Below are 227240 nucleotides of genomic sequence, written 5' to 3'. Positions count from 1 at the left end.
CGGCGGTGACCCCCGACAGCCGGACCGCCCTGATCGGGTTCGACATGAAGGGCGACGCCGCGACCGCGGCCGACCGGGTCAAGCCGGTGCTCGACGCGGTCGCCGGGGTGCAGTCGCGCCATCCCGATCTGCGGGTCGAGCAGGCCGGCAGCGCCAGCGCCGACAAGCTGATCGGCGAGGCGATCGACCAGGACTTCGTGAAGGCCGAGCAGCTCTCGCTGCCGATCACGCTGGGCATCCTGCTCGCGGCGTTCGGCGCGATCCTGGCCGCGATCATCCCGGTGGCGCTCGCGCTGACCGCGATCGCGGGTGCGACCGGCCTGCTCGCGCTGACCAGCCAGGCCCTCGCGGTCGACGCCGCCACCACCAACGTGATGCTGCTGATCGGCCTCGCGGTGGGCGTCGACTACTCGCTCTTCTACATCATGCGGGAGCGCGAGGAACGCGGTAAGGGCCGCAGCAAGCAGCGGGCGATCGAGATCGCCGCGGGCACCTCCGGCCGGGCGGTGCTGATCTCCGGCATCACCGTCATCGCGGCCATGGCGGGCATGTTCCTGACCGGCAACGGCATCTTCATGGGCTTCGCCGAGGGCACCATCCTGGTCGTGCTGACCGCCATGGTGGGCTCGCTGACCGCGCTCCCGGCCCTGCTGTCGCTGATCGGCGACAAGGTCGACGCCCGCGCGTTCCACGGCACGGTCCGGCTGCTCACCGGCGGCCGGGTGACCTGGCGCCGGATCCTGGGTGTACGGGGTGGCGAGAGCCGCGTCTGGGGAGCGATCCTGCGGCCGGTCCTCAAATATCCGATCGTCTCCGTGGCCGTCGCCGGCGGCCTCATGATCGCCCTGGCGATCCCCGGGCTCAGCCTCAAGCCGGGCCCGCAGACCATCGACGAACTCCAGGGCGACTACCAGATCGCCGAGACCTTCAAGGCGATCGACAAGGCCTTCCCCGGCGGCAACGAACCGGCCGTCGTGGTCGTGAAGAACCCCGGCCCGGCCGCGATCGAGCGCTTCAAAACCGAGGCCCTGGCGACCGGGCGGTTCAACGAGCCGTTCTCTGTCGACGTCAACCCGCGCGGCGACGTGGCCCGCATCAGCATCGCCCTCAAGGGCACCGGCACCGACGAGGTCTCCGAGCAGGCCATCGTCACCCTGCGCGAGAAGGTCATCCCGGCCACCCTCCCCGGCGCCCACGTGACCGGATCGACCGCAGGGTCGATGGACTTCAACGACCAGATGTCGCAGACCCGGCCGCTGGTCTTCGGGTTCGTGCTGCTGCTCGCGTTCCTGCTGCTGCTGGTCTCGTTCCGCTCACTGGTGGTCGCGGTCAAGGCGATCGTGCTCAACCTGCTGTCGGTCGCGGCCGCCTACGGCGTGCTCGTGCTGGTCTTCCAGTGGGGCTACGGCGAGAGCATCATCGGTTTCCAGTCGACCGGGACGATCACCGACTGGCTGCCGATGTTCCTGTTCGTCATCCTGTTCGGCCTGTCGATGGACTACCACGTGTTCATCCTGAGCCGGATCAGGGAGGCGTTCGACCGGGGCATGCGCACCGAGGACGCGATCGCCCACGGCATCCGCTCGACGGCCGGGGTGGTGACCAGCGCGGCCCTGATCATGGTGGCCGTGTTCGCGGTCTTCGCCACCCTGTCGCTGCTGACCTTCATGCAGATGGGCGTGGGTCTGGCGGCGGCGATCCTGATCGACGCGACGATCGTCCGGGCGGTGCTGCTCCCGGCCACGATGCAGCTGCTGGGTGACTGGAACTGGTACCTGCCGCGCTGGCTGAACTGGCTGCCGACGTTGTCCCACGGCGACGACGAAGACGAGCTTCCCGTCCCGCAGAAGGAGCCCGCGCTGGTCTAGGCGGACGCGGCAGGCCCGGCTTCTGGGGGGAGCCGGGCCTGCCGGCTGTCAAAGAACGCGCAGCAGCCCGGACGACCGGTACTTCGCCGGTTCGGCGAACTTCGCGGACACCTGCATCGCGGGCGTGAGCACCACGATCGTGTTGTGCTTCGCGCCCTTCACCCGCACCGCGAGCCGGCCGTCCTTCAGGTACATCGCGCCGATCAGGGTGCCCTTCACCGGCGGCGTCACGCGCTTGCCTGTGACGGTGTCGACGATGCGCGGGGTGTACCAGTAGGGCCAGGAGCCGTCGCCGCCCTCGGCGGTGGGCTTGAGCGCCTGGAAGACCACCTTGCGCCCGTCGGGCGACAGCGACTGCACGTGGTTGGACCCGCTGACGCCCTTGGCCTTACGGCTCTTGCCGGTGATCGTGTCGATCACGTGGATGCCGTCGGTGTTGCCGGTGTATCCGGCCAGCGAACGTCCCGACCAGGCCAGATGGCAGACGCCGTAGGTCTTGCCGAGCTTCTTGCGGCCGGTGCCGTCGGCGCCGACGATCGCGATCGGGGCCATGCTCTCGGCCGCCGTCATCGCGTAGGCGATCCTCTTCCCGTCGGGCGACCACGCGGGGGTCGCGCAGGGAGTGCCGGAGACCGCGCCCTTCGCGATCACCTTGTCGGAGGAACCGGCGCGCACGTGCACCCGGCCCGAATCGTCGATCCAGGCCACCTTGCGCCCGTCGGGCGAGACGGAGAACTGGCCCGCCCCGCCGACCACGGTCTTCCCGTAGGGCGAGTAGACGGCCGAGCCGTTCTCGTAGCGGTAGAACACGAGCCCCGGTGCCGCCGAGGCGGGCGCGGCGGGGATCAGCGCGACGAGGGCCACGGCGACGGCCAGCAGTCTTCTCATGGCAAGGGATCTTCGCACCAACCCGGCCTGCCCATCGGCCGAAAACGGTCCAAAGGTAAAATTCCCCCCATGCCGGGGACCCGCAAGGCCTACCTCTACTGGGGTGCCGGCGTCGTCGCCTACCTCGTCGCCGTCTTCCACCGCTCGGCCCTCGGCGTCACCGGCCTGGAGGCCGCCGCCCGCTTCGACCTCGGCGCCGCGGGACTGTCCGCGCTGGCGATGCTCCAACTACTGGTGTACGCCGCTCTCCAAGTCCCCGTCGGCATCCTCGTCGACCGCCTGGGCTCCAAGAAGATGCTGATCGCCGGGGCGGTCGTCCTGGCCGCCGGCAACGTGGTCTTCGCCCTCTCCGGCGGCGTGGCCGGGGCGATAGTGGCCCGGATCCTGATCGGCGCGGGTGACGCGGCCACCTTCATCAGTGTGATCCGCATCGTGAACCTGTGGTTCCCGCCTCACCGCAGCTCGATGATGGTGCAGACCACGGGGCTGCTGGGGTCGCTGGGGGGCGTGCTGGCGGCCGTACCGCTGATTTCGGCTCTGCACACCTTCGGCTGGCGCGACACCTTCCTCGGGGCGGCGGGCCTCAGCGTGGTGGCCTTCGCCGTGGTCGTCGTGGTGCTCAGGGAGGCGCGGCCCCTCCGGGCGTCGGACGCGCGGGGACTGCGCGCCGCCTGGTCCGAACCCGGCACCCGGCTCGGCCTCTGGACGCACGCCGCCACCCAGTCGTCGGTGGTGGCGTTCCTCATGCTCTGGGGCTACCCGTTCCTGCTCCAGGAGCAGAATCTGTCGCCGACCACGGCCGGGGCGCTGCTGACCACGATCACCGTGGCGTCGATGGTCTGCCAGCCGATCTTCGGCTGGTTCACCGGGCGCCGGCCGGACCGCCGGTGGTGGCTGGTCCTCGGCATCGTCGGCTCGACCGCCACGGCGTGGACGGCCGTGCTGCTCTGGCCCGGCCCCGCGCCGCTGTGGCTGCTGGTCGTGCTGATGGTGGTGCTGTCCACCAACGGACCCGGCTCGGTGATCGGTTTCGACTTCGCCCGCTCCTACAACCCGGACGAGCGCATCGGGGTGGCCACCGGCATCGTCAACGGCGGCGGATTCCTGGCCACCGTGGCGCTCCTTGGCCTGATCGGCGTCGGGCTCGACGTGCACGGCGACTTCCGGTGGGCGCTGGCCGTGCAGTATCCGATCTGGGCGATCGGCGCGTTCCAGGTGGTGCGCCTGCGTCAGCGGATCTTCGTGAACGGCTCGGCCAAATGGGAGGTCGCCAGGTAGGCGGCCCGGCCGAGCACGACCTGACGGCTCGTCAGCGCCCGCTCGGTGTCGTCGTCGTAGCGGTAGCCGATCGTCGGGTCGGCGAGCTGCTGCTGGTGGTGCAGCACGTCGCCGGAGACGATCAGGTCGCCGACCAGGACCACCTGGTGACCGGGGGTGTGACCGGGGGTGTGCGCCACACGGACGTTCTCGAAAAGGTCCTTGGACCCGTGCACGACCTGGAGCTGGTCTCCCAGCGGCTTCACGATGCGGTCGCGCATCAGCCCGCCGCCCGGCCAGTCGAGCTCGGCCTCCTGGATCACGTGGCGCGCGTTGGCGAACACGGGGGCGCCGTCGGTGACGCAGCCGCTCACGTGGTCGCTGTGCAGGTGGGTGAGGATCACGGTGTCCACATCCGAGGGGGCGACGCCCACCGCGTCGAGTTCCTGGAGCAACCGGCCCGGGATCGGCGCCCAGCCCGCCGCGGGACCGGTAAGGTCTCCGACGCCGGTGTCGACCAGGATCGTGTGGCGGCCGGTGCGCAGCAGGAAGCAGTGGAAGTGCAGGATCCACTCCTCGCCGTCGGCGAACGACCCACCGGGAAACAGTTCGGGCAGCGGCAGGGCGATGCTCGGCCCCATGGGCCCGACGGCATCACACAGCGGCGTTACCTCGACCCCGGCGAAGGTCATCGGTTCGTACGGCATTACCGCACTTTATTCTCCTACATGCGGTCATCGTGCATCATCGGTTGGAATAATCGAAGTTCACGTCGGCGGCGTAGACAGCGCGCTGGCACTTCGCGCAGCGGTAGACGATGGGGCCTTCGTCGAGAGTGGTCCGACAACTCGGGCAACTGCGTCTGTTCTTCGTCATACAGACAGTTCACCCCAGACCGGTTGCAGGAGACTTGACGGGATACTGGTCGGATGCTTGGAGACGTCATCGACCTGCTGGTCTGCCCGGTCTGCCGCCACGACCTCGGTCTGGACGCGGGCGCCGTCCGCTGCCCGCGCGGCCACTCGTTCGACGTCGCCCGGCAGGGCTACCTGAACCTGCTGAGCACTCCCGTGAAGGGTGACACGCCGGAGATGGTGGGGGCGCGTGAGACATTTCTCACCAAGGGATGGTTCGCTCCAATCGCCGACAAAGTGGCCTCTTTCGCCCACGGTGTGATCGGCGACGCCGGCGCCGGGACCGGCTACTACCTCGCCCACGCCGTCAAGGAGCGCGGGCTCGCTCTGGACGTCTCCAAGCACGCCCTCAAGAAGGCCGCCAGGGCCCACCCGAGGATCGGCGCGGTGGCCGCCGACGTCTGGAAACCCCTTCCGGTGCGCGACGCCGCCCTTGACACGCTTCTCAACGTGTTCGCCCCGAGGAACGCGAGTGAGTTTCGCCGCGTCCTGAAACCCACGGGAACCCTGATAACGGTCACACCGAACCCCGATCATCTGGAACCCGTAGTCGAACGATTCGGTCTTCTCACCGTCGGCGACGAAAAGGCTCGGCGACTGGCCGACACACTCGGCGACCACTTCGCACGCGACGTGACCGAGCCCGTCGCCGGCTGGCTCGACCTCACGGCCACCGAGGTCATGTCGGTGATCGCGATGGGCCCGAGCGCCTGGCACGCGCGCGCGGAAAGGGTCGGCGAGGGCGCGCGGGTGCGGATGTCGGTGCAGGTCACGGTGTGGCGTCCGAAAAGCTGAAAATGGTTCCCGCGCTACTAGTGACCAAAGGGGTTTTTCACCGTAAATTCCCACCTGAGATCCCCTGTTTGTCGGCCATTCCGGGGGCTGACGGGACATACTTGACCGCGACCGACGGCGGACCCGGGAGGAAAGCCGATGAAGGCCGAGGAACGCTGGCAGACCAGGTTCCGTTCCCCGCGCATGACGTTGCCCACCTGGGCTCGTCAGGCTCCGCACCACGCCGTCTACCGCAGCAACGCTTCTGGAACCTGGGAGATCTACGCCTGGGACCGCGCCACCGGCACCAGCCGGCAGGTCACCGACCGCCCGAACGGCACGGCGTACGGTGATCTCGACCCGACCGGTCAGTGGATCTGGTGGTTCGCCGACACCGACGGCGACGAATACGGCGTCTGGATCCGCCAGCACTTCCACGGCGGCCCGGCCAAGCCGCTGGAGATCTCCCCCGGCCACCCGGCCGGCCTCGCCCTGGCCGCCAACGGCACCGCCGCCATCGGGCGCTCCTGCCGCCTCGGCTTCCAGATCCTCCTGATGGCGGAGGGCAGCGAGCCGACCATCCTCTACCAGCACAAAGAGTCGGCCTCGGTGGCCGGCATCTCCCTCGACGGCGCTCTGATCGCCATCGACCACAGCGAACACGGCGACACCCGCCACCCGGCCCTGCGCGTGGTGAAGTCCGACGGCTCCGTCGTCGGCGACCTCCACGACGGCCCCGGCAAGGGGGTCCGCGGCATCCGCTTCTCCCCCGTCCTCGGCGACCGCCGCCTGCTGGTCCTGCACGAGCGCCGTGGCCGCCACGAGCCGCTGGTCTGGGATCCGCTGACCGGCGAGCAGCGCGAGATCTACCTGCGCGATCCCGGCGAGGTCACCGCCGACTGGTACGACGACGGCCGCGCCCTCCTGATCGTCAACCACCACCGAGGCCGCACCCAGCTCTTCAAGTACGACCTCGTCGGCGGCGCCATGATCCCGATCGAGACGCCCCACGGCGTGATCGAGGAGGCCGCCACCCGCCCCGACGGCACCGTGGAGTACTCCTGGTCGAGCGCCGCCCACGCGCCCGTGATCAGGTCGAGCCACGGCCACGTCGTGATGAGCCCCGGCCCGACCGCGCCCCCGTCGGTCCCGGTCGAAGACGTCGACGTCGAGGGCCCCGGCGGCTGGATCCACGCGATGATCTCCCGTCCGACCGGCCAGGCGGCGCCCTACCCGACCGTCTTCCTGCTGCACGGCGGCCCGTCGGCGCAGGACAACGACTCGTTCCTGCCCCACGTGGCGGCCTGGGTCGACAGCGGCTTCGCCGTCGTCCGGATCAACTACCGGGGCTCGATCGGCTACGGCTCGGCCTGGCGCGACGCCCTGCACGGCGACGTCGGCCACATCGAGCTGGCCGACGTGTCGGCGGTCCGCGACTGGGTGGTCAACCGGGGCATCGCCGACCCCGACCGGCTGGTGCTGGCGGGCGGCTCGTGGGGCGGCTACCTGACCCTGCTGGGCCTCGGCACCCAGCCCAAGATCTGGAGCGCCGGCATCGCGGCCGTCCCGATCGCCGACCACCGCGCGGCCTACGAAGACGAGTCGGAGGCCCTGCGCTCACTGCACCGCGCCCTGCTCGGCGGCTCGCCGGAGGAGGTCCCCGACCGCTACGCGGCGTCGTCGCCGATCACCTACGCCGACATGGTCGAGGCCCCGCTGCTGATCCTGGCCGGGGAGAACGACCCCCGCTGCCCCATCAGGCAGATCGAGCACTTCATCGAGTCGGTCTCGGTGCCCTGCCAGGTCTACCGCTACGACGCCGGCCACGCGTCGCTGGTCGTCGAGGAGCGCATCCGCCAGATGCGCACCCAGATCGAGTTCGCCACCCGCGCCATGGACGGCCGCAAACAACCGGCGACCCCAGGTCTCTGAAGTTCACCCGCCACGCCGACCGCCCGGTCGGGAGAGCTCACCCACCGCGTCGGCCGCCCGGTCGAGCAGTTCCAGCAGCCGGGCGAACTCCTCTTCCGTCATGGCCGCCCGCAGACGGGCCTCGACCGACAGGGCGAGCTCCCGGGCCGCCGCCTCCCTCTCCACGCCGGTCGGGGTCAGAAAGACCAGCATGACCCGCCCGTGGTCGGGTGAGGGACGCCGCTCGACCAGGCCCTTGACCTCCAGATTGTGGACGATGCCCGTCATCGTCTGAGAGGTCACCAGCGCTTCACGGGAGAGCTGCGTCACCGACTTGGCCGCCCCGCCGACGAGATACCCGAGCACCTCGCATTGCGACTCGGTGAGGTCGATCGCCCGCATTCGGATAGCTTTATGGGCGATTAGGGCCTGTTCGACCCGTTTGAGGTGGTGACCAAGCTGCGGCCGGTTCATGGCACAACGATACAGCTACGGAAATTATTGAAGGATCCTTCATCGTTGTAGGGGCCATGCATCTTTCTTCGAGCCACGACCGGCCTCCGGCGGTCCGCGTCTCGCTCGCTCTCCTCGCGCTGGCGATCAGCGCGTTCGGAATCGGCACCAGTGAATTCGTGATCATGGGTCTGCTGCCCGAGGTCGCCGCGGATCTGCGCACCTCGGTGCCCGCCGCGGGGAACCTCGTCGCCGCCTACGCGATCGGCGTCGTCGTGGGCGCCCCGCTGCTGGCGGTGGCGGGTGTCCGGATGTCCCGCAAACGGCTGCTGGTGGCCCTGATGGGCCTCTTCGTGGTGGGCAACCTGCTGTCGGCGCTCGCCCCGGACTACGGCTGGCTGATGTTCGGGCGGTTCGCGGCCGGGCTGCCGCACGGCGCGTTCTTCGGCGTCGGCTCGGTCGTGGCCGCGCGGATGGCGCGCGAGGGCAGGGAGGGGCGGGCGGTCGCGTCCATCCTGCTGGGGCTGACGCTGGCCAACATCGTCGGCGTCCCCGGCGCGACCCTGCTGGGCCAGAACGTGGGGTGGCAGGCCACTTTCCTGGTCGTCACCGTCATCGGGGTGCTCTCCGTGATCGCACTGAGCTTCCTGATTCCGTACACGCCCCCGGAACCGCAGGCGAGCCTGCGCCGCGAGCTCCGGGCCCTCAGGAACCGCAGGGTCCTGCTCTTCCTGGGTACCGCGATGATCGGATTCGGCGGCGTCTTCGCGGCCTACGCCTACCTGGCCTCCATCACCACCGAGGTCATGGGCCTGCCGGACAGCTCGGTCATGTGGGTGCTGGCGCTGGCGGGCGTCGGCATGACCATCGGCGTGGCCGCCGCCGGACCGCTGACCGACCTGGCCGCCCGCCCGACCGCCTACGCGGGCCTCGCCGGGCTGGCCGTGGTGCTGGTGATCTTCTACCTCTGGCCGTCGCCGGTGATGGTGGTGGTGATCCTCGCCGTCGGGTTCCTGATGACCGCGCCCCTGCAGACCATGGTCATCCGGTACGCCTCCGACGCCCCGACCCTGGCGGCGGCGTCCAACCACTCGGCCTTCAACCTCGCCAACGCGGGCGGCGTGTATCTGGGCGGACTGGCCATCAGCGCGGGCTGGGGCTGGATGTCCTCCGCCCTGGTCGGCGCGGCCCTCGCGGTGGCGGGCCTGGCCGTGATGCTGCTAGAGCGGCTCGATCGGCGCCCGGAGCACGAGGATGGCCAGGTCGTCGGCGCTGGGCTCGGGGGCGAAGTCCTGGACGGCCCGCCGGATCCGCTCGGCCACCGCGCGCGCTGACAGGTCGACGCACTCGGCGAGAAGCTTGGCCAGCCCGCTCTCGTCGTCGAGCAGCCGCGACCCCTGCCGCCGCTCGGTCACACCGTCGGTGACGCCCAGCAGCACGTCTCCCGGCTCCAGATGGATCGAATCGGCCTCGAACTCGACCTCGGGGAACACGCCCAGCAGCGACTGCGGCGAGCCCACGGCGTCGACGACCCCGCTCGGCCGCAGCCGCAGCGCCTCGGGATGCCCCGCCGACACCAGCCGCATGTCGAGCCCGTCGGCCGCGATGGTGATCTCGCCGTGCAGCAGCGTGAGGAACCGGGCCCGCTCCCCCTCTTCGAGGATCGCCTGGTTCAGCCGCTCGACCACCGCCGCGACGCCGTAACCCTCACGGGCCAGCAGCCGGATCGTGTGGCGGGCCAGCCCGGTCACGGCCGCGGCGACCGGCCCGGTGCCGCAGACGTCGCCGATGGCGAACCGCCAGATGCCGTCGCCGATCGGGAACAGGTCGTAGAAGTCGCCGCCGACCTCGTTGGTCTCCCCGGCCGGCTCGTAGATCACATAAGAGTCGAGCCCGGGGGTGCGCGGCTCCTCCGGCGGCAGCAGGCTCCGCTGGAGCGCCCGGTTGGCCGCCGCCTGCTGGGCGTAGAGGCGCGCGTTGTCGAGCGCCAGCGCGGCCCGCCTGGCCAGATCTTCGGCCAGCTGGAGGGTCTCATCGGGGAACCGGTCACGACGACCAAGGCACATCACGCCCAGCCGCCGCCCCCGCGCCGTCAGCGGGAACCCGAGCGCCTGGGTGCCGTCGACGCTGAGCACGGCGGGCCCGTCGGCCGACGGCAGCACCACATCGGCCAGCCGTTCGCGCAGCGCGTCGCTCTGCGCCTCGTCGGCGTGCCACAGATAGTCGAGCCGCAACGGCCCGGTGCCCTGGTCTGCCGTGTAGACGGCGCACCAGGAGGCCAGCCGGGGCACCACGATCTGCGCGATGATCGCCGGCACCATCCCCGGATCGAGCGTGCCGGCCAGCAGATCACTCGCGTCGGCCAGGAACCCCAGCCAGCCAGGACTGGGCGTGGGCTCCGTCCACGCCTCTTCCTCCGGTACGCCGCCACCGCCCGGCAGATCGAGCCGCGCCCACCGGACCCGGGAGTTCCCGGAGAAGGAGACCCCCCAGTCGGCCGCGTCGAGAGGCGGACCGTAGTCAACGCCCCGCTCGATCACCTCAAGCTGGATAGAGTCGCCTTGGTGGAGCCACCTCACCTCGAACGCCTCGCCGGAGACCCCTTCGACGAGCGCGCGGGTGAGCCGCTGCGCCTCGGCGCCGACGGGCATGGCGGCCCACGCGGTCATCACCTCTTGGGTGAACCGCTTCGCCGCTGGAACGGCCGTCTCGCCTGTCGTGAAAGACGCGGCGAGCACGGCGCGTGGAGAATTCGCCACTGCACACGTGCTTACCACAATTCGCTCTGACGCGTGGTCGATCAACGGCCCGTGGAGCTACCACGGAACGTGACAGACTGGGCGGATACGTTAGGAGGCCCCATGACGCGTGCGGACGTCGAGCCGGCCCGGACCGAACGCCGTTACACCGAGTCCGATCTGAAGCCGCTCCTGGACACGCTGACCGTATGGCGAGACGGCGACTTCCGGCGGAGGGTCCCGCACGCCCCGCCGGGCATCCTGAGCGAGATCCGCCTGCTCCTCAACGAGGTGGCCGACCGCCGGGAACACCTCGCCAACGAGCTCGCCCGCGTTCGCCGTGAGGTGATCAAAGAGGGCCGCTTCGGCGAACGCCTGACCCCCGGGCCCGGTGTGGGCTCCTGGGCCGAGAGCGTCGAGTCGGTCAACGGCCTGATCGACGCCCTGGTCACGCCCGTCACGGGCGCCGCCGACGTGATCGACGCCGTGGCCAAGGGCGACCTGTCGCAGCGCATCGACCTCGACAGGGCCGCGCGGGGCGAGGTGCGCCGTCTCGGCAAGGCCATCAACGGCATGGTCGACCAGCTCGCCCTGTTCACCGGTGAGGTGACCCGGGTGGCCCGCGAGGTCGGCACCGAGGGCAAGCTCGGCGGCCGGGCCAACCTGCGCGGCATGTCGGGCAGCTGGCGCGACCTGACCGAGGCCGTGAACACGATGTCCAGCCGCGTCTCCGCACAGGTGCGCGACATCGGCGAGGTCACCACGGCCGTGGCCAACGGCGACCTGTCACGCAAGGTGACGGTCGACGCCGTCGGCGAGATGTTCGAGCTCAAGATCACTGTCAACACGATGGTCGACCAGCTCTCGGCGTTCGCCGAAGAGGTGACCCGCGTCGCCCGCGAGGTCGGCACCGAGGGAAAGCTGGGGGGCCAGGCCCAGGTGCGGGGCGTGTCGGGGGTCTGGGGCGACCTCACCGACAACGTCAACTTCATGGCCAACAACCTGACCAGCCAGGTCCGCCAGATCGCCGCCGTCTCCACCGCGGTCGCCCAGGGCAACCTCACCAAGAAGATCACGGTCGACGCCCAGGGCGAGATCCTGGAGCTGAAGGAGACCCTCAACACGATGGTCGACCAGCTCTCGGGCTTCGCCGACGAGGTGACCCGGGTCGCCCGTGAGGTGGGCACCGAGGGCCGGTTGGGCGGTCGCGCCGAGGTGAAGGGCGTGTCGGGGGTCTGGAAGGACCTCACCGACAACGTCAACTCGATGGCCAAGAACCTGACCTACCAGGTCCGCAACATCGCCCAGGTCACCACGGCCGTCGCGGGCGGCGACCTGACCCGCAAGATCGACGTCGACGCCCAGGGCGAGATCCTCGAACTCAAGTCGACCATGAACACGATGGTCGACCAGCTCTCGTCGTTCGCGGCGGAAGTGACACGTGTGGCCCGGGAGGTCGGCACCGAAGGCCGATTGGGCGGTCAGGCGCAGGTGAGAGGCGTCTCCGGGGTCTGGAAGGACCTCACCGACAACGTCAACTTCATGGCCAACAACCTGACCAGCCAGGTCCGCCAGATCGCCGCCGTCTCCACGGCGGTGGCCCAGGGCAACCTCACCAAGAAGATCACCGTGGACGCCCAGGGCGAGATCCTGGAGCTCAAGGACACGATGAACACGATGGTCGACCAGCTCTCGTCGTTCGCCGACGAGGTCACCCGCGTCGGCCGCGAGGTGGGCACCGAGGGCAAGCTGGGCGGGCAGGCCCGGGTGCCCGGCGTGTCGGGGGTCTGGAAGGACCTCACCGACAACATCAACTCGATGGCGACGAACCTGACCTACCAGGTCCGCAACATCGGCGAGGTCACCACGGCGGTCGCCGGCGGCGACCTGACCCGCAAGATCGACGTCGACGCCCAGGGCGAGATGCTCGTCATGAAGACCACGATCAACACGATGGTCGACCAGCTCAGCTCGTTCGCCTCCGAGGTGACCCGAGTGGCCCGCGAGGTGGGCTCGGAGGGTCAGCTGGGCGGGCAGGCCCGGGTCGAGGGCGTCGAGGGCTCCTGGAAGCGCCTCACCGAGAACGTCAACGAGCTGGCCGGGAACCTGACCACGCAGGTGCGCGCCATCGCCGAGGTGACCAGCGCAGTCGCCCGGGGCGACCTGACCCGGTCGATCACCGTCGAGGCGCCGGGCGAGCTGGCCCAGCTGAAAGACAACATCAACACGATGGTGTCCAACCTGCGCGACACCACCAACGCCAACCAGCAGCAAGACTGGCTGAAGTCCAACCTGGCCAGGATCTCCCGGCTGATGCAGGGCCACCGCGACATGATCGAGGTCGCCCGTCTGATCATGAGCGAGCTCACGCCGCTCGTGTCGGCCAGCTACGGCGCCTGCTACCTGGTCGTCGACGGCGAGCTCACGCTGATCGCCGGTTACGGCATCCAGCCCGGCCGCAGTCCCCGGCGCCGGTTCGCGCTCGGCGAGGGCCTGGTCGGGCAGGCCGCGATGGAGGCCAAGCAGATCATCATCCACCAGGTGCCGGCCGACTCGTTCACGATCGACACGGCGCTGACCTCGTCGCGTCCGGCGCAGATCGTGGTCATGCCGATCCTGTTCGAGAGCCATGTGCTGGGCGTGCTGGAGATGGCCTCGTTCGGCCGGTTCTCCGAGGTGCACCTCGACCTGCTCACGCAGCTCGTCGAGTCGATCGGCATCACCATCAACACGATCATCGCGAACTCCCGTACAGAAGATCTTCTGAAGGAGAGCCAGCGGCTCGCGACCGAGCTCCAGGAGCGGTCCGACGAGCTGCAGCGGCAGCAGGAGGAGTTGCGGCGCTCCAACGCCGAACTGGAGGACAAGGCGGCGCTGCTGGCCAAGCAGAACCGTGCGATCGAGATCCAGAACTTCCAGATCGAGCAGGCCCGCCGCACCCTGGAGGAGCGCGCCGAGCAGCTGGCGGTCTCCAGCCGCTACAAGAGCGAGTTCCTCGCGAACATGTCCCACGAGCTGCGCACCCCGCTGAACAGCCTGCTCGTGCTGGCCAAGCTGCTGACCGAGAACTCCGAGGGCAACCTGACCGACCAGCAGGTCGAGTTCGCCAAGACCATCCACGGCGCCGGTTCAGCCCTGCTCCAGCTCATCAACGACATCCTCGACCTGTCCAAGGTCGAGGCCGGCCGCATGGACATCCACCCGGCCGAGCTGTCACTCCCGAAGCTCTACGACTACGTCGACGCCGCGTTCGCCCCGCTGGCCGCGGACAAGGGCCTGTCGTTCGCGATCGACGTCGACGAGGCGGTGCCGACGGAGATGCGCACCGACGAGCAGCGCCTCCAGCAGGTGCTGCGCAACCTGCTGTCGAACGCGGTCAAGTTCACCCCGCGCGGCGAGGTGCGCCTGCGGGTCGAACCGGCCGGAGACGTCGCTTTCGTGGACGAGACCCTGCAGACCAGCGACAACATGCTGGCCTTCTCGGTCGTCGACACGGGCATCGGCATCGCGCCCGACAAACTCGACGTGATCTTCGAGGCGTTCCGCCAGGCCGACGGCACCACCAGCCGCAAATACGGCGGCACCGGCCTCGGCCTGTCGATCTGCCGCGACATCGCCCGCCTGCTCGGCGGCGAGATCCACGTCGACAGCGAACCGGGCCACGGCAGCACGTTCACGCTCTACCTGCCCACCAACTACGCGGGCCCGCTCTCGGCGAGAGACGGCGGCGCCGCCACGACGCTGGCGGGCACCGAACGCCCCGAGATGATGCTCCAGGTGCCGAACGACGACGTGCTCCCGGAGCTCCCGCTCCCCGCCGCCCTGCCGCCGTCGCGCGCCATGGAGGAGATCATCGGCCGCGACTGGGCCGGCGACGACCCGCTGACCGGCGCCAAGATCCTCATCGTCGACGACGACATCCGCAACGTCTTCGCCCTGACCAGCGTCCTGGAACGCTACGGCACGACCGTCGTCTACGGCGAGAACGGCCGCGAGGGCATCGAGCAGCTCGAACGCAACGAAGACGTCGCCCTCGTGCTGATGGACATCATGATGCCGGAAATGGACGGCTGGGCCACGACGTCCGCGATCCGCCGGATGCCCCAGTTCGCCGACCTGCCGATCATCGCGCTGACCGCTAAGGTCATGCGGGGCGACCGCGAGAAGAGCATCGCGTCGGGCGCCTCCGACTACGTGCCCAAACCGGTCGATGTCGACCGACTTCTCGAACGCCTCCGCGGTTGGCTCATGCGCGGGCGAGTATCGGGTAGTCCTGGTCGAGCAGACTCGGATGCGACGGATTCCACTGAAGGTGCGTGATCGATGCCAGACCGGGCGAAGATCCTCATGGTCGACGACCGCGAGGAGAACCTCATCGCGCTTGAGGCCATCCTCAGTTCCCTCGACCTGACCCCCGTTCGCGTCCGTTCCGGCGAAGAAGCCCTGAAAGCCCTGCTCAGCACCGAGTTCGCGCTGATCCTCCTCGACGTGCGCATGCCGGGAATGGATGGCTTCGAGACCGCCGCCCACATCAAGCGGCGCGAACGCACCCGGAACATCCCGATCATCTTCCTGACGGTCGTCGACAGCGCCCCCGACTACGCCTTCCGTGGCTACCAGGCCGGCGCCGTCGACTACCTGACCAAGCCCTTCGACCCGTGGGTCCTGCGGGCCAAGGTCGCGGTCTTCGTCGAGCTCTACAACATGAACCGCCGCCTGGCCGAACAGGCCGCCCTGCTGCGCGAACGCCTCGCCACCGAGCTACCGGGCAACGGCGACCAGCCGGCCGTCCTGCCCGAGCTCTCCCGCCGTCTCACGGCGGTCGAGGAGGAACTCAATCGGGTACGCGACCTCGCCGAGAAGAACAACGACTCCCCCATGACCGGCCCCCTGGCCGACCTGGGCCAGCGCATCGCCAACCTGCGGGCCGGCTTCGACGCGCTGAGTTAGCGGCGGGCCCTCTCCAGGGCGTCCCAGAAGCCCCTTCTCAGGGCGTGGCGGACTTCGTCGTGGAGGAGGAAGTCGATCGGGAGTGAGGAGCCCTGGAGGAGTCTGGCCTCCAGGTCGGAGGGCATCCGGGGTTTTCTGGCGAGGACCGCTTCGAGCCAGAGTGCCGGGGCGTCGCGGGCTATCGAGTCGCCGAAGTCGTGGCCTTCTTTGTGGGCCGCCTTGACGGCGTCGGCCAGCGTCGTCGTTCCGCCGCCGTGGGCGGCGCCGACCGGGGCTGACTGCGGGCCCGAGTAGGGGGCCATCTGAGCTGCGGGGAAGCTGCCGGTGTTCGCGTCGCGGTAGCCGGATCCCCTGTCAGCTCCCCGGTCACCGCTGCTGCCGTGGGAGCCCTGGTATTGCGGCTGGGGCGGCGGAGGAGGCGGGGGCGCGGGCTGCTGGGGCGGTTCGAGGGGCGGGTTGTAGGTGTAGGTCGGCGTCGGGGGCCTCGATGACGGCGCCGCGTGGGAGCCCTTCGACTGGGCCACCGGGGGCGGCGGCGCCTGCGCGGGGGCAGGCGGCAGCAGGGCCGGTTGGGCGCCGTTGATGGCCGGGATGGCGCCGGTGTTCCTGGCGCCGTTCTGCTGGGTCACCATGCTGTCTGCGCCGGTCACCAGGGTGACGAACGGGCGGAGGTGGCCGCTGCTCATCTCGATCAGGTCGTCGCACTCCTGGCGCAGCGTGCGGGACACGGCCCAGCTGCCGTCGGAGGCGATGGAGATCACGGTGACCCGGATGCCGAGATCCTGGGCGTCGCTGACCACCTGGGCCAGGTCTTCGTCGCCGCTGACCACGACCGCGTCGGCCACGGCGTTATTGCGGGCCAGGGTCATCAGGTCGCGGTGGACCTGGGCGTCGACGCCCTCGCGGCGGCCCGGCCGGATGCGGCCCAGGCGGAGCTTCAGGCCGGGGATGTCGGCCAGCACGTCGTGTTCGGGGGTGCTGCGGCCCTCGACCGTGGCCTCGTACCAGTAGCAGCGCAGGAGGGGCAGCCCGGTGCGCTCGCGGGCGAGGTTGGTGAGGAGCTGGAGCAGGCCGGGATAGTCCCAGGTGACGGCCTCACGGTGGCGGGTACCGTGAACGGCCATCGCGCCATCGGCCAGCAGATAGCCGGCGTCGACGAAAAGCGCGCAGCGATCCACGCGACACCGCCTTCCTTAGCATGGCCATCTCAGGGTAATCGGGTGGCTGTGGCCGCGAGGATGAATCCCGCCGATTGTCTCCCCGGCGACCGTACCAGTTTGTCCCGTTCTTGCCTTCTCTTATGTGCGAAGGTACGCGTCTCTCAGACCCCTCCTGGCACGGTAGGCCAGCGCCGCCACACCGTTGGCCGTCAGCCCCAGGAGCGGGGCTATCTCCGCAGCTTGATGGTCTTCCACGGCGGTGTGCCACAGGACCATCCGCCAGCGTTCCGGGAGCGACCGGAAGGCCTTGGCGACCTCGGCCCGCTCGCAGCGCGCCAGCGCCGGATCGACGAAGGGCTCGCCGGGGGCGTAGCGCTCGATCTCGTGGGTGGGGACGTCGCGGCGGTCGGCGCGGTCGTAGGCCGCGCGGCGGACGGCGGCGAGCAGATAGGGGCGGAACTCCCCCCTCGGGCCGCCGCCCCGGCGGATCAGGTCGAGGATGCGGGTGAACGTCTCGGCGACGATGTCGTCGGCGTCGTCGATGGACCCGTAACGGAACAGGTGCCGCGCGAGGGCGCGGGCGGCGGGGCGGTGGCGTTCGTAGAGGGCGCCGTAGGCGGCGGAGTCGCCGGCCCGGAGGGCGTCGAGCAATTGCGGGTCGCTTTGCCCGATTTGCACACTCAATGTTACCTCACGATTACCCGGGGTTGACCGCCTGATGATTCCGCGCCTGAGGCCGTCTGTAACGTGACGATCATCAGTCAGGAAAACTGACTCACTCAGAGGGTCAATACGCTGGGGGTCATGACTGATCGAGAGCTTCTGCTGGACGAGATCAAGAGCAAGGCCGTCGTGCACGGCCGGGTGACCCTTTCCTCCGGGAAGGAGGCCGCCTATTACGTGGACCTGCGCCGCATCACCCTCGACGGGACGGCCGCCCCGCTGGTGGGCCGGGTGATGCTCGAACTGACCGAAGACCTCGGTTTCGAGGCCGTCGGCGGGCTGACCCTCGGCGCCGACCCGGTGGCCACCGCCATGCTGCACGCCGCCGCCGCCCAGGGCCGGCGGCTCGACGCCTTCGTGGTGCGCAAGGAAGGCAAGGCCCACGGGCTCCAGCGCCGCGTCGAGGGCCCCGACGTGGCCGGACGCAGGGTGCTGGCCGTGGAGGACACCACCACGACGGGTGGGTCGGTGCTGACCGCCGTACAGGCACTGAACGAGGCCGGGGCGGTCGTGGTCGGCATCGCGACGATCGTGCACCGGGGTGGCGACGCCAACCTGGCGACCGCCGGGGTGCCCTACCGGTCGGCGTTCAGCTTGGCTGACCTTGGCCTCGGGTGACGGTGAAGGAGGCGGGCTCCCCCGGCGGTGCCGGGGGGCGCGGCTTTCCGTTCTCCCAGATCTTCACGAGTGAGGCGTCGTCGAGGACGACGTCGAGCTTGCCGTCGAAGTAGGCGACCTGCTCACCCTTCGTGAGCTGCCCGTTCAGCAACACGTCGCCGCCGGGGATCCGGACGAACACGGGGCAGCTCTCGACCTGGCAGGCGATCTGAAGGGTCGCCGGGGCGGTCCGTGCGGCCTGGGCGGACGCCGCGGGGGGAACCGGGGTGTCGGGGGCCTGGATCGGGTCTGTCGCGGTGAGCAGCCCGACGACGCCCACCACGACGAGCGACAGCAGCGCGCCTACCGCGATCACGATGAGCACGATCCGGGCGATCCCCAACGGATCGGACCTATGTCGTCCCACTCTTCTGACGGTAACCGCTTGGGAAGACTGAGCTGTCCCAAAAAGTAAGATATTACGATCGGCTATCGGCGCGGGTCACGCCGTCTCACGCGGTCTCGCGGTGGTGCTTCCCCTTGGGTCCGGTGCCCGGAGCGAGCTTGGCCGCGTGCTTGGCGGCCTTCCGGTTCTTCATGACCTCACGGATGATCGGGATCACCGACAGCAGGATGATCACCGCGGCGCCGGGCAAAATGTAGCGGTCGACGTTGGGGATCCGGCTGCCGATGAAGTAGCCGAAGAGCAGCAGGCCGTCGGTCCACAGGACGCCGCCGACGATGTTCCAGATCAGGAATCGGCGGGGGTTCATGCCCAGCATGCCGGCGACCGGGTTCAGGAACGTCCGGACGATCGGGATGAACCGGGCCAGCACGACGGCCTTCTCCGGGCCGAACTTCTCGAAGTAGTGCTGCGCCTTGTCGACGTACTCCTGCTTGAACAGGCGCGACTCGGGCCGGGCGAACAGGCGGGGACCCGCCTTCGCGCCGATGTAGTGGCCGACTTGGGCGCCCGCGATGGCGCACACGGGGGCGCCTATCAGCAGGACCGTCAACGGGAACGGCGTGTCGAGCCCGACCGCCGAGGCCACCTGCGCCGACGCGCCCATTCCGGCTACTACCAGCAGCGAGTCGCCGGGCAGGAAGAAGCCGATCAGAAGCCCGGTCTCGGCGAAGATGATGACGAGAATGCCGATGAGCCCGAAGGTGACGATCCACCATTCGGCGCTGAGAAGATTCGTGAGGTCCATCGCGACAAGAGCGTACCCCGGCATGATGAGAACGGCGGCAACCCGGGGCGCTTCACACATCCGGGCATGCTTCGGAATACTGGTCTACACCAATCCACGTTCATTGGAGCACTTTCGATGCCTATCGCAACCCCAGAGGTCTACGCCGAGATGCTCGACCGGGCCAAGGCCGGCGGGTTCGCCTACCCGGCGATCAACGTGACGTCGTCGCAGACGCTGAACGCTGCGCTGCGCGGCTTCGCCGAGGCGGAGAGCGACGGCATCCTCCAGGTCTCCACCGGTGGGGCCGAGTTCGCGTCGGGCACCACCGTCAAGGACATGGTCACCGGTGCGACCGCCCTTGCCGAGTACGCCCGCGTGGTGGCCGCCAAGTACAACGTGACGGTCGCGCTGCACACCGACCACTGCCCGGCTGACAAGCTCGACGGGTTCCTGCGCCCGCTGCTCGAGATCTCCCGCGAGCGGGTCTCCCGCGGCCAGGAGCCGCTGTTCCAGTCGCACATGTTCGACGGCTCGGCCGTGCCGCTGGAGGAGAACCTCCGGATCTCCTCCGAGCTCATCGAGAAGACCGCCGAGGCGCGGGTCGTCCTGGAGATCGAGATCGGCGTCGTCGGCGGCGAGGAAGACGGCGTCTCCCACGAGATCAACGACAAGCTCTACACCACCCCCGAAGACGCCATCGCGACCGTCGAGTCCGTCGGCCTGGGTGAGAAGGGCCGCTACCTGCTCGCCGCCACCTTCGGCAACGTCCACGGTGTCTACAAGCCCGGCGCGGTCAAGCTGCGCCCGTCGGTGCTGAAGGACATCCAGGACGCCGTCGGCGCCAAGTACGGCAAGGACAAGCCGTTCGACCTGGTCTTCCACGGCGGCTCGGGCTCGCTGCTCGAGGAGATCCACGAGGCGATCTCCTACGGCGTCATCAAGATGAACATCGACACCGACACCCAGTACGCCTTCACCCGTCCGATCGTCGACCACGTCTTCAAGAACTACGACGGCGTGCTGAAGATCGACGGCGAGGTCGGCAACAAGAAGGCCTACGACCCCCGCGCCTACGGCAAGCTGGCCGAGGCCGGCATGGCCAAGCGCATCGTCGAGGCGTGCCAGCACCTCAAGTCGGCCGGCACGAAGCTCAGCTAGGTATCGTGCGTGAAGGGGCCCGGATCGGCGAAGATTCGGGCCTTTGGCATACACGGGAACAAATGATTACGGTTTGCCACTAACAGGTAAGACAGTGTTCAAAGACCGATCACGAGAACGGGAGCCGCTGTGGAAACGCACGAGAACCTGCTGGCCGGCCCGCCCCCCACGCAGCTTCCCGACAACGCCGAGGCTCGCAAGATGATGGAGGACGGGATCAAGGCGGCCGACGTGGCGGCCCGGTTCCCGACCTACTCCGCCGCCTGGGGCGCGCTGGCCGACGACTACTTCGCCGCCGGCCACGCGATCACGTCGTACGCCTTCGCCCGCACCGGTTACCACCGGGGCCTCGACCAGTTGCGCCGCGCCGGGTGGAAGGGCCACGGGCCGATCCCGTGGGAGCACGGGCCCAACCAGGGCTTCCTGCGCTGCCTGAACGCGCTGGCCCGTGCGGCCTACGCGATCGGGGAGAAGGACGAGGCGGAACGTTGCCAGCAGTTCCTGCGTGATTCGTCCCCTGAAGCGGCCGACGCGCTGTCGAACTGACCGGAGATCCCCTTTTTCCGACACCTCAGGTAGTCTCGGTTTGCAAGAGCCCCTGTCGCTTGCGCGCAGGGGCTTTGGTTTTTGTTCCGGGAGATTGACCATGCCGGCTGTCGTTCTCGTGGGCGCCCAGTGGGGCGATGAGGGCAAAGGGAAGGCCACCGACATCCTCGGTGGCGTCGTCGACTACGTCGTCCGCTATCAGGGCGGCAACAACGCGGGTCATACCGTCGTCATCGGCGACCAGAAATACGCCTTGCATCTGCTGCCCACGGGAGTGCTGTCCCCCAACGTGGTGCCTGTCATCGGCAACGGGGTCGTCATCGACCCCGGCGTGCTGCTCGGTGAGATCGACGGGCTCGCCGCCCGCGGCATCGACTGCTCGAAGCTGCTGATCTCGGCGAACGCGCATTTGATCATGCCCCACCACAAGGCCCTCGACAAGGTCACCGAGCGCTACCTCGGCAAGGCCAAGATCGGCACGACCGGGCGGGGCATCGGGCCGGCGTACGGCGACAAGATCTACCGCATGGGTGTGCGGGTGCAGGATCTGCTCGACCCGGGCATCCTCGCCAAGAAGATCGAGGTCGCCCTCAACGAGAAGAACCAGATACTCACCAAGATCTACAACCGGCGCGGGCTCGACCAGGACAAGGTCCTGGAGGAGTACCTCGGCTACGCCGAGCGGCTGCGCCCGCACATCGCCGACACCTCGCTCATCCTCAGTAAGGCGCTCGACGACGACAAGTTCGTGCTGCTCGAGGGCGGTCAGGGCACCCTGCTCGACATCGACCACGGCACCTACCCGTTCGTGACCTCGTCGTCGCCGACGAGCGGGGGCGCCTGCGCCGGTTCTGGCATCCCGCCGACGCGGCTCAACCGGGTGATCGGCATCGTGAAGGCGTACACGACCCGAGTCGGTTCCGGCCCCTTCCCGACCGAGCTGCTCGACGAGACCGGCGAGTGGCTGCGCAAGACCGGCCACGAATACGGCACCACCACCGGGCGCAACCGCCGTTGTGGCTGGTACGACGCCGTGATCGCCCGCTACGCCAGCCGCATCAACGGCGTGACCGACTTCTTCCTCACCAAGCTCGACGTGCTGTCGGGCCTGGAGAAGATCCCGGTCTGCGTCGCCTACGACGTCAACGGCGTGCGCCACGACGAGATCCCGATGACCCAGACCGACTTCCACCACGCGAAGCCGATCTACGAGGAGTTCCCCGGCTGGCAGGAGGACATCACCTCCGCCAAGACCTTCGAGGACCTGCCGCCCAACGCGCAGGCCTACGTCAACGCGCTGGAAGAGATGTCCGGAGCGCCCATGTCCGCCATCGGCGTCGGTCCCGGCCGCACCCAGACGGTGCAGATCAGGTCGCTCGTCTGACCCTGCTGTGATGTGAGGCACGCCGATGGGAGCCCCAATACAGGGGACCGACCGGCGTGCCTTGTAGGGTTCGCGGTTGTGCATCGACCTGTTGAGTTGCACGGGCACCGGGGTGCCCGCGGCCTGCGGCCCGAGAACACCCTGCCCGGTCTCGCCTACGCGCTGGAGATCGGCGTCGACGCCCTCGAGTTCGACGTCGTGCTGACCGCCGACCGCCAGTTGGTCCTGAGTCACGACCTGACCGTCTCTCCGATCACCAGCCGCGACACCGGCAGCGAACAGCTGGTGGGCCGGCCGATCAACCAACTCACCCTGTCGCAGCTGCGCACCCTCGACGTGGGGGTGCGCCGACCCGTTCGCGAGAACGACCCGTTCATGCGCACCCAGGTCGGCCGGCCCGACACCCGCATGCCCACATTGGGCGCGGTGCTCGGGCTCGTCAGCGCCTACGGCGCCGACCACGTGCGGCTCAACATCGAGCTCAAGTCAGACCCCACCCGGCCCGATCTCTCGGCCGACCCGAAGATCTTCACGGGTCTGGTCCTGGACGAACTGGCGAGGCACCGGCGGATCGACAACTCGGCCATCCTGAGTTTCGACTGGCGCATCCTGGTGGCGGCGCGAGACGCCGTACCGCACCGATACGCGCTGGTCGAAGCGGCGACCATCGATCCCGTGTGGATGGCCGGCTTCGACATCCGCGACTTCGTGGTCGACATCGCGGGCGCGGCCGAAGCGGTCGGCGCGACCGCGCTGTCACCCGACCGGGTGCTCGTCGACCGTCAGCTCATGACGGGCGCGGCCCGGCGCGGGCTGCCCGTGGTGGTGTGGACGGTCAACGACCCCGCCGAGGCGGCCGAGTTGCTGGACCTGGGCGTGGCCGCCATCGTCACCGACTATCCCGACCGCATGCGGGAGCTGTGGACCGATCGCGGCATCCCGTTGCCGCGTTCCGTGAAGGCGGTCGCGGCGGTCTGAAAGCCGGCCGCCGCGTTCCAGGGCGCGGCGGAGCCCCCAAGCGCCGTGTTCTTACAGCCAGCCGTTGCGCCGGAACGCCCGGTGCAGCAGGGCGCAGGCGACGACCATCACGCCGACGACCACCGGATAGCCCCACACCGCGTCGAGCGCGGGCATGTGCTCGAAGTTCATGCCGTAAATGCCCGCGATCATGGTCGGGACGGCCAGGATCGCCACCCACGAGGAGATCTTGCGCATGTCCTCGTTGGCCAGTGCGTTGGTGCGGGCGAGCGCGGCCTGCAGGATCGAGTCGGACAGCTCGTTGCTCGACTGCACCTGCTCGCACACGCGCGACAGGTGGTCGGAGACGTCGCGGAAGTATTCGCGCATGTCCGAGGGGATGATCCGGCGCTGCGAGAGCTGCGAGAACGGTGTGGAGAGCGGCGCGACCGCGCGCTTGAGCTCCAGCATCTCCCGCTTGAGGTGGTAGATCCGGTTGATGTCGCGCGAGCTGACCTCGGCGAACACCGCCGCCTCGACCTCTTCGAGCTCGGCCTGCATCTGGTCGGCGACGTAGAGGTACTTGTCGACGACGTGGTCGGCGATGGCGTGGAGGACCCCGGACGGGCCCCGGTTGAGCAGCTTGGTCTTGTCTTCGAGCTTCTCGCGGACGTCGCTGAGCGGGCTGTGGGCGCCGTGTCGCACCGTCACCACGAAGTCGGGCCCGACGAACACCATGATCTCGCCGGTGGCGATGATCTCGGCCGACTCGGTCAGCACCTCGTGGTCGAGGAACGCGACCGTCTTCAGCACCACGAAAAGCGAGTCGCCGTAACGTTCCACCTTCGGCCGCTGGTGGGCCTTGACCGCGTCTTCGACGGCGAGGGGGTGGAGCCCGAACGTCTCGGCCAGCCACTCGACCTCGGGGGCCTCGGGCTCGTAGAGCCCGACCCAGACGTAGGCCTCGGGCTTGGGCGCGTCTTCGTTGTGCTGCCGGACGATCTGGACGGCCTGCGCGATCCCGTCACAGGCCACCTTCCGGCCGCCGATGTAGGCGCCGAAGGTGACGAGCGAGTCGCTCGACGGAACACAGGGGAACTTCTTCGTCTCACCCGACGTGGAGACCACGACGGGACGAGGGGTGCGGATCCGGGGGAAGAGGGTGGCGGAGCGCATGTGGGTCCCTTCAAAAGCCGGGCTCACATGCTCCGCGCGAACAGCGGAGTCACCCCTTACACGGGCGCGGGCATGCGGGCGGCGGTCATATGGAAATGGAGAGGGATGTCGCGCACGTCAGACGTGCGCGTGCACGTACTGACGGGATCGCCAGAGGACACCCGTACCACCTCCAATCGCCAATTGACACCGCAAAGCGAACCCAAAATATCACATGCTCCCAGGATAACTGCGGTTCCAGGGCCTGCGAGAATACGTGGGTGCGAGTTCTGGTGATCGGTTCAGGAGGCCGCGAGCACGCGATCTGCCGTGCTCTCCGACCCGCCGAGGTGCATTGCGCCCCCGGCAACGCGGGCATCGCCGAGGTGGCCCACGTCCATGACGTGTCGCCCCTCGACGGCGCCGCCGTCGCGGCTCTGGCCCGCGATCTGGCCGTGGATCTGGTCGTGATCGGCCCCGAGGCGCCCCTGGTCGCCGGAGTCGCCGACGACGTCCGCGCCGCCGGCATCCCGTGCTTCGGCCCGTCGCGCGAACCCGCCGCCATCGAGGGTTCCAAGAGCTTCGCCAAGTCGGTGATGGAGGCGGCCGGCGTCCCGACCGCCCGCGCCTTCACCTGCACGACTCCCGACGAGGCCGCCGACGCCCTCGACGCCTTCGGCGCGCCCTACGTCGTCAAGGACGACGGCCTGGCCGCCGGCAAGGGCGTCGTCGTCACCACCGACCGCTCCGCCGCGCTGGCCCACGCTGCGGCGTGCGAGCGCGTCGTGATCGAGGAATACCTCGACGGCCCCGAGGTCTCCCTGTTCGCCCTGTGCGACGGCAAGACCGCCGTCGCCCTCCCCCCAGCGCAGGACTTCAAGCGCGCCTACGACGGCGACGAGGGGCCGAACACGGGCGGCATGGGCGCCTACACGCCACTGACCTGGGCCCCCGACGGCCTGGTCGACGACCTCATGACGACCGTGGTGACCCCGACCGTCAACGAACTGGCCCGGCGGGGCATGCCCTACACAGGCGTCCTCTACGCCGGTCTCGCCCTGACCTCCAAGGGCCCCAAGGTCATCGAGTTCAACGCGCGCTTCGGCGACCCCGAGACCCAGGTCGTCCTCGACCGCCTGGAAACGCCGCTTGCCGACCTCCTCATGGCCGCCGCGACCGGCGAACTCGCCTCCCAGCCCGCCGTGGTGTCTCGTCCGGGCGCGGCGGTCACGATCGTGGTCGCCGCCGAGAACTATCCCGACGCCCCGGTGAAGGGCGACGTCATCGACGGCCTTTCCGCGGAGGTCGAGGGGGCCTACGTCCTCCACGCCGGCACCGCGCTCAAGGACGGCCGGGTCGTCTCCAACGGCGGCCGCGTGCTGAGCGTCGTCGGCACCGGCGACACGGTGGCCGAGGCGCGGGCGCGGGCGTACGAACTGGTGGGGCACATCGAGATGCGGGGCTCCTTCCACCGCAGGGACATCGCCGCCGGGCGTTAGTCACATCCGCACCATTGAGTGAATCGCGGCACACCGGCCGCTGTTTTCGCTGATCCGGGCGTATGGCCCTGACCAAATAGGACAAGTGAAACAGCGGTATTCCGGTAAGGCGCGCTGTCGGTACGTGGCGGATGGCGCCACTCGGTCTGTGGTGGATTTCGGTCAGTGGCTTCGTACACGAGACCGAAAATCCTTCTCAGGGAACTGGACGAACATGCCTTCTCGTCAGGGGCTATGCCGGTTTTGGGCCTGATTTCGAAGCGTTTCGGTCGCTCGGTCAGTCGTTCGTGTTCGATGCGCTGACCTCGGGATGATTGGCCTGGAACTTCGCTTTTCGGGGCAGAACTCCGGCCCACTATGCGACGGCCTTTAACGGCCTTACGGGCCGTACTTTCCGGGGGTGGTTCCGCCGCGAATGACCCCGGTTAGCGGCTACTGTGGCCCGATACCCGGCTACCGCACCTGCCGCACCTTCCTCTCCACCCCCAACCGAGGAGACTCATTCATGGTTCGTTACCGCGTGCGCGGTGGCAATGCGCTGCGTGGAACCGCGTTTGTTCAGGGCGCGAAGAACGCCGTGCTGCCCATGATCGGGGCGGCCCTGCTTGCGGCAGAAGGCCGGACGGTCCTCCGTAACGTCCCTCTCATCGAGGACGTCCGGAGGGCGATCGAGCTCGCCGAGGCCGTCGGCGCCCGGGTGTGGTTCCACGAGGAGGAGCGCACGCTCGTCATCGACGCCTCAGAAGTGAACACCCCGGTGCTCCCCGAGGAGATCGCGTCGCGCTTCCGCGGCGTGATCCTGTTCGTGCCGGCCCTCCTCCACCGGGTCGGCGAAGCGGTCGTCGAAGGCGTCGGCGGGTGCAATCTGGGCGCCCGGAACCTCGACTTCCACTACAACGGCTACAAACGGCTCGGCGCGCTGGTCGACGAGCAGGAGAGCGCGATCCACATCAAGGCCGCCGGGCTGACCGGCGCCACGCTCTACCTCGACCGGCCCTCCCACACGGGCACCGAGAACCTCCTCATGGCCGCCGCGCTGGCGCAGGGCACGACCGTCATCGAGAACGCCGCGCTGGAGCCGGAGGTCCTCGACGTCATCGAGATGCTCCGCAAGATGGGCGCGAACATCAGTGGCGAGGGCACCGGGTTCATCACGGTCGAGGGCGTCCGCGAGCTCAAGGCGGTCGAGCACACCGTCATGGCCGACCGGCTCGACGCCGGGGCGTTCATGATGGCCGCCGCGATCACCGGCGGCGAGGTCACCCTGCTGGGCACCTCGCTCGAACACCTCGGTGTCGTGCGGTGGAAGCTGGAGCAGATGGGCGTGGAGTTCTCCCAGGAGGGCGCGGTCGTCCAGGCCCGCCGTGACGGGCCGCTGCGGCCGATCAACGTGATCACCGACACCTACCCGGGCTTCGCGACCGACCTCCAGCCGCAGCTCATGGCGATGGCCACGCTGGCCACCGGCCCGAGCCACATCCACGAGCGCATCTTCGACGGCCGGTTCGCGCTGGCCCGGGAGCTCAACAAGATGGGCGCCGAGGTCGAGGTGAACGGCAACCGGGCGGTCGTCCACGGGCCCACTCCGCTGCGGGGCGCCCACGTCGAGGCGCACGACCTCCGGTCGGGCATCGCGCTCGTGCTGGCGGGCCTGGCGGCCGAGGGCGAGACGGTGATCGAGTCGGGCTACCGCGTCGACCGGGGGCACGCCGACATCGCCCAGCGCCTCAGAGCCCTCGGAGCCGATGTGGAACGCGAGATTTCCCCTTTTGCCTAGTTCGACGTCCATAATGGCATTGACCAGCCACAACATAATGGGAAAGGACCGTGCCGCCCTTCTCGGAACGGTATTCCGGAAAATCCGGGCGTGACATTACGGCCTCCGGGAGCGATCGTTCCAAAGAGAAGTCAATCGAGAAGGCGCGCGGGATGGGACGAACATTGGTCGAGCGTTCTGAGGACTCGCCACGCGGACGCGTGGGGGGCGGGATGGGCGCTGGGACGCCGGATCTCACCATCGGTGTGGTGGGCCCCCATGACCTCGTCGAGCGAGTCATGCTCATGGGACACGCCGCCGCCCCGGTGCCGTGCCGCCTCGTGGCGGCCGCATACCGGGACGAGCAAGAGGCATCCGACAAGGTGACCCGGTTGGGCGGCGTCGACGCCTGCCTATTCGCCAGCCCGATTCCCTACGAGCTGGCCCGGCGAGCCGGAGTTCTGACGATGCCGGCGACACACGTCCAGCTCGGCGGTGCGGCCCTCACGGCCGCGATCGCACGGGCGGCCCTCGACGACCGCATCGACCCTCGCAGGGTCAGCGTCGACGTGCTGGGCCGGGGCGAGGTCGACGAGGCATTCGCGGACCTGGGCATATCCACGGCAGAGGTCCACAGCCGCGACGAGCCGGGAGCGACCGGCACGATCGCGGCCTATCACGAGCGGCTGGTCCGCCAAGGCGCCACAACCGGCGCCTTGACCTGCATACCGGGCGTGGCAGACCGATTAACGGCCGCGGGCATCCCCACGGTCCGCATTCGGCCCACATCGGCGGCGGTCCGCACCGCTCTCCACACGGCGGCCCTGCTCGGGGCTCACCACCGGCTGGAGGAATCCCAGCTGACGGTGATCCTGGTGGAGGTGCCGACGCTGCGGGAACCCATAAGGCGGGCGGCTCCGCGTTACTGGCGTGACGAGCTCCGGCTCTCCCTGCACCGCTTGCTGGTGCAGGAGGCGAACCGGATCAACGCCAGCGTGTGGCCGATCGACGACCACAGCTACCTGGTGGTGGCGACGCGGGGATCGATCGCCGGGGCGACCGACGGCTTCCGGGTGCTGCCCTTCGCGGCGAGGATCCGCGATGAGCTGGGCCTGGCGGTCGAGGTCGGGGTGGGCATGGGCCGCACGACCCATGACGCCGAGACACACGCACGGGCCGCACTGGCCCGTACGCAGGCCGGGAAGCAGGCACAGGGCTTCGCGGTGGACCGGGAGGGTCGCACGCTGGTGCCGCCGCCCCGGATGCCTCCGCAGTCCGCCGGGCCCGCCAAGCCCAAGGGCGTCGAGGTGCTGGCGCGGCTGGCCGCGAAACTGGAAGGCGGCGACACCGTCGTCGACGCCGAGGGCGCGGGGAAGATGCTGGGGGTGACACCGAGGACGGCGCGAAGACTCCTGCGCACGCTGGTCGACGAGGGACTAGCGTGGCCGCTTCCGCCCAACCGGACACCACAGCCCGGACGGCCACGACAGCTCTACCGGCTGATCGTGGAGAAGCTGAACCGCTGAGAAGGCGAGTGCCCGGCATCCCTGAATGGGGGTGCCGGGCACTCGCTTTTCTTGTCCGAAAAGGTCCGGGTATATCCGGACACCATTTCACTTCACCGATTTCAAGGAGTGCGGTACGGGCGGGTCTGGAGTTCCAAATGGCACTATCAAAAACAAAGCCAGGAATGGCCGGCGACATGTGATCGATCGAACCCGTCCGGCGCCCCAGAGAGGTGCCTGATCTTGCACTTCTGACAGAAGCGGCACCCCGCGACGGCCGCGACCGCGGCCACGTCCCGGCACGGAGATCGGCCCGCATTGTCGGCGGCGTCCCCTAGGTCTGTTTTGATACAAAATGACGGATTCACCCGGTCCAACCGAGCCACCATTCCGATGCAAGTTCGCGCCCGCAGGATGAGCCCTGATCATCCAGAGAGGACGAGCAATGCGTTTATGGAGTGTCTTGGTGCCGCTGGTCGCGGTACTGGTGGCCGGTGCGCCCCCGGCCCAGGCGACCGCTCAGGCGGCGGTCCCAACGGTCTCGGTGGCGTCGGCAGGGGCTCAGCCGCCGTCGTACACCGGTCAGTGTCATCCAGGAAAGGCGTTCACCCTCAGCGCCGCGATCACGGCCGACGGCCCCGGCACCGTCGGGTACATCTGGTCCGGCACATATAACCACTATCGGCAGGTGACCTTCGCCGAGGCCGGAACGCAGACGGTGACCTTGACCAGGACGCACAGCCTCGGGCGCGACCAGCAGAGTGCGACCATCCGCGTGTTCGGCGCGAACACGACGGGGACGGCCGTCACTTACGGGCTGACCTGCACCGACCCCGTACCAGGCAGGCCACAGATCCAGCCCGCCGCAATTCACGTCGGCCGTTGCGGCTCCGACGTCGTCCACACGGTCAGTGCGCAGATCAGCTCGCCGATCGCGCAGACCGTCCGGTACCGCTGGGACAGCTTCTACGACCGGGAGTTGCCCGGTGCGGAGGGTGAGCGCGTGATCGTCTTCACCGAGCCGGGAGTTCAGACCGTCAGCTCGACCTTCCAGCGCGTTCCGATCCCCGGCACGAATTCGGGCGACAACGTCGGGGTGGAGATCCTCAGCCCCGGCGCCACAACGACGGAGGTCCTGCACTACCGAACGGTCTGTGTCAAGGCCGAGTTCACCTCGCTGACCCGTGTCTCCGGCAGTTGCAAGCCGGCGACGCCCTACAAGTTCAAGGTGGACGGCTACATCGAGAGCGACGCCATCGGGGACATGTCCTACGCCTGGGCGCGTCAGGACGAACTGGAGGGTGAGTGGACGCGCGACGCGTGGACGCCTATGTCCTTCTATGTCGACAACAGCCCCGGCCGACAGACCGTGAGCAAGACGTTCACCGTGCCCTCGGGCGGATCAGGATCGTTCCGCCTGGAGATCCTCGGCACCGACGGCAACGTGGTCTCGACCAGTAAAGCCTTCAAGACCTGCAACGTCTGACCTTCTCGCCCTGGTGACCGCCCGGCATCCGCGGAGAGTGCCGGGCGGTGTTTCACCGGTCGAGGGTGACGGTCACCGTGACGCGCCCCTTGGCGTCGCGGCGGGTGACGGCGTGACCTGTCCGGTCGGTGCCGTCGAGCTCCACCGAGACCGGGCCGCCCTCGCCGAGGAAGTTGCGCCACCACAGCTTGGCGTCGGGCATCTGCGACCCGATGACCACGATGTCTCCCGTCCGCCGGTAGCCGACGGGGATGCTGAAGGTACGGCCGGAGCGCCGCCCCGTGTAGGTGAGCACCGTGAGGTGCCTGCTGACCAGGCCTCCCCATCGGGGAGAGGTGCGCAGGTTCATCACGCAGGCGTTGAACCGGGCGACCGGCTTCCTCGGCAGTCTGCAGGGCATCGCCCCACGCTAGCCGGGCGTCCTGTCCGCACGAACGAAGTGAGAGACCAGGGCGGCAAGCCGTCTCAGAAGTCCCGCGAGCCGGTGGGAGCGATCGAGGCGTCTTCGGTGTCGCGCTCGGCCTGCCGGAGATGCCACAACGCCTGAATGAAGATCGTCCGCCACACGCCCTCCTTCTCGAAGGCCAGCCTGCGGATCGCCTCCACCAGTGCGAGGCCGCCGGCCCGGAAGGAAGCCGCCTGCTCCACCTTGCCCACAGCCCTCTGCCACCATTCCTTGGCGGCGCCGAGGTACTCCTCGCATTCCCGGCGAGTGAGCCCCTGGCGGTGCGCCTCGCACGCGAACAGGACGGCGGCCTGGTAGGCGGCCTCAGGGTCGCCTTCCTCCGCCCGTCGCACGATCGCATCGCCCACCCGGCCCCATGCCCGGGGCATGCGGGTGGCGACCCCACGCTTCTGCGGAAGCCGGATCTCCTGCGGAGTCTGCTCAAGGATGTCGCCCGGCACGAACGACATGGCCGGCTCGGCCCTGCCGGGCGAACCGTATTCCGCTGCGGCGGCGCCCCAGAGGTTTGCGAATTTCTCGGTGAAGGCGCTCACCTGCGCAAGCGTGGCGGGTCTCCGCAGACCGTTCTGGATTCCGATCTGCAGGAGCGCCATCGCGGTGGTGCGAACGAGCGGCCACTCGACCGGACGGGTGAACTTCCCCGTCATCAGGTTGGAGAGGGTCGAGCGGGACAGGTGGCGCCAGTTCTGGCCGTCTTCGCGGGCCTTGATGTCGGCGCCCGCCTTCACGATGTCGACCAGCGAAGGCCGGCCGACCGAGGCGTGGAGGTCGGTCAGTTCCCGCAGTAGAGCGTCACGGTGAACCCGGGATAAGTGCGCAGTACCCATGAGCCAGAACGTCTCCGAAACGGTGGGGGCCCTATCTCTGTAACGCCCGACCGAAAATAGGCCTAAAGGTCATAAATGCCGCAAGATTGGCGGCATGACGGTGAGGTTAGCGCTTCCACAGCATTCACACGCGCCGTTTTCTCTCCCTCCGCGAGGAGTCACGGTCCAGCCTTGTCCAGAGTCGTTCAGAGTCGTCCAGGACAGTCCGGAGCTGCGAAAACTCGTCCAGAGTGTGGCGATCTCGATAGAAGTGCTTACCTGGCTGGCAATCCTGGAGCACGTCACCACCGGCTCCGAGAAAGTTCCGACAATGACCCCCTTTCACTCCCTGACCACGGTCGGCCTGGTCTCGCTGGCCATTTCCTTGATCTCGTACATCCTGAGCATCAAGGTGGGCGCCGCCTCCGCCGTCGCGCTCATGGCATCGGGCGGCACATTCCTCACCGTCGCCACGCTGGGCATGCTCATTCTCGAATACCTCAGGAAATGAGCACCCTTCGTCTCCGCGAGGTCTATCCCCGCCTCGCCAGGACCATCGCGGACCTTCTGCTGGCCGACCCGCTGGCCGCCACAGTGGACGATCTCCCGTTCCTCGGCCCCTGCACCTGCTCGGCCGGCTGCGCGAACCTGCTCACCGCGCCCCCGGGTTCGGCGAGCCCGCTCCCTATGACGCTGCTCCGGGACGGCAAGGCGGTCCTCACGCTCAGCCTCGACCCGTCCGGGACCGCCATCAGGGACATCGAGGTGCTCGACGCGGCCGTCCTTGGGTGATCGTTGCCCGATTTCGGGACCCAGCCTGGAGCGCTTTACCCCGATTTGGCTATTGTCATGAGCCATGAAGCGGGACGGTCATGACATACGTGTGTGGGTCCTCCTGACGACCGTCTACGTCGTCTGGGGATCGACCTATCTGGGCATCGGCATCGTCATCGAGACCATGCCGCCCTTCGTGTCCGGTGGCATACGGTTCGTGGTCGCCGCAGCGATCCTCGGCACGTTCCTGCTGATCCGCAAAGGCCCGGAGGCCTTCCGGATGACGCGCCGCGAGTTCCTCGACGCCGCCGTGGTCGGGCTGCTGCTGCTGACCGGCGGGAACGGCATGGTCGCCGTGGCCGAGCAGCACATCTCCACCGGGCTCGCCGCGCTGCTGGTCGCCTCGACGCCGCTCTGGCTCGTCATCATGCGCACGATCTTCCGGGACCGCCCCCACGTCCTGACGCTGACCGGTGTCCTCATCGGGTTCCTCGGCGTCGCCGGGATCTCACTCACCGGCGGGACGTCGGGGGGAACCATCGGAGTGGTCGTCATTCTGATCGCGTCGTTCTCGTGGGCGGTCGGGTCGTTCATGTCGGGCCGCGCGCCCATGCCGAAGAACCCGTTCGCCGCGTCGACCGTGGAGATGGTCGTCGGCGGCGCCGGGTTGCTGGTGGGCAGTGTGCTGGCGGGGGAGCATTTCGTCCCGGCGGAGGTGTCCGCGCGGTCGTGGTGGGCGCTGGTCTACCTGATCGTCGTGGGGTCGCTGATCGGGTTCACGTCGTACGTGTGGCTGCTCGGGAACGCGCCGATCTCGCTCGTCTCGACCTACGCCTACGTCAACCCCGTCGTCGCGGTCGCTCTCGGGATGATCATTCTGGGCGAGACCGTGACGACCATGATGGTGGCCGCCGGTCTCGTCATCGTCGCCGGAGTGGCGCTGGTGGTCTCTACCGAGCGGAAGCGCGTGTCCTGAAGGCCTGTGCGGCGCTGAGGAAGACGTCGTTGGCCTCGCGGTCCCCAATCGACACACGGGCACCCTCCGACCCGAAGGGGCGCACAGCGACGCCCTCAACGGCGCACGCCGCCGCGAACGCGGCCGTGTCGTCGCCCATGCCGAGCCAGACGAAGTTGGCCTGCGACTCGGGGACCGTCCAGCCCTGGGTGATCAGCGCCTCGCGGACCCTGGTGCGTTCGGCGACGACCCTCTCGACGCGCTCCAGGAGTTCCCGCTCGGCGGCCAGGGACGCCACCGCGGCGGCCTGGGCCAGGTGGTTGACGGCGAAGGGGACCATCGTCTTGCGGACGGCGGCGGCGATCGGCTCGGGGCCGATCAGGTAGCCGACGCGCAGGCCGGCCAGGCCGTAGGCCTTGGAGAAGGTGCGCAGCACGGCGACGTTGGGGCGGTCGCGGTAGAGGGTCAGGCCGTCGGGCACGTCTTCGTCGCGCACGTATTCGCGGTAGGCCTCGTCGAGGACGACCAACACGTTTTCCGGCACTCGGGAGAGGAACTCGGCGATCTCCGCCGCGCGGTTGACCGTGCCGGTCGGGTTGTTGGGGTTGCAGACGAAGATCATGCGGGTGGCCGGCGTGATCGCGGCGGCCATCGCGTCGAGGTCGTGGGTCTCGGCGGCGAGCGGGATTCGTACGGAGACGACTCCTGACAGGTCCGCGAGCAGCGGATAGGCCTCGAACGAGCGCCAGGCGTAGATCACTTCCGCGCCCGGCTCGCCGACGGTCTCGAACAGCTGCTGGGCCACGGTCACCGAGCCCGCGCCGAGCGCGATGTGCTCCGGCGGGACGCCGTAGCGGGCCGCGAGCGCCTCGGTCAGGCGGGTCGCCGCCGGGTCGGGGTAGCGGTGGACGGTCGCGGCGGCCTCGGCGATGGCGGCGACGACGCTGGGGAGCGGCGGCTCGGGCGACTCGTTCGAAGACAGCTTGTACGAGCGGCCTTCGGCGGACACCACGGCCTTGCCCGGCGTGTACGCCGTCATGGTGTCGAGTATGGCCCTGAACTGCGGCATCGATTGCACCCCTCCGTTGCGGTGATGTGCCCCACAGACTACTTCTTCGGTGGTCTCAGGGTCGTCCCAGGGAGTTCGTCTAGGATTCGGCGCTATGCGCGTGATCGTCCGGGGGGCACTCGCCCTCGTCTTAACCACGTCCCTGCTCGCCCCGGCCGCATCGGCGAACGCGAAGGTCAAGCCCTACTGCGAGCGCTACAAGTGCATCGCCCTCACGTTCGACGACGGCCCCTGGCCCTACACGCCCGCCCTGCTCGACACCCTGAAGAAGCACAAGGCGAAGGCCACCTTCTTCGTGCTGGGCCGGAAGGTCGAGAGCCGCGCCGACATGATGAAGCGCATGGTCGACGAGGGTCACGAGATCGGTAACCACACCTGGGACCACCCCGACCTGACCAAGCTCTCCGACGAGGAGATCATGGCCGAGATCGCCGGCACCCAGCAGATCATCCAGGAGACCGCCGGCATCACGCCGACGTTCATGCGCCCGCCGAACGGCGCGACCAACTCCCGCGTCGGCTCCCTGATGAAGTCGCTCGGGCTGCCGCAGATCCTGTGGACGGGCTCGACCCTCGACTGGCAGGCCCGCGACACCAAGGTCATCAAGGAGCGCACGCTCAAGTTCGCCAAGCGCGACGCCGTCATCCTGCTGCACGACATCGTGCCGGAGACGGTGAAGGCCATGGAGACCGTCGTCGACACCCTGACGAAGAAGGGCTACAAGCTCGTCACCGTCTCGACGATCCTCGGCGACCGGGTGCTCAAGCCCGGCGAGGCCTGGCCGAAGCCGCCCAAGAAGAAGTAAGACACGGACGGCCGTGGCTCGCGCCACGAATCTGCCCCAAAGAGCAGGTCAGTCGGCGATCTTCAGCGAGCGCGACAGCGCCGCCTTCAACCGTGGCTGGGCGGGCACCTCGACGAACCGGTAGACCGCCCACGCCACGAGCAGCACGATCCCGATGACGACCGGCAGCGTGATCCGATGCCCGAGGATCGGGTTCAGCCACTGGATCATCAGGAATCCGACGTGGTGGTGGAACAGGTAGAGCGGGTAGGTCAGCGCGCCCAGCAACGTCAGCCCGCGCCAGTCGATGCCGTCGAGCCGCCCGAGCGCGACCAGGATCATCACCAGGAACATCAGCGAGATCACGCCGACGACGAGCGCGGTGCCGAGCGGCTCGCCGAACCGCTTGATGGCCGAAGGGCCCTCGCCGAGGAGCTGCACCAGGCCGAAGACGTAGGCGAGGCCGACGAACAGCCACGGGAGCAGCGAACCGCCGAACCGGTAGATCAGATAGAGGGCCATGCCCGCGATGAAGTAGGGCGCCCCGAACTGGGCCAGCGCGACCTTCAGCAGGGAGATGTCGAGCCGCTCGGCCAGCGCGAGCAGCACGATCCAGCCGCCCATGAAGCCGAGAACTCTTCTGTACGTGATCCCGACCACCGCGAAGCACGCGATCATGACGTAGAAGATGAGCTCGTGCCAGAGCGTCCAGTAGACGATCTCCAGGTCGCGGATCCGCAGGCCGTGCTGGAACATCGTCAGGTTGGCGAGCAGTTCGCTCAGGGTCGGGCGGTGGTCGGTGATGAAGCCCATCAACGCGAGCCCGCCCAGGATGATCACGCTGGCCCAGTAGGCCGGATATAAGCGTGCGATCCGGGAGCCCATGAACTCGCCGGGGGTCCGGCCCCAGGCGCTCATCAGGATCACGAAGCCGCTGATCATGAAGAACAGCCGCACTCCGTAGGCGCCGAACATCGTCACGCCGCTCAGGGCCGGGAACGCGTTGACCGTCCCCCACGCGCGGGTCTCCCCGAAGTGGAACAGCACCACCGCCATTGCCGCCACGAACCGCAGCAGGTCGAGCACCCGTAAGCGGGGCTGCGCGAAGGGGGGTTCAACGGCGGCCGCCGGCACAGTGCGGGGCTCCGATATCAGCACAGGGGGAGAATATCCCGATAACTAACAGAGGGATCTGCAATCACACCGCCAACATGTGACCATTCACGCCGGATCTGCGCATAAGTCACATTCCGCAGCGAGGTCAGACCCGCAGCATCGGTGGGTGCAGCGCCTCCGCCGGTCCCCTCCGGTAGAGCATCGCCGGGCGCCCTCCATCGCGCGTGGTCGTGCGCCCTGACGGCACCAGAAACCCCTCGGTCTTGGTCACCTTGCGGTGGAAGTTGCGCGGATCGAGGGGGCGGCCCCACACGATCTCGTACACCCTTCGCAGTTCGGCCACAGTGAACTCGGTCGGGCAGAAGGCGGCGCCCAGTGAGGTGTACTCCAGTTTCGACCGGGCCCGCTCCAGACCGTCCATCATGATGCGCCGGTGGTCGAAGGCCATGTCGGTCAGGTCGCTCAGCGGCTGCCAGCTCATGTGGGCCTCGGTGGAGGCGGGCAGGTCGGGGGCCAGGCCCAGGTAGGCGACCGACACCACGCGCTGGCGCGGGTCGCGGTCGGGGTAGCCGTAGGTGCGCAGTTGCTCCAGGTGGACCGGCGCGCCGGCCATGCCGGCCCGTTCGGCCAGCACCCGGGCGGCCGCGGCGGGCAGGTCTTCGTCGAGATGGATGAAGCCGCCCGACATGGCCCACAGATCCGGGTATGGCGGCCGATCCCGGCGCCACACCAGGGCGCACAGGGCGCTTGACCTCACCGTCAGCACGACGAGATCCACGCTGACGGGGATGCGCGGGACCATGTCAGGCACGTTACACGCTGTCGCGATCACTCGTTGTGGTAGTAAACCGGCTCGGCGGCCTTACGGCCGTCGGCGGCGGTCACCTCGACGCGGACCCACGTGTCGGGCGGCACGCTCTCCCAGTCGACCGGGATCCACACTTTTCCGACAGTGGGTGGTAAGTCGGCCATCGGCTGGCCGTCGAACCAGCCGACCGACTGCGAGTCGACCACGCGCGGGGTCTCCAGGGTCTCCCAGCTCAGCGTCACCTTCACGTTCTTCAGGTGGTAGCCGCGGAGCTGGATGCCGTCTTGGATGTCCCGCTTCTCGCGGATGGCCTGGATGGCGATCGGGCGTTCCCAGTCGGTCGCGAGGTCCTCCGCCAGCGAGGGGGTGCCGCAGGTGAAGAAGTCGCTCCACATGTACGAAATGATCTTCGACACATAGGGCCCGACCAGCGTGACCGCGGTGTCGAGACGGGGTTTGTCGGTCCGGCCCCGGGTCCCCTGCGCGCCGCACTTCTCGGTCGCCGACGGTTCGAACGCCTCGACGTTGGCCCACAGCCGCACGTCGATGTCTTCCTCGTCGCGCAGTTCCTTCTGCGACTCGAACATGGCTCGGTAGTAGTCACGGGTCGCGCCGTAGTAAGCGGTGTTGTACGTGCTCTCCCCCACCACCGGCTTCAGCCGCTCGTCGACCGGCTGGTTCTTCCAGTTCGGCCAGAACAGGCCGACCTTGCCGGTGCCGCGCGAGTCCTGCGGCGCGATGATGCCGACGCCCGTGCGGGCCAGCGCCTTGAAACCCTCGCCGACCTGCTTGGGCGTGGAGGTGAAGTCGACCCGGCGGCGGGCGTCGAGGTAGGGGCTGACCAGGATCGGCTTGCCGGGGAGGGTCTGTTCGACGATGCGGTGCTGTTCGGCGTACACCTGCAGCGTTGGCACGTTCTCAGGATCGGCCCAGTCTCTGATGACGAGCTCGAAGGGCTGGTAGACGCCGCCGAGCGACTCGCGGCCGGCGAACCGGGCGCCGTAGTCCTGCAGGATGCGCCGGGTCAGCGTGGTGAGGGTGCCGATGTGGCGCGGGTTGGCGCGGGTGACGCCGGTCGGGTCGCGCGGGGCCGAGGGCAGCGCCGGGAACACCTTGATGCCGAACTGGTCGCCCAGGTCGAGCAGTTCGGTGAGGCTGTCGGTCGCGCCGGCCGACACCAGGATTAAGTGGTAGCCCTTGCCCGTCGTGGCGAAGTCGCAGGTGGCGTCGTCAGAGCCGTCTTCGTCGGCGATCAGGCGGAAGAACACCCGGTCACCGACGACGATCTTCCGTTCCATCCCGGGGCAGCGGAACACGTCGTCGCCGTACGACTCGTCGGTGCGGAACACGAACGACCAGGAGACGCGGTTGCCGGGGTTGGCCGCCTTCAGGTCGCGTTCGGCCGCCTGGTAGCAGGTCAGGCCGTCTTCGACGCAGTAGCCGTAGCGTTCGTCGGGCTTGGGCTCGGTCTCCTCGGCGGTGGGCGCCTCCAGGATCCGGCCCTCGGAGTCGACCCCGCGCGGCGAGAGGCCGAAGCCGATGCGGACCACCGTGTCGCCGCCGACCTGGTGGATCTCCTCAAGCTGGCGGCGCCAGTTGCAGCGGTCGGCCGACGGCATGATCCAGTAGCCGGTGATCGCGTAGGGAGTGCGCATGTTCGTGTCGAACGTGCCGCACGGGTCGGTGAAACCGGTGTTCGAGGGGGTCGGGCTGGGCGTCGAGGGAGAGGTGCTGCCGATGCGCGCGGCGTGTGGGGTGTCCGTCTCCTGGAGTGCGATAACCACGGTGGCCACGCCCCCGAGGATCGCGATCCCAAGGAGCAGAGCAAGCCAGCGCAAACCGTCACCTCATCAGATTGACGTACAGGCAAGACTACGGCTTGACGCCGGTCCAGGATTCGAGCTGGGAGACGAATCGGCGCGCGGAGTTGGGCCAGTGGTGGTTGCCCCGGGCGGCGGCGTAACCGCGGGCGCCCGCGTTGTGGCGTTCCTGGGTGTTGTCGCGCAGCGCCAGCACGGCCTTCGCGACGGCCTCCGGGTCACTCCACGGGACCACGACGCCGCTGCGGTAACGCTCGATGAGCTCGACCGCGCGAGGTGATGGGGTGGTGATGACCGGAATGCCGTGGGCCATGTACTCCACGATCTTCGTGGGCATCGAGTGGCGGTAGTTGGGCTCGTCGTGCAGCAGCGACAGGCCGGCGAGGGCGCCGTCGAGCCGCTTGAGCGCCTCGTCGTTGGGCATGAAGTCGCGCCATTCGAGCGCGCCCTCTTCCACGGCCGCCGCCAGCATCCGGCGGGACTGCGGGTCGGCGTACCCGATGAGTTCGACGACCACCCGGTGCGGCCGCAGCAGGCGACCGACCTCGATGGCCTCGCGCACACCCCGGGCCTCGGACAGCCAGCCCAGGTAGACCACCCGGTCGTCGCCGGGCGGCGAGACCGTGTCGGGTACCCAGGTCTCGTTCGGTACGACCAGATGCGCCTCCCTGAACCGGCCCGCGTAGGCGGTCTCGGCGAGCAGGAGGTGGAAGTTGCGTTCGGCCCAGCTCTCCAGCATGCGGGCCATGAATCGGGTCGGCGGCCGCAGGAAGGAGGGCAGCCACGGCTTCAGCGACAGCGTGGCGGGGGTGTCCTCGTGGACGTCCCAGACCACCAGCGGCCGATGGCGCACCCCGGCGACCGCGAACAGCAGCTCGGGGTCGTGGATGAGCACCATGTCGACCTTGCCGCGCATGCTCTTGAACACCTTGCGCGCGGCCCGCACGGCGGTGATCCGCCGACGCTCGGCCGCCCGGGGCAGGTCGACGCCGTTCACCCAGGACCGGGGCACCACTCCGCGCGCCGAATAGGGCGCGGCGTACGTGACCTCATGACCGGCATCCACGAGCGCGCGGATCTGCCGGTGCAGGATCCGGGCGTCCTCGGGGTGATGCACCACCGTCATGACGAGCACGTGCACGCGCCTGGCCCCCTTACAGCCGCTCGACGCGTTCGCTGGTGGCAAGCACGCCCCGGGTGTCCAGCACCAGGCGGGCCTGCCGCTCGACCAGCTCCAGGTCGAACATCGAGTGCTGCTGGAGCAGCACCGTGACGTCTGCCTCCCGGATGGCGGTCGCGAGATCTTCCTCGCGAGGCACCGGGCCGCCCTCGACCGACCACTCCTTGACGTAGGGGTCGACGTAGCTCACGATCGCGCCGAGCTCCAGGAGCGCCTCGGCGACCGGTATCGCGGGCGTCTCCCGCTCGTCGGCGATGTCGGGTTTGTAGGTGACCCCGAGCAGTACCACCTTCGAGCCGTTGACGGCCTTCTTGTCGCGGTTCAGCAGCCGCTGCACGCGGTTGACCACGTAGGACGGCATCCGCTCGTTGATCTCCTGGGCCAGCTCCACGAACCGGAACGGGAAGCCCAGCTTGCGCACCGCGTAGGAGAGGTAGGACGGGTCGACGGGGATGCAGTGACCACCCACACCGGGACCCGGCAGGAACTTCTGGAAACCGAAGGGCTTCGTCGAGGCGGCCTCGATCGACTCCCAGAGGTCCACACCCAGTTCGTCACAGAAGATCGCCATCTCGTTGACGAGCGCGATGTTCACGTGGCGGTAGGTGTTCTCCAGCAGCTTGGCCATCTCGGCCTCGCGCGTTCCGCTGACGGGGACGACCCGCTCCACGAACCGCGCGTAGAACTCGGTCGCCCGCTCGCGGCAGGCGGTGGTGTAGCCGCCGACCACCTTCGGGGTGTTGCGCAGCCCGAACTTGGGGTTGCCGGGGTCGATCCGCTCCGGCGAGAACGCCAGGTGGAAGTCGGCGCCCGCGAGGAGCCCCGACTTCTCGAGGATCGGCCGGGCCACCTCGTCGGTGGTGCCGGGCCAGGTCGTCGACTCGAGCACCACGAGGGTGCCCTCGGTCAGGTTCTCGGCGACGGCGCGGGTGGCGCCTTCGACGGCCGACAGGTCGGGACGGTGGTCTTCGTCGAGCGGGGTGGGAACGCAGATGACGATGGCCGCGGAACGGGCCAGCACCGTCGCGTCGAGCGTCGCGGTGAAACCGTTCTCGATCATGCTGTCGAGGTCGGCGTCCGTGAGGTCGTCGATGTAGGAGCGTCCTTCGTTGAGCGCGTCAACCTTGCGCGCGTCAACGTCGAGCCCGACGACCTTCAGACCTGCCGCCACGGCCTCCTTGGCCAGCGGCATGCCGACGTAGCCCAGCCCGATGACCGTGAGATCGATCTCGCTCACGACGTGGCCTGGGGGTGAAGAGAACACTTCATGGTCGCAAAGGCTATCTCAAGTCGGCACCAATGATGCCTGATGCTGCACATCCGGCGTCCTTGGTGAATTTTGCTAGCGGGCGAGTGATTCGTAAATTTCGCGATACGTGTTGGCAAGGCTGCTCCACGTTCGCTTCGCGGCCACCTCTTCGCGGCCCGCCGCGCCCATCTTGCGGCGCCGTTCGGGGTCGTCACGGAGCTCCGCCACCGCGCTGGCCAGCGCTTCCGGGTTCCCGGCCTGGACGAGGATCCCGGGGTCGCCGGCGCCGATGAGCTCGGCGAGGGCGGGCAGGTCGCTGAGGATGACCGGTTTGCCCAGCGCCATCGCCTCGACCGGCTTCAGCGGCGTCACCAGACGGCATACGCGCAGGTCCTCGCGGGGGCAGATGAAGATGTCGATGGCCGCCTGGGCCTGCAGGGCCTCGTCGGGCCCGACGCGCCCGGGCAGGATCGCGATGTCACCTATACCGAGTTTGTTCACCTGGGCGAGAAGGTTCTCGCGCTCGGTGCCGTCGCCGACGAGCAGGACCTTCACGGGGGTGCCGGCGCTCTTGAGCAACGCGGCCGCCGACAGCATCGTCGCGAAGCCCTCGTAGGCCACGATCGACGACACCGAGCCGATGACGATCTCGTGCTCTCCGATGCCGTATTGGCGGCGCAGGGCCATGCCGTCGTACTCGGCGCTCAGCAGGGACGCGTCGACGGCGTTGGGGGCCAGGAAGATGCGCTCACGGGGGACGCCCCGCTCGACGATCTCGCCGACCATCGTCTCGGCCAGCGTCACCACGGCGTCGGCCGAGTTCATGATGGTGGCCTCGCGCTCCCGCATGAGGAGATGACGCTCGGTGCCGATCCGCGCGGGATCCCGGCTGGCCCAGGTCTCCTCGAGGAAGCCGCGGACCTCGTACACGAACGGGGTGTTGGTTCTCTCCCGTACGGCCATCGCGACCGACCCGTTGCGGTGGTCGGTGGCGGCGTGGAGGACCTGCGGCCGCAGCTGGCGGACCAGCTCGGTGATGTCCTCGGCGCCACGGGTGATGCGGCCCCGGGTCTCCATCGGGATCTCACCGCCGCCGCCCGGCAGCAGCCGGCGGTAGGGGATGCCGTCGATCTCCTCGAACGCCTCGGCGTCGGGGAAGCCCTGGAGCGCCGGCCATCCCCAGCTCGTCACCACATGGGGATCGAGCCCGGCGGCCTTCTGGGCGGTCACGATGCGGTGGGTGCGCACGGTGTAGCCCGCCTGGGTGAACGGCAGCGCGTTGGTCACGATGTGCAGCGCGCGCCCCGGGACCCGCTCGCCCATGATCACCTTGGGCTTCGGCGGGATCGGGTTGGGCAGCAGAGCGCCCCGCTCGCCCTCGTACAGGGCGAGCCGTCGCTTGATGAACACCCACCGCTCGTGCGGCTTGAGCATGTCGAGGGCCCTGGTCATGTGACCCGCGTCGAACACGGCCCGGGAGTCGTTCAGGGGCACTCTGGCCATCCGCCGCCACATCTTGCGGATCGTGACCTTGGCGACCCGCGCGACCGGCCAGGCCACCTTGCCCACGAGTGGGCGAAGCGGTTTCGGCACGCTCTCCGCGGCGGCGTGCGCCACCCGGAGTGGGTCCTGCACGACCTTCCCCACGAAGATCCGGGACGTCGTCACCGGGTTCTTGACGAACCCCTTCATGAACCTTCGGGCACTGGCCTTCGCGGCCTTTGCCGGAATGGGCTTGTTGGCCTCAGCTACCACGGCGTGACCGTACCATAGGCAACGTTTGCCCCCATCATGGATGAAAGGCAAGGTCAGTGAGGGATTCGCGTCTCCAGGACACCCTCGTCCTGCACGTCCTGGGTGCCCGGCCCAACTTCCCGAAGGCCGCTCCGGTGGTCAACGGACTCGCCGACCTGGGCATCCGTCAGGGCATCGTCCACACCGGCCAGCACTACGACGCCCTGATGTCGGACGTGTTCTTCGCCGACCTCGGGCTGCCCGAACCGATCGCGAATCTGGGCGTCGGCAGCGGCTCCCACGCGAAGCAGACCGCCGCCCTCCTCGTCGGTCTCGAAGAGGTCGTCGAGCGGGAGAAGCCGTCTCTGGTGGTCGTGTACGGGGACGTCAACTCGACCCTCGCCGCGATCCTGGTGTGCGCCAAGCTCGGTGTGCCCACGGCCCACGTCGAGGCGGGCCTGCGCTCGTTCGACCGCACGATGCCCGAAGAGGTGAACCGCATCGTCGTCGACAGCCTGTCGGACCTGCTGTTCGCCACGTCGCCGGAGGCGCTGTCCTACCTCGCCACTGAGGGCGTACCGGCCTCCAAAGTGCATCTGGTCGGCAACCCGATGATCGACAGCCTGTTCTCGGCGCTGCCCAAGCTCGACCCGGTCCCCGTGCAGGAGCGCCTGGGGATCAGCGGCGCCTACGCGGTCGCCACGCTGCACCGCCCGGCCAACGTCGACGACCCCGCCGCCGCCAAGGAACTGGTGGACGCGGTTCTCGGCGTCGCCGAGCAGGTGCCGGTGATCGTGCCGCTCCACCCGCGTGGCCGCACCCGCCTGGCGGAGGCCGGTCTGGTCGACGGCCCTCGGATGCGCATCATCGACCCGCTCGGTTATGTGGACTTCCTGTCGCTCGTACGCGGCGCGGCGCTGGTCGTGACCGACTCGGGCGGCGTGCAGGAGGAGACCACGATGCTGGAGGTGCCGTGCCTGACCGTGCGCCTCAACACCGAGCGCCCGATCACCGTGACCCACGGGACCAACCGCCTCGTGACCCCCGCTTCGCTGCCGGCCGCCGCGACCGTGGCTCTCGCGAACGGCGCGACGACCCCGTCGGGTGACCTGCCGATGCTGTGGGACGGCAAGGCCGGTCCGCGCATCGCCCGGGTGATCGCGTCCTGGCTGCAGGGTGAGAACCTGTCCCCCGCGTCGCGGAACGCCGTCGGGGACTAACTCCGACAAACACACCAAACGACCACGGCCTGCGCCGTACGATGTCGAACCTTGAGACGACGAGCAGGGACGAGCCATGGCTGAGACCGACGAGACCCCCGACGAGCCGAAGTTCCAGCGCCTCGGCCCGGTCAACTGGCTGCCCGAGGACCGCCGCACCGTCGAGTTCTACGAAGAGACGATCCGCGAGCTGGAGACCCGCCTGGCCTACCAGGAGGCCCGCGCGGAGTACGCCCTCTGGAAGGCGAAGGCCACCCAGACCGGGCGTCAGTACCGGGTCGGCGAGGCCATCACCAAGGCCGGCAACAACCCCAAGAAGATCGTCAAGCTGCCGAGCGACCTGCGCAGGGCGTGGCGCGGCCAGAAGGGTCCTCAGGCGCCTCCGTCGGCCTTTGACGTGCAGGCCGAGGCCGAGAAGCGCGGTCCGACGGTCAGGATCCCGAACCTGAAGTGGCCCGAGCCTGAGGGGATCCTGAACCGCCCCGACCTCAAGGTCGCGGTCATCCTCGACGACTTCTCCCGCCTGGCGTTCAAATACGAGTGGGACCAGATCGAGTTCGGGCTCCAGGACTGGCGCGAGATCTTCGCTTCTAAAAAACCGGATGTCTTGTTCTGCGAGTCGGCCTGGCACGGCAACCAGGGCCGCTGGCGCTACCAGATGACCGGCACCAACGCGCCCAAGCAGGAGCTGCGCGACCTGATCGCCTGGTGCAAGGCTGAGGGCATCCCGACGGTCTTCTGGAACAAGGAGGACCCGCCGAACTTCGACTTCTTCATCGACACGGCGAAGCTGTTCGACCAGGTGTACACGTGCGACGGCGACATGATCCCGAAATATCGGGAGATCCTCGGCCACGACCGGGTCGGCGTCCTCCAGTTCGCCGCGCAGCCGCGCATCCACAACCCGATCATGACCCGCTGGGGCCGCAAGTACGACGTCGTCTTCGGCGGCATGTACTTCCGCGACAAGCACCCTGAGCGCCGCGAGCAGATGGAGACCGTCATCGCTCCCACCCGGGAGCTCGGCCTGCACATCTTCGCCCGCAACGCCTCCGTCGCCGACAAGTACGCCTGGCCCGAGGAGTACCGCCCCCACATCGTCGGCGAACTGCCCTATGAGCAGATGCTGGCGGCGTACAAGATGTACAAGGTCTTCCTCAACGTGAACTCGGTGATCGACTCACCGACCATGTGCGCGCGCCGCGTCTTCGAACTCTCCGCCTGCGGCACCACGGTCCTCTCCGGCTGGTCGCGGGCCATCGAGGAGACGTTCGGGCCGCTGATCCCGATCGCGCACTCGCAGGAGGAGGCGTACAACCGGGCGCTGTACTACATCAACAGCCCCGAGCTGCGCGCCCGGCAGGGCATGCTCGCGCTGCGCGAGGTGTTCGACAAGCACCTGTTCACCCACCGCGTCGACCAGATCCTCGGCGACCTCGGCCACCCCGTCGCCGAGCGATCCCGCAGCGTCTCCGTCGTCCTGCCCACCAACCGCGCCGGCCAGCTCGAACACGCCATCGCGCAGGTCGCCCGCCAGAAGCACCGCAACCTGGAACTGATCCTCGTGCTGCACGGCCTGTCGGAAGACGCCGACGTGGTGCGGGACAAGGCCCTGGCGGCCGGCATCCCGTCGGTGAAGGTGCTGCACGCGCCCCCTCACTTCACGCTGGGCGAGGTCCTCAACCACGGCATCCTGCAGGCCGAGGGCGAGCTCATCTCCAAGATGGACGACGACAACCTCTACGGCCCCAACTACCTGTGGGACCTGGTGCGCGTCTTCGACTACGCCGACGCCGAGCTCACCGGCAAGGGCGCCCACTACACGTACTTCCCCGACTCCAACACGACCGTCTTCCGCCTGCCCGGCCTGGAGAACCGCTACACGCACCTCGTCCAGGGCGCGACCATCCTGGCCAAGGCAGACCTCCTGCGGACCTACGCCTTCGAGGCCGTGAACGCCGGCGAGGACACCCGTCTCGTGCGCAGGCTCAAGGAAGACGGCGTGCGCATCTACTCCTCCGACCGCTTCAACTTCGTCTACATGCGCGGCTCGGACGCCACCCAGCACACGTGGCAGGCCGCCGACTACAAGCTGACCCGCAACGCGGTCTTCTCCTTCGTCGGCCACCCCGACGAACACGTGATGATCTGAGTTCCCTGTACGAGTGAACGGCGCCTCCCTCACGACGAGGGGGCGCCGTTCCGTTTGCCGCGCACTCAGGGACGTTGGCCGGCTTCAGGGGGCGCCGGGGCGCTGGTTGGGCTCGGGGTGGCCGCGGGGCGTGGGCCTTCGGATTTGCCTTCGGATTTGAAGGCCCACTTCAGGTTGGGTTCCACGGCCCATTTGAAGAGTGTCCGGAACGGCGGAGTACACAGGACAGCCGTCAGGACGACACCGAACAGGATCACGCCGGCCACGCCGATCGGGTTGTTGAGCTGGTCGTGGAACCGGTCGAGGACCTTCGCGACGAAGCCGTGCAGCAGATAGGCGTAGATGGTCAGCCCGCCGAGCGCGGTGAACCACGTCTTCCTGGACGTGATGATCGACAGGAACGACGCCACCATGACCGCCCCGATGACCAGCATCAGCAGCCGGATGCCCGCCCCGGTGAAGTTGTCGACCCCGATCCGCGTGTACGCGTGCCGCCACCGGATCCACTCGGTCGACACGTCGTAGTGGATCAGAAAGGTGATCCCGAGCCCGGCGACCAGCAGGAGCGCCCCGGTGATCCTGACCCACCTGTTCTTCAGGTACTGGAAGTGCCGCGGGGTCAGCACCAGACCCAGGACGTAGAACGGCAGCAGGCCGAGGGTCCGGTTCATCGACAGTTCGTCCGGCAGCGCGGACGCGCCGCTGATCAGCGAGATGCCCACCGCGACCGCCAGCGGCCACTTGACCTGGAACCAGACCGGCGTCGAGAGCCGCCAGATGAACAGCGACAGCAGGAACCAGGTCAGGAAGTAGGGGTCGAGCAGGGTCAGCTGGAACTTGCCGTAGAGGATGAGCCTGGGGAGCGAGTAGGCGATCTCGAAGATGACGTAAGGGACCAGCAGGGTCGAGACAAGCTTCTGGGCCCTCAGCCGGGTGAAGTTGCGTGACAGGTAGCCGCTGATCGTGATGAACAGCGGCATGTGGAAGGTGTAGACGAAGAGGTAGAGCGCGTGCGCGTACGGTACGTCGCGCAGGTCCTCCACCAGATGCCCGCACACGACCAGGACGATCGCCCAGAACTTGGCGTTGTCGAGGAAGGGGTCGCGCTGCGAGACAACTGGGGGGCTGGAAAGAGTCACTGCCGCTGCCACCCCGGGACGCTATCGGGCGGGGAAGGAAACAGACCAGGTAGCTACCAAAAAACTCTGGGCGAACACTTCCTGGGAAACGTTTAAGAACCACTGTGCACGAGAATTCCTCCACGTTCCACCACATCTCGGGCACGGCGCTGTCTGGGCAGGTCACAGGCCGCCGCATCGTGACAAGCGACCACTTATCGGTGCCGATTCACACATCGCGCCATGCCGCGGGTACCTCCCCGTCAAGGCAGGCCGTGTTTCCGGCGATCCAGACGGTTCCGCGATCGGGAAAGCCGTAAATCGACATCTCGATGAGCCGCCCACGCACAATCACTTCCGGCAGATCGGGATGCCGCGACTGATCCACCTGGACAGTAAGCCCTTCGCGACGCCAGAGCTCCACCACCGCGACGACCGAGGCCCGGGGGTCCCGCGCGGGGGCAGTGAACTCAAGTTGGAAAGCCTCGCCTTCTCCAAGGCCGCATGGCCAATTGCCAGGAGTGCGCACAGGCTTGTCGGTAATCGAGCTCACTTGAACGGCCCGCGCGAGCGCCGCTTCGAGATCACTGAGTGCGGCGGATATCGGGGGCCGTGGTTCAGAAGCACACCCTGCGAGCAGCACTAGGAGTGCGACGACGATCCGATTCATAGCGATGCCTTCGCCTCCTCGTACGTCTCGTGGTCGACACCGGCGATCACCTTCGCCATGTTCATCGCAGCGCGACGTCCGGCCTCGCTACCACCGAAGTAGTCGGAGTGAGCATCTGAGTCGATGTCATAGAAGGGGACGGCTTCCGAACCTGAGGACAGACGTTCCACACCGGGCATGAAGACGGGGTCTGCTCCGTGGCCCGCAATCGTGTCCGGCACCGGTATGAAGAAGCCGATGGCTTGCTCGGCTGGAGGGGCGAGCTTGATGAGGTCACCTGTGTGCCGCATCGCGAACAATTTCGTCTCCGGAGCATTGAGCTCACTCGCGGACGTGACACCCCAACCCGGGCTCGCGACGGCAATCAAGTTGTCGGGGTGGAGACCCTCCTTGACCGCATGACCAGTGACCGTACTTCCATACGAGTGCCCGATGAGGGTGGTCCGGACCTCTGGCTGCAGGCGAAGGTCATCGAAGAAGCCGCGCAGCTTAGGGGCACTGCGATCAGCCCATAGATCGAACATCGCCCCTCCGAGACCCTGGGGCAACGGGGAGCCCATCCACAGGATCGTGGCGGTACCCGCAGAAAGACCGGCGGCGGCCTTGTGTATCGCTTCAAGGGTTTCGCCCGAACCACCCAGGTAGTTCGCCAGGTGGTTACCAGTACCCGGAACGAAGATGGAGACGTTCTTCGCGGTGGCGAGATTGCCCTTGACCTCGGCGATCTTGCCTAAGGCTCGCGGATCGAAGAGCAGAAGTTGCCGGTCCGGGTTGAGGAGCCTTGTGTACCTGTCGACCGCCCCCTTGTCTCCTACTCGGAGGGCTTCGGCGCGCGCCTGACGTACCAACTGACGGTTCGCCGCGTAGCGGAGCTCGAACGGGACCCCTGCTCTCGCACCGACGTGCTGCGCGCGGGCCAGCGCCACGGCCAGCGCCTGGCCAGGAGTGAGAGCAGCGAAGAACGCCGCCACATCACCGTCTTCGCCCAAAGCGTCGAACCCGGCCAGCTGGTCGTCGAAGCCGCCCGCCGCCGCCGTCATCAACGCATCGCGAGCGGTGTTGTCACCGGATGGGTCCCAGCCGATGAGATCAGCCTCAGCGGCGATGGCCGCTCTCTTACGGATCTCGGCCGCCGATGAGTGACACCACTCGACCAGATTGCGGAGTGGCGCCTCGTAATGGGCCAGCTCAGGCGGCGCGGTGATCGGCAGGCCGACGATCACCGAACCACCCTGCAACCGGGTGATCTCTTGGGCCGCTTCCTCCAGACGGGAGGCCAGCAGCCGCATCGATGTGGCGTCCGCAAGACAGAAAGTCACTAGCAGATAGTAAACGAATGGTCACCCAAAGCTATCCAACAATCGCATCCGGCATGGAGGGGCTGCAGTGATCTCACCGACTGCGGTGGCTATCCACACATCAGTTGGTTCTGCCGATCCAGACCGTTCGAGGGCTGTCCGCCACTCTCGGGACGTCGCGTCACAGCACGTCACGCCAGCTGTTCGGCACCTCTCCCGGAAGACAGACCGTGTTCCCGGAGATCCAGACCTCACCGCGGTCGGGGTAGCCGTGAACGGACAGCTCGATCAACGACCCTCCGACGATGGCCTCGGGGCGCTTCGCATCCGTCGACCGGTCGACTTCGACGCGGTAACCGAGGCTGCGCCAGAACTGCAGAACTGTTCTCACCGTGACGCCCGGAGCTTCTGCCTTCGCGTTGTAGTTGAGCATGAAGCCGTGGCGATCTTCAGAGTGGCAGGGCCATGGCTGGCTGGTTCTGGTGGGATCGCCCGCCAGCTTCGCGGTGCCGACAGATCGCATGAGCGCCAGTTCGAGATCGATGAGGCCTCGCGCGATCCCTGGCTCGTCTGAGCGACCCCGTTGACACCCGCCCAGCCCGATCAGCATGACTCCCGCCACGATCCATGCGAAGCGGCGGCTCACAGCGCCTTCCGAGCTTCGTCGAAGGTCACCGGATCCTCGCCGGTGACCACTCTGGCCAGGTTGTTGGTCGCTGTTCGCGCCCTGCCTTCGCCGCCGAAGTAGTCGGAGTGCGCCGCCAGGTCGAACCCCCCTTGGAGGAATGCGTCGTCGTAGCCCGACGCGAGCCTGGTCACATGGCGCATGAGGATGGGGTCGTTACCGTGGCCGATGGACGAAGGTGCAGGCAGGCCGGCACCACGGACGCCGTCTTCCAGCGATGGGATGACGCTGATGAAGTCGTGGGGATGGCGGACGGCGAAGAGCGACGTCGTGGGCGCCCGCAACTCCGTCACGTGATCGACCCCCCATCCCGGGCTGGCGACGGCGACGAGATTGTCCGGATGAAGCCCCGCTCTCACCGCGTGGCCGGTGAGGGTGCTTCCGTAGGAGTGACCGATGAGGGTGGTGCGCACCTCGCCGGGAAGTCCAAGTCCGGCGACGAAGTCGCGGAGTTTGGGGGCTCCTCGGTCGGCGTAGAGGTCGAGCGCCGCCGCTCCGACGTTGGGAGGCATCTCGGCTCCCAGCCACATGATTGTCGCCACGGTTCCGCGAGCGCGCTGGTCGGCGAAGGTATGGAGTGTTCGCATGTCCGAGACAGGCCCCGCGTCGAAGTTGGCCAGATTGCTGCCGGTGCCCGGAACCATGATGGCGACGGAGACCGCCGTGTTCAGATCCCCCTTGACCTCGGCGATTCGCCCAGCGCCCCGCACGTCGAACAGCAGAAGTCGTCTGTCAGGGGCCAGCAGTTTCGTGTATCGCTGTGCTGCCGCCTGGTCTCCTGTTCGGAGCGCCTCGGCGTGCGCAAGACATACAAGATGGCGGTTGGCCGCGAAGCGGAGTTCGAACGGGACCCCCGCCCGCGCACCGACCTGCGACGCGCGGGCCATGGCCACAGCAAGCCCCCGTCCGGGAGCGAGCCCGGCGAAGAACGCCGCCGCGTCGCCGTCGGGACTCAGAGCGTCGAAGGCGGCGAGTTCGGTGTCGACGCCACCCGCGGCCGCCGTCTTCAGCGCGTCATAGGTCGCCTTGCCGCCGAAGGGTTCGCGGTCGATCAGGTCGGCCTGGGCCGCGACGGCCGCTCGCCTGCGGAGGTCGGCGGCCGACGAGTGGCACCATTCGACCAGGTCGCGCAGTGGTCGTTCGTAGTGCGCGAGTTCGGCGGGGGCCGTGATCGGCAGGCCGACGGACACCGAGGCGCCCTGCAGTCGGGTGATCTCTCCGGCCGCCTCGTCCAGGCGGGTGGCCAGGAGACACATCGACTCGGCGTCCGCAAGACAGAACGTCACCAGCAGATGGTAAACGAGCGGTCACCGATAGTTAGGCGTTCGTCGGCAGTCCCACCGCTTCGGCGCTTACCGTCCACAGGCGTTCGGCCAGCTCCGGGTCACGCATCCGGGCCGGCACCTTACCCGGGCGGTTGTCCCGGAAATACGTCCCGGCCCGCTTCTCCCCGTCTTCCGATGTGGCGAGATATGCCAGTCGCGACGCCGCCTTCTCGACAGGTTCGTGCAGACCAGGCAGGGTGACGAGTTTCATGAACAAGGTGCCCCCGGCGAATGACGTCTTGATGACGCCGGGATGGAAACAGGTGGCTTTACACCCGCGGGTAGCAAGGCCCACGGTGAATAGAGCGTTCGCTTGTTTGGTTTCGCCATACTGCAGCCAGCCGTTCCACCTTCGCCGTTCACGCGAGAGGTCAGACAGGTCGAGCCGGGCCGTCGTCGCCGCGCGCGAAGAGGTGGTCACGACACGCCCGACGCGATCCAGAAGAATGTTCGTGAGAAGGAACGGCGAGAGGTGGTTGACCTGGATCATGAGTTCGTGACCGTCCGCAGTCATCCTGCGGTCGGAGACCATGACGCCGGCGTTGTTGGCCAGAACGTCGATGTGGGCGTGCTTCTCGCGGATTCGGCTGGCCAGATCCCGTACATCGGACAGGCGAGCGAAGTCGGCAATCTCTACGCTAACTTCACTATCGGTGACAGAGCGGACACTGGAGGCTGTTGACTCTAAGCGGTCGCGATCCCTCCCGACCAACACAAGTTGGTATCCCTTTCGGGCCAGGGCCAGGGCCGCAGCAGCACCAACGCCCGAACTGGCCCCGGTGATCACGCTAATCATCTATTCCTCCACTGCGCTCGAACTGTATCGGTGCTAGTCTCCTGTGCGATCTTCCGGAGGTGCATTTCCCCCCAAATGCGGCGCGAGCCTCCACGCACTGCAGGAGTGGCCATGGGTTCAAGAAACCGGTCGATTCGGTTCAAGATCTTTCTCTTGTTGCTCTTACCTCTCCTGACGTTGAGCGCGTTATGGGGATTCGTCCTCAACCTCACCGTCGGTGATGGTGTTGCGCTGTTGCGCACCGGCCAGCTGTACGACACCGTCGGCGTCAGCTCCACGGACCTCGGGCTCCGGCTCCAGTCGGAGCGCGCGATGGTGGCAGAGCTGCTGAGCGAGAACCGGACGTCCTCCCCCGAGCTGAACGCGCTACAGGCGCAGACCACGTCGACCGTGAACGCCTTCGTCAAGGTGGCCACGACCGACGACGCGCGGGCGCTCATGCCCGAAAACCTCCAGCGTTCGATGGAGAGCCTGCTCGGCTCGCTGGACGAACTGTCGAACATCCGCGACTCGATCTCGGTCGGCAGGTTCAACGTGCTGGAGGCCATTGTGGCCTATAACACGATCTTGGACGAGCTGTTCGACGTCTACGAGCAGATGGTGCAGCTCCCGGATGTGGCCATGTTCCAGCAGGCCAGCGCCCTGGTGACCATGGGCACGGCGCACGAGATGCTGGCCCGTGAAGACGCTCTGGTCAAGAGCTCCCTGGCGCAGAACCAGATGTCGGCCGAGGCGCACAAGGCGTTCGCCGAGTTCGTGGCGATGCGCAAGTTCTACTACGCGAAGAACCTCCCGACGCTGCCGTCCGATGTGCGCGCGCCGTACGAGCGGGTGCTCACCTCCGACCTGTACAAGCGGTTCTCCGAGATCGAGGACCTGATCCTGTCGCAGCAGCGGCTGGGCGGCGCGCTGCCGCCCGACGTGATGCGCTGGCAGCCCACCACCGACAGCCTGGTCGGCGAGCTCGACCGGGCCCGCGTGCCCGCCACTGAGGCGCTGAACGCCCACTCGGCCGAACTGGCCACCGGGATCCTCGGGCGGATCGCCATCGCGGGTGGTGTGGGTCTGATCGCCGTCGTGGCGACCATCATCTTCTCGCTGCGCTTCGGCCGCCGCCTCGTCGCCGACCTCGCCGGGCTGCGCAACGCCGCGCTCGAACTGGCCGACGAGCGGCTGCCCTACGTCGTCGACCGCCTCAAGAAGGGCGAGGACGTCGACGTCGAGCACGAGGCGCCGCCCCTCGACGCCGGCGGCTCGACCGAGGTCGAGGACGTCGGCCACGCGTTCAGCTCCGTCCAGCGGACCGCCATCGAGGCGGCCGTCGGACAGGCCGCCCTGCGGCGCGGCGTCGGCCACGTGTTCCTCAACCTGGCCCGCCGTAACCAGAGCCTGCTGCACCGCCAGCTCACGCTTCTCGACGCGATGCAGCGGCGTTCGAAGGATCCGGAGTCGCTGGAGGACCTGTTCCGCCTCGACCACCTGACGACCCGCATGCGCCGCCACGCCGAGGGCCTCATCATCCTCTCGGGCGCGGCGCCCGGCCGGTCGTGGCGCAAGCCCGTTCCGGTCGTGGACGTCATGCGCGCCGCCGTCGCTGAGGTCGAGGACTTCACCCGGGTGTCGGTGCTGCCGATGCCGGGCGCCTCGCTGGTCGGCGCGGCCGTGGCCGACGTCGTCCACCTGCTGGCGGAACTGATCGAGAACGCGACCATCTTCTCGCCGCCGCAGACCAAGGTGCAGGTGCGGGCCGAACTGGTCGCCAACGGCCTGGTGCTGGAGGTCGAGGACCGCGGTCTCGGGCTGACGCCCGAGGAGTACGCCGAGATCAACGCCAAGCTCGCCGCGCCGCCCGAGTTCGACCTGGCCGACTCCGACCGGCTCGGCCTGTTCGTCGTCGGTCAGCTCGCCGCCCGCTACGGCATCGGCGTGGTGCTCAGGTCCTCCCCGTACGGCGGCACGACCGCCATCCTGCTCATCCCGCGGGGCCTGGTGTCCGACGGGACGCAGGCCACCGCCACGCCGTCCCGCAACGGCGCCCGCGCCGTGCTGACCTCGGCGGACGAGGACGACGCCCAGGCCGACAGCGAGCTCGGGCACGAGCCCAGGCACAAGAAGCAGCTGGCCGAAGCCGAAGCCGAACTCGCCCTCGAGGCCGAAGCCGAGCCATCGGTCGACGAACCCGAGCCCTCGCCGTACTTCACCCCGGCCGAGCGGCGCGTGGAAGCGGTCCCGGCCGTCGGGCTGGTGCCCCCGGTGGAGCCCGAGGAGGAGCCGGTCCGCACCACGCGTGGCCTGCCCACCCGGACCCGCACCACCGGAATCACCGGCGCCGCCCGGCCGGGTCTGCCGAATAATCTGCCGACCTCGGTCGTCAGCGGCACACACAACGGTCTGCCCCGACGAGTCCGGCAAACCAACATGGCGCCGCAGCTCATCGAGGCTCCTCCGCTCCCCGCGCCCGTCTCCGAGGTGGCCGAGGAACGGTCGCCGGAAGAGGCCCGCGCGATGTTCTCCGCGTTCCAACAGGGCGCGCGCAGGGGACGTGAGGATGCAGACTACGCAGATAACGCGAACGGCGAGAAGGGTGAGGAATGACCGGGAAAGTCACGGCGTCCGGCGAACTGAACTGGTTGCTCGACGACCTCATCAGCCGGGTGGGGGCCGTCCGTCAGGCGGTGATCCTCTCCACCGACGGTCTGGTCGTGGGGGCTTCCCAGGGACTCTCACGTGAGGACTCCGAGCACCTGTCCGCGGTGGCCGCCGGGTTCCAGAGCCTGGCCAGAGGCGCCGGCCGCCACTTCGGTGGCGGCGAGGTCCGCCAGACCATCGTCGAGATGGAGGCCGCGTTCCTGTTCGTGACGGCCGCCGGCCAGGGCACCTGCCTGGCCGTGCTGGCCGCCTCGGACGCCGACGTCGGCCACATCGCGTACGAGATGGCGATGCTGGTCAAAAGAGTGGGGCAACACATCTCCACCAACCCCCGGAGGACTACTCCGTGACCCGCAAGGAGTGGCTGGACGACGACGCCGGGCCCGTCGTCCGTCCCTTCGCCCTCATCGGCGGCCGGGCCCGCTCCTCAGGCGACGACCTCGACCTGATCGCGCTGATCACCACGACCGGCGCGAACCCGAGGGACCGGGCCGACATCTCCCCGGAACAGGCCCACATCCTGGAGCTGGCGGCCGAGACGTCCTCGGTGGCCGACATCGCTTCCGATCTGAACCTCGCCCTCGGGGTGGTCCGGGTGCTCCTCGGTGATCTGCAAGACCAGGGGCTGGTGCGGGTGCGCCCACCAGCTCAGGTTGCGCCGCTGCCCAGCGCGCGCATTCTCAAGGAAGTGATCAATGGCCTTCGCGCCCTCTGACGAGCCGGTCGCTCTCAAGATCCTCGTCGCCGGCGGCTTCGGCGTCGGCAAGACCACGCTGGTCGGCGCGATCAGCGAGATCCGCCCCCTGCGAACGGAAGAAGTACTCTCCGACCGCGGTGTGGGCGTGGACGATCTCGACGGTGTCGAGACCAAGACGACCACCACGGTCGCGATGGACTTCGGCCGCATCACGATCCGCGAAGGACTCGTCGTCTACCTGTTCGGCACCCCCGGACAGGAACGTTTCTGGTTCATGTGGGACGAGCTGTCCTACGGCGCGCTGGGGGCGGTCGTGCTGGCCGACACCCGCAGGCTGACCGACTGCTTCCCGTCGATCGACTACTTCGAGCAGCGGGGCACGCCGTTCATCGTCGCGGTCAACTGCTTCGACGGCGCCGAGCGCTACGAGCCGGACGACGTCCGCATCGCCCTCGACCTGGACCCGGATCTCCCGGTCCTGCTCTGCGACGTGCGTCGCCGGGCCTCGGCCAAGGTCGTCCTGGTCACGCTCGTCGAGCACGCCCTGAAGACCCTGACCGCGACCCAGCGCTAAACCCCTACAGCACGCGCAGGCCGTTGATGACCTCGCGGAGAATGTTCTCCGCGGGGGGCTTGGCCTTGTTGGCCGGACGCACCAGGATCAGGCCGTGGTCGAGCAGGTCGCCCAGCAGGATCCTGACCACCCCGAGCGGCAGGTCGGCGTCGGAGGCGACATCGGCCACCTGGCGGGACCGGGGAATGAGCGACAGCAGCCGCTGGTGTTCGCGGCCGAGGTCGGCGCCCGGCTGGATCCTGGCGCCGGTGGCGGCCACCACCGACATGAGGTCCAGGGGCGCGTCGGTCGTCGCCCGCCCCCTCGTGAGCGTGTAGGACCGGACGACCGGCCCGTCGTCGACCCACTCCTCGGACGCGCTCATGCGCGCACCCCTTCCAGCACCTGTTCCGGCGCGAGGGTCGACGAGGGGATCAGGACGATGGCGGTGGTCCCGCCGAACGGCGACTGCCGCAGTTCCACGCGTACTCCCAGTCGGGTGGCCAGCCGTCCGACGACGACCAGGCCGAGCCGGTCGGTGTCGGCCAGGTCGAACTCAGGTGGGCTGGCCAGCCGTGAATTGATCTTATCGAGGTCAGCTGGGGAAAGCCCGAGCCCCCGGTCCTCGATCTCCACCGCGAAGCCCTTGGCGACCCCCTCGCCCCGGACCGACACCTCGGTCTGCGGCGGCGAGTAGGTCGTGGCGTTCTCGATGAGCTCGGCGAACAGGTGGATCAGGTCGGCGACGGCGGCGCCCTTGACCGCCGTCTCGGGCATCGGATAGACGCGCACTCTCGTGTAGTCCTCCACCTCGCCCACCGCGCCCTGGAGCATCTCGGCGACGGCCACGGCCTGCCGGTAGGTCCGGCCCGGCGTGCCGCCCGACAGCACGATCAGGCCCTCGGCGTGCCGGCGCATGCGGGTGGTGAGGTGGTCGAGCCGGAAGAGTTCTTCCAGAGAGCCCGGGTCCTCGGTACGTCGTTGCATCCCGTCGAGCAGTTTGAGCTGCCGCTGCAGCAGTCCCTGACTCCGCCGGGCGAGGTTGCGCAGCGCCTGGCCGACGCTCTCGCGCAGCCGGGCCTGGTCGACGGCCGCGTCGACGGCGGTGAGCTGCACGGCGCTGAACGCGTGCGCCACGTCGGCGACCTCTCCCGTGGTGCCCGGAGGCTCCAGCGCGGGCGCCTCGGCGGCCACGTCGACCTTCTCGCCGCGCCGCAGCCGCTCCACCACCCGGGGCAGCCGGACTTCGGCCAGTTGCCGTGCCGCGGTGCGCAGGGCGGCGAGTTCCCGGGTGAGGCCGCGCCCCAGACGTACAGAGACGAAAAGGGACAGGGCGACGGCGATCAGCCCGAGCACCCCGGCGACGCCGGTGCGGACGAACGTGCTCACCGCGACCGGTTCGGCCCGCACCGACAGACGCTGCTCGCTCGACAGGATCGCCTCGCGGAAGGTCTTCTCGGTGGCGTCGACGGCCTTGCGCCACGCCGCGTGGCTCACCGGCGCGGCGCTCACGATCCGCATCTCCAGCCGGATGTAGGACCGGTAGGCGTCGGAGACGAGCATGTCCTCGAACGGCTTGCGCAGTTCGGGGTCGAGCTCCTTCATGCCCTGGCCGAACAGGAAGTCGCGGGTGCCGGAGTAGCGGATGAACGCCCGGCTCTCCTCGACCGTGAACGGCCGCTCGTTGACGAGCACACCGGCGCCCAGGGCGCTCTCGCGGGCCAGGAAGTCCTTGGCGAACGACAGCAGGCCGAGGCTGCGCGACTGCTGGTAGAGCGGCACGTCGTTGTTGAGCGTGATGGTGTTGTCGAGCGCCTGCACCGCAGTCGGCAGCACGCCGAACCGCTCGCCGAGTCCGGTCAGCGCGACCGCCCGGGTGTCGATGTCGTTGCGCAGGTCGTCGAGTTCTTCGACGGCCGCCATGACATCGCTGTAGCGACCCTTCATGGCCGGGGTCAGCGCGTTCTGGACGTCGGGGACGCGGGACAGGGCGCGCAGGTCCTTGCGGGCGGTGTCGGTGGCGAGGCGCTGTTCCACGAGGCGGTCGAAGGCGTCCCGGGTGCCGGTGGCGACGTATTCGGCCGACAGCAGGTGTTCCCGCTGAAGGCCGAGTACGAGTGTGTCGCCGGGGCGGCCGATGCCGTCGTAGAGGCTTTCGACTTTGAGCAGGTCGAGCGAGTCACCGGTCGTGATGGCAGCCGCGAATCCCCACAGGCCCACTAACGAGACCAGCGGAATGATCAACAGCGTGGAAATCTTGAACCGGATGGATCTACTCGAAGCCATGGCACCTCATCGGCCGTATGTAGCCGATGAGGCTAGCAGTTTGTCCCTGTTTGTTTTATTCGTGAATTCGTAACGCCCGATCACGCCGCGTGAGCGTGTGGGCTCACCGCCTCGGACGTGGCGTTTTGCACCTTATTCACAACAGGCTGACGGGCCACTCCCGGAACTGTAGTGATCGCGGTCATGAGCCCGACTCGCACCAGCTGCCAGGCGACTGCCCCGACCAGTGCGAACTCCACGAGAAGCAGACCGCGCTCGGCCACGCCGATCAGCACGCCCCGGCCGGGCAACGCCGCGTAGGTGACGGCCGCCAGGCCGAGACCGGCCAGCAGAGTCAGCCACTCCAGCGTCCGGGCCACCGGCCGCCACTGTTCGTGGTCGGTGAACCGGCCCGCGAGCTGCGCGGTCGCGGCGGGCAGCGCGATGAACGCGACCACCAGGAGGTAGTCCTGCGCGCGCGTCCACGGGACCACCGCGACGACGAGCAGGGTGAGGGACCAGAGGAGGAGGAGCCGCTCCGGCCAGCCGTCGATCGGCGCCGACGCGGCCTTCAGGCCGGCGAGCAGGACCAGCGACGCCAGGCCCAGCATGGCGAGGGTGAATTCGGTCAGCATGCCGCGCTCTTGGGCGGCGTACTCGCTGATCGACAGCGTGACCGGGTCGAGGTGAGGGGTGGGATCAAGCTGACCGGCCACCACGGCGGCCATCGCGAGCACCAGACCGGTGACCGCGAGTGCGGGGAAGAGCCTCTTGACCATGTATCGAGAGTGCCTCTTCGAGCGCCGGATATGCATCCGGTTAAGACCCCATTCGCCCCTGATGGATACCCCCTAGGGGGGATCAGGGTTACCGCAGGGCCGGGGGTGGGGTTCTCCCCACCCCCGGCGGGGTCACTTCGCGGCTTCCTTGTAGCGTTCGCGCAGGCCCGGGATGGGCTCACCCTCGAAGACGGTGACCTCCCCGGTGGCCCACTCCGGCGGCTCCTCGCCACCGGAGAGCAGCCAGGCGGCCTGGCGGGCGGCGCCGTCGGCGACGTACTCCCCGGGCGGGGGCACGTGCACCGGCACGCCGAACACGCTCGGGGCGATGGTGCGCACGGCCTCCGAACGCGCGCCGCCGCCGATCAGGAGCACCCGGTTCGGTGCCAGGCCCAGCGCGTCGAGCGCGTCCGCCAGACCGCACAGCATGCCCTCGACGGCCGCGCGGGCGAAGTGCCCCGGCGTCGCGTTGGCCAGCCGCAGCCCGTGGAAGGAGCCCGTCGCGTCGGGACGGTTCGGGGTGCGCTCCCCTTCCAGGTACGGCACGAGCGTCAGTCCGCCGGCTCCGGGAGGCGCCCCCAGGGCCAGGTCGCTGAGCTCGGCCGGGCCCGCGCCGATCACCCTGCCGACCGCGTCGAGCGTGCGGGCGGCGTTCATCGTGGCGACCAGCGGCAGGAACCGCCCGGTGGCGTCGGCGAACCCGGCGACACCTCCGGACGCGTCCGCCGACGGGTGTTCGGCGACGGCGAAGGCCGTGCCGGACGTGCCGATGGAGACGATCACGTCGCCCGGGTGGGCGCCGACGCCGAGGGCGGCGGCCATGTTGTCACCGGTGCCGGGCGCCAGCAGCGCCTGGTTGTACGTCCCGGCCTGCTCGCGCGGGCCGAGGACCGTGGCGACCTGCGGAACGTGGCCGAGCGCCAGCTTCAGCAGGTCGAGGCGGTAGGCGCCGGTGGCCGGAGACCAGTAGCCGGTGCCGGAGGCCTCCCCGCGGTCGGTGGTGACGGTCGCGGGGGTGCCACCGAGCTTCCAGGTCAGCCAGTCGTGCGGGAGGCAGACCGACGCGGTGCGCGCGGCGTTCTCCGGCTCGTGCTGAGCCAGCCAGCGCAGCTTGGTGACCGTGAACGACGCGACGGGCACGCTGCCCACCGCCTCCGCCCACTTCTCCGGACCGCCCAGCTCCGCGATGAGGTCGCGGGCCGCCTGGGCGGAACGGGTGTCATTCCAGAGCAACGCGGGACGGACCACCTCGCCGTTCTCGTCGAGGCAGACCATGCCGTGCTGCTGACCGCCCACCGAGACCGCGGCGACGTCGTCGAGGCCGCCCGCCATGGCGATGGCCTCCTGGAGTGCCGTCCACCAGTGGCTCGGGTGGACCTCGGTGCCGTCGGGGTGCCTGGCCCGGCCTTCCCGGACCAGCGCGCCGGTCTCGGCGTCGCGCACCACGACTTTGCAACTCTGTGTCGACGAGTCGACCCCCGCGACGAGCGTCATTACCGCACGCCGAACAGGTGCTCGAGGGCGAGCTGCGACAGGTGGGTGAAGTGGAAGCCGCGGGCGGCCACGCCTTCGAGGTCGAACTCGTCGTTCAGCAGGTCCTGGAGGGTCTCGCCCTCGGCCAGGGTGCGGGCGCCGAGCTCGTCGACCTTGCTGGCGGCCAGCGCGGCCTGGACCTCGGGGTCGGCCCGGTAGGCCTTCGCCTTCTCCTTGAGGATCAGGTAGGTGCGCATGTTCGCCGCGAGCGACTCCCAGGCGTCTTCCTTGTCGTCGGTGCGGACCGGCTTGTAGTCGAAGTGGCGGGGGCCCTCGTAGCCGCCGTGCTCCAGCAGGTCGACCAGGAAGAACGAGTTCTGCACGTCGCCGTGGCCGAAGATGAGGTCCTGGTCGTACTTGATGCCGCGCTGGCCGTTGAGGTCGATGTGGAACAGCTTGCCGTGCCACATCGCCTGGGAGATGGCGTGGAAGAAGTTCAGGCCCGCCATCTGCTCGTGACCGGTCTCGGGGTTGAGGCCGACCATCTCGGGGCGCTCGAGCTCGTTGATGAACGCCAGGGCGTGGCCCACGGTCGGGAGCAGGATGTCGCCCCGGGGCTCGTTCGGCTTGGGCTCGATCGCGAAGCGGATGTCGTAGCCCTTGTCGACCACGTACTGGCCCAGGATGTCCATGGCCTCCTTGTAACGGGAGAGCGCGGCCCGGATGTCCTTGGCGGCGTCGGACTCGGCGCCCTCGCGGCCACCCCAGCAGACGTAGGTCTTGGCGCCCAGCTCGGCGGCCAGGTCCAGGTTGCGGATCACCTTGCGGATGGCGTAGCGACGAATCTCGCGGTTGTTGCTGGTGAAGCCGCCGTCCTTGAACACCGGGTGGGTGAACAGGTTGGTCGTCGCCATCGGCACCTTGAGGCCGGTGTCGGCCAGCGCCTTCTTGAAGTTCTCGATCGCCTTGTCGCGGTCGCCCTCCACGGCGAGCAGGTCGTCGTCGTGGAAGGTCACGCCATAGGCCCCAAGCTCGGCCAGCTTGTGCACGGTCTCCACCGGGTCGAGCGGAGCCCGGGTGGCGTCGCCGAACTGGTCGCGCGCCTGCCAGCCGACAGTCCACAGTCCGAATGTGAACTTGTCCTCGGGAGTGGGGGTGTACGACATGGGGCGCCTCCGAATTAGTCTATGTTGTGGACTAAATATGGAACGGGGGTTCGTCGCGGTCAAGTAGGCGTGTCTAGGATTTCGTCCAGATTTCTGGACCGGCAGTCAGGAAGGTGCGCATGGCACAGGCCGTACGCCACGACGAGATGCGGGCGCACAATCTCGCCCTCGTCCTGCGGGAGGTCAGGTCCCACGGATCCCTGACGCGAGCCACCCTGGCCGAGGTGACCGGACTTACCAAGACAACTGTATCCAAGCTGGTAGGTGACCTGCTCGAAGCCGGCTTGGTGGTGGAGGCGGGGGCCGTCAGGGCGCGCGAGCGGGGCCGTCCGGGAGTCGAGGTCCGGGTCAGCGGAGACCGCGTCGCGGCCATCGGCCTGGAGATCAACGTCGACTATCTGTCGGTACGTGTAGTCGACCTCTCACGCCGGGTCAGGCTGCGCCTCACCCAGGCGGTCGACAACCGCTTGTCAAAGCCGATGGACGTCATCGGCGACCTCCGGCGCCTGGCCCTCTCGGCCCTCGCGCAGGCCGAAGGGACCGGTCTGCGGGTCGTCGGCGCGGGTCTGGCCGTTCCCGGCCCGGTCGACATCGAGTCGGGCGAGATCCACAACGCACCCAACCTCGGCTGGCGGAACGTGCCCGTGGGCACCGCGCTCGACCTGGGGGTGCCGCTGCGGGTGGAGAACGAGGCGAACCTGGCCGCCCTCGGCGAGCTGTGGTTCGGCGCGGGTCGTGCCGACTTCCTCTATGTTTCGGGCGAGATCGGCATCGGCGCCGGCCTCGTCGTCAACGGCGCGCTGTTCCGCGGCGCCCGCGGCTTCGCGGGCGAACTCGGCCACGTGGTCGTCACGCCGGAAGGCCCCCAGTGCCGTTGCGGTGCCAGAGGCTGCCTGGAGCAATATGCCGGCCAGGACGCGTTCCTCGACGCGGTCGCCGACCGGAGCTCCTTCGCCCACGGCATCGACGCGATCGTCGCCCACCTGGAACACGGCGACCCCACCACCAAGGCGGCCTGCGAGAAGGCGGGCTGGGCACTCGGGGTGGCACTGTCGTCGGCGATCAACCTGGTCGACCCCCACACGATCGTGCTCGGCGGGATCTACGCGCCGCTGTTCCCGTGGATCGGCGGCGTTGTCGCCGAGACGATCGGCGGCCGCCTCGCCCAGATGCGCGCCACGGCCCCGCCGGTAGAGGTCTCCCGGCTGGGCTCGGAGGCGGCGGCGCTCGGCGCGGCCGGTCAGGTGCTGGAAACGGTCGTCGCCGACCCGGCCGCGCTGTCGGAACGCCTCACAGACCGGAGGGATCCCGGCCCACGCTGATCTGCTCGGCGATCCGGCGAACCTCATCGCCGGACAGCCTGGGCGCCGGTGGCAGCGCCTCCCGCAAGGCCGCGAACACGTCTTCGACCGCGCCCCCGGCGTGGTGCAGCGCGACCTCATGGACCGCCTGAAACAGCATGTGGTTCTCCGCGCGCTCCCGCGCCACGCGGTCGACGATCATCCTTCACGTCCCCCTTCGAGATGGCCGCCGACCACCCTAGGACCTGGGACCGACAGTTTCGCGGGAACAACCCGAGACCCCCGGTTGCTGCTGGAGTCATGCCGGTTCAGCGACTCAACCACGCCGTGCTGTACGTCCGCGACGTCGCACGGAGCGTCGACTTCTACGAGAAGGCCCTCGGCTTCCGAGTGGTCATGGGGTTCCCCGGAGCCGCGTTCCTGCAGGCCGAGGGCTCCTCCAACGACCACGACCTCGGCCTGTTCGAGGTCGGCGCCGACGCGGCCCCCTCCCCCGCCGGGCGCGGCGCGGTCGGGCTGTACCACCTGGCGTGGGAGGTCGACACGCTGGCCGAGCTCGAACGGATCCAGGTGCGCCTGAGCCAACTGGGCGCGCTCGCCGGGGCGTCCGACCACTCGACCACCAAGGCCCTCTACGCCAAGGACCCCGACGGGCTCGAGTTCGAGGTGTCGTGGCTGGTGCCGGCCGACCTGATCACCGCGGACATCGCGACGGGGAAGGCGTCGATCAAGCCGCTGGACCTGGCGAAGGAGATCGAACGCTTCGGCGCGACGACACCGGGCGGCATCGGAGTGTCCCGCTGACCGAACGTGAGCGCCCGGCCCTATCGGAGTGATTCTCCGGGCCGGGCGGCGGACCCGAGCCGATCTCGCTGAGCGCGGGTGAGTCGGAGCGCCCCGGCGGCGATGTTCTCCTCCAGGTGCGTGATCTTGGCCGTACCGGGGATCGGGAGCATGACCGGTGAGCGGGCCAGCAGCCAGGCGAGGCTCGTCTGGGCCGGGGTCGCGCCGATTTCCGTCGCGACTTCGCCCACCGCCGAATCGGTGACCCCCGGAAGCACCGGCCGCCACGGCAGGAAGGCGATTCCGGCCGCCTCGCAGGCGGCCAGCACCTGCTCGTGCTCACGGTCGAGCAGGTTGTACCGGTTCTGGACGCTCGCCACCTCGACGATCCCCCGCGCCTCGGCGAGCTGGTCAACGGTGACCTCGGAGAGCCCGATATGGCCGATCTTGCCCTGGTCTCTGAGGTCCTTGAGAGCGCCGACCTGATCGGCGAGCGGCACCTCGGGGTCGATCCGGTGGAGCTGGAGCAGGTCGAGGCGGCCCATCCGCAGACGCGTCAGGGCGGCGTGGACCTGGGCGCGCAGCACCTCCGGCCGTCCGTCGAGCCGGCCCGGCCGTGCGACGCCGACCTTGGTGGTCACCAGCACTTCTTTCCTGTACGGCCACAACGTGCGGGCCAGCAACTCCTCGTTGGCGCCCCAGCCGTAGAGATACGCGGTGTCGATCAACGTGACGCCCAGCTCGACCGCGCGCCTGACCACGTCGCCGTCAGTGGGAGACAGGTGCATCGCACCGAAGCCGAGACGGCGGACCCTCAACTCTCCGCCGATGCGGAACTCGTCGTCCAGGTCACGCCAGAACGTCGTCTCACCGGTCGAGGTCCCGCCGGTCTGAGTCTCGTTGGTCGGGATGAAGCCGTTCCGTCGCAGCACCCGTCGGGAGCCGATGTTCCCGATGTCGGCGCGGGCCTTGAGACCGTGCAGTCCGTAGCTCTTCGCGAGGTCGCAGAGCTCGCGGAGCGCCGCGGTGGCCACGCCCCGGCGGGTCGCCTTCTCGGCCATGCGGAAACCTACTTCGGCGGTGCCGCCGTCGACGTCGAACAGGTTGAACCGGCCCAGGATCTCGCCGTCGTCGCCGACGAGCACGTGGAAACGGATCGTGCCCGCCTCCTGTTCGGCCAGGAGATCCCGGTGGTTGGCGGCGAAGTTGGCGAAGTAGGCGTCACGCCGGTCGGGGATGGACCGGGCGAAGAAGGTCCGGTTGTCTGTCTCGAAGGTCAGGAGAGGGCCCGCGTGGTCGGCGCGCAGCGGCTGGAGTTCCGGCATGCCTAGGAGTCAAGCAGGTCCAGCATGTAGGTGATCTGGGCCGTCCTGGCGACGTCGATCTGCTTGGCCAGGTCGAGCGCTCCGGGGTTGGAGCCGCTGCCCTTCTCGTACCGGGCGAACTGGATCGCGTCGTCCTGGTGGGCGATGAGGGCGTTGAGGAGTTCGTGGGAGAAGTCGGCGTCTTTCGCCTTCTTGAGGCGGGCCAAGTCCTTCTTGGCGTCGATCGAGGTGCCGCCGTGGGCGTGGTGCGCGTCCTGGTCCATGGCCAGGGGCTGTTCCCACTCCAGGAGCCAGCGGGTCATCGTGCTCGTCTCGGTCTCCTGGGTGACCCGCATCGCGGACGCGAGTTGCCCGACCTTCTCGGGCAGGTCCCGGTTCTCGGCGAGCTTGGCCAGCGCGTGGCCCTGTTTGTTGTGCGCGACCATCATCTGCAGGAACATCACGTCGGCCGCGTTGACCGGGGCTTCTTCTTGTACGCCGGGGGGTGCGCAGGCCGTACAGACAAAGAAGAGAACAATGAGCAGCCGGCGCATGCCCGCCTCCTTCGACGGCGGGCCGCGCCCTTCCGGACGCGGCCCGCGTTCACTCACGAGATCAGACGCGCAGCCACAGGGCGGGCACGTTCGGGGGCTCCCAGCCGACGAGCGAGGTGTGCGGCTGGCGGCACTGGTAGGTGAGACCGCCGTAGGTCACCCGGGCGCCGGTCTGGTAGGAGACGCCCGCCGCCCAGGTTCCGCCGGGGTTCTGCGTCGGCGTCACGGTCGGGGTGGGCGTGGGGGTCGGCGTCCGCGTCGGCGTTGCCGTGGGCGTGGGGGTCGGCGTCGGGGTCGGGTTGGTGCCGCCGGAGAAGGCCACGTCGGAGCAGGTGTAGAACGCCTCGTTCGAGCCGACCACGCGCTGCCAGATCGAGAAGAGGATGTGGCGGCCGGTCCGCTGCGGGATGTTGATCGTCCAGTTGGTGAACGTCGTCGGGTTGAAGTTGTTGAACGTCTGGATGTGCACCAGGTCCGACCACCGCAGCGGCTGCGACGGGTTCCAGCCCTCACGGGTGATGTAGAACTCGAAGTTGCTGTTCGAGTGCGGCGCCGTAGCGTGGTAGGTGATGGTGCGCGGCCCCGCCGAGAACGACGTCGCGGGCCAGTCAGTGCGCTGGAGGTCGAGACCGCGATACTTGTCCCGGCCCGCGCTGCACAGCTTCCCGTCGGGGATGAGCTGGCGATGGCGGCCTCCCGCTTCCAGCAGGGAGACCTCGTTCCAGTCGTAGAAGGCCTGGGTGCCTCCCGCCGCCACGGCGGCGGCGCAGGCGGCCGAGTCGGGCGACTCGGGCCCCTCGTTCTTGCACTGGTAGACCCGGCTCGGGGGGTTCGACATGGTGCCGTGGGCGCTGGCGGGCGCGGACGGCAGGATCACGAGCAGCGAGCCGGCCATCAGACCGGCGGCGGCTGCGGCCACCTTGTTACGTAACACCTGGCTCTCCTCCGTGGAGCGGATACGCGAACTCCGGCCACCTCATGAGGAGAGCCGGAGCCCATGACGGAAGATCAGCTTTGGGAACGCGGGGTGACGGCCGCGGACTTAAGCTTTCTATAAAGAAACCTTCCTAAGAGAAGGATCACCCAGGTTCCTTGACAGCGCAAGTGCGAAATTCGGACTGGGTCAGCCCGCCAGGCCCGACGACGCGAACCCGACCCCGGCCGAGTCTCCGGCGATCCGGTAGAGCTCGGCAGATCGTCGGACCGTGATGCTGCGATAGCCGGTGGAGACGATGCCTCTCCTGCGCCAGCTCTGCAGCGTGCGCTCCACGGTCTCCCTTGAAGTCCCGATCCAGGAGGCCAGGTCGCCTTGGCTGAGCTCGATCATGATGGGGCCGGCACCGTCCCGCCTGATGGCCTCGTGGTCGAGGAGGGTGCACAGCGCCCGCGCAAGCCTCCGGTTGGCCGCATCGATCGCAAGACCGGCTATGCGGATTTCAGCCTCGCTCCGCTGGTTCGAAAGCTCACGCGAAAGGGCACCCCATCCGGGAAGATGAGCGTCCAAGAATGATCTGAAGACTCCCGCGTCGATATGCAGCCCGATGGTGCGCTCAGCCAACGCCTGCGCCGTATGCGGCCGGATGGTGGTTCCGCCACGCTGGAGAGTCTCGTTCTCACCGAGGACATTGCCGGGACAACGAATCGCCACCAACGCCTGTCGATCGCCGACTTGGGTGACGACCTTCGCGTAGCCGGCCTGAAGAACGACGACGTCACTGCCGGTCCCGCCCTGGTAATAGATGACCTCACCAGGAGCGTAAGCGCGCCAACGTCCACGTTCCATCAGCAGTGCCCGCCCTTGGGAATCGAGTTCTTTCCAGAAACTCCCGTGGCGGACACCACCCGCGCCGAGGGCGACTCCGCTCATCTCTGATGCGATCGCCGCTGAGGACTTGGGGTTTCGCTTCACGGCCGCCCCCGCAACGCCTTGATGATCGGTGGGATGGCCGCGAGAAGGGCTGCCACCCCGCCGAAGACACCGGCTATGACCACCGGTTCGGTAGTGGCGAGCTGGGTGACGACATAACCGGCCAACCCGACCACAGCCAATACGATCAGGGCACCGGCCCAAATCACATAGTGCTCACTTCGTCGCATGCTGCAGCCCTTTCGCCAGGCCCTCACGCCATTCCACCGGACTTTCGTTGCCCCTTGGTAGGGAGGGACATATTCATCGATAGAAAGGCAATGTCTTCGTCCACTAGCGTATCTGCACGTGACCACGAGCATCAGTTGGCTCCAGCGGCCGGAACGCGCGGAGAGGCGGCGAAAAAAATGGTAGGAGCACCCCGGGCTACCACCCCCGTAGCGCTCCTACCTGCGGCGAAATGTCGGGCCTGGCGAAGAGACTCGACTACGCTCATGACCAATGTACAGGTACTTAGCGCTCTCAAATTCCTGCAAACAAGGGAATGCAGCGGCGTGGGCCTTGCATAGGAACAGAGCGTTGGTACTCTGCGGGCGGTTCTCGGTGTCCGACTGGCCGCAGAATGCGACACAACACGACAGCCGCACCACGCTTTTCGCGATAGATCAATGCGGCTAGAAGTCGAAGTTCTCCAAATGGATCTGCTGCTTCGGCACGCCCGCACGCCGCAACGCGTTGAGCGCCTTCTGGGTCATGCCTCGCGGCCCACACACGAACACGTCGTAGTCCGGCAGATCCGGAATGGCGCGTGACAACGAGCGTCCCGTGAGGGGAACCGTCAGGTCCTCGTTCATCGTGTAGTGGACCCGCGCGCCCCTGGCCGCCGCGATGGCGTCGAGTTCACCGCGTAAAACCAGGTCTTCGACCGTGCGGGCCAGGTAGAGCAAGGTCACTCGGCCGGGCATCGACTCGAACAACGCCCGTAGCGGGCTGATGCCCACCCCTCCCGCGATCAGCAGGATCTTGTCCGAACGTCCCCGGGCGGCGGTAAGCGCGCCATACGGGCCCTCCGCCCAGACGCGGGTTCCGGGCGCCAGGGAAAGCAGGGCGCGACTGTGGGAGCCGGCCGCTTTGACCGTGATGCGCAGGTGGCGGCTGTTCGGGACCGCCGACAGCGAGTAGGGGTTCGCGGCCCACCACATGCCCTTGGCCATGAAGCGCCAGCGAAAGAATTGGCCCGGCTCGGCGCCCAACCGCTCAAGGTCGTCGCCGGCGATGTAGACGGAGACCACGTCCGCGGATTCACGCCGGATCCCAGCCACGCGAAGGCGATGGCGGCGCGAGCGGATCACCGGCACGGCGAAGCGGTTCCAGATGAGGAGCACGGCCACACCTATATAGAGGCCCCGCCACGCCCACGCGCCGACGCCCCCGAAGGACGGGCCGGTGAGCTGGTGGGCGAAGCCCAGGTAGATGGCCAGGTAGGTGAGGAAGTGGGCGTAGTGCCAGGCCTCGTACGACATCCTGATCCGGATCGCCCGTGCCGAGATCAGGCCCACACCCAGCAGCAACGCCAGCGAGATCGTCGCTTCGAGGATCCCGGGGCCGTACAGGACGAGACCGAACGTGCCCTCCCACAGGCCCGATCTCACCGCGTGGGCGGACATGGCGAAGACCATGTGCGCGACCGACAACGCCAAAGTTCCCCGGCCGCCCAGGGCGTGCCAGCGGGACAGGCGGTCGGAGCCGATGGTGCGGTCCAGGAAGGGGACGCGGGCCATCAGGGCCACCAGGATCGCCGCGCCGTAGCCGGCGAGCAGGCCGGTCAGGCGGCCGAGCCAGGCCAGGCCGTCGGTGGTGGAGGCCACGCCGGGCAGGTCGACCCAGCACTTGGCCGTCGCCAGAAGGGCCCCGGACCAGAGCAGCCCGGCCACGAAACCGCCCGTCCTGATCCGGGGCGCGAGCGGCGCCCGTGCCGGGCTGCCGGACGGCGGGCCGCCGATTCGGTGACGTGGGGCGGAGGGGACGGGGCGCGGGATATCCATCGGAGAACCGCCAGCCTGATGCGGCGAAATAGCCGCGACGGGGTGCATGGTGCCCGTTGAGGGGGCGTCGCCCTCCAGCAGGGACGCCCATTGAGCGTCCGCCGGGGGGCGGAGGAGGGACTCCCAGTGCGTCGTCATTTCAGGCCGGCCAGAGTCGCGCCGCGGGCCACCGACAGGTCTTTGGCGTACCGCTTCGTCGACTCGTTCGCGCCGGATGTCTGTTCGCCTTTCGCGACCAGCAGGGACTGGGTCAGGAAGTCCGTGAGGTGTTTCCGGAACAGTTTGTCGAACGGACCATCGTTGAGCTGTTGCGCGATCAACAGGTCGCTCGCGGTTACCATACCGGGCATGTCATGACCCTCGTGGACGTTTGTCGACGGAAGTCCCGCTTCGCTCAACAACCCCTTTAGTCCCGCAAGTTGCTGCCGCTGGTCCGCCGCGACCTTCGATGCCAGGGCCAGCACAGACGGGTTCCCCGTGCGCGTGGGAGCCAAATCCGTCAGGGCCAGGACCGACTCGGTCAGCGGAATCTCCAGCTGAATCCACGCCATATCGGTCGGATTGAACGTCGGATTGGACGCGGCCGAAGTGGGCTGCGCCGCCGCCACGGCAGGACTTTCTATACGCGGGGCGGCGCAGCCGGTCACCAGAAGGGCCGCGAGCGCGACAACCCAGGGTGCGCCAGATGTCAGTCGCACTTCAGCGTCCCTTCTCGTGAGTTCTAGGCGGTCCCGTCGGGGCCGCACTTGACCTTGGGGCGGATGCAGTCACGGACGCGGCGCTCCATCTCGGCCACGGGCCAGGCGTTGAAGAAGTCGCCGTGCATCGTGTAGCCGGGGCCCGACGAGAGCCGGAAGGCCGACGGGTCGCCGTTGACCGGGTAGCGCAGGACCATCCGGACCTTGGGGACGACCACCGGGTGGGTCGTGGGGCACGCGTTGCCCTGCGGGTAGGACAGGTGCGACTTGTGGTCGGCGCTGTCGAGGTTCCTGCCGTCCCAGCAGTGCGGGAAGTCCAGGTAGGTCTCCAGCTTGGTGCCGGCGGGGCAGTTCACGAAGTTCTTGGACGCCCCCACATGCCCCGCGTGCAGACACGACCAGCGGGCCGAGCTCGTGCCGTCGGCGGCGGTGGCCTTGGCGTTGCCGGCGACGACGCGCAGGCCCTGCGGGAACGCGCGGGTCTGGCGCTGGAGCGCCTCGCTGACGCCCTCGCCGAGGTAGTAGAAGGTCGCGCTGCTCGGTTCGACGGGGGTGTCGCCGTTGTAGAGGGTCGGCACCCAGTACGACGACAGGTCCACCTTCGGCTCGCAGGTGCTGGTGCCGGTCAGCAGGTCGCCGAGGTTGGTGTTCGCGTCGGTGATCTCGCTGCCCATGAAGCTGTGCATGTGGGAGCCGCCGGCCAGGCCGGGCATGACGATCGGGTCGTCCGGCAGGCGGTGGCTGAAGGGGCACTCGGCGACGAACTCGGCGACGCGCACCGCGCCCGCGGGAACCGGCCCGACCGGCAGGTCACCGCCGGGCTGGACCGTCGGCTGAGTCGTCGGGGTCTGCGAAGGCTTGGGAGTGGCAGACGGCGAGGCCACGGGACCCGATCCGGTCCCGTACACCTCGAACTCCCACAGGGAGACGCCGTACTGGGTGGCGCGCTTGGTCGCGTGGAGGCGGACGTAACGGGCGGTGGCCGTCACGTCCAGGGTCTGGAGGCCCCGCACACCGCGGGTGACAGGGGTGGCGTCGTCCCACAGGCCGCCGCCGTCGGAGGTCTGGATGGTGAAGGCCGACGCGAACGCCGCCTCCCAGTTCAGCACGACCTTGCTGATCTTGGTGGCCTTGCCCAGGTCGACCTGGAGCCACTGGGGGTCGGCGAACTTGCTCGACCAGCGTGTGGTGGTCTTCCCGTCCACGGCGGCGGTGGCCGCCAGGTCGGCCCGCTCGTAGGAGGAGGCGCTGATCGAACCCTTCATGGGCTCGGGCGCCGCGTTGGCCGCCGAGGTACCGGCGAGGCATCCGGCCAGCACGGCGACGAGGGCGCCGGAGGCCATGAGGCTTTTGCGGTGATTCATGCGGTTTTTGTGTCCTCTGTGCGGGATGGTTGGTCCGAGAGCTTTGCTCCTGTAACTGGAGACCCGCAGGTCACAGCAGAACAACAAAAATCACCCAAAAAGGTTCAGTAGATTTCGTTGTCCCAGGCTCCGGCGTGGGGTCTCCGAAGCACGACCCTCAGAAGGGGAAGCAGCATGCCAGCGAGGAGCGGGCCCGACACGTCGATGGTCGCGGCGGCACGCGACGGAGACCAGGCTGCCCTCGATCGCCTGGTAGCCGACTCCCTGCCGCTCGTCTACAACATCGTCGGCCGGGCCCTGAACGGTCACAACGACACCGACGACGTCGTCCAGGAGACTCTGATCCGGATGGTCCGCGGCCTGCCGGGGCTGCGGGACATCGACGCCTACCGGTCGTGGCTGGTGGCGATCGCGGTCCGGCAGGTACGCGACCACGAGGCCGAGAAGCGCACCGCGCAGCACCGCCGCACCGACCTCGACACGGCGACCGAGGTGGCCGACCCCGCCTCCGACTTCGCCGGGGTGACCATCCTCCAGCTCGGCCTGACCGACCAGCGGCGTGAGGTCGCCGAGGCGACGCGCTGGCTCGATCCCGACGACCGGGCGCTGCTGTCGCTGTGGTGGCTGGAGGAGACCGGAGAGCTGGGCCGGGCCGACCTGGCGTCGTCGCTGGGCATCTCGGCCAAGCACGCGGCCGTGCGGGTGCAGCGGATGAAGGAGCAGATCGAGGTCGCGCAGACCGTCGTCCGCTGCCTGAACGCGCCGGCGCAGTGCGGCGAGCTCAGGGGCATGTTCCTGGGCTGGGACGGCGTGCCGTCGCCCCTGTGGCGGAAACGATTCGCCCGGCACATCCGGGGGTGTACGAACTGCGGCCGCCGCACCCAGGGCATGGTTCCCCTGGAGCGGCTGCTGCTCGGGTTGCCGCTGGTGGCCGTACCGGCCGGGTTCGTGGTGTCCAAGCTCCTCGCGCCGGTGGCGATCAAGGCGACCGCCGTGGCGGCCAAGAGCGTCTGGGCGCCCCTCACGGCGGCGGCGGGCGTGGCGGCGGTGGCGACGGGAGCGTTCGTCCTGCAGCCCTGGACGACCACCGAACCGCCGAAACCCATCGCCGTTCCACCTCCGGCCGTGGTGGTCACCGAGACGCCGTCGGCGAAGTCCTCCCCGAAGCCGAAGCCGAGCCCGAGCCCTTCGAAGAAGCCCTCCCCGAAACCCTCTCCGAAACCGTCGAAAACGGTGCAACCGCCCCCGCCGCCACCCGCCCCGGCTTCGGCGAAGAAGGGGGTGGGCGTCTGGCCCATGAACGGGGTCAGCACCTCGCTCGCCAAGTCGGGCGCGCGTTGGTACTACACCTGGGCGAGTCACCAGAACGGCGTACAGACTCCCAGGAACGTGGAGTTCGTCCCGATGATCTGGGGCGCGGACAGTGTCACGCCCGAGCAGTTGAGCGCGGCCAAGAAGGCGGGCCCCTACCTGCTGAGTTTCAACGAGCCCGACCTGGCCGGGCAGGCGAACATGACCGTCGAGCGGGCCCTGGAACTCTGGCCGCAGCTCCAGAAGGCCGGCAAGGTTCTCGGCTCCCCCGGCGTCGCGTTCGGCGGGGACACCCCGGGCGGCTGGCTCGACCGCTTCATGAAAGGTGCCAAGGCCAACGGCTACCGGGTCGACTTCGTCACGCTGCACTGGTATGGCGGCGACTTCCGCGCCGCCGCCGCGACGCAGCAGCTCAAGAGCTATCTCCAGAACGTCTACCAGCGCTACAAGAAGCCGATCTGGCTGACCGAATACGCCCTGATCGACTTCTCGAACGGCTCGAAGTACGCCTCCGACGCCGAGCAGGCCGCGTTCCTCGCCGCCTCGTCGAAGATGCTCGCGTCCCTGCCCTACGTGCAGCGGTACGCGTGGTTCGGCCTCCCCGCCAAGGAGGCCGAACCCAACAGCGGTCTGTTCACCGAGGACGGCGCCGCGACCCGGGCCGGACGCGCCTTCCAGCGGGCCCGCTAGCGGATGAAGCCGTTCACGATGAGCGGCAGCGACGCGTCGAGGCCTGCCACGTTGAGCGCGTTCGGGTCGAGGTGGTCGGCGATCGAGTAACCGGCCGCCGTCATGGCCGCCACGACCACCCGGGTGTCCGGGTTGACCGTCTTGCGATAGCGCGCCAGCGTGTCGGCCGGGGTGCCCCGGCCCGCCCACGTCTCGTTGTCGGTGAAGACGACCACGCCGTCGACGCGCATGCGCTCGCCGAGCAGGTGGCGGAACGGCAGCGACAGGTCGGTGCCGCCGCCCGACGGACGCCACTTGGCGATCTCGCGGAGGTTGGTCCGCGCGGTCACCTTCGAGGCGTGCACCTGGGTGTCGACCTCGATGGCGTGCACACCGCCCTTCTCGATGCGCGCCAGCATGACCGCCATGGCCGAGCCGACCTCGTAGGGCGTACCGACGGGCGAGCCGCCGACCACGCACTGCTGGTAGGTCATCGAACCGGACGAGTCGACCGCCACCAGCAACTTCTTGCCGGTCGGCTTCACGAAACCGAAGGACTTCTCGTACGCCTCCTCCAGCGCGTCCATGATCGCCGGTACCGGGGTCCACGACGCGCCGTTACGGCCCTGGCCGGAACCGTAGACGCGCATCGCCAGCCAGACGTCCAGCGGGTGGATCCGCGCCTTGCGGAGCTGGTGGAACGCGGTGAGCCGGGCGGCCGTACGCCGGGTGGCGTCACCGAGCGGCACGAGCGTGCCGATGCGGGTCATCCGGGCGAGGTTGCGGAGCAGGGCGGTCAGGCCGAGGGTGTCGACGAGGTGGTCCCAGACCTTCGGCTCGGTGAGCATCGCGTCGGGCAGGAACTCCCACGGCACGTCGAGGCGGACCGCCTCGTCGACCGTGGTCACCGCCTTCGCGGTGAGGAACCGGTCGACCGAGGGCAGCGCCCGGCGGGCCACGTCGTCGCCGACGTTGCCGGCGATCCAGCCGAACAGCACCTTGCGCTGGTCGGTGTCGCCCGCCGGGTGGGCCATCCGCAGCACGTCACGGAGTGCGAACGACTCACCCGAGGGCGTCTTGCGCTGACCCGCCTTGCAGACCCGGAACGCCACGTCGTCGGCCTCGCCCTGGAGGAACCACGAGCCGAAGGCGGTCCGCAGGGAGCGGCCCATGACGGGGGCCGTGCCCCGCGCGGTCCGCTTGCCGCCGAGGTTCTTGTAGTAGCCGAAGAACGTCGCGAGGTGGTCGGTGGTCCGGGCGACCTTGGGCAGCGCCGACTTGGCGGCCCGGCGGGTCGCCTCGTCGCCGCGCGCGTAGGCGGCGGCGAGCACGAACAGGGCCGGGCCGTTCTTGGGCGCGCGGGGCGGCCGGGCGGTGGAGATCTCGGTGAGCATCTCGACCACGCGCGGGCCGTCGGCGTTCAGCGCCTTGTAGATGACGCCGACGTTGATGTCGGTCAGCTTGCCGGCGTCGACGTAGTAGGTGCCGCCGGTCGTACCGAGAATGAGGAAGTCCTCGACCCGCTGCCACAGGTCCTTCTCGAAAACGACGCCGCCGGCGGCGTTGCGCACCTTGCCGGGGCCATAGTCGGAAAGGGGGTCACGGATGTTCTTCACGGCGATTCCTCCGGAACGAAAAGGTGGACGGATATGGGGATGCGGACCGTGTTTCAGCTGCTCTGCCATTTGAGCTAGCCCTCAATTAGGCGAGGGCGCGAGGGCTCGAACCCGCAACCTGCTGTTTGGGATAACCGATCTGCTTCGACCCGTCCTGGCGCCGGCCGGGAATGGCGCGGATATGTTGTGTCAACCGGAATAAGTGCTCTGTCCGCTGAGCTACCAGGGCATGTGGCACCCCGGGCGGGATTCGAACCCGCGACCTCTCGATCCAGAATCGATAACCGATTGTCTTCGACCCGCGCCATCCACGAACCGACATTAAAGACGGTACAGATCACCGCACAATTCGCCCACCGATTTTCAGACGCTTTGCCTGGCGTGCGGTAGGGTGATGGCGTTTCGTAGGTCCCATGACGAGGAGGTGAGACCCATTCCCGCCCAGTTCCGCCAAGGAAGGCAGGTCTCGTGTTCCTCTCGTCCGTCGTCTCCGAGCTCCGCGCCGCGGGCTGCGTCTTCGCCGAAGACGAAGCGCGGCTGATCCTCGCCACCGCCGAATCCCCCGCCCAGCTGCGCCGCATGGTCGTCGACCGGGTGGCCGGGCTCCCCCTCGAACAGGTGCTGGGCTGGGCCCGATTCCGTGACCTGCGCGTTCTCATCGATCCCGGGGTGTTCGTGCCCCGCCGCCGGACCGAGTTCCTGGCCGGCGAGGCCGTCGCGCTGGCCCGCGCCGGATCGGTCGTCGTCGACCTCTGCTGCGGGAGCGGGGCCGTCGGCGCCGCCGTCGCCGCCGAGGTTCCCGACATCATGCTGTACGCCGCCGACATCGACCCCGCCGCCGTCGCGTGCGCCCGGCGGAACCTGCCGGGGGCGCTGGTCCACCAAGGCGACCTCTATCAGGCGCTCCCCCTCTGCCTACGGGGCCGCGTCGACGTACTTGTGGCGAACGCCCCCTATGTACCGACCGAAGAGGTCGATTTCCTGCCGCTGGAAGCGCGCCTGCACGAACCCCTCGTGGCGCTCGACGGAGGCGAAGACGGGCTGGAGTTGATCAGACGGGTGTTCCGGCAGGCGCCCGAGTGGCTGGCGCCGGGCGGATCCGTGCTCGTCGAGACCTCCGACGAGCAGGCGGCGAGCGCGTGCGCGGCGCTGCTGGATGCCGGGCTGGAGCCGCTGGTCACGTCTTCAGAGGAGCTTGACGCGACTGTCATCATCGGGCAAATGCCGATTCGGTAACGGGTGTTTCCGACCGTCCCCAACACCGTCAGATTGTCACCATGAACGACACCGCACCACCGCTCCGCGAGCGTGACCGTTCCTCCGTGATCATGGGCATAGTCCTCGCGACCCTCATCCTGGGCGGTGGCGGCAGCGTCCTCATCGGATCCGTCGACACCTACTACGCCAACCGCGCCGACGCCAGAGAACTCCTGGTCAAGAAGGGTGGAACCCTGCCCGACGTGACCGGCACGACCTGGGCGGAGGCCGTCGAACGCCTCCAGCGATCGGGCTACTGGCTGCTCGACCGCACCGACGTGACGATGGCCGACGAGTCGCGGTACGTCACCCGGCAAGACCCCCCGGCCGGAACCACGGTGCCCTTCTCGACCAGGATCACGCTGATCACCGACAATTAACCGATCAGCGCTTGGCCATCAGCCAGCCCTGCATGGTCGACTCCGTCCCGACCGGCTCTCTGATGGCTGAGGCGACCACCTCGAAGCCCGCCTCCTCGATCAGGGTGGCGACGCGGCCGGGGTCGAGGCGGTGGAAGTCGATGTCACGGATGCGCGCGATCTCGTCGCCGACCTGGAACCCGGTGAGGAGCAGGCCACCGGGCCGCAGCACCCGGTGGAACTCGGCGAAGACGCCGGGGTGGAGGTCGGCGGGGATGTGGATGAGCGAATACCAGGCGACCAGACCGGCCAGTGAGGCGTCGGCCCGGCCGAGGGAGCGCAGGTCTCCCTCGGCGAAGTCGATGTCAGGAAATGCCGCTCGGGCGACGGCCAGCATTCCGGGCGACAGTTCGACGCCCGAGATGTCCAGGCCCTTCGCGTGCAGCCACCCCGTCACCCGGCCGGTGCCGCTCCCGGCCTCCAGGACCGCGCCGGGCGGGACCGCCTCGGCGAAGCGGGCCAGGGCGACCGCCTCGGGCTCGGTGACGGTGGGGAAGAGTTCGACGTATTCGGCGACGAGGGCGTCGTATCCGGCGCGGGTCTCGGTGAGGAAGTCAGGCACCGGGACACGATAGGACTCCGGGCGAACCGGACGTGCCGGTCCGCCCGGAGTCGGTGATCAGTCGCAGACGGCCTGGAAGGCGTTCGCCCGCCATTCGCGCTGGCGGCGGGCCGTGTACCTCCCCGGCGCGAGTCCGGTCGCCCCGTGCTCCGGATGCATCAGATAGACGGGTGCCGTGGCCTCGAACACGGTCCAGTCCACGAAGATCAGGCTCACGGGGAAGCCCCTGAAACGGCAGGTGCCCGGTTCGGCGAACAGCATGTGCGGGTGGACCCCGTCGAGCAGCACGCTGCCCTCGGCGGGCACCCACTCCCACTTTTCGACGGGCTGCGGGACGCCGGGCAGCAGGTCCGCCGGGATGACGATGAGGTCGCCCTGGGCCTGGATCCCGCCGAGGACGGGGATGGTCAGGGTGCGGTCGAGATGGTCGTCGAAGGTGTGTCCGGTCCGGGTGGTCAGGGTGTTCAGCGTGATCATCATGTCCTCCTCACGAGTTGGGCGTACACGTCGGCGGTGAGGCCGTAGGTCCAGGCGGCGGCCTCGACGGGGTCGTTCATCCGGGGTGGCACGGGGAGGGCGTAGCGTCGCCGGGTGCCGTCGCGTTCGACCGTGCCGTTGACGGCAAGCAGAACCCGGAGACCTTCCGCCTGGTAGAGGCGCAGCTCGGCGTCGTTGCCAGGGTCGGGTGCGGCCGAGATCGCGGGGAGCCCTGCCCGGGCGATGTATTCGCCCCACCCCAGCCGTTCGATGGCGGCGCGGCGGAACCCCGGCGACGGTTCGAAGCGGATCCGCTCGACCGTGGGGCCTTCGATCACCCAGCTCGGCACCGGCTCGCCGTGCCAGGCGTAGCAGGGCCAGCCATCGCGATAGACGACCGCGGGCCCGTCGGCGTTGTGGACGACGACGGTGTCACCTCGGCCCGACTCGGTGTGCACGGCCTTCGGCCGGTCCGCCACGACGCACTGGCGGTCGTAGGGCAGCCACCAGCCGCCTGCCCGGACCACCCGGGCCCAGAGGTCCAGTCCTTCGGACCGGGGCACCCACGACATGGCCTCATAGGTGGACAGCCGAGCCATGGTGCCGAGGGGGTTCCAGCGGCGGTCGTGGTCATACACGACCAGCCTGAAGGGCAGGCGGCTGGCCGCCAGCGCGCTGCCCACCTGCAGAGTCCCCGCCCAGTCGGGCTCGCTGATCTCGCTCATCTCCGGGACCACTCCGGCCCGCGTCTCCTGAAAATGAGAGCGGAACCGGCGCGTGAGCACCTCGCGCGGATTCCGCACGCCCGGTGGCAGGAACTCGGCCGCGACGGCCGGTGAGGAGACCCAGTGGAATCTGGGCGGCGGGAGACCGTTCAGCCGGTAGAGGCCCGCGATGGCGGACTCGGCTTCCGGACGGTCGGCGGGCTCGGTCGACAGGGCGATCCTGAGCCATTCTTCGCGGATGGCGGCAGCGTCTCGCTGCGGCGTGACACTCACCAGATGTAGGTGGTGTCGTCCTTTCCAACGATCATGTCTTCGATCATAACCTGATCAAATGCGGTCGAACTTAACGATTTATCTCATCCTCGTGCTCGTCGTCATCTCCGGAGTCATCTCCTTCGGGACGCTGACGTCGCAGACGATGACGTCGTTCGGCGTCGGCTCAGGGGTGGTGACCTCGATGAGCGCCCTCATCTCCTCCCTCGCCGCCGGCATCTCGGCCATCGCGGCCTGGCGCACCAGCCTCCGCCCATCCGCCGAGGACGACGAGGCCGTCGTGCGCCTCCTCGACATCGCCGAACGTGCCGACGGCGACATCCGCGCACTCGCTTTCACCGAACTGAACCGGGCCGTGCCGCCATTGCTGCGCAAACGCCTCGCCGGACGCGACCGGGCGCCCGCCATCGCCATGCTCGACCGGCTCCTCACACAGGAAGACGTGCCACGGCTGCGGCTGTTCCTCTCGATCTACGGGATTTCCTGATGAGCCATTCGGCGACGATGAGGTTCGGCACCCAGCAGAGAAAGGCACCATCTTGTACGCCGCCTCGAACGACCCCAGCGCCGGCATGAGCACCAGCAGCCACAACCGCAGAGTGACCCCCGCATAGGTCAGCGCGAACGCGCGCGTGGCCCACTGGCGATGTCTTTCGACATCCCCGGCAGCAGCGCGGTCCCGCCGAAACGATGTGGGCGTAGAAAGCGGCCTGCACCAAAGCGCCTTGAGAGGCGTAATTGGCGGCGAGCGGGGCGTCCTCGGAAAGATTCTCCAGCGAATCGAGCAGATAGGGCAGCGGAAAGAACACGGCGGCGGGGTTCCTGTGGCGGACCAAGGCGCCGATGGCGCTGCTGGTGTTCGAAGGGGCGCTGCTCTCGGTCAACGCGGCGGCCGGGTACTCCGTCGTCATCGCCCGGAAAGGGGCCGGTGTCCGGATCGAGATGACCAACGAGGGGCGCTTCGCTGAGCCCGTGCCGGGGCGCGGGCCGGCGAACATGCGGGGCGCGGGCCGAGGCCGAGCGGGGGACCTTCCGGGCCGGGCCGACGCGAGCGGGGTTCGTCGTGCGGGCGGTTCTGCCGGCGTGATCAGGCTGGTCGTCGCCGACGACGATCCGCTGGTGCGCCAGGCGCTGACGGTGCTGCTCGGCGCCGAGCCCGACATGACCGACGACGGGCTGACCGCCGTCTACCAGGCCAGACTCCATTGTCCTGCGGTGATTCTGATGGACGTCCGGATGCCCGGTCACGACGGCGTCGAGGCCACCCGCGTGATCAGCAGCTGGCCGGAGCCCCGGCCGGGCACGGGCTGACCGACCGGGAGGCCGACGTGCTGCGCGCGCTCGCCGACGGCCGGTCCAACGCCGAGATCGCCGCCGCGGTGAACGTCTCGGTCGAGACCGTCAAGACCCATATCAAGGGAATCCTCGCCAAGCTCGGCGTCCGCGACCGGACCCAGGCGGTCGTGTGGGCGTATCGCAGCGGCTTCATCCGCAGGTGACTGGAACATTGACGGCCCCGTAGCACGTATGTAACATTCGACCAGCGCTACGCAAGAATCTTGCAAATAGACGTTTAATTTCTCTCTGTTTCTCGCAACTCTCCAGGGAATGCACTGCGTCCGTGCTTCCACCCCCCATCCGTGTCTCACCCGTCTCCCCATGTCGACCCTGACGAGAGATTGAAGAACGCGAATGAGAAAGCTGCACGGACCCTTCAGGCTGGTGGCGACCGTTGTCGCCGCCGGCCTAGTTGCGTCTGGACTCCTCGCCGCACCCGCGTCCGCCGCAGGCGGACCCAACCTGTCCTTAGGCAAAGCCGCTGCGGTATCCAGCTCCACCGCAGGTCAGTCTGCCTCCGCCCTGAACGACGGCAACCAGTCGACCTACTGGGAGAGCGTCAACAACAGCTTCCCGCAGTGGGCCCGCATCGACCTCGGCAGTGCCACCGCCGTGGACCAGATCGTGCTCAAGGTGCCCGCGCCGAGCGACTGGCAGACCCGCACGCAGACCCTGACCGTTCAGGGCAGCGCCGACGGCAACTCCTTCTCCAACGTCGTGGCCTCGGCGAACTACACGTTCAACCCGTCCACCGGCAACGCGGTCACGATCAACTTCGGATCGGCCACGCACCGCTACTGGCGGGTCAACGTCACCGCCAACACCGGCTGGCCGGCCGCCCAGATCTCAGAGTTTGAGATCTACGGCACCAGCGGCACCGGAACCGGTGGCAATCTTGCCTCGGGCCGTCCGATCAGCGGCAGCTCCGTGTCGCAGAATTACGTGGCTTCGAACGCGAACGACGGCAACCAGGGCACCTACTGGGAGAGCATCAACAACATCTTCCCCGAGTGGCTCCAGGTCGACCTCGGCGCGTCCACCTCGATCAACCGGGTGGTGCTGAAGCTGCCGGCCTCCGGCTGGGCCACGCGCACCCAGACGCTCGCGGTGCAGGGCAGCTCGAACGGGAGCTCCTTCTCCGACATCGTCGGGTCGACGGGTTACGTCTTCAACCCGTCCAGCGCGAACACGGTGACGATCAACTTCACCGCGACCTCCACCCGGTACGTCCGCCTGAACATCACCGGCAACACCGGCTGGGCGGCCGGGCAGATCTCCGAGTTCGAGGTGTACGGCCCCACGACGCCCGGTGACACCCAGGCGCCCACCACGCCGGGCACGCTGAGCTACACCGAGCCGGCCAACAACCAGATCCGGCTCGCCTGGGGCGCCTCGACCGACAACGTCGGGGTGACCGGCTACGAGGTCTTCCGCGACGGGACCTCCATCACCACTGTCGCGGGCAACGTGCTGACGTACACGGACACCCAGCCCTCGACCGCCACGGTGAGCTACACCGTGCGCGCCAGGGACGCCGCCGGGAACAACTCCGGCAACAGCAACACGGTGACCCGCACCGGTACGCCGGGTGGCGACACCCAGGCCCCGACCGTGCCCGGCAACCTCGTCTACACCGAGCCGGCCAGCGGCCAGATCAGGCTGGCCTGGAACGCCTCCACCGACAACGTGGCCGTCACCGGCTACGAGGTGTTCCGCAACGGCACCTCGGTCACCACCGTCACCGGGCTGACCTACACCGACAACCAGCCCGCCACGGCGACCGTCTCCTACCAGGTGCGGGCCCGCGACGCGGCCGGGAACTTCTCGGCGCTCGGCAACTCGGTGACCCGTCCGGGCTCCAACCCGCCGGGCAGCAACCTGGCCACCGGCAAGGAGATCACCGAGTCGGGCCACGTGCACTCGTTCGTGGCGGCCAACGCCAACGACAACAACCTGGACACCTACTGGGAGGGCGCGTCGGGCGTCTGGCCGAGCGTGCTCACGGTGAAGCTCGGCGCGAACGCCAGCGTCACGTCGGTGGTGCTGAAGCTCAACCCGTCGTCGGCGTGGGGCTCACGTACGCAGAACATCCAGGTCTTCGGCCGTGACCAGGCCTCGACCACCTACACCAGCCTGGTCGGCGCGACGAACTACACGTTCAACCCGGCCGCGCAGAACACGGTGACGATCCCGGTCACCGCGTCCACGGCCGACGTGCAGATCCGGATCACCAGCAACACCGGCGCCCCGGCGGGCCAGATCGCCGAGTTCCAGGTGTTCGGCACCCCGGCTCCCAACCCCGACCTCGAGGTCACCGCGCTGAGCTGGACGCCGACCGCGCCCAGCGAGGTCCAGGCGATCACCGTCTCCGGGACCGTCCGCAACAGTGGCACCGCGGCGTCGGCGGCCGACAGCGTGAACGTCATCGTCGGCGGCAGCCTCGTCGGCACGGCCGGCATCCCGGCCCTGGCGGCCGGCGCCCAGGCCACGTTCACCCAGAGCGTCGGCACCCGTCCGCAGGGCACCTACGCGGTCGCCGCCACGGTCGACCCCGACAACACGGTGTTCGAGCAGAACGAGACCAACAACACCTTCACCGCGCCGACCCAGCTCCAGGTCTCCCAGGCCCCCGGCCCCGACCTGCAGATCACCGGCGTGACCTCCGCCCCGGCCAACCCGGCCGTCGGCTCGGCGGTCAGCTTCACCGTCTCGGTCAACAACCGCGGCACGACCGCCAGCGGCGCGAGCACCACCCGCGTCCAGGTCGGCTCGACCACCCTGAACACCAGCACCGCGTCGATCGCCGCCGGGGCCACCGCCACCGTCGCGATCACCGGCACCTGGACGGCCACCTCCGGCGGCGCCACCATCACCGCCACGGCGGACGCCACCGGCACGGTCGCCGAGACCAACGAGTCGAACAACACGTTCACGCAGGCCATCGTGGTCGGACGCGGCGCCGCGGTGCCCTACACCGAATACGAGGCCGAGGCCGCGGTGCACAACGGGACGGTCCTGACCGCCGACGCGCTGCGCACCTTCGGGCACACCAACTTCGCCACGGAGTCGAGTGGCCGCAGTTCGGTCCGCCTGAACAGCACCGGCCAGTACGTCGAGTTCACCTCGACCGTGCCGTCGAACTCGATCGTCATCCGCAACTCCATCCCGGACGCCGCGAGCGGCGGCGGCCAGGACAAGACGATCAGCCTCTACATCAACGGCACGTTCAACCGGAAGATCACCCTGTCTTCCAAGCACTCCTGGCTGTACGGCACCACCGACGACCCCGAGGGCCTCAGCAACAGCCCCGGCACCGACGCGCGGCGCCTGTTCGACGAGTCGAACGCCCTGCTCTCGCAGAGCTACCCGGTCGGCACCAAGTTCCGCCTCCAGCGGGACGCCTCCGACGACGCGTCGTTCTACATCATCGACCTGATCGACCTGGAGCAGGTCGCGGCCCCGACCAGCCAGCCGGCGGGCTGCACCAGCATCACCACTTACGGCGCCGTCGCAAACGACGGCCTGGACGACACCCAGGCGATCCAGCGCGCGGTCACCGACGACCAGAACGGCGTCATCAGCTGCGTGTGGATCCCGGCGGGCCAGTGGCGTCAGGAGCAGAAGATCCTGACCGACGACCCGCTGAACCGCGGCACCCACAACCAGGTCGGCATCAGCAACGTGACGATCCGCGGCGCCGGCATGTGGCACTCGCAGCTCTACACGCTCACCGAGCCGCACCTCGTCGTGGGCGGCATCAACCACCCGCACGAGGGCAACTTCGGCTTCGACATCGACAGCAACACCCAGATCTCGGACATCGCGATCTTCGGCTCGGGCCGCATCCGCGGCGGACCCGGCGGTGCTGAGGGCGGCGTCGGCCTGAACGGCCGGTTCGGCGTCAACACCAAGATCACCAACGTCTGGATCGAGCACGCCAACGTGGGCGTCTGGGCCGGCCGCGACTACTCGAACATCCCTGAGCTCTGGGGCCCCGGCAACGGCGTCGAGTTCACCGGCATGCGCATCCGCAACACCTACGCCGACGGCATCAACTTCGCCAACGGCACCCGCAACTCCAAGGTGTTCAACAGCTCGTTCCGCACCAACGGCGACGACGCGCTGGCCGTGTGGGCGTCCAAGTACGTCAAGGACGTCTCGGTCGACATCGGCTCCAACAACAGCTTCACCAACAACACGATCCAGCTGCCCTGGCGCGCCAACGGCATCGCCGTCTACGGCGGCTTCGGCAACAAGATCGAGAACAACCTGATCTACGACACCGCGAACTACCCCGGCATCATGCTGGCGACCGACCACGACCCGATCCCCTTCAGCGGGCAGACGTTGATCGCCAACAACGGCCTCTACCGGACCGGCGGGGCGTTCTGGAACGAAGACCAGGAGTTCGGCGCGATCACCCTGTTCGCCCAGGCGACCGGCATCCCGGGCGTGACCATCCGGGACACCGACATCTTCGACTCGACCTACGACGGCATCCAGTTCAAGACGGGTGGCGGCGAGGTCACCGCCCAGATCACCAACGTGAAGATCGACAAGTCCAACAACGGCGCGGGCATCCTGGCGATGTCCGGCGCCCGCGGCACGGCGACCCTCACGAACGTGACCATCACCAACTCGGCCGACGGCGACATCGTCCGCCAGCCGGGGACGCAGTTCATCATCAACTAGCGACCACTTTCGCTGGATAGATCGGCCGTGAGCCCGGGGGGCTCACGGCCGGTTCTTCGTGTACGGGGGTGCGCGCGAATGCCTTGGCAGTGGAGGCCGGGTCATAGGTACGTTGATCCGATGGACCTGCGCTGCTCCTCCTGTGACCTGGTCGTCGATCCTCTGGCCTGGGCCTGCCCCTCGTGTGGGGGTGTGGTGGACGTGCCGCGCGTCCCACTCGACGGCTCCCCTTCGGGGGAGGGTGTGTGGCGTCACCTCGACTGGCTGCCGGTTTCCGAACCGGTCTCGCTAGGGGAACCGGTCACCCCGCTGGTGCGCCTGCCGTGGGACGGTGTCGACCTGACGCTGAAGCTGGAGGGCGCCCTGCCGACGGGCTCCTTCAAGGACCGGGGCACGGCCGTGCTCGTGTCCTGGCTCAAGGCCCATGGCGCGACGTCCGTCGTGATCGACTCCTCGGGGAACGCCGGGGCGTCGCTGGCGGCGTACAGCGCGCGAGCCGGATTGAAATGCCACGTCTTCGCGCCGGCCGCCGCGTCCCCGGGCAAACTGCGGCAGATCGCCGCCTACGGTGCCGAGTTACACGCCGTCCCCGGCACCCGCCAAGCGGTGGCCGACGCCGCCATCCAGCACGCCTCGACGACCGGCGACGTCTACGCCTCGCACGCCTGGCACCCACTCTTCATCAGCGGGACCAGGACCTTCGCGTTCGAGGCGTGGGAGCAGACGGGCGTGCCCGACGCGGTCGTGCTGCCGGTCGGGGCCGGCACCCTGATGCTCGGCATCGCCCACGGCTTCGCCGAACTCCGCGACGCGGGCCTGACCGACCGGGTGACCGAGATCTACGCGATCCAGTCGACGGCCTGCACTCCTCTGGTGACCGACGGGCCCGAACCGGTCGAGGTCGTCGTGGGCGACACGGCGGCCGAGGGCATCAAGATCGCCCACCCACCCAGGGGCCGGGCCATCCTCGCGCACGCGACCGACGTTCTGGCCGTGGACGACACCGCCCTGTGGAAATCCCACGAGCGGCTTCGGCTCTCGGGCGTCTACACCGAGCCGACGTCGGCGATCGCTCTGGCGGGCCTGTCCGCTCTGGCCGACCGGCTGACCGGGAAGAAGGTACTGGTCCCGATCACCGCCACGGGCCTCAAATCGTCCTGAACCCGCAGACGGAATGGTCATGAGCCTGCCGGGAACTCGGCCGCGTGTCTGGTCAGCGTGGACGTGCCGAAATGACGATCGAGACCGGTGATCGCCAGAAGCCGGACAACCGTTCGGCCTGCCCCTGTCAGTCGCAGTCGCCCACCCGTTCGCCGAATGCGCTGATCGGCGTGCAACAGCGCCCACAGACCCCTGGCGTCCATGAATGTCACGGCGGTCAGGTCGGCCACCACATCGTGGCCACCACCGGGCGGCCGTTCGTCTGCGGCCTTCAGCAAGCGGGCGAGCATGGCCGTCGCCGTGAGGAGGTCGATCTCCCCGGAGATCGTGACGATCTGGTCGCCGTTCGGCAGTCGGGTGCTGACGCGTCCATCGGTGAGCTGTGGGTCTTCGGCTGCCATCCGGCCTCTCCTGCCCGTGCGTGCAGGGGGCTGAGTCCCGGCACGTTCGGCGCGTTGGCGGTGAGACTGCCGGGGGCCGGGGCAGCGAAATGGCCGGGCAGCCCGTATCTGGGTGGGCTGTCATGACCAGACATGAGAACTGACAAGTCCGCTTCCGACAGTAGCTCTCCCTCGACCGCAACGGCGGGTTGGTGCCCAGGAGAGGTAACCGGTTGATCGCACGCCGTGAGCGGCAGTGCCGCAGGACTCGGTTCGCCGGCCCGACGACTCTGGTATTCGGGATGGTTCGCAGCGGCGCGGGAGCATACGCTCACACAGACGAAGCCCGTCGACATGATCCCCCAGACGTGGAGCTCCACCCCCGGGCCCTTCGTGCCGTCCAGACCCTGCGGCTTGATCATCAAGCGCGCGCGAAGGACGGGTCTTGGACGTCACGGCACTCCCCTCCAGGGCCTCAAGGATCACTGCCGAGTTTCCGGCCGCACCGGTGGCCGTCTTTCGCATGGCCTTCGCCCAGTCCCCGTCCGAGCAGATAACCGGCGGTCGCGGCCCACCGTGGGCGTCGGGGACGGCCGGCGAGCAGCGCCGGCGGTGACGGCCCGCGTAGTAGGCCTTGCGTCAGCAGACCGACAGGGGCCTGCCCATGTGTCAGGTGATCAATACTCGGCGCAAGGGCAGCACGGTCAACCCGCCAGGGTCTACTTCCGCGCCGTCCCGGCGCGGAATGCGCGCGCCCGGGCCATCAGGCCTTTCGCACCAGCAGAGGCAGCACGACCTCGTCGACCAGCCTCTCGGCCAAGCCCGGCGTGTCCCCCAGCCACAGCGCCTCGGCGACCAGCGGCCCGATGAGCAGCCGGTCGACCATGGTCAGGATCGGATTGTCCGGGTCGATCTCGCCCGCTTCGACGTGACGTCGTAGCGCCCGGCGCAGCACGTCGAGTTCGGGCTCGATCATCAGCTCGTGGAAGGCCGCTCGTAGATCGTCGTCGAGCATCACCGCCTGAGCCAGCCCCGTCAGGGGCCGGGGCACAGTGCCACGTCGAGTCGCGGCGAGCAGGTCCCCCCGCAGAGAGCCGGTGTCGATCTCCTCGGGCCCGGCGGGCTTGCTCACCTTCACCGCCGTGATCACCATTTTCGCCTTCCCGCCCCACCGCCGGTACAGCGTCGCCGTGCTCGCACGCGCGGCCTTGGCGATGTCGTCGATGGTCACCTCGTCGTAGCCCTTCTCGCGGACCAGAGCCAGGGCGATGCCGAGCAGTTCGCGTTCCCGTTCCTCGGTCAGGCGGCTGCGCATGAGGACCTCCTTAGCGAAAACGCGTTGTCGACTGTCCGTTTTCTATCGTATCGTCATGGACATGGAGACAGTTCTGGTTACCGGCGGGACGGGCTTCCTCGCCACCCGCGTCATCGCCGCCGCCCAAGAGGCGGGCTACCACGTGCGGACCACCGTCCGGAAGACACCCGTCGAGGGGGTGCCGTCGATCGTCGCCGATCTGACGTCGGATGAGGGGTGGGAGGAGGCCGTGGCGGGGTGCGACTACGTCCTGCACGTGGCCTCACCACTGCCGTCGGCCCAGCCCGCCGACGAGGATGAGCTGATCATTCCAGCCCGTGACGGCACTCTGCGCGTCCTGCGCGCGGCCCGTGACGCGGGCGTCCGCCGGACGGTCGTGACCTCGTCGTTCGCCGCCATCGGCTACGGCCATCCGCAGACCGACCGGGCCTTCACCGAAGACGACTGGTCCCGGGCCGACGGCGACATCGCGGCCTACCCGAAGTCGAAGCTGATCGCCGAACGCGCGGCCTGGGCGTTCGACCGGGGGGCCATGGAGCTGACGGTGGTCAACCCGACGGGCATCTTCGGGCCCGTGCTCGGGCCGCGTTATGCCAGCTCGATCGGCATCCTGGCCGGGCTGCTCAACGGGAGCACACCGGCCATTCCGAACATGTGGTTCGGCATGCTGGATGTACGGGACGCGGCCGACCTCCACCTCCGCGCGATGACCTCACCGAAGGCGGCCGGGGAGCGGTTCATCGGGGCGTCGGGTGACGCGGTGTCGATGGCCTACATCGCGCAGGTCCTCCGGGAGCGGCTGGGGGCGAGGACCCCGACCGAGGTGGTGCCCGACGAGGTCGTCAGGAAGCTGGCCGAGACCGACGCCCGGATGGCGGAACTGGCCAAGAACGTCGGCAAGATCCGCCACCTCTCGAACGCCAAGGCCCGCTCCGTCCTCGGCTGGAACCCCCGCCCGACCGAGGACGTCATCGCCGACACCGGACGCAGCCTCATCGAGGGCGGCTACGTCTGAGCCGGTCATCTTTCGAGGATGCCGCCGTACAGGGAACCCTCGAAGAGCCCGGCGGTGAAGACCACGCCGGTGACGCGGCTCGCCAGGGCCAGCGCCTCGGCGGTGCCGTCGTCCCATTCCGCGTCCTCGTCGTCGGGGTCGAGGCCGAGGTCGCGCAGGGCGTCGTTGAGGGCGTCCGGGACGGCGCCCTTGCGGTCGAACGGGTCGTTGGGGTCGAACCGGGTGCGGAGTTCACCGTCGACGGCGTGGGCGAAATGGCCGGACGAGCTGAAATCGTGGCGAAGCACCGTCACCGCCTCGCCTCCGGCCGACAGGGCGGCGAAGAACTCGTCGTCGATCGTCGCCCAGCCGTTGATCTCCAGGACGAGGACCCATTCGCCGACGCGGGCGGCGACGACCGTGCTGCTCTCGTCGTCGGGCTCGTAGAGGTCGTCGTAGGCCACCTCGCCCGGTTCGGTCACGCCGTAGCGGCGTAGGACCTCCTTCTCGTCGACGCCCTTCACGAAGGTGACGGTGTAGATCTCCTGCCAGTCGTCCTGCCAGGCGTAGTCAGCTGCAGTGATCATGGCGCGCAGTCTGGCAGCCGGGTCCGACAAATCACGCTATGGACTCCAGAGCGATCATTGTCAGATAATTCGACTGCTGTTGCTCGCGAGCCCCAGTCACCGGTGCCCGCACCCCACACCCGGTGATCTGCGCTGCCCGGGCGACAGAAGGGTTTCCTCGTGAAACGTGCTGTGTTCTTAGTGATGGCCCTGGTGGCCGCGCTCTTCATCCCCTCGCAGGCCAACGCGGCCAACCTGCTCGCCAACCCCGGCCTCGAATCGGGGGCGCTGTCTCCCTGGACGTGTACGGGAGGCCTCGGATCGGTGGTGGCCTCCCCAGTTCGTACAGGATCGAGAGCTTTGGCCGGCGCGGCCAGCGCCTCTGACAACGCCCGCTGCAGTCAGAACGTGTCGGTACGCCCGAGCACCGCCTACGCCGTCACGGCGTGGGTCCGGGGCAACTACGTCTACCTGGGCGTTCAGGGCGGCAGCGCCGTCTGGACCTCCTCGGCCGACTGGCGGCAGCTCACCCTGAACTTCACCACCGCCGCCGGGCAGACCTCCGCACAGGTCTACCTGCACGGCTGGTACGGCCAGGGCACCTACCACGCCGACGACATCAGCTTCGACGGCCCCGGCGGCACCAACCCCAGCCCCTCGCCGTCGCCGAGCCCTTCCCCGACTCGTTCACCTTCACCTTCACCTTCGCCTTCGCCCAGTCCGAGCCCCAGTCCGTCGCCGACGCCGACCGTCACCCCGACCGCCGGCCCGACCTGCGCGGTCAAGAGCAAGCCGACCGGGAAGGTGCTCCAGGGCTACTGGGAGAACTGGGACGGCGCGGTCAACGGCGTGCACCCGCCGCTCGGCTGGATCCCGATCACCGACGCGCGGATCAAGCAGCACGGCTACAACGTGATCAACGCCGCGTTCCCGGTGATCCGCTCCGACGGGACGGTCCTGTGGGAGGACGGCATGGACGCGACCGTGAAGGTCGCCACTCCCGCCGAGATGTGCGCCGCCAAGGCGGCCGGCGCGACGATCCTGATGTCGATCGGCGGCGCCACCGCTGGCATCGACCTGTCGTCGAGCGTGGTGGCCGACAAGTTCATCGCGACGATCGTGCCGATCCTGAAGCGGTACAACTTCGACGGCATCGACATCGACATCGAGACCGGCCTGACCGGCAGCGGGAACATCAACACGCTGTCGGCGTCGCAGGCCAACCTGATCCGCATCATCGACGGCGTGCTGGCGCAGATGCCGTCGAACTTCGGCCTGACCATGGCTCCCGAGACGGCCTACGTGACCGGCGGCAGCGTCGTCTACGGCTCGATCTGGGGCGCTTACCTCCCGATCATCAAGAAATATGCCGACAACGGGCGGCTGTGGTGGCTGAACCAGCAGTACTACAACGGTTCCATGTACGGCTGCTCCGGCGACTCCTACTCCGCCGGGACCGTCCAGGGTTTCGTGGCCCAGACGACCTGCCTCAACAACGGCCTGGTCATCCAGGGCGTGACCATCCGGGTGCCCTATGACAAGCAGGTCCCGGGTCTGCCCGCGCAGGTCGGCGCCGGTGGCGGCCACATGTCGACGTCGCTGGTGTCGCAGGCGTGGAACAGCTTCAACGGGCAGCTCAAGGGCCTGATGACCTGGTCGATCAACTGGGACGGTTCGCGTAACTGGACCTTCGGCGACAACGTGAAGGCACTGCAGGGCCGCTAGGGGGTACGTCCTCCCCTATGCGGATCATGTGGGGGACGACCGCGCTGGCCTGCTGCGCCGGCGCGGTCGACCTCTTGACCTTCAAGGAACTCGGCGGAGCCTTCGCCGGCATCATCACCGGCAACGTGGTGACGGCGGCGTCCGGGCAGCTCACCGCCGCGTTGACGGCGGTGGGCGGGTTCGGCGCCGGCGCTTACGCCTGGGTGGTGACCTTCCGGGACAGGCGCACCTTCGGGCTGATCGCCGAACTGGTGTTGCTCGTCGTCGTGGCCATCGGGTGGATCGGGACGGGGACCCATCCCGATCTGTCCGGAAGGCTGGTCCTGCTGGCGCTGGCCGGGATCGCGATGGGCGGTCAGAGCGCCATGATGCTGGGGCTGGAGCCGGACACGACGTACATGACGGGGGTGCTGACCACCTCACTCCGCGACCTGGCGACCGGCCGGAGGGACACCTTCACGGCGGCCCTCCGGCAGATCGGGGCGCTCGTGGTGGGAGCGGCCCTGACGGCCTGGCTGCTGGTCGCGGCCAGGCCGTTCGCGCCGGTGCTGGCGGTGATGCTGCTGATCAGCGCTATCTTCCTGCTACCGCGTACCCGGCCGGACGGGTCGTGAAGGCCCCTCTTCCCTGGGTACGGCTGCGCAGCCGGGTGGCGTACCCGAAGACCTCGGCCAGTGGCACCGTCGCGGTGATGACCACCGTGCCCGGACGCGCTTCGGTCCCGGAGACCTGGCCCTTGCGTGCGGCCAGGTCGCCCAGCACCCCGCCCGCCAGATCGTCGGGCACCGTCACCGTGACCTCGGTGACGGGTTCGAGGACGGCCATCGCGCACTGCCGCAGGGCCTCGCGCAGGGCGAGGCGGCCGGCGGTGCGGAAGGCCATCTCCGAGGAGTCCTTCACGTGGGTGGCGCCGTCGGTCAGCGTGACCCGCAGGCCCATGACGGGATGCCCGCCGAGCGGCCCGTCGGTCAGTGCGTCGCGGCAGCCCTGTTCGACCGCTTTGACGTACTCCTTCGGCACCCGGCCGCCGACGACCGTGCTCGCGAAGGCGAACGGCTTGTCGCACGGTTCGACGTCGATGACGACGTGGGCGTACTGGCCCGCGCCGCCGTCCTGTTTGACGTGGCGGTAGAGCACACCGGTCACGCCCGTGACCACCGTTTCGCGTAGGGCCACTTGCGGGGCGCCGACGCGGACGGCGAGGCCGCGGTCGCGGCGGATCTTCTCCACGGCCACCTCCAGGTGGAGTTCTCCCAGGCCGGACAGGATGGTCTGGCCGGTCTCCGGGTCAGTTCGTACACGAATGGAAGGATCTTCCGCGGCCATGCGGACCAGCGCGGAGACGAGCCGCTGGTGCTCGGCGCGGGTCGCGGCCTCGACCGCGACCGAGACGACCGGCTCCGTCGTGGACGGCGGTTCCAGCACGAGCGGCGCGGCCGGATCGGTCAGCGTCGCGCCGGTCCGGACGGCCTTGGGGCCGAGGATCGCCACGATGTCACCGGCCTCCGCACGGTCGAGGTCGGTGTGCCGGTCGGCCTGGACGCGCAGAATCCTGGACACGCGCTCGGTCTTCCCCGTCGTCGTGTCGAGGACGGTGTCGCCCTTGCGCAGCGTGCCGGAGTAGACGCGCAGGAACGCGGTCCGCTCCGCCACCTTGAACACCAGCCCCGCGAAGGGCCGCGGTTCGACGCGAGGCTCCGGTAGGTAGGCCACCACGGCGTCGAGCAGCGCCTCGATACCCTGGTTGCGGTAGGCCGACCCGCTCAGCACCACGACCGCCTCGTTTCTCGCCGTCAGCTCGCGCAGTGCTTTGCGCAGCGTCTCAGGCGAGACGTCGGGGTATTCGTCCAGGACGTCCGGATGGAGTTCCGCGACCTGTTCGACCAGGTCAGGGGCGTCCAGCACGAGCGGCCTCGGATGGAGCCTCCGCCGGATCGCCTCGACGGTCGCGTCGAGGTCGGCGCCGGGCCGGTCCATCTTGTTGACGAAGACGATCCTCGGGACGTTGTACTTGTCGGCCCGCCGCCAGACGGATTCGCTCTGCGGTTCCACCCCCGCCACCGCGTCGAACACCGCGACCGCGCCGTCGAGCACCCGCAGCGAGCGTTCGACCTCGTCGGAGAAGTCGACGTGCCCGGGGGTGTCGATCAGGTTGATCTGGGTGCCCTGCCAGTGGCAGGTCACCGCGGCCGCGAAGATCGTGATGCCGCGGTCGCGTTCCTGTGAGTCGAAATCCGTGACGGTGGTGCCGTGGTGAACTTCGCCTTGTTTGTACGTGGTCCCGGTGGCGAACAGGATGCGTTCGGTGACGGTGGTCTTGCCGGCGTCGACATGGGCGAGAATGCCGATGTTGCGGAGAGTCATGGCCGTTGCGCTTTCGCGAGGTGAATCCTGGAAAGGACGGCGCGATGAAGCCTTCTACGAGAAGGCGGGCAACCGGAATCGGGCGCGCAGCCGAAGCCGGGCGCCGGAAGACACGCGAATCACCTGGAATGCGCGGAAGGGCACGGCGGCGTACCGCATGATGTCCCCTCCCGTTGATCGGCTTCGCTGGCAGAGCGACGGTAGCAAATCAGGCCTACTGCCATAAACCGATTTATTACCGAGGGTCGGCTGCAGCGAACGCTACACACTAGATGTAGCATTTGCTGCATGAAGCGTCATCCGGCGCTGCGAGCGGTGAGCGCCCGAGCGACCGACCAGTGGGGTCTGGTGACCACGACCCAGGCCAAACTCGCGGGGCTGAGCTCCGTCGACCTCACGCGCCTCGCCGGAACAGGTCTCATCGAGAGCGTCGGTCATGGGGTCTACCTGGTCGGGGGCGCGCCGGTGCCCGAGCATCTGGAGATCAAACTGGCCTGGCTCAGGCTTGATCCGGCCCGGGTCGCTTGGGAGCGACACCGACCGGAAACCTACGGGGGCGTCGTCTCTCACGGGTCCGCATGCGAACTCCACCGGCTCGGCGACATCCCGACTTCGACGGTGGAGATCACGGTCCCCACCCGGCGGACCACCCGCGAACCGGGGGTGCGTTTCCACCAGGCCGCCATCGAAGCATCGGACGTGACCTTCGTCGACGGGCTTCCGGTCACGACGGCCGAACGAACCGTGGCCGACCTGCTGACCGCGCGGGTCGACGGCGGACACGTCGGTGGAGTGGTCGCGGACGCGCTCCGGCTGGGTCTGGCCGATCGGGAACGCCTGGAGGCCGGGATCGCCCCTTTCGCCAGGGCTTACGGGCTCCCCCGTTCGGCGTCGGGCCAGGAATTCCTGACATACCTCCTGGAATCAACCGAAACCGAACTTTCGCGTATTGAGCGAGAGGCCACCAAACGCGCTCTCGACCTCATTGCCAAAACCTATGAGTCGGGCGGGCTCGGTGCGATAAGAAGGCTTCTTGAAGAACGCCCCCCAGAGGATGGACATTGAGTCAGCCTTACGCCGGCCCGCGCGACTTCGAAAAGGCGATCAAAAGCAGGATCACCGCGCACGCCAAACAGAACAGCCTCAATATCACGATGGTGTTCCGCAGTTTCTACTTCAGCCGCCTGGCCGCCCGCGTTTTCCACCATGATCCGCAAGGCTGGCTGATCAAGGGAGGCCAAGCGCTGCTGCTGCGCTATCCAGCCGCCGCCCGGCTGAGCCGAGACATCGACCTCCAGTTTCCGTCCGCCAAAGACACTGGGGAGGCGCGCGAAGCACTACTAGCGGCCGCCCGGATGGACCTGGGTGACTTCTTTGAGTTCATCCCGACCAGCTATTCCGAGCATGCGGATGAGATCGGCGGTGCGAAGCAATCTTTCGACGTGACACTGGGAACCCGGAGACTCGATTCGGTGGCCGTGGACTTCGTCACCGGTCGCCATCCGACGAGTGTTCCCGAGGTCGTTCCGCTATCCGCTGGAATAGCGATGCCCTGGCCGACGGATTGGACGTCTCCGGCCTGCGCGGATGTCGATCGATGTCCGAGGCCGAGGCTGCCGCCGAGGCGTTCATCACGCCTGTGCTCGGTGGGTCCGACCCCGGTGAGTGGGATCCCACAACTGCTAGGTGGTCGGCTCAGGACGTCCAGCGGTAGCGGTGTTCCGGGCGGCCCGCTGTGCCGTATCTGGCGCGGAGTTCGACCTGGCCGGTGGCGCACAGGTACTCCAGGTACCGGCGGGCGCTGACCCGGGACAGGCCCGTCGCCGCGGCTGTCTCGGCTGCCGACAGGTCGCCGCCGTTGGTACGCAGGGCCTCTGCGACCAGGGCGCAGGTCGTGGTCGACAGGCCCTTCGGCAGGACTGTGCGGGTCGTCCCGCCCAGGAGGCGGTCTATCTCCTCCTGGCCGGCTGGGCCTGCTCCGGCCAGGCGGCGGCGGGTTTGGGCGTACTGGTCGAGGCGGTCGGTCAGTTCGGCTGCGGTGAAGGGTTTGACCAGGTAGTTGACCACGCCGGCGCGCAACGCCGCCCGGACGGTGGACATGTCGTTGGCGGCTGTGATCATCAGGACGTCGACCGGATGGGCCAGGCCTCGCAGGTGATGGAGGACGTCGAGGCCGGACATGTCCGCCATGTAGACGTCGAGCAGCACGAGGTCGGGCCGCAGTTCCTCCACGGACGTCAGGGCCGCACGGCCGCCGTGGGCCGTGCCGACGACGGTGAAGCCGGGTACCCGTCCCACGTAGCCCACGTGGATTCTGGCCACCATGTAGTCGTCGTCGACGACGAGAACTCTGATCATCCTGACCGCCTCGGCAGCAGCGCGGTGAAGACGGCGCCGCGCTCGTTGTGCACCTTTACCCAGCCACCGCGACGTAGGCATGCCTGCCTCGTCAACGCCAGCCCCAGCCCCCGAGGTCCCGACTGGGCCGCCTTGGTGGTGAAGCCCTCCCGGAACACCTCTTCGGCCAGGTCTGCCGCCACGCCGGGGCCGTCGTCGCTGACCCTGACGTGCAGACCCTCAAGATCTGTCCGGACGCAGACCTCGACCGTCCCGCCCTCGTCCTCCAGAGCGTCGAGAGCGTTGGCGACCAGGTTCCCGACCACGAGAACGGCGTCGTGCGGGTCGCCGAGCGTTCCTTCGTCCACGCACGCGTCGTCGGCCAGGCGCAGAGCGGCGCCGCGTTCCGCCGCCTGGGCCGACTTGGCCAGCAGCAAGGCCGCCAGTGTCGGGTCTTTCACCTGTTCGCGGATGTCGGTCGCGTACTGACCGCCCGCCGATTCGGTGATGTAGCGGACCGCCAGGTCCTCCTCGCCCAGCTCCAGCAATCCGACCACGGTGTGCATCCGGTTCGCGAACTCGTGGGCCTGGGCGCGCAGCATGTCGGTGGTGTTGCTGGCCTCGTCCAGCTGATGGGAGAGGCGGATCAGCTCGGTACGGTCCCGCAGTGTCACCACCCAGCCCCGATGCTGCCCCCGGACCTCGACGGGGGTCCGGTTCAGCACCAGGGTGCGGCCGTGGCGCAGCACGATCCGATCGTCGCCCACGTCGTCACCTGCCAGGACGTCCTTCAACCGGTCGTTCGGCAGTTCGTCGAGGGATCCGCCCACGTCCCCGAGAAGCTCCTGCGCCGCGTCGTTGATCAACGTCATCCGCCCGTCGAGGTCGAGGGCGACGACTCCCTCCTTCACCCCGTGCAGCACGCCTTCGCGCTGTTCGAGCAGGCCCGCGATCTCCTTCGGTTCGAGCCCGAAGGTCTGCCGCCGGACGCGGCGCGTGATGAAGGCCGCCGCCGCGGACCCCAGGACCAGGACGCCGAACACCGTCCAGATGAGGGGCGGGAGGGCGTCGGCGAGTTCGGCCGCGACCGTCTGTTCCAGTATTCCGACGCTGGCCAGGCCGATGACGTCGCCGTTCACGCCGAAGATCGGGGCTTTGCCGCGGACCGAGGTGCCGAGGGTGCCGGTCTGGACGCCGGTCCACTCCTCGCCCGTCTTCATCACCTCGGTGCCGTCGGTCGAGAGTTTCTGCCCTATCAGGGCGACGTTCGGGTGGGCGTAGCGGATCTCGTCGCGGTTGGCGATGACGACGTAGTCGGCGCCGGTCGCGCGTTGGACGCTCAGGGCGATCGGCTGCAGCGTCGCCTCGGGGTGGGGGTCGTCGAAGGCCTCTCTGACCCCGGGCAGGCCGGCGACCGACTCGGCGATGGCGAGGGCCCGCTGCTCGTACTGCTCGTCGAGCTGGCGGCGGGTGTGGCTCACCCAGACGGTCGCGGTGCAGGCGACCGTCAGGAGCACGATCACCATCTGGAGGACGAAGAGCTGGGTGCCCAAGGAGGCGTTGAGCAGCCGTTTCACGCGTTCACTATAGGAGCCGACCCGTCTCGCGGCGCATGACCAATACGACCTATATGACGTCAATCACATAAAGGATCGACGTATCGTGCGCCGTCACTCAGCATCCTCACCACGTTCAAATATCCACTGTGGGAGTCGACGATGCGACGAACTCTGATATTGGCGGCGGCCCTGCTGGCCGCCGTCACGGCATGCGGGGCGCCGTCGTCCGGCGGTGGGACCTCGGCTATCAAGATCATGGCGCCGGCCGCGCCCGGTGGCGGGTGGGACACGACCTCTCGTACCGCCGAACAGGCCTTCAAGTCGGCCGACCCGAACCTCAAGGTCGAGGTCTACAACGTGCCCGGCGCCGGTGGCACGATCGGGCTCACCCAGCTCGTCGGGGAGAAGGGCAACGGCAACCTGCTCATGACGATGGGCCTGGTCATGGTGGGCGCCATCGAGCAGAACAAGTCCCAGGTCACGCTGGCGGAGACGACGCCGATCGCCAAGCTGACCGAGGAGTACGAGATCGTCGTCGTTCCCGCCAACTCGCCCTTCCAGAACCTCCAGGACCTCGCCGCCGCGTGGAAGACCGATCCGGCCAAGGTCGCCGTGGCCGGCGGCTCGGCCGGTGGCACCGACCACATCCTGGCCGGGCTGATGGCCAAGGCCTCCGGGGTCGACCCCAAGCTGGTCAACTACATCGCCCACTCCGGTGGCGGTGAGGCGCTGAACTCGCTGCTCGGCGGCAAGGTCGCCATCGGCATCTCCGGCATCGGCGAGTTCGCCGAGCACGTGAAGTCGGGCAAGCTGCGCGCGCTGGGCGTCTCGTCCCCCGATCGTCTGGACAGCATCGACGCGCCGACGCTGAAGGAAGGCGGGCTCGACGTCGAACTGGCCAACTGGCGCGGTTTCGTCGCTCCGGGCGGGCTCGACGACGCCGCCAAGCAGTCGCTCACCGACCTGGTGACCAAGATGCACGACTCGGCGGCGTGGAAGGACGCGGTGGCCAAGAACGGCTGGATCGACGTGTTCCAGACCGGCCAGCCGTTCGCCGACTACCTGACCAACGAGTCGACCCGGGTGAAGGGCATCATCGCCGAGATGGGGCTCGTGTCCTGATGAAGTGGAAGAACCCGGAACTGCTGCTCGCGGGGGCCGTGCTCGCCCTCGGCGTGTTCGTCATCGTCGGCACCGCCGACGTGACGGCGGCGGCCTCGACGCTCGGGCTGGGACCGCGGTTCTTCCCGATCATCGTCGGCTCCGCCATGATCGCGACCGGCGTGTTCTACGTGATCGACGTGCTGCGCGGCGGCCAGGGCGACCCGGAGGAGAGCGAGGACGTCGACCCGTCCGCGACCTCCGACAAGAAGTCGGTCGTCCTGATCAGCGTGATCTTCCTGGCCTTCGCCGTGTCCGTCGACTTCCTGGGCTGGATCATCGCGGGCGCGCTGCTGTTCTTCGGGGTGTCGTGGGTGCTCGGGGCCGAGAACCGGCTCCGAGCAGGCGTGCTGGCGATCGTGCTGGCCGTGGCGTCCTACCTGGCCTTCGTGAAGGGCCTCGGCGTCACGCTGCCCGGCGGGCCGCTGGAAGGGCTGATCTGACGTGGACTCGGTTCAGCTCCTCCTCGACGGTTTCGCGACCGCGCTCACCCCCATCAATCTCCTGTACGCCCTCATCGGCGTCACCCTCGGCACCCTCGTGGGCGTCCTCCCCGGCATCGGCCCCGCCATGACCGTGGCACTGCTGCTGCCGATCACCTTCAACGTGCCTCCCGCCAGCGCGTTCATCATGTTCGCCGGGATCTACTACGGCGGCATGTACGGCGGTTCGACCACGTCGATCCTGCTGAACACGCCGGGTGAGAGCTCGTCCATGATCACGGCTCTTGAAGGCAACAAGATGGCCCGCCGGGGCCGCGCCGCCCAGGCGCTGGCCACAGCGGCCATCGGTTCTTTCGTCGCCGGTACGATCGCGACCGGCCTCCTGGTCGTCGCCGCGCCTCTCGTGGTCGAGTTCGCGATCTCGTTCGGGCCTGAGGACTACTTCGCGCTCGCGATCCTGGCCTTCACCGCGGTGTCGTCGGTGCTGTCGCGGTCAGTGGTCCGGGGTCTGGCCTCGCTGGGGATCGGCCTGGTCATCGGCCTGATCGGCATCGACCAGCAGACCGGTCAGGCCCGGCTGACCCTGGGCATCCCGCAGCTGCTCGACGGCATCGACGTCGTGGTGGTGGCTGTCGGCCTGTTCGCTCTCGGTGAGGTCCTGTACGTCGCCTCCCGTCTCCGCCACGGCACGCCCGAGGTGATCCCGGTGGGGCGGGCGTTCATGGGGCGGTCAGATTGGGCCCGGTCGTGGAAGCCGTGGCTTCGGGGGACGGGGCTGGGTTTCCCCTTCGGGGCGCTGCCCGGCGGTGGGGCCGAGATTCCGACGTTCCTGTCGTACTCGATCGAGAAGCGCCTGGCCAAGGGGCATGAGTTCGGCGAGGGCGCGATCGAGGGGGTCGCCGGGCCTGAGGCGGCCAACAACGCCTCCGCCGCCGGGACCCTGGTTCCGTTGCTGACCCTGGGCCTGCCGACCTCGGCGACGGCGGCGATCCTGCTCGCGGCCTTCCAGCAGTACGGGCTCCAGCCCGGCCCTCAGCTCTTCGACCACAACCCGGCTCTTGTGTGGGGCATGATCGCGTCTCTGTTCGTGGGGAACGCGATGCTGCTGGTCCTGAACCTGCCGCTGGCCCCGCTGTGGGCGAAGGTGCTGCACATTCCCCGGCCGTATCTGTACGCGGGCATCCTGCTGTTCGCGGCGCTGGGCGTTTATGCGCTGAACGCGTCGTGGGTGGATCTGGTGGTGCTGTACATCCTGGGGTTGATCGGCTTCGCGATGCGGCGCTTCGGGCTTCCCCTGGCTCCTGCGGTGATCGGGTTGATCCTGGGCCCGATGGCCGAGATCCAGCTCCGGCGGGCGCTGGCGATCGGGGCCGGAGATGCGACGGTGCTGGTCACCAGCCCTATCGCGGCTGTCCTGCTGGGGTTGTCAGTATTGATCCTGGCCGCTCCCCTGGTTCGTCGGCTGCTGTCCCGGCGGAAGCAGGAGGCCACCCAAAGCTGAACCTGAGCGAGGTTTTCCACAGGGTGTGCACGACGCGGCGAAAATTGTCGGTCGCACCCGGAAACCTGGCCCCACCCAGGGCGGGAGGCCCTCACACCCGGCGTCCGCAGCCGCTATCCACATGGCGCGGACAGCACGCGGACAAATGTCGGTCGGACCGGAGAACCTGGTCCGGCCCCGGGTGGGTGGGGTCGCATCCGCCGCCGTTCTTCGCAGGTCGTGGACCGTGGGAGATCGGCTCAGAGGAAAAGAACGCGCACAGGTGGCATCCGCCGTCGTTCTTCGCAGGTCGTGGACGGTCGATGCGAAAACGTCAGTCGTACAAGGGAACCTGGCCCTGACCCCCGGGTGGGTGGGCCGTCGACCTCCGGGCGGCCGCTGCTAGCGGTTAGGGCAGTGGGCGTACCGGATGGGATGCGACGGCGTGGCAGGCGCCGAAACCCTCGGCTCTGGCCACGATGCGGCCGTCCGTCACCCGGACGGCCGTCTCCGTCGTGTCCACGCCCTGCGGCCCGTAGACCACCCTCAACGGCGGTGCCGCCTGGAGCGGCTCCAGGCAGTTCAGGGTGTCGCCGATGACGAGTTGGGCCAGCAGCGCCAGTTCGTCACCCGCCGCCACGATCAGGGTCACGTCGTCGGACGTGGCCCTGATCGCTTCCTCCACCGCTGGCAGCCGGTTCGGCGCGAGCGTGACCACGACGCCGTCGGGCAGGTCGCCGGCCGGTTCGTCGGCCGGCGACACCTTCGCCGCGAACGCCAGGTGGGGCGGGGGCCAGGAGTCGTTGAGGTCGAGGGTGGCCAGGTGTTCGCAGGCCCGGATCACGTCGAACAGGTCGGCGTGGGCGCTGAACTGGCCGGCGCCGTTCAGGATCATGAGCGCCTGTTCGGCGATGCGCACCTGCCGGCCCACGCCCGGTTCGAGGCGTTCCAGGGTCAGGCCGAGCAGGATCGCGCTCAGTTTCACGAGCCGGCTGAACGGGCTGCGGGTGTATTCGTCGGCCATGACCTCGGGCAGCAGGTCGCGGCCCAGCCAGGGGTCGGAGCTGATCGGGACGCCGGCCAGCCAGGCGCGCGCGAACCCGTGGAGGGCCTCGGCGCGGGTGGTCGCCGGGGGGCCGGTGACGGCGGGGCGTTCGGCGGCCAGGGCGGCGAAGTAGAGGGCGCGTTTGCCGGGGAAGTTGGAGTAGACCGCCCCCCGGGTGAGCTCGGCCCGCTCGGCGATCGTGTCGATCTTCGCGTCGCGGAAGCCGTACAGCAGGAATTCCTCACGAGCGGCGGCGAGCACCCTCTCGCGGGTGAGCCGCTGATGCTCCGCACGGGACAGCCGAGCCATTTCGCCTCCGCCTTGCCGGATCGACTCGGCCCAGGATAGCGTCACCATCCAGATGTTCTCATCATTTGAATGCTAAAAACATCCGGAGGACTGATGTACGAGATCGACCTGGCCGCCACGATGGGCGACCCGTTCGGTGTGTACGGCCAGGCCAGAGAGTCAGGCCCACTCGGCCGCCTCCGGATACCCGGCATGGCCGACTGGGTGGTGGTCACCGGCTACGACGACAGCCGTGCGGCGCTGAGCGACCCTCGGCTGGAGATCCGGTCGGAGAGTTTCATGCGTCCCGACGTACCGGGCGACTGTCTTCCCTACATGCGGACCATGTCCGAGATGAACGGCGCCGAACACGCCCGCCTGCGCAAAGCCGCCGCGCCCGCCTTCACCCCGCGCCGGGCCGAGGCGCTCCGCGCCCGGATCACCGAGATCGTCGGCGACCTCCTCGACTCCATCGATGGCGAGACCGATCTGATCCCCGCTTTCACCCGCCCACTGCCGATGGACGTCATCTGCGCGCTGGTCGGCGTGCCAGAGGAAGACCGGGACACGTGGCGCGCTTACGGCGCGACCGTGGCCGGCGGTGGTGGAGGCGACTTCGCGGCGGCGGTCCCGGGCATCATCGCCGGGGCGAAGGCGGCGGTGGCACGGCGGCGCACGGAACCGGGCGACGACCTGCTGACCGACCTGGTCGCCTCGGAACTGACCGACGAGGAACTCGTGACCATGGTGTGGCATCTGGTCATGGCCGGTCAGACCCCCACGAACCTGATCGCCAACGCGGTCGTGGCCCTGCTGACGCACCCGTCGCAGCTGGCCCTGCTCCGTGAGCAGCCGGAACTGATGCCTCGCGCGGTCGAGGAGCTGATGCGCTTCTGCGGCCCGACGATGCTGTCGATCCCCCGCTACGCGCGGGAGGACATGGACCTGTGCGGCGCCGAGCTACCCGCCGGAACAGCGGTGACCTGCGCGATCGTCGGCGCCAACCGCGACCCGAGGGTGTTCGACGCCCCGGAGGAACTCGACATCACCCGCGAACGCGCCCCGCACCTCGGCTTCTCCCACGGCCCGCACTTCTGCATCGGCGCGTCGATCGCGCGGGTCACCACCCAGGTCGCCCTGACCGAACTCTTCAACCGTGACCCGAAACTGACCGCCGACCCGGCGACCCTCCGCGCCCCCGACCCGGGCACCTACCGCCTGACCTCGCTACCGGTCTCCCTATAGCCCGGCTCCCTATAGCCCCGGCTGCCCTTGAAGCCGACCGCACCCTCCGAACCCCGACCGAGGCGAGTGCCGAGCGGCCTTTCAGCGTTGTCGAACCCCTCGCCGACCTGAAATCGGACCGGCTGCCGCATTTCGTGTACGAGATGCGACCGACCAGCAGTCCCCTCAGTGCTTGCGCTTCCCCCCGATGACGACGATCTTCTGACTGCCGTTGGCGTCGTTGGAGCTGACGGAGGAGTTCACGCTGTTGACCGAACCGTTGGCGTTGGAGAAGTTCCCGCTGTTCTTGGCGTTCGAGAGGTTGCGATAGTTCCCGCTGTCGTAGCTGTTCCCGGTGTGGGAGACGTCACCGCTCTTGTTGACGCTGATGATGGCGGCCGAATCGCCTCCGGGCCCGACCCCGGCCACCATGATCGGAGCAAGGGCCAACGCCGCGATGATCATCATTTGGCCCGCTCCCCGATCAGAGTCCGCTGCCGGCCGTTGGCGAGATTGCCGCTGTTGGCCGAGTTGTTGCTGCTGTTCGACCCGTTGGCGTTGGAGAAGTTCCCGCTGTTCACCGGGTTTCCCCTGTTGGCGTAGTTGCCGCTGTCGACCGAGTTGCCGCTCGCGATGGCGCCGTTCACGCAGGTCGTCGGCGAGTTGTCGACCGGCGAGTTGTAATTGATCAGCCGGTTCCCGCACAGCAGGCTCGGCACCAGCCCGACCACCGTGCCGAGGTCGGCCCCCAGAAGCCGGGACAGACCCGACGGCTCGGGGTCGGCCCAGGCCGGGGGCGCGCTCAACGCCAGAGCGCATCCGGCAGCGAGGGCCACGAGAGCCCGTACATAGAACCTCACCCCGACACCATAGTGACCAGCCGATCACCATCGGTAACGGCGTGCCGCGCTCTTAAGCGGACCATGGTGCGGCGAAGATCGAGCGCATGTCCACCGCCGACCTCTACGACGAGCACGGCGACGCCCTGCAGTCGTGCAGCCTCCAGTTCCGTCAGTACGGCTCCCGCCGCGCCTTCCACGGTCTCATCACCACCGTCCGCTGCCACGAGGACAACGTGCTGCTCAAGTCGATCCTCGAAGAACCCGGCGACGGCCGGGTCCTGGTCGTGGACGGCGCAGGCTCCCTGGAAGCCGCCCTGATGGGCGACGTGATCGCGGGCACGGCCGCCGCCAACGGCTGGGCGGGTGTCGTGATCAACGGCGCCGTCCGGGACGTGGTGGCGCTGGCCGCCGTCGACCTCGGTATCAAGGCCCTCGGCAGCAACCCCCGTAAGAGCAACAAGCACGGTCTCGGTACGCGGGACGTCGCCGTCGTCATCGGCGGAGCCCTTTTCCATCCGGGTGCGACGATTTACAGCGACGACGACGGCATCCTTGTGACCACCCGAGGAAGATGACCCTGATGAGCAACGACCAGGAACGCGCCGACCTCCTCGAATCCCTCGCGGCCCAGCGCCGCTTCCTCCGCCGCACCGTCGACGGCCTGACCGACGGACAGGCGCGCCTCCGTCCGACGGCGAGCGAACTGTGCCTGGGAGGCATCGTCAAGCACGTCGCCCTGATGGAGGCCGGCTGGGCCAGGTTCGCGTTGGGCGGCGCCGAGGCGATGCAGGCCGTGCAGGTCGACTGGTCGAGCCAGTTCTGCATGGAAGAGGACGAGACCCTCGACGACTTCCTCGCCATCTGGGAAGGTACGGCCGGTGCGACCGACGAACTCGTCCGCACCCTCGACCTGAACAAGATCCACGAGCTGCCCCGCGCGCCGTGGTTCCCGCCGGGGGCCACCCGCTCGGTGCGCCGGGCCTTCACCCACCTGATCGCCGAGATCGCCCAGCACGCGGGCCACGCCGACATCCTCCGCGAGTCGATCGACGGCCAGAAGACGATGGGCTGACCTGGGGTCGGCCCGATGGCCGCCGCCTCGGCGAGTCTGCGGCGTCCGTGGTGGGATGCCACGGAGCATGAGGCGATGACATGGAATCATGACGAGCTCTCCGCCATCGGCGAGGCCGAGGAGCTGGAGATCGCACCGCGGCTCGCCGACGGCACCCTCATCAAGCCCGTCACCATCTGGGTCGTTCGCTACGACGACGGCCTCTACGTCCGCTCCTACAAGGGCGAGAACAGTCACTGGTTCACCGTCACCCAGCTCGGGGGCGAAGGTCGCATCACCGCGGGCGGTGTGACCAAGGACGTCACGTTCGTGCGGGTGGACGACTCCCAGACCAACGACGACATCGACCTCGCGTACCGGATGAAGTATCGCGACCAGGACACCGCCTACGTCGACCCCATGGTCGCCGGGCCGGCCAAGGGGACGACCCTTCGGCTCGTCCCGCGTCAGGTCACGCGGTAGAAGCCGGGCAGGCGGTCCCGGCTCACGTCGATGGAGTCGACGCGGATGACCGTGCCGGTGCGCAGGGCGTTGATGATTTTGCCGTCGCCGATGAAGACCGCGACGTGGCGGGTGTCCGACGTGCTCCTGCCGTAGAAGACCAGGTCCCCGGGCCGCCCGGTCGTCGATTTGGTCAGTTTTCTGAGCTGGCCGTTGGTGTTCTCGCCGCCGAGGACGTCGCGGCCGTAGGCCAGGTGGTAGACCCAGCGGGCGAAGCCCGAGCAGTCGACGCCGAACGTCACGTTGGCGCGGCACGGCTGCGGGCCGGTGTACCAGTTGCAGGTCCCGAATGACGGGCCGGGGGCCGAGCCGTGGCCGCCGCCCCAGGCGTAGGGGACGAAGCCGCCGGGCCAGCCCTGCATGACCTGGCCGTCCTTGATCGCGGTGGCGACCTTCACAATCTCCGAGCCGGGCGTGGGGTCGGGCGGGGTGCAGTCGTCGGCCGAGGTGACGGCGTTGCCCATGAAGCCGTCTGTGCCGAAGGCGAAGACCGCGCCGTCGCCGGCCGCCAGGGTGTAGCCGTCGGCGGTCGCGGCGGTCACGCCGATGATGGGCTCGGCCAGCCGGAGGGGCGCCGCCGAACCGTGGAAGGTGGCCCCGGCCAGGGCGAACACCGCGCCGTCCGCGCCGGCCAGCACCAGGCCGGGGCCGACCGAGGTGGCGGAGACGATGGGAGCCTTCAGGTCCGCGGGGGTGGGGGCGGCCTTCGCGTCCCCGTACCCGCGAATGGAGCCGTCGGCGGCGACGAGCCAGTAGCCCTTGCCCGACACCGTGGCGACGATGTCGACGGACGCGCGTTTGCGGGCCGTGACGGCGCCGTCGGGGGCGACCACGGTGCCGTCGGCGGTGGTCAGCCACAGGCCGGTTTGGGTACGGGTCGCGCCGACGACCGGGGAGGTCAGCTTCGGCGTGGTTTCACGGGAAACCTTGGCGTCGCCGTAGCCCCAGACGGTGCCGTCGGCGGCGGCGAGCCAGTAGCCGTTGCCCGACGCGGTGGCCTCGATGTTGACGACCGGTTTGGCGGGCGAGCCGAAGAGTTTCGCGGTGCCGTAGGCGTGGACCCGCCCGTCGGTGCCGGCCAGCCAGTAGCCCCCGTCGAGCGAGGCGATGTCGGCGATCTCGCCGGGCAGGCACTCCCCGGGCGGGGCGGCGGCATGGGCCGGCACCGTCAGGAACGCCACGAACATCACACAGGCGACCACGATCCTTCGCATGAAGCGGAGCATGCCGGGCCATCACCGGCCTTACGGGTCGCTAGTGACAATTGGCATGAGAAGGAACCCGCTGAGCAATTCGGCTCGTCTGATCTTGGGCCCTACCCGCCTTTCAGTCCGTCTGAAACGACCTCCGCGCGAACCCGATCATGTAACCGTCGATGACGGTCGTCACCGCGGAGCCGCCCGCGCCGAGGGTCACGAACAGCGGGATGAAGTGGTCGGCGGTCGGGTGGGCGTAGGGCATGCCCGGCGCCTTCGCCTGATAATCGGCAAGCAGGTCGACATCCTGCCTGGCCAGCGCGTCGGCGGCCCACGCGTCGAAGTCGGACGACCAGCCGGGCACCTGCCCGTTGATCATCTCGCGGGTCATGAACGGCAGCCCGTGCGTCATGAACCCCGACCCGATGACCAGCACCCCTTCGGCCCGGAGCTCCGCCAACCTGGCGCCGAGGTCGAGCAGCTTGGCGGGATTCTGGGTCGGCAGGCTCATCTGTACGACCGGCACATCCCCCAGCGGATACATCGCCATCAACGGCACCCACGCGCCGTGGTCGAGCCCCCGGCTCGGGTGCCGGAACACCGGTTCGGGCAGCATCGCCTCGACCCGGGAGGCCAGCGCGGTGGCGTCGGGGGTGGGGTAGCGCATGGCGTAGTAGCGGGGGTGGAAGCCGCCGAAGTCGTACACCAACGGGGTGTTCGCCGCCGCCGCGGACAGGGCCACCGGCGCGGTCTCCCAGTGGGCCGACACGATCAGGATGCCGGCCGGCTTGGGCAGGGCGCGGGCCCACGCGTGCAGTTCGCGGATCCACGGGCCGTCGTCGAACAGCGGCGGCGCGCCGTGGCTGAGGTAGAGCGCGGGCAGCGGGCCGTCGGCGGGGGTCCAAGCCCGGTGTGTACGGGCTGCTTCCAGACTCTCGGCGAGGAACTCGTCATAGGCGCCGGCGGGGATGGCCGGGTTGAAGATGGACATGGGGCTCCTTCAGCCGGGGCAGGTGCCGCCGGGGTCCGCGGCGTCGGTGATCCGGCGGCCGATGTCGCGCAGCTGGCGGATCTGCGCTTTGGTGAGAGGCTCGATGACGCATTCGCGGACGGTCGCCACGTGGCCGGGGGCCGTCTCGACGACCTTCTGCCAGCCGTCGTCGGTCAGCACCGCCAGCGTGTAGCGCCCGTCGTCCGGGTCGGTGCACCGCCGCACCCAGCCGCGTTTCTCCAGGCGGCTGACGACGTGGGAGAGCCGCGAGAGCGAGCCGTCGGCGAGCTGGGCCAGCTCGCTCATCCGGATGGTGCGGCCGGCGCTCATCGAGAGGCCTGCGAGCACCTGGTATTCGAAGTGGCTGATCCCGGCGTCGCGCTGGAGCTGGCCGTCGAGGGCCTGGGGGAGCTTGATCAGCATGCTGACCAGGGCGAGCCAGGCCTCCATCTCCTCGTCGGTGAGCCACCGCGGCTGGTCTTCCATGGGATTCACTTTACTTGACGCTTCAAGTAAATGAGGGTTAGGTTGCGCTTGAATCTTCAAGTCACGAAGGAACCCCCATGAACACAGTCCTCTGGGTCGTCTCAGCGATCCTCGCCCTTGCCTTCATCGGCGCCGGCGCGATGAAAATCGGCCGTCCCAAGGAAGAACTCGCCAAGTCGGGCCTCGCCTGGACCGAGGACTTCTCCGCGAACCAGGTCAAGGCGATCGGCGCCGTCGAGGCACTGGGCGGGCTCGGCCTCGTCCTGCCGGGCGTGACCGGGATCGCACCGATCCTCGTCCCCATCGCGGCGACCGGCCTGGCCATCACGATGGTGGGCGCGGTGATCACCCACGTGCGACGCAACGAGATCCCGGGGGCCATCCCGGCGCTCGTGCTGCTGCTGCTGACGGCGTTCGTGGCGTGGGGGCGCTTCGGGCCGTACCCGCTGTAACAACCCACGACATGCCGAAGGCCCGGCCGGGAGCCGGGCCTTCGTCGTCAGGTCCCGGGCGGTCTGACGAGACGCCCCGGACTGACCCCCTTCAGCGGGGACGCGGCGGGATGGCGATCTCCGGCCGGTCGGAGTCCGCCCGCCAGCACGATGAGCGACGTCCCGGCGACCACGATGAGCGCGGCGAGCACGTCGGTCGGATAGTGCACCCCGAGATAGACGCGCGCGAGCATCTGACCCGCCACGACCAGCACCCCCACCACGACCACCCAGCGCCGCCGGACCAGCACCCAGGCCGCCACGGCGACGGCGGCCGTCAGGCACACGTGGCCCGACGGGAAACTCATGGCGCCCAGGTCGCCCAGCATCGAGTGCGCGACCGGCGGGCGGGGCCGATCCACCGTGATCTTGAGCAGCGCCCCGGCCCCCCACCCCGCGAGCACCACCATGAGCGCCTTCACCGCCTCGGATGTCCGCACGACCAGCGCGAACACCGCCAGGCCCAGGGAGATGACGACTCCCGCCTCGGTGCCGAACCCGAGCCTGAGCAGCAGCGCGATCCCGGTCAGAACAGGGTTTCTTCCGTCCTGTACGACCTGGGCCACCGCCCAGTCGGCAGAGGTCCAGCCGGGCATCTCGGCGGCGAATCCCAGCACCGTCACGAGAACCAGCAGGGGAACCCCCACCACAAGCCTCATCATCAGACTTACGCTAAGGACCACCTGGTCAGCGCCCGATGAGGGTTGGGTTAACCGGGAGTTCACCTTCAACAAGGGACGATAGGGACATGACCCCGGAAGGCACCCCGCTGCGTCAGCGCGCCCTGGCCGCGATCCTGGGGGTCACCGCCCTCGCGGTGGTGCTGTTCGCGGTGCCGCTGGCGGTGCTGACGAACGACCGCTACCACGACCGGACGGCCTCGGAACTGGCCCGCAGCGCCTCCCGCCACGCCGCCGCCCTCCGCGACGACCCTACGGCGCTGCCCCAGGCGGACGACGATGACATCCTCATCGGCATCTACACCAAAGAGGGCAAGCTCCAGGCGGGCGCCGGCCCGGCCACCTCCGCAGTCGCCGCCCTCACCCGCGACGGCCTGCCCCACCAGGGCGAGGAGGGCCCCGACTACGCGGCGGCCGCGCCGATCCCGTCCGGGACGGGCGTCGTCCGGGTGGCCACGCCCTACGAGGAGATCACCGAAGAGGTGTACGAGGCCTGGCAGCTCATCGCGATCCTCGCGGTGGTCGCGCTCGGCGTCGGGGCGGCTGTGGCGATCTATCTGTCGCGGCGGCTGGCGATCCCCCTCGAACGGCTCACCGGCGCCGCGCAGGCGCTGGGCGACGGTGATTTCACCGTACGGGCCCCGAAATCGGGGGTCCTGGAGGTCGACCAGGCGGGCGAGGCCCTAGCGGCCACCGCGAGGCGGCTCGGAGAGGTGCTGGCCCGGGAGCGGGCGTTCAGCGGCGAGGTGTCACACCAGCTCAGGACCGGGGTGACCGGTCTGATGCTGGGGCTGGAATCGGCCGTCGACCGGCCGTCACCTGAGAAGATCGCCAGCGCGCTCGCCAGGGCGGAGCGGCTGCAGACCATCATCGAGGACCTGGTGACCCTCTCCCGCGACACCGGCCGCGCCCCGCTCGACCTGCCGGTCCTGCTCGCGGAGATCCGCGCCGACTGGGAGGTGACCATCCGCGTCGACGACGACCTCCCGGAGGTGACGTTCTCGACGGCGGCGGTCCGCCAGATCCTCCTCGTGCTGCTCGACAACGCCCGGCGGCACGGCGCCGGCGAGATCACCCTGACCGTGGCCGACATCGGCGCGGGGATCTCCATCGACGTCTCCGACCAGGGCGAAGGCGTGACCGAGGAGCGCGACGTCTTCGGCCGGATCCCCCGCGACGGGCACGGCATCGGCCTGGGCCTGGCACGCTCACTGGCCGAGGCGGAAGGCGGCCGGCTGATCCTCCGGCGCGAACGCCCTCCGACCTTCAGCCTCCTGCTACCGAGCCGCTGAGCTCAGCCTCTCACCAGAGCGCGGGGCCAACGCGGACAGCCAGGTCAGGCTTCGATCCGATATGCCGAAATTTCGGGCGGCGACAGCCGCCCGACCCGGTCCTCGCCACGGATCGATCAGGCGTCCATCCGGCAGCCTCGCCACGGATCGATCAGGCCTCCATCCGGTAGCCGCGCCCCCGCACCGTCGTGATCCGGGGCGCCTGGCCGCCGGGTTCCTCCAGCTTGCGGCGTAGCGCGAACACGTGCACGTCGAGCGTCTTCGTCGAGCCGAACCAGTTCTCGTCCCACACCCGGTCCATCAGCTCCTCGCGTGTCACGACCTCGCCCGGCTGCCCGGCCAGCACCGCGAGCAGGTCGAACTCCTTGGGCCGGAGCGACAGTTCGACGCCGTCCAGATAGGCGCGCCGGGCCGCCACGTCGAGCCGCAGCCCGCCGACCGACAGCGCGCGTCCGGGGGCGACCACCGCCTGCCGCCGCAGATGCGCCCGCAGCCGGGCCATCAGTTCCGCCAGCCGGAACGGCTTCGTCAGATAGTCGTCGGCCCCGGCGTCGAGGGCGACCACCACGTCGAGTTCCTCGGTCCGTGCGGTCAGCACGACGATCACCGCCTCGGGCGCGAGCAGCCGTACCTTCCGGCACACCACCACCCCGTCGAGGTCGGGCAGCCCGAGATCGAGCAGCACCAGGTCGGGCGTCGACTCCTCCGCCGCCAGGATGGCGGTCCGCCCGTCGACGGCCAGCGTCGGGGCGTAGCCGTTGACCCCCAGGGCCTCGGTCAGCTCGGCCCCGATCACCGGGTCGTCCTCGACGACGAGGACCTTCGTTCCTGCCATCCGCCCATCCTCCCGTACCCAGGTTCCGGACAGCGGGTGACCGTCACGACCCCTACCTGGGAGTGACGCGGACCAGCCGCCCCGGTTCCTACCTTGGGACGCATGAAGTTCGGACTGCTCCTCAGGGCACCGGTCGTCGTGGCCGCCGTGCTGCTGGCCATGACGGGCGACGACCAGTTCGCCCAGGTCACAGCCATCGTGCACGCCGCGATGCTGGTCGCGGCGCTGTGGTGGCCGATCCCGGCCTGGGCGGCGTCGACCGCGCTGCTCGTGGGGGTGCACCTGGTCCACCCGCCGACCTCCACCGACGCGGTGTACGGATGGACCGTCCAGGCCGGGATCGTGTTCCTGCTGGCCCTGCGGCTCGATGACAGGAAGACGGCCCTGTTCAGCGCTATCGGCGCACTGCCGGCGATCTTCGGCGGCCCGGTCGCCGTGGCCGCAGTGGCCGGGTCCGGGGTGGCGGGGTGGCTCGTCCGCAGCCGCCAGGAGGCCCAGGCCGAACTGAACGAGGAGCGCGGACAGCGGGCCATTCTCGAAGAGCGGACCCGGATCGCCCGCGAGCTCCACGACGTGGTCGCCCACCACATGTCGGTGATCTCGATCCAGGCCGACGCGGGGCCCTATCGGGTGAGCGACCCGCCGCCCGAGCTGACCGAGACGTTCGCCACGATCCGCGCGACCGCGCTGGAGGGCCTCAGTGAGCTGCGCCGCCTGCTCGGCGTCCTCCGGGCCGAACCTTCTCACGACCCCCAGCCCACGCTGGCCGACCTCGACCGGCTGGTGGACGACGCCGAGACCTCCGGCGATCTGGGCAGCCTGCCACCCGGGGTGGGTCTGAACGCGTACCGGATCATTCAAGAGGCGCTGACCAACACGATGCGGCACGCACCCGGGGCGACCGTCCACGTGCGGGTCGTCCTCGACGGCGGCGAACTCCGGATCGACGTCACGAACACCGCGCCCGCGGAGGTGCGGAAACCCTCGCCCAGTGCCGGGCACGGCATCCTGGGCATGCGGGAACGCGCCGCCATGCTGGGCGGCACCCTCACCAACGGACCCACCGGCGAGGGCGGCTACGCCGTCAGCGCCGTACTGCCCATCACGGAGACGTCATGACCATCCGCGTGCTCATCGCCGACGACCAGGCCATGGTCCGGGAGGGCTTCTCGATCCTGCTCGGCGTCCAGCCGGGGATCGAGGTCGTCGGCACGGCCGTGAACGGCGCCGACGCCGTGTCGAAGGCCGCCGCGCTGGAACCCGACGTGATCGTGATGGACATCCGGATGCCCGAGATGAACGGCATCGAGGCCACCCGGGAGATCACCCGTACCCTCCCGGCCCGCGTGCTCATCCTCACCACGTTCGACCTGGACGAATACGTCTACGAGGCGCTCCGCGCCGGCGCCAGCGGCTTCCTGCTGAAGGACGCCTCCGGCGGCCAGCTCGCCGAGGCGATCAGAGTGGTCGCCGCCGGTGACGCGCTGCTCGCCCCCGCCGTGACCCGGCGCCTGATCACCCAGTTCGCCCGCCAGGGCGGCCCGTCGCTCCCCGACGTGACCGAGCGGATCAGGGACCTGACCGAACGGGAGACCGAGGTGCTGGTCCTGGTCGCCCAGGGCCTGTCCAACACCGAGATCGCCACCGCCATCCACGTGGCCGAGCAGACCGTGAAGTCTCACGTCGGCCGCATCCTGTCCAAGCTCCACCTGCGCGACCGCACCCAGGCGGCCGTCTTCGCGTACGAGACCGGCCTGGTCACCCCCGGCCGGATGACCTTCTGAGGAACCCCCTGATGACAAGAGTTCTGTTCGCCATGCCCAAAATCCTGATCGCCCTGGTGGCCTCGCTGCTCGCTTTCCTGGCCGGCGCGCTCGTGCTGGGCGCCTACGTCCCGGCGATCCCGAAGGCCGGCATCATCGGCCCGGTCCTGACCGGCCAATATCCTCTGCACGTCGCCCTGATCGGCCTGGCCGGTCTGCTGCTCGGCCTGCTGGCCCGGCGCTTGGGCCTGCGGCGCTGGGGCCGCGTCCTGACAGTGATCACCGCCGTGTCGACGGCCGGAGCGGTCGTCGTGTCCGGCATCCAGGGCAAGGCGGCCTACGCGGCCGGCACCGACGTCCACTGGACGGAGATGTTCACCGAGTTCGCCTACCCCGACGTGCGGCCCGACATCACCGAGACGTTCGGCGGCGACCTCAAGGCCGACGTCTACCTGCCGCGCGGAGTTTCCCGGGCGCCCGCCATCGTGCTGGCCCACGCGGGCGGCTTCCAGACCTTCGACCGGGGCGACCTGCGCGGCACCGGCCGCTGGCTGGCCGACCACGGCGTGGCCGCCATCGCCGTCGACTACCGCCTGTCCGCCCCCGGCGCCCCCACCTGGGACAGGGCGCCACAGGACTTCGTCTGCGCCCTGGCCTGGACCCGCGCCAACGCCACCCGCTTCCACCTCGACCCCGACCGACTGTCGCTCGGCGGCATGTCGGCCGGCGGCGGCCTGGCCCTGAACGCGGCCTACCGCCTGCGGGCAGGTGAGATCGGGTCGAGCTGCGGCGAGACACCGCCGCCTCCGGCGAGCGTGGTCGGCTTCTACCCCGTGACCGACGTGACCGCGATGTGGACCCGCGACGTGACGGGCAGCCGCAACGCCGCCCGTCTCTACACCGGCGGCAGCCCCGACGAGTTCCCGGACCGCTACCGCGAGGTCTCACCGAAGACGTACGTGAAGCCGGGCCTCATGCCGACCCTCCTGGTCGTGGGCGACCGCGACCGCAGCGCCCGCCCTCAGGACGTCACCGCCTTCGCCCACCTGCTCAGCGAGAACGGCGTCCCGGTGACCACGAAGATCCTCCCGTTCGCCGAGCACTCCCCCGACGACGCCTACGGCAGTCTCCCTGCCCAGCACAGCCGTCAGATCCTGCTCGACTTCCTTTCATAGCGGTATTTGATTGGTTACCATCCAAACTAAGGCCAAGGGCCCCGCCGGACGCTCCCCGGCGGGGCCCACCTGTTTCAGCAGGTCGAGTGGAACAGGCCGCCGACGGCGGCCGCGGTCGCGGCCAGCTCGTTGTAGCGCTCGACAGCGGCCTTCGTCTCCGCGTGAACGACCTCGACCCCCTGGCTTCGGAGCAGTTCGAGCGTCTCCGGCATGGTCTGCAGAACCAGATCCATCCCCCGCGACAGCACGATCACCGTGCATCCGTGGTCGAGCAGTTCCCGCACATCAGCGGGTTGGATGCCCGGCTCGTGGCGGGTGCCGGTCTCAGCCCAGTCCCAGGGCCGCCCGCCGCCGGGCCAGAGCTTGAAATCCTTGCCCTCGCCCAGCCCTTCGACGGTCATCCGGCCCCAGGACAGGTGGGTGATCAGCGGCATACGTCGAACTTATTCGCTCGGCAGCAGGTACCGCCACGACAGCACGAACACGCCCGACGCGGTCTTGAAGATGGGCAGTCCGGCGTCCGGCACCGGCGGGGCGACCTTGATCAGGGCCGGGACCTCGGCGCCGGTCAGGTCCTTCTGCCACACGGGGTCGATCTGGCCCGACGGCTCCGGCACGCCCGCCGGCCACGGCGTCCTCTTGCCCTCGGCGGTCGGCACCGACTCGGCGGCCAGCCGCACCCGGTCGGACGTGTACTTCTCGTTCTTCTCGGTCGCCTTCGTCGCCAGGTCGTCGAGCAGCTTCTTGGCGTCGACGAGCTCCTTCGGGTAGAAGTCGGCCACCTGGTCGAGTGCTTCGGCCTTGACCTCGATCAGCTTGCCGTCATCACCGGCCACGGCCAGCACGGTCGCCGGAATATCGGTCACCATCGGCGCCCCCGGCTTCGGCGAGGCGGTGGGCGGCTGGCCGGTCAAGTATTTCTTCAGGGCGTCGACGGTCTGGGCGACCTCGGCCTCGGAAAGGCTCATCTTGTACGCCGCATCGGCGATCACCAGGCCGTCGCTGTAGACGACGACCCGAGGGGCGCGCAGCACGTTCGTGCTCGCGGTGACGAACCCGCCTTCGGCCCGGAGGATCGCGACCGGTGTCGCCGCGGCGGGCTTCTCCGGCTCAGCCGCGGTCGCGGTGGGTTCGCCGCCGCCACAGGCCGTGACCAGCGACAACAGGGCCACCAGCAGGGTGGTTCTCAGTCTCATACCCCGGAGACGTAAGGCCGGGCGAGGTGGTTCAGGGAGGCGATCCATGTCACAGGATCAGGGACGATATCGCACAAGGACCGGACATCAGCCGCAGCGCGGAATTCTGGACCACGCTCCAAGCCGCCGGTCGCGCTCTGATTCGGAGCCGAGACGGTCATCGCGGAGATAGTCGGCCTTCGCTGAAATTTACAGCGGGCCGCCCAGGTCAGCGGGGTGGTGCCGGGACTGTCGTGTACACCTTCACCAGCCCCTGCCAACCATGTGAGCGCTCCCCATCGCCCATGGAGGCTCGACGATGAAGAAACTACGCCTGTGGACCCTGTCCGCGGTGGCCGCGCTGCTCGCGGCGCTCGGGGTGGCCGTCACCCCGCCCGCGCTGGCGGCGGTCGCCTGTTCCGTGACGTACGCCAAGACCTGGGACAACGGCGGCGGCTTCGGCGCGAACGTCACCATCAGGAACCTGGGGGACCCGGTCAGCCCGTGGACCTTACGGTTCACGTGGCCGGGAAACCAGCAGGTCGGCCAGGGCTGGAACGGCACGTGGACCCAGTCGGGCCAGAACGTGACCGTGACGGCGCCCTCCTATGCCCAGTCGCTCGGGTCGGGCGCCAGTCTGACGGTCGGTTTCAACGGGACGTACAGCGGGACGAACGCGGCGCCCAGTTCGTACACGCTCAATGGCGTGACCTGCGGCGGCGCGTCACCGACCCCGACACCTTCACCTTCACCCAGCCCTTCGCCTTCCCCTTCGCCTTCGCCGTCCCCCTCACCGGGTAATGCGATGGCCGTCGTCGCGGCCATGCAGCCCGGCTGGAACCTGGGGAACTCGCTCGACGCGACCGGCCAGGGTGAGACCTCCTGGGGCAACCCGACGATCACCCCGCAGCTCCTGGACAACATCCGGGCCCAGGGCTTCAACAGCATCCGCATCCCGGTCACGTGGGGTCAGTACCTGGGTGGCGCGCCCAATTACACGATCAACACCGCGCACCTGAACCGGGTGAAGGAGGTCGTCGACTGGGCCCTCGCCGACGGCTTCTACGTCATGATCAACATTCACCACGACTCGTGGCAGTGGATCAACACCATGCCCACCGACCGCGTGAACGTGCTGGCCAAATACAACGCCGTCTGGACGCAGCTCGCCACGGCCTTCCGCGGCCACTCGCCGAAACTGCTGTTCGAGAGCGTCAACGAGCCCCAGTTCACCGGCAGCTCCGGCGACGCCCAGAACGCCACCCTGCTGAACGAGCTCAACACCTCGTTCCGGACGATCGTCCGCAACTCCGGCGGCAACAACGCCACCCGGCTGCTGGTCCTGCCTACCCTGCACACCTCCGCCGACCAGCCCAGGATCGACGAACTGAACAGCACGTTCACCGCCCTGAACGACCGCAACCTGATCGCGACCGTCCACTTCTACGGCTACTGGCCCTTCAGCGTGAACGTCGCGGGCGGCACCCGCTTCGATGCGACGACGCAGGCTGACCTGGTGGGCGTCTTCGACCGGGCGTACAACGGCTTCATCAGCCGGGGCATCCCCGTGATCATCGGCGAGTACGGCCTGCTCGGCTTCGACCGCCACACCGGCACCATCCAGCAGGGCGAGAAACTCAAGTTCTTCGAGTACCTCGGCTACTACGCCCGCCAGCGCGGCATCACGACCATGCTGTGGGACAACGGCCAGCACTTCGGCCGCACCTCGTTCACGTGGTCCGACCCCGAACTGTCCGCCCAGATCAAGTCGAGCTGGACGACCCGCTCGGGCACGGCCTCCGCCGACCAGATCTACGTGTCCCGCACCGGCACGATCACCGCGAAGTCGCTGACCCTGAACCTGAACGGGACGACCTTCCAGGGCATCACCGGCCTGACCCAGGGCACCGACTACACGGTCTCCGGTACGACGCTCACCCTCACGGCCTCCGCGCTGACCAGGTTGGTGGGGTCGCGCGCATATGGCGTGAACACGAGCGTGCCGGCCCGCTTCTCCTCGGGCGTGCCGTGGCGGATCAGCATCATCACCTACGACACACCTCAGGTGTCGGCCGCCACCGGCACGACCAGCGCCTTCACGATCCCGACGACGTTCCGGGGTGACCAGCTGGCGACGATGGAGGCCAAGTACGCCGACGGCACCTCGGCGGGCCCGCACAACTGGACGTCCTTCAAGGAGTTCGACGTCGCCTTCGCCCCCGACTACACGGCCAACACGATCGCCCTCACCCCGGCGTTCTTCGCCGAGGTCAACAACGCCCAGCGGGTGACCCTGACCCTCCACTTCTGGAGCGGCGCCCAGGTGACCTACTACGTGACCAAGTCAGGCACCACGGTGACCGGAACGACAAGCTGAGACGAGTCCGCGATTGACGTCTCCGCAGGTGGGAAGCCTCGCGGACACGGCAGGAATGCCATCGCGGAAGTCTCCTTTGGGGGAAGCCTGCACTGTATTACTTTCCCCAAAGGAGGCGTCAAACGATGGACCTCGTTCTCCGGAACGATGCATCAAACCACTGGCACGGCGAACCTGGCGTAGCTCCCTCGCCGTCGACCGCGCGAATCGCCCGCGCCTGGAGTCGACTGCCTGACTTGGGCGGAGGTCGCCCCGGTCTGAGGGTGGGCGAAGCCGTAAAGAAAAACGGCTTTTCAGGACGGGACCGCCCGCGCCTCTGCGCGGCCGCTCAGGTCAGCTGAGCCCCTTCTCGCCTGCGGTGACGCGGATGTCCAGCCGGTTGCCCGGCGGGGGCAGGAAGCAGAGGAAGTGGTCGGTCAGGGCGCACGGCGGAAGGTGGGCTCGGTTGAAGTCGGCCTCCAGATGCCCGTCAGGACCGGGGGCCGGTAGGGGGAGGGTGCGGAAGCGGAAGGTCTCCTCGCCGTTCGTCAGGTCGCCGAACTGGGCGGACAGGCCCCCACCGGGGGCCTCGGTGACCGCGAGGGTCTGGCTGCCGCCGGGAAAGTCGACCACGACCTCGCCGACCAGGAGCAGGTCGCGTTCGCGGTGGTCGGCGGTCGGGACCGTCTCGGGGCGGGTTTCGCCGTAAGGGCGGAAGACGGCCGGTCGGATCCACGCCGGGTCGGGGTCGAAGGAGTCGATGCCCTTGAAGGCGCGCAGCGTTTCCGCGTCGGGGTCCCAGGTGCGGATCACGGGGAGGCCGTCGCGGATGAGCAGCTGGATTTTGATCTTGCCGTAGTACAGGCCCGACACGTCGGGGGTGATGACGACGGGGCCGGTCACCGGTTCGCCGTCGATGGTCAGGCCGTCGTCGAGGCCCGCCTTCAGTTCCACGCCGCCGCCGGTCGGGCTCCAGACGCCGGGGATGCCCGGGACCACGGTGTCGCCGTCGATCCAGATCGTGCCGGTCAGGGTGAGCAGGTCCCGCACTTCGGTCTCGCGGGCGGTCATGAGAGCTCCTTCCAGGCCTGGCCGAGCAGCTCGGTCGAGCGGACCCGGTCGGCGTGGTCGTGGGTGATGGTGGTGGTCAGCAGTTCGTCGGCGCCCGTCACGTCGCGGAGGACGCGCAGGCGCTCCGCCACCTGCTCCGGCGTGCCGACGAACTGGGTGTCGAGGCGGTCGGCGATCAGCTCGCGGTCTGCCGGCGACCACTCGTGCGCGAGCGCCTCCTCGGGCGAGGGGAAGGGGATGGCTCCCTCTCCGGTACGGATGCTGCGGACCCACAGCCCATACGGCTCGGCGATCCTTTTCGCGAGAGCTTCCGTGTCGGCCACGACGACGTCGGCGGAGACCATCACGTGGGGCTTGGCGTGGAGTTCCGACGGTTTGAAGGCGTCTCTGTACGCCTCCACCGCCTCCAGCACCGCCGACGGGCTGACGTGGTAGTTGGCCGCGAACGGCAGGCCGCGTTCCGCCGCCACCTGGGCGCTCTGGCCGCCGCTGCTGCCCAGGACCCACAGTTCCAGTTCGGCGCCCTCGCCCGGGTTCACGTGGGCCTCGACGCCCTCCGCCGATCGGTAGGCGCCGGCGATGAACGCCCTGATGTCGTCGACCTGCTCGGCGAAGTCGGGGGCCTCCGCGCCCGGCTGCTGGAGGAGCTGGGCCCAGAGCGTGAAGATCGACTTGTTGGCGATCGAGGCGAACGAGAACGGCTTCGGGATCAGCAGGCCGTCGACCACCCTCGCCTCCTGCGGGGGCGGCGGGGGCGCGTCGGCCGCGGCGCGGAACTCCTTGGCCCGCTGGCCCGACCGGCCCAGGCCCAGGTCGATGCGGCCCGGGTGGAGCGCGTCCAGGGTGCCGAACTGCTCGACGACGCCCAGCGCGGTCTGGTGGCCCAGTTGGACCGCGCCGGAACCTACCCGGATGGTCCGGGTCGCGGCGGCGACGGCGCCGATCAGCACGGCCGGGGCCGAGCTGGCCACGCCCGGGGTGAAGTGGTGTTCGGCCAGCCAGTAGCGGTGGTAGCCGGCGGCCTCCGCCTTCTGGGCCAGGTCGAGGGTGTTGGCGAGGGCCTGGCGTGCGGTGCCGCCGGAGACGATCGGGGCCAGGTCGAGGATGGACAGCGGGGTCATGCGAGCCCTCCCAGGGGTCTGCTGGGGATTTCTGCGCGGAGCGTGGGTGCGATCTCCGCCTGGAACAGTTCGAGCGAATCCCGGTGCTGCGCATCGGTGAGACCGTCGGCCTCGGCCGAGAGGTGGAGCACCTCGTGACCGAGCTTGTCGTGGTAGCGGTGGACCTTGTCGATGATCTGCTGGGGGCTGCCGACCAGGATCGAGCTGCGCTCGATGGCGTCCTCCAGGTCGTGGAAGACCGGGTCGAGGCCGCGCGAGGCGAAGAACTTCAGCCGCGCGTCGAAGATCGGCCGGTATGTGTCGATCGCGTCCTGCGACTTGGGGGCGCTGTAGTAGCCGGCGGATCCGGCGCCGACCACGGCGTCCTTCGGGTCGTGGCCGTGGTGCTCCCAGCGTTCGCGGTAATAGGCGACGAGTTCGGCGTACGGTTCGACCGGGTTGGAGACGTTCGCGGAGAACAGCGGGTCGCCGTAGGAGGCGGCCAGGTCGACCGATTCGCGGCTGGTGGCGCTGCCGTGCCAGACCCTGATGGGCTGCTGGAACGGGCGGGGCAGGACCTCGGCGTCGTTGAGCGGCGGGCGGAACTTGCCCGACCAGGTCACCCGGTCCTCCCGCCAGAGGCGGCGGAACAGCTCGTAGCTCTCCCGGTTGCGGTCCCACTGGTCGTTCTCGGTGACGTGGAACAGTTCGGCCTGCGCGGTGCCGTTGCCCTTGCCGATGATCAGTTCGAGGCGGCCGCCCGAGAGGTGGTCGAGGGTCGAGTAGTCCTCGAAGGCGCGCACCGGGTCGAGCAGCGCGAGCGTGGTGACCGCGGTGAAGAGCCGGATCGTGGACGTCTTCGCCGCGATGTGGCTGAGCACCACGGTCGGCGACGACGACAGGAACGGGCGTTCGTGGCGTTCCCCGAAGGCGAAGCCGTCGAAGCCCAGTTCCTCGGCCAGCACCGCACTGTCGACGATCTCGCGGAAGCGCTGGTTGACCGCTTTGCCGGGGTCAGTGTGAAAGCCGAGCGTGAGGGCGAGGAACTTCACGACACCCTCGCATACCTGCTGGCCGGGCGGGCGAGGCCCAGGCGCCCGCGCAGGTCGGCGGTCTCGTAGGCGGTGCGGAACGCGCCCCTCGACTGGAGCTCGGGCACCAGCTCCCGGGTGATGACGTTCAGGTCGTGCGGCAGGACCCCCGGGCGGAGCCGGTAGCCTTCCAGGTCCCAATCCTGGAGGAGATCGGCCAGTTCGGCGGGGGTGCCCTCGAAGACGTGGGCGTCCGACTCCAGCGGGGCGCCGTCGAGTTCGTCGAGCCCGGCCTTGTGGCCGCCGAAGAAGACGACCAGGTCGGCGAAGACCTTGAGCGGCGGGCCGGTCCTGCCGATCCTGGCCTCGATCTCCCTGACCTCGGCGACGATCCGGTGGGCGTCGTCACGGTCCTTCGGGGTCACGTAGAGCACATCGGCGCCGCGCGCGGCGAACTCGTACGGGCCGGGGCCGTGCCCGAGAGAGGTCACGAGCGGCTGGCCCTGCGGGGGGCGCGGGGTGATCGACGGGCCCTTGACCGAGAAGAACTTCCCCTCGAAGTCGATGTAGTGGAGCCGGTCGCGGTCGATGAACCGGCCGGTCGCGGCGTCGCGGATCTCGGCGTCGTCCTCCCAGCTGTCCCAGAGACGGCGGACGACCTCGACGGCGTCGTCGGCCTCCTCGAAGAGGGCCGTGATGAACTCCTGGTTGGCCAGGTCGAACGGCGGGAACTCGCGGCGGCCGAAATGGGCGGCCTCGTCGGGGCGGCCGGAGACTCGCGGGCGCCAGCCCGCGCGTCCCTTGCTGGCGTAGTCGAGCGAGGCGATGCCGATCGCCACGTGGAACGGCTCGGTGTGGGTGACGCTGGTGGTCGGGATCAGGCCGATCTTCGAGGTGAGCGGGGCGACCGCGGCGGCCAGCAGCACGGCGTCGAGTTTGCCGCGCACCTGGTCGAGGCGGCCGTCGGGGCCGTCGTACCGGGACGACTGAAGGCTGAGGGTGTCCTCGAAGGTGACCCAGTCGAGCAGGCCGCGCTCGGCCTCGATGACCAGGTCGGCCCAGTAACCGGCGGTGAACAGCCGGTCGGGCTGGGCGCCCTCGGCCCGCCAGGCCGCCGGGTGCCATCCGGCGCCGTCGAGGGCGACGGCGAGGTGGAGGGTCATGAGAGCTCCTTCAGTCCGAGGTGGTGGCGCAGGGTCGGACCGGTGTATTCGGTCCGGAATACGCCCTTCTCCTGGAGCAGCGGCACGACCTTGTCGACCAGGTCGTCGAGGCCACCCGGGGTGAGGTGGGGCGCGAAGATGAAGCCGTCGGCGGCGTCGGTCTGCACGAAGGTGTTGATCTCCTCGGCCACGGACGCGGCGGTGCCGACGAAGGTCTGATGGGTGGCGGTCTCGATGACCAGGTCGCGGATCGACAGGTTCTTCTCCGCCGCCAGCGCCCGCCACTTGGCCGCCGTCTCGGCCCGGTCGCGGCGGAACTGGGCCCTGCCCTTGGAGACGTCGGTCCCCAGGTCGGGCTCGATGTCGGGGAGGGGGCCCTCGGGGTCGTACGCGGACAGGTCGCGGCCCCAGATCGCCTCCAGGAACAGGATCGCGGTCTGCGGGCTCACCTGGGCGCGGCGGATCTCGGCGGCGCGTTCCTCCGCGTCCTCCTGGGTGTCGCCGAGGACGTAGCTGACGGCGGGGAGGATCTTCAGGTCGTCCGGCGACCGCCCGTACTTGGCGAGGCGGCCCTTGACGTCGCGGTAGAACAGGCGCCCCTCGTCCAGCTTGCTGTGCCGGCTGAAGATGACGTCGGCGCCGGAGGCGGCGAACTCGCGGCCCTCCTCGGAGTCACCGGCCTGGATGATCACCGGGTTGCCCTGCGGCGGCCGGGGCACGTCGAACCGCCCCCGGATGTCGAAGTGCTGACCCTGGTGCTCGAAGAACCCGATCCCGCCGGGCCGGACGAACTCGCCGCCCGACCTGGTCAGCGCGTCGGGCGCCCACGAGTCCCACAGTTCGCGGACCGTCTGGAGGAACTCCTTCGCGCGGGTGTAGCGGTCGGCCTCCTCCAGGTAGCCGCCGCGCCGGAAGTTCTCGCCGGTGAAGGCGTCCCAGCTCGTGACGACGTTCCAGGCGGCCCGGCCGCCGGAGAGGTGGTCGAGGGAGGCCAGCCGGCGGGCCACCTCGTAGGGCTCGTTGAAGGTCGAGTTGACGGTGGCGGCCAGGCCGAGATGCGTGGTCACGGCCGACAGGGCCGACAGCACGGTCAGCGACTCGGGGCGGCCGACGACGTCGAGGTCGTGGATGCGGCCCTTCTGCTCGCGCAGCCGCAGGCCCTCGGCCAGGAAGAAGAAGTCGAGCTTGCCGCGTTCGGCGGTCTGCGCGAGGTGCTTGAAGGAGTCGAAGTCGATCTGGCTGCCCGACCGCGGGTCGGACCAGACGGTCGTGTTGTTGACGCCGGGGAAGTGCGCGGCGAGGTGGATCTGCTTGGCCGGTCTATCCAAAGTCATGAGGCCCTCCTGGCCAGGGAAACGTTGGTGTCGAGCCGGGGAACGGCCGCGAGCAGCTCTTGGGTGTAGGCCGCCGAGGGCGCGGTGAGGACTTGATTCGCCGCACCCGACTCGACGACCTGGCCGTCTTTCAGCACCAGCACGTGGTCGCTGACGTGGTGCACCACCCCGAGGTGGTGCGAGATGAACAGGTAGGCGACCCCGAGTTCGGCCTGCAGCCCGACGAGCAGGTCGAGCACCTGCGCCTGGATCGACACGTCGAGCGCCGACACCGGCTCGTCGCAGACGATCACGCGGGGCCGCGGGGCCAGCGCGCGGGCGATGGCGACCCGCTGCCGCTGCCCGCCGGACAGTTTCAACGGCCGCCGTTCCAGGACGCTGTCGTCGAGTCCCACCTGTTCGAGCAGCTCGACGGCCCTTTTCAAGCGGGTCTTCCTGGGCTCCCCACCGACTTCGAGGGCTTCGTCGAGGATGCGGCGTACCGAGAACCGGGGATCGAACGAACTCAACGGGTCTTGGTAGATGACCTGGATGTGGCGGCGCAGCTCACGCTGCCGTTCGCGGGAAAGGCCCGTCCACGGCAACCCGTCGATCTCGACCGAACCCCGGTCGGGCTGCAGTAGACCGAGAACCAGCCTGGCCGTGGTGGTCTTGCCCGACCCCGACTCCCCGACGACGCCGAGGGTCTGCCCGGCCCGCAGCTCGAAGGAGACGTCGTCGACGGCGGTCCTCTTCCCGAACGTCTTGACCAGGCCGTCGGCCCGGATCACCACCTCACCCGCCCGGGGAGCCCGGGTGCTCGGCTCCGGGATGGCCGCGAGCAGGGCCTTCGTGTACGGATGCTCGGGCGCCCCCAGCACCTGGCTAGCCGTGCCGTCCTCCACGACGACGCCGTCCTTCATGACCAGGATTCGATCGGCCAGCTTGGCCACCACCGCGAGGTCGTGGCTGATCAGCAGCAGCGCCTGACCGGCCCGTTTGCGTTCGGCCAGCAGCCGCAGGATCTGCGCCTGCACGGTGACGTCGAGCGCGGTGGTCGGCTCGTCGGCGATCAGCAGCTTGGGCCCGCAGGCGATGGCCGAGGCGATCAGGGCCCGCTGCCGCAGCCCGCCGGACAGTTCGTGCGGATACTGCCTGGCCCGCGCCTCCGGCTCGGGCACGCCCACCTCGGTCAGCAGGTCGATGACCTTGCGGGGGATCTCGTGCCGGGGCACCGCGCGGTGCAGCTTCAGCGTCTCGGCGATCTCCTTGCCGACCGGGCGGAGCGAGTCGAGCGAGACCAGGGCGTCCTGGAGCACGTAACCGACGCGCCGCCCCCGGATCGACCGCCACTGGCGTTCGCTGAACGAGGCCGCGTCCACGCCCTCGATCGCCAGCCGCCCGGCGGTGACGGTGGCCTCCTCGCCGGTCAGCCCGAGCAGGGTCCGCGCGGTCACGCTCTTGCCCGACCCCGACTCGCCCACGATGGCGACGCACTCGCCCGGGTACACCGCGAGCGAGACGCCCCTGACCGCCTCCACCGCCGGGAAGCTCACATGCAGGTCGGTCACCTCGACCACGGGTGCGCTCACGAGATCCTCCGCTGGAGATGCCGCCCGACGACGGTGATGGAAAGGACGGTCAGCGTGATCGCGACTCCGGGGAAGATGGCGATCCACCAGGCGACCGAGAAGTAGTCGCGCCCGGCCGAGAGCATCGCCCCCCATTCGGGGGCCGGCGGCTGCGGCCCGAGCCCGAGGTAGCTGAGCGAGGCGGCGGCCACCAGGGCGGTGCCGACCTCGATGGTGGCCAGCACGACCAGCGGCTCGAACGCGTTGGGCAGCACGTGCCGGGTGATGATCCGCCCCCGGCTGAGCCCGAGCGAGGTGGCCGCCTCGACGAACCCGGCCTTGCGGATGACCATGGTCTGGGCCCGGACCAGCCGGGCGTAACTGGGTGCGGTGTACAGGGCGATGGCGAAGATCACGTTGACCGTGCCAGGCCCGGTCACGGTGATGACCAGCAGCGCCAGCAGCAGCGTCGGCAGCGACAGCACGATCTCGACCAGGCGCATCACGATCTCGTCGACCGCCCGTCCGCCGAGCGCGGCCAGCAGGCCGAGCGCGGTGCCGACGACCACCGCCAGCGCGGTGGCGCCGAGACCGGCCAGCAGGGAGGGCGCGGCGCCGTACACGATGCGGGTGAACAGGTCGCGGCCGTTGGCGTCGGTGCCGAGCCAGTGGTCGGCGCTCGGCCCCTGCAGCGCGGCGAGCGCGTCGGCGGCGTCGGGGGTACTGCCCGTGAGCAGGCCGGGCGCGAGCGCGGCCAGCGTGATCAGCGCAAGCACCACCGAGGCCAGGGTGAATCCCGCGCGGACTCTCATGAGGCGCTCCGCAGGCGGGGGTCGATCAGCAGGTAGAGCAGGTCGATGACGATGTTGACGACGACGTACAGGACCGCCGTGAGCAGCACCACGCCCATCACGACCGGCAGGTCCTTGCCGCCGACGGCGGCCAGGGTGAGCTGGCCGATGCCCTGCCGGGAGAAGATCTGCTCGACCGCGACCATCGCGCCGACCGTCAGGCCGACCAGCCAGCCGATCAGCGTGACGGTCGGGATCAGGACGTGCCGCAGGGCGTGCCGGAGGCGGACCCCCAGATCGGACATGCCTCTGGTCCGGGCGGTCAGCACGAACGGCTGCTCCAGCGTGAGCTCCAGGCCCTCGCGCATCATCTGGGTGAGCATGGTGGTGATCGGCAGCGCCACCGCGATGACCGGCAGCACCAGCCCGGCCAGTCCCTCCGCACCGACCGCGGGGAACCAGCCGAGCTGGAAGGAGAAGACCGTCAGCAGCAGGATCGCGGTCCAGAACGTCGGGATCGACACCCCGATGAGCTCCAGGCTCGACGACAGCCCCCTGATCCACGGCTTGCGCCGGGCGGTCAGGATCGCCAGCGTCGTCGACACCACGATGGCCACCAGCAGGGAGGCCCCCGCGAGCTGCAGCGACGGTCCGATCTGGGCGCCGATCGCGGTGGCGACCGACTCGTGGAGCTGGTAGGACTGCCCGAGGTCGCCCCGGAGCACCCGTCCCAGATAGGTGGCGTACTGCGTGAGCAGCGGCTCGTCGAGCCCGTAGTCGCGGATGATCTGGGCCCGCACCTCCGGCGTGACGATGTTGCTGCCGATCAGTACGTCGACCACGTTGCCGGGGGTCAGGTGGAGAGCGGTGAACGAGACCGTCACCGCCCCCCAGAGCACCAGCACCGAGGTCGCGAGCCTGGTGAGGATGCGGCGGATCATGCCTTCGACACCCAGGCGTCGTAGAAGATCGGGAAGGCCTGCGGCTCGAAGACGATGTCCTGGACGTTCTTCGACGCCCCCAGCAGGTAGTTGAAGACGTACACGGGGACGATCGACGCGTTGGCGTTGGCCTTCTGCTGGACCTTGGCGTAGAGCGCGGCGCGCTCGGTCAGGTCGGTGGTGCGCAGCGCGTCGGTCAGCCAGCCGTCGGTCTCCGGGTCGTTCCAGCGGGCCAGGTTCTGACCGAAGAAGGTCGGCGTGGGGATGTTGGAGATCGCGAACAGGTTGCGCAGGGCGTCGCCGTCGGCCCGCTGCCAGCTGAAGTCGATCAGGTCGTAGTCGCCAGCGAGGGCCTTGGGGGTGAAATCGTTGGGCGTGACGTCGACGAACTGCACGTCGAACCCGGCCTTCTTGGCCTCCGCCTGCACCTGCTCGGCCAGCGTGCCACGCTGCTCCCGGGCCAGCGCCTTGAGGAACGGCCACTTCACGGTGAGGCGCTGACCGTCTTTGGTGCGGAAGCCCTCGGCGTCCTTGCCCGTCCAGCCGGCCTCGTCGAGCAGCCTGGCCGACCCGGCGGGGTCGAACTTCCACTGCGTCTCGGTGGCCTTGTCGTAGCCGGCCGTCGCCGGCGAGATCGCGCTGAACGCCGGGTCGAAGGTGCCGAAGTAGAGCTTGTCGACGATGGTGGCGAAGTCGATCCCGTCGCGGAAGGCCTGGCGGACCTTCTGGTCGGCGAAGACGCCCTTCTCGTTGTTCGGGTAGTAGTTGTAGTTCCCGCCCGGCGCCTGCTTGCGGATGATCGTCAGCTTGGGGTCGGCCTCGACCTGCTTGACGTTGACCGGCGGCACGCTGGCGATGGCGTCGATCTGTCCGCTGGTCAGCGCCCCGAGCCTGACGGCGTCCTCAACAATGATCTTGAATTCGAGCCGGTCGAGGTAGGCGGGCCCGGTGTGCTTGGCGATCGCCGGCGCCCAGTTGTAGTCGGCGTTGCGGCTGTAGGTGATGCCCTGGTGCGGCACGTAGGCGTCGATGACGAACGGCCCCGTCCCGACGACCTTCTTGGCCAGCTCCTCCGGCCCGAGGGCCAGCTGCTTGGGCGACTGGATCCCGAAATAGGCCGTGGCCAGCGCCGCCAGGAACGGCGAGTAGGCCTCCTTGAACTTCACCTCGACCGTCTGCGGGTCGACGACGGTCGTCTTGTCGTACGGCCCGAACGCCGCCGCCGCCAGCTGCGACTTGGTGGCCGGGTCGACGATGTGGTCGAGGTTGGTCTTCACCGCGGCGGCGTCGAAGGGCGTGCCGTCGCTGAACTTGACGCCGGTCCGCAGCTTGAAGGTGTAGGTGAGGCCGTCTTCCGAGATCTCCCACGAGCTGGCCAGCCACGGGTGGATGTCGCCCTTGTCGTCGAGGGCGACCAGCGAGTCGAGAACCGGCCGGGTGAACAGACCGGTCACGTCCTGGGGGCTGGCGTGCGGGTCGAGGTTGAGCGGCTCGGTGTTGACGCCGAAGACCAGAGAGCCACCTTTGGCGGCGGAGCCGGCCGGGACCTCCTTGGGGGCGGCGGTCCCACCACAGGCGGCGAGCAATGGAAGTAGCAGTAATGCGGCAAGGGGGGCACGGAACCGACGCACGCGGATCACCTCTCTGGTTTCCTACTTTAACTGTAGGAAATAGGGGAATATCCGTCAAGCGGGTGTGTTCAGCGCCACCTTCCGCCGGTTCTCAGTGCCAGCCTCCGTCGACCCGCAGCGTCGTGCCCATGACGTAGCTCGAACGGGGGCTGGCCAGGAAGGTCACCATGTCGGCGTACTCATTCGGCAGCCCGATCCGCCCGACGTCGACCATCGAGGTGAGCCTGCGCTGCGCGGTCTCGGCCATGTCCTCCCACGTCTCCCCCCAGCCGGCCTGCTGACCGACCTTGACGAGATGGGCCTTGGACGACGGCGTGAGAATGCCGCCGGCAGCCACCGCGTTCGACGTGACGCCCGAATCCTTGAGTTCGCGGGCCAGCGACGCGGCCAGGTTGTCGCGGGCGGCGTTGGTCGCGGCGTAGTGGGGCTGCGTGTCCATCGGCTGCGCGCCCAGAACGCTGCTGATCTGGATGACCCGCCCCCAGCCGCGCGACTTCATACCCGGCACGAACTTCTTGATCATCCTCACCCCCGTCGTGACGTTGACGTTGTAGATGGCGTTCCAGTCGTCCGCCGAGACGTTGTCCCAGGTCAGCGAGGCATCGAAGACGCCCAGGTTGTTGACGAGGATGTCGATCTCCCCGGCCGCCTCCGCCACGGCGTCGGCGCCCGCGTCGGTGGACAGGTCGCCGAGGGCGATGGTCCCGCCGATCTCCTTGGCGACCGCGTTGGCGCGCGCCTCGTCCCTTCCGTGGACGATCACCGTCGCGCCCTCTTTCGCGAGGGTTCTGGCGATCTCCTCGCCCAGGCCGCTGGTCGATCCGGTCACCAGGGCGCGCTTGCCCGTGAGCTGCAGGTCCATGTCTGCTCTCCTTGAAATTGGACTGTGTGGTCCAAAATGACATGAAGAAAATGGACTGTCAAGTTCACTTTTTGCTAGATTACCCAGGTGAGAGCACTGACCCCGAAGGGGGCCGCCACCCGGCAACGGATCGTCGAAGGCGCCGCCCTGCTCATCCGCGAACACGGCCCCGCCAACGTCGGCCTCGACGACATCCGGGCCGCGACCACGACGAGCAAGAGCCAGCTCTTCCACTACTTCCCCGACGGCAAATCCGACATGCTCCTCGCGGTGGCGGCCCACGAGGCGGAACGCGTCCTCGACGACCAGCAGCCCTACCTGAGCGACCTGACGTCATGGGCTCAGTGGGAGTCCTGGCGCGACCGGGTGATCGCCCGCTACGCGGCCCAGCGCCGGAAGTGCCCGTTGTCGGCGTTGACCGCGCAGCTCGGTCTCGCCAACCCGGCGGTCGGCGACATCATCACGGGGATGTACTCCCGGTGGCAGGGGCAGATCGCGGCCGGCGTCCGCACGGTCAGACCCGACGCCGATGCCGAGCGCGTGGCGGCCCAGATGATCGGCGCGATCGCAGGAGGCGCGACGATGCTGGTCGCCACCGACGACATCCGCTATTTGGAGATCGGCCTGACGGAAGCCATCGAGAACCTGCGCCGCGACTAACGGAACTATTCGAGGACGCCGTCGTGGAGTTGGGCGAACAGGTTGGTGTTGTGGCTGTAGTCGACGTCCACGTCGATGATGGTGACGCCGGGCATGGTCAGGGTTTCGCGGCTGAGGGCTCGCTGAAGCTCGGTCTCGAACTCCTCCATCGTCTTGACCCGGATCCCCCGGGCGCCGAAGGCTCCGGCGTACTGGGCGATGTCGTAGTCGCCCAGCTGGACTCCCGAGGTTCGCCCGTATTTCAGTTTCTCCTGGAAGGCGACCATGTCGTAGGTGTTGTCGCGCAGGATCACGTGGGTCAGGCGCAGCCCCAGCCGGGTGGCCGTCTCCAGTTCCTGCGCGGTGAACAGGAATCCGCCGTCGCCGGAGATCGAGACGACCTGCGTGGCGGGCCGGAGCATGGCCGCGACCATGGCCCAGGGCAGGGCGACGCCCAGTGTCTGCTGGCCGTTGGAGAACAGCATGTGCCGGGGCTCGTAGCTCCGGAAGTGCCGGGCGGTGTAGATGTAGTTCGAACCGACGTCGGACACGACGGTGGCGTCGTCGTCCACCAGGTCCCGGATCTTGAGGATGACGGCCGCGGGATTCAAGCCGAACTCGGTGGTGGGGGCGGCCTTCGCCTGCTGGTCGATCTGGGCCAGCGCCTGGCGCTGTTCGGCGATCGCGGCGTTGGCCTTCTCGCTCAGGCGCAACCCGGCCAGCGGCCTGCCCATCTCGGTGAGGGTGGCGGCGATGTCGCCGCGTAGCTCGACGGCGGGCTGGTAGTGGTTGTCGATGTCGGCGTTCACCGAGTCGATGTGGATGACCGGGCGTGAGGGGTCGAGGTTCCACAGACCCGGGTCGTATTCGATCGCGTCGAAGCCGACCGTGATGAGCAGGTCGGCATGCGCCATGACGACGTCGCCCGGCTGGTTGCGGAACAGCCCGACCCGGCCGATGAAGTGGTCCTCCAACTTCCGGGAGACCACACCGGCCGCCTGGAAGGTCTCCACCACCGGCAGGTCCGTGCCGCTGATGAGCTCGCGCAGCGCGGCGCAGGCGTCCGGGTCGGCCGACCGCAGACCGGCGAGCACCACCGGTCGCTCGGCGTCGCGGATCATCTCCACCGCGCGCCGGATCTGCTCACTGGGAGCCGGGCCGAGCGCGGGCACCGGCATCGGTCTGCTGATCTCCGCGTCGGTCGGCGCGGCGGCGACGTCCATCGGAAGGATCACCGCGGTCGCACCGCGCGGCTCGGTGACCGCGGCGCGCAGGGCGTTGGCGATGGCCTCGGTGACGTTGTCGGGATCGTTGACCTCACCGACGTACTTGGTGAAGGGCTTGAGCGCGGCGGCGGCGTCCATCGACTGATGGGTGCGCTTGAGCCGGTCGCGCCGGGCGACGGCGCCACAGAGCGCGATCATGGGGAACTGCTCGGTGTTCGCGGTGATCAGACCGGTCACCAGGTTGGTCGTCCCCGGCCCGGAAGTGACCAGGGCGCAGCCGGGCACGCCGGTCAGACGTCCCACGGCCGCCGCCATGAACGCGGCGTTCTGCTCATGGCGGCACACCACGAGCTGCGGACCGCCGTCGACGAGAGCGTTGTACAGCTCGTCGATCTTCGCTCCCGGGACACCGAAGACGTACCGCACGCCGAACGCGGCCAGCGTCTCCACCGCGCGCTGCGCCGCACGCACCGATCCGTTGTCGTCGCTCATGCTGGTCTCTCCTTGCGTCGTCAACCGGATCAGCCGCCTTCCGTCTGGCGGATCTGGGCGGCGATGTCGCCACTGGTCAGGTTCGAATCGAGGAACTCCCGGGTCTGGGGCAGGCTGAGATGGATCTCCGACCGGGCGCTGAGCTCGATGGTTCCCCGCTCCAGATGGAAGCCGAGCGCGTGACCGCCGTGCTGCCGGCTCTCGTCGATGAAGTGCAGGTGGAATCCGGCCACGGAGATGCCCTGCTCGAAGTCGGGCGTGCGATAACCGGCCAGCGTTCCCGAGACGTCGGTGAACGTGGTCTCCTTCTGCCCCTTCGTCGCCTCGGTCAGCGGCGGATACGGCGCCGACTGTTCCATCACCGTCCGCGTCCGGACCTGGCTGAAGGTCCCCGTGATGCGAATGGCGTAGATCACGTTGGCGCTGCCGATCGACGTGTCGATGAGCCCGGTCACTGCGGCATGGTCGCGGCTCGACGTGACCGGGATGGTCATGTCGGGCTTGAACCAGGTCACCACCGCGAACGGCGTCTTCTCGTCCTGGCCCGCGATGTGGGCGCTGCCGTCGGCACGCAGGTGATGGCAGACACCGTCCAGAATCAGCATCTCGCCGTCGAGCCGATTGAACGTCCCGAGGCCGAAGTCCCCGTGCTTCAGCAACTCACCGATCGTGACCTCACCCTCGTAGACCCCGTCGAGGAGCGCGCCCATGGTCGACGTCTGATAGATCTCCCGTGAACGCCGGGCGTCTCCTGACCCGCCGACGTGCGCGAGCAGGTTCCGCACCCACCCTCGGAACACATCGTGTGATGTTCCGGACGTGCCCATGCCGAGCCCCCGCTCTTTCGGCCACGATCTCGATCAATGATAACAAAAGCGTATCAATCAGCACTTTCTGGGATGTATAGCTGCAATTACCCGCAAGTCCGACAAATGCCACACCTTCTTGACAGTAAGTGATTCGTCAGGGACTTTGTGTGAGGACTGAGGACCGCCAGTTCGCCACGAAGGGAAAGCACCCTTGCGACGAATCGTTCCCGCGGTCGTTCTCACCCTCATCCCGCTGACCGCGGTCCTGTCCCCGGGAGCGGCCACGGCCGCCCCCGCCGACCCCCAGGTCGTCTTCAGCGAAGAGTTCGAAAACGGGCAGGGCACCGCGCCCGTCATGGTCACCGACTACGTCGGCCCGGCGCCCCACGCCATGACCTACACCGCCGACCCGGCCTGGCTGACCTCGTGCAACGGCCTCATCGCCAGTCGCCTCAACCCGGCCGTGGCGCCTCCGCTCGCGCAGCAGTGCGGCGGCTGGTGGCCGACCGTACGCGAGCTCGCGGCCTCTCTCGGGCAGTGGGCCGGTGAGGACCCGGCCACGAACCACGCCGTGACGGCGTTCACGCACACGCCTCCCGGCGCGCCCAAGGTGCAGCTCGAGACCGAGCATCCGGTGCCCATCGGCGGCGGCAGCCGCTTCGTGACGTTCTCGGTCGACGCCGCGGCGGTGAACTGCAACGTGGCCCATCCGCTGATCGCGTTCTACCTGCTCGACGGCGCCACCGCGATCCCGACGTTCAGTCAGCCCATCGACACCTGCGCCGCCCCGGGGGCGGTGATCAACGGGATCTCGGTCGGGACCTACACGAGTGACGCGCCGGTCCTGTTCGCCGGATCGCAGCTCGGCATCCGCCTGGTGAACACGCAGGCCGGCACCAACGGCAACGACGGGGCGATCGACAACGTGCGGGTGCTCGACGTGACCCCGCAGCTCGGCCTGTCCTATCCGCCGAACAACCCGGCCGTCGGGCAGACCACCAATCTCACGCTGACCGTGACGAACACCTCGGAGCTGCGCGAGAAGATCGGCTGGTCGTTCAAGGTCGACCTTCCCGACGGGCTGACCCCGGCCGGGACCCCGACGAGCGACTGTGTGAGCCCGTCGATCTCGATCGCCAACGGTGTCGTCTCCGCGGGTGGCGGCATCGCCGACGGGGACGCGACCTGCACGATCACCGTCCCGGTGAAGGCGGCCGTCATCGGCGAATACACGACCTGCCCCGCCGACGTGTCGGCCCGGATCGGGATCAACCCGCCACCCGCGTGCGCGTCGGTGACGTTCGTCGTGCCGGAGCACAAGTTCGACGCCCACGCCCACGCCGCGAAGGTGACCGCGCCGCTGATCGGCGGCGCGCCGCTCATTCCCTCGGACATTTCCTGTACGGCCACGCCGGGCTCCGACAGCGACACGCTCCTGACGGCGGTGCTCCCCGCCGTCGCCTCGCTCGGAGTGCTGACCACGGAGGCCTCCGGCACGGTGGGGCCCGACGGGCTGCGTACCGCCAAGGCGAAGGCCACCACCGCGAAGCTGAACCTGCTCAACGGCCTGATCACGGCAGAGGAGATCACCGCCCAGGCGACCGCGACCTCCACCACGAGCGGGACGGTGACCACAGCGGGCACGACCACCTTCACCACGCTCAAGGTGAACGGTTCGACCATCACGAACCCGCCGCTGAACCACACGATCACCATCCCGCTGGTGGCCAAGATCGTCCTCAACGAGCGGGTGCCCTACGGAAACGGCACCGGCATCAAGGTCAACGCCATTCACGTCACGACGATCGCGGGGGTCGACGTCGTCGTCAGCCACGCGCGGGCGTCGCTGACGCTCCCGGGCCAGCCCTGCCCGTCGGCCTGACCGGATGACAGGCGAAAAGCCCAGGCGCCGATCACCTGGGCTTTTCGTTCCTCCGTCGGGTCAGCCTGAGCAGGAGACCGTCGGCCAGGTGTTGTTGCCGTTGCGCATGATCGTCACGCCCCAGTTGTTGCCACTGCCGTTGGGCCGTGCCGTCAGGGTCTGCGCGTTCGGATAGGACGCGGAGATGTTCCACGTCGAGCTGATCTTCGCGGGTGACGGGACGTTCATCGTCACCGTCCAGTTGCTCGAACCGCTCACCGACACGTTCAGGTTGTAGCGGTCACTCCACGACTGGCCCGCCGACAGCGACGCCGTGCAGCCGCCTCCGCCGCCGCCACCACCGTTGGTGGGGGTGGGGGTGGGCTGCGGGTTTCCGCCGCCGCCACTGCCGATCGTGATGTTGGAGTTGCCGCTGCTCTGGTAGCCCTCGGTCGCCATGATCATGTAGTCGTGGTTGCCGAGCTGCATGCCCTTGCTGGCCCACGCGTCGAAGTGGTTGCCGGAGGTGATGGTGCCGCCGGTCTTCTTCGACTGGCGCACGCTCCAGAACTGCTTGAACGTGCGGGTCCCCTCGATCGAGGGCGCGTTGGTGCGGGTCGTCTCGTAGATGTCGTAGGTGCCGCCGTCGCTGCTCACCGTGCCCTTGAAGGAACCGGTCGGGCGGTAGGTGCCCCAGTTGTCGACGATGTAGTACTCGATGAGGGGGTTACGGGTCCACCCGTAGAGGGTCAGGTATGCGTTTCCCGACGGGTTGAAGCTGCCTGAGTACGACACCGACCTGCGGCTGCCGGTCTGCCAGCCCTTGCCGGCGACGAAGTTGCCGGTGTTGCTCCACGAGGTGCTGTAGTTGCCGCCGGAGCCGAGTTCCATGGAGACGGTGCCCTGGCTGTCGGTCCAGAAGGAGTACCAGTAGCCGTTGTTGGTGCCGGTCCCGTTAGTGGTCACGGCGGCCTGGGCGACGCCGGGCAGCATCGTGATCATGGCCAGCGCAGTGGCCCAGATACCCGCGGCCACCAATCCTTTTTTCATGGACGTGTTTCCTCCCTGCCTGAGGGGCGCGAAAAACGACCGACGGGAGCGAATCGGTATCCACGAGAGTGTCGGCGGGGGCAGCCACGCTGTCAACAACTTTCGGAAACACACCCGAAATGTAAGGCCGGGAATGACCAGTGGTTATGCGGAGAACTCCAGGTAAGACGCCCGACATGTCAACCGAAAGTTTCGGTTAGTTTCAGAAAGACTAACCCGCCCTCTGATCAACCAGGAGGGCGGGTTCGTCCACAGAGATCAGCGCTTGTGCTTGAGCGCCCACTCCAGCGCGTGGTCGGCGACGGCCTCCCAGCCGGGGGCGCCGCAGGTCCAGTGATCGCGGCCCTCGAACTCGTGATACTCCGTCAGCGCGGGCGAGTTCTTGTAGTGCTTGGCGTTCGACTTGTTCACCGACGGCGGCATGATGTGGTCCTTCTCGCCGCCGATGAACAGCAGCGGGGCCCGGTCGGCGTCGTAGTCGACCCAGGTGTCCTGGTGACCGGGCTTGAAGTTGGCGAACAGGCCGTACTCCCAGACCCAGAAGCCGGGGGCGGCGATGGCGTAGCGCTCCCAGACCTTGAGGGACTCCTCCTCCGACAGGGTGTTGGTGAAGGCGTAGTGCCACTCCTCGGCGGTGAAGCCGACGGCGCGGTGCCGGTTGGCGGGGTTCTTCAGCGCCGGGAACAGCGACCTGGCCTGGGAGATCGGGTTGACCCGCACGCCTTCCGTCGGCGCGGAGTCGATCACGACGCCGGCCGAGCCCAGGCCCTTGGCCAGCAGCAACTGGGTCAGCGTGCCGCCGAACGAGTGGCCCATGATGATCGGCGGCTCGGGCTCCGACTCGATGACCGAGGCCAGGTGGGCGACGGTGTCGGCGACGGTCAGGTTGGCGATGATGTCGGGGTTCTGCCGCAGCGCCTCGACCTCGATGTCGAAGCCGGGGTAGCCGGGGGTGAGCACTTTGACGCCTTTGGACTCCAGGTACGGAACCCAGGCCTCCCAGCTGCGAGGGGTTACCCACAGGCCGTGGACGAGTACGACGGTGGTCATGAGATGAACTCCAGGATGTCGGCGTGGAGGCGGTCACGGTCGGTGTCGGGCAGGGCGTGACCGCTGCCCTCGTAAACCTTGAGAACAGCGCCGTCGATCAGTTCGGCCGATCGCTTGCCGCCGACCTCGAACGGCACGATCTGGTCGTCGTCCCCGTGGATGACCAGCGTCGGAACGTCGATCTTGGCCAGGTCGGGGCGGAAGTCGGTCGCCGAGAAGGCGGCGATGCACTCATACGCGGCCCGGTGCCCGCAGGCCATGCTCTGCAGCCAGAAGGCGTCCCGGAAGCCCTGCGCCACGTCGCCCTTGCGGTTGTGGCCGAAGAACGGGCCGTCGGCGAGGTCGCGGTAGAGCTGCGAACGGTTCGCCAGCTCACCGGCGCGGATGCCGTCGAACACCTCGATCGGCAGTCCCTCGGGGTTGTCGTCGGTCTGGAGCATGAGCGGCGGAACGGCGCCGATCAACACGACCCTGGAGACGCGGGCGGTGCCGTGGCGGCCGATGTAGTGCACGATCTCGCCGCCGCCGGTCGAGTGGCCGACGAGCGTGAGGTCGCGCAGGTCGAGGTGCTCGATCAGGCAGGCCAGGTCGTCGGCGTAGGTGTCCATCTCGTTGCCGTGCCAGGTCTGCGACGACCGGCCGTGGCCGCGCCGGTCGTGCGCGATGGCGCGGTGGCCGTGGGTGGCCATGAACAGCGCCGAGGCCTCGAAGGCGTCGGAGTTGAGCGGCCAGCCGTGGCTGAACAGGACCGGGGACCCTTCGGTCCCCCAGTCCTTGTAGAAGATCCGCGCACCGTCGTCGGCGGTGACAAAGGGCACTGTGGCCTCCTTGGCTCGAATGGGGTCCACTCGAGCGTCGCGCGGAGGCCTTCAGTTACGTACCACGCGATTCACGTAGTTTGTCGGAGAGCTGCCGCCGTGAGGAGATGCCGAGTTTCTGGAACACCTTCCTGAGGTGGTAGTCGACGGTGTTGACGCTGATGAACAGGTTCGCGGCGATCTCGGCGTTGGTGCGGCCGAGCGAGGCCTGCCGGGCGATGGTGAGCTCCTGCGGGGTCAGGTCGGGGATGTCGGGCCCCTTGACCGTCAGGGCTTTCATCCCGGCCGCTTCGAGCTCCGACTGAGTTCTCTGTACGAAGATGCGCGCACCCGACCGCTCGAAGAGCGTGGCCGCGACCTGAAGCTGTTCGCCCGCCTCACGACGACGGCGCACCCGGCGCAACCACTCCCCGTACAGCAGATGGGCCCTGGCCAGGTCGATCAGCGCGCCGGTCGGTTCGAGCGCCTCGATGGCCGCCACATAGTCGGCCTCCGGGTCGTCGCCGACCAGCGCCCTGGCGCGCAGTGCCACCCCCCGGCACCACGGTGAGCCGTTGATCTCCGCCATCTCCATCAGCCGGTCGGCGTATTCACGCGCCTCCGCGGTCCGCCCGATGCGCACCGCCGCCTCGGTGTAGTCGGGAAAGTGAACTGGCGTGACCTGCAAGAACGGCTCGTCGATCAGCGGCTTGAGCCGGTCGTAGGCGGCCCGGTAGTCGCCCTCGGCGAGATGGCGCTGGCCGAGCGCGGCGAAAGCGGTCGCGCCGACGCCGCCGAACCCGAGCGCGTTGGCGCCTTCGGCGATGGCGACTACCATGTGCTTGGGCGTACCGGTCAGGGCCATCAGCGCGGCGTTGATCACGTTCTCCGCGTCGTACCCCATGGCCAGCCGTACCTCGCGGACCTGGTCCATCGACTCCACGGCCGCCCGGATCGTGCCGCCGCCGCACGCCTCGGCGAGGGAGTTGGTCCAGAGCATCGTGTCGAGGGCCTGGAGCGCACCGGCCTCTCTCGCCGTGGCGGCGGCGCGGGCCAGACCGGCCCGGCGCTCGGCCTCGTCCCACAGGAACATGGCCAGCGCCGCGATGGCCGAGAACATGTGCATCATCTCGTGGTCGGGCAGCGCCATGATCGCGTCGAAGGCCGCCCTGACCTTGGGCACCGCCTCCTTGTACGGAAGCAGGATCAGCGCGCCGATCCCGCCCAGGATCTCGTCGAAGGGGCCACCGCCCTCCGCCGCCCCGGCGATCCGCCGTCCCAGTTCCTCCGGTGTGATGCCGGCCATGAGCCGGTCGGTGACGGCGCAGAGCTCGTAGGCCTTCAGCAGGGTGCGCTGTTCGCGTTCGAGGTCGCGCCCGCGGAACGCGTCGGCCGCCTCGACCAGACGGGCCACCGCGTAGGGCAGGACCGCCGGGTCCGCGGTGAACAGCCCGAGGGCGCACCGCACCGCGAGGACCCTCCCCTGGTCGACCCGGTCGGCCGTCGTCTCGTCGATCCGGGCGAGCAGTTCGTGCGCGACCTGCACCGCGCCCACGGCGAGCGCCGCCTCGGCCGCGCCGGCCAGGCGGGAGTTCTTCACCGGGCCGGGCGGAGTGAGCTCGGCGGCGCGGGTGAGGATGCTGGCCCGCGACGCGAACCCGCCTCGGCGGGCGGCCAGGTCGGCGGTGTGTTCCAGCCGGTCGGCGACCCCGGCGTCGGTGCCGAAGGTCGCCTTGGCGGCGTGCCAGGCCTCGAGTTCGACCATGCGCAGCTCGCCTGCGGCCTTGGCCAGCCCGCGGTGCACGCGCCTGCGGTCGGTGCCCGACGAGGCGTTGTAGACGGCCGACCGCACCAGCGGATGCCGGAACCGGACGGTCCCGTGCAGTTCCACCAGCCCGAGTTCCTCGACCCGGCCGCCGACGTCGTCCAGGCCCAGTTCCCGGGCGGCCGAGGTGACCAGGTCGGCGTTGCCGGTGGTGTCGGCGGCGGCCAGCAGCACCCACAGTCTCACCTGGTCGTCGGCCTGCTGGACCCGGCGGGCGTAGTGGGCCTCCAGGCGGCGGCCGACCGGGATCGGGTCGGCGCCGAAGCCGAGGGCGGTGTCCAGCGACTCCTCGGCCAGGTCGATCAGCGCGAGCGGATTCCCGCCGGTCGCACGGGCGATGGCCGCCGCCGACGCCGGGTCGATCGGGGTGGCCAGCGACCGCGTCAGCAGCGCCGTCGCCGACTCCTGACTGAGCCCCTCCAACAGCAACTCCGGCACCCCGGCCAGCCGCGAGGTGATGTCCTGCTCGTCCCGGGCGGCGAACAGCAGCGCGACCGGTTCGACGCCGACGCGCCGGGCCACGAACGCCATGACGTCGAGGCTCTCCTGGTCGAGCAGGTGCGCGTCGTCCACCGCGCAGACGATCGGGAGGTCGGCGGCGGCCGCCGCGAACAGTCCGAGCACCCCGAGACCGACCAGGAACCGGTCGGGCGGCGGCCCGTCGGCCAGGCCGGAGGCGACCTGGACGGCCTCCCTCTGCCGGGCCGGAAGAGCGGGGAAGTGACCGCTCAACGGGACGGTCAGCCGCTGGATCGCGGCGAAGGGCAGCGTGGTCTCCGACTCGAATCCGTCGAGCCGGATCGTCGTCAGCCCGGCCGCGCCGGTCGTCGTCACCTCCAGCAGCGCCGTCTTGCCGATGCCCGGCTCGCCGGTGACCAGAAGCGCTCCGCCGTGACCGTTGCGCGCGTTGGCGAGCAGCAGGTCGAGCCGCCGCCGCTCGTCGTCCCGCCCCAGAAGCCTCAACACGGACCGATCACCCCAGTACATCGCGGAGCTGGCGTCGTGAGGAGACGCCGAGCTTGTTGAACACCTTGCGCAGGTGGTAGTCGACGGTGTTGACGCTGATGAACAGGTTGCCGGCGATCTCGGCGTTGGTCCGTCCCTGGGCCGCCTGCCGGGCGATGGTGAGCTCCTGCGGCGTCAGGTCGGGGATGTCCGAACCCGCCGGGGCCGCGGCCTTCAGACCGGCCGCCTCGATTTCCGCCTTCGTTCTCGGTACGAAAATGAGCGCGCCCATCTGCTCGAACAGTCTGGCCGCGAGCTGGAGGTGCTCTCCCGCCTCGCGGCGGCGGCGGGCCCGGCGCAGCCATTCGCCGTAGAGCAGATGGGCCCTGGCCAGGTCGATCTCGGCGCGGGTCGGCCCGAGCGCCTCGATGGCGGCCAGGTAGTCGGCCTCCGGGTCGTCGCCGAGCAGCGCCCGCGACCGGAGGGCGAGGCCCCGGCACCACGCCGAGCCGTTCGCCTCGGCCATCTCCATCAGCCGGTCGGCGAGGGGACGCGCCTCGGCGGCCCGGCCGCTGCGCGCTGCCGCCTCCACGAAGTCGGGGTACTGCAGCGGCGTCACGTGCAGGAAGGGATCCTGGATCAGCGGCTTGAGCCGGTCGTAGGCGGCCCGGTAGTCGCCCTCGGCGATGTCCCGCACGCCGACGGCCGCGACGGCGGCGGCGCCGACCCCGCCGAAGCCGGCCGCGCTGGCCCCTTCGCCGATGGCGAGCACGACGTGGCGGGGCGCCCCCGTCCAGGCCATCAACGCGGCGTTGATCACGTTCTCCGCGTCGTAGCCCATGGCCTTCCTGACTTCGCGGACCTGCTCCATCAGCTCCTCGGCGACGCGGACCGTGCCGTACGACAGCTCGGCGAGAGAGGTGACCCACAGCAGCGAGTCGAGCGCCTGGAGCGCCCCCGCCTCTCTGGCCGCGGTCGCGGCCCGCGCCATCCCGGCCTGGCCCCCGGCGTCGTCGAACAGGAAGACGCTCAGCGCCGCGATGGCGGAGTGCATCTGCATCATGTCGTGGTCGGGCAGCGCCAGGATCGCGTCGAAGGCGGCGCGGGCCCGGGGCACCGCCTCGGCGTAGGGGAGCAGGATGAGCGCGCCGATCCCGGTCAGGATCTCCGCGAAGGGGCCGCCGCCGACCGCGCTCTCGGCGATCCGTTCGCCCAGCTCCCGGCGGGTGATCCCGGCGAAGATCCGGTCGACGGTGGCGGCTGCCTCGTAGGCCTTCAGCAGGGTGCGCCGTTCCCGTTCGAGGTCCTTTCCCCGGAACGCGTCGGCCGCCTTGACCAGTTCGGCCACCGAATAGGGCAGCACCCGCGCGTCTCCGGCGAACAGGCCGAGCGCGTACCGCACGACGATCACCCGGCCGTGGTCGACCCGGTCGGCCGTCGTCTCGTCGATCCGGGCGAGCAGTTCGTGCGCGACCCGCACCGCCCCCACCGCCAGGGCGGCCTCGGCCGCGCCGGCCAGGCGGGAGTTCTTCACCGGGCCCGTCGGGGTGAGCTCGGCGGCCCGGGTGAGGATGCTGGCCCGCGACGACAGACCACCACGGCGGGCGGCCAGGTCGGCGGCGTGCTCCAGCCGGTCGGCGACCTCCGCGTCGGTGCCGAAGGTGGCCTTGGCGGCGTGCCAGGCCTCAAGCTCGATCATGCCGAGGGCGTCCGCCGCCTTGGCCAGCGCGCGATGGACCCGCCGGCGGTCGGCCCCGGCGGAGGCGTTGTAGACCGCCGACCGGACCAGCGGATGGCGGAACCTGATGGAGCCGTGGAGCTCCACCAGCCCGATCTCCTCGGCCCGGTCGACGACGTCGTCGTCCAGGCCCAGTTCGCGGGCGGCGGAGGTGATCAGGTCGGCGTTGTCGGTGGTGTCGGCGGCGGCGAGCAGCACCCAGAGGCGTACCTGCGGGTCGGTCCGCTCGATGCGCCGGGCGTAGTGGGCCTCCAGGCGTCGGCCGACCGGGATCGGATCGCCGCCGAACCCGAGCCCGGCCATGTCCCGGGCCTCTTCGGCCAGGTCGATCAGCGCGAGCGGGTTCCCGCCGGTCGCACGGGCGATGGCCGCCGCCGACGCCGGGTCGATCGGGGTGGCCAGCGACCGCGTCAGCAGCGCGGTCGCCGACTCCTGGCTGAGCCCTTCGAGCAGCAACTCCGGCACGCCCGCCAGCCGCGAGGCGATGTCCTGCTCGTCGCGGGCCGCGAACAGCAGCGCGACCGGCTCGACCGCGATCCGCCGGGCCACGAACGCCATGACGTCACGGCTCTCCTGGTCGAGCAGGTGGGCGTCGTCCACCGCGCAGACGACCGGTGTGTCGGCTGCGGCTGCCGCGAACAGTCCGAGCACCCCGAGCCCGACCAGGAACCGGTCGGGCGGCGGCCCGTCGGCCAGCCCCGAGGCGACTTTGATCGCCTCCCGCTGCCGTTCCGGCAACGCCGGTAGGTGGTCGCTGAGCGGGATCGTCAACCGCTGGATCGCGGCGAAGGGCAGCGTCATCTCCGACTCGAACCCGTCGAGCCGGACCGCGGCCACCCGCGAGGTGACCGCCTCCAGAAGCGCCGTCTTGCCGATCCCCGGCTCCCCGGTGATCAGGATCGACCCGCCGTGTCCGTTACGCGCGTTCCCGAGCAGCAGATCCAGCCGCCGCCGCTCGTCATCCCGACCAAGAAGCCCAAGCACGGACTAATCACACCAGACTGCCGCGAAACTGGCGATCTCAGCGGTCAGCGCGGATCGGCCCGAGCAGCTTCCCGACGAGTGCGATCCCGGCGCGCGACCGGCTGGTCCGCCAGACGTGACGGTATTCGTAGGGCCACGCGTAGACCGGGCACTCCGCAGTGTGCAGGGTGGCCACCCGGGGTTCGCCGAGATCCTCGGCCGCGGCCCGGTAGAGGGGGTCGATGCGCGGCGCGATGACGCCGTAGTCGAAGATCCGCCCCAGCGAGTTCTCATCGTCGAGGACCTGCTCGATCGTCATGTCGTCGAGCGGATATTCCTCCGGCAGCACATCGGACAGCGACAGGAACAGGTCGGCCCCCCGGCGGCGCGGATCGCCCAGCAGCGGCCCGAGGAAGGCCAGCCGCCCCAGCGCCAGCCCCGGGCGGCTGAGCAGGCAGTGGGCGTAGAGCACCCGGAGCAGCGCGACGTCCATGAAGAAGCGTTCGAGCGGAGTCTCCAGCTCGACCAGGTCCCGATGGTCGAGGTATCCGGCGACGATGCTGGCGTTGTGCGCGCAGTACCAGGACCGGGGCCCGGGATCGCGCAGGAACGTGGTCCAGTGCCCGACCGCAGGGGTACTCGGCTCGCCGGAGGCCCCGCCGACCAGCAGAGACGCCTCGGTCGTGTCGCGGAGCAGGGTCTCATTGACGGCCCGCCACCAGGGGCTGCCGGTCACCGGGTCCATCAGGCCGCGCTGGATCTGCCAGCGCATGAACGCCATCGCGGCCCGCCGGTAGGGCCGCAGGCTCCTCGGCCGCTCATAGGACCGCGCGGCCAGCCGCACCCGCGCCGCGGGGTCGTCGCGTGCCTCCGCGACCATCTCGGCCGCCTGACGGGCGGCATCGGCCGACACACGAGACATACCGCCAGCATCCCCCAAACGAGCGCGATCGCGCAGACCTTCCTTCATCGGGATGAGGCCTCCCGTTCAAGATCGGTCATTACGGTGGTCGGCTGGCAAAGCACCACAAAACGGAAGGTACGCCGATGCTCCGTCCCGCCCTCGCCGGTCTGGCCCTGGCCGCCGCGACGCTCGTCATCCCCGGTACGGCCACGGCGAAGCCCGCCCCCGCCCCGGTCGTCGTCAAGGACGTCACCATCCCCGCCGTCCCCCTGAAGGACCTCCAGCCGTCGATCCAGGACGACCGCGGCGTGAAGCTCGGCGGCATCGGCAGCGGGCTCTTCCCGGCCGGCCGGGACGGCGACTTCTGGATGGTCACCGACCGGGGCCCCAACGGGCAGCCGACCGTCGAGGGGGAGAAGCGGCGGACCTTCCCGATCCCCGAGTTCGCCCCGGCCATCGCCAAGGTGTCGACCCGGCACGGCGTCGAGATCAAGAAGTGGATCCCGCTCACCGGCCGCTCGGGCAAGCCCATCACGGGCATGTCGAACCAGGCCGGGCACGACGAGCTGCCGTACACCTGGGACGGGCTCGCCAAGCTCGGTTACAACCCGGGCGGCGTCGACACCGAGGACGTCGTGGTCGACCGGCACGGCGACTTCTGGCTGGTCGACAAGTACAGCCCGTCGCTGATCCACGTGTCGTCGAAGGGCCGGGTCATCGCCCGGTACGTGCCCAAGGGCCTCGACCTCGTCGGCGCCGACTACCCGGTCAAGGACGTGCTGCCCGCCATCCTGTCGACCCGGCCGCAGAACCGCGGCTTCGAGGGCCTGGCCATCAACGGGAACACTCTCTACCTGGCCGTGCAGAGCCCGCTGCAGAACCCGACGAAGGCCGTCGGCGACAAGTCGCGGATCGCCCGCATCCTCACCTTCGACATCCGGCGCGGCCGGATCACCGGTGAGTACGCCTACCAGTTCGAGGACATCACGACCTTCGACTCGTCGTACAACGGCGACCAGAGCCAGATGAAGATCTCCGGCCTGGCCCACGTCGCCGGCGACCGCATCCTGGTCGACGAGCGGACCGACAAGGTCGCGCACATCTACGAGATCAACCTGGCCAGGGCGAAGAACCTCCTCGGCGGCAGGTACGACGACGCGGCGACCACCCCGTCGCTGGAGGCGCTGACCGACCTGTCGAGGGTCGGCCTGGCCCCGAAGAAGCTGATCGCCGACCTGTCGAAGGTGGCCCCGACGCTGCCGGGCAAGGTCGAAGGGCTGGCCGTCCTCGACGCGCGGACCATCGTCGTGGCCAACGACAACGACTTCGGGCTGGGCGAGTTCGGGGCCGACGGGCGCCTGATCGACTCCGGTGTGAAGAGCCGCATCGTCACCATCAAGCTCCCCAAGCCGCTGCGCTGAAATCAAGGTCAACTCGTTACCTGAACACCTCTGGGCTCCCCGGAAACTTCCGTGTTACAAATCACGGGAGTCACCCGGGGAGTGGCATCTCCGGCTAACTGAACAACGTGGCAGCGTGATCGGCGCGCGCGCTTTGCCTGACGTCTCCCTCTGTCAGGAAAGGTCCCTCCATGCCTTTTCGAAGGCTGGCCAGAATCGCTCTTCTGGCCGCTGCCCTCGTGCTGCCCTTAACCCCTCCGGTGGCCGCGCACGCCCAAGCGCAGGCCGCCGCGGCGGCGGCCGATCCCGAGTTCAAGGTCCTCGTCTTCTCCAAGACGACCGGTTTCCGGCATGACTCGATCCCCGACGGCATCGCCGCGATCCAGAAGCTCGGCACGGAGAACAACTTCGCCGTCGACGCCACGGAGAACAGCGACGCCTTCACCGACGCCAACCTCGCGCAGTACTCGGCGGTCATCTTCCTGTCGACCACCGGTGACCCGCTGAGCAACGCCTCCGAGCGGGAGGCCCTGGAGAAGTACATCCAGGGCGGCGGCGGTTTCGCGGGCATCCACTCGGCCTCCGACACCCACTACGGCTGGGAGTGGTACGGCAAGCTGGTCGGCGGTTACTTCAAGTCTCACCCGGCCACCCAGCAGGCCACCCTCAGGACCGAGGACCCCGCCCACCCGTCCACGGCGCACCTGCCGACCACGTGGACCCGGGTCGACGAGTGGTACGACTACCAGACCAACCCGCGCAGCACGGTGCACGTGCTGCAGTCGCTCGACGAGAGGTCGTACACCGGCGGCACGATGGGGATCGACCACCCGATCTCCTGGTGCCAGGACTACGACGGCGGCCGCTCCTGGTACACCGGCCTCGGCCACACCAAGGAGAGCTTCGTCGAGGCGAACTTCACCAAGATGCTGCTCGGCGGCATCCGCACGGCGGCGGGCGTCGAGAAGGCCGACTGCGCGGCCTCGCAGAGCTCCAGCTTCGACAAGATCACGCTGGACGACAACACCTCGAACCCGATGATGCTGGACGTCGCCGAGGACGGCCGCGTCTTCTACATCGACCGCCTCGGTGACTTCCGGATCATCAAGCCCAGCGGCGCCACCGTCACGGCCGCCCGGTTCAACGTCTACACCGCCAACGAGGCCGGCCTCATGGGCCTGGTGCTGGACACGAACTTCGCCACCAACGGCTGGGTGTACGTCTACTACTCCCCCGCCGGAGTCAACGTCGACCGCCTCAGCCGCTTCACGGTCACGGGCGACACGCTCGACCTGGCCAGCGAGGTGCAGGTCCTCAACATCCCCGTCCAGCGCGCCGAATGCTGCCACCACGGCGGCGGTCTGGCCATCGACCACAAGACGGGCGACCTCTGGCTGACCACGGGTGACAACACCAACCCGTTCGCCTCGGACGGTTACACCCCGATCGACGAGACGGCCGGCCGTGCCGCCTGGGACGCCCAGCGCACCGCGGGCAACACCAACGACCTGAGCGGCAAGGTGCTGCGCATCCGCCCGCAGGCCGACGGCACGTACACGATCCCCGACGGCAACCTGTTCCCGCCGGGTACCGCGCAGACCCGTCCCGAGATCTACGCGATGGGCTTCCGCAACCCGTTCCGCGTGGGCCTGGACGCCAAGACCGGCCTGCTCATGGTGGCCGACTACGGCCCCGACGCGGGCGCGTCCAACCCCAACCGGGGTCCGCAGGGCACCGTCGAGTGGAACCTCGTCAGCAGGCCCGGCAACTACGGCTGGCCCTACTGCGTGGGCGGCAACACGCCGTACATCGACTACAACTTCGGGACACGAGTTTCTGGCCAGGCCTTCGACTGCACGAACCTGGTCAACAACTCGCCGAACAACACGGGCCTGACCAACATCCCGCCCGCGATCCCGGCCAACATCCACTACGTCAGCCAGACCACCCCGAACAGCTTCCCCGAGCTGAACGGCGGCGCCCCCATGGCGGGGCCGGTCTACCGCTTCGACCCGGCCATCGAGTCGGACCGCAAGTGGCCGGCCTACTGGGACGGCAAGGCGATCATGGGTGAGTGGAACACGAACGAGATGTTCTCGTTCCTGCTCGACGAGCCCGGCACCAGCCAGGTCAAGATCAACCAGATCCTGAGCTCGATGTCGTTCAAGCGGCCGATGGACATCAAGTTCGGTCCCGACGGCGCGCTCTACCTGATCGAGTGGGGCTCCGGCTTCGGCGGCGACAATGCCGACTCCGGCATCTACCGCATCGACTACGTGAAGGGCACCCGCCCGCCGATCGCCCGGATCGCGGCCGACAAGACCGACGGCCCGGCCCCGCTGACCGTGCAGTTCTCCAGCCAGGGCTCCAGCGACCCCGACGGCAAGCCGATCACCTACGCCTGGGACTTCGACGGGAACGGCACGACCGACTCGACGGAGCAGCACCCCAGTCACGTCTACACCCAGGCCGGCCAGTACAGCGCCGTGCTCACGGTGACCAACCCCGACGGCCTGCACGGCACCGCCAACCTGCCGATCAACGCCGGGAACACCCGCCCGACCGTCGCCCTCGACCTGCCCCCGAACGGCGGCTTCTTCGAGTTCGGCGACCAGGTGAACTACAAGATCACCGTCACCGATCCGGAAGACGGCACGATCGACTGTGACGACGTCAAGATCCAGGCCTACCTGGGTCACGACAGCCACGGCCACCCGCTCGACCAGCACGAGGGCTGCGAGGGCACCATCCAGACCCTGACCGACAGCGGTCACGGGATCGACGACAACCTCTTCTACATCCTTGAGGCCACCTACGCCGACAAGGGCGGCCAGGGCGGTTCGCAGTCGCTGACCGGCCGGGCCGAGGTCATCCTCCAGCCCAAGCGCAAGCAGGCCGAGCACTTCTCGGGCACCGGCCGCGTCGCCGACGGCGTGGGCACCGACCCGGCGGGCGTGCAGATCGAGGCCACCGGCGACACCCAGGGCGGCAACCAGAACATCGGGTTCACCCAGGACGGCGACTGGTTCTCCTTCACCCCGATCAACCTGAGCGGCATCTCCCAGATCCGCTTCCGCACGGCCTCGGCCGGCGTGGGCGGCACCGTGCTCGTGAAGACCGGCAACCCGGACAACGGCCCGGTGGTCGGCCAGATCGACATCACCCCGACGGGGGCGTGGCAGACGTACAAGGACGTCACGCTGACCCTGGCCAGTTCCCCGGCCGCGACGAGCCCGCTGTTCTTCGTGCTGCGCAAGCCCGCCAGTGCGGCGGCGGGTGACTCGCTGCTCAACTTCAACTGGATAGACTTCATCGGCAAGGGCGTCACCGAGAACCAGCGCCCGGCCGTGACCGTGGCGGCCACCCCGCTGTCGGGCACCGCGCCGCTGAAGGTCGACTTCACCGCCACCGCGACCGACCCCGACGGGGACACGACGCTGACGTACAAGTGGAACTTCGGCGTGAACGGCTCGCCCGAGCCGACCACCTCGACAGCGAGCCACACCTACACCGCGCCCGGCAGCTACACCGCCTCGGTGACCGTGACCGACGCCCGGGGCGCGGCCACCACCGGGACAGTGGCCGTGCGGGTGGACGCGGTGACCAGCACGTGCTTCTCGGGTCGTTCCGACGACTTCCTGGGCACCTCGCTCGACCGCGACCGCTGGTCGGTCATCCGCGAGGACCAGAACCTCCGGGTCCAGGACGGCAAGGTCATCCTGCCGACCTCGCTGACCGACATCTACGGCACCGGCAACACGGGCACCCCGAACATCGTGCTCCAGCCCGCGCCCTCGGGCGCGTGGACGGCCACCGCCAAGCTCACGATGGACGCCCGCAACCAGTACCAGCAGGCGGGCCTGCTCATCTACGGCGACGACGACAACTACGCCAAGATGGTGCTCCAGGCGCGCGGCACCAACGACCACGCCAACCGCGTGTTCCAGTTCATCCGCGAGGAGAACGGCGTCCCCAACGAGGTCGCCGCCAGCAACTCGCCCAACCTCGGCGACGCCTACGCCGACACCGTCTACGTGCGGTTCGTCAGCGACGGCGCCAACGTCACCGCGCACTACTCGCAGGACGGCGCGACCTTCACCGCGATGACGCAGACCAAGGCGCTGGCCGGGATCACCAACCCGCGCATCGGCCTGGTCTCGCTGGCCGGTTCGGGCACCCGCCCGATCGTCGACGCCGCCTTCGACTGGTTCCACATCACCCCCGACGACACGGCGGGGTCGCCGGGCCCGAACGACGAGTTCGACGGCACGGCGCTGGACGTCTGCCGCTGGAACGCCATCGTCCGCCCGGACGCCGCCACCCACCGGGTGACCGGCGGCAACCTGGAGATCGACACCTCACAGGGCGACGTCTACGGCACGGCCAACACCGCGCCGAAGAACGTCATCCTCCAGACCGCGCCCGCGGGCGACTGGACCCTGGAGACCAAGCTCGACGGCTCGGCGTTCAACGAGCAGTACCACCAGGGTGGTCTGATCGTGTACGTCGACGACGACAACTACGTGAAGTTCGACTTCCTCACCGACAACACCGCCGGTTCCGCGGTCACCCGCCGCATCGAACTGCGCAGCGAGGTCGCCGGTTCGGTGCAGAACCCGCAGCCCGGGGCGAACAACCTCACCCAGGGCGTCTGGTACCTGCGCCTGCAGAAGACCGGCACCACCTTCCGGGGTTCCTACTCGGCCGACGGCACCACCTGGACGACCATCGCCGAGACCGTGGCCAACACGGCGGTCGGCACGGGCCGGATCGGCCTGTTCGCCCTGGGCGCCAACCAGACGGCGGCCAAGCCGGCCAAGTTCGACTACTTCAAGGTGACCCAGCCGAGCAGCGACACCACCGCGCCGTCGACCACGGCGACGACCGACCCGGCGCTCCCGGCCGGTGGCTGGTACACCGGTCTGGTCCAGGTGACCCTGGCCGCGACCGACACCGGCGGCAGCGGGGTGGAGAAGACCGAGTTCCAGCGTGACGGCGGTACGTGGACGACGTACACGGAACCGGTCGTCATCACCGGAGACGGCCCGCACACTCTCAACTACCGTGCGGTCGACAAGGCCGGGAACGTCGAGCAGGCCAAGTCGCTGGCCCTCAAGATCGACGCGACCGCGCCGCTGACCACGGCCGACTTCCAGCCGGGCAACCAGGTCACCCTGGCCGCCACGGACGCGACGTCGGGCGTCGAGAAGATCGAGTACAGCCTGGACGGCGGGGCGTGGACGGTCTACACGACCGCCGTGGCCGTGACCGGTGCGGGCGACCACGAACTCCGCTACCGGGCCGTCGACAAGGCCGGGAACGTGGAGGAGACGAAGGCCGTCACCCTCACGATCGAGGACGCCGAGCCGACCATCGTGATCTCCGGTGTGGCCGACGGCGGTTCCTACGGGGACAGCTCCGACGTCACGATCGCCTGGGAGGTGGCGGGCGCCGGGATCAAGACGGTGACCGGCACCCTCGACGGTCAGCCGTTCGTCTCGGGCTCGACCCAGCCGCTCCACAAGCTGGCCCTGGGCGAGCACGTGCTCCTCGTGACCGTGGTCACGAACGCCGGTTCCACCTTCACCAAGCAGGTCGGGTTCACCACCACGACCTCGACCGACGACGTGTCGGCCCTGATCGAGCGGTTCCGCGTGGCCGGGAAGATCTCGGCGACCGGGGCCGCGAAGCTCCAGGACGACATCGCGAAGGTCATGGCGTCGGAGGACAAGGGCCGTGACCGCGACAAGCCGAAGATCCTCAAGAAGCTCGAGCGGTTCGTCGAGGCGGTGAACGATCCCAAGATCGTCAACAACGCCGAGGCGAAGTCGGTCCTGCTGAGGGATGCCGAAGCGCTGATCCAGAAGTACAGCTAGGCACCACCGCCGCCCGGCTCACGACGAATAGACGTGATCGCTGATGAGCCGGGCGGCGCCCACCACACCCGCGACGTCCTCCAGTTCCGACAGCACGATCGGCAGGTTGCCGGTCGCCAGCGGCAGTGACCGCCGGTAGACGACGCTGCGGATCTCGGCCAGCAGGATGTGGCCGAGCCGGGCCACCCCGCCCGCGATGATCACCAGTCCGGGGTTGAAGAAGGACACCAGCCCGGCAAGCACCTGGCCGACCCGGCGCCCGCCGTCTCTTATCAGTTTGATCGCCACCGGGTCGCCCTGGGTGGCGGCGATGGCGACGTCTTCGGCGGTCAGCAGGCCGCCTGCGGCCAGCCGCTGCGCCAGGTAGGGCGAGGAACCGCTGCGGGCGGCCACCTCGGCCTGGGCGGCCAGCGCGGAGCCGCCGAAGTAGGCCTCCAGGCAGCCGGTGTTGCCGCAGGGGCAGAGCGGCCCGTTCTCGTCGATGCGCATGTGGCCGATGTCTCCGGCGCTGCCGGACACCCCGCGATAGATCTTGCCGTCGACCACGATGCCGCAGCCGACGCCGGTGCCGATCTTGACCAGCAGGAAGTCGTTGACCTGGCGGGCGACCCCGGCGTGCAGCTCGCCGAGCGCCATGAGGTTCACGTCGTTGTCGACCATCGCGGCGCAGCCCAGTTCCTGACTGATCGTCTCGCGCAGCGGGTAGCGGTTCCAGCCGGGCATGATCGGCGGCGCCACCGGCACCCCCTCGGCGAAGCTCACCGGCCCGGGGACGCCGATGCCGGCCCCGCTGAGCTGGGTGAAGAGCCCCTGCTCCCGGAGTTTGCCGACGAGGTCGAGCGCCCGGTCGAGCACCGGTGCCGGGCCCTTCCTGATGTCGATCGGCTCGCTCACGTGCCCGAGCACGTTCAGCTCGCCGTCGGTGATGGCCACGTCGACCGAGGTGGCGCCGATGTCGATGCCCACGAAGCGGGTGGCGCTCGACAGCCTGACCAGCCCGGATCGCCGGCCGCCGCGCGACTCGGCGAAGCCGTCGGGCTCGGCCAGGCCGAGTTCGACCAGACGGTCGAGCTCGGCGTTGAGCTTGGAGCGGGACATCCGCCACCCCGCGGCCTCGGAGGAGAGGTCGTTGAGTTCGGCCCGCGATCGGGCTCCGTCGCGGAGGAGGCGCAGGAGCGCGGCCTGGTGCGAGTTCTCCGGGCGGTTTGTCTTCACGGAGGAAACTATCCCACGACCTACTTTCGCACAAAAAAACAAAAGTTGTGTTGGACCGTACGTAACTTCTAGACCATCTGCTCGAAACAATTTACGCTGCAAACGAGTCAAGCTCGCATTAAGGAAGTGCATGAAAAACCGCCGCTGGCCACTGATCGCCGCTGTATCGCTACTTGTCCTGTCGGGCGTCACCGCCGTCCCCGCTCAGGCCCACACCATCAACGCGACCGATTTCCAGCAGGTCACCCTCGCCAAGGGGGTGGCGGAGACGGGCGAGCCGATGTCGCTCGCGGTGCTGCCCGACCGCTCGGTCCTGCACACCGCGCGCAACGGCACCCTGCGGCGGACCGACGCCGCCGGGAACACCGCCGTCGTCGGCACGCTGCCGGTCTACACACACGACGAAGAAGGACTCCAGGGCGTCGCCGTCGACCCCGGCTTCGCCACCAACCGGCACATCTACCTCTACTACGCCCCGCCGCTGAGCACCCCCTCCGGCGACGCCCCCGCCACCGGAACCGCCGCCACGTGGACCACGTGGACCGGCGTGAACCGCCTGTCCAGGTTCACGCTCAACGCCGACTTCACCCTCAACACGGGGAGCCAGGTCACCGTCCTGGACGTGCCCGCCAGCCGGGGCATCTGCTGCCACGTCGGCGGCGACATGGACTTCGACGCGGCCGGCAACCTCTACCTGTCGACGGGTGACGACACCAACCCGTTCGAGTCGGCCGGCTACTCGCCGCTCGACGAGCGCACCGACCGCAACCCGGCCTACGACGCGCAGCGCAGCGCGGGCAACACCAACGACCTGCGCGGCAAGATCCTGCGCATCAAGGTGGCCACGAACGGGACGTACACGATCCCCTCGGGCAACCTGTTCGCGCCGGGCACCGCCAACACCCGTCCCGAGATCTACGCGATGGGGTTCCGGAACCCGTTCCGGATCAGCGTCGACAAGGCCACGGGCGTCGTGTACGTCGGCGACTACGGCCCCGACGCGGGTGCCACCAGCTCGACCAGGGGCCCCTCGGGCCAGGTCGAGTTCAACCGCGTCACGAGCGCCGGAAACTACGGCTGGCCCTACTGCACCGGCACGAACACCACGACCGAGACGTACAACGAGTGGAACTTCGCCACCAACGCGACCGGCTCGAAGTACAACTGCGCCGGGCAGCCGACGAACAACTCCTTCCGCAACACGGGCCTGCAGACGCTGCCGCAGCCGCGCGCGGCGTGGATCCGCTACGCCGGTGACGCCGGCACCCCGGCCGCCTTCGGCGGGGGCAGCGAGTCGCCGATGGGCGGCCCGGTCTACCGCTACGACGCCGCGAACACCTCGGCGACGAAGTTCCCGCAGTCCTTCGACGGCCAGTTCTTCGCCACCGAGTTCGGCCGCGGCTGGGTCAAGCCCATCCACGTGAACAGCGACGGGTCCGTCGGCACGATCGACACGTTCCCCTGGAACGGCAAGCAGGTCATGGACTCGGCGTTCGGCCCCGACGGCGCCTACTACGTCCTCGACTACGGCACCGGCTACTTCAACGGCGACGCCAACAGCGCCCTCTACCGGTACGACTACGTCGGCGGCGGCAACCGCGCCCCGACCGCCGTGGCGAGCTCCAACCGCACCTCGGGCGCCGCCCCGCTCGCCGTGACGTTCTCCTCGGCGGGCAGCAGCGACCCCGAAGGCGGCGCGCTCACCTACTCGTGGGCCTTCGGTGACGGCACGACGTCGACGGCGGCCAACCCGACCAAGACGTACTCCACGAACGGCACCTACACCGCCACGCTGACCGTGCGCGACCCCCAGGGCGCGACCGGCACGTCGAGCGTCGTGATCAGCGTCGGCAACACCGCCCCGACCGTGACGATCAACCTGCCGGCCTCCGGCCAGCTCGTCTCGTTCGGCGACGCGGTGCCGTGGAGCGTCACGGTCACCGACCCCGAGGACGGCGCGATCAACTGCTCGCGGGTGACGATGGCCTACGCCCTCGGCCACGACCAGCACGCCCACCAGATCACCTCGCAGACCGGGTGTTCGGGCACGATCACCATCCCGGTCGACGGTGAGCACGACGACGCGGCCAACATCTTCCCGATCTTCGACGCGTCCTACACCGACAACGGCGGCCTGAACGTGCACGCGCAGAACATCCTGCAGCCGCGCAAGCGCCAGGCCGAGCACTACAAGACGTCGCAGGGCGTGGCCCTGATGACGAAGGCCACCGCGGACGGCGGCCGGACCGTCGGTGACATCCACAACGGCGACTGGATCCAGTTCGACCCGTACAAACTGAACAACGCGACGTCGTTCTCGGCCCGGGTCTCCTCGGCCGGCATCGGCGGCACCCTGCAGTTCCGCACCGGTTCCCCCACCGGCACGATCATCGGCTCGGCGGCCGTCGCCCCGACCGGCGGCTGGGAGACCTTCGCCAACGTCACCGGGACGATCTCAGGCGCCCCGGCTGGCACCACCTCGCTCTACCTGACCTTCGCCGGCACGGGCACCGGAGCCCTGTTCGACCTCGACACCTTCACCTTCACGACCGGCACGCCGCCGGTCGGCAACGGCCGGGTCACCGGCCTGGCCGGCAAGTGCCTGGACGTCAGAAGCGGCGCCACCGCCGACGGCACCCAGATCCAGCTCTACACCTGCAACAGCTCGACGTCGCAGACGTGGACCAGGACCGGCCAGACCTTCCGCGCCCTCGGCAAGTGCCTGGACGTCTCCGGCGCCAGCACCGCCGACGGCGCCAAGATCCAGCTCTACACGTGCAACGGCACGGGCGCCCAGAACTGGACCACCCCGTCCGACGGGACACTCCGCAACGTCGGATCGGGCAAGTGCGTCGGCGTGACGGGTAGCAACAGCGCCGACAGCACCCCCGTACAGCAAGAGACCTGCACCGCGGCCGCGAACCAGAAGTGGACGGTTTCCTGATGCGGAAAGCCCTCATCGCAGCCGGGGCGATAGCCCTGGCCGCCTGCACCCTGACGGCGTTACCGGCCCACGCGGCCGACGCCCCCTACGACGTGCTCGTCTTCTCCAAGACGGCCGGATTCCGGCACGACTCGATCGCGGTCGGCACCCAGGCCATCCGTGACCTGGGCGCGGCCAACAGCTTCACCGTGACCGCGACCGAGGACGCCGCCGCCTTCACCACCGGCAACCTCGCCCAGTACGAGACGGTCGTGTTCCTCAACACGACCGGCGACGTGCTGAACGCCACCCAGCAGACGGCGTTCGAGAGCTACATCCGCGGTGGCGGCGGCTACGTCGGCGTCCACGCGGCGGCCGACACCGAATACGCCTGGCCGTTCTACAACACGCTCGCCGGCGCCTACTTCGCCAGCCACCCCGCGATCCAGCAGGTGACGTCCAGGACCGAGAACCGGGCCCACCCGGCGACCGCGCACCTGGCACAGGCCTGGACCCGCACCGACGAGCTGTACAACTACCAGACCAACCCCCGCTCGACCGCGCGGGTCCTGGCGACCCTCGACGAGTCGACCTACTCGGGCGGTTCGATGGGCGCCGACCACCCGATCACCTGGTGCAAGGGCATCGACAGCGGCCGCTCGTTCTACACGGGCTTCGGCCACACCCAGTCGTCCTACGCCGAGGCGGGCTTCCGCACGCAGCTCCTCGGGGGTCTGCGGTACACCGCCAAGCGCGCCGACGCCGACTGCCGCGCCGAGACCGGCTACACGACCCTCTACAACGGCTCGACCACCGGCTGGTCGCAGTCGGGACCGGGCAGCTTCTCCAACTCCGACGCGACGTTGTCGTCCGTCGGCGGCATGGGCCTGTTCTGGTACAACGCCAAGAGCTACGGCTCCTACTCGCTGAAGGCCGACTGGCGGCTGACCGGCGACAGCAACTCGGGCATCTTCATCGGCTTCCCGAACCCCGGCGGCGACCCCAACATCGCCGTCAACCAGGGCTACGAGATCCAGATCGACGCCACCGACACCGCCGACCGGACCACCGGTTCGATCTACGGCTTCAAGTCGGCCGACATCGCCGCCCGGGACGCCAACCTGAACCCGCCTGGTGAGTGGAACACCTACGAACTGCTCGTCGAGGGCCAGCGCGTCCGCGTCTACCTCAACGGCGTGCAGGTCAACGACTTCACCAACACCGACGCGGCCCGCAACCTGGACGGCTTCATCGGCCTCCAGAACCACGGCAGCGGAGACCAGGCGTCGTTCCGGAACGTCCGCATCAAGGAACTGGGCACCCAGCCCCCCACCTGCGGCACCACGCTCCAGGCCGAGACCTACACCTCGGTGAACGGCGCGGCCCCCTTCACGAAGGCCGGCGCCAACAACGGCCAGACCCTCGGCAACATCGAACCCGGCGACTGGTCGGGCTACAACAACGTGAACGTCGGCGGCGCGACGGCGTTCAAGGCACGCGTGGTCTCCGGCGGCCCCGGCGGCCAGATCCAGATCCGCACCGGCTCCCAGACCGGCACGATCCTGGGCACCGTCGCGGTACCGAACACGGGTAGTTGGACCACGTTCGCCGACGTGACCACCTCCCTGACCGGCGTCCCGGCCGGGAACGCCAACGTGTTCCTGACCTACACGGGAACCGGCACCGGCCTGTTCGACGTGGACGACTTCACCTTCGTCAGGTCCTGTACGCCCACCGTCACCAACCTGGCCCTGAACAAGACCGCCACGGCGTCGAGCGTGGAGGCGGCCCAATATCCGGCCTCCGCCGCCGTCGACTCCTCGGCCACCACCCGCTGGGCCAGCGCCTTCGCCGACCCGCAGTGGATCCAGGTCGACCTCGGGGCGTCCTACACGATCAGCCGCGTGCGGCTGCTGTGGGAGGCGGCCTACGGCTCGGCGTACCAGATCCAGACCTCACCCAACGGCTCGACCTGGACCACGGTCCGATCGATCACCGGCGGCAACGGCGGCGAGGACGACAACACCGGCCTGAACAACGCGGCCCGGTACGTCCGGATCAACGGCACCGCGCGGGGAACCGCCTGGGGCTACTCGCTCTTCCAGTTCGAGGTGTACGGCAGCTAGGCAAAAATCGGGGTGCCGGTCCGACCGGCACCCCGTTTTCCTGACGTATACGTAGTTCTGTGGCTTCCAAGCGACGCAGATTATGGGTGGCGGCAGCGGCGTTACTGCTGGTGCTGGTGGGGATCGCCACCCCGGTTCTGATGAATTCCGGGCTGATATGGGCCCGCCTAGAGGTCGTCCACCTGGACGGCAGCCAAGGCCCGAGCGACCGCGAGACCAAGCGGTTCTCGGTCCGGTTCGGCATCAAGAACATCACCTGGCGGAACGTGACCATCACGTCCGCAGGAGCGAGCAGCTCCTACCTGAAGTTGGTCGACGTCGAGGGCCTTCCACTGCCCCACACCCTGGCGCCGGAGGCGACATGGGAGGTCAGCCTCGTCTACGAGGTGACGAACTGCGACGGCTTCCCCAACGAGGAATGGCCGATCCCGTTCCAGGTGGAGCGGTCCTGGGGCAGCCAGACCATCGAACTACTGCCACCGGACTACGACCCGGACGTCCCCGAAGACCTGTTCCCCGAGGACGAACCCCCGGCCTGGCCCTGGATGGCCGACCGCGCCAACCACATCTGCCAGTGGTTCGGCGAGCCCTGACCGCGACCATCTCACCGTCGAACCAGCGACCGATTCACCACGAGACCAGCGACCATCTCACCATCTGCGTGTGACGGCGCAGTTGGCTGGCACGCGTCCGGTAAACGTCATAGTGTGTTTCGTGCAGACTTTCTGCATCAAGACATAGATGACAGGCTCAACGGCCCGTCTAGTAGGTGGTCCAGATGCTGATCCGGTTCCGGCTGGCCAACCATCGGTCGATCCGTGACGACCACGAACTGTCGCTGATCGCGACCGAGTTCGATGAGGGCACGGCGCGCCCGACCGGTCTCAAGCACCGAGGACACGACGTCTCGGTACAGCCCGTAGTGGGGATCTTCGGCGCCAACGCCTCAGGGAAGTCCAATCTGCTGAGCGGGCTCGAGCTCATGGGCGAGACGGTGCGGAACTCCTTCGCCGACTGGGCCAAGTCGCCGGATGTGGTGCCCCGGCAGCCGTTCAAGCTCGACCCCTCATCCCGCGCCGAGACGAGCCTGTTTGAGGTCGACCTCACGCTGGGCCGGGATCCCGTCCGCTACACCTACGGCTTCGAACTGTCAGACAGACGGGTGGAGGCGGAATGGCTGCACGCCTACCCGCACGGCCGCCGGAATGTCTGGTTCGACCGGGAGGCGGACCGTCCCGAGTCGGAAGGTGGCGAGTTCGTCTTCAGAGGAGAGGGTTTCAAAGGCGAACGTGAACCACTGGTCAAGCTGACGCGACCGAACGCTTTGTTCCTGTCGGTCGGCGCGGCGCTCAACGATCCGCAGTTGTCCGCGATCCACAAGTGGTTCATCGGCAGTCTTTCCCCCTTGTTGACGCCAGGCAGGAACGTGGCCGTCCGGCTGACCTGGACCCAGAGTCTGCTGACCCGTCCGGATTATGCGGGGCGCTACCAGGAGCGGATCATGCAGATGCTGCGATCGGCCGACCTGGGAATCACCCGTCTCGATGTCGATCCCGAGACCGGCAAGATCAGACTGTGGCACCGCACATCAGATGACGGAGAGGTGCCGTTTGACTTCTTCACGGAAGAATCACTCGGCACCCATGCCTGGTTCGCCTTTCTCGGGCCTATGATCACCGCGCTCGAGGGGGGATCCGTCCTTCTCGTGGACGAACTGGATTCGAGCCTGCACCCCGCGCTCGCGGCCGAGGTCGTCCGCGTCTTCCAGGACCCGGCCGCCAATCCAAAGGGCGCTCAGCTGATCTTCACCACGCACGACGCGACCCTCCTGGGCAATGAGGTGCTCAATCGCCCGATCAGCCGTGACCAGGTATGGATGACCGCGAAAAAGCGTTCGGGAGAGACCGAGCTCTATCCCCTCACAGCGGCCAAGCCACGCAAGGAGGAGAACCTCGAACGCGGATATCTCCGTGGCCGTTACGGCGGGGTTCCCAGGGTGACCGCAGGGGAAATCGCCCGCGAAATCTCCCGGCCCGAAACAAAGGCGACGACGTGAGCGGAGGGCGCAGAAAAAGGCGCGGGAGCCTGGACGACGAACGCCCGTTGGTACCCAGATCCAGCCCCCGCTCTCGCGAAGTGCTGGTTCTTTACGTGGCCTGTGAAGGCGAATCCACCGAGCCCGACTACCTGCAGTATCTGAACGAGCAGTTCGGAGACGGCGACGGCCAGGACAGGCAGCCTTTCCGGATCCAGCCGGTCTACCGCCGCTACGGCCGAACTCCGTGCGAGGTTGTCGCCACCGTGGCTGAGGCCGCCGGCGAAGACGAGGCATGGGCGCTCTTCGACCGCGACCAGTGGGCCGATATCCCTCAAGCGATCAAAGATGCGGCCGCGTCGAGGATCGAGCTCGCCTTCTCCCATCCATCGTTCGACCTGTGGCTGCTGCTGCATTTCCAGGCGTTCGGAGGAGCGCAGAGCGGGAGCAGCAAACTCGTGGTCGAGAAGCTGCGACAGGCCAAGGGTGCGGAGGCCTTCGGCGACTTCGACAAGAAGGGCGACAAGAGCGTCAAAGGGTCACGGCGTAACGCCCTGAAGGGCCGGGAAGAGAAGGCGGTGGCGCACGCTCGCAACCTCGTCGCCTCCTGCGCCCACGGGCTCTGCATGCCCGGCCAGGCGAAAATCGGGCCGGTCGGAGATGACGATCCCCAGTCGCCCCACCAGTGGGCGGCCCGCTCCGGGCACGCGCCTGATTGCCCGGTTCTCCAGCGCGACCCGTCCACCGATATGTGGCGGTTGCTGGCCCGGCTGAGAATCGTGGAGCCCTGACGGCTTCGGCCGGGCGCGATCTTCTACACGTTAGATAACCCCAGGTCAGTGGGTATCTGAAAAGAAGTTCGCGGCGTTTGTCACAACTTCGGAGTCTGCCCTGTCTTAGCTGACGTCCGGGCCGCGTACGAGCGCCCGGTCTACAGACAAGGGGTAGTAAATGAAGATCGTCGTCATCGGCGGGACCGGGCTCATCGGGTCGAGGCTGATCGAGAAGCTCACCGAGCACGGACATGAGGCCGTCGCCGCCGCGCCCAGCACCGGCGTCAACACGCTCACCGGTGAGGGGCTGGCCGAGGCGCTCGAGGGTGCCCAGGTAGTGGTGGACGTGTCGAACTCGCCGTCCTGGGAGCGGGACGCGGTGTGGAACTTCTTCACCACCTCGACCTCCAACGTGCTGGCCGCCGAGAAGAAGGCCGGGGTCGGGCACCACGTCGCGGTGTCGATCGTCGGCAGCGAGAAGCTGCCCGCCAACGACTACTTCCGGGCGAAGATCGCCCAGGAGGAGCTCATCGAGAAGTCGGACGTGCCCTACTCGCTCGTCCACGCCACCCAGTTCTTCGAGTTCGTCAAGGGCATCGCCGACGAGGCGACCAGGGACGACGGGGTGCACGTCGCGCCGGTCCGGTTCCAGCCCATCGCGGGCGCCGAGGTCTCGGAGAACGTCGGCAAGGTCGCCGTCGGGGCGCCGCTGAACGGGCGTCTGGAGATCGCGGGACCGGAGCAGTACCAGATGGACGAGTTCTTCCGCGGCGTTCTCAAGGCCCTCGGGGACCCGAGGACGGTCGTGACCGATCCGCACGCCCGCTACTTCGGCAGTGAGCTGGAGCAGGGCACCCTCGTACCGGGCGACGGCGCGACCCTCGGCCGGATCGACTACTACGAATGGCTGAAGACCAACCAGGGGAAGTGATCGCATGTCGGAAGCATGGAAGTCCGCGCTGACCCTGCTCCAGGAGATCGAGCCTCCGTTCATCCCCGAGGGCGCGCACGCGATGACCATCGTCATCGAATATCCGCCGGGAGACCCGGGCACCCCGCCGCACCGCCACTCGGGACCTGCCTTCGGCTACGTCCTCGAAGGCGAGATGCGGTTCGAGCTGCAGGGACACCCGGTCCGGGTGGTGAAGGCCGGGGAGGTCTTCTGGGAGCCCGGCGGCGACGTCATCCACTTCCAGGACGGCAACGCGCGCGACGACGTGCCGGTGAAGTTCACCGTCACGATGCTCTGCGCGCCGGGCACGCCGATGCTCACCTTCGTCGAGGAAGAAGAACTCAGCCGCCTGGGGTGGTCGCGATGAACGAAGAGCTCGAAGAGGATGCCTGAGATGGTCACGATCGTCCTGGTCCATGGCGCCTTCACCGGGTCGGGGAGCTGGAAGCGCGTCATCCGGCGACTGCACGGCCACGGGCTGCCCGTGATCGCGGCGGCGAACCCGCTGCGGAGCGTCGAGGGCGACGCCGACTATCTCCGTGACGTGATCGACGGCATCGGCGGGCCGGTCGTCCTGGCCGGCCACTCCTACGGGGGAATGGTGATCAGCCAGGCCGTCCATCCGGCGGTGAAGGCTCTGGTGTACGTCTCCGCCTTCGCCCCGGAAACGGGGGAGAGCGCCCTGGTGCTGTCGCAGAAGTTCGAGGGGAGCACCCTGGCCGACGCGCTGATCGCCTACCCGGTCGCGACCGGCGGCAGCGAGTTCCGCATCGACCCGGCCCGGTTCCACCAGCAGTACTGCCACGACGTCGACCCCGAGTCGGCCGAGGTGATGGCGATCCTGCAGCGTCCGGTCACCGAGCGCGCGCTGAGCGACATGGCCACCCGGGCGGCCTGGCACGACACGCCGTCGTGGTTCGTGTACGGCGACCGCGACCGCAGCATCCCGGTCGAGGCGATGCGCCACATGGCCGGACGCGCCGGGTCGAGGGACACCAGGGAGATCCCCGGCGCCTCGCACGCGATCGCCGTCTCCTGGCCCGACACGGTCACGCGGAGCATCCTCGACGCCGTCGATCACGTGCGGTGAAGTGAGCGCGTGGATTCACTGGAAAACGCCGCATCGGTCTTCACCGAGCTTCGGCCGCGCCTGTTCGGCATCGCCTACCGCATGCTGGGCAGCGCGGCCGAGGCCGAAGACGTCGTCCAGGACGTCTGGCTGCGCTGGCAGGTCGCCGATCGCTCGGCCGTGCAGAGCCCGCCCGCGTTCCTGGCCACGATCGCCACCCGGTTGTCGATCAACGTGGCGCAGTCGGCGCGATCGCGGCGCGAGTCGTACATCGGCCCGTGGCTGCCCGAGCCGATCGACACCAGCATGGATCCCACTTTGGGCGCCGAGCGCGGAGAGGCGCTGGAGTTCGCCTTCCTGCTGTTGCTGGAACGCCTGTCTCCGACCGAGCGGGCGGCCTATGTGCTGCGGGAGGCGTTCGTCTATCCGTACGAGCAGATCGCGGAGATCATCCAGGTCAGCGCCGCCAACGCGCGCCAGCTCGTGAGCCGGGCCCGCAAACGGCTGTCGACCGAGCGCCGCGAACCCATCGACAGGACCGCGCACCGGCAGTTGCTGGAGACCTTTCTGGACGCCGCGCAGTCGGGTGACGTCCACGCGCTGGAGAGCCTGTTCGCGAAGGACGTCGTCAGTCTCACCGACGGCAACGGGATCCTGGGCGCGGCCCGTCTCGTCATGTCGGGCGTCCCGCGCGTGACCAAGTTCATCACCGCGTTCGCCCCCCGCTTCTGGCCCGGCGCCACGATCACCTACGTCGAGGCCAACGGCCAGCCGGCGGTCTACGTCCCGGCCCGTGACAAGATCGGCGGCGCCCTGCTCATCCTCGACGCCTCCCCCGACGGCATCCATCACCTCCTCTGGGTGATGAACCCCGACAAACTCTCTCTGTACGAACGCTCGCGGCACCCCGGCGAGCCGACATGACCGATTCCCTGGCGGAGATGCTCGACGAGCGGCGGCACCTGCTCGACATCGCGACGTGGCTGTTCGGCTCCGAGACGGCGGCCGACCAGATCGTCCAGGAGACCTACCGCCGCTGGTACGCCCTCGCCGACCCCGACCGGGCGGCGATCACGCTGCCCCGGGCCTGGCTGACCCGGGTGGCCGGCGGGATCTGCCTGGAACTGCTGGCCACCCGCGCCCCGCACACCGCGCCCGCGCCCCGCCGTCCCGCGCCGCCGCCCCGGCCCCGCTCGGACCACGCGATGCGGACCCACCACGACCACGTCGCCCGCCGCTTCGCCGCCGCCTGCTCGGAGGGCGACACGGGAGCGCTCCGGGCGGTCCTGTCCCCGGACGCCCTGGTCGTCAGCGACGGCGGCGGCAAGATCCGCGCCCCCCTGCGGCCGACCCACGGCGCGGATGCCGTCGCCCTCTTCCTGTCACGGCTGCTGGCCGGGATCGACGTCCACGTCGAGCCGGTGAACGGCCGGACCGGCCTGGTGCTCCGCCAGGCCGCACGGGCGGTGGCGGTGGTCAGCGTCAGCGTCGCCGCGGCCGAGGTGACGGCGGTGTGGATCGTCCTGAACCCCGACAAGCTGGAGGGCTGGCACCGCTCATGAACCCGCCCTCCGCGCCTCTGTACGTCACCAGCGTCACCGTGACCGGCGGCGGTTCGGCCCACGGACGGGCCAGCGGCCGGGCTGTCTCCGCCGACGGGGCGCTCGACCTGGAGTTGCGGCTGCCGGAGGAGCTCGGCGGCGACTCAGCGGGGCCGAACCCGGAGCAGCTCTTCGCGGCCGGATACGCCGCCTGCTTCCAGGGGGCGCTGAGCCTGCTGGCCCGGCGGCACCGGCTCGACCCTTCGGCGATCAGCGTGGCGGTGACGGTCGCCTTCGGCCGGGACCCCGCCGACGGCGGCTACCAGCTCCGGGCCGACCTGGTCGTGACGTGGCCGGGAATCGAGCCAGCCGTAGTGGCGCCGCTGATGAGGCAGGCGGAGGCGTTGTGCCCGTACGCGAAAATGACCCGGCAGGGGACGATCAGCTTTTGGGGTGGTAGGCCCGTTTGACCGCCTCGGCCGGGTCGGCCAGGAGGCCGGCGAAGCCCAGCTCCGCGCCTCCCACCAGCGTGGTGTCGTCGCCGAGGGTGGCGATGCGGAGTTGCACGCGTTCCCTGGACACCGGGAGGACGCTGGTCTCGATGCGGGCCCGCACCTGGTCGGCCGAGCCCCGGTAGACGTCGCGGAGCATGCCGCCGAAGACGACCACACCCGGGTTGAACAGGTTGATCAGGTTGGCCACGCCGACCCCGAGCCAGTCGCCGACCCGGTTCAGCGCCTCGCGGGCGGTCCGGTCGCCGCGTTCGGCGGCGTGGACCACCGAGGCCACGGCGTCGCGGCCGACGCTGCCGTGGGGCCAGCCGGCCAGTTCGAGCAGGGCGCTCTCGCCGACCTCCGCCTCCAGGCAGCCGCGCGAACCGCACAGGCACGGCCGCCCGTCGTAGGGGTTGACGACCATGTGCCCGGCCTCGGCGGCGTAGCCGTCGTTGCCGTCGAGGCGCTTGCCGTCGATGATCACGCCGCCGCCGACCCCGACGTCGCCGTGCAGGTAGATGAGGTTGCTGAAGCCGATTCCGGCGCCGCGCTGGTTCTCCGCGACGGCGCCGAGGTGGGCCTCGTTGCCCACTCTCACCGGCAGGTTCAGGGGCAGCCGGCGTTCCAGCTCGGGGCCGAAGGCCTGGTCGACCCAGCCCGTCTTGGGGCCGTAGCGCACCGTCCCGTCATGCGGCCGGATCATCCCGCAGAACGACGCGCCCACCCCCACGCAGACGGCGTCAGAGGGGACGTCGCGGAGGAGCTGACGGGCGAACTCGGCCAGCGTGCCGACGACGTCGTCGAGATCGGGGTAGCGCCGCTGCCGGACGGCCGCCCGCCGGTCGAGGATGACGCCCCCGAGCCCGACCCTCGCCGCGACCAGCAGGTCGACGGCCACGTCGAAGGCGAGCACGAACACCTTGCCGGTCTCCGGGCTGACCACCAGGGACGGCCGCCCGGCCTTCTGGGTGTCTTCGGGCAGCTCCTCCCGGACGAGGCCGAGGGCGGCGAGCTCGGCGGTCAGCGCCATGATCGTGCTGCGGTTCAGCCCGAACTCCTCGGTCAGCGCGGCGCGCGACGTCGGCCCGTTGAGGTGGACGTGCCGCAGCAACGCCCCCAGGTTCTTCATGACCTGAGTTCAGCAGACCTTGTAGGCGTCCCGCGAGGAGTTGTAGGCGCAGGAGTCGACCAGCTTGCCGGAGGCGTTGCGCAGATAGCCGGTGTCGGAGGCCTGGTTCCAGATGTAGGCGAAGGTCCCGCCGCCGCTGCGCCCCCAGTAGCGGGTCGTGGCGGTGTCCTTGCCCACACCGGTCCGCAGCGTGACCGTCTTGCCGGGCTTGAGGGTGAAAGCGGCGAACGTGTAGATGTGGTCGGGGGCCTTCGTCGCGTCCCGGACGGTCCAGCCCTTTAGGCTGACCGCCTTCTTGGTGATGTTCTTGAGCTGGATGTACTCGCCGTTCAGGCTGCCGTTCGCGCCGTTGTCCGGCGAGCCGGGCGAGTTGTAGTAGATCTTCGTGATCTGGACGGCCGGGGCCTTCGCCTGGGCCGGCGCGGAGAGCAGGGCGGTGGTTGATGCGGTGGCTAACAGCGCGACCATGAGTACACGCATGTGGAACGCTCCAAGGAGTGAGGCGACTTGCCGGGTTTCGAATGATAAGGACAAGGGGCCCCTACGCCTAGAGTTACTCACATGAAGATCGCGACCAACGACGCCGTCACCCGCGAAGAGCTGCTCGAATTCCTGCGCCCCCGTCACCACGCGATCGTCGTCACGGCCCGGCGCGACGGCCGCCCGCAGGCCTCCCCGGTGGCGTGCGGGGTCGACGCCGAGGGCCGGATCGTGATCTCGACCTACCCCGACCGCGCCAAGGCTGCCAACGCCCGCCGCAACGAGCAGGTCAGCGTGATCGTCCTGTCGGACGACTGGAACGGCCCGTGGGTACAGGTCGACGGCGACGCGGAGGTCCTCGACCTGCCGGAGGCCCTCGAACCGCTCGTGGAGTACTTCCGCTGCATCTCGGGCGAACATCCCGACTGGGACGAATACCGCGCCGCGATGACCCGCCAGGGCAAGTCGCTCCTGCGGATCACCCCGACCCGCTGGGGCCCGGTCGCGACCGGCGGCTTCCCGGCCAGGCTGGCCTGACCGGACGGCCTTACGTCGTCGAGTGAGGATCAGTGGTGGGCGGGCCGGGGACCGTCGCCGTGGTTGTCGGCCCTGGCCGGGAGGATCAGGGCGGCGATGATCACTGCGATCGACATGCCCGCGCTGACGATGAAGGCCACCCGCATGCCGTCGAGGAGGGCCAGCTGCTCGGTCACCCCCGACGCCCGGGACGACTCGGCCCGCGCGCTCATCACGGTGATCACGAGTGCGGTGCCGATGGCGCCGGCGACCTGCTGGAGAGTGCCCAGGATCGAGCTCGCGTGAGAGTAGAGCGGGGGCGTGACCGCGCCCAGGCCCAGCGTGAACACGGGGGTGAAGATCCCGGCCAGGCCGACCATCAGCAGGGCGTGGAGGCCGAGGAGCTGCCAGTAGGGCATGGACAGCGTGATCTGGGTGAAGCCCGCCAGCGACAGGGTGATCGCGACCGCTCCCGGGATCACGAGCACGCGACCGCCGAACCGGTCGAACAGGCGGCCGACGGTCGGGCCGAGCAGGCCCATCGCGAGGCCGCCGGGCATCACCAGCAGGCCCGCCTGGAGAGCGCTGAGGTGGCGGATCTCCTGCAGATAGAGCGGCAGCAGAACCATTGAGCCGAGCATCGCCATGAAGGCGACCGCCATCAGGATCAGCGACACCGTGTAGGTGCGGAAACCCAGCGTGCGCAGGTCGAGCAGCGGGGTGCCGCGCTTCTGCAGCCGCAGCTGCCGGAACACGAAGATCGCGATGAGGACCACGCCGCCGCCCACGATCGCGCCCGCCACCCGGGCGTCGCCCTCGAACTGGCTGAGCCCGTAGACCAGGCCACCGAAACCGGCAGCGGCGGTCACCACGCTGAACCAGTCGACGGTGCCGGGCTTGGTCTCGCCGACGTTCTTGAGCTGCTTCAGGCCGAACCAGGTGATCAGCGCGGCGATCGGGAACACCACGGCGAACAGCAGCCGCCACGACCCGAAGTTCAGGATCACGCCGGAAACGGTCGGGCCCATGGCGGGCGCGACCGAGATGGCCAGGGAAACGTTGCCCATGACCCGTCCGCGCTCGGACTCCGGCACCACCTGCATCAGCGTCGTCATCAGCAGCGGCATCATGATCGCCGTGCCGGACGCCTGGATGATCCGGGCGCCGAGCAGCACCTCGAAGTTCGGGGCCACCCCGGCGAGAGCGGTGCCGAGCAGGAACAGGCCCATCGCGGTCGTGTAGGCCGTGCGCGTGGTCACGCGCTGCAGGAACCACCCCGTGATCGGGATGACGACCGCCATGGTCAGCATGAAGGCCGTCGACAGCCACTGGGCCGTCTGGGCGGTGATGTCGAGCGCGGTCATCAACGCCGAGATGGCGTTGATCATGATCGTCTCGTTCAGGATGACCACGAACGTGGCCAGCACCAACAGCCGGATCACCGGAGGGGTGCGACGTGAGGTATCGGTCGCGGGCTTGGCGGGTGAGTCGAGCTGGTCTAGCTGTGGGCTGGACACGGCACCTCAAAAATCGGGGGATCGGACTGAGTTACGGCCATGTGCCAGCATGGCCCGCACCACCGACAGAACTCATCGCGCCCACTCAGAATTCCGGCACCCGATACCTAATGTCACCTGGTTTTCACCGCCCGCACCGGTCTCCCCGGCCGGCACGGGGCCCGCGAGACCCACGTCAGCCCAGGTAGAACGTCGATTGCCGGTGCCGGGCAGCCGAAACTCGGCCGGGGAGTGTGATGCGCGACACCTTCTCACGCGTCCCGAAGGCGATGGACGAACAGGGCGATTCCCAGGAAGGCCGGGGTCCAGAACGCGAGGGTGACGACGTCGCCCGCGAAGACGGTGTCCTGAACCAGCGGCGTCACGACGAAGAGGTAGCCGATCACCAGGGCCACCGCCGCGAGCGTGTGCCGGACCAGAGCGCCGACGGCCGCGCCGAGCAGGGTCACCAGGGTCACGTACGCCGTCACCTCAGCCACCTCCCACGGGACGGCCCACGATCCGAGCACGGCCATCGTGATCACCGTCCCGGACAGGGCCACGACCAGGGCGGCCGGAACCGTCAGAGCTACCAGTGCGATGTACTTGGCCGTGAGCTGGTGAACCCGGCGCGGCATCACGGTCAGCGTGGTCCTGATCTGCCCGCCGGTGTATTCGGAGCACGTCGCCAGCGCCCCGAGGACGACGAACCCGGCCTGGGAGTAGGCCACCGCCGAGCCGCCCACGGCGATCACGAAGGTGAGCAGGACGTTCACCGCCAGCGTCCAGCCGAGGGTCACCCACGTCGCCGGCAGTGAGAGCAGCTTCGACAACTCCGCGCGGATCACGCGTCCCTCCGGGTGAACACGACCGCCGCGATCACCAGCACGACGACCACCCAGCCCGACATCGTCAGGAATCCGAGGAGAGGGCTGATGTCCACCGTGCTGTCGTTGGGCTCGACGAACATCCGCGCCCCGGCCATGTCAGGGGTGAAGCTGAACACCGGAAAGGTCTTGCTGAGCAGGAACGTCATGCTCACCAGCGACGTGTTGACCAGGAGCACCACCAGCGGCACGACCCCGTGCCTGACCAGGACGGTGATCCCGAACGCCAGCAGAGCCGTGTACGTCCAATAACAGACCACCCCGGCCAGCCGCGTGACCTCCACCGACGACCCGGCCGCCAAGCTCATCGTGCCCGCCATCGCGACGACCGCGAGCAGCGCGGCGACCAGCGCGACGGCCGCCGCCTTGGCGGCCAGGAAGCGCAGCCGCGACGGCACGGCGGTGAGGCTGGTCGTGATCTGACGCCCGCCACCGGCCTCCGGGCCTTCGGTCGCGTATTCGCTGCTGACCGCCACGACCCCGAGAATGATCACCCCCATCACCCCGAAGGCCAGCTCCTGATAGCCGCGGTCCGGCCCGGCCCCTCGCGCCATGAAGGAGTTCAGCCAGGTGATCACGGTCGGCACCAGCACCGCGACCGCACCCGCGAGCCACACCGACCACAACGAGGCGAGCTTCGACAGCTCCCCCTTCATCGGGACACCAGCGCGAAGAACGCCTCCTCCAGGCTCCGGTGGGCTCCGGTGACCTCGGCGAGCGTCCCCTGCGCCACGATCCGGCCGCGGTCGATGACCACGACGTCGTCGACGGTCTCCGCGAGCTCGCCCATGAGGTGGCTGGAGAGCAGGACGGTCCGCCCAGACTCGGCACGTTCGCGAAGGAACGTCCTGATGAACCGGATGCCCTCCGGGTCGAGCCCGTTGAGCGGTTCGTCCAGCACCAGCACCGGAGGGTCCCCGAGCAGCGCCGTCGCCAGTGCGAGCCGCCGTCCCATGCCCAGCGAATAGCGCCCGACCCGCTTCGACCCCGCGTCGGCCAGCCCGACCAGCTCCAGCACCTCGTCGATCCGCGACAGCGGCAGCCCCGCCGACCGGGCCACCCAGCGCAGATGCGCCCGCCCGGTCCGCGACCGGTGCGCGCCCGATCCGTCGAGCACCGCACCGACCGTCCGGACCGGATCGGCCAAAGAGACGAAAGGCACCCCGTTGACCAGCGCCGTCCCCTGCTGAGCCCGGTCGAGCCCCAGCAAGATGCGCAGCGTGGAGCTCTTGCCCGCCCCGTTGGGCCCGAGGAAGCCGGTCACCCGTCCCGGCAGGGCCTGGAAGCCGACTCCGGACAGGATCTCCGTTTTGCCCCGCCGCTTGACGAGGCCGTCGATGGTAATCACGCCGTTCAGTGAACCGAGGCCCCGGGAGAACCACATCGGACCGAGGTCCGGGACCTTCTCTCAGACCCTGGTCCGATGCGTCGTACCCGAAAGGGTTCCTAGACTTCGGGCGTGGTGGCGATTCCGAAACGTGAGCGGCGGGTCTGGCCTCCGATCGCCGCCGCGTATGTCCTCCTGCTGCTGGTCCTGCTGTCCGCCGGCGGCGACGGGCCGGGAGTGGTCGTGGTGCCCGCCGTCATCGCGGCGCTCACGCTGGCCACCACCGCCTGGGCATTGGTCCGTGGACGCCGCCAGCGCGCCGTCTACGAAGCCCGGCTCACCGCCTGGGCCGGCGAGCGCGCGGCCCAGGCCGAGCGGCTCCGCATCGCCCGCGACCTGCACGACATCGTCTCCCACGGCCTCGGCCTGATCACCGTGCGGGCGACCACGGCCCGCTACGTGCGCGACGACCCCGAGGCCGCGCTGGAGGACATCGAACGCATCGGGCGCGAGACCACGACGGAACTGCGCCGCATGCTCAAGGTCCTGCGCGACAACGAGGCCGCCGCGCCGCTGCGCCCGGCCGAGAGACTCGGCGACCTGCCGGACATCGTCGCGCGTGCGGGCCTCCCGGTCACCCTCGACGTCGCCGAACTCGACGAGGTCAGCCCGGGCGCCCAACTGGCGGTCTGCGCGGTCGTCCGCGAGGCCCTCAACAACACCGCCCGCCACGCCGGCCCGACCACCGCGACCGTGAAGATCCGCCGCGACGGCGACTGGATCGTCGTCGACGTCGAGGACGACGGCCCGGTCGACGGCTGGGTCGCCCACGCGGGCGCCGGTCACGGCCTCGAAGGCCTGCGAGAACGCGTCGCCGCCCTGACGGCCGGGCCTGCGGGGAACGGCTTCCGCGTCACCGCCCGCATCCCCGAGGCGGCATGACCATCCGCGTCGTCATCGCCGACGACCAGCCGCTGCTGCGCCACAGCCTGGCCGCCGTGATCGACGCGAACCCCGACATGACCATGGCGGGCGAGGCCGGAACCGGCGACGAGGCGATCCTCGTCTGTGCCTCTCAAGACCCCGACGTGGTGCTGATGGACATCCGCATGCCCGGCATGGATGGGATCGCCGCCACCCACCACATCATGGCGAAGCACCCGTCGATCAAGATCATCGTCTTGACGATGTTCGAGCTCGACGAATACGTCCGCGCCGCCCTCCAGGCCGGGGCCTGCGGTTTCCTGCTCAAGGACGCCCACCCCGACCGCCTGCTCGACGCCATCCGCCGCGTCCACCAGGGCGAGTCGCTGCTGGCCCCCAGCGTGCTGGAACGCCTGATCGAGGTGTACGTCAGCCGCCCCACCCCCGCCAAGACCGTCGGCTCCCTCACCGAACGGGAGACCGAGGTCCTGACCCTGGTCGGCCACGGCCTGTCCAACGACGAGATCGCCGCCCGCCTCACGATCTCCATCAAGACCGTCAAAACGCACATCGGTCATCTGCTGAGCAAACTGCACGCCCGTGACCGGGCCCATCTCGTCATCGCCGCCTATGAGAGCGATCTCGTGCGTTAGCCGTCAAGAATTCCTCCACTCGCGTAGCGAAGGCGTCAAGAGCGCGTAAACAGCCCAGAAATACCGTTTTCCTGTGGGTGTACCGCCTGGAAATCGGAACTGAGGAGCTGTGAGCAGAGATGGGTGACCTCATCTTCGTCGCCCTGACGATCGCGATCTTCGTGGTCTTCGGGTTCGTGGTGAAAGCGGTGGAGCGCCTGTGAGCGCGATCAACGCCGCCGGACTGGTCGTGGCCATCGGCTTGGTGATCTTCATGGTCGCCGCCCTGCTGTTCCCGGAGCGGTTCTGACATGGGCTGGCTCTTCATCCTGTCGCTGATCGTGGCTTTGGCCCTGGTCTACAAGCCGCTCGGCGACTACATGCACCGGGTCTACACCGGCACGAAACACAACGCCGTCGAGCGGGTCACCTACCGCCTGCTCGGCGTCCAGTCGGGCACCGAGCAGCGCTGGGGCGCCTACGCCCGCAGCCTGCTGGCCTTCTCGATCATCTCGATCTTCTTCGTGTACGTCCTCCAGCGCGTCCAGGACAAGCTCTGGTTGTCGCTGGGGTTCGCGCCGGTGCCCGACCACATCGCGTGGAACACCGCCATCAGCTTCGTGACCAACACGAACTGGCAGGCCTACTCGGGTGAGAACACGATGGGCCATCTCACCCAGATGGTCGCGCTGGCCGTGCAGAACTTCGTGTCGGCCGCCGTCGGCATGGCCGTGGCCATCGCGCTGGTGCGCGGGTTCGCCCGGCGGAACAGCGACACGATCGGCAACTTCTGGGTCGACCTGGTACGCGGCTCGCTGCGCATCCTGCTGCCGATCGCGTTCGTCGGCGCGCTCGTCCTGGTGGCGGGCGGGGTGGTGCAGAACTTCGTCGGCCCCCACGACATCACCACGCTGACCGGCAACGTGCAGCACGTGACCGGCGGGCCGGTGGCCAGCCAGGAGGTCATCAAGGAGCTGGGCACCAACGGTGGCGGTTTCTACAACACCAACTCCGCGCACCCGTACGAGAACCCCACCGCCTGGACCAACTGGTTCGAGATCTTCCTGATTCTGCTCATCCCGATCGCGATCACCCGGACCTTCGGCAAGATGGTCGGCCAGCTCCGCCAGGGCTACGCGATCCTCGCCGTGATGGGCGTCATCGCCATCGCCAGCATCGTGCTCACCAACGTCTTCGAACTGGCCGGGAACGCGACCGTCCCGCAGGCCGTCGGCGCCGCGATGGAGGGCAAGGACGTCAGGTTCGGGGTGGCCAACTCGGCCACGTTCGCGGCGGCGACCACGCTGACCTCGACGGGCGCGGTCAACTCCTTCCACGACTCCTACACGCCGTTCGGCGGCATGATGACGCTGTTCAACATGATGCTCGGCGAGGTCGCGCCCGGCGGTGTCGGCGCGGGCCTCTACGGCATGCTGATCCTGGCCGTCATCACCGTGTTCGTCGCGGGCCTGATGGTCGGCCGCACACCGGAATATCTGGGCAAGAAGATCGGCGCCCGCGAGATCAAGCTGGCCTCGATGTACTTCCTGGTCACGCCGGTGCTCGTGCTGGTCGGCACGGCGGTGGCGATGGGCAACGAGGCGGGTCTGGCGGCGATGCTCAACTCGGGCCCGCACGGCTTCTCCGAGATTTTGTACGCCTTCACCAGCGCCTCCAACAACAACGGTTCCGCCTTCGGCGGCGTCACGGTCAACACGCCCTGGTATGACGTGGCGCTCGGCATGTGCATGGTCCTGGGCCGGTTCCTGCCGATCATCTTCGTGCTCGCCCTGGCCGGTTCGCTGGCCAGACAGACGCCGGTGCCGGAGTCAGCCGGCACCCTGCCCACCCACCGGCCGCAGTTCGTCGGCCTGGTCGTCGGCGTGACGATCGTCCTGGTCGCCCTGACCTTCCTCCCGGCCCTCGCGCTGGGCCCGATCGCAGAAGGACTGTTCTGATGGCCGCGTTCGATCCCCAGCAGATGATCAAATCGCTGCCCGACGCCGTCAGGAAGCTCAACCCGGCCACGCTGTGGCGCAACCCGGTCATGCTGATCGTCGAGATCGGCGCGGTGTTCACCACGGTCCTGGCCGTGCTGGAGCCGAACTTCTTCTCCTGGGCGATCGTGGTCTGGCTGTGGCTGACCGTGCTGTTCGCCAACCTGGCCGAGGCGGTCGCCGAAGGCCGCGGCAAGGCCCAGGCGGCGACGCTGCGCGCGACCAAGCGCGACACGACGGCGGTGAAGCTGTCCGGTGAGCGGGTCAGCGCCACCGAACTGCGGCAGGGCGATGAGGTCGTGGTCGTGGCCGGGGAGACCATCCCCGGCGACGGAGACGTCATCGAGGGCATCGCCTCTGTCGACGAGTCGGCCATCACCGGTGAGTCGGCCCCGGTCATCCGCGAGTCGGGCGGCGACCGCAGCGCCGTCACCGGCGGGACGAAAGTGCTCTCCGACAGGATCGTCGTCAGGATCACCCAGAAGCCCGGCGAGAGCTTCATCGACCGGATGATCGCCCTGGTCGAGGGCGCCAACCGGCAGAAGACGCCCAACGAGATCGCGCTGAACATCCTGCTGGCGGCGTTGACGATCATCTTCCTGATCGCGACCGTGACCATGCAGCCCATGGCCATCTACGCCAAGGGCGCCAACCCCGGCATCCCCGACTCCCTGGCGTTGACGGGCGACGGCGTCAGCGGCATCGTGCTCGCCTCGCTCCTGGTCTGCCTCATCCCGACCACCATCGGCGCCCTGCTGTCGGCCATCGGCATCGCCGGCATGGACCGGCTGGTGCAGCGCAACGTCCTGGCGATGTCGGGCCGCGCGGTCGAGGCGGCGGGCGACGTGTCGACGCTGCTGCTCGACAAGACCGGCACCATCACCCTGGGCAACAGGCAGGCCGCCGAGTTCGTCCCGGTCGCGGGAGTGACCGAGTCGGACCTGGCCGAAGCCGCCCAGCTCTCCTCACTCGCCGACGAGACCCCCGAGGGCCGCTCCATCGTCGTCTTCGCCAAGGAGCGTTACGGCCTGCGCGAGCGCGACGTCCACGACGCCGAATGGGTCCCGTTCACCGCACAGACCCGCATGTCCGGCGTGAACGTCGGCGGGCGGGAGGTCCGCAAGGGCGCCGCCACCGCCGTCATGAAGTGGGTCCGCGACCAGGGCGGCCACCCGACCGACCAGGTCGGCGCGATCGTCGACGCCATCTCCGGCAGCGGCGGCACTCCCCTGGTCGTGGCCGATCGGAGCCAGGTCCTGGGCGTCATCCACCTCAAGGACGTCGTCAAGTCCGGCATGCGCGAGCGCTTCGACGAGATGCGCCGCATGGGCATCCGGACCGTCATGATCACCGGCGACAACCCGCTCACGGCCAAGGCCATCGCCGACGAGGCGGGCGTCGACGACTTCCTCGCGGAGGCGACACCGGAAGACAAGCTGGCCCTGATCAAACGCGAGCAGGAAGGCGGCCGGCTGGTCGCGATGACGGGCGACGGCACCAACGACGCCCCCGCGCTCGCGCAGTCGGACGTCGGCGTGGCCATGAACACGGGCACCAGCGCCGCCAAAGAGGCCGGCAACATGGTCGACCTCGACTCCAACCCGACCAAGCTCATCGAGATCGTCGAGATCGGCAAGCAGCTCCTCATCACGCGAGGAGCCCTCACGACCTTCTCGATCGCCAACGACATCGCCAAGTATTTCGCCATCATCCCGGCGATCTTCGCGGCGGTCTATCCGGGCCTGGATGCGCTGAACATCATGCGCCTGGACTCGCCGCAGTCGGCGATCCTCTCAGCGGTCATCTTCAACGCGGTCGTCATCGTCGCCCTGATCCCGCTGGCCCTGCGAGGTGTGAAATACCGCCCGAGCAGCGCCTCGCAGCTCCTGAGCCGCAACCTGCTGGTCTACGGGCTGGGCGGCATCGTGGCCCCCTTCATCGGCATCAAACTGATCGACCTTCTGATCATGGGAATCGTGTGATGAACCGTCTACCGAGCTGGATCAAACAGCATCTGGCGGCCCTGCGCGCCGTCCTCGTGCTCACCGCCGTGCTGGGCGTGATCTACCCACTGGTCACCACCGGCGTCGCGCAGGCGCTGTTCAACGGCAAGGCCAACGGCTCGCTGGGCGAGACCGGCGCCAGCTCCCTGATCGGCCAGAGCTTCTCCGACGCCGACGGCAACCCGGTCGCGAAATACTTCCAGTCGCGCCCGTCGGCGGCGAGCTACGACATGCTCGCCACGGCGGCCAGCAACCTGGGACCGGAGGATGTCATCGATACTCCGGATCGTGCGAGCCTGCTCACCCAGGTCTGCACGCGGTCGGCGGCCATCGGTCAGCTGGAAGGTGTCAGCGGGGCCCGCCCCTACTGCACCCCCGACGGCGTGGGCGCTGTCCTGAAGGTCTTCCCGACCCGCGCGGTCAGCGTCAACCAGGCCTGCCCCGCCCAGCCGTTCGTCACGACCTACGAGGGCGTGCCGGTCGAGTGCGGCAAGCCCGGCGAGGACTACGCGGCCGGGCGGACCGTCCCGATCAGGGGCGGCGCGACGGCGGTCGTACCGCCGGACGCCGTGACGGCGAGCGCCTCCGGCCTCGACCCGCACATCTCGGCGGCCTACGCCGCACTCCAGGCGCCCCGGGTGGCCAGGGAGCGCGGTCTCCCCGTCGAGCGGGTGAACACGCTCATCGAGCAGTACACCACCGGCCGGTCGCTCGGCTTCATGGGCGAACCCGCCGTGAACGTGCTGGAGCTGAACACCGCCCTCGACAAGGGGTGACGACGTGCCGCGCGGCCGACTGAGGGTGTACCTGGGCGCGGCGCCCGGGGTCGGCAAGACCTTCGCGATGCTCGGCGAGGGCCGCAGGGCGAAAGAGCGCGGCCGGGACGTGGTCGTGGGTTTCGTGGAGACCCACGGCCGCGTCCAGACCGCCGCGCTGCTGGACGACCTGGAGATCGTGCCCCGGAAGGCGATGGAGTATCGGGGCGGCGAGTTCACCGAGCTCGACGTGGACGCCGTCATCGAGCGCGCGCCGAAGGTCGTGCTGGTCGACGAACTGGCCCACACGAACGTGCCCGGCTCCCGCAACGCCAAGCGCTGGCAGGACGTCGAGGAGATCCTGGACGCCGGCATCCATGTGATCACCACGGTCAACGTGCAGCACCTGGAGTCGCTGAACGACGTCGTACAGGAGATCACCGGCGTCCCCCAGCTGGAGACCGTGCCCGACGAGATGGTCCGGCAGGCCGACCAGATCGAGCTCGTCGACATGTCGCCCGACGCGCTGCGGCGCAGGATGGCGCACGGCAACATCTACGCGCCGGAGAAGATCGACGCGGCGCTGTCGAACTACTTCCGCATCGGCAATCTGACGGCGCTGCGCGAGCTGGCGCTGCTGTGGGTGGCGGGCAAGGTCGACGAACAACTCGACCGCTACCGCGCCGAACACGGCATTCGCGGGACCTGGGAGGCCCGCGAACGCGTGGTCGTCGCCCTGACGGGCGGCCCGGAGGGCGACACCCTGATCAGGCGCGCCGCGCGCATCGCCGACCGCAGCAAGGGCGCCGACCTGCTGGCCCTGCACGTGATCAGCGCCGACGGCCTCACCGGCGGCGACCCGGCGAATCTGGCCCGGCAACGGACGCTGGCCGAGTCACTGGGCGGGACGTACCACCAGGTCGTCGGCGACGACATCCCCAAGGCGCTGCTCGACTTCGCGAGCGGCGTGAACGCCACGCAGCTGGTCCTGGGCGCGTCCCGCCGAGGCCGGTTCGCCCAGGTCCTGTCCCGTGGCGTGGGGGTCGAGACGACGGCGCAGTCGGGCTCGATCGACGTCCACATGATCACCCACGCGGAGGCGAAGCAGGGCCGTGCCCGCCGCCAGCGCTCCCGGGCCGCCCTGACCAGACGACGGCGGATCACCGGCTGGATCATGGCCGTGGCCGGCATGCCCGCGCTGGCCGGAGTGCTGCTCCCGTTCCGCGAGGAGCTGTCGCTGCCGAGCGAGATCCTCTTCTTCCTGATGCTGACCGTGGGCGTCGCCCTGGCCGGCGGCACCTGGCCCGCCATCACCGCCGCCGTCGGCGGCTCCCTCCTGCTGAACTACTTCTTCACCCCTCCCCTGTACGAATTCACGATCAACGACCCGGAGAACCTGTTCGCCCTGGTCGTCTTCGTCGTGGTCGCGGCGGCCGTGGCCGCCATAGTCGACCTGGCCGCCCGTCGAACCCGGCAGGCCGCCCAGGCCAGCGCGAACGCGGAGATCCTCTCGGGCCTGGCCGGTCACGTGCTGCGCGGCGAGTCGGCGCTGCCGTCACTGCTGGCAAGACTGCGGGAAACCTTCAGCCTGACCTCAGTGACCCTGCTGGAACGCCCCCCGGAGAGCAAGACCTGGAACATCATCGCGACCACGGGCGGCCCACCGTGCGTCTCGCCGTCCACCGGCGACACCGACGTGATCATCGACGACGACCTGGTGCTGGCTGCGCGCGGATCGCTGCTCAACGCGTCCGACCGCCGGGTCCTGGAGGCCTTCGCCGCGGAGATCGCCGTCGCCCTGCGCCAGCAGCGCCTGGCCGAAGCCGCCGAGAAGGCGAAACCTCTGGCCGCCGCCGACAAGATGCGAACGGCGTTGCTGGCCGCGGTCAGCCACGACCTGCGAACCCCGCTGGCCTCGGCCAAAGCGGCGGTCGAGTCCCTGCGGAGCGAGGAGATCGTCTGGTCCTCATACGACCGTGGCGAACTCCTGGCCACCGCCGACGAGTCGCTGGTGAAACTCGACCGCCTGGTGGCCAACCTGCTCGACATGAGCCGCCTGCAAGCCGGCGTGCTAGGCGTGACCCTGGAACCGCTGGCCGTGGACGAGATCGTCCCCCGCGCCATCGACGACCTGGGCGTCCACATCGAGACGGCCATCCCCTACGACCTGCCGGAGGTCGTCGCCGACGCGACGCTGCTGGAAAGAGTCCTGGTCAACCTGATGGGCAACGCCGTCCGCTACAGCCCGACCGTGCTGGTCACCGCGAGCGAACACGGCGACCAGATGGAGATCCGCGTGATCGACCGCGGCCCCGGCCTGCCCCCCGACGCCCACGAGCGCGTCTTCCTGCCCTTCCAGCGCCTCGGAGACCGCGACAACCACACGGGCGTGGGCCTGGGCCTGGCCCTGTCACGAGGCCTGACCGAGGCCATGGGCGGCACCCTCACCCCGGAGGAGACCCCGGGCGGCGGCCTCACCATGGTCTTGCTGCTGCCCATCGGATGAGCCAAGCCTTCAGTCGTTGTTCTCCTGGAAAGGCCAGGCAAGCGGGGTGATCCGGGACACGCCGTGGGCCAGCCCGACGAATTTGGCGTCGGTCGTCGCGACGTCGGTGATGGAGAGTCGTTCTGCCATGGCGAGGACCGTGGCGTCGACATAGCCCATGGGAGCGTTGACCAGGCGGCGGACCAGGTCGGAGGCACGCCTTCGGTCTGCCGGGGTCGGATCGGCGATGACGAAGTCGCCCTCGTGTGAAGTGACGGCTTCAAGCCGCGCGGCTTCCAACTCAGCGCCCTTTCGGACGTTGTTGCGCAGGAAGTTACAGGTCTCGCCGAGAACGGGCTCGGGGATGACGAGCCTTCCGGGCCACGTCAGGAGGAGCCGGGTGCATCGGACGTGGAACCTGTCACCCGGATCGAAGGTGGCGATCAGCGGGCCTGAATCGCACATCAAACTCTTCACGCGCTGAGGCGGATGGCTTCGATCGCCTCCACGATCTCCCGGTTTCTGCGGGCTTCGGTCATGATCTCGCGGTAGCGGGTGGAGAGGTCGGATTCACCGCTCACTCCCAGGCCGACCCAAGGAAAGCGCCTTCGGGCGGCTTCGTAGTCGATGGGTTCCTCGTCGCTCATGTCTCCAGCATAGACAGGCGTTCCGGAGCGTCCGGGTCGGACTTTGTCGCGGGCAGGCGTCAACATGAGGTAATCGTACCGTCACGTAACGTCGATACGCCGACCCGTCAGGGGAGGTGGCCGCAGTCGGGTTCGCCGACATAGACGTTCACGCCCCACTTGCCGGAGACCTCGTTGGTCTTCACGTAGTAGAGCTTGAAGTCGGGGGTGCGCATGCGCGCCTGCACGTAGATCTCGTCGCCCGCGAGGTCCTCGTTGAGGAGCTGGGAGTCGATCACGCGGGTCCAGAAATTCGACTGGGCCGGGCAGACCTTCTGGGTGTCGTCGCCGTCGGGCCAGTCGGCGCCCTTGATGGTGACGTAGTCGATGCGGTCTCCCTGGGCGCGCGGAGTGCACTGGACGGTGATCGTGGTGTCGTCTTCGGTGTCTTTCGGGGTGATGGTCAGGGTGCACTTGGCCGTGGCGGCCGCCTCGGCGTGCGGGACCACGACCATGCACAGGGCCAGGGTCGTCAGCAGGCCGGTGATGCGTCTCATTTCGGGACTCCATGGGTTTCGGCAGTCTCTCCATGGGAGCAACCGGACCGCCGTCACCACCAGCGCCACTAGGGCCGCGGATTGCGGAACCAGCGGCCCATGATCCGGCTATCGCTGGTCTGCGACCAGCTCCCGGACCGCCGGGGCGACCTCGGCCGCGAACGTCTCGGTCGTGGTGAGGTCGTCCGACATCAGCAGGAACCCGCTGATCCCGTAGTCGAGCGTCAGCCCGGCGAGCTCCTCCGCCCACTGCTCGGGCGGCCCCTTCAACAGGCCCCGGCTCGCGGTGGAGAACTCGCCGCCGATGTTGAGCAGGCGCCTCACGGCGCCCGGCTCCCGGCCGGCGGCGAGGGCGGCCTCGTCGATGTGCCGGTTCATGACGGCCAGTTCGGCGGGGCCTCCCGTCAGGTAGGCCAGCGACGGCAGCCACCCGTCACCCGCCCGCCCCGTGAGGGCCAGCATCTTGGGTTTGTAGGCCCCCACCCACACCCCCACGTCATGAGCGGGGGCGGGACCACGCTTGGCCCCTGTCACCGGGTAGTAGGCACCCTCGGATCGGACCCCGCCGCGCGCGTCCACGTCCCAGACCTGGCGGATGATCCCGATGGCCTCCTCCAGCGCCTCGATGCTCTGGCCCGGGGTGAGCCGCCGTCCGCCCATGGCCTCGATGGCGTCCCAGAACCCACCGGCGCCGATGCCGAGTTCGATCCGCCCGCCGCTGAGCTGGTCGAGGCTCGCCACGCCGCGCGCCAGCACGGCGGGCTGCCGCAGCGGCAGGTTGGTCACGTTGGCGCTGAGCCGGATCCGCGAGGTCTGCGCCGCGATGTACGACATCAGCGTCCACGTGTCATGGAATCGCGGCTGGTAGGGGTGGTCCTGGAAGGTGACCAGGTCGAGCCCGGCCCGTTCGGCCGCCTTCGCCTGTTCGACGGCGTGCCACACCGGCTGCGCCACCGGGGTGACGAAGGTGCCGAACAGCAGGTCGTGTCCGTAGTCGCTCATTTGGTGTCCCTGATGTTGAAGTTGTCACGGAAGACGTTCGCCGGGTCGTAGCGGCGTTTGAGGTCCCGAAGCCGGTCGAGGGTCTTCGGCGGGAACGCGTCGGCGAGCTTGCCGAGGCCGGTCTCGAAGCTGAGGTAGAGGCCGTCGAAGTGCTCCCGGTTGGCGTCCCACAGCCGGTCCATCCGCTTGTCGTCGATCCCCATCGCGGTGACCTGGAAACCGGCGTCGCGGTAGGCGTAGGCCGTCGCGTCGGCCGGGACGTCGGCGACCGCGCCGCCGACGGAGCGGATCTGGAAGAAGTACACGACCCCGCTGACCAGCATCTTCGCCGCCGCCTCGGCGAAGGCCGGGGTGATCTCCCGGACGAACGCCGACCGCGAGACCGGCTCGCCCTGCCCCTGGTGGTCGCCGTCGTGGGCGTTGTCCATGACGTCGGCGTACGCCGCCACCACGACCTGCTGCTGGTAGAGCGCCGAGATGGCGGCGAACGGCTGCAACTGCTCGATGATCACGTCGGGATCGGCGGAGTCGACCATGGCCATGATCTGGGCGACGGCCGGCTGGCCGCGCCGGGGCGGTCCCATGATCAGGAACGCCGTGGTGTCGCGGGGCGCCTCGGACATCGTCCGGCCGAACCGCCGCAGGAAGTCCGCCGGTTCGGCCGCGTCCATCACGAGCTGCGCCCAGCCGACGTCGGTGACCTCGACGACCTCGAACTCGAAGGAGGTCACGATCCCGAAGTTGGCTCCCGCCCCGCGTACCGCCCAGAAGAGGTCGGTGTTCTCCACCTCGTCGGCCCGGACCACCGACCCGTCGGCCAGGACGATCTCGACGGCCTTCAGATGGTCGATGGTGAGCCCGTGTTTGCGTGACAGGAAGCCGATGCCGCCCGCGGTGGCCAGCCCGCCGACCCCCACCCCGCCGTAGTCGCCGGAACCGAGCGCCCACCCGTGGGGGCGCAGCGCGGCGGCGACCTCCTTCCAGCGCGCGCCCGGACCGATCCTCACGCGGCGGGTGGCCGTGTCGAGCACCTCGATCGCGTTGAGGTGCCGCAGGTCGATGACGATCCCGCCGTCGTTCGTGGACCGCCCGCTGACCCCGTGCCCGCCGCTGCGCACGCCGAGCGGCAGATCGGGATGCCGCCGGGCGAAGGCCAGCGCGTCGACGACCTGGCCGGCGTCGCGCGGGAACAGCAGCAGCCCGGGGGTCCCGCCGCGCAGGTAGTTCGACCTGACCCGCCCGTAGTTCTGGTCGCCCGGCTCGACAGCCGTGGCGGCCAGCGATTCGGGCACGCCGTCGTAGTCGACGCCCTCGCGACGCCGGGCGAGCGCCGAGGCGCGTCTGATCGGCCGGTCGGAGAGGTTCGCCGGGGCGGCCGCGCGCAGGGCGGGGATCGTCTCGCGGGCGAACCTCTCCAGGACGGATTCGTCGTCGGAGCGCAGGATGATCGTGCCGACCCCGTCATCGAGGACGTCCACCGGGATGTCGCCCGTGACGACGAGGATCCGGCGGATCTCCCTGGGGTCCCGCCCGGCTGCCGTGGCGGCTTCGTCGATCATCTTGTTGCCGGTACGCAGACACTCAGATCGCTCCGGATCGAATTCGGCGATCCACCCGTCGGCCTTCCGCCCGGCTGCCTCCAGCACGGCGGGATCGTCGCCGGCGACCCAGATGGGCACGGCGCGCGCCGGAGCGGGACCCGTCTCCGCCTCGGAAAGCCGGTGGTGGACGCCGTCATAGCTGACCCGGGGAGCCGACGTGTCCCAGATCGCCCGGATCACGTCGATGGCCTCCACCAGCCCCGCGACGTCGCCCGAGGTGGTGAGCGCGAGGGCCGCCCGGCCACCCGACAGCAGGTCGAGCCCGGCGGCCGACCGCCCGAGCACACCGGCGTTCCATTCGGCGACGTCGAGCAGGCCGGTCACCTGGATCCGCTGGGTCCGCCCGGCCAGCCAGGACAGCGCGGTCCACTCGGAGGCCACCGCCAGGTCGTATCCGAGCTCCTCGATCGGCTCGGCCCGGCCGGTGAAGACGCCGAATCGCAGCGCGTGGCCATAGTTCACGGGGGACTCCTTAGGTTGATACGTCAACCAATATACGACAAGGTTGACGTATCAACTAGCCTGGATCGTATGGCCGACCTCACAGATCACCAGGCCGCCGCCTGGACCAGCTACCAGCGCATGCGTGTCCGGCTCAGCGGCGTCCTCGGCCGGGAGCTCGCCCGCACCACCGGCCTGTCGGAGGCCGACTTCGACGTCTTGGTCGCCGTGCACGAACGCCCCGACGACTCCGTCCGCGCGCTGGCGCTGCGGTGCGGCCTGGAATGGGAGAAGAGCCGCCTGTCCCACCAGCTCCGCCGGATGGAACAGCGCGGCCTGATCACCCGCGAGACCTGCGAGGAAGACAGCCGGGGTTCGGTCGTCCGGCTGACCCCGCGCGGCCGCGAACTGGCCTGCGAGGCCAGGAAGCACTACGACGAGGCGGTGCAGCGCTACGTCATGGACTCACTCACGCCCGAGCAGCTCAGCGCCCTGGCCGAGATCGCCGACACGCTGCTCGACCGCATCGAGATCACCCACAAGTAAGCCGCACGTCCGGAGGCACAAGCTCGACCCTGCCCGCGACCCCGCCATGTGGATCGCGACCGTCCCGGACCGGGCCCCGCCCGCGTTCGACGACGAACTCGAATCGATCGGCACCTTCGGCCCGTCCGACGAACAACTGAGTCTCGGCTGTACGACCTGGCCGCCGAACACGTTTCGTATCCGACCTGTGACGAACCCGCCTCCGGGTCCCCGAGTCCAACGATGTGACGGGGAACACAACCAGGGGGAAAAATGAAGATCAGGATTCTGGTCGCGCTGGCGGCGATGGCGACCGCCGCCGTGGCCACACCGGCGACCGCACAGGCCGCACCACACCACGGCGACAGCATCCGCTACGCCTCGGCGAAGGCCTGCAAGGTGAAGAAGGCCGTCTTCCCGTGCGGGAACTGGCGGCTGGTCACCCATCATGGCGAGATCGTCCAGCTGAAAGACGCCCAGGTCGACGCGCTCGACGGCAAGGGCAAGCCGGTGGGCTTCGCCACCGCGCCGATCGCGATCAGCGGCAACGGCCAGAAGATCGCCTACTTCCACAAGAACGGCCGGATCGCGATCCGCACGTTCAGGGGCGGGGTCACCCTGCTGCCGAAGAACACGCTGCCCAAGAACACCGTCCAGTACAACGTCTGGTTCCGCCTGTCCGACGACGGAGCCTCCCTCCTCGTCGGCGACACCAGGAACAGGATCTTCGACACGTCCTCCGGCAAGCGCATCGGCCTGCTGCCCAGCAAGCGCGACTTCCTCGGCTTCAGCGGCGACGGCGAGGAGGTGCTGACCCGTTCGGATGAGGAGAACTTCCTGGTGTACGACCGCTCGGCCCGCCTCCAGCGCCAGGGCCGCGGCGCCGATGCGATCAGCGGCTACGGCCCCCACACCCTGCACGCCGACGCCAGGACCCTGGCCACCCTGAAGTCCGACCGCGAGATCGTCGTCTCCGACCTGGAGACCGGCCAGGTCGAAGGGAAGACGCCGATCAAGCTGCCCAAGGGCGGCACCGTCGAGATGTTCGACTGGACCGGCTCCCACCAGGTCACCCTGCACGTGTCCCAGAACCTGCCGACGATCCCGACCCGGATGACCGTCCTCCAGCACGACACGAAGACCGGCGTGACGAAGGTCCGCGACCGCTACGACATCCTGAAGGACACCTACACCTACGCCGCCTGCGGCGGCTAACGCACCGGCTTCGCCCTACCGAGCTGCTTGATCGTCGCCGGATCGGAACCCGGCGGAAGATCGGCGACCTTCAACGGCCTGGCACCCTTGGCGACCGGGATGTTGCCCGAGCAACTCCCGGTCGTGAGCCGGCCGTCGGTCTTGTGGGTGAAAACCAGATACCGGGCCCCGCGCGCGAACTTCACCCCGCACGCGGCGCTCTGGGTGTTGGTGCCGACCTTGACGACAACCTTCGGCTTCCCCTTGTACGAGTGGTCGGCCCGGAAGGTGTAGATGTTCTGCCCGGTGAGCTCCCCCGCGGCCCGGTAGCCGGTGACCCTGCCGGTGAAGACGACCGCGGAGTTCTTCACCCGCTCCTTCACCGAGGCCAGGGCGCACTTACAGGCGTAGGCCGGCATGGACGAGAAAACGAGAGTCCCCGCGGCCAGCGCGAGGACGACGAGGATACGACGCAACATGCCCCTGAAACGGAAGCGGTGATCAATCGGTTCGGCGAGTCCGTACGCGTCTCGGGGGAGTCACATGCCTCAGACTCTGGCCAGTTCGTCTTCCGCGGCCTCTAGACCGACAAGCTTGGCGCGGACGCGCCGCTCCCTGTTCGACTCATCGTCGTCGACGCTCTGGATGATCGTGTCGAGGAACTCCTCGAACGCGCCATTCAGGCTGTTGTGCACGGTGACACGCGACCAATGAGTGATCTTGTCGTCTCTGGCCAGCGCCATTACCGCTTCTTTGCCCGTGAACCGAGATTCGACGAAATCATGCATCTCATCCAGCGAGACGAATTGAATGTCTTCCATCTCGGCGGCGTCCTCAGCCGAGAGACAGAGGTAAGCCCAAGCAGAAGTGCTCTTCGGGGTTTCCATGACCTGCGTAAACAGGACTGAGCATCCCCGAAGCTGGAAGGTCCCTGTCAACGGGATCTCATACTCATGCCATACGTCGAGGATCTGGGAATCGGGCTTCGGGCTCCACGGACGCTGTCCCTGCGTGATCAATGAGTCTAGATTCACCGCCTACCTCCCTTCCTCTCTGTACTCATTGAAGCACTTATCGAAGTTCTCTGACACCCCTGATGGCCAGGGTATCCGCTGCTCAACGAGAGGATCGCCCTCGGCCCACAGCACCGAAATGTGACTGAGAGGCTCTCCACAGGAGGCGACGACGGCACCGGGCGTGTGGACCACGACGAAGCCCCCACCTCGGAGAAGCCCGGCAGTCGTGTACCTTACGGCAGCCATCTCAAGATCTCTAGGGAACACCTGGTTTTTACGTTTGCGATATTTTGTCGCATCAACCACCGTGAGCTTTCCCGTCAAAAGCGACATATCACGTTCCATGTCATAACGTGGCGCACTCCCAAAGATCCCGTCATGGGAGTGATGCGTAAGTATGACGTCGTCATGGATGCAGCTCTTGGGGTCAGGGGTCGCACGACAGACTCTGCGCCATAGATATTCCCTGGTCGGCTCCGGCATGCCGCAAAAATATCCCCATGAAAGACCAACGAAGCGGAGATCGAAACAATTGTCGAACTAACCGCATTTAGGGGTGCCCTCGAAGGCCTTTTTCACGACAACCCTTTTGATTAACGTACCTATTTGGTACGTCTTACCTGGCTTTCTGGTTGTTTTGCGGCTTTAATCCCGTAACGCACCTGACCAAGATCATGTTTGGCGGTCCCCTCACGGGTAGCGGCACTGTCAGCAGCCAATGAGAGGGGCCTTACATGAACGAGCCGTGGAGCTACCAGGAGGGCGTCGTGTCCGGCGCCGGGGTCAGTATCGTCGGGTTCGACGTCGAGGCCGTTGACGGCAAGATCGGCGAGGTCGACGAGCAGAGTGACGCCGTGGGCGACGCCTACATCGTCGTCGACACGGGCTTCTGGATCTTCGGTAAGAAGGTCATCATGCCCGCCAGCACGATCACCGAGATCGACCCGCAGCAGCGGAAGGTCTTCCTCGCCCGGACGAAGGAAGAGATCAAGAACGCCCCCGAGTTCAACGAGGACACCCACAAGGACCCGGCGTACCGGGAGCAGGTCGGTAACTACTACACCGGCTACAACCAGCTTCCGTAACGCGAGAACGGCCCGCACCCGGCGTTCGGTGACAGGGGGTTGCCCGAACGCCGGTGTGCGGGCTTTCGCATGTTCGGCTACCGCTCCCAGGGGGCGGTCTCGCCCATTTTCTCGTAGTACTTCGCGAGGTGGGACTTGACCCGGTCGACCTCGCCCTCCGGGATGTTCACGCCGCCTCGGGCTCCTTGCATGACCCCGCCGGCCGCCATCACGGCGCGCGGCACCGCTTTGAGTTTTCCGTCGATCACGTCGGCGATCAGGAGCTTGTAACTGCCGAAGTTCTCCGGGGCGTCGCCGTCGTACCAGACGTGGGCGTCGCGGTAGGCGGCGTCGGGTTCGTCTTCGGCGTCGGCCCATTCGCGGACGCGTTTTTCGGCCTCGGTGCCGTCCCATTCTCGCGAACGGTCGGCCAGGGGCAGGTCCTGGAATCGTGTCACGGTCATACCGGGCCCCTGCCCGGCACGGAACGGGCTAACGGTCCGCCACTCGTGCCGGTCGGGCCATGGGGCGTGAGATCAGTCTTTGACCCATTCGCCGGTCGAGCGGTGGTAGGCCTCCGCGCCCGCCCGGTCGATGGCGGCCTTCACCGCCGCGAAGATCGCGCCCTGGATCGCGGCGGCCACGAGCACCTCGCCCCAGCCGTAGTCAGGCGAGTTCGCCTGCGGGGCCTCGTCCTCGCCCGAGGCGAGTTTCCAGACCTGCTTGAAGACCAGGCCAGCCACCGCGCCGCCGATCATGCCGCTGAGCGCGCTCGCGCCCCGCACCGCTAATTTGTTCATGCCGGTACGTGCTACCCGAGGCGCCCAGCGGTAGTCGGGTGATCACCCAGCGGGCGGGTGGGGGTCGTTGCCGGGGGCGATCGTGCGCTGGTCGCGCACCGTGCCGTCGTTGCCGTGGACGCGTAATTCGCCGCCGCCGTCCGCGGCGAGGATCTCGGTCGCCCGTCTGATCGCCTCGTCCTGGGTCGAGAACAGGGCGCTGGCCCTGCTGCCGCCCGGCTTGGTGACGGCCCACTGACCGTCTTCGTGTCGCACCACGTCGCGCGAGTTGGCCTGTCCAGCCATCACTGCTCCTCCGGATCGGGTGCTCCAGCCGCTACCCCAGGGGACCGCCTTCAACGCGTTGCCCGCCTCAAGATTTGTCCTATATGTCCGGTTAGTCGGTATGGGGCGAGCCGGGCCGGGCATGGCCGCCCTCATGGCACGGATTACCGCGGAAGCGCTCATCGAACGTCTCGCCGAATGGGGAGTCGACACGATCTTCGGGATCCCCGGTGACGGCATCAACGGGATCATGGAGGGCCTGCGCCGCCACCAGGACAGGATCCGGTTCGTGCTGGTCCACCACGAGGAGGCCGCCGCGTTCATGGCGACCGCCCACGCGAAGGCGACCGGCCGGATCGGGGTCTGCCTCGCCACGTCGGGCCCCGGGGGCATTCACCTTCTCAACGGTCTGTACGACGCCAAACTCGACCACGCCCCGGTGCTCGCGATCACCGGCACGCAGGAGACCTCGGTGCTGGGCACCGCCTACCAGCAGGAGGTCAACCTCGAACGGCTCTACGCCGACGTCACCGAGTACAACATGACGATCACCAACCCGGCCCAGCTCCCTTCGCTGGTCGACCTGGCCGTCAGGACCGCCTACTCCAGGCGCGGCGTCGCCCACCTGACGATCCCCAACGACATCCAGGTCGCCCCTGCCGACGCCGACCCCTACCAGAACGTCGCGCCCGTCCGGCCGCCCGAGACCGCGCCGATCATGCTGCCGGCACCGGGACGCCCGCGTCAGGAGGACCTCGAACGCGCCGCTGACCTGCTCAACGCGGCCAGGAAGCCGGCGCTGCTGGTCGGGGCGGGCGCGCTGCACGCCGGGCCGGAGGTTCTGGCGGTGGCCGAGGCGCTGCGGGCGCCGGTCATCAAGACGCTGCCCGGCAAGGCCGTCATCCCGGACGACTCCCCCTACACGACCGGCGGGATCGGCCTGCTGGGCACCCGGCCGTCGGCCGACCTGGTCGACGACGTCGACGTGTTGTTCCTGGTGGGCACGAATTTCCCGTACACGAAGCATCTGCCTCAGGCGGCGAAGACCCGCTTCGTGCAACTGGAGGCCGACCCGGTGCGGGCCGGGGCGCGGGTGCCGACGGACGTGCCGGTGGTCGGCGACGCGAAGGAGGGGTTGCGCGCGCTGCTGCCGCTGCTCACGCCGCGGACCGACGGCAGGCACCTGGCGAAGTATCAGAAGAAGATGCGGACCTGGCGCGCCGACATGTCGGCGCTGGCGGACGCCGGCCGCCACCCGATCGCGCCGCAGTACGTGATGTCGGTCCTGGACGAGATGGCCGACGACGACGCCATCCTGACCTGCGACAGCGGCACGATCGCCACGTGGGCGGCGCGGGGCTGGACGATCCGCGACGGGCGCGGCTTCTACCTGTCCGGCAACCTCGCGTCGATGGCCCCCGGCCTGCCCTACGCGATCGCGATGCGGCTGGCCCTGCCGAACCGCCAGGTCATCGCCTATGTGGGCGACGGCGGGTTCGCGATGCTGATGGCCGAGTTCCTGACGGCGGCGCAGTACGGCCTGCCGATCAAGGTGGTGATCAACAACAACAACTCGCTCGGCCAGATCCTGTGGGAGCAGATGGTCCTCGGCTATCCCGAGCACGGCGTGCGCTACCCCGACCCGTCGGTCGACTACGCGACGTGGGCCCGCGCCTGCGGCGGCTTCGGCGCCAAGGTGACCAAGGCCGACGACCTGGGCGCGGCGATCGCGGCGGCGTTCATCCACGACGGCCCGGCGCTCGTCGACGTGGACGTCGACCCGAACGAGCCCCCGATGCCCGGCCGGGTCACCCACGACCAGGCACTCAAGTTCGCCCAGGCGTTCCTGCGCGGCGAACCCCACCGGGCCGCCATCGCCTCGACCCTGTTCAAGGACCGCATCGCCCAGTTGGGGGACTGATCGCGTGAACCACGGCCGCCCCCGCTCGTGGATCTATGTCGGCGTCTTCCTGGCCGTGTTCATCCTGGGCGGCGTCGGCCTCATCATCGGCTCCGCCGTCCTGTTCTGGGTGTGCCTGGCCGTGGTGATCGCCCTGCTGCCCATGGGCAAGCTGATCGGGGTCATGGACGACACCGTCATGGGCCCGACCGACCCCGAGGAGCCCGGCCACGGGTAGGCCGCCGTTTCTGCAGGTCAGATAAGGGTAAATCGGAAGAATCATGTCTTCTGCGGGCACTGAGCGGATGCTGGCCGGCCTGATCGAGAGCAGTCACCTGCGGACCGTCGACGACCTGCCGGCGCTTCTGGCCGCCCACACCCCGCAGGCCGGGTTCACGCAGGTCCTGATCTACCTGGTCGACCTGCAGCAAGAGGTCCTGCGCCTGGTGAACGGCCCGGGGACGGGCGGCGCACCGGAGGAACTGGAAGTCGGACGGGGCCCGGCCGGCCTCGCCTTCCAGGAGGTCCGCGCCCTGCCGGAGCCCGGCGACCCCGAATCGTGGTGGGTCCCGATCCTGAACGGCGCCAACCGCCTGGGCGTGCTGCGGGTCCAGGTGGCCGACACCCAGCTCGACCACGCGAAAGCCCGCCACCTGTCATCGGTGGTCGCCCTGCTGCTGACGAGCATGCGCAGCTTCAGCGACACCTTCGCGCGCACGATCCGCACCCGCAGGATGAACGTCGCCGCCGAGATGCAGTGGCGCCTCATCCCACCGCTGACCTTCGCAAACGAGTGGGTGACGGTCGCGGCGATGCTGGAGCCGGCCTATGAGGTCGGCGGCGACGCCTTCGACTACGCGATCGCCGGCGACGTCCTGCACGTCTCGGTCTTCGACGCGATGGGCCACGACGTCTCCGCCGGCCTGACGGCCAATCTGGCGGTGGCGGCCTGCCGCAACAACCGCCGCCAGGACTACTCGCTGGCCCGCAACACCGAGGACATCGAGGACGTGCTGATCGCGGAGTTCGGCCGGGCGCAGCGGTTCGTGACGGCCATCATGGGCGACCTGAACCTGCGCACCGGGCTGTTCACCTGGGTCAACCGTGGGCATCCGACGCCGATCCTGCTGCGCGGGGGGCGTTGGATCACGACGCTGGAATGTCTGCCGGCGCATCCGATGGGGCTCGACCTGGGTCTGTCAGTGACGACCTGCCAGGAGCAGTTGGAGCCCGGCGACCGATTGATCTTCTATACCGATGGGATCACCGAGATCAGGGACGCGTCCGGCCGGGAGTTCGGCATCCACCGGTTCATGGAGTTCGTGATCCGCTATCAGTCCAGCGGGCTGCCGGTGCCCGAGACGCTGCGACGCCTGATCCAGGCCGTGCTGACCTACCACAAGGGCGTTCTTCGGGACGACGCGACCGTCGTCCTGGTCGAGTGGAAGGGCCCCGACGCCGACAGGGCGCTCGAAGCGGCCGACTGGCCGGTCCCCCGGACCTGAATGGCGCCCGAGATCGCCCGTTTGGCAGACGCGAACGTTATGTTCGTCGGAAGAGCACGCAGACCCGGCACTAGGGGACCGCCATGGGCACGATTCACATCGACCTGTTCGCGACACTCGACCTGGTCGGCCAGGCACCGGGAGATCCCGAGGAGGACCCGGAGGGTTTCGAGTTCGGCGGCTGGCAGGCGCCCGTGTTCGACGAGATCGTCGGGCGGCACATCGGGGCCGGCATGCAGGGCATGGACGCCCTGCTGCTGGGGCGCAGGACCTATGACATCTTCGCCGCGTTCTGGCCTACGCAGGTGGACGGCGTCGACGGCGAGGTCGGGCGGCTGTTCAACCGCATCCCGAAGTATGTCGCCTCGCGGGGCAATCCCCGGCTCGACTGGGAGGGGTCCTCGCAGGTGGGGCCTGACCTGGTGAGCGCTGTCCGGGCGCTGCGGGACAAGCACGAGCACGTGCACGTGATGGGCAGCCTGAACCTGGTGCAGACGCTGCTGCGGGAGCGGCTGTTCGACCGGCTCGACCTGTGGATCTTCCCGATCGTGCTCGGCGTCGGGAAGAAGGTGTTCGACGGCGGCGCGGTGCCCGCGAACCTGACGCTGCTCGAACCGCCGGTGACCTCTTCCACGGGAGCGGTACTGCTGCGGTACGGGGTCGCCGATGGGGTTCCGGGCAGCGGGGACATGCGGCGCGAAGATCGCGGCCTCGATTCTTGAAGAAGGAGCAGACATGAACGTCATGGAATTACTCGACAAGGCACGTGATCACGCGACGGTCCGGCGCGCTTTCGGAGAGCCGATCACCGTGGACGGCGTGACGGTCATCCCCGTGGCCCGCATCGGCGGAGGCGGTGGCGGCGGGGGCGGTGGCGACCGCAAGGACGGCGCGCAGGCGGGCTCGGGCGGAGGGTTCGGCGTGGGAGCCTCGCCGGTCGGCGCGTACGTGATCAAGGACGGGGAGGTCCGCTGGCACCCGGCGATCGACTGGAACAAGTTCGTCGTGGGCAGCCAGATCGTCGCCGTCGTCGCCCTTCTGGTCGCCCGGTCCATCGTCAGGAAGCGGGCCCGGCGGTCCTAGCGGAGGCCCGGACAGGGCCCTGAATGTGCCGTTGTGCACGCTGCGTATTCGTCCACAGATAGGGCGGTTCGGTCTTCCTAATGTGAGCGGTGTCCGGAGATGAGCAGCATCCCGGAAGGTCTCACTGGAGGACAGAAGAATGCGCAAGCTCTCCCGCGCTCTCGCCGGCACCGCCCTCGCCGCCGGTCTGATGGCCGGCGCCATGGCCGCCCCGGCCACCGCCGCCGCGACCACCTCGACCGCCACGGTCTCGGCGGCGGCGTCCAAGCACTTCTTCGGCCCGTACTACTCCCACTGGAGCAACGGCTTCGAGAAGAGCCACAAGTCCTACTTCAAGGGCTACTGGACCAACAGCGGCGGCCAGTACTGGTTCTACGGCGACGTCTTCGACACCGACCGCGACCGCCAGTGGACCTACGTCTGGTACCGCTACACCGACAAGTTCGGCAAGAGCCACCAGAAGTTCTTCAAGAACAACTCCTTCAGCCACGGCAACCGGTTCAACAAGTTCTTCGGCTTCAAGAAGGGCTTCGTGAAGGACGTCGACTTCCGGGTCTGCGAGGGCGTCAACAAGTTCGACGACTGCGGTGGCTGGGGCGACGCCTTCTAAACCGCGGGCCCTTCACGGGTGGCGTTTCCTGGGCATGGATGGTGGAGCCTTGCGGCTGGTGCGGCCCGCGCGCGACGTGCCGGCCCAAAAGGTCTCCCCCATCGATCAAGAAGTCTCGTAGCGGCTTTCGAGCGAGTTGTGTTCGTCGAGCCCGATCAGGGTGTTGAACTCGTCGAAGTCCAGCATGTCCTTCGGCATCGGACCGGCACCGCCGTGGGCCGCGAGGTTCCGCAGATACGCTCTCATCCCCGCCGCGGCGGCGAACCCGGCGCCCAGCGAGAAGATGGCCAGTGAGTAGCCCATCTCCTGCAGAGCGGGCGCCCCCAGCAGCGGCGTGCGCCCGCCCTCGATCTGGTTGCTGAGCACCGGCACCACACCGCGGAAGGCGTCACAGATCCGCCGCATCTCCTCCTCGGTCTCGGGAGACTCGATGAAGAGCAGGTCGGCGCCGGCCTCGTAATAGGCCGCGCCACGGTCGATCGCCTCTTCGATGCCCAGCGTGGTGCGTGCGTCGGTGCGGGCGATGACGACGAAGTCGTGGTCGCGCCGGGCGTCGACCGCCGCCTTGATCTTCTGGATCATCTCCTCCCTGGCGACGACGTGGCGGCCCAGCATGTGGCCGCAGCGCTTGGGGAAGGTCTGGTCCTCGATGTGCAGGGCCGCCGCTCCGGCCGCCTCGTATGCGCGTACGGTACGGCGGACGTTGAGGGGGTTGCCGTAACCGGTGTCGGCGTCGGCGATGACCGGCAGCTCGGAGGCATCGGCGAATATGGCCACCCGCGCCGCCATCTGCGTCAACGTGAGATAGCCGACGTCGGGCTGGCCCAGGAGGCTGGCCGAGGTCTGGAATCCGCTCAGGTAGATGGCCTGGAAGCCCAGTTGCCGGACCAGGCGGGCCCCGGTGCCGTCGTAGGCGCCTGGCGCTACGAGGATCTCGGGCGCTGCCAGCAGCTGTCTCAAGCGAGCGGCGTGCTTTGTCATGATCTGCCCCCATCAGGTAGGGGTCGTCCCCTTGGCCGACCCCTACCCCGCACACCACACAGCCAGCGCCCCGGCTTCACCAAGGCTCATCGCCTCGCGGGTCGACTTCCTACAGCCAGCGGAGGCACTGGCCCAAGTAGCCCGTCTCCCAGATGTAGCACCACTCGAAGACGCCGACCTCTCTGGGCTGCGCCTGGGCCGGGGCGGCGGTGACGGCGCCCAGACTCGTGGCGACGACCAGTCCCACCGCGAGTGCGGCCATCTTGTTCTTCAGTCGCGACATCGATCCTCCTGCGAGATGAACTGACATCCGCAGTGCACCAGCCGCGACTTGCGGATGGATGAGAGCCCAGTTGGATCACCCCCGCCGGAGAGCGCCCGGCGGGGGTGAACGGGTCGGGCAGGCGTCAGTCGCGCAGGCCCGGTACGTCGATGACGATCACTTCGGTGTCGTCGGCGCGGCCGGGGATGCGGCCGTCGTTGCCGGGGAAGTTGTTGTCGTTGGCCACGACGACGCGGTCACCCGACAGCGGCAGGACCGACTCGACCGACTGGAGAGGGAAGGAGAACTTGTCTCCGACGCCGTACTCGCCCGGACGGGCCGGGGTCGAGACGCCCTTGGGGTCGGCGATGTACATCAGGTCGACGGCGGTGCGGCGCGGGAGCACGCCGTTCGCGTCGGCCTTGTCGAGGTCGGTGACGATGAGCTTCTTGACGAACGAGGTCTGGCCCATGCCGTTGTCCCGCTCGATCAGCAGCAGGCGGTGGCCGTCGAGCACCTGGGCGTCGCCGACGAACAGGCCCGGGTCGTCGACCCGGAACGACCAGGTCTTGCCGGTGTAGGCGCCGGCGCGGACGTCGAACTCGTACACGACGCGACGACGCTGGTCGGGGTCGGCGGTCTTGGCGCGCTCGAGGATCGGGTAGAGGGTCCAGCCGTCCTCGCTGGCGGCCATGGCCTCGAAGCCGCCGCTGCCGGGCAGCGACGGGGTCTCGCCGGGCTTCAGTTCGTTCGACTGGGGCGACTTGGTGCCGTCGGCGAGGGGGATCGGGGCGCGCAGGACCTTGCCGGTCCTGTCGACGTTCACCAGGTAGGGGCCGAACTCGTCACCGATCCACAGGGTGCCGTTCGCGTCCCACTGGAGCGACTCGATGTCGAAGTCGGCGCCGGTCAGCAGCCGCTCGGGGGTGTTGCCGTTCACGATCGCGAACGGGACCTTGTGGTCGGGGTCGCGGAAGCTGATGTGGCCCGCGATCTCGATCTCGCCGGTCTTGTAGTCAGGCTCGATGTTGTACGCGCGCAGCAGGAAGTCGGCCGAGTTGTCCTTGGCGCCGAAGCCGTTGTCGGGCATGGCGAGCAGGCGGTTGGCGTTCTTGGAGCCACGGGCGTTCGGGATGACGGCGGAGAAGCCGGGGATCGGCTGGCCGGGGAACGGCGGGGTGATCCCGTTGACCGGAGTCTTCGGCATGAACGTGCCGGAGATGGGGCCGGGCTGGTAGTCGGTCGCGGACAGGATCGCCCGGTCGCGCAGGCTGGCCTCGTCGGGGACGTTGACGCTCAGGTCGTACAGGCGGGTGATCTGCGACGCGCTGTTGTTGTCGTCGGAGATCAGGTAGAGCTCGCGGGTGTCGTCGTCGAGACGGTCGCCGAGCGCCATGCCCTCGATGTTGTCCAGCAGCGGGTTCGGCTGGGGCTGCTTGGCGGTGGCGCCGAGCGTCGGGCAGTTGACCAGGTCGGCCAGCAGCTTCTTGCCCGCCCAGCCACGCGGGTCGGTGAGCGTCGACAGCGAGGCTGCGGTCGAGACGTCCGGCAGACCGGTGAGGGACACGCGGTAGATGCGGACGGTGTTGCCCACGCCCGTGGTGAAGCCGCGCTCCATCGAGAGGAACTGGTCGTCGCCGAGCGCGACCAGTTCGACCAGCCCGAGGTTGGGGTCGGTCTTGTACGCGTACTGCGCGACCGGCGTGTAGTTCCCGCCGGACGTGCCTTCGTAGCGGATGATCCGCTGGCGACCTGCGCCGTTGGCCTCGCGGCCGTCGGCGGACAGGGGGCCTTCCATACCGGCGTACAGGGCCTTGCCGTCAGACGTGGCGGTCAGCGCCTCGAAGGCCAGGTTGACCGGCGACTCGCCCGCGGGGGTGATCCGGAACCGGGCCGGCACGTCGAACGAGGCGATCTGCAGACCGTCGGAGAGCCGGAACCGGCGGATCGACGGCTCGGTCTCCGAGCTGGCCAGAACGGTCTTGCCGTGGGGCTCGACCACGAGACCCTCGCCGTCGAAGTCCAGACCGGTGTACGGGGTACCGTCAGGCCGCTTCAGCGTCGTCATGTCGACGACCTCTGAGCTGTTCCCGCCGAGGCCGATCTCGTACAGGCGCGCGGGGACCGTGCCGGTGTTGTCCGTGAGGGCCAGCGCGCGGTCGTCACGGAGTCGCGCGATGGCGGACAGACCACCGACGGGGGTGCCCTCGAACGTCTTCTTGTCCAGGCTGTCGGTGAAGCCGCGCAGGCCCACGTCTGCCGAGCAGGGGACGCCGAAATTGGGGGATGCAACCTGTGACGTCGCCGCGCCTGCCGCGGGGACGGTCACGCCGAACATGGCGATGACCGCCACGGCGGCGAACGCCGGTGCGGGCCACCTTGTGCTGGGCACAAGTACCTCCGAGATATTGGTAGTGCGGGTAGCAAACCGCTCAGAATGAGCGAAGTCCCCCCAGCCCGCCAACGCAGAACCAGGCGTCGAACGCATCATGAACATCTGTGATCTCATGCGTCACGTGGCGCGCCCGTCAGCCTCAGGAAACGCGAAAGCCCAGGTCAGATAGTCACTGACCTGGGCCCGGCCGAGAGCAGGAGCCGCTACCAGGGGAGGGGCGGCTTGCCCTTGGGTCCCGGCGCGTGATCCGCCTTCACTCGCAGCGCGTCGATGACGACCACGGCGGGGCCGGTCGGGTCGGTGGCGTCGACCAGTTCGATCGGCCCGACGGTGGCGTAGTCGCTGTTGCGGGGCGGGAACTCCTTCACGTTGGGACTCTGCAGCGAGATCGGGTTCCGGTTGATCAGGGTCGCGCCGGGCTTGGCCGAAGACGTGGCCTTGACGTTGAAGTTGAGGTCGACCTGGGCGGGAAAGAAGATCCCAATAAAGGATTTGAAGAAGCCGATGGGATCCCGGAGGAAGTTGGCGATGAGGCTGGGCCATTTCAGCGGGTTGAGGAAGAGCTCGGCGAACCGCGCGATGCAGCGCCCCGGATCCAGAACGGACATGCCGCCGGCAGGGGCAGGCCGCGAGCCGTCGTAGCTCAGGTTGAGCCTCGCCGAGTCGGAACCCGTGGAGCCGAGCTTGAAATCGGTCGGGTTGAGGTATACCCCGACCTCCTGCTGGAGGACGTTCTTGCCCTGTTTGCTTCGGCCCTCGCCCACGGAGACGGTGATCCCACCGCTGACCGGGACGGTGACCTTCGCACCTCCGGCCTCCCGCACGTCCGCCTCGCCTGTCAGCTTGATCGCCTGCGCCAGCCCGAAAATGGTCTTGAGCGACAGAGAGAAGAAGCCGCCGGGATCGGTGGGGAAGGGCAGGGTCATCGCGGTGGCCGGGGTGGCCGGTTTCGCCTGGTCAGCGGCCTGCGCCATGGCTGCCGGGCTCGAAACCGTCAGGCACGCGCCCAGCGTGAGAACGGCGACGACGGCCGCGCCTCGGCGAGCCGTGACGGGCATGAGGAGAGAGTCGGTCATGGGCCTATCGCATCGGCTGAGGCCTTCCCGCACGTCGGATGAACCGCCAGAACGAAGATCCTTTACACCTCCGGCGCTCCCGCTTGGCAAGCCGGAAGCGCCCCCGAGGCCGCGAATGCCCCTTCCGCCATCGACACTCGTGCTTTTCGCTCACGACTCCCCGTTGCGGGGTGATCCGGGCGCGGCCGGTCGGCGCCTGCTACGGGCAGTTCCGGAGACGCGCGAACCGGGAGATTCCTCCCTTCGCCGTCCCCCGTAGGCTGGCCTCGGTCGGGGGGCGGGGGAAGTGTGCTGTCGCAGGTTCCGGTGCCTCGCCTCGCGCGGGGGATCGTCGTCGCGGTGCTCGCCGCGTTCGCGGTCGTCTACCTGCTCGCGGGGTCGTTCCTCGCCGTCGTGGCGCTCGGGCTCCAGCTCGTGTACGTCTTCCGCTCCCTCCAGCGCTTCAGGCGCCCGTGGCTTTTGGCCGCCCAGGCGGTGGTCGGCTACACGGCCACGGTCGGCCTCGGGGCCTCCGTCGGACTCCTCGGCTTCCTGAGCGGATCGCTGCTGCTGACCCCGCTGTGGCCACTGGCCCTGCCGGTGGCGGTCAGCGCCGCCGTCATCGGCCCGGCCGACTCCGCGATCAGCATGGTGCTCATCGCGCTGCTGATCTACGGGCTCACCCGGCTCACCGATCGGGTCGAGGAGGCGCACGCCGCCCGGCTGGCGCTGGCCATGGCGGCGGCGGCCGAAGAACGGCTCCGGATCGCCGCCGAGCTGAGCGACGGCATCGGCCGAGGGCTCGCGGCGATCGTCGCGGGCGTCAAGGTGGTCCTGGGCCGGCCGGAACGCACAGCCGAGGTGCTCGGCGACGTCGTCGGCGCGGCTCGCCGCTCGCTGGCCGACACCAGGAACGCCGCCGCCGACTACCGCGCCACCTCCCTGGCGCCCGAGGTGACGACCGCCCGCGCGATGCTCACGGCGGCGGGGATCAAGGCCGAGGTGCGCGTCGGACACAGCGAACCGCTCGGACCGGCGGGCGCGCTGCTCTCGGCCGTCCTGCGGGAGGCGGTGACCGAGGCCTTACGGCAGCGCACGGCCACGACCTGCGTGATCGAGACCACCGCCGCGAACGGCACGGTGCGGCTGCGCGTCGTCCACGACGGTGCCCGCACGGCCGAGGACGACAACCTGGCCGACCTGGTCAGGCAGGTCGAGCAGGCGGGCGGCACCCTGTCCACGAGCCTGTCCGCCGAGGGCAGGCTGACCGTCGACGCCGTGCTCCCCGGCACCCACGGGCCGGTGCGGACCATCGACGACCCCGGTTCCTACCGGTTGTCCCTCGCCCTGCTGGTCGCCGTGCTCGTCGGGTTCTCGGCCAAGGCGCTGCTGCTGGTCCCCGGAGGTCTGGTCGTACCGGCGGCGGCCTGTCTCGGCGTGATCGTCTTCATGCAGATCCGTTCGATCACCGGGCGCCACATGCCCTCGCTCGTGCTGATGGCGCTGCTCACCTACCTGCCGATTCTCGTGTTCGGCCGCGCCTGGCTGGGCAGCGCCGGGTTCCTCGCCGGCCCGATTCTGCTCGCGTTCCCGTGGGCGGTCGCCTGGCCGCTGGTCGGAGGCGTGATGGCGAGCGTGGCGGCGAGCGCGGTGCTGCTCGGCCTGCCGTTCCCGCAGACGGTCAACTTCACCGTGAGCACACTGGTGACCGGCCTGGTCGTGTACGGCCTGGTCAGACTCGCCCAGCTCGTGAAGGAACTGCACCAGGCCAGGCAGGCGCTGGCCCGCTCCGCCGTGGTCGAAGAACGCCTGCGCGCCGCCCGCGACCTGCACGACCTGCTCGGACACAGCCTGGCCGCGATCCTGCTCAAGTGCGAGCTGGCCAGACGCCTGGACCCCGAACGGGCCCGCGCCGAACTGGAAGACGTGCTCGCGATGGCCGAGAAGGCGGCGACGGATCTGCGGGTCGTCTCCGGCGAACAGCAGGCGATGTCCCTGGCCGTCGAGGCCGAGTCGGCGCGCTCGGTGCTGGCCGCCGCGGGCATCGAGGTGGAGCTCGCCCTGACCCACGGCGAACTCCCCGCCGAGGTGGAGAACGTCCTGGGCACGGTGCTCCGGGAGGCGGTCACCAACGTGCTCAGGCACAGCTCGGCCCGGCACTGCGCGATCACGACGGTGACCGACGACGGCGCGGTCCGGCTCCAGGTGCGCAACGACGGCGTCGGCCCGGCGGGAGGACGCCCGGGTTCGGCCGGGATCGGCAACCTGACCACCCGCCTGGCCGCTCTCGACGGACGTCTCGGCACCGCTCGCGAGGACAGCTGGTTCGAACTGACCGCCCAGGCGCCGACCCGTTAGATCCAGCCCGCCTCGGTGGCGATGCGGACGGCGTCCGTGCGGTTACGGGCATTGAGCTTGGCGACGATGGCGGTCAGGTAGTTGCGCACCGTTCCCGCGCCCAGGAAGAGCCGGCCCGCGATCTCGGCCGCGTCGGCGCCCCCTGCCGCCAGCCGCAGCACATCGGCCTCGCGGGGCGTCAGCGGATTGTCGGCCAGATCCCAGGCGGTGACCGCCAGCGAGGGGTCGAGCACCCGCTCCCCCGCCGCGACCTTGCGGATCGCCGCGACCAGGTCCTCGGGCGGCGCGGTCTTCAGCAGGAACCCGTCCACCTGCGCCCCGAGCGCGCGCCGCAGATGGCCCGGCTTGCCGTGCCCGGTCAGCACGAGCGTGCGGCACGCCGGCAGCTTCACCCGGAGCTCGGCGGCGGCGGCCAGACCGTCGAGCGTGCCGGGCATGTCGATGTCGAGCACCGCGACATCCGGCCGGTGGACCAGGGCCGAAGAGAGGGCGGCGTCGCCCGACTCGACCGAGGCGACGACCTCCAGGTCCGGTTCGAGGCCGAGCAACGCGACCAGGGCGCCCCTGATGACGTGCTGGTCCTCGGCTAGAAGCACACGAATCACAGCGGTATGTCTACCAGTGTCCAGATCGGGACGAGGTCATGGTCTGCGCGTGATCGCCTCCCTGGCCCGCGCCGCGCCTGGTCAGCAGGGTGGAAGCCATGACAGACGTAGTCCGCTTGGACGCGGTGAGCAAGGTGTACGGCAAGGGCCAGGGCGCGGTCGCGGCCCTGCGCGAGGTGTCGGTGGGCATCCCACGCGGGAGCTTCACCGCGGTCATGGGCCCTTCGGGGTCGGGCAAGAGCACGTTCCTCCACTGCGCGGCGGGGCTCGACGTGCCGTCCTCGGGTTCGGTAACGCTCGGCGGCACCGAACTGGCCGGAATGAACGAGACGGCGCTGACCGAACTGCGCAGGCTGCGGATCGGCTTCGTGTTCCAGGCCTTCAACCTGATCTCGGCGCTCACCGTGATCGAGAACATCACACTCCCGCTGCGACTGGCGGGCGTGAAGGCCGACCGGGCGTGGCTGGACGAGATCGTGTCCAGGGTGGGGCTCGAAGGGCGGACGAGCCACCGCCCCGCGCAGCTTTCCGGCGGCCAGCAGCAGCGGGTGGCCATCGCCAGGGCGCTGATCGCCAGGCCCGAGGTCGTGTTCTGCGACGAGCCGACCGGCGCGCTCGACACGATGACCGCCCGCGACGTGCTGACCCTGCTCAGGGAGGTCGTGGACGGAATGGGCCAGACGGTGGTGATGGTCACCCACGACCCGGTGGCCGCCTCCTACGCCGACGCGGTGCTGTTCCTGGCCGACGGCAGGATCGTCGACACCTTGACGGCCCCCACCTCGGAGCAGGTCGCCGAGCGGATGACCCGGCTGGGAGCGTGGGTCTGATGTTCTCCCTGACGGTGAAGACGCTCCGGCACCGCAGGGCCGCCTTCGCGGGCGCGTTCGTCGCCCTGCTCTGCGCCGCCGCGCTGGTCTGCGCCTGCGGCATGCTGCTGGAGACGGGCCTGCGTGGGGGCGTCGCCCCTGAGCGCTACGCGGGCGCCCCGGTGATCGTCACGGGTGACCAGTTCGTCCGCGAGACGGTCCGCAAGTCGGCGGAGAAGACCAAGACCAAGGCCAAGCCGCTGTCCGAGCGGGCCTGGGTCGAGGAGTCCCTGGCCGATCGGCTGCGCCGGGTCCCCGGCGTCTCTCGGGTGGTCACCGAGGTGACCTTCGCCGCCTACGTCGGCGACCGCCGGTTCCACGGGCACGGCTGGGAGTCAGCGGCGCTCACCCCGTTCACCCTGCGGGCCGGACGTGAACCGAGAGCGGCGGGCGAGATGGTCGCGTCGGAGTTCTCCGTGGGCGCGCGGGTCCCCGTGCTGACTGGGGCCGGGACCAGGACCTATCTGGTCACCGGCGTCACCGCGCAGAACCTGCCCGCGTTGTTCTTCACCACCGAAGAGGCCCGGCGCCTGGCCGATCGGCCGGGACAGGTCAGCGCGATCGGCGTCTTCCCCGAGGTGGACGTCTCAGCCGCGCTGAAAGGCACGACGGCGCTCACCCACACGGGCGACGAGCGCGGCACCGTGGAATTCCTGGACGCCGAGAAGTCGCGGGTGAAGCTGATCAGCCTCGGCGGCGCCATCGGCGGCACCTCACTGCTGGTCGCGATCCTCGTCGTCGTCGGCACGTTCGCGCTGTCCATCCAGCAGCGCCAGCGGGAGATCGCCCTGCTCAGAGCCATCGCGGCCACACCCCGGCAGATCCGGGCGATGCTCGGCGGCGAGGCCGTGCTGATCGGCCTGGTGGCCGGAGTGCTGGGCGCGGCGGGCGGCGTGGGACTGGGTTTCTGGTTGCGGTCCAGGTTCGTCGCACTCGGCGCGATGCCGGCCAACCTCGATTTGGTGGTGAGCCCGTTCCCCCTGCTCGCCGCCCTGCTGACCACCACGATCGCGGCGTGGGCGGCGGCCCGCCTCTCGGCCCGCCGCGCGGTGCGGATCCGCCCGGTGGAAGCGCTCGGCGAGGCGGAAGTGGAGACCGGGCGGATGCCCGCCGTCAGGGTGGTCGCCGGTCTGCTGTGCGCCGGGGCAGGGGTGGCGCTGACGGTGCTGCTGTCGGTCCTGTCGACCGAGGCGGCCTCCGGCCCGGTCACCATGCTCACCGCGCTGGTGTGGACGATCGCGGTGGCGCTGCTCGGCCCGGTGATCGCCCGTACGGTGACGTCCGTGCTGCGGCCGTCCCGGGTGAGCGGCTATCTGGCCACCGCCAACGTGCGGGCCGGGTCGAAGCGGCTGGCCTCGGTCATCGCGCCACTCAGCCTGATGGTGGCGTTGACCTGCACGATCCTGTTCGTCCAGACCACCATGGGACACGCGGCCCAGACGCAGGCGACGGCGGGCACCCGAGCGGAGCACATCCTCGGTCCCGGCACGGCGGCGGTCGTACGCGGGATCCCCGGCGTCGAAGCCGTCACGGAGGTGCTGCGCACGTCGGTGCGGGTGGGCCTGGACAAGTACGGCGCGCAGGCCGTGACGACTGACGGCCTCAGCAAGACCATGGACCTGGGCGTGGTCGCCGGGAAGATGGACGACCTCGACGACGCCTCCGTCGCGGTCAGCCGCACGGCGGCCGAGCGGCTCGGCGTCGAGGTGGGCGCGAAGCTCCGCCTGACCCTCGGCGACGGCACCCCCGCCGAACTCCGCGTCATCGCGCTCTATGACCGCGGCCTGGGATTCGGCGACCTCACGCTCTCCCACGCGCTGGTGGTCCGGCACGTGGACGACCCGCTCGGCACCGTGCTGGTCGCCGCCCCTTCGCTGACCCGGTCGGACCTGCGACGGCTCGTGCCGGGCGTCAGCGTGCTCGACCGGGCTCAGGCCGCGGCGGCGGGCGCGGCCGACGCCGAGGTGAACTACGTGGCGATGGGCCTGATCATCGCGTTCGCCGCCATCGCGGTGGTCAACACGCTGGCCATGTCCACCTCGGCGAGGTGGCGGGAACTCGCGCTGCTCCGCCTGGTCGGCGCCACCCGGCGGCAGACCCTGCGGATGCTCAGGCTGGAGACCCTGATCGCGGTCGCGATCGCGGTGACCATCGGGACGGCGATCGCGCTGGTCACCCTGTCGGCGTTCAGCAAGGGCATGACCGGCTCGGCCGTGCCGCACATCCCGCCGCTCACCTATCTGGCGGTGATCTCGGTCGCGGCCGTCCTCGCCCTGGCCGCCACGGCGCTGCCCGGCCGGCTCGCCCTCAGCCGGGGCCGTGCATAGGAGCGGGAAGCTCCACGGTGACGCGGATCCCGCCGGCCGATCGCGGGGTGAGGGTGAGGGTTCCGTCGTGTGCGTGGGTGATGGTCTTGACGATCGCCAGGCCGAGGCCGACGCCCGCGTGGTCGGTGTGGATCCGCTCGGTGCCGCGCCGGAACGGTTCGGTGAGCGTCGAGACCATCCGGGGGCTGAGCCTCTCGCCGGTGTTCTCGACAGCCAGCACCACGGTCGTGGGGCCGACGCTGGTGCTGACCCACACACTGCCCTGGCCTGGCAGGTTGTGGACGATCGCGTTCTGTACGAGGTTCGTGGTCAGCTGCAGCAGGAGCGTCGGCGATCCGATCGCCGGGGTGATGTCACCGGAGGTCTCGACGGTGACGCCGCGCTTCTCCGCCAGCGGGAGAAGCGTCTCGGCGGCCTCCTCCGCCAGGAGGGACAGGTCGACGCGCTCGCGGGTGAACGACCGCTGCTCGGCCCGGCTGAGCAGGAGCAACGTCTCGGTGAGGTCGATCGCCCGGGTGTTGACGGAGTGGAGGCGTTCGAGGACTTCGCCGATGTCGCGGTCGGGGTCGGTGCGGGCCACGTCCAGCAGCGCCTTGGAGATCGCGAGCGGGGTGCGCAGCTCGTGAGAGGCGTTGGCCGCGAACCTCCGCTGTTCGGCGACGTGTGCTTCGAGCCGTTCGAGCATGCCGTCGAAGACGTCGGCGAGTTCCCTGAACTCGTCTGCGCGGCCGGGCAGCCGGATGCGGTGGGAGAGCGATCCGGTCGTGGCCAGCCGGGTGGCGTCGGTGATGCGCGTCAGCGGGGCGAGCATCCGCCCGGCCAGGATCCACCCGCCGCCGAGCCCGAACATCAGCAGCAGGAGCAGCACCGCGCCCGCGGCCGACGCGAGATCGCGCAGGAGTATCGAGCGGGGCAGCACGCCCCCGGGCACATTCGTGAACTCGGGCAGATGGCGCAGCGTGAAGAACCACACCGCCCCGAGCAGCAGCCCCCCGGCGAGCATGAGGAATCCGGCGTAGCTGAGGGTGAGTTTGAGGCGAACGCTCAACCCGGGCGCTCTATCCATCTGTGTCGATGCGGTAGCCGACACCCGGAACGGTGGCGATGATCCAGGGTTCGCCGAGACGTTTACGCAGCGCCGAGACCGTGATGCGCACGGCGTTGGTGAAGGGGTCGGCGTTCTCGTCCCAAGCCCGTTCCAACAGCTCCTCGGCGCTGACGACCCCGCCCTCCGCCGCGACGAGGACGTCGAGCACGGCGAACTGCTTCCTGGTCAGCGCGATGTAGCGGCCGTCACGGTAGACCTCCCTGCGGAACGGATCCACCCGCAGCCCGGCGATCTCCCGCACCGGCGGTCTGCTGTGGGCCCGCCGACGGTCGAGCGCCCGCAGCCGCATGACGAGCTCGCGAACCTCGAACGGTTTGGTGAGATAGTCGTCGGCCCCGACCTCGAACCCGGAGGCCTTGTCGTCGAGCCGCTCGGCCGCGGTGAGCATGAGGATGGGCATACCGCTGCCGGAGGCCACGATGTGCCTGGCGATCTCGTCGCCGGACGGTCCCGGGATGTCGCGGTCGAGCACGGCGATGTCGTAACCGTTGACGCTCAGCATCTCCAGAGCGGTATCGCCGTCACCTGCCATGTCGGCGGCGATCGCGTCCAGACGGAGACCGTCGCGGATGGCTTCGGCCAGATAGGGCTCGTCCTCGACGATCAACACGCGCACACTCTCGATGGTATGAACAGGGGCATATCGTCGGCGTATCGAAAACCGCATACGTGCTGACAACACCGCGCCGCCTTCACTGGCGGCATGCCTCGGATATCGAGCCGTCTCGTCGTCGCCTTGAGCCTGATCACCACAGCCTGCGCCGCCCAGGCGCCGAAATACGCACCCACTCCGGCCGTATCGGCATCCGTGGAGCGTCAGTGGGCACATGGCGAGGCCGACGGCGCCCTCCCCCGCAGAGTGACCGTGTTCGACGAGGAGTATCCCGGCGTCACCCACCTCGCCCCCGACCTGCTCCGGGCCCTGCGCGAGGCGGCGACCGACGCCGCCGAGGACGAGGTCACGTTCTACGTCAACAGCGGCTGGCGTTCCCCCAAGCGCCAGAATGAGCTGCTCCGTGAGGCGGTCGCGAAGTACGGCTCGAAAGAGGAGGCCGCCCGGTGGGTGGCCACCGCGAAGAGATCTCGTCACGTGTCAGGCGACGCGGTCGACATCGGGCGGCTCGACGCCACGGCGTGGCTGTCCGAGCACGGCGCCGAATACGGCCTGTGCCAGATCTACCGGAACGAACCCTGGCACTACGAACTCCGCACCGATGCGATCGATCATGGTTGCCCACGCATGTACGCCGACCCCACCCAGGACCCGAGGATGCAGCAGTGACCGTCAGACAGCCGGACCTCCTCGATACGAGTTCCGACACCCCGCCCGTTCTCCAGCCGGGGCCGTGGAAGCGCGGCCGCGTGCTCGCGGCGCCGGCGCTGCTGCTCGGCCTGCTCATGCTCCTCCACGCGCAGATCACGGACCGGGGCGGCCTCGGCAGCCTGGTGGACACCTTCCTGCCGTGGTTCGGCGTGTTCATCCCGATGCTCCTGACGGCGGCGCTGTGGCGCCGCTCGGCCTCCGGGGTGGTCGCGCTGCTGCTGCCGGTCGCGGTGTGGCTGAGCCTCTTCGGCGGGCTGCTCATCGACAAGTCCCAGCCCGGCGGCGACCTCACCGTGGTCAGCCACAACGTCGGCGCCGCCAACCCCGACCCGGCCGGCACCGCCCACGACCTGGCCGCCTCCGGCGCGGACGTGCTGGCCCTGGAGGAGATCACCCCCCAGGCGAAGCCGCTGTACGAGCAGGAACTCGCCGAGGCCTACCCGTTCCACACGGTGCAGGGCACGGTCGGGCTGTGGAGCAAGCTCCCGCTGACGGACATCCGGCCGGTCGACATCGGCATGGACGCCGGACCGCTGGCGGACACCCTTCCGGCCGCCGCCGAGGCGGCCTACAACCGGGCGCTGCGCACCACCGTGGCCACGGAACAGGGTCCGGTTGCGGTGTATGTGGCTCACCTGGGGTCTGTACGGGTGTTCCCCAGGAACGGCTTCTGGACGGACAGCCGGGACCGCGGCTCACAAGCCCTCGCCAAGGCCGTCGCCGCCGAGAAGAACGAGCGGTTGGTGCTGCTCGGTGACCTGAACGGGACGACGGACGACCGCGCGTTCACTTCTCTCATTTCGTCTTTGCGCTCGGCCCAGGAGACAGCCGGAGGCGGCTTCGGTTTCACCTTTCCGGCGACGTTCCCGGTGGCGCGCATCGACCAGATCCTGGTCCGCGGCGTACAGCCGAAGAGTTCGTGGGTGCTGCCCGCCACCGGCAGCGACCACCTGCCGGTGGCGGCCAGAATCGACTTCTGAGCTGCTTCGTGGTGTCCGAGCGCTCCAGTGCGACGCGGGTCAGCGGCGGGGTAGCACGCCCAGGAGGGTCGCGGTCAGGGCCAGTTTCAAGGAGTCCTTCAGGTCCAAGTGGAAGCGGGCCAGGTCGGGCTCGGCCTGGTAGGCCGCCTGCAGGCTGGGTGGGGGTGTGTTGTACGCCGCCAGCGCACCGGCCATGATCATGGTTTGCAGGCTGAACAGCGTGGCGTTCTCGCCCAGCTCCGGCAGGTACTTCTGGATCAGGGCGGTCATGGTCGTCAGGCGGTCCAGGGAGGCGCGCTTGTAGCGTGCCACGACCTCGACGGAGACGTTGTGTTCCAGAACGCCGCCCTGCGCGCCGAAAAGGTCGCACAGCACCACCCGCCCGGAGAGTGATCGGCTGAGGATCTCGGCCACCGCTGCCGCACGCTCGGCCATGGGCAGCTTCTCGTCGACGCCGGCGGCCAGCTCGCCTGCCAGTTCCGTCAGCCACTCCTGCAGGAAGTGGTTCAGCAGTTCCAGCAGCACCGCCTCGCGAGACTCGAAGTAACGCAGCACGTTCGGCTTCGCCAGGCCCACCCGGCGGCTGAGCTCGTTCAGGGTGACCGCGGCCACGGGCATCTCGTCGAGCATCGCCGACGCCATGTCGAGGATCGCCCGTCGGCGGATCTCCCGCTGCTCTTCGGTTCGCGCCCGCTGGAAAGTCACGCTCGCCAGCCTAACTTAAGTACCTGCGGTACTTTGACAACGTACCGAGAGTACTTTAACGTCGTCATCACAGGATACCTTCGGTACGTTAGCTGGCTGGGAGCCCGACATGAGCGAGAAGTGGACGACGGCGAACATTCCTGACCAGCGCGGGCGGGTGGCCGTGGTGACCGGGGCCAACACCGGACTGGGCTACGAGACCGCCAAGGCGCTCGCCGAGCGCGGCGCGTCCGTGGTGCTCGCCGTCCGCAACGTCGAGAAGGGCGAGCAGGCCGCGGCCCGCATGACCGGCGACGTGACCGTGCAGGCGCTGGACCTGACCTCGCTCGACTCCGTCCGGACCGCGGCGGCGGCGCTGCGCTCCCGCCTCGACCGGATCGACCTGCTGATCAACAACGCCGGCGTGATGTACACCCCGAAGCAGACCACCCGGGACGGCTTCGAGATGCAGTTCGGCACCAACCACCTCGGCCACTTCGCGCTCACCGGGCTGCTGCTGGACCTGATGCTGCCGGTGCCCGGCTCGCGCGTGGTGACAGTCAGCAGCACCGGCCACCGCATCCGGGCCGCGATCCACTTCGACGACCTGCAGTGGGAGCGGTCATACAGCCGCACCGCCGCCTATGGTCAGTCCAAGCTGGCCAACCTGATGTTCACCTACGAACTGCAGCGCCGTCTCGCCACGCACGGCACCACCGTCGCGATGGCCGCGCACCCCGGCATGTCCAGCACCGAACTCGCCCGCAACACCCCCGCGGCCCTCCGGCTCCCGCTCACCTGGCTCGCACCGCTGATCACCCAGACCCCGGCGATGGGCGCGCTGCCGACCCTGCGCGCCGCCACCGACCCCGCCGCACTCGGCGCCCAGTACTACGGCCCCGGCGGCCGCAACGAGGTCATGGGCCACCCCCGGCTGGTCACCTCCAGCCCGTCGTCCTACGAGGTAGCCGTCCAGCAGCGGCTGTGGGCCGTCTCCGAAGACCTCACCGGGGTGAAGTTCCCCGTCGCTCAGCCGGAGCAGCACTCGTTTCCCTCCGGATCAGCCATCACGAGGTAGCCCGCGCCGGTGGGAGGCGGCCATCCGCTCGTCGCCGGTTCGAGGTCGACGAGGTCCTGGACGCGCCGGACCGGCCGGGCCTTGAGTGGATCTCCGTAGCCGGCCGGCCCGGACGCGGGGTCAGGAAATGCCGCGGAAGAAGGTGCGGATATCGTCCGCGAGCAGCTCCGGTTCCTCCATCGCGGGGAAGTGACCGCCCTCGGTGAACTCGCTCCAGTGGCCGATCGCCTTCCACGGGTCCATCGCGGCGCGAATGAGCGGGTGGGCATCGAACACGGCCCATCCGGACGGCACGCCGAAGCCCATGAGCACGTCGACTCCGGAGTGCTCGGCCTCGTAGTAGAACTGCGCGCTCGACGCGCCGCTGCGGGTGAACCAGTACAGGCTGATGTTCGTGAGGAGCTGGTCGCGGTCGACCGACTCGTCCGGCGTCCGGTGGTCGCCGCTGGTCCTGGTCTTGAACTTCTCGGCGATCCACGCGAGCTGACCGACCGGCGAGTCGGTGAGCGCCGCGCCGATCGTGTCGGGACGGTGGTTCTGCATCAGGAGATACCCATGGTCGGCCGCAGCCTCGGTGCGCACTGCCTCGATCTGGGCGATCTCGTCATCGGACATGCCGTCGGGGTAAGGAAACTTGTCGCCGACCAACCCGAGCAACGCGGGGTCGCAGCCGATGTGCATGCCAATGACGCGCTCCGGGTAGAGCGCCGCGAGGCGCCCGACGGTGCCCGAACCCATGTCGGTGCCGTGCGCCGCGAACCTCTCGTAGCCGAGACGCGTCATGATCTCGGCGTAGGCCTCCGTCGTCCGCGCCAGCTCCCAGCCGGTCCCTGACAGCGGAGTGGAGAACCCGAAGCCGGGCGGCGCCGGGATGACCACGTGGAACTCATCGGTCAGCAGCGGGATGAGCCGCTGATACTCGACGAAAGAGCCCGGCCAGCCGTGGTTCAGCATCAGCGGAGTGGCCTCCGAGTTCGCCGATCGCACGTGGACGACGTGGAACGTCTGGCCGTCGACGACCGTCGTGAATTGTTCGTACTCGTTGAGCTTCTCCTCCTGCGCACGCCAGTCGAATCCGTCGCGCCAGTACTCGGCGAGCTCTTCCAGGTACACCTGCGGGATGCCGCGGCTGAAGTCGGTGCGATCGTCTCGGCCCGGCACGGGGGTCGGCCAGCGCGTGTGGGCCAGCCGGTTAAGCAGGTCGTCTATATCGGCCTGGGGGACGTCGATGCGGAACGGTGTGAGTGCCTTGTTCTGATTCACGACATCGACGTTTCCAGCAATCGCGGCAGGCTACCTTCCGCAATAGCTGGAATGATCGGAACATGTTGGAGACCTCGGTCCGCCTGCTCGAACTGCTGTCATTGCTCCAGCTCAAGCGCGATTGGACGAGCTCCGAACTCGCCGACCGGCTCGATGTGAGCGCGAGAACTGTGCGGACCGACATCGGCAAGCTGCGCTCGATCGGCTACCCCGTGGACGCGCGCCCCGGCGTCGCGGGCGGCTACCGGCTGGCCGCCGGGACGGCGATGCCCCCACTACTGCTCGACGACGACGAGGCCGTAGCCGTCGCGGTCGGACTGGGTGCGGTCGCGACCCAAAGGCTCGGAGTCGAAGAGACATCGCTCACCGCGCTCGCGAAGCTGGAGCAAGTGCTGCCCGCACGCCTGCGCCGGCGCGTAGAGGCGGTACGCGAGGCGACGAGCGTCGTCCCAGGGCCTGGGCCGTCCCTCGATCTCTCGGTTCTCGGCACGGTCGCCGCCGCGATCCGCGGCCACGAACGACTCCGGTTCGGATACACGAAGCCCGGAGGCAGCGAAGGGCCCCGCAACACCGAACCGCTACGGCTGGTGAGCTGGGGCCCGCTCTGGTACCTGCTCGCATGGGACCTCGACCGTGACGACTGGCGGGTCTTCCGTGTCGACCGCATGGTCCCGCACGCACCGACGGGTGCGCGCTTCCAGCCGCGCGCGATCCCGGAGGACAATGCCGTCGAGTACGTCATCAAACGCATCAGCAAGATGGCCTGGAAGTACCGCGCCCGGATACTCGTGCACGCCCCCGCCGCCGAGGTCGCCGCGAAGATCCGCATCCCGGTCGACATCCAGGTGGTCGACGAGTCCACGTGCCATGTAGAGCTGGGTTCCGACGACCCGAACCGGCTCGCGCTGTGGATGACACAACTCGACGTCGACATCGAGGTGATCGACGGAGACGAGCTCGCAGTGGCGTTCGATCGCCTCGCGACGAGGCTCCACCGCGCGGCGGGCGGCGCACCCACGACGTGAATCCCGGCCGTCGATCATTCGACGATGTCGTCGAGGGCCGGTATCCGGGGCCCTTGACCCAATGCCCCCAGACAACGCAGAAGCCCAGGTCAGCAAGCTGCTGACCTGGGCTTCTTTGCAGTGCAGCCGGAGGTACTCGAAACCCCAACCTTCTGATCCGTAGTCAGATGCTCTATCCATTGAGCTACGGCTGCATGTTGTCCTGCCCTTGACCTGCGGTCTTGGGCGACAGAGACAACCTTACCACGGTGCACACAGGTGATAGAGCCAATAATCACCGCACCGGGGGGCGGCCCGTAGCTCCCCCGAGAAGGTGAGCAACCTGGCATGACCAACGTCATCCCCATCGGCACCGGACGCACCCGCCGGCCACGCGGCAGCGCCCAGCTCGCCGCCGTCGCACCCGAACCCGAGCGCGAGCCGAAACCCGCGCCGGCCCCCGCCGCCAGCGACGACGGAACCCTCGTCCGAGGCGGCGTCCCCGCCGCGAAGAAACCCCGGAACCTCTCCACCGGCGTGGATCTCGCGCGGCTTATCGAACCGTGGGAGACGTCGCTCGACAGCAATGGAAAAGCAAAGAAGACCATCCGCTCCTATGTCGATTCGGCGAAGGCATTCGTGGCTTTCCTGGCCGCGAATTCCATGCCCGACGATTCGCAGGACGTCGAGGCCGCGCACGTCCGCAGGTTCCTGATCGCAGAGCGGGAGCGGACCAGCCCGGCCAGCGCAGCCACCCACTACCGCAACCTGAGGGTGTGGTGGGGCTGGATCCAGGCCGAGGGTGAGCGGACGTGGCAGTCCCCCATGGCCACCGTGGCCAAGCCGAAGGTCCCGGCGAAGGTGCGGAACTACATCAGCGACGACGACACCCGGGCGCTGCTGAAGGTGTGCGCCGGCGGGGGGTTCGAGGACCGCCGCGATACGGCGATCATCCGGATCCTGATGGACAACGGGGCCCGGGTGTCTGGCATCGCGAACATCCGCCTGAGGGACCTCGACCTGAGGGGCCGGAAGATCCGCATCGTCCTGAAGGGCGGGGATGAGCACTGGGCGCCGATCGGCGCGAAGGCAGCCAACGCGGTGGACCGCTACCTGCGGGTGAGGGAGAAGCACCCGAAGGCGGCGTTGAGCCCGTATCTGTGGCTCGGAGTGCAGGGGCACGACACCAGCCGTTTCACGCATTCGGGGGTCCGGGCGATGCTGGCCCGCCGGGCCGAGGAGGCGAAACTCGGCCGCACCATCACTCCGCACGAATGGCGTGGGACCGTCACCCACAACCTGTTGAAGGCGAACGCGAACGAGACCGATGTGCAGCACATCCTCGGCTGGAAGAGCACCGCGATGGTGCAGCTGTACGGGTCGGGGCTCGCGAAAGAACGTGCGCGGGAGACGCATGCGCGTCTATCTCCGGGTGACCGTATTTGACACGTGGGCGCAAGAATCTTCTACGGTCCGTGTGTCTCATGTTGAGACTCTTCTGCCGGAGAACGTTGTCTGCATAGGATCGTCCGAATGCCGCTACTGGCGGTTGGCGAGGGGCATGTGGCACCGCACGGGCCGGGCCTACCCCGCAGGCAACGGCACGGCCCGTGCGGCCCCTGGCTCCGACCCCTGTGACGAGGGGTCGGCGCCTACTCCCTTGCCCGATCTGGCGGTTGGTATTCCAGGCCTGATTGTTCGCGCAATCACCGCGCAATTGTGGAATCGAGTTTCTCGAATGTCCCCTGTTCGGGGGTCATTTCTGTCCTCGGTTTCTTACCTTTTGGCTATAGAACCCTTACGGGCTCGGACCGGTCCAAAATCCCTCTTTCCGAACAGCGTTCGATGCGCGTAGCGTGACGGGGCCGTTGCCTGCGAAACACGGTACGGGTGAGCTCTACGTGGGGACCGGGGCTCACCGGAAGGACGAAATGCACATCAAGCAGCACGCCCTCATCACGTCAGCAGCCACCGTCACCTTCACCCTGTGGGCGGCGACCCTCGTCTCCGCCACCACGTATCTCGGTGGGCACCGGTTGCATCTGACGCTCTTGGCGGGCTCCCTCACGGCCAGTATTTGGTTGATCGCCCTCGCCGGGATCAGCCAGATGAAGTGCACCGTTTATCAGTTCGACCGCGGCTACAACATCGGGGTACGGGGCGTCGTCCAGGGCCTGGTCGACGTCGCGCGTCAGCGCGATCGGGACGACAACTAGCTGTCGGGCTTGCTTAGCTCCTCGACGACCTCACGCCGGAGACGGTGGTAGGCGTCGAGGAGCGCCTGGCGCACCCGGGGCGGCAGGTCGGGATCGTCGAGGATGTCCTCAGCGGTCACATCTTCGGCAAGTTGCTCCCGACGTCCAGCCCGGCCGGCGCGCTGCTGGGGCTGCGTCGGAGTCTCCAGGTCTTCCGCCAGCCAGAGCCCACGTATCTTCGCAATGTCGGCACCGTGGTCTAGAAGCGGGGACGTTGCGACGACCTGGCGTATCTCGAATCCGGCACCCTCGAGAGCTTCCGCAAGCTGGTCTTCGAGCGGGCTGCCTGGTGAGGTGCGCTTGGCCTGAATCGCCCAGGTCCTGCCGTCATCGAGTTGAATCAGAGCATCGACACCCGAGTCGACGCTCGGTGCCATTTGCGGGTGCTGCGGGGGAGGCGTCGCAATGGGCCTGTCGGCCGGAGCTCTGAAAAGGTCTGCGGAGACGTAGTCGGTGAGGATTTCATCGACTGCGCCGACCGGCCATTGAAGGGCTCTTTCGATGCCGCGAGCGGATTTTGGCCGGATAGCTCGGGTGGTGCCGCGGATGGTCCTCAGGCCTTCTTTGGTGAGGCCGGCCAGTTCGGCGACCTGGTTCCAGTCGAGGCCGAGTGCTCTTCGCCGGTAGTCCATGAGCTGGGCCAGCCGCTCGCGGGCGGTCGCTACCTGCTGCTCGGCCACACGTGTCGCCCCCTCGCGGTGGTCGTTGTCTCGGTGGGTTTTGAAACCCCCCGAAGGACAGTGCTGTGTGGTGGACATGTCGGGGGGTTTCAAAACCCCTCCAGGAACAGTCTGCCAGGACAGATTGAGACAGGTCTAGACAGATGACGAGCCATAACGCCAGCTCATAACGGGGGTCGGCGTCTGACCTGCCTGCGTGACCCTGTGTAGATCCGGAGATGACGCCAGGTTGACCGAGCGTGCTGGTTGCGGTCAGGGCAGATTGGAAGACAGATCGAGACAGATAAGCCTTGAGATCTGTCTAAATCTGTCCTAAGTTGCCTCGCATGGCACAGCTCACCCGCACCGACGGTCGCAAGATTCGCAAGCGCCGCGAGGACTTGCGTATGACCATCGCTCAGGTGGTGGCGAAGTTGGCCGAGCACGGCACCCCGCGCCACCGCGACCACATCTACAGAATCGAAACCAGCTCCAAGCAGCCGTCCGTCGAGCTCCTCGACGCCCTTGAGCAGCTCCTTGAGGTCGAGCGCGGCGCTTTCGCACCGGACCCGCCCAAGCGCCGGCGCCGGGCCACGGCCGAGCCGGTCGGAGGTGGGCGGGCATGACCGACTCCCGCACCTCCGCGCAGCGCCGTATCGCCGCCGACATCTCCTGGGCGCGCACCCCTGATCGGGCGGAGCGCACCGAGGCCGCGCGGCGTGCGTCGCCGATGCGCGTCGAGTACTGGATCGAATACGTCCGGGCCGAGGGGATCGTGCCTGAGGCCGGGATCCAGCAGGCGGCCGAGAAGTACCACAGCGCGCACATGACCCGTATGGCGTTGAAGGCCGTCGCCGCACGCGCCAGGAAGAAGCAGGCCGAGCCGCAGCTCAAAGCCTCCTAAAAGTTCCGGGTCCGGCGCCGCGCCTACGACGCCAGACCCCGCTCACACCCTCACGAGAAACGAGCGGAGCATGCAACAGCCTACCCCTGACACCTTCAACCACCTCGCCGTCGGCGACCGCGCGCACATCCCCGGCGCCGGCGACCAGACTGGCCGGCCTCTCCCCGACCCGGTGGAGATCGTCACCGAGCCTGTGCCGTGCACGCTGCCGGACTGCGGCGCGTGGTGCTGCGTCGGCAAGGACCAGGAGGGCTGGCTGGTGGAGTTGCACCGGCGTCCGGACCGGCCTGTGTTCATCGCTGCGAGGGCCGCATGACCGAGACCGTGGCTGACGACCGCACCCTCGACCGCGTCCGCAAGCTCCTCGCCCAGGCCGAAGGCACCGACAACGAGCACGAGCGCGACACCTTCATGGCCGCCGCGAACGCGCTGATGGCCAAATACGGCATCGAACAGGCCATGCTCGGCGCGGCCGACAAGACCCGCGAGACGCCGACGAACCGACGCGTCGATGTATCCCCTCCCTGGGCGGGTGTACGCGCGAACCTCATCTACTTCGTGGCCGAGGCTGCGGGCTGCAAGTCCGTCCTGCTCAGGACCAGCGGCTCTCAGAAGGTCGTCAAGATCTACGGGTTCCCCTCGGACATCGAGCGGGCTGAGGTCTTGTACACCTCTCTCCTGCTTCAGATGGCCAGCGCCCTGACCCGCGTGGAGATCCCGCACTACGAGAGCCCGCGTGCCTACCGGCGGGCCTGGATGCTCGGGTTCAATTCCGAGGTCGTTTACCGCATCAAGGCGGCTGAGCGGGCCGCTGTGAAGGAGCACGACCAGGCTCAGCCCGCCGCCGGAACCGCGTCGAGCGCCGAACTGGTGCTCGCCGATCGGCGCTCGGCCGTCACGGCGGTTTTCGAGGTGGACTTCCCTTCGGTGAAGACGGGCCGCCGGAGCAGCATCTCCAGTTCAGGCGGTTACAGCGACGGCCGCGTCGCCGGGAGACGAGCGAACATCGGCGGGACCGGCGTGGGTGCCGGGGCACGTCGAGGGATCGGTGGCGGCCGGTGAACGCCATCGTCGTCGAGGCCGAGCAGCTCGTCTCCGAACGCGCCCTCACCCGCACCGCGCGGGCCTGGCACTCCCACACCATCCCCTCCAGCGCCGCAGCGCTGATCGTGGCCGAGCACGCCTGCCTCCAGCTCTCCGGCAACGCCGCCTGGGCGCTGTTCACCGCGCTGGCCGACGCGGTCGCCGACCTCGACCGCACCCCCGCCGACTCGGTCTTCGGGCCGGTCCTGGCCGCCCGCCGCATCCTCCTGGCCCGCGTCGACGCGCTCGCCGTCTACCTCGTCACCGGCCAACCGCCGCACGTCCCCGACGACGACGAAGCCGAGCTGCTCGCCGTCGCCCACGCGCTCGGTGTCGTCCGCCCGCCGGCCGCCCGGCCCTCCCTCACCGTCGTCCCCTCACCGGAGTACTGCTGATGTACACCCAGACCCACATCGACCTGCTCCGCGCGCAGGTGCAGCGCGCCCAGGCCGAACTCGCCGGATGGCAGGGACTCCTCCTCGTCGCCGCCGGATGCGCCTGCAAAATGCCCGGCACCCCCGGCACCCGCCACGACCTCGACGCCTGCCGCGCCATCGAGGTGAACGCCCTCGGCCGGCCCGTCGCCTCCAACCGGAATCCGTACCCGGCCGAAACCGGCCTCTTCCCTGCCTACCCGCCCGGCCCGGCGCCGATCGGTGACGGGCTGAGCGCGGAGAAGAACGCCGCCGCGAACCGGTTCAACGAGGCGCACGACAAGGTGTGCCGGGCGGGCGACCCCGACAACCCGAACGCCGACTTTTGCGTCCTGGACCGGGGCGACCACCCCGACCGGCGGCACGACGACGGCCTCGGCCACACCTGGCCCGTACAGGAACGCCCATGACCATCCACATCCACACCCGGAACGCCATCATCAGCCTCGGCCAGGTCCTGTCCGACGGGGCACGTCACCACCAGCTGTGGCACATCTGCCCCTGCATGCTGCCCAAGCTGCGGCACCGGCTCGGCAAGCCGGACGAGGAATCGTTCGCCAGCCCTCAGGCCGCTGCGGAGATCGCCGCCGTCACCGAGACCCACCCCGGCCTCATCCGGCAGGTGAGGTGATGTCCCCCCTCATCCTCACCCTCCTGTGCGCGGCCGTCGCCGCGTTAGGCGTGGTCTGCGCCGCGATAGCGCACCGCCGCCGCAACCACCCCCACCGCACCGTCGCCGCCATAGCCACCGTGCTGATGGTCGTCGTCTGCGCGGCCACCCTGGTTCCCGGCATGTGGGCCGCCGCCGCACTCGTGCCGAATCCGATCTGGTATTCGGTCGCCGTCCTCCTGGTCGTGCTCGGCACGTGTGTGGCGGTCGGGCTGAACCAGTGGCTGCGCCGCGAGTCAGCGAGCAGCCGATGAGCACTTCCCGGGTTCAGAACCCCATGTACCAGGTCGAATGCAACGAGACGGGATGCAAGGCGTTCCATCTCCCGGCTGACGACTGGCACCAGAGCTCTCCCCATCTCGCCCGCTGGGCTGCGCATGAGGCCGGGTGGGACGTCCCACCGGTTCGCGGCAAGGGCTCCCGGCGGGACACCGACTTCTGCCCCGAGCACCGCAGGGACCAGGTGAGCCGGTGATCTCTTTCGAGCAGGCCGACGCCACCGCCCGCGAAGGCTCCCCCTTCTCCAACAGCACCGACGGCGACGCCTGGACCGGCGCTTACTGCGGCCGATGCGTCAACGACAAAGGCGACGGGTGCCCGCTCATCCTCGTCGCCCTGCTCGGCAAGACCCCGGCCGAGTGGATCGAGAAAGACCCGCTCTCCCTCGACCGCTACACCTGCATCCACTTCCGCGACGAGGACGACGGCCCCGCCCTGTGCGAGCCGACGCCGATCCCGACCCCGGACGGCCAGGAAGAGCTGTTCGACCGCGAGCCGTTCACCCGGCCGGCGCGGATGTTCGCCGACACCAAGCCCGTAGAGGTGCACCAGTGACCCGTTTCAGCGACGTGATCGGCCTCGACCTGTCATTGACGGGGACGGGCGTCGCCTGGCCCGACGGCCGCCTCGACGTCATCAAAACCGGCGACCTCCGAGGCCACCCCCGCCTCTCCCGGATCCTCGACGGCCTCACCGGCGACGGCGTACTCGACGCGGCCGACCTGGTCGTCGTCGAAGGCCCCGCCTACTCCCGGGCTCTCCAGGCCGGCCACCACGAGAACGCTGGGCTGTGGTGGCACATCACCCACTATCTGCACTGCAAGGACATCCCGTACGCCGTCGTCGGCCCGACTGCCCTGAAGAAGTACGCGACCGGCAAGGGCAACGCGACCAAGCCCGACATGCGAGTCGCACTCCTCACCAGGGCCGGGATCGACGAACGGAACGACAACAAGGTCGACGCGTGGTGGCTCCGAGCGGCCGGGCTCGACCACCTGGAGCAGCCGGTCGTGAAACTGCCCGCCGGGCACCGCGAGGGGCTCGCCAAGGTCGAATGGCCGCACGCCCGATGAGCGCCGACCAGCGGGCCAACAACCTCCGCGCCCGCGCACAAGCCGCAGAAGCGCGCGCCCTGCAAGCTCAGGCCAGGACCTCGTTCGCGGAACTGGCCGACGTCCTCGACAACCTCGGCCCCCTCGCCTACAAGACCCGCGCCACCCGGCAGCTGTCCCTCCGCGCCGCAGCCAACGCCATCGGCATCAGCTCCACCACCCTCCACCGCATCGAACGAGGCGACGGAGCCCACAGCCACAGCGCCGCCCTGATCCTCCGCTGGCTCGACACCCAGAAGAAAGAGAGCACCGCGTGACCATCGCAGTCGACTTCGACGGCGTCATCCACGCCTACTCCAAGGGCTGGGCCGACGGCACCATCTACGACCCGCCCATCCCCGGCGCGATCGAGGGCCTCCAACAGCTCATGGTCGAGCACGCCGTCTTCATCCACACCAGCCGGGCCGCCCGCCCCGTCGCCGAGTGGCTCGCCGAGCACGGCATCACGGCCTGCGTCGAGGAAGGCATCGCCGCCCCGCTGGAGTTCTGGAACGACCGGAGCCAGGTGCTGGTCACCAACCGGAAGTTGCCCGCCGTCGCTTACCTCGACGACCGAGCCGTCCGCTTCACCTCGTGGACCGCCGCGCTCCACGACCTGCTGCCCAACCCCGCATAGGAAGCGAGACCAGCGTGACCAGCACCGCCCCCGAAACCCCGCCCCACCGGGTCCGACCCTTCGCCGACACCCTCCGCGACCTCCGCCACGGCGAGGTTCTCGACCAGGCCGCCCGCGACCTCCAGGCCCTCGTCGAAGCCGTCGGCGAGATCGGCAAGAAGGGCAAGCTCACCCTCACCATCGAGGTCGAGCCGATGAAGGGCGACAGCGACGCCCTGTCCGTCACGGCCCAGCTGAAGCTGGCGTGCCCGCCCAAGCCCGCCTCGGCCGCCGTCTTCTTCGCCGACAAGGACCACAACCTGGTGCGCGACAACCCGCGCCAGCACCCGATCCCCGGCCTGCTCCGCGAGGTCGGCCAAGCTCCCGTCACCCCCGACAACGTGAGGACCGTCAACCAGTGATCCCCGACACCAGCCCCCGCACCGAGAACGACGCCGTCATCGAGGTCGCCCAGGAAGCCGCACGCGCCCAGGCCGCCCCGGTCGAGGTGGAGATCGGGAAGATGTACGCCTTCCCGACCGACGAAGGCTTCGACCTGCTCGACCTCGACGGCCCTCAGTGGGACGAGCGGCGGCCGGCCCCGCGCCTGAAGGAAGGCACGGTCGTCGTCCGCGACGTCGAGAGCTTCCTCTCCTACCACCGCAAGCACGCCGACCCCAGCACCGAGATGTTCGTCGACATCGACCGCCGCACCATCACCGCGGTCCTCGACGCACACACCGCCGACGGCCCGCGGTGGGGCAAGCACCGGCTCGTGCTCTCCATCCCGCTGACCGCCGCGTGGCTGGCCTGGACCGGACACGACCGCAAGCCCCTCAACCAGGAGACGTTCGCCAACCTCGTCGAAGACCGCCTGGCCGAGATCATCGACCCGGACTCCGCCACGATGCTGGAGGTCGCGCAGACGTTCCAGGCCAAAACCTCGGCGAGCTTCAACTCTGTGACGACCCTCTCCAACGGGAGCCGCAGCCTCGCCTACGAGGAGACGACGACCGCGTCGGCCGGCGGGAAGCAGAACCTTCCCGTGCCCGGAAAGTTCACGATCCAGGTCCGCCCGCTGGACCTGTTCGACCCGCCGCCGGTTGAGGGCCAGGAGGCGGACAAGCCTCTCGTCTGGAAGATCCCCGCCCGCCTCCGGTACAAGGTGCGCGGCGGCGATCTCACGATCACGTATCTGCTCGACGACCCGGCGGCCGTGCTGAAGGAGGCCGTGCTGACCGTGGTCGGCCGTATCGAGGGCGAGCTGGAGAAGGTCGTGATGCGCGGCACCCCCGCCTAACCCCCCTCGCATGATCGAGGCCCCCGGCGGCCGGCACCACCCGCCGGGGGTCCTTTTCGCGCGCCCCCAAGCAAGATCCATCTCAGAAATCTGTCTTTTTCTGTCTCTATCTGTCTTGCGTATCTGGCCTTATCTGTCCTAATCTGGCCCACACAGGCCGCCCGATCGGGCGCCACCCCGCGAGCACAGGAGCCCAGAACATGGACGCCAGAACCACCCCCGAGAGCTACGTCGAGGGCCTCCGCCGCCTGGCCAACTACATCGAGTGGAACGGCCTGACCAACCTGCCGTACGACGGCACCGAGAAACCGATCACGGTCTACGTCTCCAGCAAGTTCGACATCCTCGACGCGGTCCACTACATCGAGCGGATGACGCCCGGGGTCGAGATCGTCGACACCGGCAGGAACTACCTGGACATCAAGGGGTTCATCGCCGGGTTGCCCTTCGAGGTCAGCGTCCACCGCGCACTGTGCGAGAAGCAGACCCCAGGCGACGAGGAGCAGACGGTCAAGTACCTGATGCCCGCCGAGATCGTCAACGCGGTCCAGGCCCTGAACCGGCCTCAGGACAACGCGTGACCGGCCCGCGTATCGCGGCCATCCTGAACCGCGCAGCCGAACTGGTCCTCAAGGCCGACGTCCTCGAGGAGATCCGGATCGTCGGCCTCCCCACGATCATCGGATTGGCCGCCCTCGCCGAAGCCCGCGAGTCCGGCCTCTACCCCGACAACGTGACCGAGACCGACCGCCTGGCCATCCGCGCGAAAGTCCGTGAGCACTCCCAGCAGGCGCGGATCTACTTCGCCCGCGAAGTCACCCCCCTGAACATGTCCCTCCCGCGCGACGCCAGCGAGGCCCGCATCGTCCTGGCCTTCTGGCTGCTCGGCATGAGCACCGACGACGACGTCGCCTTCATCGCCGCCCGGCTGAAGATCGCCTACCCGGCCGACGACGAGCAGCCGGGCGAGGGCAACGACCGTGGCTAGATACGCCGACGCGGAACGCCGCTACGAGCAGCTCGGCCGGGTCACCGACCTGGAAGCCCGCTTCCTCCTCGGCGCCTTCCAGGCCGCCGCGCCGGACGCCTTTCTCCGTGCCGCTGACGCCCTCGAAAAGCGCCGTGCCCAGGGTGATGAGGACGCCGCGTGACCAGTAGCCGAGTGCGCGCCCTCGCCGACGAGATCGACGCCCTCATCGTCGACTCGATCAACAACCAGCCCAGAACCCTCCAAACCCGCATCGGCCCGTCCGAGATGGGCATCCCGTGCGATCTGCGCCTCGGCTACAAACTCGCCGGCACCCCGCCCGTCAACACCAGCGACCGCGTCGCCTGGAAGCCGTGGCTGGGCACCCAGGCCCACGAGGGCATGGCCATGATCATGCAGGCCGCCAACGCCCGCTACCCGCTCACCGAACGCGGCGACCACCGCTTCCTCGTCGAATACCGCGTCGACGTCGGCACCATCAACGGGACCGATATCGACGGCCAGTGCGACCTCTACCTCGACGGCGTCGTCTGGGACTGGAAATTCACCGCCGGTAAGAAGCTCCGCGAGTACAAGAAGAACGGCCCGGGCGAGCAGTACCGGCGTCAGGCCCACGTGTACGCGCTCGGCTGGGCCCGCAAGGGCTACCCCGTCACCGACGTCGTCATCTACTTCTTCCCCCGCGACCAGGAGTTTCAGCAGCGCTACCCCTGGACCGAGCCGTACGACGAGCAGCTCGCCCTCGACACGATCGCGAAAGTCGACGGCATCGCCAAGTTGGTCGGCGCGCTCGGGCCCGGCGCGCTCCCGCTGCTGAAGACCGGCGACGCCTACTGCTCGTACTGCCCGTGGTTCAAGCCCGGCAGCAACCCCACAGATTTGGCCCGCGGTTGCGCGGGTCACCCCGACGCCCTCAACACGGCGCCGGACCCGATCCACCAGCTCATCGCCCAGTAGCACCACATCCAAGGAGCACCACATCGTGAGCATCGACATCAGCGCCAACGACTTCCTGATGGGCGGCGGCGTCAAGGCCGTCACGTTCCCCGACCGCGCCTACGGCACCACGTGGACCGGCACCATCTGCAAGCAGCCCGAAGTGCAGCAGCAGACCGACTTGAAGAGCGGCGACCTCAAGTTCTGGCCGTCGGATGGCAAGCCGATGCTGCAGCTCATCGTGACCATTCAGACCGACGTCCGCGACCCGCAGATCGCCGACGACGACGGCAAGCGCGCCGTCTACATCAAGGCCAAGCTTCAGGCCGTGGTGCGTGACGCCGTCCGCCTGGCCGGCGCCAAGGGCCTGGCGGTCGGCGGGATCCTGACGGTCACCTACACCGGCGACGGCACCCCGTCGGGCCCGGGAATGTCCCCGCCGAAGCTGTACACGGCGACCTACCAGCCGCCGTCGGCCGCGGCCGCGAACGCGTTCCTCGGTGCGTCGCCCGCTCCGGCCGTTCCCGCGCAGCCGACCCCCGCTCCGGTTCAGCAGTACGTCCAGCCCGCCCCCGCCGCTCAGGCCCCGGCCGTTCCCGCGTGGACGGCACCGCCCGGCATGGACCCCGCCCAGGCCGCCGCCCTCGCCGCCCTCACCCCCGACCAGCGCACCGCACTCGGCTTCCCCTCCTGATCTCCCTCACCTCCCCGCCCGGGAGGTGAGGGGCCCTCCGGCCCCGGGCGCGCTGTTGGGAAGGCGACGCACCCGGGGCCGGTCCTTCCCCGCACATATATAAGGAGCAACCTTCATGCCGTACGACGGCGAAGACGACGAGTACTACGACCACAGCGAGCCCGCCCCCGACGCCATCGCGGGCGTCACCGCCGAAGTCCGCATCACCGTCCCCCCGCTGGACCTGGGGACCGCGGTCGGCAACCGGACGCTGGCCGACCTGGTCGTCGACACCTGCCTCGACCGGCTTTCCAAGACCGTCGAGTGGCCCGGGCTGAAGGGCCGGATCAAGGAAATCCGCAACGAGCAGATCCAGGCCGCCGTCAAGGCCGAGATCATCACCGCGCTCAGCGAGCCCTTCCAGATCACCAACTCCTACGGGCAGCCGACCGGCGAGCCGACGACCCTGCGGGCGGTCATCGCCGAGATGGCCGGCAAGGCGCTCGATCGGCAGCCGGACCGCTACAGCAGCAACACCAAGACGCTGCGGGAGATCCTCACCGAAGAGGTCAACAAGGCGTTTAAGGCCGAGCTGGTCCAGGTGATCGAGGCCGAGAAGGCGCGGATCGTCGCCCAGATGCGCGAGAAGGCCGCCGCGCTGATCGCCGAGGCTGCCCTGGCCGCCGGCCTGGAAGCGCGAACGAACGCCCCCTCCGGCACCTGACCCCCTCGCTTCATCCCCCTCGGCCCGGTGACCATCCCCCGGGCCGAGGGCTTCCGCATCTGCGACGCGTCCAGCACCACCAGAAGGGGGCCCAACGTGCACAACCCGACCGGCCAGGGGCAGGCCCCCGCGTGAACACCCACCTCCACGAAACAGCCGCCCGCGCCCACGCCGCCGGCCTCGCCGTCATCCCCGCCTCCACCAACGGCCTCAAGCAGCCCTGGCCCGGCGGCCCCTCCTGGGACGAGTACAAGACCCGGCGCCCCACCCTCGACGAGATCAACGGCTGGTTCGCCGAACCCGGATACGACGGCCTCGGCCTCGTCACCGGCCAGGTGTCCGGCGGCCTGGAAATGTTCGAACTCGAAGGCCGCGCCATCGCCGAGGGCCTCGTCGAAAAGTTCGCCGCCCTCCTGGCCGACCACGGACTGACCGACGTGTGGCGCCGCATCGTCGCCGGGTACCTCGAGCTCACCCCGACCGGCGGGCTGCACATCCTCTACCGCGTCGACGGCGGGGAACCGCGGGGGAACAGGAAGCTGGCCCAGCGCCCCACCCTCGAGCACGAGCTGACCGAGCAGCAGCGCGAGGTCCTCGCCAGCAAGCCAGGCAAGGTCTTCCCGAGCGTCCTCATCGAGACCCGGGGTGAGGGCGGGTTCGTCATCATCGCCCCGTCCAACGGCCGCACCCACCCCAGCGGGAAGACGTGGACGCTCGCCCAGGGCGGCCTCGACACGATCGCCACCATCACCGAAGACGAGCGGGACGCCCTCCACATCGTCGCGATGATGCTCGACACAATGCCGGCCCCCGCCGCGCCCGTCGCCCCGGCGCGCGCGAACCGTACCGCGGACCACCACGATGTCCTGCGCCCCGGCGACGACTACAACCAGCGCGCCGACTGGCGGGAGATCCTCGAACCCCACGGTTGGCGGCACGTCCGCAACTACGGGCGGGCGCGCGGATGGCTGCGCCCCGGCAAGACGCACGGCAACTCGGCCACCACGGGAACCAACGACGCCGACAACCTCTACGTGTTCTCCTCGAGCACCGAGTTCGACACCGAGGAGCCGTACAGCAAGTTCGCCGCTTACGTCTTGCTCGAGCACGGTGGCGACTGGTCGGCCGCCACCAGCGCGCTGCGCGCCCTCGGCTACGGCGGGGAACTACCGCCGCCCGACCCGTTCGCGGGCCTGCTCCTGGGGGATGATGCCCACCCTTTCGGCGAAGCGGCCAACCAGGCCGCCGCCCCTGACACCACCACCCCCTCGGCCAACGACGACGAGGAGGGCCAGGGCGACGCCGTCGAGCAGCCGCTCACCGCCGAACAGGCCCGTGAGATCGCGTTCGAACGCGCCGTCGAGCAGGAACTCGTCAAGGTCAAGATCCGGGAGGAAGCCCAGCGTCGGGCCCGCCGTCAGCGCGCCGGAACCGCCGCTCGGCCGCCCATCATCACCCTCGACGAGTTTCTGTCCGTCCCCGACGACCCGGTGCGCTACCGCGTCGAGGGCCTGTGGCCCGCCGGCGGCAGGGTGATGCTGGCCGCGCAGTTCAAGGCCGGTAAGACGACGCTGGTCGGGAACCTCGTCAGGTCGCTGGTGGACTCCACGCCGTTCCTCGGCCGCCACCAGGTCGAGCCGTTCGCGGGGAAGGTGGGGATCCTCGACGACGAGCTCGACGAGCGGATGATCCGCGCCTGGCTGCGGGAGCAGGGCATCGAGAACACCTCGGCCGCCGCCGTGGTGTCCCTGCGCGGCCGCCTGTCCACCTTCGACATCCTCGACCCCGTCGTCCGCTCCGAGTGGGCCACCGCCCTGCGCGAGGCAGGGATCACCATCGTGGTCCTCGACTGCCTCGCCCCCATCCTCGACGCCCTCGGATTGAGTGAGGATAAAGAAGCCGGGCGCTTCTTGGTGGCATTCGACGAAATGCTGAAAGAGGCGGGAGTTTCCGAGGCGGTCGTCGTCCACCACATGGGGCACTCCGGTGAGCGGTCGCGTGGCGCGTCCCGTCTGCGTGACTGGCCCGACGTCGAATGGCGCTTGGTGCGCGAGAAAAGCGACGACGGCGAAACCAATCCCGCAGCGCCCCGCTATTTCAGCGCGTACGGCCGGGATGTCGAAATCCCGGAATCGCTACTCGCATTCGACCCCGTGTCGCGGCGCCTGGAAATCGCCGGCGGATCCCGGAAAGACGAGAAGGACGACAGGGTGCTCGAGGAGATCCTCGACTACCTCACTCTCACCCCCGGCGCGTCCGGCCGCCAGATCACCGAGGCGTTCACCGAGTCCCCTCACGGCCGGGATGGAGTGCGTGCCGCACTCGCTCGCGGCGTGAAGTCGAAGGCGATCAGGACCGGGCTCGGCCCGCGCAGGGCCACCCTCCACTGGGCCGTCGAGCCGGCCACCCAGCCCGCCACGACGGCTGAGGCCGGAAATTTCAGTGCGCCGCGCACTGAATCCAGTGCGCGGGAAGATCACGATTCCCGCGATCCGAGCGACCTCATTTTAGACGTTTCCGCAGGTCAAGCCCAGTGCGCCAGTGCGCGGGAAGATCAGGACAGATCTAGACAGACACCCACCCCAGTGCGCGGCAGTGCGCCGGACAGCCCGCGCACTGAACCCGCAGGTCACAGCGTTAGTGCGCCAGTGCGCGGCCAGTGCGCCGACGACGGCGCGGTGAGTGCGCCAGTGCGCCCCCCCTTAGGG

Annotated in this window: 221 protein-coding genes, 1 tRNA gene and 1 pseudogene (2 of these 223 cut by a window edge); 117 read left to right on the top strand and 106 right to left on the bottom strand. The window is 68.9% G+C overall.

Going from position 1 to position 227240, the window contains the following annotated elements; genetic code table 11:
* Window positions 1–1868: the 3' portion of an MMPL family transporter gene (locus AW272_RS02545; RefSeq protein ID WP_066360676.1), read on the top strand. 337 nt of this gene lie to the left of the window's left edge; only the last 1868 of its 2205 coding nucleotides appear in the window; the start codon falls outside the window, past its left edge; it ends in the stop codon at window positions 1866–1868.
* Window positions 1869–1916: 48 nt separating this feature from the next.
* On the opposite strand, the gene AW272_RS02540 is transcribed toward AW272_RS02545, so the two are convergent.
* Window positions 1917–2756, bottom strand: coding sequence for a TolB family protein (locus AW272_RS02540; protein WP_066360675.1), 840 nt, complete (start codon window positions 2754–2756; stop codon window positions 1917–1919).
* A 69-nt stretch (window positions 2757–2825) separates the two neighbouring features.
* Here AW272_RS02540 and AW272_RS02535 point away from each other — a divergent pair, with 69 nt between their 5' ends.
* Window positions 2826–4034 (top strand): MFS transporter, encoded by a 1209-nt coding sequence (locus tag AW272_RS02535; RefSeq protein WP_066360670.1) that lies wholly within the window; start codon window positions 2826–2828, stop codon window positions 4032–4034.
* Here the strand turns inward: AW272_RS02535 and AW272_RS02530 are convergent.
* Window positions 3986–4720, bottom strand: coding sequence for an MBL fold metallo-hydrolase (locus AW272_RS02530; protein WP_066360668.1), 735 nt, complete (start codon window positions 4718–4720; stop codon window positions 3986–3988). The two genes, AW272_RS02535 and AW272_RS02530, sit on opposite strands and share 49 nt — an antisense overlap.
* Before the next feature lie 222 nt (window positions 4721–4942).
* Between AW272_RS02530 and AW272_RS02525 the strand changes: the two genes are divergently transcribed.
* Entirely contained in the window at window positions 4943–5722 is a 780-nt protein-coding gene (locus AW272_RS02525; protein WP_066360666.1) for a putative RNA methyltransferase, read from the top strand.
* A gap of 138 nt (window positions 5723–5860) precedes the next feature.
* Complete coding sequence (locus AW272_RS02520; protein WP_066360664.1) at window positions 5861–7633, top strand: S9 family peptidase; 1773 nt, start codon at window positions 5861–5863, stop codon at window positions 7631–7633.
* Window positions 7634–7636: 3 nt separating this feature from the next.
* Here the strand turns inward: AW272_RS02520 and AW272_RS02515 are convergent, their stop codons facing one another.
* Window positions 7637–8014, bottom strand: coding sequence for a MarR family winged helix-turn-helix transcriptional regulator (locus tag AW272_RS02515; protein ID WP_169807474.1), 378 nt, complete (start codon window positions 8012–8014; stop codon window positions 7637–7639).
* 128 nt (window positions 8015–8142) lie between these two features.
* Between AW272_RS02515 and AW272_RS02510 the strand changes: the two genes are divergently transcribed.
* Complete coding sequence (locus AW272_RS02510; RefSeq protein WP_066360660.1) at window positions 8143–9399, top strand: MFS transporter; 1257 nt, start codon at window positions 8143–8145, stop codon at window positions 9397–9399.
* Here the strand turns inward: AW272_RS02510 and AW272_RS40255 are convergent.
* Window positions 9286–10734 (bottom strand): PP2C family protein-serine/threonine phosphatase, encoded by a 1449-nt coding sequence (locus tag AW272_RS40255; RefSeq protein WP_083957978.1) that lies wholly within the window; start codon window positions 10732–10734, stop codon window positions 9286–9288. The genes AW272_RS02510 and AW272_RS40255 overlap by 114 nt on opposite strands.
* Before the next feature lie 192 nt (window positions 10735–10926).
* Between AW272_RS40255 and AW272_RS02505 the strand changes: the two genes are divergently transcribed.
* Both AW272_RS02505 and AW272_RS02500 read left to right on the top strand, forming a co-directional pair.
* Entirely contained in the window at window positions 10927–15123 is a 4197-nt protein-coding gene (locus AW272_RS02505) for a HAMP domain-containing protein (RefSeq protein WP_066360658.1), read from the top strand.
* 3 nt (window positions 15124–15126) lie between these two features.
* The gene (locus AW272_RS02500; RefSeq protein ID WP_066360656.1) at window positions 15127–15753 is read left to right on the top strand and encodes a response regulator; all 627 of its coding nucleotides are present in this window, start codon (window positions 15127–15129) and stop codon (window positions 15751–15753) included.
* Here AW272_RS02500 and AW272_RS02495 read toward each other — a convergent pair.
* Window positions 15750–16931: an NYN domain-containing protein gene (locus AW272_RS02495; RefSeq protein ID WP_066360655.1), complete on the bottom strand. Its 1182-nt coding sequence runs from the start codon at window positions 16929–16931 to the stop codon at window positions 15750–15752. The genes AW272_RS02500 and AW272_RS02495 overlap by 4 nt on opposite strands.
* Before the next feature lie 120 nt (window positions 16932–17051).
* Window positions 17052–17591 carry an RNA polymerase sigma factor gene (locus tag AW272_RS02490; protein ID WP_245657162.1) on the bottom strand — a complete coding sequence of 180 codons (540 nt, stop codon included), beginning with the start codon at window positions 17589–17591 and terminating at the stop codon, window positions 17052–17054.
* 126 nt (window positions 17592–17717) lie between these two features.
* Between AW272_RS02490 and pyrE the strand changes: the two genes are divergently transcribed.
* Window positions 17718–18254 carry an orotate phosphoribosyltransferase gene (gene pyrE, locus AW272_RS02485; RefSeq protein ID WP_066360651.1) on the top strand — a complete coding sequence of 179 codons (537 nt, stop codon included), beginning with the start codon at window positions 17718–17720 and terminating at the stop codon, window positions 18252–18254.
* Here pyrE and AW272_RS02480 read toward each other — a convergent pair.
* Together AW272_RS02480 and AW272_RS02475 are read right to left on the bottom strand one after the other, a co-directional pair.
* The gene (locus AW272_RS02480) at window positions 18226–18660 is read right to left on the bottom strand and encodes a hypothetical protein (RefSeq protein WP_157518204.1); all 435 of its coding nucleotides are present in this window, start codon (window positions 18658–18660) and stop codon (window positions 18226–18228) included. The genes pyrE and AW272_RS02480 overlap by 29 nt on opposite strands.
* 85 nt (window positions 18661–18745) lie before the next feature.
* On the bottom strand, window positions 18746–19444 hold the full coding sequence (locus AW272_RS02475; protein WP_066360647.1) for a DedA family protein: 699 nt from the start codon (window positions 19442–19444) through the stop codon (window positions 18746–18748).
* A 117-nt stretch (window positions 19445–19561) separates the two neighbouring features.
* On the opposite strand from AW272_RS02475, the gene fbaA reads away from it, so the two are divergent.
* From fbaA to AW272_RS02455, 4 genes are all read left to right on the top strand, one after another.
* Complete coding sequence (gene fbaA, locus AW272_RS02470) at window positions 19562–20584, top strand: class II fructose-bisphosphate aldolase (RefSeq protein ID WP_066360645.1); 1023 nt, start codon at window positions 19562–19564, stop codon at window positions 20582–20584.
* A 129-nt stretch (window positions 20585–20713) separates the two neighbouring features.
* Entirely contained in the window at window positions 20714–21130 is a 417-nt protein-coding gene (locus AW272_RS02465; protein WP_066360643.1) for a DUF3151 domain-containing protein, read from the top strand.
* 100 nt (window positions 21131–21230) lie between these two features.
* Complete coding sequence (locus AW272_RS02460; RefSeq protein WP_066360641.1) at window positions 21231–22514, top strand: adenylosuccinate synthase; 1284 nt, start codon at window positions 21231–21233, stop codon at window positions 22512–22514.
* A gap of 78 nt (window positions 22515–22592) precedes the next feature.
* Window positions 22593–23492 (top strand): glycerophosphodiester phosphodiesterase family protein, encoded by a 900-nt coding sequence (locus tag AW272_RS02455; protein ID WP_066360638.1) that lies wholly within the window; start codon window positions 22593–22595, stop codon window positions 23490–23492.
* Window positions 23493–23543: 51 nt separating this feature from the next.
* On the opposite strand, the gene corA is transcribed toward AW272_RS02455, so the two are convergent.
* Window positions 23544–24647: a magnesium/cobalt transporter CorA gene (gene corA / locus AW272_RS02450; RefSeq protein WP_066360637.1), complete on the bottom strand. Its 1104-nt coding sequence runs from the start codon at window positions 24645–24647 to the stop codon at window positions 23544–23546.
* Between the two features lie 260 nt (window positions 24648–24907).
* Between corA and purD the strand changes: the two genes are divergently transcribed.
* From purD to AW272_RS02430, 4 genes are all read left to right on the top strand, one after another.
* Window positions 24908–26125, top strand: coding sequence for a phosphoribosylamine--glycine ligase (gene purD, locus AW272_RS02445; protein ID WP_066360636.1), 1218 nt, complete (start codon window positions 24908–24910; stop codon window positions 26123–26125).
* Window positions 26126–26630: 505 nt separating this feature from the next.
* Complete coding sequence (murA, locus tag AW272_RS02440; RefSeq protein ID WP_066360635.1) at window positions 26631–27902, top strand: UDP-N-acetylglucosamine 1-carboxyvinyltransferase; 1272 nt, start codon at window positions 26631–26633, stop codon at window positions 27900–27902.
* Window positions 27903–28114: 212 nt separating this feature from the next.
* On the top strand, window positions 28115–29407 hold the full coding sequence (locus AW272_RS02435) for a transcriptional regulator (protein ID WP_066360634.1): 1293 nt from the start codon (window positions 28115–28117) through the stop codon (window positions 29405–29407).
* Window positions 29408–29831: 424 nt separating this feature from the next.
* Window positions 29832–30872 (top strand): hypothetical protein, encoded by a 1041-nt coding sequence (locus AW272_RS02430; RefSeq protein WP_157518201.1) that lies wholly within the window; start codon window positions 29832–29834, stop codon window positions 30870–30872.
* A gap of 52 nt (window positions 30873–30924) precedes the next feature.
* Here AW272_RS02430 and AW272_RS02425 read toward each other — a convergent pair whose 3' ends face one another.
* Window positions 30925–31272 carry a nitroreductase/quinone reductase family protein gene (locus tag AW272_RS02425; RefSeq protein WP_066360629.1) on the bottom strand — a complete coding sequence of 116 codons (348 nt, stop codon included), beginning with the start codon at window positions 31270–31272 and terminating at the stop codon, window positions 30925–30927.
* Window positions 31273–31337: 65 nt separating this feature from the next.
* A complete protein-coding gene (locus tag AW272_RS02420) occupies window positions 31338–32165 on the bottom strand; it encodes a hypothetical protein (RefSeq protein ID WP_066360627.1) in 828 nt (275 codons plus the stop codon).
* Window positions 32166–32397: 232 nt separating this feature from the next.
* On the opposite strand from AW272_RS02420, the gene AW272_RS02415 reads away from it, so the two are divergent.
* The 3 genes from AW272_RS02415 (at window position 32398) to AW272_RS02405 (ending at window position 33894) form a co-directional block, all read left to right on the top strand.
* A complete protein-coding gene (locus AW272_RS02415; protein ID WP_066360626.1) occupies window positions 32398–32655 on the top strand; it encodes a hypothetical protein in 258 nt (85 codons plus the stop codon).
* Entirely contained in the window at window positions 32652–32936 is a 285-nt protein-coding gene (locus AW272_RS02410; protein WP_066360624.1) for a hypothetical protein, read from the top strand. The genes AW272_RS02415 and AW272_RS02410 overlap by 4 nt, the downstream gene beginning before the upstream one ends.
* Before the next feature lie 91 nt (window positions 32937–33027).
* Window positions 33028–33894 (top strand): EamA family transporter, encoded by an 867-nt coding sequence (locus tag AW272_RS02405; RefSeq protein ID WP_245657161.1) that lies wholly within the window; start codon window positions 33028–33030, stop codon window positions 33892–33894.
* On the opposite strand, the gene hisC is transcribed toward AW272_RS02405, so the two are convergent.
* On the bottom strand, window positions 33869–34942 hold the full coding sequence (gene hisC / locus AW272_RS02400) for a histidinol-phosphate transaminase (protein WP_066361194.1): 1074 nt from the start codon (window positions 34940–34942) through the stop codon (window positions 33869–33871). The two genes, AW272_RS02405 and hisC, sit on opposite strands and share 26 nt — an antisense overlap.
* Before the next feature lie 94 nt (window positions 34943–35036).
* Here hisC and AW272_RS02395 point away from each other — a divergent pair, with 94 nt between their 5' ends.
* Complete coding sequence (locus AW272_RS02395) at window positions 35037–35747, top strand: polysaccharide deacetylase family protein (protein WP_066360620.1); 711 nt, start codon at window positions 35037–35039, stop codon at window positions 35745–35747.
* A 48-nt stretch (window positions 35748–35795) separates the two neighbouring features.
* Here the strand turns inward: AW272_RS02395 and AW272_RS02390 are convergent, their stop codons facing one another.
* The 6 genes from AW272_RS02390 to AW272_RS02365 all read right to left on the bottom strand — a co-directional run bounded on the left by AW272_RS02390 (window position 35796) and on the right by AW272_RS02365 (window position 43591).
* Entirely contained in the window at window positions 35796–36884 is a 1089-nt protein-coding gene (locus AW272_RS02390; RefSeq protein ID WP_066360619.1) for an acyltransferase family protein, read from the bottom strand.
* A 103-nt stretch (window positions 36885–36987) separates the two neighbouring features.
* The gene (locus AW272_RS02385) at window positions 36988–37644 is read right to left on the bottom strand and encodes an NUDIX hydrolase (RefSeq protein ID WP_066360618.1); all 657 of its coding nucleotides are present in this window, start codon (window positions 37642–37644) and stop codon (window positions 36988–36990) included.
* A 26-nt stretch (window positions 37645–37670) separates the two neighbouring features.
* Window positions 37671–39443 (bottom strand): DUF4434 domain-containing protein, encoded by a 1773-nt coding sequence (locus AW272_RS02380; protein ID WP_245657160.1) that lies wholly within the window; start codon window positions 39441–39443, stop codon window positions 37671–37673.
* 79 nt (window positions 39444–39522) lie between these two features.
* Window positions 39523–40611: a glycosyltransferase gene (locus AW272_RS02375; protein ID WP_174551783.1), complete on the bottom strand. Its 1089-nt coding sequence runs from the start codon at window positions 40609–40611 to the stop codon at window positions 39523–39525.
* Window positions 40612–40624: 13 nt separating this feature from the next.
* Entirely contained in the window at window positions 40625–41887 is a 1263-nt protein-coding gene (locus AW272_RS02370; protein WP_066360616.1) for a nucleotide sugar dehydrogenase, read from the bottom strand.
* 105 nt (window positions 41888–41992) lie between these two features.
* Complete coding sequence (locus tag AW272_RS02365) at window positions 41993–43591, bottom strand: glycosyltransferase family 4 protein (protein ID WP_083957854.1); 1599 nt, start codon at window positions 43589–43591, stop codon at window positions 41993–41995.
* 119 nt (window positions 43592–43710) lie between these two features.
* Between AW272_RS02365 and wecB the strand changes: the two genes are divergently transcribed.
* Both wecB and AW272_RS02355 read left to right on the top strand, forming a co-directional pair.
* On the top strand, window positions 43711–44853 hold the full coding sequence (wecB, locus tag AW272_RS02360; RefSeq protein WP_066360611.1) for a non-hydrolyzing UDP-N-acetylglucosamine 2-epimerase: 1143 nt from the start codon (window positions 43711–43713) through the stop codon (window positions 44851–44853).
* 76 nt (window positions 44854–44929) lie between these two features.
* Window positions 44930–47005, top strand: a complete 2076-nt coding sequence (locus tag AW272_RS02355) for a glycosyltransferase family protein (RefSeq protein ID WP_066360609.1) — start codon at window positions 44930–44932, stop codon at window positions 47003–47005.
* 65 nt (window positions 47006–47070) lie between these two features.
* Here AW272_RS02355 and AW272_RS02350 read toward each other — a convergent pair whose 3' ends face one another.
* The 6 genes from AW272_RS02350 to AW272_RS02330 form a co-directional block, all read right to left on the bottom strand.
* Window positions 47071–48156, bottom strand: coding sequence for an acyltransferase family protein (locus AW272_RS02350; RefSeq protein WP_083957852.1), 1086 nt, complete (start codon window positions 48154–48156; stop codon window positions 47071–47073).
* Between the two features lie 196 nt (window positions 48157–48352).
* A complete protein-coding gene (locus tag AW272_RS41690) occupies window positions 48353–48793 on the bottom strand; it encodes a hypothetical protein (RefSeq protein WP_157518198.1) in 441 nt (146 codons plus the stop codon).
* Window positions 48790–50082 (bottom strand): alpha/beta hydrolase, encoded by a 1293-nt coding sequence (locus AW272_RS02345; RefSeq protein ID WP_157518195.1) that lies wholly within the window; start codon window positions 50080–50082, stop codon window positions 48790–48792. Before AW272_RS02345 ends, AW272_RS41690 begins: the two co-directional genes overlap by 4 nt.
* Window positions 50083–50272: 190 nt before the next feature.
* The gene (locus AW272_RS02340; RefSeq protein WP_157518191.1) at window positions 50273–50614 is read right to left on the bottom strand and encodes a hypothetical protein; all 342 of its coding nucleotides are present in this window, start codon (window positions 50612–50614) and stop codon (window positions 50273–50275) included.
* 119 nt (window positions 50615–50733) lie between these two features.
* Window positions 50734–52062, bottom strand: coding sequence for an alpha/beta hydrolase (locus AW272_RS02335; RefSeq protein ID WP_157518188.1), 1329 nt, complete (start codon window positions 52060–52062; stop codon window positions 50734–50736).
* 31 nt (window positions 52063–52093) lie between these two features.
* Entirely contained in the window at window positions 52094–52897 is an 804-nt protein-coding gene (locus AW272_RS02330) for an SDR family NAD(P)-dependent oxidoreductase (RefSeq protein ID WP_066360596.1), read from the bottom strand.
* Between the two features lie 234 nt (window positions 52898–53131).
* Between AW272_RS02330 and AW272_RS02325 the strand changes: the two genes are divergently transcribed.
* From AW272_RS02325 to AW272_RS02310, 4 genes are read left to right on the top strand one after another with little or no spacing between them, the layout of a single operon-like run.
* Complete coding sequence (locus AW272_RS02325) at window positions 53132–55492, top strand: sensor histidine kinase (protein WP_218010766.1); 2361 nt, start codon at window positions 53132–53134, stop codon at window positions 55490–55492.
* Window positions 55489–55896, top strand: coding sequence for a roadblock/LC7 domain-containing protein (locus AW272_RS02320; RefSeq protein ID WP_061296723.1), 408 nt, complete (start codon window positions 55489–55491; stop codon window positions 55894–55896). The genes AW272_RS02325 and AW272_RS02320 overlap by 4 nt, the downstream gene beginning before the upstream one ends.
* Complete coding sequence (locus AW272_RS02315) at window positions 55893–56261, top strand: DUF742 domain-containing protein (RefSeq protein WP_066360593.1); 369 nt, start codon at window positions 55893–55895, stop codon at window positions 56259–56261. The genes AW272_RS02320 and AW272_RS02315 overlap by 4 nt, the downstream gene beginning before the upstream one ends.
* Window positions 56242–56817: a GTP-binding protein gene (locus tag AW272_RS02310; protein ID WP_066360591.1), complete on the top strand. Its 576-nt coding sequence runs from the start codon at window positions 56242–56244 to the stop codon at window positions 56815–56817. The genes AW272_RS02315 and AW272_RS02310 overlap by 20 nt, the downstream gene beginning before the upstream one ends.
* A 4-nt stretch (window positions 56818–56821) precedes the next feature.
* Here the strand turns inward: AW272_RS02310 and AW272_RS02305 are convergent, their stop codons facing one another.
* The 5 genes from AW272_RS02305 to xylA form a co-directional block, all read right to left on the bottom strand.
* On the bottom strand, window positions 56822–57181 hold the full coding sequence (locus AW272_RS02305; RefSeq protein ID WP_066360590.1) for a DUF742 domain-containing protein: 360 nt from the start codon (window positions 57179–57181) through the stop codon (window positions 56822–56824).
* Window positions 57178–59082 (bottom strand): sensor histidine kinase, encoded by a 1905-nt coding sequence (locus AW272_RS02300; RefSeq protein ID WP_066360589.1) that lies wholly within the window; start codon window positions 59080–59082, stop codon window positions 57178–57180. The genes AW272_RS02305 and AW272_RS02300 overlap by 4 nt, the downstream gene beginning before the upstream one ends.
* 80 nt (window positions 59083–59162) lie before the next feature.
* Window positions 59163–59840, bottom strand: a complete 678-nt coding sequence (locus AW272_RS02295) for a DUF998 domain-containing protein (protein WP_066360588.1) — start codon at window positions 59838–59840, stop codon at window positions 59163–59165.
* Window positions 59841–59972: 132 nt separating this feature from the next.
* A complete protein-coding gene (gene xylB / locus AW272_RS02290) occupies window positions 59973–61334 on the bottom strand; it encodes a xylulokinase (protein ID WP_066360586.1) in 1362 nt (453 codons plus the stop codon).
* On the bottom strand, window positions 61334–62479 hold the full coding sequence (gene xylA, locus AW272_RS02285) for a xylose isomerase (RefSeq protein ID WP_066360578.1): 1146 nt from the start codon (window positions 62477–62479) through the stop codon (window positions 61334–61336). Before xylA ends, xylB begins: the two co-directional genes overlap by 1 nt.
* Window positions 62480–62598: 119 nt before the next feature.
* On the opposite strand from xylA, the gene AW272_RS02280 reads away from it, so the two are divergent.
* Window positions 62599–63801 carry an ROK family transcriptional regulator gene (locus tag AW272_RS02280; protein ID WP_066360577.1) on the top strand — a complete coding sequence of 401 codons (1203 nt, stop codon included), beginning with the start codon at window positions 62599–62601 and terminating at the stop codon, window positions 63799–63801.
* Here the strand turns inward: AW272_RS02280 and AW272_RS02275 are convergent.
* Entirely contained in the window at window positions 63770–63982 is a 213-nt protein-coding gene (locus tag AW272_RS02275; protein ID WP_066360575.1) for a hypothetical protein, read from the bottom strand. The genes AW272_RS02280 and AW272_RS02275 overlap by 32 nt on opposite strands.
* Before the next feature lie 98 nt (window positions 63983–64080).
* Between AW272_RS02275 and AW272_RS02270 the strand changes: the two genes are divergently transcribed.
* Complete coding sequence (locus AW272_RS02270; protein ID WP_066360573.1) at window positions 64081–64584, top strand: VOC family protein; 504 nt, start codon at window positions 64081–64083, stop codon at window positions 64582–64584.
* A 20-nt stretch (window positions 64585–64604) separates the two neighbouring features.
* On the opposite strand, the gene AW272_RS44785 is transcribed toward AW272_RS02270, so the two are convergent.
* From AW272_RS44785 to AW272_RS02235, 9 genes and pseudogenes are all read right to left on the bottom strand, one after another.
* The gene (locus AW272_RS44785; protein ID WP_066361192.1) at window positions 64605–65411 is read right to left on the bottom strand and encodes an aldo/keto reductase; all 807 of its coding nucleotides are present in this window, start codon (window positions 65409–65411) and stop codon (window positions 64605–64607) included.
* A gap of 75 nt (window positions 65412–65486) precedes the next feature.
* A pseudogene (locus AW272_RS44780) lies at window positions 65487–65888 on the bottom strand (GNAT family N-acetyltransferase); the annotation flags it as partial.
* 2 nt (window positions 65889–65890) lie between these two features.
* Window positions 65891–66421 (bottom strand): DUF305 domain-containing protein, encoded by a 531-nt coding sequence (locus AW272_RS02260; protein WP_066360572.1) that lies wholly within the window; start codon window positions 66419–66421, stop codon window positions 65891–65893.
* Between the two features lie 61 nt (window positions 66422–66482).
* On the bottom strand, window positions 66483–67355 hold the full coding sequence (locus tag AW272_RS02255; RefSeq protein WP_066360570.1) for a lytic polysaccharide monooxygenase: 873 nt from the start codon (window positions 67353–67355) through the stop codon (window positions 66483–66485).
* Between the two features lie 189 nt (window positions 67356–67544).
* Window positions 67545–68330: a Crp/Fnr family transcriptional regulator gene (locus AW272_RS02250; RefSeq protein ID WP_157518185.1), complete on the bottom strand. Its 786-nt coding sequence runs from the start codon at window positions 68328–68330 to the stop codon at window positions 67545–67547.
* Complete coding sequence (locus tag AW272_RS41685; RefSeq protein ID WP_157518182.1) at window positions 68327–68518, bottom strand: hypothetical protein; 192 nt, start codon at window positions 68516–68518, stop codon at window positions 68327–68329. Before AW272_RS41685 ends, AW272_RS02250 begins: the two co-directional genes overlap by 4 nt.
* Window positions 68519–68962: 444 nt before the next feature.
* Window positions 68963–70333 carry a ferredoxin reductase family protein gene (locus tag AW272_RS02245; RefSeq protein WP_083957844.1) on the bottom strand — a complete coding sequence of 457 codons (1371 nt, stop codon included), beginning with the start codon at window positions 70331–70333 and terminating at the stop codon, window positions 68963–68965.
* A gap of 134 nt (window positions 70334–70467) precedes the next feature.
* Window positions 70468–70941, bottom strand: coding sequence for a DUF305 domain-containing protein (locus tag AW272_RS02240; protein WP_083957842.1), 474 nt, complete (start codon window positions 70939–70941; stop codon window positions 70468–70470).
* A gap of 113 nt (window positions 70942–71054) precedes the next feature.
* Window positions 71055–72395 carry a DUF1996 domain-containing protein gene (locus AW272_RS02235; protein WP_066360564.1) on the bottom strand — a complete coding sequence of 447 codons (1341 nt, stop codon included), beginning with the start codon at window positions 72393–72395 and terminating at the stop codon, window positions 71055–71057.
* A 174-nt stretch (window positions 72396–72569) separates the two neighbouring features.
* Between AW272_RS02235 and AW272_RS02230 the strand changes: the two genes are divergently transcribed.
* Window positions 72570–74396: a sigma-70 family RNA polymerase sigma factor gene (locus AW272_RS02230; RefSeq protein WP_066360563.1), complete on the top strand. Its 1827-nt coding sequence runs from the start codon at window positions 72570–72572 to the stop codon at window positions 74394–74396.
* Here the strand turns inward: AW272_RS02230 and AW272_RS02225 are convergent.
* Entirely contained in the window at window positions 74393–75991 is a 1599-nt protein-coding gene (locus AW272_RS02225) for a TROVE domain-containing protein (RefSeq protein ID WP_066360561.1), read from the bottom strand. The two genes, AW272_RS02230 and AW272_RS02225, sit on opposite strands and share 4 nt — an antisense overlap.
* A gap of 468 nt (window positions 75992–76459) precedes the next feature.
* Here AW272_RS02225 and AW272_RS02220 point away from each other — a divergent pair, with 468 nt between their 5' ends.
* Both AW272_RS02220 and AW272_RS02215 read left to right on the top strand, forming a co-directional pair.
* Window positions 76460–77227: a putative protein N(5)-glutamine methyltransferase gene (locus tag AW272_RS02220; protein ID WP_066360560.1), complete on the top strand. Its 768-nt coding sequence runs from the start codon at window positions 76460–76462 to the stop codon at window positions 77225–77227.
* 41 nt (window positions 77228–77268) lie between these two features.
* Window positions 77269–77628: a PASTA domain-containing protein gene (locus tag AW272_RS02215; protein WP_066360558.1), complete on the top strand. Its 360-nt coding sequence runs from the start codon at window positions 77269–77271 to the stop codon at window positions 77626–77628.
* A gap of 4 nt (window positions 77629–77632) precedes the next feature.
* Here AW272_RS02215 and AW272_RS02210 read toward each other — a convergent pair whose 3' ends face one another.
* Genes AW272_RS02210 through AW272_RS02200 form a run of 3 tightly spaced genes read right to left on the bottom strand, consistent with a single transcriptional unit; the run spans window position 77633 to window position 79704 of the window.
* On the bottom strand, window positions 77633–78229 hold the full coding sequence (locus AW272_RS02210) for a class I SAM-dependent DNA methyltransferase (protein ID WP_066360550.1): 597 nt from the start codon (window positions 78227–78229) through the stop codon (window positions 77633–77635).
* Window positions 78230–78286: 57 nt separating this feature from the next.
* A complete protein-coding gene (locus AW272_RS02205) occupies window positions 78287–78709 on the bottom strand; it encodes a DUF8820 family protein (protein ID WP_066360548.1) in 423 nt (140 codons plus the stop codon).
* A complete protein-coding gene (locus tag AW272_RS02200) occupies window positions 78706–79704 on the bottom strand; it encodes a DUF6745 domain-containing protein (RefSeq protein WP_083957838.1) in 999 nt (332 codons plus the stop codon). Before AW272_RS02200 ends, AW272_RS02205 begins: the two co-directional genes overlap by 4 nt.
* 58 nt (window positions 79705–79762) lie before the next feature.
* On the opposite strand from AW272_RS02200, the gene AW272_RS02195 reads away from it, so the two are divergent.
* The 5 genes from AW272_RS02195 (at window position 79763) to AW272_RS02180 (ending at window position 86895) form a co-directional block, all read left to right on the top strand.
* Window positions 79763–80191: a hypothetical protein gene (locus tag AW272_RS02195; protein ID WP_066360540.1), complete on the top strand. Its 429-nt coding sequence runs from the start codon at window positions 79763–79765 to the stop codon at window positions 80189–80191.
* A 356-nt stretch (window positions 80192–80547) separates the two neighbouring features.
* Window positions 80548–81015, top strand: a complete 468-nt coding sequence (locus AW272_RS45910; RefSeq protein ID WP_066360538.1) for a response regulator transcription factor — start codon at window positions 80548–80550, stop codon at window positions 81013–81015.
* 17 nt (window positions 81016–81032) lie between these two features.
* Complete coding sequence (locus AW272_RS45905) at window positions 81033–81203, top strand: response regulator transcription factor (RefSeq protein WP_369408710.1); 171 nt, start codon at window positions 81033–81035, stop codon at window positions 81201–81203.
* Between the two features lie 193 nt (window positions 81204–81396).
* Window positions 81397–85734, top strand: a complete 4338-nt coding sequence (locus tag AW272_RS02185) for a galactose-binding domain-containing protein (protein ID WP_066360536.1) — start codon at window positions 81397–81399, stop codon at window positions 85732–85734.
* 120 nt (window positions 85735–85854) lie between these two features.
* A complete protein-coding gene (locus AW272_RS02180; protein ID WP_066360534.1) occupies window positions 85855–86895 on the top strand; it encodes a pyridoxal-phosphate dependent enzyme in 1041 nt (346 codons plus the stop codon).
* 17 nt (window positions 86896–86912) lie between these two features.
* Here the strand turns inward: AW272_RS02180 and AW272_RS02175 are convergent, their stop codons facing one another.
* A complete protein-coding gene (locus AW272_RS02175; RefSeq protein ID WP_066360532.1) occupies window positions 86913–87296 on the bottom strand; it encodes an STAS domain-containing protein in 384 nt (127 codons plus the stop codon).
* A 742-nt stretch (window positions 87297–88038) separates the two neighbouring features.
* Complete coding sequence (locus AW272_RS02170; RefSeq protein WP_066360529.1) at window positions 88039–88590, bottom strand: TetR/AcrR family transcriptional regulator; 552 nt, start codon at window positions 88588–88590, stop codon at window positions 88039–88041.
* A 61-nt stretch (window positions 88591–88651) separates the two neighbouring features.
* Here AW272_RS02170 and AW272_RS02165 point away from each other — a divergent pair, with 61 nt between their 5' ends.
* Window positions 88652–89605 carry an NAD-dependent epimerase/dehydratase family protein gene (locus tag AW272_RS02165; RefSeq protein ID WP_066361190.1) on the top strand — a complete coding sequence of 318 codons (954 nt, stop codon included), beginning with the start codon at window positions 88652–88654 and terminating at the stop codon, window positions 89603–89605.
* A gap of 5 nt (window positions 89606–89610) precedes the next feature.
* On the opposite strand, the gene AW272_RS02160 is transcribed toward AW272_RS02165, so the two are convergent.
* Window positions 89611–90171, bottom strand: coding sequence for a DUF6461 domain-containing protein (locus AW272_RS02160; protein WP_066360528.1), 561 nt, complete (start codon window positions 90169–90171; stop codon window positions 89611–89613).
* Between the two features lie 159 nt (window positions 90172–90330).
* Here AW272_RS02160 and AW272_RS02155 point away from each other — a divergent pair, with 159 nt between their 5' ends.
* Window positions 90331–91875: a glycosyl hydrolase family 18 protein gene (locus AW272_RS02155; RefSeq protein WP_245657159.1), complete on the top strand. Its 1545-nt coding sequence runs from the start codon at window positions 90331–90333 to the stop codon at window positions 91873–91875.
* Between the two features lie 17 nt (window positions 91876–91892).
* Window positions 91893–92489 carry a YoaK family protein gene (locus tag AW272_RS02150; protein ID WP_066360525.1) on the top strand — a complete coding sequence of 199 codons (597 nt, stop codon included), beginning with the start codon at window positions 91893–91895 and terminating at the stop codon, window positions 92487–92489.
* On the opposite strand, the gene AW272_RS02145 is transcribed toward AW272_RS02150, so the two are convergent.
* Window positions 92449–94239, bottom strand: coding sequence for an elongation factor G (locus AW272_RS02145; RefSeq protein WP_066360521.1), 1791 nt, complete (start codon window positions 94237–94239; stop codon window positions 92449–92451). The two genes, AW272_RS02150 and AW272_RS02145, sit on opposite strands and share 41 nt — an antisense overlap.
* A 288-nt stretch (window positions 94240–94527) precedes the next feature.
* Between AW272_RS02145 and AW272_RS02140 the strand changes: the two genes are divergently transcribed.
* Window positions 94528–95304 (top strand): type IV toxin-antitoxin system AbiEi family antitoxin domain-containing protein, encoded by a 777-nt coding sequence (locus AW272_RS02140; RefSeq protein WP_157518179.1) that lies wholly within the window; start codon window positions 94528–94530, stop codon window positions 95302–95304.
* 89 nt (window positions 95305–95393) lie between these two features.
* Window positions 95394–96044 carry a nucleotidyl transferase AbiEii/AbiGii toxin family protein gene (locus AW272_RS45900; RefSeq protein WP_369408713.1) on the top strand — a complete coding sequence of 217 codons (651 nt, stop codon included), beginning with the start codon at window positions 95394–95396 and terminating at the stop codon, window positions 96042–96044.
* Here the strand turns inward: AW272_RS45900 and AW272_RS02135 are convergent.
* Both AW272_RS02135 and AW272_RS02130 read right to left on the bottom strand, forming a co-directional pair.
* On the bottom strand, window positions 95935–96597 hold the full coding sequence (locus AW272_RS02135) for a response regulator (protein WP_066360517.1): 663 nt from the start codon (window positions 96595–96597) through the stop codon (window positions 95935–95937). The genes AW272_RS45900 and AW272_RS02135 overlap by 110 nt on opposite strands.
* A complete protein-coding gene (locus AW272_RS02130) occupies window positions 96594–98153 on the bottom strand; it encodes an ATP-binding protein (protein WP_245657158.1) in 1560 nt (519 codons plus the stop codon). Before AW272_RS02130 ends, AW272_RS02135 begins: the two co-directional genes overlap by 4 nt.
* 141 nt (window positions 98154–98294) lie before the next feature.
* Here AW272_RS02130 and AW272_RS02125 point away from each other — a divergent pair, with 141 nt between their 5' ends.
* From AW272_RS02125 to AW272_RS02115, 3 genes are read left to right on the top strand one after another with little or no spacing between them, the layout of a single operon-like run.
* Window positions 98295–99257 (top strand): Bug family tripartite tricarboxylate transporter substrate binding protein, encoded by a 963-nt coding sequence (locus AW272_RS02125; RefSeq protein WP_066360514.1) that lies wholly within the window; start codon window positions 98295–98297, stop codon window positions 99255–99257.
* The gene (locus AW272_RS02120) at window positions 99257–99739 is read left to right on the top strand and encodes a tripartite tricarboxylate transporter TctB family protein (protein ID WP_066360513.1); all 483 of its coding nucleotides are present in this window, start codon (window positions 99257–99259) and stop codon (window positions 99737–99739) included. Before AW272_RS02125 ends, AW272_RS02120 begins: the two co-directional genes overlap by 1 nt.
* Before the next feature lies 1 nt (window position 99740).
* The gene (locus AW272_RS02115) at window positions 99741–101240 is read left to right on the top strand and encodes a tripartite tricarboxylate transporter permease (RefSeq protein WP_066360511.1); all 1500 of its coding nucleotides are present in this window, start codon (window positions 99741–99743) and stop codon (window positions 101238–101240) included.
* Between the two features lie 388 nt (window positions 101241–101628).
* Here the strand turns inward: AW272_RS02115 and AW272_RS02110 are convergent, their stop codons facing one another.
* A complete protein-coding gene (locus tag AW272_RS02110; protein ID WP_066360509.1) occupies window positions 101629–102573 on the bottom strand; it encodes a TetR/AcrR family transcriptional regulator in 945 nt (314 codons plus the stop codon).
* A 93-nt stretch (window positions 102574–102666) separates the two neighbouring features.
* Between AW272_RS02110 and AW272_RS02105 the strand changes: the two genes are divergently transcribed.
* Complete coding sequence (locus tag AW272_RS02105; RefSeq protein ID WP_066360507.1) at window positions 102667–103797, top strand: cytochrome P450 family protein; 1131 nt, start codon at window positions 102667–102669, stop codon at window positions 103795–103797.
* A 165-nt stretch (window positions 103798–103962) separates the two neighbouring features.
* On the opposite strand, the gene AW272_RS02100 is transcribed toward AW272_RS02105, so the two are convergent.
* Together AW272_RS02100 and AW272_RS02095 are read right to left on the bottom strand one after the other, a co-directional pair.
* Window positions 103963–104244: a hypothetical protein gene (locus AW272_RS02100; RefSeq protein WP_066360503.1), complete on the bottom strand. Its 282-nt coding sequence runs from the start codon at window positions 104242–104244 to the stop codon at window positions 103963–103965.
* Window positions 104241–104636, bottom strand: coding sequence for a hypothetical protein (locus AW272_RS02095; protein WP_174551782.1), 396 nt, complete (start codon window positions 104634–104636; stop codon window positions 104241–104243). Before AW272_RS02095 ends, AW272_RS02100 begins: the two co-directional genes overlap by 4 nt.
* Before the next feature lie 86 nt (window positions 104637–104722).
* Between AW272_RS02095 and rraA the strand changes: the two genes are divergently transcribed.
* The 3 genes from rraA (at window position 104723) to AW272_RS02080 (ending at window position 106152) form a co-directional block, all read left to right on the top strand.
* Window positions 104723–105193, top strand: coding sequence for a ribonuclease E activity regulator RraA (rraA, locus tag AW272_RS02090; RefSeq protein WP_066360501.1), 471 nt, complete (start codon window positions 104723–104725; stop codon window positions 105191–105193).
* A 5-nt stretch (window positions 105194–105198) separates the two neighbouring features.
* Window positions 105199–105690, top strand: a complete 492-nt coding sequence (locus AW272_RS02085) for a DinB family protein (protein ID WP_066360497.1) — start codon at window positions 105199–105201, stop codon at window positions 105688–105690.
* Window positions 105691–105765: 75 nt separating this feature from the next.
* Window positions 105766–106152, top strand: a complete 387-nt coding sequence (locus AW272_RS02080) for a DUF2255 family protein (protein ID WP_066361189.1) — start codon at window positions 105766–105768, stop codon at window positions 106150–106152.
* Here AW272_RS02080 and AW272_RS02075 read toward each other — a convergent pair.
* The 3 genes from AW272_RS02075 to AW272_RS02065 form a co-directional block, all read right to left on the bottom strand.
* Window positions 106137–107405: a C40 family peptidase gene (locus AW272_RS02075; RefSeq protein WP_157518173.1), complete on the bottom strand. Its 1269-nt coding sequence runs from the start codon at window positions 107403–107405 to the stop codon at window positions 106137–106139. The two genes, AW272_RS02080 and AW272_RS02075, sit on opposite strands and share 16 nt — an antisense overlap.
* Window positions 107406–107517: 112 nt before the next feature.
* Window positions 107518–108378 carry a dioxygenase family protein gene (locus AW272_RS02070; RefSeq protein ID WP_066360489.1) on the bottom strand — a complete coding sequence of 287 codons (861 nt, stop codon included), beginning with the start codon at window positions 108376–108378 and terminating at the stop codon, window positions 107518–107520.
* A 9-nt stretch (window positions 108379–108387) separates the two neighbouring features.
* A complete protein-coding gene (locus tag AW272_RS02065; protein ID WP_066360487.1) occupies window positions 108388–108864 on the bottom strand; it encodes a MarR family winged helix-turn-helix transcriptional regulator in 477 nt (158 codons plus the stop codon).
* Between the two features lie 77 nt (window positions 108865–108941).
* Here AW272_RS02065 and AW272_RS02060 point away from each other — a divergent pair, with 77 nt between their 5' ends.
* On the top strand, window positions 108942–109316 hold the full coding sequence (locus AW272_RS02060; RefSeq protein ID WP_066360485.1) for a DoxX family protein: 375 nt from the start codon (window positions 108942–108944) through the stop codon (window positions 109314–109316).
* A gap of 47 nt (window positions 109317–109363) precedes the next feature.
* Here the strand turns inward: AW272_RS02060 and AW272_RS02055 are convergent, their stop codons facing one another.
* A complete protein-coding gene (locus tag AW272_RS02055; protein ID WP_083957829.1) occupies window positions 109364–110017 on the bottom strand; it encodes a phosphatase PAP2 family protein in 654 nt (217 codons plus the stop codon).
* 86 nt (window positions 110018–110103) lie between these two features.
* Between AW272_RS02055 and AW272_RS02050 the strand changes: the two genes are divergently transcribed.
* Window positions 110104–111327: a HAMP domain-containing sensor histidine kinase gene (locus tag AW272_RS02050; protein WP_083957826.1), complete on the top strand. Its 1224-nt coding sequence runs from the start codon at window positions 110104–110106 to the stop codon at window positions 111325–111327.
* Window positions 111328–111478: 151 nt separating this feature from the next.
* Here the strand turns inward: AW272_RS02050 and AW272_RS02045 are convergent, their stop codons facing one another.
* Complete coding sequence (locus tag AW272_RS02045) at window positions 111479–112162, bottom strand: response regulator transcription factor (protein WP_066360482.1); 684 nt, start codon at window positions 112160–112162, stop codon at window positions 111479–111481.
* A 102-nt stretch (window positions 112163–112264) separates the two neighbouring features.
* Between AW272_RS02045 and AW272_RS02040 the strand changes: the two genes are divergently transcribed.
* From AW272_RS02040 to AW272_RS02030, 3 genes are read left to right on the top strand one after another with little or no spacing between them, the layout of a single operon-like run.
* A complete protein-coding gene (locus AW272_RS02040) occupies window positions 112265–113281 on the top strand; it encodes a sensor histidine kinase (RefSeq protein ID WP_066360478.1) in 1017 nt (338 codons plus the stop codon).
* A complete protein-coding gene (locus tag AW272_RS02035; RefSeq protein ID WP_066360476.1) occupies window positions 113278–113946 on the top strand; it encodes a response regulator in 669 nt (222 codons plus the stop codon). Before AW272_RS02040 ends, AW272_RS02035 begins: the two co-directional genes overlap by 4 nt.
* An 11-nt stretch (window positions 113947–113957) precedes the next feature.
* Entirely contained in the window at window positions 113958–115100 is a 1143-nt protein-coding gene (locus tag AW272_RS02030) for an alpha/beta hydrolase (RefSeq protein WP_083957824.1), read from the top strand.
* Between the two features lie 74 nt (window positions 115101–115174).
* Here the strand turns inward: AW272_RS02030 and AW272_RS02025 are convergent, their stop codons facing one another.
* The gene (locus AW272_RS02025; protein WP_066360472.1) at window positions 115175–115534 is read right to left on the bottom strand and encodes an Mth938-like domain-containing protein; all 360 of its coding nucleotides are present in this window, start codon (window positions 115532–115534) and stop codon (window positions 115175–115177) included.
* A 9-nt stretch (window positions 115535–115543) separates the two neighbouring features.
* Window positions 115544–116296: a hypothetical protein gene (locus tag AW272_RS02020; protein ID WP_066360471.1), complete on the bottom strand. Its 753-nt coding sequence runs from the start codon at window positions 116294–116296 to the stop codon at window positions 115544–115546.
* 298 nt (window positions 116297–116594) lie between these two features.
* Between AW272_RS02020 and AW272_RS02015 the strand changes: the two genes are divergently transcribed.
* Complete coding sequence (locus AW272_RS02015) at window positions 116595–118652, top strand: cellulase family glycosylhydrolase (RefSeq protein ID WP_066360469.1); 2058 nt, start codon at window positions 116595–116597, stop codon at window positions 118650–118652.
* Between the two features lie 333 nt (window positions 118653–118985).
* On the opposite strand, the gene AW272_RS02010 is transcribed toward AW272_RS02015, so the two are convergent.
* From AW272_RS02010 to AW272_RS01965, 10 genes are all read right to left on the bottom strand, one after another.
* The gene (locus tag AW272_RS02010) at window positions 118986–119702 is read right to left on the bottom strand and encodes a DUF1684 domain-containing protein (protein WP_066360467.1); all 717 of its coding nucleotides are present in this window, start codon (window positions 119700–119702) and stop codon (window positions 118986–118988) included.
* Window positions 119699–120823, bottom strand: a complete 1125-nt coding sequence (locus AW272_RS02005) for an LLM class flavin-dependent oxidoreductase (RefSeq protein WP_066360459.1) — start codon at window positions 120821–120823, stop codon at window positions 119699–119701. The genes AW272_RS02010 and AW272_RS02005 overlap by 4 nt, the downstream gene beginning before the upstream one ends.
* Window positions 120820–121854 carry an LLM class flavin-dependent oxidoreductase gene (locus AW272_RS02000; RefSeq protein ID WP_066360458.1) on the bottom strand — a complete coding sequence of 345 codons (1035 nt, stop codon included), beginning with the start codon at window positions 121852–121854 and terminating at the stop codon, window positions 120820–120822. Before AW272_RS02000 ends, AW272_RS02005 begins: the two co-directional genes overlap by 4 nt.
* Complete coding sequence (locus AW272_RS01995; protein WP_066360457.1) at window positions 121851–122996, bottom strand: LLM class flavin-dependent oxidoreductase; 1146 nt, start codon at window positions 122994–122996, stop codon at window positions 121851–121853. The genes AW272_RS02000 and AW272_RS01995 overlap by 4 nt, the downstream gene beginning before the upstream one ends.
* Window positions 122993–124330 carry an NtaA/DmoA family FMN-dependent monooxygenase gene (locus AW272_RS01990; RefSeq protein ID WP_066360453.1) on the bottom strand — a complete coding sequence of 446 codons (1338 nt, stop codon included), beginning with the start codon at window positions 124328–124330 and terminating at the stop codon, window positions 122993–122995. The genes AW272_RS01995 and AW272_RS01990 overlap by 4 nt, the downstream gene beginning before the upstream one ends.
* The gene (locus tag AW272_RS01985) at window positions 124327–125901 is read right to left on the bottom strand and encodes a dipeptide ABC transporter ATP-binding protein (RefSeq protein WP_066360451.1); all 1575 of its coding nucleotides are present in this window, start codon (window positions 125899–125901) and stop codon (window positions 124327–124329) included. The genes AW272_RS01990 and AW272_RS01985 overlap by 4 nt, the downstream gene beginning before the upstream one ends.
* Complete coding sequence (locus AW272_RS01980) at window positions 125898–126692, bottom strand: ABC transporter permease (RefSeq protein ID WP_066360450.1); 795 nt, start codon at window positions 126690–126692, stop codon at window positions 125898–125900. Before AW272_RS01980 ends, AW272_RS01985 begins: the two co-directional genes overlap by 4 nt.
* On the bottom strand, window positions 126689–127612 hold the full coding sequence (locus tag AW272_RS01975) for an ABC transporter permease (protein ID WP_066360449.1): 924 nt from the start codon (window positions 127610–127612) through the stop codon (window positions 126689–126691). Before AW272_RS01975 ends, AW272_RS01980 begins: the two co-directional genes overlap by 4 nt.
* A complete protein-coding gene (locus AW272_RS01970; protein ID WP_157518170.1) occupies window positions 127609–129243 on the bottom strand; it encodes an ABC transporter substrate-binding protein in 1635 nt (544 codons plus the stop codon). The genes AW272_RS01975 and AW272_RS01970 overlap by 4 nt, the downstream gene beginning before the upstream one ends.
* Window positions 129244–129334: 91 nt before the next feature.
* Window positions 129335–130105, bottom strand: coding sequence for an SDR family NAD(P)-dependent oxidoreductase (locus AW272_RS01965; RefSeq protein WP_066360446.1), 771 nt, complete (start codon window positions 130103–130105; stop codon window positions 129335–129337).
* Window positions 130106–130192: 87 nt separating this feature from the next.
* Here AW272_RS01965 and AW272_RS01960 point away from each other — a divergent pair, with 87 nt between their 5' ends.
* Entirely contained in the window at window positions 130193–130765 is a 573-nt protein-coding gene (locus AW272_RS01960; protein WP_218010765.1) for a TetR/AcrR family transcriptional regulator, read from the top strand.
* A gap of 5 nt (window positions 130766–130770) precedes the next feature.
* Here AW272_RS01960 and alsS read toward each other — a convergent pair whose 3' ends face one another.
* On the bottom strand, window positions 130771–132462 hold the full coding sequence (gene alsS / locus AW272_RS01955; RefSeq protein ID WP_066360442.1) for an acetolactate synthase AlsS: 1692 nt from the start codon (window positions 132460–132462) through the stop codon (window positions 130771–130773).
* Between the two features lie 29 nt (window positions 132463–132491).
* Entirely contained in the window at window positions 132492–133262 is a 771-nt protein-coding gene (budA, locus tag AW272_RS01950) for an acetolactate decarboxylase (RefSeq protein ID WP_218010764.1), read from the bottom strand.
* 220 nt (window positions 133263–133482) lie between these two features.
* On the opposite strand from budA, the gene AW272_RS01945 reads away from it, so the two are divergent.
* Window positions 133483–135153 (top strand): choice-of-anchor P family protein, encoded by a 1671-nt coding sequence (locus AW272_RS01945; protein ID WP_066360439.1) that lies wholly within the window; start codon window positions 133483–133485, stop codon window positions 135151–135153.
* Between the two features lie 60 nt (window positions 135154–135213).
* Here AW272_RS01945 and xynA read toward each other — a convergent pair whose 3' ends face one another.
* The 6 genes from xynA to AW272_RS01915 form a co-directional block, all read right to left on the bottom strand.
* The gene (gene xynA, locus AW272_RS01940) at window positions 135214–136182 is read right to left on the bottom strand and encodes an endo-1,4-beta-xylanase XynA (RefSeq protein ID WP_066360436.1); all 969 of its coding nucleotides are present in this window, start codon (window positions 136180–136182) and stop codon (window positions 135214–135216) included.
* A 258-nt stretch (window positions 136183–136440) separates the two neighbouring features.
* Window positions 136441–137232, bottom strand: a complete 792-nt coding sequence (locus tag AW272_RS01935) for an alpha/beta hydrolase (RefSeq protein WP_066360435.1) — start codon at window positions 137230–137232, stop codon at window positions 136441–136443.
* A complete protein-coding gene (locus tag AW272_RS01930; RefSeq protein ID WP_066360434.1) occupies window positions 137229–138050 on the bottom strand; it encodes an alpha/beta fold hydrolase in 822 nt (273 codons plus the stop codon). The genes AW272_RS01935 and AW272_RS01930 overlap by 4 nt, the downstream gene beginning before the upstream one ends.
* A gap of 55 nt (window positions 138051–138105) precedes the next feature.
* Window positions 138106–140820 carry a helix-turn-helix transcriptional regulator gene (locus AW272_RS01925; RefSeq protein ID WP_218010763.1) on the bottom strand — a complete coding sequence of 905 codons (2715 nt, stop codon included), beginning with the start codon at window positions 140818–140820 and terminating at the stop codon, window positions 138106–138108.
* 7 nt (window positions 140821–140827) lie between these two features.
* Window positions 140828–143521 carry a helix-turn-helix transcriptional regulator gene (locus tag AW272_RS01920; protein WP_066360428.1) on the bottom strand — a complete coding sequence of 898 codons (2694 nt, stop codon included), beginning with the start codon at window positions 143519–143521 and terminating at the stop codon, window positions 140828–140830.
* Between the two features lie 37 nt (window positions 143522–143558).
* A complete protein-coding gene (locus tag AW272_RS01915; RefSeq protein ID WP_066360427.1) occupies window positions 143559–144422 on the bottom strand; it encodes a hypothetical protein in 864 nt (287 codons plus the stop codon).
* A gap of 125 nt (window positions 144423–144547) precedes the next feature.
* On the opposite strand from AW272_RS01915, the gene AW272_RS01910 reads away from it, so the two are divergent.
* On the top strand, window positions 144548–145825 hold the full coding sequence (locus AW272_RS01910; RefSeq protein WP_066360426.1) for an esterase-like activity of phytase family protein: 1278 nt from the start codon (window positions 144548–144550) through the stop codon (window positions 145823–145825).
* 170 nt (window positions 145826–145995) lie between these two features.
* Window positions 145996–151680, top strand: a complete 5685-nt coding sequence (locus AW272_RS45515) for a ThuA domain-containing protein (protein WP_083957821.1) — start codon at window positions 145996–145998, stop codon at window positions 151678–151680.
* 18 nt (window positions 151681–151698) lie between these two features.
* Here AW272_RS45515 and AW272_RS01900 read toward each other — a convergent pair whose 3' ends face one another.
* Window positions 151699–152895 carry an ROK family protein gene (locus AW272_RS01900; protein WP_066360423.1) on the bottom strand — a complete coding sequence of 399 codons (1197 nt, stop codon included), beginning with the start codon at window positions 152893–152895 and terminating at the stop codon, window positions 151699–151701.
* Between the two features lie 130 nt (window positions 152896–153025).
* Here AW272_RS01900 and AW272_RS01895 point away from each other — a divergent pair, with 130 nt between their 5' ends.
* The 11 genes from AW272_RS01895 (at window position 153026) to AW272_RS01845 (ending at window position 164784) form a co-directional block, all read left to right on the top strand.
* Window positions 153026–155839 carry a PQQ-dependent sugar dehydrogenase gene (locus AW272_RS01895; protein ID WP_066360421.1) on the top strand — a complete coding sequence of 938 codons (2814 nt, stop codon included), beginning with the start codon at window positions 153026–153028 and terminating at the stop codon, window positions 155837–155839.
* Window positions 155839–157944, top strand: coding sequence for a ThuA domain-containing protein (locus tag AW272_RS01890; RefSeq protein WP_157518167.1), 2106 nt, complete (start codon window positions 155839–155841; stop codon window positions 157942–157944). The genes AW272_RS01895 and AW272_RS01890 overlap by 1 nt, the downstream gene beginning before the upstream one ends.
* 59 nt (window positions 157945–158003) lie before the next feature.
* Window positions 158004–158537, top strand: a complete 534-nt coding sequence (locus AW272_RS01885) for a hypothetical protein (protein WP_157518164.1) — start codon at window positions 158004–158006, stop codon at window positions 158535–158537.
* Between the two features lie 185 nt (window positions 158538–158722).
* Window positions 158723–160000 carry an AAA family ATPase gene (locus AW272_RS01880; protein ID WP_066361186.1) on the top strand — a complete coding sequence of 426 codons (1278 nt, stop codon included), beginning with the start codon at window positions 158723–158725 and terminating at the stop codon, window positions 159998–160000.
* Window positions 160001–160080: 80 nt separating this feature from the next.
* Window positions 160081–160770 (top strand): RloB family protein, encoded by a 690-nt coding sequence (locus AW272_RS01875; RefSeq protein ID WP_066360418.1) that lies wholly within the window; start codon window positions 160081–160083, stop codon window positions 160768–160770.
* Window positions 160771–160930: 160 nt separating this feature from the next.
* On the top strand, window positions 160931–161683 hold the full coding sequence (locus AW272_RS01870; RefSeq protein WP_066360414.1) for an SDR family oxidoreductase: 753 nt from the start codon (window positions 160931–160933) through the stop codon (window positions 161681–161683).
* A 4-nt stretch (window positions 161684–161687) separates the two neighbouring features.
* The gene (locus AW272_RS01865; RefSeq protein ID WP_066360412.1) at window positions 161688–162071 is read left to right on the top strand and encodes a cupin domain-containing protein; all 384 of its coding nucleotides are present in this window, start codon (window positions 161688–161690) and stop codon (window positions 162069–162071) included.
* Between the two features lie 27 nt (window positions 162072–162098).
* Window positions 162099–162794, top strand: coding sequence for an alpha/beta fold hydrolase (locus tag AW272_RS01860; protein ID WP_218010762.1), 696 nt, complete (start codon window positions 162099–162101; stop codon window positions 162792–162794).
* A 9-nt stretch (window positions 162795–162803) separates the two neighbouring features.
* A complete protein-coding gene (locus AW272_RS01855) occupies window positions 162804–163697 on the top strand; it encodes an RNA polymerase sigma-70 factor (RefSeq protein WP_066360405.1) in 894 nt (297 codons plus the stop codon).
* Entirely contained in the window at window positions 163694–164335 is a 642-nt protein-coding gene (locus AW272_RS40235; RefSeq protein ID WP_083957813.1) for a sigma-70 family RNA polymerase sigma factor family protein, read from the top strand. The genes AW272_RS01855 and AW272_RS40235 overlap by 4 nt, the downstream gene beginning before the upstream one ends.
* Window positions 164332–164784 (top strand): Ohr family peroxiredoxin, encoded by a 453-nt coding sequence (locus tag AW272_RS01845; protein ID WP_066360404.1) that lies wholly within the window; start codon window positions 164332–164334, stop codon window positions 164782–164784. Before AW272_RS40235 ends, AW272_RS01845 begins: the two co-directional genes overlap by 4 nt.
* Here the strand turns inward: AW272_RS01845 and AW272_RS01840 are convergent.
* A complete protein-coding gene (locus tag AW272_RS01840) occupies window positions 164756–165937 on the bottom strand; it encodes an ROK family protein (protein WP_066360402.1) in 1182 nt (393 codons plus the stop codon). The genes AW272_RS01845 and AW272_RS01840 overlap by 29 nt on opposite strands.
* 9 nt (window positions 165938–165946) lie before the next feature.
* Entirely contained in the window at window positions 165947–166417 is a 471-nt protein-coding gene (locus tag AW272_RS01835) for a lamin tail domain-containing protein (RefSeq protein ID WP_066360399.1), read from the bottom strand.
* Window positions 166418–166498: 81 nt separating this feature from the next.
* Here AW272_RS01835 and AW272_RS01830 point away from each other — a divergent pair, with 81 nt between their 5' ends.
* Window positions 166499–166954, top strand: a complete 456-nt coding sequence (locus tag AW272_RS01830; RefSeq protein WP_066360397.1) for a PPOX class F420-dependent oxidoreductase — start codon at window positions 166499–166501, stop codon at window positions 166952–166954.
* Between the two features lie 29 nt (window positions 166955–166983).
* Here AW272_RS01830 and AW272_RS01825 read toward each other — a convergent pair whose 3' ends face one another.
* The 4 genes from AW272_RS01825 to AW272_RS01810 all read right to left on the bottom strand — a co-directional run bounded on the left by AW272_RS01825 (window position 166984) and on the right by AW272_RS01810 (window position 170664).
* Window positions 166984–168375, bottom strand: a complete 1392-nt coding sequence (locus AW272_RS01825) for an MDR family MFS transporter (RefSeq protein ID WP_066360395.1) — start codon at window positions 168373–168375, stop codon at window positions 166984–166986.
* 326 nt (window positions 168376–168701) lie between these two features.
* Window positions 168702–169277 carry an ABC transporter permease gene (locus AW272_RS01820; protein ID WP_066360393.1) on the bottom strand — a complete coding sequence of 192 codons (576 nt, stop codon included), beginning with the start codon at window positions 169275–169277 and terminating at the stop codon, window positions 168702–168704.
* On the bottom strand, window positions 169274–169972 hold the full coding sequence (locus AW272_RS01815; RefSeq protein WP_066360391.1) for an ABC transporter permease: 699 nt from the start codon (window positions 169970–169972) through the stop codon (window positions 169274–169276). The genes AW272_RS01820 and AW272_RS01815 overlap by 4 nt, the downstream gene beginning before the upstream one ends.
* Complete coding sequence (locus AW272_RS01810) at window positions 169969–170664, bottom strand: ABC transporter ATP-binding protein (protein WP_066361184.1); 696 nt, start codon at window positions 170662–170664, stop codon at window positions 169969–169971. Before AW272_RS01810 ends, AW272_RS01815 begins: the two co-directional genes overlap by 4 nt.
* Before the next feature lie 111 nt (window positions 170665–170775).
* Between AW272_RS01810 and AW272_RS01805 the strand changes: the two genes are divergently transcribed.
* The 7 genes from AW272_RS01805 (at window position 170776) to AW272_RS01775 (ending at window position 179460) form a co-directional block, all read left to right on the top strand.
* Window positions 170776–171585: a sensor histidine kinase gene (locus AW272_RS01805; protein ID WP_066360390.1), complete on the top strand. Its 810-nt coding sequence runs from the start codon at window positions 170776–170778 to the stop codon at window positions 171583–171585.
* Window positions 171582–172220 (top strand): response regulator, encoded by a 639-nt coding sequence (locus tag AW272_RS01800; RefSeq protein ID WP_066360389.1) that lies wholly within the window; start codon window positions 171582–171584, stop codon window positions 172218–172220. The genes AW272_RS01805 and AW272_RS01800 overlap by 4 nt, the downstream gene beginning before the upstream one ends.
* 199 nt (window positions 172221–172419) lie before the next feature.
* Window positions 172420–172509, top strand: coding sequence for a K(+)-transporting ATPase subunit F (kdpF, locus tag AW272_RS01795; RefSeq protein ID WP_034385538.1), 90 nt, complete (start codon window positions 172420–172422; stop codon window positions 172507–172509).
* Between the two features lies 1 nt (window position 172510).
* Window positions 172511–174157 carry a potassium-transporting ATPase subunit KdpA gene (gene kdpA / locus AW272_RS01790; protein WP_066360388.1) on the top strand — a complete coding sequence of 549 codons (1647 nt, stop codon included), beginning with the start codon at window positions 172511–172513 and terminating at the stop codon, window positions 174155–174157.
* On the top strand, window positions 174157–176178 hold the full coding sequence (kdpB, locus tag AW272_RS01785; RefSeq protein WP_066360387.1) for a potassium-transporting ATPase subunit KdpB: 2022 nt from the start codon (window positions 174157–174159) through the stop codon (window positions 176176–176178). The genes kdpA and kdpB overlap by 1 nt, the downstream gene beginning before the upstream one ends.
* Window positions 176178–176975, top strand: coding sequence for a potassium-transporting ATPase subunit C (locus tag AW272_RS01780; RefSeq protein WP_066360386.1), 798 nt, complete (start codon window positions 176178–176180; stop codon window positions 176973–176975). The genes kdpB and AW272_RS01780 overlap by 1 nt, the downstream gene beginning before the upstream one ends.
* Before the next feature lie 4 nt (window positions 176976–176979).
* A complete protein-coding gene (locus tag AW272_RS01775; protein ID WP_066360384.1) occupies window positions 176980–179460 on the top strand; it encodes a DUF4118 domain-containing protein in 2481 nt (826 codons plus the stop codon).
* 9 nt (window positions 179461–179469) lie between these two features.
* Here AW272_RS01775 and AW272_RS01770 read toward each other — a convergent pair whose 3' ends face one another.
* The 5 genes from AW272_RS01770 to AW272_RS01755 form a co-directional block, all read right to left on the bottom strand.
* Complete coding sequence (locus AW272_RS01770) at window positions 179470–179904, bottom strand: type II toxin-antitoxin system VapC family toxin (protein ID WP_066360382.1); 435 nt, start codon at window positions 179902–179904, stop codon at window positions 179470–179472.
* A gap of 8 nt (window positions 179905–179912) precedes the next feature.
* Complete coding sequence (locus AW272_RS41680; protein WP_157518158.1) at window positions 179913–180086, bottom strand: hypothetical protein; 174 nt, start codon at window positions 180084–180086, stop codon at window positions 179913–179915.
* A gap of 107 nt (window positions 180087–180193) precedes the next feature.
* Window positions 180194–180622, bottom strand: a complete 429-nt coding sequence (locus AW272_RS01765) for a hypothetical protein (protein WP_066360381.1) — start codon at window positions 180620–180622, stop codon at window positions 180194–180196.
* Window positions 180623–180730: 108 nt separating this feature from the next.
* Window positions 180731–181624, bottom strand: coding sequence for an LLM class flavin-dependent oxidoreductase (locus tag AW272_RS01760; protein ID WP_066360380.1), 894 nt, complete (start codon window positions 181622–181624; stop codon window positions 180731–180733).
* Window positions 181621–183687, bottom strand: coding sequence for an LLM class flavin-dependent oxidoreductase (locus AW272_RS01755; protein WP_066360379.1), 2067 nt, complete (start codon window positions 183685–183687; stop codon window positions 181621–181623). Before AW272_RS01755 ends, AW272_RS01760 begins: the two co-directional genes overlap by 4 nt.
* Before the next feature lie 69 nt (window positions 183688–183756).
* Between AW272_RS01755 and AW272_RS01750 the strand changes: the two genes are divergently transcribed.
* Both AW272_RS01750 and AW272_RS01745 read left to right on the top strand, forming a co-directional pair.
* Window positions 183757–184212, top strand: coding sequence for a MarR family winged helix-turn-helix transcriptional regulator (locus tag AW272_RS01750; RefSeq protein WP_066360378.1), 456 nt, complete (start codon window positions 183757–183759; stop codon window positions 184210–184212).
* A 252-nt stretch (window positions 184213–184464) separates the two neighbouring features.
* On the top strand, window positions 184465–185406 hold the full coding sequence (locus AW272_RS01745) for a WD40 repeat domain-containing protein (RefSeq protein ID WP_066360376.1): 942 nt from the start codon (window positions 184465–184467) through the stop codon (window positions 185404–185406).
* Here AW272_RS01745 and AW272_RS01740 read toward each other — a convergent pair.
* The 3 genes from AW272_RS01740 to AW272_RS41675 all read right to left on the bottom strand — a co-directional run bounded on the left by AW272_RS01740 (window position 185403) and on the right by AW272_RS41675 (window position 186884).
* Complete coding sequence (locus AW272_RS01740) at window positions 185403–185864, bottom strand: hypothetical protein (RefSeq protein ID WP_066360375.1); 462 nt, start codon at window positions 185862–185864, stop codon at window positions 185403–185405. The genes AW272_RS01745 and AW272_RS01740 overlap by 4 nt on opposite strands.
* Before the next feature lie 69 nt (window positions 185865–185933).
* Window positions 185934–186419, bottom strand: a complete 486-nt coding sequence (locus AW272_RS01735) for a hypothetical protein (protein WP_157518155.1) — start codon at window positions 186417–186419, stop codon at window positions 185934–185936.
* Between the two features lie 3 nt (window positions 186420–186422).
* Window positions 186423–186884: an MBL fold metallo-hydrolase gene (locus tag AW272_RS41675; RefSeq protein WP_157518152.1), complete on the bottom strand. Its 462-nt coding sequence runs from the start codon at window positions 186882–186884 to the stop codon at window positions 186423–186425.
* Between the two features lie 251 nt (window positions 186885–187135).
* Between AW272_RS41675 and AW272_RS01730 the strand changes: the two genes are divergently transcribed.
* Window positions 187136–187486, top strand: a complete 351-nt coding sequence (locus AW272_RS01730; protein ID WP_066360369.1) for a hypothetical protein — start codon at window positions 187136–187138, stop codon at window positions 187484–187486.
* Window positions 187487–187563: 77 nt separating this feature from the next.
* Here AW272_RS01730 and AW272_RS01725 read toward each other — a convergent pair whose 3' ends face one another.
* The 3 genes from AW272_RS01725 to AW272_RS01715 form a co-directional block, all read right to left on the bottom strand.
* Window positions 187564–187929 (bottom strand): hypothetical protein, encoded by a 366-nt coding sequence (locus AW272_RS01725; RefSeq protein ID WP_066360364.1) that lies wholly within the window; start codon window positions 187927–187929, stop codon window positions 187564–187566.
* A gap of 72 nt (window positions 187930–188001) precedes the next feature.
* Window positions 188002–188265 (bottom strand): DUF4235 domain-containing protein, encoded by a 264-nt coding sequence (locus tag AW272_RS01720; RefSeq protein ID WP_066360363.1) that lies wholly within the window; start codon window positions 188263–188265, stop codon window positions 188002–188004.
* 42 nt (window positions 188266–188307) lie between these two features.
* Complete coding sequence (locus tag AW272_RS01715; RefSeq protein WP_066360362.1) at window positions 188308–188550, bottom strand: DUF2188 domain-containing protein; 243 nt, start codon at window positions 188548–188550, stop codon at window positions 188308–188310.
* 133 nt (window positions 188551–188683) lie between these two features.
* Between AW272_RS01715 and AW272_RS01710 the strand changes: the two genes are divergently transcribed.
* From AW272_RS01710 to AW272_RS01685, 6 genes are all read left to right on the top strand, one after another.
* Window positions 188684–190450 (top strand): thiamine pyrophosphate-dependent enzyme, encoded by a 1767-nt coding sequence (locus tag AW272_RS01710; protein ID WP_066361183.1) that lies wholly within the window; start codon window positions 188684–188686, stop codon window positions 190448–190450.
* 4 nt (window positions 190451–190454) lie between these two features.
* Window positions 190455–190667: a hypothetical protein gene (locus AW272_RS01705; protein WP_066360361.1), complete on the top strand. Its 213-nt coding sequence runs from the start codon at window positions 190455–190457 to the stop codon at window positions 190665–190667.
* A gap of 43 nt (window positions 190668–190710) precedes the next feature.
* Window positions 190711–191934, top strand: coding sequence for a PP2C family protein-serine/threonine phosphatase (locus AW272_RS01700; RefSeq protein ID WP_218010761.1), 1224 nt, complete (start codon window positions 190711–190713; stop codon window positions 191932–191934).
* Between the two features lie 83 nt (window positions 191935–192017).
* Complete coding sequence (locus AW272_RS01695) at window positions 192018–192656, top strand: dihydrofolate reductase family protein (protein WP_066360355.1); 639 nt, start codon at window positions 192018–192020, stop codon at window positions 192654–192656.
* Between the two features lie 13 nt (window positions 192657–192669).
* On the top strand, window positions 192670–193017 hold the full coding sequence (locus AW272_RS01690; RefSeq protein ID WP_066360354.1) for a spore germination protein GerW family protein: 348 nt from the start codon (window positions 192670–192672) through the stop codon (window positions 193015–193017).
* 139 nt (window positions 193018–193156) lie between these two features.
* Window positions 193157–193627: a hypothetical protein gene (locus AW272_RS01685; protein WP_066360353.1), complete on the top strand. Its 471-nt coding sequence runs from the start codon at window positions 193157–193159 to the stop codon at window positions 193625–193627.
* Window positions 193628–193732: 105 nt separating this feature from the next.
* On the opposite strand, the gene AW272_RS01680 is transcribed toward AW272_RS01685, so the two are convergent.
* The 4 genes from AW272_RS01680 to AW272_RS01670 form a co-directional block, all read right to left on the bottom strand.
* Window positions 193733–194587 (bottom strand): isocitrate lyase/PEP mutase family protein, encoded by an 855-nt coding sequence (locus tag AW272_RS01680; protein WP_218010760.1) that lies wholly within the window; start codon window positions 194585–194587, stop codon window positions 193733–193735.
* 130 nt (window positions 194588–194717) lie between these two features.
* Window positions 194718–194891, bottom strand: a complete 174-nt coding sequence (locus AW272_RS41670) for a hypothetical protein (protein ID WP_157518149.1) — start codon at window positions 194889–194891, stop codon at window positions 194718–194720.
* Window positions 194892–195015: 124 nt separating this feature from the next.
* Window positions 195016–197262 (bottom strand): esterase-like activity of phytase family protein, encoded by a 2247-nt coding sequence (locus tag AW272_RS01675; RefSeq protein WP_218010759.1) that lies wholly within the window; start codon window positions 197260–197262, stop codon window positions 195016–195018.
* Window positions 197263–197468: 206 nt separating this feature from the next.
* Window positions 197469–198341: a hypothetical protein gene (locus AW272_RS01670; RefSeq protein WP_066360349.1), complete on the bottom strand. Its 873-nt coding sequence runs from the start codon at window positions 198339–198341 to the stop codon at window positions 197469–197471.
* 306 nt (window positions 198342–198647) lie between these two features.
* Between AW272_RS01670 and AW272_RS01665 the strand changes: the two genes are divergently transcribed.
* Complete coding sequence (locus AW272_RS01665) at window positions 198648–200678, top strand: sensor histidine kinase (protein WP_157518146.1); 2031 nt, start codon at window positions 198648–198650, stop codon at window positions 200676–200678.
* Here the strand turns inward: AW272_RS01665 and AW272_RS01660 are convergent.
* Window positions 200675–201283, bottom strand: a complete 609-nt coding sequence (locus tag AW272_RS01660) for a response regulator transcription factor (RefSeq protein ID WP_066360348.1) — start codon at window positions 201281–201283, stop codon at window positions 200675–200677. The genes AW272_RS01665 and AW272_RS01660 overlap by 4 nt on opposite strands.
* A 98-nt stretch (window positions 201284–201381) precedes the next feature.
* Here AW272_RS01660 and AW272_RS01655 point away from each other — a divergent pair, with 98 nt between their 5' ends.
* Together AW272_RS01655 and AW272_RS01650 are read left to right on the top strand one after the other, a co-directional pair.
* On the top strand, window positions 201382–202113 hold the full coding sequence (locus AW272_RS01655; RefSeq protein ID WP_066360347.1) for an ABC transporter ATP-binding protein: 732 nt from the start codon (window positions 201382–201384) through the stop codon (window positions 202111–202113).
* Complete coding sequence (locus AW272_RS01650) at window positions 202113–204479, top strand: FtsX-like permease family protein (RefSeq protein ID WP_083957970.1); 2367 nt, start codon at window positions 202113–202115, stop codon at window positions 204477–204479. The genes AW272_RS01655 and AW272_RS01650 overlap by 1 nt, the downstream gene beginning before the upstream one ends.
* On the opposite strand, the gene AW272_RS01645 is transcribed toward AW272_RS01650, so the two are convergent.
* A complete protein-coding gene (locus AW272_RS01645; protein WP_275527274.1) occupies window positions 204460–205527 on the bottom strand; it encodes a sensor histidine kinase in 1068 nt (355 codons plus the stop codon). The genes AW272_RS01650 and AW272_RS01645 overlap by 20 nt on opposite strands.
* 10 nt (window positions 205528–205537) lie before the next feature.
* Entirely contained in the window at window positions 205538–206203 is a 666-nt protein-coding gene (locus AW272_RS01640; protein WP_066360342.1) for a response regulator transcription factor, read from the bottom strand.
* 87 nt (window positions 206204–206290) lie between these two features.
* Between AW272_RS01640 and AW272_RS01635 the strand changes: the two genes are divergently transcribed.
* Entirely contained in the window at window positions 206291–206869 is a 579-nt protein-coding gene (locus tag AW272_RS01635) for a M15 family metallopeptidase (protein ID WP_066360340.1), read from the top strand.
* Window positions 206866–207891, top strand: a complete 1026-nt coding sequence (locus tag AW272_RS01630) for an endonuclease/exonuclease/phosphatase family protein (RefSeq protein ID WP_066360338.1) — start codon at window positions 206866–206868, stop codon at window positions 207889–207891. The genes AW272_RS01635 and AW272_RS01630 overlap by 4 nt, the downstream gene beginning before the upstream one ends.
* 39 nt (window positions 207892–207930) lie before the next feature.
* On the opposite strand, the gene AW272_RS01625 is transcribed toward AW272_RS01630, so the two are convergent.
* Window positions 207931–208596 (bottom strand): TetR/AcrR family transcriptional regulator, encoded by a 666-nt coding sequence (locus AW272_RS01625; RefSeq protein WP_066360337.1) that lies wholly within the window; start codon window positions 208594–208596, stop codon window positions 207931–207933.
* Window positions 208597–208705: 109 nt separating this feature from the next.
* On the opposite strand from AW272_RS01625, the gene AW272_RS01620 reads away from it, so the two are divergent.
* Window positions 208706–209653, top strand: coding sequence for an SDR family NAD(P)-dependent oxidoreductase (locus AW272_RS01620; RefSeq protein ID WP_066360336.1), 948 nt, complete (start codon window positions 208706–208708; stop codon window positions 209651–209653).
* Between the two features lie 120 nt (window positions 209654–209773).
* On the opposite strand, the gene AW272_RS01615 is transcribed toward AW272_RS01620, so the two are convergent.
* Window positions 209774–210916 carry an epoxide hydrolase family protein gene (locus AW272_RS01615; protein ID WP_066360335.1) on the bottom strand — a complete coding sequence of 381 codons (1143 nt, stop codon included), beginning with the start codon at window positions 210914–210916 and terminating at the stop codon, window positions 209774–209776.
* Window positions 210917–210978: 62 nt separating this feature from the next.
* On the opposite strand from AW272_RS01615, the gene AW272_RS01610 reads away from it, so the two are divergent.
* On the top strand, window positions 210979–211941 hold the full coding sequence (locus tag AW272_RS01610) for a helix-turn-helix transcriptional regulator (protein WP_066360334.1): 963 nt from the start codon (window positions 210979–210981) through the stop codon (window positions 211939–211941).
* A 121-nt stretch (window positions 211942–212062) separates the two neighbouring features.
* Here AW272_RS01610 and AW272_RS01605 read toward each other — a convergent pair.
* A tRNA-Arg gene (locus AW272_RS01605) sits at window positions 212063–212135 on the bottom strand.
* Between the two features lie 133 nt (window positions 212136–212268).
* Between AW272_RS01605 and AW272_RS01600 the strand changes: the two genes are divergently transcribed.
* Both AW272_RS01600 and AW272_RS01595 read left to right on the top strand, forming a co-directional pair.
* On the top strand, window positions 212269–213366 hold the full coding sequence (locus AW272_RS01600; protein WP_083957811.1) for a tyrosine-type recombinase/integrase: 1098 nt from the start codon (window positions 212269–212271) through the stop codon (window positions 213364–213366).
* 485 nt (window positions 213367–213851) lie between these two features.
* Window positions 213852–214136: a hypothetical protein gene (locus AW272_RS01595; protein WP_066360332.1), complete on the top strand. Its 285-nt coding sequence runs from the start codon at window positions 213852–213854 to the stop codon at window positions 214134–214136.
* On the opposite strand, the gene AW272_RS01590 is transcribed toward AW272_RS01595, so the two are convergent.
* A complete protein-coding gene (locus AW272_RS01590) occupies window positions 214133–214855 on the bottom strand; it encodes a hypothetical protein (protein WP_066360329.1) in 723 nt (240 codons plus the stop codon). The two genes, AW272_RS01595 and AW272_RS01590, sit on opposite strands and share 4 nt — an antisense overlap.
* A gap of 326 nt (window positions 214856–215181) precedes the next feature.
* On the opposite strand from AW272_RS01590, the gene AW272_RS01585 reads away from it, so the two are divergent.
* The 22 genes from AW272_RS01585 to AW272_RS01485 all read left to right on the top strand — a co-directional run.
* Window positions 215182–215460: a helix-turn-helix domain-containing protein gene (locus tag AW272_RS01585; RefSeq protein WP_066360328.1), complete on the top strand. Its 279-nt coding sequence runs from the start codon at window positions 215182–215184 to the stop codon at window positions 215458–215460.
* Entirely contained in the window at window positions 215457–215738 is a 282-nt protein-coding gene (locus tag AW272_RS01580) for a hypothetical protein (RefSeq protein ID WP_066360327.1), read from the top strand. Before AW272_RS01585 ends, AW272_RS01580 begins: the two co-directional genes overlap by 4 nt.
* Window positions 215739–215808: 70 nt before the next feature.
* Window positions 215809–216054 carry a hypothetical protein gene (locus AW272_RS01575; protein WP_066360326.1) on the top strand — a complete coding sequence of 82 codons (246 nt, stop codon included), beginning with the start codon at window positions 215809–215811 and terminating at the stop codon, window positions 216052–216054.
* Window positions 216051–216800: a DUF2786 domain-containing protein gene (locus AW272_RS01570; RefSeq protein WP_066360325.1), complete on the top strand. Its 750-nt coding sequence runs from the start codon at window positions 216051–216053 to the stop codon at window positions 216798–216800. The genes AW272_RS01575 and AW272_RS01570 overlap by 4 nt, the downstream gene beginning before the upstream one ends.
* Entirely contained in the window at window positions 216797–217216 is a 420-nt protein-coding gene (locus AW272_RS01565) for a hypothetical protein (RefSeq protein ID WP_066360324.1), read from the top strand. The genes AW272_RS01570 and AW272_RS01565 overlap by 4 nt, the downstream gene beginning before the upstream one ends.
* Entirely contained in the window at window positions 217216–217665 is a 450-nt protein-coding gene (locus tag AW272_RS01560) for a hypothetical protein (protein ID WP_066360323.1), read from the top strand. Before AW272_RS01565 ends, AW272_RS01560 begins: the two co-directional genes overlap by 1 nt.
* Entirely contained in the window at window positions 217662–217886 is a 225-nt protein-coding gene (locus tag AW272_RS01555) for a hypothetical protein (RefSeq protein WP_066360322.1), read from the top strand. The genes AW272_RS01560 and AW272_RS01555 overlap by 4 nt, the downstream gene beginning before the upstream one ends.
* Window positions 217886–218179 (top strand): hypothetical protein, encoded by a 294-nt coding sequence (locus tag AW272_RS01550; protein WP_066360321.1) that lies wholly within the window; start codon window positions 217886–217888, stop codon window positions 218177–218179. Before AW272_RS01555 ends, AW272_RS01550 begins: the two co-directional genes overlap by 1 nt.
* On the top strand, window positions 218176–218400 hold the full coding sequence (locus AW272_RS01545; RefSeq protein ID WP_157518143.1) for a hypothetical protein: 225 nt from the start codon (window positions 218176–218178) through the stop codon (window positions 218398–218400). Before AW272_RS01550 ends, AW272_RS01545 begins: the two co-directional genes overlap by 4 nt.
* Window positions 218397–218759: a hypothetical protein gene (locus AW272_RS01540; protein WP_066360314.1), complete on the top strand. Its 363-nt coding sequence runs from the start codon at window positions 218397–218399 to the stop codon at window positions 218757–218759. Before AW272_RS01545 ends, AW272_RS01540 begins: the two co-directional genes overlap by 4 nt.
* A complete protein-coding gene (locus AW272_RS01535) occupies window positions 218756–219277 on the top strand; it encodes a hypothetical protein (RefSeq protein WP_066360313.1) in 522 nt (173 codons plus the stop codon). Before AW272_RS01540 ends, AW272_RS01535 begins: the two co-directional genes overlap by 4 nt.
* Window positions 219259–219573, top strand: coding sequence for a helix-turn-helix domain-containing protein (locus AW272_RS01530; protein ID WP_066360312.1), 315 nt, complete (start codon window positions 219259–219261; stop codon window positions 219571–219573). The genes AW272_RS01535 and AW272_RS01530 overlap by 19 nt, the downstream gene beginning before the upstream one ends.
* Entirely contained in the window at window positions 219570–219932 is a 363-nt protein-coding gene (locus AW272_RS01525) for an HAD family hydrolase (protein WP_066360310.1), read from the top strand. The genes AW272_RS01530 and AW272_RS01525 overlap by 4 nt, the downstream gene beginning before the upstream one ends.
* 14 nt (window positions 219933–219946) lie before the next feature.
* The gene (locus tag AW272_RS43050; protein WP_066360307.1) at window positions 219947–220333 is read left to right on the top strand and encodes a YfdP family phage-associated protein; all 387 of its coding nucleotides are present in this window, start codon (window positions 219947–219949) and stop codon (window positions 220331–220333) included.
* On the top strand, window positions 220330–221211 hold the full coding sequence (locus tag AW272_RS01515; RefSeq protein WP_169807471.1) for a DUF2303 family protein: 882 nt from the start codon (window positions 220330–220332) through the stop codon (window positions 221209–221211). Before AW272_RS43050 ends, AW272_RS01515 begins: the two co-directional genes overlap by 4 nt.
* 200 nt (window positions 221212–221411) lie before the next feature.
* Window positions 221412–221792 carry a hypothetical protein gene (locus AW272_RS01510; protein ID WP_066360305.1) on the top strand — a complete coding sequence of 127 codons (381 nt, stop codon included), beginning with the start codon at window positions 221412–221414 and terminating at the stop codon, window positions 221790–221792.
* Window positions 221789–222199 carry a hypothetical protein gene (locus tag AW272_RS01505; RefSeq protein ID WP_066360304.1) on the top strand — a complete coding sequence of 137 codons (411 nt, stop codon included), beginning with the start codon at window positions 221789–221791 and terminating at the stop codon, window positions 222197–222199. Before AW272_RS01510 ends, AW272_RS01505 begins: the two co-directional genes overlap by 4 nt.
* Window positions 222192–222362 carry a hypothetical protein gene (locus tag AW272_RS41665; protein ID WP_157518140.1) on the top strand — a complete coding sequence of 57 codons (171 nt, stop codon included), beginning with the start codon at window positions 222192–222194 and terminating at the stop codon, window positions 222360–222362. The genes AW272_RS01505 and AW272_RS41665 overlap by 8 nt, the downstream gene beginning before the upstream one ends.
* A complete protein-coding gene (locus AW272_RS01500; RefSeq protein WP_066360302.1) occupies window positions 222359–223156 on the top strand; it encodes a hypothetical protein in 798 nt (265 codons plus the stop codon). The genes AW272_RS41665 and AW272_RS01500 overlap by 4 nt, the downstream gene beginning before the upstream one ends.
* A gap of 25 nt (window positions 223157–223181) precedes the next feature.
* Entirely contained in the window at window positions 223182–223829 is a 648-nt protein-coding gene (locus AW272_RS01495; protein ID WP_218010758.1) for a hypothetical protein, read from the top strand.
* Between the two features lie 115 nt (window positions 223830–223944).
* Window positions 223945–224532 (top strand): hypothetical protein, encoded by a 588-nt coding sequence (locus AW272_RS01490; RefSeq protein WP_066360300.1) that lies wholly within the window; start codon window positions 223945–223947, stop codon window positions 224530–224532.
* Between the two features lie 131 nt (window positions 224533–224663).
* A protein-coding gene (locus AW272_RS01485; RefSeq protein WP_066360298.1) for an AAA family ATPase crosses the window boundary here: on the top strand, window positions 224664–227240 show its 5' portion. It continues 219 nt past the right edge of the window; the window shows 2577 of its 2796 coding nt (coding positions 1–2577); the start codon lies at window positions 224664–224666; the stop codon falls past the right edge of the window.

The sequence above is a fragment of the Herbidospora mongoliensis genome (genome assembly GCF_001570545.1).
Lineage (GTDB): Bacteria > Actinomycetota > Actinomycetes > Streptosporangiales > Streptosporangiaceae > Herbidospora > Herbidospora mongoliensis.
Note: the sequence above shows the minus strand (reverse complement) of the source record. Positions and strands in the feature narration are given on the sequence as shown.

What these genes read in the sequence shown, in the direction of transcription:
- AW272_RS41685 (WP_157518182.1), bottom strand. Translation starts at nt 68,518, where the DNA reads ATGCGACGAAGTGAGCACTATGTGATTTGGGCCGGTGCCCTGATCGTA.
- AW272_RS02035 (WP_066360476.1), top strand. Translation starts at nt 113,278, where the DNA reads ATGACCATCCGCGTGCTCATCGCCGACGACCAGGCCATGGTCCGGGAG.
- AW272_RS02040 (WP_066360478.1), top strand. Translation starts at nt 112,265, where the DNA reads ATGAAGTTCGGACTGCTCCTCAGGGCACCGGTCGTCGTGGCCGCCGTG.
- AW272_RS02510 (WP_066360660.1), top strand. Translation starts at nt 8,143, where the DNA reads ATGCATCTTTCTTCGAGCCACGACCGGCCTCCGGCGGTCCGCGTCTCG.
- AW272_RS02195 (WP_066360540.1), top strand. Translation starts at nt 79,763, where the DNA reads ATGCGGTCGAACTTAACGATTTATCTCATCCTCGTGCTCGTCGTCATC.
- AW272_RS02085 (WP_066360497.1), top strand. Translation starts at nt 105,199, where the DNA reads ATGAGCAACGACCAGGAACGCGCCGACCTCCTCGAATCCCTCGCGGCC.
- AW272_RS01870 (WP_066360414.1), top strand. Translation starts at nt 160,931, where the DNA reads ATGAAGATCGTCGTCATCGGCGGGACCGGGCTCATCGGGTCGAGGCTG.
- AW272_RS45515 (WP_083957821.1), top strand. Translation starts at nt 145,996, where the DNA reads ATGCCTTTTCGAAGGCTGGCCAGAATCGCTCTTCTGGCCGCTGCCCTC.
- AW272_RS02045 (WP_066360482.1), bottom strand. Translation starts at nt 112,162, where the DNA reads ATGGCAGGAACGAAGGTCCTCGTCGTCGAGGACGACCCGGTGATCGGG.
- AW272_RS01575 (WP_066360326.1), top strand. Translation starts at nt 215,809, where the DNA reads ATGCAACAGCCTACCCCTGACACCTTCAACCACCTCGCCGTCGGCGAC.
- AW272_RS41680 (WP_157518158.1), bottom strand. Translation starts at nt 180,086, where the DNA reads ATGAGCGACGAGGAACCCATCGACTACGAAGCCGCCCGAAGGCGCTTT.
- AW272_RS01990 (WP_066360453.1), bottom strand. Translation starts at nt 124,330, where the DNA reads ATGACTTTGGATAGACCGGCCAAGCAGATCCACCTCGCCGCGCACTTC.
- AW272_RS01655 (WP_066360347.1), top strand. Translation starts at nt 201,382, where the DNA reads ATGACAGACGTAGTCCGCTTGGACGCGGTGAGCAAGGTGTACGGCAAG.
- AW272_RS02515 (WP_169807474.1), bottom strand. Translation starts at nt 8,014, where the DNA reads ATGCGGGCGATCGACCTCACCGAGTCGCAATGCGAGGTGCTCGGGTAT.
- hisC (WP_066361194.1), bottom strand. Translation starts at nt 34,942, where the DNA reads ATGCCGCAGTTCAGGGCCATACTCGACACCATGACGGCGTACACGCCG.
- AW272_RS02230 (WP_066360563.1), top strand. Translation starts at nt 72,570, where the DNA reads ATGCCAGCGAGGAGCGGGCCCGACACGTCGATGGTCGCGGCGGCACGC.
- AW272_RS02055 (WP_083957829.1), bottom strand. Translation starts at nt 110,017, where the DNA reads ATGATGAGGCTTGTGGTGGGGGTTCCCCTGCTGGTTCTCGTGACGGTG.
- AW272_RS02425 (WP_066360629.1), bottom strand. Translation starts at nt 31,272, where the DNA reads ATGCCCTGCAGACTGCCGAGGAAGCCGGTCGCCCGGTTCAACGCCTGC.
- AW272_RS02135 (WP_066360517.1), bottom strand. Translation starts at nt 96,597, where the DNA reads ATGATCAGAGTTCTCGTCGTCGACGACGACTACATGGTGGCCAGAATC.
- AW272_RS02075 (WP_157518173.1), bottom strand. Translation starts at nt 107,405, where the DNA reads ATGCGAAGGATCGTGGTCGCCTGTGTGATGTTCGTGGCGTTCCTGACG.
- AW272_RS02525 (WP_066360666.1), top strand. Translation starts at nt 4,943, where the DNA reads ATGCTTGGAGACGTCATCGACCTGCTGGTCTGCCCGGTCTGCCGCCAC.
- corA (WP_066360637.1), bottom strand. Translation starts at nt 24,647, where the DNA reads ATGCGCTCCGCCACCCTCTTCCCCCGGATCCGCACCCCTCGTCCCGTC.
- AW272_RS02300 (WP_066360589.1), bottom strand. Translation starts at nt 59,082, where the DNA reads ATGGCTTCGAGTAGATCCATCCGGTTCAAGATTTCCACGCTGTTGATC.
- murA (WP_066360635.1), top strand. Translation starts at nt 26,631, where the DNA reads ATGGTTCGTTACCGCGTGCGCGGTGGCAATGCGCTGCGTGGAACCGCG.
- AW272_RS01740 (WP_066360375.1), bottom strand. Translation starts at nt 185,864, where the DNA reads ATGTTGCGTCGTATCCTCGTCGTCCTCGCGCTGGCCGCGGGGACTCTC.
- AW272_RS02410 (WP_066360624.1), top strand. Translation starts at nt 32,652, where the DNA reads ATGAGCACCCTTCGTCTCCGCGAGGTCTATCCCCGCCTCGCCAGGACC.
- AW272_RS02475 (WP_066360647.1), bottom strand. Translation starts at nt 19,444, where the DNA reads ATGGACCTCACGAATCTTCTCAGCGCCGAATGGTGGATCGTCACCTTC.
- AW272_RS01910 (WP_066360426.1), top strand. Translation starts at nt 144,548, where the DNA reads ATGCTCCGTCCCGCCCTCGCCGGTCTGGCCCTGGCCGCCGCGACGCTC.
- AW272_RS02520 (WP_066360664.1), top strand. Translation starts at nt 5,861, where the DNA reads ATGAAGGCCGAGGAACGCTGGCAGACCAGGTTCCGTTCCCCGCGCATG.
- AW272_RS01880 (WP_066361186.1), top strand. Translation starts at nt 158,723, where the DNA reads ATGCTGATCCGGTTCCGGCTGGCCAACCATCGGTCGATCCGTGACGAC.
- AW272_RS02080 (WP_066361189.1), top strand. Translation starts at nt 105,766, where the DNA reads ATGACATGGAATCATGACGAGCTCTCCGCCATCGGCGAGGCCGAGGAG.
- AW272_RS02050 (WP_083957826.1), top strand. Translation starts at nt 110,104, where the DNA reads ATGACCCCGGAAGGCACCCCGCTGCGTCAGCGCGCCCTGGCCGCGATC.
- AW272_RS02275 (WP_066360575.1), bottom strand. Translation starts at nt 63,982, where the DNA reads ATGATCGTCGACCGCGTGGCGCGGGAGCGCGCGGAGAACCACATGCTG.
- AW272_RS02270 (WP_066360573.1), top strand. Translation starts at nt 64,081, where the DNA reads ATGCCGGTTCAGCGACTCAACCACGCCGTGCTGTACGTCCGCGACGTC.
- AW272_RS45910 (WP_066360538.1), top strand. Translation starts at nt 80,548, where the DNA reads ATGGCGCTGCTGGTGTTCGAAGGGGCGCTGCTCTCGGTCAACGCGGCG.
- AW272_RS02120 (WP_066360513.1), top strand. Translation starts at nt 99,257, where the DNA reads ATGAAGTGGAAGAACCCGGAACTGCTGCTCGCGGGGGCCGTGCTCGCC.
- AW272_RS01580 (WP_066360327.1), top strand. Translation starts at nt 215,457, where the DNA reads ATGACCGACTCCCGCACCTCCGCGCAGCGCCGTATCGCCGCCGACATC.
- AW272_RS01780 (WP_066360386.1), top strand. Translation starts at nt 176,178, where the DNA reads ATGAACCGTCTACCGAGCTGGATCAAACAGCATCTGGCGGCCCTGCGC.
- AW272_RS01550 (WP_066360321.1), top strand. Translation starts at nt 217,886, where the DNA reads ATGTCCCCCCTCATCCTCACCCTCCTGTGCGCGGCCGTCGCCGCGTTA.
- AW272_RS02010 (WP_066360467.1), bottom strand. Translation starts at nt 119,702, where the DNA reads ATGACCGCCCGCGAGACCGAAGTGCGGGACCTGCTCACCCTGACCGGC.
- AW272_RS01555 (WP_066360322.1), top strand. Translation starts at nt 217,662, where the DNA reads ATGACCATCCACATCCACACCCGGAACGCCATCATCAGCCTCGGCCAG.
- AW272_RS40255 (WP_083957978.1), bottom strand. Translation starts at nt 10,734, where the DNA reads ATGACCGCGTGGGCCGCCATGCCCGTCGGCGCCGAGGCGCAGCGGCTC.
- AW272_RS01510 (WP_066360305.1), top strand. Translation starts at nt 221,412, where the DNA reads ATGGACGCCAGAACCACCCCCGAGAGCTACGTCGAGGGCCTCCGCCGC.
- AW272_RS02215 (WP_066360558.1), top strand. Translation starts at nt 77,269, where the DNA reads ATGAACGACACCGCACCACCGCTCCGCGAGCGTGACCGTTCCTCCGTG.
- AW272_RS01935 (WP_066360435.1), bottom strand. Translation starts at nt 137,232, where the DNA reads ATGACCACCGTCGTACTCGTCCACGGCCTGTGGGTAACCCCTCGCAGC.
- AW272_RS02235 (WP_066360564.1), bottom strand. Translation starts at nt 72,395, where the DNA reads ATGAATCACCGCAAAAGCCTCATGGCCTCCGGCGCCCTCGTCGCCGTG.
- AW272_RS02260 (WP_066360572.1), bottom strand. Translation starts at nt 66,421, where the DNA reads ATGCGCCGGCTGCTCATTGTTCTCTTCTTTGTCTGTACGGCCTGCGCA.
- AW272_RS02065 (WP_066360487.1), bottom strand. Translation starts at nt 108,864, where the DNA reads ATGGAAGACCAGCCGCGGTGGCTCACCGACGAGGAGATGGAGGCCTGG.
- AW272_RS45900 (WP_369408713.1), top strand. Translation starts at nt 95,394, where the DNA reads ATGGTGTTCCGCAGTTTCTACTTCAGCCGCCTGGCCGCCCGCGTTTTC.
- AW272_RS02205 (WP_066360548.1), bottom strand. Translation starts at nt 78,709, where the DNA reads ATGATGATCACGCTGAACACCCTGACCACCCGGACCGGACACACCTTC.
- pyrE (WP_066360651.1), top strand. Translation starts at nt 17,718, where the DNA reads ATGACTGATCGAGAGCTTCTGCTGGACGAGATCAAGAGCAAGGCCGTC.
- AW272_RS01730 (WP_066360369.1), top strand. Translation starts at nt 187,136, where the DNA reads ATGAACGAGCCGTGGAGCTACCAGGAGGGCGTCGTGTCCGGCGCCGGG.
- AW272_RS01835 (WP_066360399.1), bottom strand. Translation starts at nt 166,417, where the DNA reads ATGCGTGTACTCATGGTCGCGCTGTTAGCCACCGCATCAACCACCGCC.
- fbaA (WP_066360645.1), top strand. Translation starts at nt 19,562, where the DNA reads ATGCCTATCGCAACCCCAGAGGTCTACGCCGAGATGCTCGACCGGGCC.
- AW272_RS01610 (WP_066360334.1), top strand. Translation starts at nt 210,979, where the DNA reads ATGTTGGAGACCTCGGTCCGCCTGCTCGAACTGCTGTCATTGCTCCAG.
- AW272_RS02105 (WP_066360507.1), top strand. Translation starts at nt 102,667, where the DNA reads ATGTACGAGATCGACCTGGCCGCCACGATGGGCGACCCGTTCGGTGTG.
- AW272_RS02165 (WP_066361190.1), top strand. Translation starts at nt 88,652, where the DNA reads ATGGAGACAGTTCTGGTTACCGGCGGGACGGGCTTCCTCGCCACCCGC.
- AW272_RS01725 (WP_066360364.1), bottom strand. Translation starts at nt 187,929, where the DNA reads ATGACCGTGACACGATTCCAGGACCTGCCCCTGGCCGACCGTTCGCGA.
- AW272_RS01890 (WP_157518167.1), top strand. Translation starts at nt 155,839, where the DNA reads ATGCGGAAAGCCCTCATCGCAGCCGGGGCGATAGCCCTGGCCGCCTGC.
- AW272_RS01770 (WP_066360382.1), bottom strand. Translation starts at nt 179,904, where the DNA reads ATGTGCGATTCAGGCCCGCTGATCGCCACCTTCGATCCGGGTGACAGG.
- kdpA (WP_066360388.1), top strand. Translation starts at nt 172,511, where the DNA reads ATGGGCTGGCTCTTCATCCTGTCGCTGATCGTGGCTTTGGCCCTGGTC.
- AW272_RS02070 (WP_066360489.1), bottom strand. Translation starts at nt 108,378, where the DNA reads ATGTCCATCTTCAACCCGGCCATCCCCGCCGGCGCCTATGACGAGTTC.
- AW272_RS02170 (WP_066360529.1), bottom strand. Translation starts at nt 88,590, where the DNA reads ATGCGCAGCCGCCTGACCGAGGAACGGGAACGCGAACTGCTCGGCATC.
- AW272_RS02145 (WP_066360521.1), bottom strand. Translation starts at nt 94,239, where the DNA reads ATGACTCTCCGCAACATCGGCATTCTCGCCCATGTCGACGCCGGCAAG.
- AW272_RS01860 (WP_218010762.1), top strand. Translation starts at nt 162,099, where the DNA reads ATGGTCACGATCGTCCTGGTCCATGGCGCCTTCACCGGGTCGGGGAGC.
- AW272_RS01800 (WP_066360389.1), top strand. Translation starts at nt 171,582, where the DNA reads ATGACCATCCGCGTCGTCATCGCCGACGACCAGCCGCTGCTGCGCCAC.
- AW272_RS02430 (WP_157518201.1), top strand. Translation starts at nt 29,832, where the DNA reads ATGCGTTTATGGAGTGTCTTGGTGCCGCTGGTCGCGGTACTGGTGGCC.
- AW272_RS02295 (WP_066360588.1), bottom strand. Translation starts at nt 59,840, where the DNA reads ATGGTCAAGAGGCTCTTCCCCGCACTCGCGGTCACCGGTCTGGTGCTC.
- AW272_RS01690 (WP_066360354.1), top strand. Translation starts at nt 192,670, where the DNA reads ATGAACGTCATGGAATTACTCGACAAGGCACGTGATCACGCGACGGTC.
- AW272_RS01635 (WP_066360340.1), top strand. Translation starts at nt 206,291, where the DNA reads ATGCCTCGGATATCGAGCCGTCTCGTCGTCGCCTTGAGCCTGATCACC.
- AW272_RS01815 (WP_066360391.1), bottom strand. Translation starts at nt 169,972, where the DNA reads ATGAAGGGGGAGCTGTCGAAGCTCGCCTCGTTGTGGTCGGTGTGGCTC.
- AW272_RS01745 (WP_066360376.1), top strand. Translation starts at nt 184,465, where the DNA reads ATGAAGATCAGGATTCTGGTCGCGCTGGCGGCGATGGCGACCGCCGCC.
- AW272_RS01980 (WP_066360450.1), bottom strand. Translation starts at nt 126,692, where the DNA reads ATGAGAGTCCGCGCGGGATTCACCCTGGCCTCGGTGGTGCTTGCGCTG.
- xylB (WP_066360586.1), bottom strand. Translation starts at nt 61,334, where the DNA reads ATGACGCTCGTCGCGGGGGTCGACTCGTCGACACAGAGTTGCAAAGTC.
- AW272_RS01750 (WP_066360378.1), top strand. Translation starts at nt 183,757, where the DNA reads ATGGCCGACCTCACAGATCACCAGGCCGCCGCCTGGACCAGCTACCAG.
- AW272_RS01720 (WP_066360363.1), bottom strand. Translation starts at nt 188,265, where the DNA reads ATGAACAAATTAGCGGTGCGGGGCGCGAGCGCGCTCAGCGGCATGATC.
- AW272_RS02125 (WP_066360514.1), top strand. Translation starts at nt 98,295, where the DNA reads ATGCGACGAACTCTGATATTGGCGGCGGCCCTGCTGGCCGCCGTCACG.
- AW272_RS02365 (WP_083957854.1), bottom strand. Translation starts at nt 43,591, where the DNA reads ATGAAGGGGTTCGTCAAGAACCCGGTGACGACGTCCCGGATCTTCGTG.
- AW272_RS02140 (WP_157518179.1), top strand. Translation starts at nt 94,528, where the DNA reads ATGAAGCGTCATCCGGCGCTGCGAGCGGTGAGCGCCCGAGCGACCGAC.
- AW272_RS02110 (WP_066360509.1), bottom strand. Translation starts at nt 102,573, where the DNA reads ATGGCTCGGCTGTCCCGTGCGGAGCATCAGCGGCTCACCCGCGAGAGG.
- AW272_RS02025 (WP_066360472.1), bottom strand. Translation starts at nt 115,534, where the DNA reads ATGCCGCTGATCACCCACCTGTCCTGGGGCCGGATGACCGTCGAAGGG.
- AW272_RS01545 (WP_157518143.1), top strand. Translation starts at nt 218,176, where the DNA reads ATGAGCACTTCCCGGGTTCAGAACCCCATGTACCAGGTCGAATGCAAC.
- AW272_RS01915 (WP_066360427.1), bottom strand. Translation starts at nt 144,422, where the DNA reads ATGTCTCGTGTGTCGGCCGATGCCGCCCGTCAGGCGGCCGAGATGGTC.
- AW272_RS02540 (WP_066360675.1), bottom strand. Translation starts at nt 2,756, where the DNA reads ATGAGAAGACTGCTGGCCGTCGCCGTGGCCCTCGTCGCGCTGATCCCC.
- AW272_RS02355 (WP_066360609.1), top strand. Translation starts at nt 44,930, where the DNA reads ATGGCTGAGACCGACGAGACCCCCGACGAGCCGAAGTTCCAGCGCCTC.
- AW272_RS02030 (WP_083957824.1), top strand. Translation starts at nt 113,958, where the DNA reads ATGACAAGAGTTCTGTTCGCCATGCCCAAAATCCTGATCGCCCTGGTG.
- AW272_RS01585 (WP_066360328.1), top strand. Translation starts at nt 215,182, where the DNA reads ATGGCACAGCTCACCCGCACCGACGGTCGCAAGATTCGCAAGCGCCGC.
- AW272_RS02435 (WP_066360634.1), top strand. Translation starts at nt 28,115, where the DNA reads ATGGGCGCTGGGACGCCGGATCTCACCATCGGTGTGGTGGGCCCCCAT.
- AW272_RS01670 (WP_066360349.1), bottom strand. Translation starts at nt 198,341, where the DNA reads ATGACCGACTCTCTCCTCATGCCCGTCACGGCTCGCCGAGGCGCGGCC.
- AW272_RS01595 (WP_066360332.1), top strand. Translation starts at nt 213,852, where the DNA reads ATGCACATCAAGCAGCACGCCCTCATCACGTCAGCAGCCACCGTCACC.
- AW272_RS01845 (WP_066360404.1), top strand. Translation starts at nt 164,332, where the DNA reads ATGAACCCGCCCTCCGCGCCTCTGTACGTCACCAGCGTCACCGTGACC.
- AW272_RS01865 (WP_066360412.1), top strand. Translation starts at nt 161,688, where the DNA reads ATGTCGGAAGCATGGAAGTCCGCGCTGACCCTGCTCCAGGAGATCGAG.
- xylA (WP_066360578.1), bottom strand. Translation starts at nt 62,479, where the DNA reads ATGTCGTACACCCCCACTCCCGAGGACAAGTTCACATTCGGACTGTGG.
- xynA (WP_066360436.1), bottom strand. Translation starts at nt 136,182, where the DNA reads ATGAAAAAAGGATTGGTGGCCGCGGGTATCTGGGCCACTGCGCTGGCC.
- alsS (WP_066360442.1), bottom strand. Translation starts at nt 132,462, where the DNA reads ATGAGCGACGACAACGGATCGGTGCGTGCGGCGCAGCGCGCGGTGGAG.
- AW272_RS02505 (WP_066360658.1), top strand. Translation starts at nt 10,927, where the DNA reads ATGACGCGTGCGGACGTCGAGCCGGCCCGGACCGAACGCCGTTACACC.
- AW272_RS02385 (WP_066360618.1), bottom strand. Translation starts at nt 37,644, where the DNA reads ATGGTCCCGCGCATCCCCGTCAGCGTGGATCTCGTCGTGCTGACGGTG.
- AW272_RS01965 (WP_066360446.1), bottom strand. Translation starts at nt 130,105, where the DNA reads ATGGACCTGCAGCTCACGGGCAAGCGCGCCCTGGTGACCGGATCGACC.
- AW272_RS01490 (WP_066360300.1), top strand. Translation starts at nt 223,945, where the DNA reads ATGCCGTACGACGGCGAAGACGACGAGTACTACGACCACAGCGAGCCC.
- AW272_RS01695 (WP_066360355.1), top strand. Translation starts at nt 192,018, where the DNA reads ATGGGCACGATTCACATCGACCTGTTCGCGACACTCGACCTGGTCGGC.
- AW272_RS01620 (WP_066360336.1), top strand. Translation starts at nt 208,706, where the DNA reads ATGAGCGAGAAGTGGACGACGGCGAACATTCCTGACCAGCGCGGGCGG.
- AW272_RS02245 (WP_083957844.1), bottom strand. Translation starts at nt 70,333, where the DNA reads ATGGATATCCCGCGCCCCGTCCCCTCCGCCCCACGTCACCGAATCGGC.
- AW272_RS02160 (WP_066360528.1), bottom strand. Translation starts at nt 90,171, where the DNA reads ATGATCACTGCAGCTGACTACGCCTGGCAGGACGACTGGCAGGAGATC.
- AW272_RS02340 (WP_157518191.1), bottom strand. Translation starts at nt 50,614, where the DNA reads ATGCGATCTGTCGGCACCGCGAAGCTGGCGGGCGATCCCACCAGAACC.
- AW272_RS02280 (WP_066360577.1), top strand. Translation starts at nt 62,599, where the DNA reads ATGGCACAGGCCGTACGCCACGACGAGATGCGGGCGCACAATCTCGCC.
- AW272_RS01530 (WP_066360312.1), top strand. Translation starts at nt 219,259, where the DNA reads ATGGCCGCACGCCCGATGAGCGCCGACCAGCGGGCCAACAACCTCCGC.
- AW272_RS01765 (WP_066360381.1), bottom strand. Translation starts at nt 180,622, where the DNA reads ATGAGACGCATCACCGGCCTGCTGACGACCCTGGCCCTGTGCATGGTC.
- AW272_RS01700 (WP_218010761.1), top strand. Translation starts at nt 190,711, where the DNA reads ATGTCTTCTGCGGGCACTGAGCGGATGCTGGCCGGCCTGATCGAGAGC.
- AW272_RS01995 (WP_066360457.1), bottom strand. Translation starts at nt 122,996, where the DNA reads ATGACCCTCCACCTCGCCGTCGCCCTCGACGGCGCCGGATGGCACCCG.
- AW272_RS01570 (WP_066360325.1), top strand. Translation starts at nt 216,051, where the DNA reads ATGACCGAGACCGTGGCTGACGACCGCACCCTCGACCGCGTCCGCAAG.
- AW272_RS41690 (WP_157518198.1), bottom strand. Translation starts at nt 48,793, where the DNA reads ATGAATCGGATCGTCGTCGCACTCCTAGTGCTGCTCGCAGGGTGTGCT.
- AW272_RS41675 (WP_157518152.1), bottom strand. Translation starts at nt 186,884, where the DNA reads ATGCCGGAGCCGACCAGGGAATATCTATGGCGCAGAGTCTGTCGTGCG.
- AW272_RS02060 (WP_066360485.1), top strand. Translation starts at nt 108,942, where the DNA reads ATGAACACAGTCCTCTGGGTCGTCTCAGCGATCCTCGCCCTTGCCTTC.
- AW272_RS02460 (WP_066360641.1), top strand. Translation starts at nt 21,231, where the DNA reads ATGCCGGCTGTCGTTCTCGTGGGCGCCCAGTGGGGCGATGAGGGCAAA.
- AW272_RS01600 (WP_083957811.1), top strand. Translation starts at nt 212,269, where the DNA reads ATGACCAACGTCATCCCCATCGGCACCGGACGCACCCGCCGGCCACGC.
- AW272_RS02420 (WP_066360627.1), bottom strand. Translation starts at nt 32,165, where the DNA reads ATGGGTACTGCGCACTTATCCCGGGTTCACCGTGACGCTCTACTGCGG.
- AW272_RS41670 (WP_157518149.1), bottom strand. Translation starts at nt 194,891, where the DNA reads ATGTCGCGACTGAAGAACAAGATGGCCGCACTCGCGGTGGGACTGGTC.
- AW272_RS02530 (WP_066360668.1), bottom strand. Translation starts at nt 4,720, where the DNA reads ATGCCGTACGAACCGATGACCTTCGCCGGGGTCGAGGTAACGCCGCTG.
- AW272_RS02395 (WP_066360620.1), top strand. Translation starts at nt 35,037, where the DNA reads ATGCGCGTGATCGTCCGGGGGGCACTCGCCCTCGTCTTAACCACGTCC.
- kdpB (WP_066360387.1), top strand. Translation starts at nt 174,157, where the DNA reads ATGGCCGCGTTCGATCCCCAGCAGATGATCAAATCGCTGCCCGACGCC.
- AW272_RS02020 (WP_066360471.1), bottom strand. Translation starts at nt 116,296, where the DNA reads ATGAGACTGAGAACCACCCTGCTGGTGGCCCTGTTGTCGCTGGTCACG.
- rraA (WP_066360501.1), top strand. Translation starts at nt 104,723, where the DNA reads ATGTCCACCGCCGACCTCTACGACGAGCACGGCGACGCCCTGCAGTCG.
- AW272_RS01895 (WP_066360421.1), top strand. Translation starts at nt 153,026, where the DNA reads ATGAAAAACCGCCGCTGGCCACTGATCGCCGCTGTATCGCTACTTGTC.
- AW272_RS02185 (WP_066360536.1), top strand. Translation starts at nt 81,397, where the DNA reads ATGAGAAAGCTGCACGGACCCTTCAGGCTGGTGGCGACCGTTGTCGCC.
- AW272_RS01760 (WP_066360380.1), bottom strand. Translation starts at nt 181,624, where the DNA reads ATGAGCGACTACGGACACGACCTGCTGTTCGGCACCTTCGTCACCCCG.
- AW272_RS02310 (WP_066360591.1), top strand. Translation starts at nt 56,242, where the DNA reads ATGGCCTTCGCGCCCTCTGACGAGCCGGTCGCTCTCAAGATCCTCGTC.
- AW272_RS01560 (WP_066360323.1), top strand. Translation starts at nt 217,216, where the DNA reads ATGTACACCCAGACCCACATCGACCTGCTCCGCGCGCAGGTGCAGCGC.
- AW272_RS02320 (WP_061296723.1), top strand. Translation starts at nt 55,489, where the DNA reads ATGACCGGGAAAGTCACGGCGTCCGGCGAACTGAACTGGTTGCTCGAC.
- AW272_RS02005 (WP_066360459.1), bottom strand. Translation starts at nt 120,823, where the DNA reads ATGACCCCGCTGTCCATCCTCGACCTGGCCCCGATCGTCTCCGGCGGC.
- AW272_RS02150 (WP_066360525.1), top strand. Translation starts at nt 91,893, where the DNA reads ATGCGGATCATGTGGGGGACGACCGCGCTGGCCTGCTGCGCCGGCGCG.
- AW272_RS01715 (WP_066360362.1), bottom strand. Translation starts at nt 188,550, where the DNA reads ATGGCTGGACAGGCCAACTCGCGCGACGTGGTGCGACACGAAGACGGT.
- AW272_RS02180 (WP_066360534.1), top strand. Translation starts at nt 85,855, where the DNA reads ATGGACCTGCGCTGCTCCTCCTGTGACCTGGTCGTCGATCCTCTGGCC.
- AW272_RS01830 (WP_066360397.1), top strand. Translation starts at nt 166,499, where the DNA reads ATGAAGATCGCGACCAACGACGCCGTCACCCGCGAAGAGCTGCTCGAA.
- AW272_RS01650 (WP_083957970.1), top strand. Translation starts at nt 202,113, where the DNA reads ATGTTCTCCCTGACGGTGAAGACGCTCCGGCACCGCAGGGCCGCCTTC.
- AW272_RS02015 (WP_066360469.1), top strand. Translation starts at nt 116,595, where the DNA reads ATGAAGAAACTACGCCTGTGGACCCTGTCCGCGGTGGCCGCGCTGCTC.
- AW272_RS02175 (WP_066360532.1), bottom strand. Translation starts at nt 87,296, where the DNA reads ATGGCAGCCGAAGACCCACAGCTCACCGATGGACGCGTCAGCACCCGA.
- AW272_RS01685 (WP_066360353.1), top strand. Translation starts at nt 193,157, where the DNA reads ATGCGCAAGCTCTCCCGCGCTCTCGCCGGCACCGCCCTCGCCGCCGGT.
- AW272_RS01975 (WP_066360449.1), bottom strand. Translation starts at nt 127,612, where the DNA reads ATGATCCGCCGCATCCTCACCAGGCTCGCGACCTCGGTGCTGGTGCTC.
- AW272_RS02330 (WP_066360596.1), bottom strand. Translation starts at nt 52,897, where the DNA reads ATGATTAGCGTGATCACCGGGGCCAGTTCGGGCGTTGGTGCTGCTGCG.
- AW272_RS01710 (WP_066361183.1), top strand. Translation starts at nt 188,684, where the DNA reads ATGGCACGGATTACCGCGGAAGCGCTCATCGAACGTCTCGCCGAATGG.
- AW272_RS02500 (WP_066360656.1), top strand. Translation starts at nt 15,127, where the DNA reads ATGCCAGACCGGGCGAAGATCCTCATGGTCGACGACCGCGAGGAGAAC.
- AW272_RS40235 (WP_083957813.1), top strand. Translation starts at nt 163,694, where the DNA reads ATGACCGATTCCCTGGCGGAGATGCTCGACGAGCGGCGGCACCTGCTC.
- AW272_RS02345 (WP_157518195.1), bottom strand. Translation starts at nt 50,082, where the DNA reads ATGCGGCTGCTGGCCTCCCGTCTGGAGGAAGCGGCCCAAGAGATCACC.
- AW272_RS02100 (WP_066360503.1), bottom strand. Translation starts at nt 104,244, where the DNA reads ATGATGATCATCGCGGCGTTGGCCCTTGCTCCGATCATGGTGGCCGGG.
- AW272_RS02305 (WP_066360590.1), bottom strand. Translation starts at nt 57,181, where the DNA reads ATGAGCGCGTCCGAGGAGTGGGTCGACGACGGGCCGGTCGTCCGGTCC.
- AW272_RS02535 (WP_066360670.1), top strand. Translation starts at nt 2,826, where the DNA reads ATGCCGGGGACCCGCAAGGCCTACCTCTACTGGGGTGCCGGCGTCGTC.
- AW272_RS01840 (WP_066360402.1), bottom strand. Translation starts at nt 165,937, where the DNA reads ATGAAGAACCTGGGGGCGTTGCTGCGGCACGTCCACCTCAACGGGCCG.